General features: G+C 70.2%; 156 protein-coding genes, 5 tRNA genes, 5 pseudogenes and 1 riboswitch. Of the genes and pseudogenes, 57 read left to right on the top strand and 109 right to left on the bottom strand.

Going from position 1 to position 179,973, the window contains the following annotated elements; genetic code table 11:
• Nucleotides 1-175: 175 nt before the first annotated feature.
• Nucleotides 176-520, bottom strand: coding sequence for a tyrosine-type recombinase/integrase (locus tag ACFYXB_RS24930; RefSeq protein WP_389586061.1), 345 nt, complete (start codon nucleotides 518-520; stop codon nucleotides 176-178).
• A gap of 456 nt (nucleotides 521-976) precedes the next feature.
• Between ACFYXB_RS24930 and ACFYXB_RS24925 the strand changes: the two genes are divergently transcribed.
• The gene (locus ACFYXB_RS24925; protein WP_389586058.1) at nucleotides 977-1,330 is read left to right on the top strand and encodes a VOC family protein; all 354 of its coding nucleotides are present in this window, start codon (nucleotides 977-979) and stop codon (nucleotides 1,328-1,330) included.
• A gap of 145 nt (nucleotides 1,331-1,475) precedes the next feature.
• Here ACFYXB_RS24925 and ACFYXB_RS24920 read toward each other — a convergent pair whose 3' ends face one another.
• Together ACFYXB_RS24920 and ACFYXB_RS24915 are read right to left on the bottom strand one after the other, a co-directional pair.
• Nucleotides 1,476-1,736, bottom strand: coding sequence for a hypothetical protein (locus ACFYXB_RS24920; RefSeq protein ID WP_351346546.1), 261 nt, complete (start codon nucleotides 1,734-1,736; stop codon nucleotides 1,476-1,478).
• 25 nt (nucleotides 1,737-1,761) lie between these two features.
• Nucleotides 1,762-2,346: a flavodoxin family protein gene (locus tag ACFYXB_RS24915; protein WP_351346544.1), complete on the bottom strand. Its 585-nt coding sequence runs from the start codon at nucleotides 2,344-2,346 to the stop codon at nucleotides 1,762-1,764.
• 108 nt (nucleotides 2,347-2,454) lie between these two features.
• On the opposite strand from ACFYXB_RS24915, the gene ACFYXB_RS24910 reads away from it, so the two are divergent.
• A complete protein-coding gene (locus tag ACFYXB_RS24910; protein WP_351346542.1) occupies nucleotides 2,455-2,838 on the top strand; it encodes a helix-turn-helix domain-containing protein in 384 nt (127 codons plus the stop codon).
• A 21-nt stretch (nucleotides 2,839-2,859) separates the two neighbouring features.
• On the opposite strand, the gene ACFYXB_RS24905 is transcribed toward ACFYXB_RS24910, so the two are convergent.
• From ACFYXB_RS24905 to recG, 9 genes are all read right to left on the bottom strand, one after another.
• Complete coding sequence (locus ACFYXB_RS24905) at nucleotides 2,860-3,282, bottom strand: DUF6924 domain-containing protein (protein ID WP_389586053.1); 423 nt, start codon at nucleotides 3,280-3,282, stop codon at nucleotides 2,860-2,862.
• Between the two features lie 84 nt (nucleotides 3,283-3,366).
• A complete protein-coding gene (mutM, locus tag ACFYXB_RS24900; protein WP_389586050.1) occupies nucleotides 3,367-4,254 on the bottom strand; it encodes a bifunctional DNA-formamidopyrimidine glycosylase/DNA-(apurinic or apyrimidinic site) lyase in 888 nt (295 codons plus the stop codon).
• 81 nt (nucleotides 4,255-4,335) lie between these two features.
• Nucleotides 4,336-5,166 (bottom strand): ribonuclease III, encoded by an 831-nt coding sequence (gene rnc / locus ACFYXB_RS24895; RefSeq protein WP_351346537.1) that lies wholly within the window; start codon nucleotides 5,164-5,166, stop codon nucleotides 4,336-4,338.
• Between the two features lie 7 nt (nucleotides 5,167-5,173).
• Nucleotides 5,174-5,347 (bottom strand): 50S ribosomal protein L32, encoded by a 174-nt coding sequence (rpmF, locus tag ACFYXB_RS24890; protein ID WP_003951102.1) that lies wholly within the window; start codon nucleotides 5,345-5,347, stop codon nucleotides 5,174-5,176.
• Between the two features lie 2 nt (nucleotides 5,348-5,349).
• The gene (locus tag ACFYXB_RS24885) at nucleotides 5,350-5,991 is read right to left on the bottom strand and encodes a YceD family protein (RefSeq protein ID WP_389586047.1); all 642 of its coding nucleotides are present in this window, start codon (nucleotides 5,989-5,991) and stop codon (nucleotides 5,350-5,352) included.
• A 221-nt stretch (nucleotides 5,992-6,212) separates the two neighbouring features.
• Complete coding sequence (locus ACFYXB_RS24880) at nucleotides 6,213-7,292, bottom strand: cell division initiation protein (RefSeq protein WP_389586044.1); 1,080 nt, start codon at nucleotides 7,290-7,292, stop codon at nucleotides 6,213-6,215.
• Between the two features lie 57 nt (nucleotides 7,293-7,349).
• The gene (gene coaD / locus ACFYXB_RS24875; RefSeq protein WP_389586079.1) at nucleotides 7,350-7,829 is read right to left on the bottom strand and encodes a pantetheine-phosphate adenylyltransferase; all 480 of its coding nucleotides are present in this window, start codon (nucleotides 7,827-7,829) and stop codon (nucleotides 7,350-7,352) included.
• A 26-nt stretch (nucleotides 7,830-7,855) separates the two neighbouring features.
• On the bottom strand, nucleotides 7,856-8,443 hold the full coding sequence (gene rsmD, locus ACFYXB_RS24870; RefSeq protein WP_351346531.1) for a 16S rRNA (guanine(966)-N(2))-methyltransferase RsmD: 588 nt from the start codon (nucleotides 8,441-8,443) through the stop codon (nucleotides 7,856-7,858).
• Between the two features lie 160 nt (nucleotides 8,444-8,603).
• Nucleotides 8,604-10,811 carry an ATP-dependent DNA helicase RecG gene (recG, locus tag ACFYXB_RS24865; RefSeq protein WP_389586040.1) on the bottom strand — a complete coding sequence of 736 codons (2,208 nt, stop codon included), beginning with the start codon at nucleotides 10,809-10,811 and terminating at the stop codon, nucleotides 8,604-8,606.
• 168 nt (nucleotides 10,812-10,979) lie between these two features.
• Here recG and ACFYXB_RS24860 point away from each other — a divergent pair, with 168 nt between their 5' ends.
• Nucleotides 10,980-12,809: an HSP90 family protein gene (locus ACFYXB_RS24860; RefSeq protein ID WP_389586037.1), complete on the top strand. Its 1,830-nt coding sequence runs from the start codon at nucleotides 10,980-10,982 to the stop codon at nucleotides 12,807-12,809.
• A complete protein-coding gene (locus tag ACFYXB_RS24855; RefSeq protein WP_389586034.1) occupies nucleotides 12,806-15,706 on the top strand; it encodes a tetratricopeptide repeat protein in 2,901 nt (966 codons plus the stop codon). Before ACFYXB_RS24860 ends, ACFYXB_RS24855 begins: the two co-directional genes overlap by 4 nt.
• A 32-nt stretch (nucleotides 15,707-15,738) precedes the next feature.
• Here ACFYXB_RS24855 and ACFYXB_RS24850 read toward each other — a convergent pair whose 3' ends face one another.
• A complete protein-coding gene (locus ACFYXB_RS24850; protein WP_389586031.1) occupies nucleotides 15,739-17,448 on the bottom strand; it encodes a DAK2 domain-containing protein in 1,710 nt (569 codons plus the stop codon).
• A gap of 249 nt (nucleotides 17,449-17,697) precedes the next feature.
• On the opposite strand from ACFYXB_RS24850, the gene rpmB reads away from it, so the two are divergent.
• Complete coding sequence (gene rpmB / locus ACFYXB_RS24845) at nucleotides 17,698-17,883, top strand: 50S ribosomal protein L28 (protein WP_003993230.1); 186 nt, start codon at nucleotides 17,698-17,700, stop codon at nucleotides 17,881-17,883.
• Nucleotides 17,884-18,016: 133 nt separating this feature from the next.
• Here the strand turns inward: rpmB and thiD are convergent, their stop codons facing one another.
• Entirely contained in the window at nucleotides 18,017-18,826 is an 810-nt protein-coding gene (gene thiD, locus ACFYXB_RS24840) for a bifunctional hydroxymethylpyrimidine kinase/phosphomethylpyrimidine kinase (RefSeq protein WP_389586028.1), read from the bottom strand.
• Nucleotides 18,823-19,788, bottom strand: coding sequence for a thiamine-phosphate kinase (locus ACFYXB_RS24835; RefSeq protein WP_389586025.1), 966 nt, complete (start codon nucleotides 19,786-19,788; stop codon nucleotides 18,823-18,825). Before ACFYXB_RS24835 ends, thiD begins: the two co-directional genes overlap by 4 nt.
• 206 nt (nucleotides 19,789-19,994) lie before the next feature.
• Here ACFYXB_RS24835 and ACFYXB_RS24830 point away from each other — a divergent pair, with 206 nt between their 5' ends.
• Nucleotides 19,995-20,228 (top strand): Lrp/AsnC family transcriptional regulator, encoded by a 234-nt coding sequence (locus ACFYXB_RS24830; RefSeq protein WP_030952852.1) that lies wholly within the window; start codon nucleotides 19,995-19,997, stop codon nucleotides 20,226-20,228.
• A gap of 20 nt (nucleotides 20,229-20,248) precedes the next feature.
• Complete coding sequence (locus ACFYXB_RS24825; RefSeq protein ID WP_389586020.1) at nucleotides 20,249-20,755, top strand: DUF3515 domain-containing protein; 507 nt, start codon at nucleotides 20,249-20,251, stop codon at nucleotides 20,753-20,755.
• 27 nt (nucleotides 20,756-20,782) lie between these two features.
• On the opposite strand, the gene ACFYXB_RS24820 is transcribed toward ACFYXB_RS24825, so the two are convergent.
• The 3 genes from ACFYXB_RS24820 to ACFYXB_RS24810 are packed head-to-tail and all read right to left on the bottom strand — an operon-like array spanning nucleotide 20,783 to nucleotide 23,783.
• Nucleotides 20,783-21,940: a D-alanine--D-alanine ligase family protein gene (locus tag ACFYXB_RS24820; RefSeq protein ID WP_351346516.1), complete on the bottom strand. Its 1,158-nt coding sequence runs from the start codon at nucleotides 21,938-21,940 to the stop codon at nucleotides 20,783-20,785.
• A gap of 59 nt (nucleotides 21,941-21,999) precedes the next feature.
• Nucleotides 22,000-23,010, bottom strand: a complete 1,011-nt coding sequence (locus tag ACFYXB_RS24815; RefSeq protein ID WP_389586017.1) for an NAD(P)H-dependent glycerol-3-phosphate dehydrogenase — start codon at nucleotides 23,008-23,010, stop codon at nucleotides 22,000-22,002.
• On the bottom strand, nucleotides 23,007-23,783 hold the full coding sequence (locus ACFYXB_RS24810; RefSeq protein WP_389586014.1) for a lysophospholipid acyltransferase family protein: 777 nt from the start codon (nucleotides 23,781-23,783) through the stop codon (nucleotides 23,007-23,009). The genes ACFYXB_RS24815 and ACFYXB_RS24810 overlap by 4 nt, the downstream gene beginning before the upstream one ends.
• A 145-nt stretch (nucleotides 23,784-23,928) precedes the next feature.
• Here ACFYXB_RS24810 and cofC point away from each other — a divergent pair, with 145 nt between their 5' ends.
• Nucleotides 23,929-24,567: a 2-phospho-L-lactate guanylyltransferase gene (cofC, locus tag ACFYXB_RS24805; protein ID WP_389586011.1), complete on the top strand. Its 639-nt coding sequence runs from the start codon at nucleotides 23,929-23,931 to the stop codon at nucleotides 24,565-24,567.
• Nucleotides 24,568-24,576: 9 nt separating this feature from the next.
• Entirely contained in the window at nucleotides 24,577-24,786 is a 210-nt protein-coding gene (locus ACFYXB_RS24800; RefSeq protein ID WP_351346508.1) for a hypothetical protein, read from the top strand.
• Between the two features lie 109 nt (nucleotides 24,787-24,895).
• On the opposite strand, the gene ACFYXB_RS24795 is transcribed toward ACFYXB_RS24800, so the two are convergent.
• The 4 genes from ACFYXB_RS24795 to leuC all read right to left on the bottom strand — a co-directional run bounded on the left by ACFYXB_RS24795 (nucleotide 24,896) and on the right by leuC (nucleotide 28,192).
• Nucleotides 24,896-25,531, bottom strand: a complete 636-nt coding sequence (locus ACFYXB_RS24795; protein ID WP_389586007.1) for an HU family DNA-binding protein — start codon at nucleotides 25,529-25,531, stop codon at nucleotides 24,896-24,898.
• A gap of 136 nt (nucleotides 25,532-25,667) precedes the next feature.
• Nucleotides 25,668-25,898, bottom strand: a complete 231-nt coding sequence (locus tag ACFYXB_RS24790) for a hypothetical protein (protein ID WP_003993206.1) — start codon at nucleotides 25,896-25,898, stop codon at nucleotides 25,668-25,670.
• Between the two features lie 264 nt (nucleotides 25,899-26,162).
• Complete coding sequence (leuD, locus tag ACFYXB_RS24785; protein ID WP_351346506.1) at nucleotides 26,163-26,756, bottom strand: 3-isopropylmalate dehydratase small subunit; 594 nt, start codon at nucleotides 26,754-26,756, stop codon at nucleotides 26,163-26,165.
• 5 nt (nucleotides 26,757-26,761) lie between these two features.
• Entirely contained in the window at nucleotides 26,762-28,192 is a 1,431-nt protein-coding gene (gene leuC, locus ACFYXB_RS24780) for a 3-isopropylmalate dehydratase large subunit (protein WP_389586003.1), read from the bottom strand.
• A gap of 188 nt (nucleotides 28,193-28,380) precedes the next feature.
• On the opposite strand from leuC, the gene ndgR reads away from it, so the two are divergent.
• Entirely contained in the window at nucleotides 28,381-29,097 is a 717-nt protein-coding gene (gene ndgR / locus ACFYXB_RS24775) for an IclR family transcriptional regulator NdgR (RefSeq protein WP_351346502.1), read from the top strand.
• 218 nt (nucleotides 29,098-29,315) lie between these two features.
• Here ndgR and ACFYXB_RS24770 read toward each other — a convergent pair.
• The 10 genes from ACFYXB_RS24770 to ACFYXB_RS24725 all read right to left on the bottom strand — a co-directional run bounded on the left by ACFYXB_RS24770 (nucleotide 29,316) and on the right by ACFYXB_RS24725 (nucleotide 34,188).
• A tRNA-Glu gene (locus ACFYXB_RS24770) sits at nucleotides 29,316-29,388 on the bottom strand.
• Nucleotides 29,389-29,416: 28 nt separating this feature from the next.
• Nucleotides 29,417-29,488, bottom strand: a tRNA-Gln gene (locus ACFYXB_RS24765).
• A 20-nt stretch (nucleotides 29,489-29,508) separates the two neighbouring features.
• Nucleotides 29,509-29,581: transfer RNA gene (locus ACFYXB_RS24760), tRNA-Glu, on the bottom strand.
• 61 nt (nucleotides 29,582-29,642) lie between these two features.
• A tRNA-Glu gene (locus ACFYXB_RS24755) sits at nucleotides 29,643-29,715 on the bottom strand.
• A 21-nt stretch (nucleotides 29,716-29,736) separates the two neighbouring features.
• Nucleotides 29,737-29,808: transfer RNA gene (locus ACFYXB_RS24750), tRNA-Gln, on the bottom strand.
• A 90-nt stretch (nucleotides 29,809-29,898) separates the two neighbouring features.
• Nucleotides 29,899-30,639, bottom strand: a complete 741-nt coding sequence (locus tag ACFYXB_RS24745; RefSeq protein ID WP_389586000.1) for an HAD family hydrolase — start codon at nucleotides 30,637-30,639, stop codon at nucleotides 29,899-29,901.
• Nucleotides 30,640-30,735: 96 nt separating this feature from the next.
• On the bottom strand, nucleotides 30,736-31,410 hold the full coding sequence (locus tag ACFYXB_RS24740) for a DUF4241 domain-containing protein (RefSeq protein ID WP_389585997.1): 675 nt from the start codon (nucleotides 31,408-31,410) through the stop codon (nucleotides 30,736-30,738).
• 124 nt (nucleotides 31,411-31,534) lie between these two features.
• Nucleotides 31,535-33,019 carry a glutamate--tRNA ligase gene (gene gltX / locus ACFYXB_RS24735; protein ID WP_389585995.1) on the bottom strand — a complete coding sequence of 495 codons (1,485 nt, stop codon included), beginning with the start codon at nucleotides 33,017-33,019 and terminating at the stop codon, nucleotides 31,535-31,537.
• Nucleotides 33,012-33,797, bottom strand: a complete 786-nt coding sequence (locus ACFYXB_RS24730) for a fumarylacetoacetate hydrolase family protein (RefSeq protein ID WP_389585992.1) — start codon at nucleotides 33,795-33,797, stop codon at nucleotides 33,012-33,014. Before ACFYXB_RS24730 ends, gltX begins: the two co-directional genes overlap by 8 nt.
• A gap of 202 nt (nucleotides 33,798-33,999) precedes the next feature.
• Nucleotides 34,000-34,188 carry a hypothetical protein gene (locus tag ACFYXB_RS24725; RefSeq protein WP_389585989.1) on the bottom strand — a complete coding sequence of 63 codons (189 nt, stop codon included), beginning with the start codon at nucleotides 34,186-34,188 and terminating at the stop codon, nucleotides 34,000-34,002.
• Between the two features lie 567 nt (nucleotides 34,189-34,755).
• Between ACFYXB_RS24725 and ACFYXB_RS24720 the strand changes: the two genes are divergently transcribed.
• From ACFYXB_RS24720 to ACFYXB_RS24685, 8 genes are all read left to right on the top strand, one after another.
• Entirely contained in the window at nucleotides 34,756-38,514 is a 3,759-nt protein-coding gene (locus tag ACFYXB_RS24720; RefSeq protein ID WP_389585986.1) for a nitrate- and nitrite sensing domain-containing protein, read from the top strand.
• 9 nt (nucleotides 38,515-38,523) lie between these two features.
• The gene (locus tag ACFYXB_RS24715) at nucleotides 38,524-38,937 is read left to right on the top strand and encodes a roadblock/LC7 domain-containing protein (RefSeq protein ID WP_003973453.1); all 414 of its coding nucleotides are present in this window, start codon (nucleotides 38,524-38,526) and stop codon (nucleotides 38,935-38,937) included.
• A 111-nt stretch (nucleotides 38,938-39,048) separates the two neighbouring features.
• Nucleotides 39,049-39,447 carry a DUF742 domain-containing protein gene (locus ACFYXB_RS24710; protein ID WP_351346488.1) on the top strand — a complete coding sequence of 133 codons (399 nt, stop codon included), beginning with the start codon at nucleotides 39,049-39,051 and terminating at the stop codon, nucleotides 39,445-39,447.
• The gene (locus tag ACFYXB_RS24705; protein ID WP_055614002.1) at nucleotides 39,428-40,003 is read left to right on the top strand and encodes an ATP/GTP-binding protein; all 576 of its coding nucleotides are present in this window, start codon (nucleotides 39,428-39,430) and stop codon (nucleotides 40,001-40,003) included. The genes ACFYXB_RS24710 and ACFYXB_RS24705 overlap by 20 nt, the downstream gene beginning before the upstream one ends.
• Before the next feature lie 380 nt (nucleotides 40,004-40,383).
• Nucleotides 40,384-43,545 carry a nitrate- and nitrite sensing domain-containing protein gene (locus tag ACFYXB_RS24700; RefSeq protein ID WP_389585983.1) on the top strand — a complete coding sequence of 1,054 codons (3,162 nt, stop codon included), beginning with the start codon at nucleotides 40,384-40,386 and terminating at the stop codon, nucleotides 43,543-43,545.
• A gap of 10 nt (nucleotides 43,546-43,555) precedes the next feature.
• On the top strand, nucleotides 43,556-43,969 hold the full coding sequence (locus ACFYXB_RS24695; RefSeq protein ID WP_004983065.1) for a roadblock/LC7 domain-containing protein: 414 nt from the start codon (nucleotides 43,556-43,558) through the stop codon (nucleotides 43,967-43,969).
• A 96-nt stretch (nucleotides 43,970-44,065) separates the two neighbouring features.
• Nucleotides 44,066-44,635, top strand: coding sequence for a DUF742 domain-containing protein (locus ACFYXB_RS24690; RefSeq protein ID WP_389585980.1), 570 nt, complete (start codon nucleotides 44,066-44,068; stop codon nucleotides 44,633-44,635).
• Complete coding sequence (locus tag ACFYXB_RS24685; RefSeq protein ID WP_071369867.1) at nucleotides 44,616-45,197, top strand: ATP/GTP-binding protein; 582 nt, start codon at nucleotides 44,616-44,618, stop codon at nucleotides 45,195-45,197. Before ACFYXB_RS24690 ends, ACFYXB_RS24685 begins: the two co-directional genes overlap by 20 nt.
• A gap of 121 nt (nucleotides 45,198-45,318) precedes the next feature.
• Here the strand turns inward: ACFYXB_RS24685 and ACFYXB_RS24680 are convergent, their stop codons facing one another.
• The 3 genes from ACFYXB_RS24680 to ACFYXB_RS24670 form a co-directional block, all read right to left on the bottom strand.
• Nucleotides 45,319-45,516 (bottom strand): acyl-CoA carboxylase subunit epsilon, encoded by a 198-nt coding sequence (locus ACFYXB_RS24680; RefSeq protein ID WP_351346480.1) that lies wholly within the window; start codon nucleotides 45,514-45,516, stop codon nucleotides 45,319-45,321.
• A gap of 57 nt (nucleotides 45,517-45,573) precedes the next feature.
• Nucleotides 45,574-47,169 (bottom strand): acyl-CoA carboxylase subunit beta, encoded by a 1,596-nt coding sequence (locus ACFYXB_RS24675; RefSeq protein ID WP_351346478.1) that lies wholly within the window; start codon nucleotides 47,167-47,169, stop codon nucleotides 45,574-45,576.
• 232 nt (nucleotides 47,170-47,401) lie between these two features.
• Nucleotides 47,402-47,899 (bottom strand): hypothetical protein, encoded by a 498-nt coding sequence (locus ACFYXB_RS24670; RefSeq protein ID WP_388497043.1) that lies wholly within the window; start codon nucleotides 47,897-47,899, stop codon nucleotides 47,402-47,404.
• A gap of 267 nt (nucleotides 47,900-48,166) precedes the next feature.
• Here ACFYXB_RS24670 and ACFYXB_RS24665 point away from each other — a divergent pair, with 267 nt between their 5' ends.
• Nucleotides 48,167-48,778, top strand: a complete 612-nt coding sequence (locus tag ACFYXB_RS24665) for a YceI family protein (RefSeq protein WP_389585975.1) — start codon at nucleotides 48,167-48,169, stop codon at nucleotides 48,776-48,778.
• Between the two features lie 91 nt (nucleotides 48,779-48,869).
• On the opposite strand, the gene ACFYXB_RS24660 is transcribed toward ACFYXB_RS24665, so the two are convergent.
• From ACFYXB_RS24660 to ACFYXB_RS24650, 3 genes are all read right to left on the bottom strand, one after another.
• Entirely contained in the window at nucleotides 48,870-49,370 is a 501-nt protein-coding gene (locus tag ACFYXB_RS24660; RefSeq protein ID WP_389585971.1) for an FUSC family protein, read from the bottom strand.
• A 128-nt stretch (nucleotides 49,371-49,498) separates the two neighbouring features.
• Nucleotides 49,499-50,860 carry a hypothetical protein gene (locus ACFYXB_RS24655; RefSeq protein ID WP_389585968.1) on the bottom strand — a complete coding sequence of 454 codons (1,362 nt, stop codon included), beginning with the start codon at nucleotides 50,858-50,860 and terminating at the stop codon, nucleotides 49,499-49,501.
• A 53-nt stretch (nucleotides 50,861-50,913) separates the two neighbouring features.
• The gene (locus ACFYXB_RS24650; RefSeq protein WP_389585966.1) at nucleotides 50,914-53,934 is read right to left on the bottom strand and encodes a glycoside hydrolase family 3 N-terminal domain-containing protein; all 3,021 of its coding nucleotides are present in this window, start codon (nucleotides 53,932-53,934) and stop codon (nucleotides 50,914-50,916) included.
• 257 nt (nucleotides 53,935-54,191) lie between these two features.
• On the opposite strand from ACFYXB_RS24650, the gene ACFYXB_RS24645 reads away from it, so the two are divergent.
• Nucleotides 54,192-56,057, top strand: coding sequence for a ricin-type beta-trefoil lectin domain protein (locus tag ACFYXB_RS24645; RefSeq protein WP_389585963.1), 1,866 nt, complete (start codon nucleotides 54,192-54,194; stop codon nucleotides 56,055-56,057).
• Between the two features lie 40 nt (nucleotides 56,058-56,097).
• Entirely contained in the window at nucleotides 56,098-56,586 is a 489-nt protein-coding gene (locus ACFYXB_RS24640) for a hypothetical protein (protein ID WP_389585960.1), read from the top strand.
• A gap of 7 nt (nucleotides 56,587-56,593) precedes the next feature.
• On the opposite strand, the gene cimA is transcribed toward ACFYXB_RS24640, so the two are convergent.
• From cimA to ACFYXB_RS24590, 10 genes are all read right to left on the bottom strand, one after another.
• Nucleotides 56,594-58,204 carry a citramalate synthase gene (gene cimA, locus ACFYXB_RS24635; RefSeq protein WP_351346458.1) on the bottom strand — a complete coding sequence of 537 codons (1,611 nt, stop codon included), beginning with the start codon at nucleotides 58,202-58,204 and terminating at the stop codon, nucleotides 56,594-56,596.
• Nucleotides 58,205-58,588: 384 nt separating this feature from the next.
• Entirely contained in the window at nucleotides 58,589-59,194 is a 606-nt protein-coding gene (locus tag ACFYXB_RS24630) for a TetR/AcrR family transcriptional regulator (RefSeq protein ID WP_389585955.1), read from the bottom strand.
• Nucleotides 59,195-59,203: 9 nt separating this feature from the next.
• Nucleotides 59,204-60,271 carry an agmatine/peptidylarginine deiminase gene (locus tag ACFYXB_RS24625; RefSeq protein ID WP_389585952.1) on the bottom strand — a complete coding sequence of 356 codons (1,068 nt, stop codon included), beginning with the start codon at nucleotides 60,269-60,271 and terminating at the stop codon, nucleotides 59,204-59,206.
• A gap of 9 nt (nucleotides 60,272-60,280) precedes the next feature.
• The gene (locus ACFYXB_RS24620; protein WP_389585949.1) at nucleotides 60,281-61,951 is read right to left on the bottom strand and encodes an urease subunit alpha; all 1,671 of its coding nucleotides are present in this window, start codon (nucleotides 61,949-61,951) and stop codon (nucleotides 60,281-60,283) included.
• Entirely contained in the window at nucleotides 61,948-62,634 is a 687-nt protein-coding gene (gene ureA / locus ACFYXB_RS24615) for an urease subunit gamma (RefSeq protein WP_389585946.1), read from the bottom strand. Before ureA ends, ACFYXB_RS24620 begins: the two co-directional genes overlap by 4 nt.
• A 108-nt stretch (nucleotides 62,635-62,742) precedes the next feature.
• Nucleotides 62,743-63,021: a hypothetical protein gene (locus tag ACFYXB_RS24610; protein WP_389585943.1), complete on the bottom strand. Its 279-nt coding sequence runs from the start codon at nucleotides 63,019-63,021 to the stop codon at nucleotides 62,743-62,745.
• Between the two features lies 1 nt (nucleotide 63,022).
• Nucleotides 63,023-64,351 carry a KamA family radical SAM protein gene (locus ACFYXB_RS24605; protein ID WP_389585940.1) on the bottom strand — a complete coding sequence of 443 codons (1,329 nt, stop codon included), beginning with the start codon at nucleotides 64,349-64,351 and terminating at the stop codon, nucleotides 63,023-63,025.
• Between the two features lie 13 nt (nucleotides 64,352-64,364).
• Nucleotides 64,365-65,435 carry a hypothetical protein gene (locus ACFYXB_RS24600; RefSeq protein ID WP_389585937.1) on the bottom strand — a complete coding sequence of 357 codons (1,071 nt, stop codon included), beginning with the start codon at nucleotides 65,433-65,435 and terminating at the stop codon, nucleotides 64,365-64,367.
• Between the two features lie 131 nt (nucleotides 65,436-65,566).
• Nucleotides 65,567-66,658: a branched-chain amino acid aminotransferase gene (locus ACFYXB_RS24595; protein WP_389585934.1), complete on the bottom strand. Its 1,092-nt coding sequence runs from the start codon at nucleotides 66,656-66,658 to the stop codon at nucleotides 65,567-65,569.
• Between the two features lie 252 nt (nucleotides 66,659-66,910).
• Nucleotides 66,911-67,954, bottom strand: a complete 1,044-nt coding sequence (locus tag ACFYXB_RS24590) for a 3-isopropylmalate dehydrogenase (RefSeq protein WP_351346440.1) — start codon at nucleotides 67,952-67,954, stop codon at nucleotides 66,911-66,913.
• Between the two features lie 153 nt (nucleotides 67,955-68,107).
• Here ACFYXB_RS24590 and ACFYXB_RS24585 point away from each other — a divergent pair, with 153 nt between their 5' ends.
• Complete coding sequence (locus ACFYXB_RS24585) at nucleotides 68,108-69,694, top strand: purple acid phosphatase family protein (protein ID WP_389585931.1); 1,587 nt, start codon at nucleotides 68,108-68,110, stop codon at nucleotides 69,692-69,694.
• Between the two features lie 66 nt (nucleotides 69,695-69,760).
• On the opposite strand, the gene ACFYXB_RS24580 is transcribed toward ACFYXB_RS24585, so the two are convergent.
• The 5 genes from ACFYXB_RS24580 to ACFYXB_RS24560 form a co-directional block, all read right to left on the bottom strand.
• Nucleotides 69,761-69,892, bottom strand: coding sequence for a hypothetical protein (locus ACFYXB_RS24580; RefSeq protein WP_015493350.1), 132 nt, complete (start codon nucleotides 69,890-69,892; stop codon nucleotides 69,761-69,763).
• A 278-nt stretch (nucleotides 69,893-70,170) separates the two neighbouring features.
• On the bottom strand, nucleotides 70,171-70,710 hold the full coding sequence (locus ACFYXB_RS24575; RefSeq protein WP_389585927.1) for a GNAT family N-acetyltransferase: 540 nt from the start codon (nucleotides 70,708-70,710) through the stop codon (nucleotides 70,171-70,173).
• Nucleotides 70,707-71,567: an alpha/beta fold hydrolase gene (locus tag ACFYXB_RS24570; RefSeq protein WP_389585924.1), complete on the bottom strand. Its 861-nt coding sequence runs from the start codon at nucleotides 71,565-71,567 to the stop codon at nucleotides 70,707-70,709. Before ACFYXB_RS24570 ends, ACFYXB_RS24575 begins: the two co-directional genes overlap by 4 nt.
• Nucleotides 71,568-71,650: 83 nt before the next feature.
• The gene (gene pruA / locus ACFYXB_RS24565; RefSeq protein ID WP_389585922.1) at nucleotides 71,651-73,291 is read right to left on the bottom strand and encodes an L-glutamate gamma-semialdehyde dehydrogenase; all 1,641 of its coding nucleotides are present in this window, start codon (nucleotides 73,289-73,291) and stop codon (nucleotides 71,651-71,653) included.
• Between the two features lie 38 nt (nucleotides 73,292-73,329).
• Nucleotides 73,330-74,256: a proline dehydrogenase family protein gene (locus ACFYXB_RS24560; protein ID WP_389585919.1), complete on the bottom strand. Its 927-nt coding sequence runs from the start codon at nucleotides 74,254-74,256 to the stop codon at nucleotides 73,330-73,332.
• A gap of 174 nt (nucleotides 74,257-74,430) precedes the next feature.
• Between ACFYXB_RS24560 and ACFYXB_RS24555 the strand changes: the two genes are divergently transcribed.
• Nucleotides 74,431-75,666, top strand: a complete 1,236-nt coding sequence (locus ACFYXB_RS24555; protein WP_389585916.1) for a PucR family transcriptional regulator — start codon at nucleotides 74,431-74,433, stop codon at nucleotides 75,664-75,666.
• A gap of 18 nt (nucleotides 75,667-75,684) precedes the next feature.
• Here ACFYXB_RS24555 and ACFYXB_RS24550 read toward each other — a convergent pair whose 3' ends face one another.
• Nucleotides 75,685-76,269: a TetR/AcrR family transcriptional regulator gene (locus ACFYXB_RS24550; protein ID WP_351346427.1), complete on the bottom strand. Its 585-nt coding sequence runs from the start codon at nucleotides 76,267-76,269 to the stop codon at nucleotides 75,685-75,687.
• Nucleotides 76,270-76,379: 110 nt separating this feature from the next.
• Between ACFYXB_RS24550 and ACFYXB_RS24545 the strand changes: the two genes are divergently transcribed.
• Nucleotides 76,380-77,933: an MFS transporter gene (locus tag ACFYXB_RS24545; protein WP_389585912.1), complete on the top strand. Its 1,554-nt coding sequence runs from the start codon at nucleotides 76,380-76,382 to the stop codon at nucleotides 77,931-77,933.
• Between the two features lie 175 nt (nucleotides 77,934-78,108).
• On the opposite strand, the gene serA is transcribed toward ACFYXB_RS24545, so the two are convergent.
• From serA to ACFYXB_RS24515, 6 genes and pseudogenes are all read right to left on the bottom strand, one after another.
• Nucleotides 78,109-79,698, bottom strand: coding sequence for a phosphoglycerate dehydrogenase (gene serA / locus ACFYXB_RS24540; protein WP_351349830.1), 1,590 nt, complete (start codon nucleotides 79,696-79,698; stop codon nucleotides 78,109-78,111).
• A 249-nt stretch (nucleotides 79,699-79,947) separates the two neighbouring features.
• Nucleotides 79,948-80,946 carry a ketol-acid reductoisomerase gene (ilvC, locus tag ACFYXB_RS24535; RefSeq protein ID WP_351349828.1) on the bottom strand — a complete coding sequence of 333 codons (999 nt, stop codon included), beginning with the start codon at nucleotides 80,944-80,946 and terminating at the stop codon, nucleotides 79,948-79,950.
• Nucleotides 80,947-81,065: 119 nt separating this feature from the next.
• Nucleotides 81,066-81,590 carry an acetolactate synthase small subunit gene (gene ilvN, locus ACFYXB_RS24530; protein ID WP_389585908.1) on the bottom strand — a complete coding sequence of 175 codons (525 nt, stop codon included), beginning with the start codon at nucleotides 81,588-81,590 and terminating at the stop codon, nucleotides 81,066-81,068.
• Between the two features lie 30 nt (nucleotides 81,591-81,620).
• Nucleotides 81,621-83,495, bottom strand: a complete 1,875-nt coding sequence (locus ACFYXB_RS24525) for an acetolactate synthase large subunit (RefSeq protein ID WP_389586076.1) — start codon at nucleotides 83,493-83,495, stop codon at nucleotides 81,621-81,623.
• Nucleotides 83,496-83,732: 237 nt separating this feature from the next.
• A pseudogene (locus tag ACFYXB_RS24520) lies at nucleotides 83,733-86,824 on the bottom strand (putative bifunctional diguanylate cyclase/phosphodiesterase).
• 401 nt (nucleotides 86,825-87,225) lie between these two features.
• On the bottom strand, nucleotides 87,226-88,188 hold the full coding sequence (locus ACFYXB_RS24515; protein WP_389585905.1) for a 2-hydroxyacid dehydrogenase: 963 nt from the start codon (nucleotides 88,186-88,188) through the stop codon (nucleotides 87,226-87,228).
• A gap of 76 nt (nucleotides 88,189-88,264) precedes the next feature.
• On the opposite strand from ACFYXB_RS24515, the gene ACFYXB_RS24510 reads away from it, so the two are divergent.
• Nucleotides 88,265-89,263, top strand: coding sequence for an aldo/keto reductase (locus ACFYXB_RS24510; RefSeq protein ID WP_351349822.1), 999 nt, complete (start codon nucleotides 88,265-88,267; stop codon nucleotides 89,261-89,263).
• 115 nt (nucleotides 89,264-89,378) lie between these two features.
• Nucleotides 89,379-90,548, top strand: a complete 1,170-nt coding sequence (locus tag ACFYXB_RS24505) for a PQQ-dependent sugar dehydrogenase (RefSeq protein WP_389585901.1) — start codon at nucleotides 89,379-89,381, stop codon at nucleotides 90,546-90,548.
• 9 nt (nucleotides 90,549-90,557) lie between these two features.
• On the opposite strand, the gene ACFYXB_RS24500 is transcribed toward ACFYXB_RS24505, so the two are convergent.
• From ACFYXB_RS24500 to ACFYXB_RS24445, 12 genes are all read right to left on the bottom strand, one after another.
• Nucleotides 90,558-93,608, bottom strand: a complete 3,051-nt coding sequence (locus ACFYXB_RS24500; protein WP_389586073.1) for an AAA family ATPase — start codon at nucleotides 93,606-93,608, stop codon at nucleotides 90,558-90,560.
• A gap of 191 nt (nucleotides 93,609-93,799) precedes the next feature.
• A complete protein-coding gene (locus ACFYXB_RS24495; RefSeq protein WP_351349818.1) occupies nucleotides 93,800-93,985 on the bottom strand; it encodes a hypothetical protein in 186 nt (61 codons plus the stop codon).
• A gap of 198 nt (nucleotides 93,986-94,183) precedes the next feature.
• A complete protein-coding gene (locus tag ACFYXB_RS24490) occupies nucleotides 94,184-94,756 on the bottom strand; it encodes a hypothetical protein (protein ID WP_389585898.1) in 573 nt (190 codons plus the stop codon).
• Between the two features lie 35 nt (nucleotides 94,757-94,791).
• A complete protein-coding gene (locus ACFYXB_RS24485) occupies nucleotides 94,792-95,367 on the bottom strand; it encodes a GNAT family N-acetyltransferase (RefSeq protein ID WP_389585895.1) in 576 nt (191 codons plus the stop codon).
• A complete protein-coding gene (locus ACFYXB_RS24480; RefSeq protein ID WP_389585892.1) occupies nucleotides 95,345-95,485 on the bottom strand; it encodes a hypothetical protein in 141 nt (46 codons plus the stop codon). Before ACFYXB_RS24480 ends, ACFYXB_RS24485 begins: the two co-directional genes overlap by 23 nt.
• Nucleotides 95,486-95,533: 48 nt before the next feature.
• Nucleotides 95,534-95,854: a hypothetical protein gene (locus ACFYXB_RS24475; RefSeq protein WP_389585889.1), complete on the bottom strand. Its 321-nt coding sequence runs from the start codon at nucleotides 95,852-95,854 to the stop codon at nucleotides 95,534-95,536.
• Between the two features lie 136 nt (nucleotides 95,855-95,990).
• Nucleotides 95,991-97,505 (bottom strand): Asp-tRNA(Asn)/Glu-tRNA(Gln) amidotransferase subunit GatB, encoded by a 1,515-nt coding sequence (gene gatB / locus ACFYXB_RS24470; RefSeq protein ID WP_389585886.1) that lies wholly within the window; start codon nucleotides 97,503-97,505, stop codon nucleotides 95,991-95,993.
• A gap of 15 nt (nucleotides 97,506-97,520) precedes the next feature.
• Nucleotides 97,521-97,763: a hypothetical protein gene (locus ACFYXB_RS24465; protein WP_351349806.1), complete on the bottom strand. Its 243-nt coding sequence runs from the start codon at nucleotides 97,761-97,763 to the stop codon at nucleotides 97,521-97,523.
• Nucleotides 97,760-99,259, bottom strand: coding sequence for an Asp-tRNA(Asn)/Glu-tRNA(Gln) amidotransferase subunit GatA (gene gatA / locus ACFYXB_RS24460; protein WP_351349804.1), 1,500 nt, complete (start codon nucleotides 99,257-99,259; stop codon nucleotides 97,760-97,762). Before gatA ends, ACFYXB_RS24465 begins: the two co-directional genes overlap by 4 nt.
• Nucleotides 99,260-99,262: 3 nt before the next feature.
• On the bottom strand, nucleotides 99,263-99,559 hold the full coding sequence (gatC, locus tag ACFYXB_RS24455) for an Asp-tRNA(Asn)/Glu-tRNA(Gln) amidotransferase subunit GatC (RefSeq protein ID WP_389585881.1): 297 nt from the start codon (nucleotides 99,557-99,559) through the stop codon (nucleotides 99,263-99,265).
• Nucleotides 99,560-99,672: 113 nt separating this feature from the next.
• Nucleotides 99,673-100,164, bottom strand: a complete 492-nt coding sequence (locus tag ACFYXB_RS24450; RefSeq protein WP_351349802.1) for a cupin domain-containing protein — start codon at nucleotides 100,162-100,164, stop codon at nucleotides 99,673-99,675.
• Nucleotides 100,165-100,207: 43 nt separating this feature from the next.
• Nucleotides 100,208-100,576 (bottom strand): DUF4267 domain-containing protein, encoded by a 369-nt coding sequence (locus tag ACFYXB_RS24445; protein ID WP_389585877.1) that lies wholly within the window; start codon nucleotides 100,574-100,576, stop codon nucleotides 100,208-100,210.
• An 87-nt stretch (nucleotides 100,577-100,663) separates the two neighbouring features.
• Between ACFYXB_RS24445 and ACFYXB_RS24440 the strand changes: the two genes are divergently transcribed.
• Nucleotides 100,664-101,248 (top strand): TetR/AcrR family transcriptional regulator, encoded by a 585-nt coding sequence (locus ACFYXB_RS24440; RefSeq protein ID WP_389585874.1) that lies wholly within the window; start codon nucleotides 100,664-100,666, stop codon nucleotides 101,246-101,248.
• Between the two features lie 132 nt (nucleotides 101,249-101,380).
• Here ACFYXB_RS24440 and ACFYXB_RS24435 read toward each other — a convergent pair whose 3' ends face one another.
• The 5 genes from ACFYXB_RS24435 to ACFYXB_RS24415 all read right to left on the bottom strand — a co-directional run bounded on the left by ACFYXB_RS24435 (nucleotide 101,381) and on the right by ACFYXB_RS24415 (nucleotide 108,386).
• Nucleotides 101,381-103,621, bottom strand: coding sequence for a putative bifunctional diguanylate cyclase/phosphodiesterase (locus ACFYXB_RS24435; protein WP_389585872.1), 2,241 nt, complete (start codon nucleotides 103,619-103,621; stop codon nucleotides 101,381-101,383).
• Between the two features lie 272 nt (nucleotides 103,622-103,893).
• The gene (gene ligA / locus ACFYXB_RS24430) at nucleotides 103,894-106,086 is read right to left on the bottom strand and encodes an NAD-dependent DNA ligase LigA (protein ID WP_389585869.1); all 2,193 of its coding nucleotides are present in this window, start codon (nucleotides 106,084-106,086) and stop codon (nucleotides 103,894-103,896) included.
• Nucleotides 106,087-106,101: 15 nt separating this feature from the next.
• The gene (locus ACFYXB_RS24425; RefSeq protein WP_389586070.1) at nucleotides 106,102-107,058 is read right to left on the bottom strand and encodes a methionine synthase; all 957 of its coding nucleotides are present in this window, start codon (nucleotides 107,056-107,058) and stop codon (nucleotides 106,102-106,104) included.
• A gap of 82 nt (nucleotides 107,059-107,140) precedes the next feature.
• Nucleotides 107,141-107,839, bottom strand: coding sequence for an SDR family oxidoreductase (locus tag ACFYXB_RS24420; protein ID WP_389585866.1), 699 nt, complete (start codon nucleotides 107,837-107,839; stop codon nucleotides 107,141-107,143).
• Nucleotides 107,840-107,846: 7 nt separating this feature from the next.
• The gene (locus ACFYXB_RS24415) at nucleotides 107,847-108,386 is read right to left on the bottom strand and encodes a TIGR00730 family Rossman fold protein (protein WP_351349788.1); all 540 of its coding nucleotides are present in this window, start codon (nucleotides 108,384-108,386) and stop codon (nucleotides 107,847-107,849) included.
• 71 nt (nucleotides 108,387-108,457) lie between these two features.
• Between ACFYXB_RS24415 and ACFYXB_RS24410 the strand changes: the two genes are divergently transcribed.
• Together ACFYXB_RS24410 and ACFYXB_RS24405 are read left to right on the top strand one after the other, a co-directional pair.
• Nucleotides 108,458-108,781, top strand: a complete 324-nt coding sequence (locus tag ACFYXB_RS24410; RefSeq protein ID WP_389585862.1) for a DUF427 domain-containing protein — start codon at nucleotides 108,458-108,460, stop codon at nucleotides 108,779-108,781.
• 52 nt (nucleotides 108,782-108,833) lie between these two features.
• Complete coding sequence (locus ACFYXB_RS24405; protein ID WP_389585859.1) at nucleotides 108,834-109,616, top strand: alpha/beta fold hydrolase; 783 nt, start codon at nucleotides 108,834-108,836, stop codon at nucleotides 109,614-109,616.
• Between the two features lie 279 nt (nucleotides 109,617-109,895).
• Here the strand turns inward: ACFYXB_RS24405 and mnmA are convergent, their stop codons facing one another.
• Complete coding sequence (mnmA, locus tag ACFYXB_RS24400; RefSeq protein ID WP_389585856.1) at nucleotides 109,896-111,020, bottom strand: tRNA 2-thiouridine(34) synthase MnmA; 1,125 nt, start codon at nucleotides 111,018-111,020, stop codon at nucleotides 109,896-109,898.
• Nucleotides 111,021-111,080: 60 nt separating this feature from the next.
• On the opposite strand from mnmA, the gene ACFYXB_RS24395 reads away from it, so the two are divergent.
• Nucleotides 111,081-111,767, top strand: a complete 687-nt coding sequence (locus tag ACFYXB_RS24395; protein WP_389585853.1) for an N-acetylmuramoyl-L-alanine amidase — start codon at nucleotides 111,081-111,083, stop codon at nucleotides 111,765-111,767.
• An 18-nt stretch (nucleotides 111,768-111,785) separates the two neighbouring features.
• Here the strand turns inward: ACFYXB_RS24395 and ACFYXB_RS24390 are convergent, their stop codons facing one another.
• The 3 genes from ACFYXB_RS24390 to ACFYXB_RS24380 all read right to left on the bottom strand — a co-directional run bounded on the left by ACFYXB_RS24390 (nucleotide 111,786) and on the right by ACFYXB_RS24380 (nucleotide 113,613).
• The gene (locus tag ACFYXB_RS24390; protein WP_389585850.1) at nucleotides 111,786-112,955 is read right to left on the bottom strand and encodes a cysteine desulfurase family protein; all 1,170 of its coding nucleotides are present in this window, start codon (nucleotides 112,953-112,955) and stop codon (nucleotides 111,786-111,788) included.
• Nucleotides 112,956-113,136: 181 nt separating this feature from the next.
• On the bottom strand, nucleotides 113,137-113,403 hold the full coding sequence (locus tag ACFYXB_RS24385; protein WP_389585847.1) for a DUF4190 domain-containing protein: 267 nt from the start codon (nucleotides 113,401-113,403) through the stop codon (nucleotides 113,137-113,139).
• A 42-nt stretch (nucleotides 113,404-113,445) separates the two neighbouring features.
• Entirely contained in the window at nucleotides 113,446-113,613 is a 168-nt protein-coding gene (locus ACFYXB_RS24380) for a hypothetical protein (RefSeq protein ID WP_388496902.1), read from the bottom strand.
• Between the two features lie 133 nt (nucleotides 113,614-113,746).
• Between ACFYXB_RS24380 and ACFYXB_RS24375 the strand changes: the two genes are divergently transcribed.
• Nucleotides 113,747-114,373 carry a TetR family transcriptional regulator gene (locus ACFYXB_RS24375; protein ID WP_389585844.1) on the top strand — a complete coding sequence of 209 codons (627 nt, stop codon included), beginning with the start codon at nucleotides 113,747-113,749 and terminating at the stop codon, nucleotides 114,371-114,373.
• A gap of 552 nt (nucleotides 114,374-114,925) precedes the next feature.
• Here the strand turns inward: ACFYXB_RS24375 and ACFYXB_RS24370 are convergent.
• On the bottom strand, nucleotides 114,926-115,786 hold the full coding sequence (locus ACFYXB_RS24370; protein WP_389585842.1) for a thioesterase family protein: 861 nt from the start codon (nucleotides 115,784-115,786) through the stop codon (nucleotides 114,926-114,928).
• A gap of 126 nt (nucleotides 115,787-115,912) precedes the next feature.
• Between ACFYXB_RS24370 and ACFYXB_RS24365 the strand changes: the two genes are divergently transcribed.
• The gene (locus ACFYXB_RS24365; RefSeq protein ID WP_351349768.1) at nucleotides 115,913-117,121 is read left to right on the top strand and encodes an alpha/beta hydrolase-fold protein; all 1,209 of its coding nucleotides are present in this window, start codon (nucleotides 115,913-115,915) and stop codon (nucleotides 117,119-117,121) included.
• Here the strand turns inward: ACFYXB_RS24365 and ACFYXB_RS24360 are convergent.
• The 9 genes from ACFYXB_RS24360 to ACFYXB_RS24320 form a co-directional block, all read right to left on the bottom strand.
• Nucleotides 117,030-117,686 carry a trimeric intracellular cation channel family protein gene (locus ACFYXB_RS24360; protein ID WP_389585838.1) on the bottom strand — a complete coding sequence of 219 codons (657 nt, stop codon included), beginning with the start codon at nucleotides 117,684-117,686 and terminating at the stop codon, nucleotides 117,030-117,032. The genes ACFYXB_RS24365 and ACFYXB_RS24360 overlap by 92 nt on opposite strands.
• Nucleotides 117,687-117,758: 72 nt before the next feature.
• Nucleotides 117,759-119,072 carry an ABC transporter ATP-binding protein gene (locus tag ACFYXB_RS24355; RefSeq protein ID WP_389586067.1) on the bottom strand — a complete coding sequence of 438 codons (1,314 nt, stop codon included), beginning with the start codon at nucleotides 119,070-119,072 and terminating at the stop codon, nucleotides 117,759-117,761.
• A 14-nt stretch (nucleotides 119,073-119,086) separates the two neighbouring features.
• Nucleotides 119,087-120,169 carry an ABC transporter ATP-binding protein gene (locus tag ACFYXB_RS24350; RefSeq protein ID WP_351349762.1) on the bottom strand — a complete coding sequence of 361 codons (1,083 nt, stop codon included), beginning with the start codon at nucleotides 120,167-120,169 and terminating at the stop codon, nucleotides 119,087-119,089.
• Complete coding sequence (locus ACFYXB_RS24345) at nucleotides 120,166-121,176, bottom strand: ABC transporter permease (RefSeq protein ID WP_351349760.1); 1,011 nt, start codon at nucleotides 121,174-121,176, stop codon at nucleotides 120,166-120,168. Before ACFYXB_RS24345 ends, ACFYXB_RS24350 begins: the two co-directional genes overlap by 4 nt.
• Nucleotides 121,177-121,266: 90 nt before the next feature.
• Nucleotides 121,267-123,024: an ABC transporter substrate-binding protein gene (locus ACFYXB_RS24340; RefSeq protein ID WP_389585836.1), complete on the bottom strand. Its 1,758-nt coding sequence runs from the start codon at nucleotides 123,022-123,024 to the stop codon at nucleotides 121,267-121,269.
• Nucleotides 123,025-123,050: 26 nt separating this feature from the next.
• Nucleotides 123,051-124,049, bottom strand: a complete 999-nt coding sequence (locus tag ACFYXB_RS24335; protein ID WP_389585834.1) for an ABC transporter permease — start codon at nucleotides 124,047-124,049, stop codon at nucleotides 123,051-123,053.
• 544 nt (nucleotides 124,050-124,593) lie between these two features.
• Complete coding sequence (locus ACFYXB_RS24330; protein WP_389585831.1) at nucleotides 124,594-125,379, bottom strand: enhanced serine sensitivity protein SseB C-terminal domain-containing protein; 786 nt, start codon at nucleotides 125,377-125,379, stop codon at nucleotides 124,594-124,596.
• A gap of 164 nt (nucleotides 125,380-125,543) precedes the next feature.
• A complete protein-coding gene (locus ACFYXB_RS24325) occupies nucleotides 125,544-126,335 on the bottom strand; it encodes an enhanced serine sensitivity protein SseB (protein WP_389585828.1) in 792 nt (263 codons plus the stop codon).
• Between the two features lie 66 nt (nucleotides 126,336-126,401).
• Nucleotides 126,402-127,070: an AAA family ATPase gene (locus ACFYXB_RS24320; RefSeq protein WP_389585825.1), complete on the bottom strand. Its 669-nt coding sequence runs from the start codon at nucleotides 127,068-127,070 to the stop codon at nucleotides 126,402-126,404.
• 175 nt (nucleotides 127,071-127,245) lie between these two features.
• Nucleotides 127,246-127,345, top strand: a riboswitch (glycine riboswitch).
• Between the two features lie 154 nt (nucleotides 127,346-127,499).
• Between ACFYXB_RS24320 and gcvT the strand changes: the two genes are divergently transcribed.
• From gcvT to ACFYXB_RS24295, 5 genes are all read left to right on the top strand, one after another.
• Nucleotides 127,500-128,630 carry a glycine cleavage system aminomethyltransferase GcvT gene (gene gcvT, locus ACFYXB_RS24315; RefSeq protein ID WP_389585822.1) on the top strand — a complete coding sequence of 377 codons (1,131 nt, stop codon included), beginning with the start codon at nucleotides 127,500-127,502 and terminating at the stop codon, nucleotides 128,628-128,630.
• Nucleotides 128,631-128,738: 108 nt separating this feature from the next.
• Nucleotides 128,739-129,116, top strand: coding sequence for a glycine cleavage system protein GcvH (gcvH, locus tag ACFYXB_RS24310; RefSeq protein WP_389585819.1), 378 nt, complete (start codon nucleotides 128,739-128,741; stop codon nucleotides 129,114-129,116).
• A 15-nt stretch (nucleotides 129,117-129,131) separates the two neighbouring features.
• Nucleotides 129,132-130,412, top strand: a complete 1,281-nt coding sequence (gene glyA, locus ACFYXB_RS24305) for a serine hydroxymethyltransferase (protein ID WP_389585816.1) — start codon at nucleotides 129,132-129,134, stop codon at nucleotides 130,410-130,412.
• A gap of 99 nt (nucleotides 130,413-130,511) precedes the next feature.
• On the top strand, nucleotides 130,512-131,879 hold the full coding sequence (locus tag ACFYXB_RS24300; RefSeq protein ID WP_389585814.1) for an L-serine ammonia-lyase: 1,368 nt from the start codon (nucleotides 130,512-130,514) through the stop codon (nucleotides 131,877-131,879).
• 65 nt (nucleotides 131,880-131,944) lie between these two features.
• A complete protein-coding gene (locus tag ACFYXB_RS24295) occupies nucleotides 131,945-132,502 on the top strand; it encodes a glycoside hydrolase family 25 protein (RefSeq protein WP_389585811.1) in 558 nt (185 codons plus the stop codon).
• Between the two features lie 26 nt (nucleotides 132,503-132,528).
• Here the strand turns inward: ACFYXB_RS24295 and ACFYXB_RS24290 are convergent, their stop codons facing one another.
• The gene (locus ACFYXB_RS24290) at nucleotides 132,529-133,191 is read right to left on the bottom strand and encodes an NADPH-dependent F420 reductase (RefSeq protein ID WP_389585808.1); all 663 of its coding nucleotides are present in this window, start codon (nucleotides 133,189-133,191) and stop codon (nucleotides 132,529-132,531) included.
• A gap of 48 nt (nucleotides 133,192-133,239) precedes the next feature.
• A pseudogene (locus ACFYXB_RS24285) lies at nucleotides 133,240-133,410 on the bottom strand (zinc-binding dehydrogenase); the annotation flags it as partial.
• Nucleotides 133,411-133,412: 2 nt separating this feature from the next.
• Between ACFYXB_RS24285 and ACFYXB_RS24280 the strand changes: the two are divergent.
• Nucleotides 133,413-133,736: pseudogene (locus ACFYXB_RS24280) on the top strand (helix-turn-helix domain-containing protein); the annotation flags it as partial.
• Between the two features lie 98 nt (nucleotides 133,737-133,834).
• Here ACFYXB_RS24280 and ACFYXB_RS24275 read toward each other — a convergent pair.
• Together ACFYXB_RS24275 and ACFYXB_RS24270 are read right to left on the bottom strand one after the other, a co-directional pair.
• Nucleotides 133,835-134,047 carry an EF-hand domain-containing protein gene (locus ACFYXB_RS24275; protein WP_351349726.1) on the bottom strand — a complete coding sequence of 71 codons (213 nt, stop codon included), beginning with the start codon at nucleotides 134,045-134,047 and terminating at the stop codon, nucleotides 133,835-133,837.
• A gap of 60 nt (nucleotides 134,048-134,107) precedes the next feature.
• Nucleotides 134,108-135,052: a MerR family transcriptional regulator gene (locus tag ACFYXB_RS24270; RefSeq protein ID WP_389585804.1), complete on the bottom strand. Its 945-nt coding sequence runs from the start codon at nucleotides 135,050-135,052 to the stop codon at nucleotides 134,108-134,110.
• Nucleotides 135,053-135,101: 49 nt separating this feature from the next.
• Here ACFYXB_RS24270 and ACFYXB_RS24265 point away from each other — a divergent pair, with 49 nt between their 5' ends.
• Complete coding sequence (locus ACFYXB_RS24265; protein ID WP_389585801.1) at nucleotides 135,102-135,761, top strand: GNAT family N-acetyltransferase; 660 nt, start codon at nucleotides 135,102-135,104, stop codon at nucleotides 135,759-135,761.
• Here the strand turns inward: ACFYXB_RS24265 and ACFYXB_RS24260 are convergent.
• The 7 genes and pseudogenes from ACFYXB_RS24260 to ACFYXB_RS24230 all read right to left on the bottom strand — a co-directional run.
• Nucleotides 135,737-135,980 (bottom strand): annotated as a pseudogene (locus tag ACFYXB_RS24260) (hypothetical protein); the annotation flags it as partial. The gene ACFYXB_RS24265 and the pseudogene ACFYXB_RS24260 overlap by 25 nt on opposite strands.
• Nucleotides 135,981-136,098: 118 nt before the next feature.
• Nucleotides 136,099-137,286, bottom strand: coding sequence for a beta-propeller fold lactonase family protein (locus ACFYXB_RS24255; protein ID WP_389585798.1), 1,188 nt, complete (start codon nucleotides 137,284-137,286; stop codon nucleotides 136,099-136,101).
• Nucleotides 137,286-138,083 (bottom strand): polysaccharide deacetylase family protein, encoded by a 798-nt coding sequence (locus tag ACFYXB_RS24250; RefSeq protein WP_389585795.1) that lies wholly within the window; start codon nucleotides 138,081-138,083, stop codon nucleotides 137,286-137,288. The genes ACFYXB_RS24255 and ACFYXB_RS24250 overlap by 1 nt, the downstream gene beginning before the upstream one ends.
• 99 nt (nucleotides 138,084-138,182) lie before the next feature.
• Nucleotides 138,183-138,686 carry an ATP-binding protein gene (locus ACFYXB_RS24245; RefSeq protein WP_389585793.1) on the bottom strand — a complete coding sequence of 168 codons (504 nt, stop codon included), beginning with the start codon at nucleotides 138,684-138,686 and terminating at the stop codon, nucleotides 138,183-138,185.
• A gap of 284 nt (nucleotides 138,687-138,970) precedes the next feature.
• Nucleotides 138,971-139,738, bottom strand: coding sequence for an enoyl-CoA hydratase/isomerase family protein (locus ACFYXB_RS24240; RefSeq protein ID WP_389585790.1), 768 nt, complete (start codon nucleotides 139,736-139,738; stop codon nucleotides 138,971-138,973).
• Between the two features lie 142 nt (nucleotides 139,739-139,880).
• Nucleotides 139,881-141,119 carry an Ig-like domain-containing protein gene (locus ACFYXB_RS24235; protein ID WP_389585788.1) on the bottom strand — a complete coding sequence of 413 codons (1,239 nt, stop codon included), beginning with the start codon at nucleotides 141,117-141,119 and terminating at the stop codon, nucleotides 139,881-139,883.
• Nucleotides 141,120-141,275: 156 nt separating this feature from the next.
• On the bottom strand, nucleotides 141,276-142,508 hold the full coding sequence (locus ACFYXB_RS24230; protein WP_389585785.1) for an Ig-like domain-containing protein: 1,233 nt from the start codon (nucleotides 142,506-142,508) through the stop codon (nucleotides 141,276-141,278).
• A 230-nt stretch (nucleotides 142,509-142,738) separates the two neighbouring features.
• Between ACFYXB_RS24230 and glgX the strand changes: the two genes are divergently transcribed.
• From glgX to ACFYXB_RS24190, 8 genes are all read left to right on the top strand, one after another.
• The gene (glgX, locus tag ACFYXB_RS24225; protein ID WP_389585782.1) at nucleotides 142,739-144,988 is read left to right on the top strand and encodes a glycogen debranching protein GlgX; all 2,250 of its coding nucleotides are present in this window, start codon (nucleotides 142,739-142,741) and stop codon (nucleotides 144,986-144,988) included.
• Nucleotides 144,989-145,158: 170 nt separating this feature from the next.
• Nucleotides 145,159-146,985 carry an ABC transporter ATP-binding protein gene (locus ACFYXB_RS24220; protein WP_389585779.1) on the top strand — a complete coding sequence of 609 codons (1,827 nt, stop codon included), beginning with the start codon at nucleotides 145,159-145,161 and terminating at the stop codon, nucleotides 146,983-146,985.
• Nucleotides 146,982-148,841 carry an ABC transporter ATP-binding protein gene (locus ACFYXB_RS24215; protein WP_389585776.1) on the top strand — a complete coding sequence of 620 codons (1,860 nt, stop codon included), beginning with the start codon at nucleotides 146,982-146,984 and terminating at the stop codon, nucleotides 148,839-148,841. The genes ACFYXB_RS24220 and ACFYXB_RS24215 overlap by 4 nt, the downstream gene beginning before the upstream one ends.
• Before the next feature lie 22 nt (nucleotides 148,842-148,863).
• On the top strand, nucleotides 148,864-150,570 hold the full coding sequence (locus ACFYXB_RS24210; RefSeq protein WP_389585773.1) for an ABC transporter ATP-binding protein: 1,707 nt from the start codon (nucleotides 148,864-148,866) through the stop codon (nucleotides 150,568-150,570).
• Complete coding sequence (locus ACFYXB_RS24205; RefSeq protein WP_389585770.1) at nucleotides 150,567-152,348, top strand: ABC transporter ATP-binding protein; 1,782 nt, start codon at nucleotides 150,567-150,569, stop codon at nucleotides 152,346-152,348. The genes ACFYXB_RS24210 and ACFYXB_RS24205 overlap by 4 nt, the downstream gene beginning before the upstream one ends.
• A 239-nt stretch (nucleotides 152,349-152,587) precedes the next feature.
• Entirely contained in the window at nucleotides 152,588-154,624 is a 2,037-nt protein-coding gene (locus ACFYXB_RS24200; protein WP_389585767.1) for a M4 family metallopeptidase, read from the top strand.
• 250 nt (nucleotides 154,625-154,874) lie between these two features.
• Complete coding sequence (locus ACFYXB_RS24195; protein WP_389585764.1) at nucleotides 154,875-156,518, top strand: M4 family metallopeptidase; 1,644 nt, start codon at nucleotides 154,875-154,877, stop codon at nucleotides 156,516-156,518.
• A 60-nt stretch (nucleotides 156,519-156,578) separates the two neighbouring features.
• A complete protein-coding gene (locus tag ACFYXB_RS24190) occupies nucleotides 156,579-157,109 on the top strand; it encodes a DUF1990 domain-containing protein (RefSeq protein WP_389585762.1) in 531 nt (176 codons plus the stop codon).
• Nucleotides 157,110-157,140: 31 nt separating this feature from the next.
• Here ACFYXB_RS24190 and ACFYXB_RS24185 read toward each other — a convergent pair whose 3' ends face one another.
• Entirely contained in the window at nucleotides 157,141-159,759 is a 2,619-nt protein-coding gene (locus ACFYXB_RS24185; protein WP_389585760.1) for a glycosyltransferase family 1 protein, read from the bottom strand.
• Nucleotides 159,760-160,358: 599 nt separating this feature from the next.
• On the opposite strand from ACFYXB_RS24185, the gene ACFYXB_RS24180 reads away from it, so the two are divergent.
• From ACFYXB_RS24180 to glgB, 4 genes are all read left to right on the top strand, one after another.
• Nucleotides 160,359-162,497 carry an alpha-1,4-glucan--maltose-1-phosphate maltosyltransferase gene (locus tag ACFYXB_RS24180; protein ID WP_389585757.1) on the top strand — a complete coding sequence of 713 codons (2,139 nt, stop codon included), beginning with the start codon at nucleotides 160,359-160,361 and terminating at the stop codon, nucleotides 162,495-162,497.
• Nucleotides 162,494-164,194 carry a maltose alpha-D-glucosyltransferase gene (gene treS / locus ACFYXB_RS24175; protein WP_389585755.1) on the top strand — a complete coding sequence of 567 codons (1,701 nt, stop codon included), beginning with the start codon at nucleotides 162,494-162,496 and terminating at the stop codon, nucleotides 164,192-164,194. The genes ACFYXB_RS24180 and treS overlap by 4 nt, the downstream gene beginning before the upstream one ends.
• Before the next feature lie 102 nt (nucleotides 164,195-164,296).
• Nucleotides 164,297-165,706 carry a maltokinase gene (locus ACFYXB_RS24170; RefSeq protein WP_389585752.1) on the top strand — a complete coding sequence of 470 codons (1,410 nt, stop codon included), beginning with the start codon at nucleotides 164,297-164,299 and terminating at the stop codon, nucleotides 165,704-165,706.
• On the top strand, nucleotides 165,703-168,255 hold the full coding sequence (gene glgB / locus ACFYXB_RS24165) for a 1,4-alpha-glucan branching enzyme (protein ID WP_389585749.1): 2,553 nt from the start codon (nucleotides 165,703-165,705) through the stop codon (nucleotides 168,253-168,255). The genes ACFYXB_RS24170 and glgB overlap by 4 nt, the downstream gene beginning before the upstream one ends.
• Here glgB and ACFYXB_RS24160 read toward each other — a convergent pair.
• From ACFYXB_RS24160 to ACFYXB_RS24140, 5 genes are all read right to left on the bottom strand, one after another.
• Nucleotides 168,230-170,470, bottom strand: a complete 2,241-nt coding sequence (locus ACFYXB_RS24160) for a HelD family protein (protein ID WP_389585745.1) — start codon at nucleotides 170,468-170,470, stop codon at nucleotides 168,230-168,232. The two genes, glgB and ACFYXB_RS24160, sit on opposite strands and share 26 nt — an antisense overlap.
• 169 nt (nucleotides 170,471-170,639) lie before the next feature.
• Nucleotides 170,640-170,954 carry a thioredoxin domain-containing protein gene (locus tag ACFYXB_RS24155; RefSeq protein WP_351366005.1) on the bottom strand — a complete coding sequence of 105 codons (315 nt, stop codon included), beginning with the start codon at nucleotides 170,952-170,954 and terminating at the stop codon, nucleotides 170,640-170,642.
• A 20-nt stretch (nucleotides 170,955-170,974) separates the two neighbouring features.
• Nucleotides 170,975-171,397 carry a MerR family transcriptional regulator gene (locus ACFYXB_RS24150; protein ID WP_389585742.1) on the bottom strand — a complete coding sequence of 141 codons (423 nt, stop codon included), beginning with the start codon at nucleotides 171,395-171,397 and terminating at the stop codon, nucleotides 170,975-170,977.
• Nucleotides 171,398-171,445: 48 nt separating this feature from the next.
• On the bottom strand, nucleotides 171,446-172,210 hold the full coding sequence (locus ACFYXB_RS24145; protein ID WP_389585739.1) for a DUF2127 domain-containing protein: 765 nt from the start codon (nucleotides 172,208-172,210) through the stop codon (nucleotides 171,446-171,448).
• A 70-nt stretch (nucleotides 172,211-172,280) separates the two neighbouring features.
• On the bottom strand, nucleotides 172,281-172,427 hold the full coding sequence (locus tag ACFYXB_RS24140) for a hypothetical protein (RefSeq protein WP_389585736.1): 147 nt from the start codon (nucleotides 172,425-172,427) through the stop codon (nucleotides 172,281-172,283).
• A 77-nt stretch (nucleotides 172,428-172,504) separates the two neighbouring features.
• On the opposite strand from ACFYXB_RS24140, the pseudogene ACFYXB_RS24135 reads away from it, so the two are divergent.
• Nucleotides 172,505-172,621 (top strand): annotated as a pseudogene (locus tag ACFYXB_RS24135) (TetR/AcrR family transcriptional regulator); the annotation flags it as partial.
• 46 nt (nucleotides 172,622-172,667) lie between these two features.
• Here ACFYXB_RS24135 and ACFYXB_RS24130 read toward each other — a convergent pair.
• Nucleotides 172,668-174,074: a cation:dicarboxylate symporter family transporter gene (locus ACFYXB_RS24130; protein ID WP_389586064.1), complete on the bottom strand. Its 1,407-nt coding sequence runs from the start codon at nucleotides 174,072-174,074 to the stop codon at nucleotides 172,668-172,670.
• 121 nt (nucleotides 174,075-174,195) lie between these two features.
• On the opposite strand from ACFYXB_RS24130, the gene ACFYXB_RS24125 reads away from it, so the two are divergent.
• The 5 genes from ACFYXB_RS24125 to ACFYXB_RS24105 all read left to right on the top strand — a co-directional run bounded on the left by ACFYXB_RS24125 (nucleotide 174,196) and on the right by ACFYXB_RS24105 (nucleotide 179,870).
• Nucleotides 174,196-175,842 (top strand): ATP-binding protein, encoded by a 1,647-nt coding sequence (locus ACFYXB_RS24125; RefSeq protein ID WP_389585733.1) that lies wholly within the window; start codon nucleotides 174,196-174,198, stop codon nucleotides 175,840-175,842.
• The gene (locus ACFYXB_RS24120) at nucleotides 175,839-176,528 is read left to right on the top strand and encodes a response regulator (protein ID WP_389585730.1); all 690 of its coding nucleotides are present in this window, start codon (nucleotides 175,839-175,841) and stop codon (nucleotides 176,526-176,528) included. The genes ACFYXB_RS24125 and ACFYXB_RS24120 overlap by 4 nt, the downstream gene beginning before the upstream one ends.
• A 156-nt stretch (nucleotides 176,529-176,684) precedes the next feature.
• Nucleotides 176,685-178,058, top strand: a complete 1,374-nt coding sequence (locus tag ACFYXB_RS24115; RefSeq protein ID WP_389585727.1) for an extracellular solute-binding protein — start codon at nucleotides 176,685-176,687, stop codon at nucleotides 178,056-178,058.
• 10 nt (nucleotides 178,059-178,068) lie between these two features.
• Nucleotides 178,069-179,022 carry a sugar ABC transporter permease gene (locus ACFYXB_RS24110; protein WP_351350152.1) on the top strand — a complete coding sequence of 318 codons (954 nt, stop codon included), beginning with the start codon at nucleotides 178,069-178,071 and terminating at the stop codon, nucleotides 179,020-179,022.
• A gap of 8 nt (nucleotides 179,023-179,030) precedes the next feature.
• Entirely contained in the window at nucleotides 179,031-179,870 is an 840-nt protein-coding gene (locus ACFYXB_RS24105; protein WP_351350154.1) for a carbohydrate ABC transporter permease, read from the top strand.
• Nucleotides 179,871-179,973: the final 103 nt, after the last annotated feature.

The raw sequence follows: 179,973 nt of genomic DNA, 5'->3' as shown, positions 1-179,973 counted from the left end.
CGCACCGCGCCGCCGTCCTCGACCACCGCGATCTGCGACCGCTTGCGGTGTACGTCGATACCGACGTAAACAGACATTGAGGGCCTCCTTCCCGAGCTCGTGCATACCCGGACGATAGGAATTACCGGGCTGAGCAGGGAAGGGGGCCCGGCCCTCATAGGGTCAGGTCAGAAGGCTAAGCGCCTTCCTGGGCCGTGTCCGGGCCGTCCTCCGTGGGTTCTTCGTCCGTGAAGACACGATCCACGGCGGCCCGGGTCCGGGTCCCGCTCGATGGCATCAGGTGGGTGTACGTCCGCAACGTGAAGCCGGGGTCGTGGTGTCCCGGATACTCGCTGACAGCCTTGATGCTCTCCCCCGCGTCCAGCAGCACCGAGGCGTAGAAGTGCCGCAGTGCGTGCATGCCGTTGTCCCGCCCGGTCCCGACTCCCGCAGCTCGAAGCGCCGGCCGCCATACTCGATCGTTGAAGCCGTTACGGTCCAGCGGCAGCCCCATGGGCCCGGTGAAAATCAGCGACGCCATGACGGGTGGACGATCGAGGGTCTCCACGGCAGCGTGACTCTGACGGCGGGGTACCTCTTGAGTGCGGCACGGCAACGAGTCCGTCCCTCAACACTCACCGAGGGAGCCACGGCCCGTGGACCGGGCCGCAGCATCGATACGTCCCCAATGAGGTGACTGGCCAACGCGAAGGCGACAGACTCAGGCAGAGGTACGTCACGCTCCTTGCCACCCTTCGGCGGGGCGAACACCGGACGATGCAACCGCAGCAGCTTGACCTGCCGTACTGCATGGATCACTCCCCCGAGGAAGTCCACGTCTTCCACAGCCAGGCCAAAGACCTCACCGGATGGGAGCGAAGGAGAGTGGTGGGCCGTAGTAGTGGTTCGGAAGGCCGACCGGTCAGCCGCTGCATGGCCTCCCTCCAAGCGCTTCAAGCGCCTGTTTTCGAAGCCCCGGCAGGCCTGGACTCGGCGGATGACCTTGGAATGGGAACGGGTAATTGTTCACTCGGTGGATCCGGTGGCCTTGGGGCAGTGGTGGGCTAAGGCTCTTGGTTGGGTTGTGGTCCACTCCTCTGACGAGGAGTTCGAGATCCGCCCGGAGCCGGATCGCCTGCCAGGGTTGGAGTTCGTCCGGCTTGATGAGAGCAAGAAGGCTAAGAGCCGACTGCATCTCGACTTCAGGCCTGATGACCAGGACGCCGAGGTGGCTCGCCTTGAGGCTCATGGCGCACAGCGTGTCGACATTGGCCAGGGTGACCAGTCGTGGGTTGTCATGGCAGACCCCGAAGGCAACGAGTTCTGTGTCCTTGGCCAACGGCATCAGTGAGAACCCCTGAGAGCGCGCGTGGGTTGCGTCCAGGGAAGTGATGTACGGGTTCGACCTGCTCAGCAGCAGGTCACAGCGTTGATCGATGATGTGAACGCAGGTCGAAGACCCGGCGTTCACTTCTTCGGCTACTGAGAACCCCGCGTCACCCCGCCTGCTGCTTACCGGGCGTGCGAGTCGTCCAGTAGGCCATGGCCTCCGCGCCGAAGCCGGCCGCCACGAACGCGACGGCGGGCCAGAACAGCGCCGGCCTGTGCCACTCCATGGCGCCGAGCATCGCCGCCACGCCGAGAGAAGGCAGAAAGGTCCCGACGGCGGTCCACCACCGGCCCTTGCGCGCTTGGACGATCGCGGAGGCCGACGCGAGCACGAAGACCAGCGCGGTGACTGCCACAGGTATCCACACAGCGGCAGTCTGTCGTGTCCCTGCCTCAGGCCGCCACCCGTCCCAGCGTGAACACCCGTGCCGTCTCCGCGACGCGGCGGCCGAGGTGCTCCGCCGTTGCCACGTCCGCCTTGTGCACGGCTTCCGGCCCCTCGTCGACGTTGGTCTGGGCGGCGGCGCCCGCGAAGACTCCGAGGCGGTTGAGGTCGTGCTCGGAGCCCTCGCTGTTGTTCCAGCCGGGGTGCAGACCGAGGTTGACCCAGTTCATGCCGTGCTGGGCGGCGAGGATCTGGAAGAACTGCAGGGTGTGCAGCTTGTCGCCGCTCTTGGAGCCGGAGTTGGTGAATCCGGCGGCCAGCTTGTCCTTCCAGTCCTGCCCGAACCAGCGCTTCGAGGACGCCTCGGCGAAGCCGTGGAAGGCACCGGAGGCGGTGCCCATGTAGGTGGGCGAGCCGAAGACGATCGCGTCGGATCGGTCCAGCGTCTCCCACTGCTCGTCGCTGATCTCGTCCACCTTGATCAGGTGCACCTCGGCACCGGCCTCGACGGCACCGTTGCGTACGGCCTCGGCGAGCACGGCGGTATGGCCGTAACCGGAGTGGTAGGCGATGGAGACAACAGGGGTGGTCACGATGTGCGCTCCTCAAATGGGCAGCTCGAAGATAATGACGAAAGGAAAGCACTAACTTCTAGTTAGTGCAACCTCCCGGTTAGCGCTGCATTCGAGTACGCTTCAACCATGGACAGTGACAGCCCGCAGAACCTCCCCTACAACGTGTTCGCCAAGGCCTGCCCCTCGCGCGGCACGCTGGAGCACGTCACGGGTCGCTGGGGCGCGCTCACGCTGGGCGCCCTGTATGAGGGCCCGCGCCGCTTCAACGAGCTGCGGCGCCGGGTCGACGGCGTGAGCGAGAAGATGCTGTCCCAGACGCTGCACGCGCTGGAGCGCGACGGCCTGGTCCACCGCGAGGCACAGCCGACGAACCCGCCCCGCGTGGACTATGAACTGACCCCGCTGGGCCGTGAGGTCGCGGGACGTCTGCTGGCCCTCATCCGCATCGTGGAAGGCTCCATGGACGACGTGCTGGCTGCCCGGGACGCGTACGACGCCGACCGGGTCTGAGCGGAGCGGACCGTAAGGCCGTCAGACGGCGTCGAAGCCCTGGAACGTCCCCGTCGCGCCGGCGGCGTCCGCGTAGTCGGCGAAGTCCGCGTTCGCGATGCTCAGGTTGGCGGACATCTCCGGGAACCAGCGGACCGGCACGCGGAACGTCCGTCCGGGCTCGTCGAAGAGGTCGACGGCGAGAAGCGGATGCGTCTCGTCGGTCATGGTCGTGGCGTCCGCGACGAACACCTCGCAGACCTTGTCGTCCTCCACGGCGGCCGCCTCGGCGTCGAGCAGTTGCTGCACGCTCGCGCCGTCGAACCGCGGATCGCTGACGAAGGTGGCGCTGCGCTTCTCGTCGGCCTCCTCGATCGCTCCCCGCACTGCCTGCCAGGCGGCGTCGTCGGCGAAGTCGGTGCGCAGGACGAGCGTGGTCAGGTCCGCGGGCTGGGGTAGCGACATGAACATGATCCTCTCACCCCGGTCCGGCCGCTCCACGAGCGGTACCCCTCATACGGACCGCAGTCGTCGTACGGCCCGCGGTCGTCATACGGCCCGCACGCGCGGCTGCCGTTGACACTTCGGGCAGAAGTAGCTGGAGCGGTTCATCCAGGGGCGGCGGCGCATCGGGGTCCCGCAGCGCTTGCAGGGCAGGCCTTCACGTCCGTACGCGTCGAGCGAGCGGTCGAAGTACCCCGACTCGCCGTTCACGTTGACGTACAGGCTGTCGAAGCTGGTGCCGCCGACGGCGAGAGCCGCCGTCAGCACGTCCCTTACGTGGCCCAGGAGTTCGGCGGTGCGCGGGCGGGTGAACGTCGCGGTGGGGCGCTCGTAGTGCAGGCGTGCGCGCCAAAGTGCCTCGTCCGCATAGATGTTGCCGACGCCACTGATCAACGACTGGTCGAGCATGGCCCGTTTGATGGTCGTGCGCTTGCGCCGCAGCGCCTGATGGAACGCCTCGTCGTCGAACAGCGGGTCGAGGGGGTCGCGGGCGATGTGCGCGATGACGTCGGGCAGTCCGTCGGGCGTGTTGTCGTGCAACGACAGCCCGCCGAAGGTGCGTTGGTCGACGAAGCGCAGTTCCGTGCCGCCCGCGGCGGTAGCGGCTGATGTCAGCGTGTCGGTGAACCGGACGCGGATGCGCAGGTGCTTCTCGTCCGGCGCCTCATGCGGCTGGACCAGGAGCTGACCGCTCATGCCGAGGTGCGCCAGAACCGACTCGTCGGTGTCCTCCAGCGGCAGCCACAGATACTTGCCGCGGCGGCTCGGGGTGCCGATACGATGCCCCTTGAGTCGCTGCGCGAAGTCGTCCGGACCGGCCACATGACGGCGTACGGCACGCGGGTGCAGCACCTCGACATCGGCGACGGTGCGCTGGGCGACCCACCGCGCGAGACCGCGCCGTACGACCTCGACCTCGGGCAACTCGGGCATCGAAACCCCCGTACGGGAACCGTGGATAAGCCGAGCGCCCGCCCCCGTGAGCGGGAGCGGGCGCTCGGACTGCGCTGTTCGTCAGGCAGAGGCGGACGACGGGTCGCCGTCCTCGGCGGCGGCTATCTCCGCCGCCTTGGCGCGCTCGTCCGCCGCGGCCCGGATGGACCGCCAGGCGGACTCGGCGGCCTGCTGTTCCGCCTCCTTCTTGCTGCGGCCGGTGCCGGTGCCGTACGAGACGCCTCCGACGCGGGCGGCAGCAGTGAAGGTCTTCTCGTGGTCGGGGCCGGTCTCCGTGACCAGGTACTCGGGCACGCCGAGTCCCTCCGTCGCGGTGAGCTCCTGGAGACTGGTCTTCCAGTCCAGGCCGGCTCCGAGGTTCGAGGACTTCTCGATCAGCGGGTCGAAGAGCCGGTGCACCAGCTCCGACGCCGAGTCGAGGCCCTGGTCGAGATAGACCGCGCCGATCACCGCTTCGAGGGTGTCGGCGAGGATGGACGCCTTGTCCCGGCCGCCCGTGCCCTCTTCACCGCGGCCGAGCCGGATGAAGGAGCCCAGGTCGAGTCCGCGGCCCACTTCCGCGAGCGCACGCGAGTTCACCACCGCGGCCCGCAGCTTGGCCAGTTGGCCCTCGGGCAGGTCGGGGTGGGTGCGGTACAGCGTGTCCGTGACGACGAGGCCGAGGACGGAGTCCCCGAGGAACTCCAACCGCTCGTTCGTCGGCAGACCGCCGTTCTCGTACGCGTAGGAACGGTGGGTCAGTGCTCGCACCAGAAGGGCGGACTCGAGCTGGTAGCCGAGCCGCCCTTCCAGAAGCGTGTGGGACGAGGCCGTGTTGTCCGCTTGCTTCTTGGCGGGTGAGTCCGCCTTGGCGTCATCCGCCTTCTTGGGACTGGACACAGTGCCTCTCACCAGCCGCTCAGACCTCGAGGACCTGGCGCTTGTTGTAGGTGCCGCAAGACGGGCACGCGATGTGCTGCTGCTTGGGCTCGTGGCAGCGCTCGCACGCAACCAGGGTGGGGACCGCAGCCTTCCACTGCGACCGGCGGTGGCGCGTGTTGCTGCGCGACATCTTCCGCTTCGGAACAGCCACGGCTACTTCTCCTGCTTCTCGTCGACGCCCGGTTCGGCGCCGCTCATCTCGTCCTTCTCGTCCGACGTGGTGCCGGCGAGTCCCTGCAAAGCCGCCCAACGGATGTCGACGGCGTCATGGTGGTGGTCCGGGTCGTCCGCGAGCCGCACTCCGCACTCGGAGCACAGTCCCTGGCAGTCTTCCTGGCACACCGGCTGCATCGGCAGTGCGAGCACCACCGCATCGCGCAGCACCGGCTCGAGGTCGAACAGGCCGTCCTCGAGGAAGAGCCTGTCCTCGTCGTCCTCGGCGTCGTCGGCCGGTGCCGCCTTCACGCGGCCCCGGTCGTCGGCGTCAGGGTACGAGAACATCTCCTGGAAATCCGCTTCGACGTCGAGCTGAAGCGGTTCCAGACACCTTACGCACTCCCCCTCGGCCTGTGCACGGGCGGTGCCTGTGACGAGCACACCTTCCATGACCGACTCGAGCCGGAGTTCGAGCTCCACCGGAGCGCCTTCCGGCACTTCGATGACCCCTTGGATACCGAGATCCTTGGGAGCGTCGATCGTACGGGTCAGCCGCTGCAGCGCACCAGGACGCCGCCCGAGCTCGTGAGTGTCGAACACGAGCGGGTTGCGGTGGTCGAGGCGCGCGTGAGGAACCATTCCTGCTTTCGATCTTCAGAGCTGTGGGGGACGCCACCCCGTGGTGTTCCGGGGCAGCGTTGATCGCGGACGTACACACGACCGAAGAGCCAGGATACTGGACCTTTCGCTCTCGGCCCAATCCGAGGCCGGTACGAGGCCGGTACGAGGCCGGTACGAGGCCGGTACGAGGCCGATCCGGTGGCCGAGCCGATGGTCGCTCCCGGCCATCGGGCCTGCCGCTACAGGCCCCGGCCCTGCTCGTACGCCCTCAACTGCTCGGCACTGATCATGCTCGTGTCGAACAGGCTGGTCTCGTCGAGGGCGTAGCCCTGCTGGGACTGATCGGCCGGCTGCTGGTGGGCGTGCGGCTGCTGCTGGACGGCGCTCTGGTCGTAGGCGGCCTGCTGCGGGTCGTAGCCCTGGTGGTACGCGTAGGGATCGGCCTGCTGATAGCCGTAGGGATCCTGCTGCTGGGCGTACTGGTAGCCGCCGTAGGCGTCGGGCTGCTGGTATCCGTACGCCGCCTGCACGGGCTGCGGCTCGTACACGGGCTGCTGGGGCTGTTGCTGTACCGGCTGCTGCTCGGCCGGGGTGTCCGCTTCGGCCAGGGCCGCGAGGTCGGCGAGGTAGTCGGCGTCGCTGGAGTGCTGGAAGGTCGTGGGGTCGTCGGCGAGGGCGCCGAGGTCGTCGGAGGCGATACGGCCGTGCAGCTTCTGCCGGCCGCGGCCGACGGCCTCCAGGGTCTTGGCCAGGACCGCCTCGAAGGCGCCCAGCTTCATGTCGACGTAGTCATCCGCGTTGCGACGCAGTATCTCGGGGTCGTGGCTGCGCTCGGGGGCGTCCTCGTCCTCGTACCCCTGCTCGTCGAGGCCGGGGCCGGTGCCGAGCAGCTTCTCGCGGCCGCGGCCGACCGAGCCGAGGGTCTTGGTGAGGACGACCTCGAAGTTGGCGAGCTTGGAGTCGACGTAGTCGTCGGCCTCGGCGCGCACCTCCTCGGCCTCCTGGCGGGCCTCGGCGAGGATCCGGTCGGCCTCGTTCTGGGAGCGGCGGGCGACCTCGGTGTCTGAGACCAGCGAGCCGCGCTCGGCGTGGGCGTGCTCGATGATCCGCTCGGCCTCCTGGCGGGCCTGCTCGACCATCTGCTCACGGCCGCCGATCAGCTCCTCGGCCTGGGCGAGGGAGCCGGGCAGGGCCTGACGCACCTCTTCGAGCATCGCGAGCAGGTCGGCGCGGTTGATCACGCACGACGCCGACATGGGCATGGCCCGGGCACCGGAGACCGAGGCCACGATCTCGTCGAGCTTCTTCTGCACGTCCACCTGTGCTCGCCACTCTCTACCGCTGTGTTGGAGACGGACGGGACGACTGTAGCCCCATCAGTCCCTGCCGAGGCGTTTGTTGAGTGCCTCGAGGACGATCGGCGGGACCAGGTGGGAGACGTCTCCGCCCCAGGTCGCGACCTCCTTGACCAGGGAGGACGAGAGGAAGCTGTAGGTGGGGTTGGTGGGCACGAAGAGGGTCTCGACGCCCGAGAGGCCGTTGTTCATCTGGGCCATCTGCAGCTCGTAGTCGAAGTCGCTGACGGCGCGCAGGCCCTTCACGATGGCCGGGATGTCGCGCTGCTTGCAGAAGTCGACGAGGAGGCCGTGGAAGGCCTCGACCCGTACGTTCGCGTAGTCGGCGGTGACCTGGCGGATCAGGTCGATCCGCTCGTCGATCTCGAAGAGGCCCTTCTTGGCCTTGTTGATCATCACCGCCACGTAGACCTCGTCATAGAGGCGGGAGGCACGGGAGATGATGTCGAGATGTCCGTTGGTGATCGGGTCGAACGACCCGGGACAGACGGCGCGGCGCACTTGTGATCCCTCGCTCTCCGGTCCGGTCATCGTGCGTCTTCGCACGTAGAGGCGGCGCGACCGTACCAAAACGTTCCCTCGCCGTAGCGACGGGACCTCATTGCCTCGAAGCCGTCCGGCCAGTCGAATGCGCCGCCTCTGGTGCTGCGCTCCACGGTGACGAGGGCTTCCTCCGCGAGCCAGCCCTGCGAGCGGAGTGTGAGCAGAATCTCTCGAAGATCGTCGTCCGAGACGGCGTACGGGGGGTCGAGGAAGACGATGTCGTACGGCTCGGCCGGCGCCGGGGTCTGGATGATCTGTTCCGCTTTGCCCGACCTGACCTCGGCGCCGGGCAGGCCGAGGTTCTTCACGTTCTCCCGGACGGTGCGGGCTGCGCGTGCGTCGGCCTCGACGAGGAGGGTGTGGCTCGCCCCTCTCGACAGGGCCTCCAGGCCCACGGCGCCCGAGCCGGCGTAGAGGTCCAGGACGCGGTTCCCTGCCAGGGGGCCGCCGAGTAGGGACTGCCAGGTGGAGAAGAGGCCCTCTCTTGCGCGGTCGGATGTCGGCCGGGTTCCTGTGCCGGGCGGCACCGACAGGCGACGTCCGCCAGCCTTACCGGCGATCACGCGGGTCATGGGGGTCCTTCTTCGCGGGCGGCTTTACGTGGTCAGTTTGGCAGGCGGGAGGGGGTGCGCGCGTTGGCTTCGTCGGCCGCCGCGGGTCGGTGGGGGCTTGTCGCGCCCACGCGGCGGAGCCGCGCACCGATACAGCTCCGCGCCCCTGGGTCAGCCACCGCTAGCCCTTTTCCAGGTACTGCTCTCTCTCCTCGTCCAAAAGGGCGTCCAGGGCCGTGCGTAGGCCAGGTAGGTGTTCCAGGTCCGGGTCGGCGGCCACCACCGCCGCAGCCTCCTCTCTCGCCTCCGCGATGATCTCCTCGTCCTCGATCACCGCGAGGACGCGGAGCGAGGTGCGGGCGCCCGACTGGGCCTGGCCCAGGACGTCGCCCTCTCTGCGTTGTTCGAGGTCGATGCGGGAGAGTTCGAAGCCGTCGAGGGTGGCTGCCACCGCGTCGAGGCGCTGGCGGGCCGCGCTGGCCTCGGGCATCTCCGTGACCAGGAGGCAGAGGCCGGGGGCCGAGCCGCGGCCCACCCGGCCGCGCAGCTGGTGGAGCTGGGAGACGCCGAAGCGGTCGGCGTCCATGATCACCATGGCCGTGGCGTTCGGGACGTTGACGCCGACCTCGATGACCGTCGTCGCGACCAGGACGTCCGTCTCGCCGGCCGCGAAGCGGCGCATGACGGCGTCCTTGTCGTCCGGCTGCATACGGCCGTGCAGGACCTCGACCTTCAGTCCCTGGAGCGGGCCTCTGCTCAGCTGGTCGGCCACGTCGAGGACGGCGAGCGGGGGCCGCTTCTCCGCCTCGTCCTCGGGGGACTTCGCCTTCTTCGTGTCCTCGGCCTCGTCTCCGATGCGCGGACAGACCACGTACGCCTGATGGCCGTTCGCCACCTCCTCGCGCACCCGCTCCCACGCGCGGGCCAGGAAATGGGGCTTGTCGGCGGCGGGGACCACGTGGCTGGCGATGGGTGAGCGGCCGGCGGGGAGCTGGTCGAGGACGGAGGTCTCCAGGTCGCCGAAGACGGTCATGGCGACCGTGCGCGGGATGGGGGTGGCCGTCATGACGAGGAGGTGCGGTGGCTGTTTGCCCTTGCCGCGCAGGGCGTCGCGCTGTTCGACGCCGAAGCGGTGCTGTTCGTCGACGACCACCAGGCCGAGGTCGTGGAACTGCACCTTGTCCTCGATCAGCGCGTGCGTGCCGATGACGATCCCGGCCTCACCGGTGACGAGGTCGAGCAGGGCCTGGCGGCGGGCGGCCGCGCCCATGGAACCGGTGAGCAGCACCACCTTGGTGGCCTGCTCCGCACCGCCCAGCATGCCGCCCTCGGCCAACTCGCCCATCATCTCGGTGATCGACCGGTGATGCTGCTGGGCGAGCACCTCGGTGGGCGCCAGCATCGCAGCCTGACCGCCGGCGTCCACGACGGCGAGCATCGCGCGCAGGGCCACCATGGTTTTACCGGAGCCGACCTCGCCCTGCAGGAGCCGGTGCATCGGGTGGTCGGTCGCCAGGTCGTCGAAGATCTCCTTCGAGACCTTCTGCTGGCCCTCGGTGAGGGTGAAGGGGAGGCGGTCGTCGAAGGCGGTCAGGAGGCCGTCGGGGGCGGGGCGGCGGGGGACGGCCGGGAGCAGGGCGTCGGCGTGCCGGCGGCGAGCCAGGGCGACCTGGAGGACGAAGGCCTCGTCCCACTTCAGGCGGGCGCGGGCGTCGGCGATGTCGGCCTTGGTGTGCGGTCGGTGGATCTTGTGGAGGGCCTCGGGGAGCGTGACCAGGCCGCGGCCCGCGCGGAGGGAGTCGGGGAGCGGGTCGACGGCCTCGTCGGCGGTGGGGAGGATCTGCTGGACCGCCTTGCCGATCTTCCAGGACTCCATCTTGCCGGTGGCGGGGTAGATGGGGATCAGGGCGCCGGCCCAGGTCTCCACCGATTCGGCGGCGCCGTCTTCGGCACCGCTCAACAACTCGTACGCCGGGTGCGCCAGTTGCAGGCGGCGGTTGAAGACGGAGACCTTGCCGGCGAACATCGCGCGTGTGCCCGGCAGGAGTTCCTTGTGGGGCTTGTGGACGCCGTTGCCGAAGAAGACCAGTTGGAGGCGCCCGCTGCCGTCCGTGATCGTGACCTCGAGTCGCTGGCCCTTGCCGCGCGGCGCCTTGGCGGAGGCGAAGCTGTGCAGGCGGGCGTCGGCGACCTGGGCGACGACCGTGACATGCTCGTCCATGGGGAGGTCGGCGAGCAGGGTGAGCCGGCCCCGCTCCTCGTATCTGCGCGGGTAGTGGTGCAGGAGGTCGCCGACGGTGTGCAGGCCAAGGTGCTCGGCCATCACCTTCGCGGTGGTGCGGCCGAACTCCTTCTCCAGTGGCTTTTCCAGTGCAGACACGAGATCCATTGCACACCACGTCACTGACATTGCCGTATACGTACCGGGAAACCCCTGGTCAGACGGGCTGTTCGGGTTCTAGGATGGCGCGCTCCTGCCATGCTCCGCGGTCACCGCCTCACTCGGGACCGCCCGACCCCGCGCCGTCGCGAATGTCCCCCCACCGGCGCTGCGACGATGGACTCCCAGACCTCACAGTCATCCCAGGCACCCCAGTCACCTCACACGTTCCAGGTCGACCTGCGCGGCCTGGTGGACCTGCTCTCCCATCATCTCTACTCCAGTCCCAGGGTCTACCTGCGCGAGCTGCTGCAGAACGCCGTGGACGCCATCACCGCCCGACGCGCCGAGGAGCCGAACGCCCCGGCGCGGGTGCGGTTGTACGCCGACGGCGGCGCCCTGCGCGTGGAGGACACCGGCGTCGGGCTCAGCGAGACGGACGTGCACAGTCTGCTGGCGACCATCGGCCGCAGCTCCAAGCGGGCCGACGGGTTGCAGGAGGCGCGTTCGGACTTCCTGGGCCAGTTCGGCATCGGGCTGCTCGCATGCTTCGTGGTCGCCGAGCGGATCCGGGTCGTCAGCCGCAGTGCCCGGACGCCCGACGCGCCGCCCGTGGAGTGGACGGCGAGCGACGACGGCTCCTACACCGTGCGCACGTTGCCCGACGAGGCCCGGCCCGAACCCGGCACCACCGTGCACCTCGTGGCGCGGGCCGGTGCCGGCGAGTGGCTCACGCCCGAGCGGGTCCGGTCGCTGGCCCGGGACTTCGGGTCGCTGCTGCCGTACGACGTCCGGGTGGGCGACGAGGCGGTCACCGACCTGCCGGCGCCCTGGGACCGCCCGTACCCCTCCCCCGCCACCCGCCGGGTCGCCCTGGCCCGGCACTGCCACGAGCTGTTCGGCTTCACCCCGCTGGACTCGATCGACCTGGCCGTGCCGCTGGCCGGGATCCGCGGGGTGGCGTATGTGCTGCCGACCGCGGTCAGCCCGGCCCAGCGGGCCACGCACCGGGTGCATCTCAAGGGCATGCTCCTGACCGAGCGGGCCGAACAGCTCCTGCCGGACTGGGCGTTCTTCGTGCGCTGTGTCCTGGACACGGACAGTCTGCGGCCCACGGCGTCGCGCGAGTCGCTGTACGAGGACGAGACCCTCGCCGCCGTACGGGACGCGCTCGGCGAAAGGATTCGTGCCTGGCTGACCGGACTCGCGGCGGGCGATCCGGACCGTCTGGCCGCCTTCCTGTCCGTGCACCACCTGGGTGTGAAGTCCCTGGCCCGGCACGACCGGGAGATGCTGCGCACGATGCTGCCGTGGCTCCCCTTCGAGACGAGCGACGGACGGCTGTCCCTGGAGGAGTTCGCGCAGCGGCACCCGGTGGTGCACTTCACGCGGACGGTCGAGGAGTACCGGCAGGTCGCGCCGATCGCCTCCGCGCAGGGTGTCGGGGTGATCAACGGCGGTTACACGTACGACAGCGAGCTGGTCGAGGCGCTGCCGTCGGTGCGCCCGGGGACGGTGGTCGCCGAACTGGACGCGGACACCGTGACCGCCCATCTGGACGCGGTCGATCCGGCGGAGGAGCTGGCGCTGTCCGGGTTCCTGGCGGCGGCGCGGACGAAGCTCGACCCGCTGGGCTGTGACGTCGTCCTGCGCGCCTTCCACCCGCTGTCGGTGCCCGCGCTGCACCTGGACGACCGGGCGGCCCGGCACGAGCAGGCGCGCGCGGAGGCCGAGGAACAGGCCGACGACCTGTGGGCCGGCATCCTCGGCTCGCTGCGCGGCAGCGCCCCGCGCGCGCGTCTGGTGCTCAACCATCTCAACCCGCTGATCCGAAGGATCAGTTCACTGCGGGACCCGGAGCTGATCGGCACCGCCACGGAGTCCCTGTACGGGCAGGCGCTGCTCATGGCGCAGCGCCCGCTGCGGCCCGCCGACTCGGCCCTGCTCAACCGCGCGTTCATCGGCCTGCTGGAGTGGGCCACTCACGGGGAGGACGGTCACCGGTGACCGGGATCACGGACTTCGACGCGCTGCGTCACGCGATGGCGGAGAACTCCGAGCAGCCGGAGGGACCTGCCCGCAACGCGCGAGCCGAGCAACTGCTCGCCGAGGCCGAGAAGCTGGGCATCCCGCTCGCCGTGATCGAGGCGCTCGGACACCAGCTGAAGGTCTACAACTACAGCTCCGAGAAGGACAAGATGTTCGTCCCGTTCGCGCGGCTGCTGCGCGTGTGGGACGAACACCCGGAGGACTTCGACGCGTACGAGACCCACTCGCTGCACTGGGTCTTCAAGTGGATGTCGGCGGGCATGCTGGACCAGCCGCACATCCCGCTGGCCTCCGTCGAGAAGTGGCTCGGCGAGATGGAGCACCGCTACCGGCTGGCCGGGCACTCCGAACGGGCTGTGCGCAGCGCCGAGTTCAGCGTGGCCGCGCACATCGGGGACCTGGACCGCGCCGAACGGGCGTACGCGGCGTGGCTGGCCGCCGACCGGGACCGGATGGCCGACTGCCACGCCTGCGAGCTGCACGGGCAGGGCACGTGGCAGGTGCGGCGAGGCCGGGACGCCGAGGCACTGGAGCTGTGGCGGCCGGTCCTGGAGGGCGAGTACACGTGCGCCCACGAGCCGCACACCGTCCTCGCCTCCTCGCTGGCGCCGCTGGTGCGGCTGGGCCGCACGGAGGAGGCCCGGGCGAACCATCTGCGGGGCTTCCGTCTCGTACGGCCCATGGAGAGCATGCGGGGCGCGTACGCGGACCACGTCGAGTTCTGCGCCCTGACCGGCAACGAGGCGCGCGGGTTGGAGCTGCTGGCGGAACGCCCTGCGTACTTCACGGACACCGGGCAGCCGCGCAGCCGGCTGGACTTCCTGGCCGTCGTGACGCTGCTGACGGACCGGCTGACCGAGCTGGGGCTGGGCGAGCAGCGGGTGCCGGGGCCGGCCGATCGGACGTGGAAGGCGCGCGAACTCGCGGCACACGCGCGTGCGGAGGCTCTGGAACTGGCGGAACGGTTCGACCGGCGCAACGGTTCGTCGTACGTCGGCGAGCGGGTACGCGCGCGTATGGCACAGCGCCCGCTGGTGGAGCGGCTGCCGCTGGGGGTGCGTACGGCCGGCGTGCGCATTCCGGTCCAGCCCTCGGCCGCCGTACCGGTCGCGGACACCGAGCCGGACCTGTCCGAGCTGATCGCTGAGGCCCGACGGCTCTCGGACACGCTCCAGCCGTACGCCCTGGAGGCGTGGGCGGCGGTCGCGCGGGCGGCCGAGGGCGTCGAGCTGGACGCGCGCGACCGCGCGGAGATCGCCGACCACGAGGCGATGGGCAGCGGCCCCGAGAGCGCCGCCCTGTTCCGGCGGGCGGCAGAGCTGTATGCGGAGGCGGGCGACCCCGGAGAGGCACTGGCGGCACACGCGCGTGCGGCGTATGTGCGGGCGCTCGCGGGTGAGGTGGACGAGGCGCTCACGGCCGTAGCCGGGCCGTACGACGAGATCCTCGCCCTGTACGCCGAGGACGGCACCGGCGTACGGCAGACGGCGTCCGTGCTGATGAGCCGGGCGCGGATCCTGATGCGGCGGATGCACGAGGGCGCCGAGGGCGCGGCCTTCGACGCCGAACAGGCCGTACGGGAGCTGCTGGCGCTGGTCGACGGGCACACCGGGGACGACGTGCGGCTGGCGTCGCGGGCCGCCGAGGGGCAGGCCATGCTCGCGGAGCTGGCCGAGCACGCCGGGGACGCGCAGACGGCTGCGGAGTTGTTCGGGCGGGCCGTGGAGCGGTTCGTGGGGGCGGGGCTGCCGTGGTTCGCGGTGGAGTACGAGGTGCGGGTGGCCGCTTTCGCCCATGAGCGCGGCGACATGGCGGAGGCCGAGCGGGCGCTGCGGGCGGCTCTGGAGCACGGCGGGGCGTATGTGGAGGCGACCGGGCGGGCCCAGTTGCATCTCCAGCTCGCCGAGGTCGTCGGCGGCCGGGGCGAGGTGCGCGAGGCGGCCGAGCACGCTCTGGAGGCGGCGCACTGGGCCGACGAGGCCGGTCGGAGCGCCACGCTGGGCGCCTGGGCCCGGCACCAGCTGGGCGGGTTCCTGCTGCGGCAGGGTCGGTTCGCGGAGGCCGCCGAGGTGCTGGAGTCGGCGCTGGTCGACCTGAGCGCCGAGACGCATGGCGACGGCGCGATCGTGCAGACGCAGTGGTGGCTCGGCGACTGTCTGAGCGAGCTGGGCGAGCACCGCGCCGCCGCGGAACGCCGGCTCCAGGCCGCGGAGATCGCCCGGCACTGGCCCGAACAGCAGGACCACGCGACGCTCGCCCACCTGGCCGCCGAGGCCCTCGGTCAGGCGGAGCTGCCGGCCGAGGCGGACCGGGCCTACGCACGCGCGGGCGATCTGTGGCGCACGCTCGGCAACGTCCACGGCCTCGTCCGCGCACTGCGGGCCCGCGCGTGGCTGGCGCTGGGCACGGAAGCCGGGGCGGACGGGGCGCGGGAGCTGATGGCGGAGGCGGTCGAGGTGTGCGCGACGGCGCGGGCGTCGGCCGACGACGTGGAGGCACGCTTCCGCCTCACCGGTGAACTCGGCCACACCCACCGGCAGTTCGGCGACCTGCTGGCCCGCTCGGTGCCCGAGGACGTCGAGGACACGGAGATCCGGGCCGCGTTCACAGAGGCGCTGGTCCAGATGACACGGGCGGTCGTGGTGTTCGGCGAGCTGGGCGACGACGCCCTGCACAGCCGCACGGGAGCGGAACTGGCAGCGGGCTGGCTGGAGGCCGACCTCGGCCGCCCTGAGGCGGCGGTGGCACGCGCGCGTGCCGTACTCGCGACGTACGAGGGAGCGGACCCCACGGACGAGACGGCGGAAGCACGCCGGGCCGAGGCGACCCAGATGCTGGAACTCGGGGAGGGGTGAGCGCCCCCCGACAGGAGTGAGCGCCCCGAAGGTCACTCCACGCCGATGAGGAGCAGTGCCCCCTGCCGGCCGCCCCGGTACACCACCGTGTCGACGGCGAGGTAGGACTCGCGCACGCGTGCCTCGAGCCGGTCGGCGACCGTGTCGGGCGTCTCGTCGCCGAGGACCAGGGTGACCAGTTCGCCGCCGGCCTGGAGCATGCGGTCCAGGACGGTCTCGGCGGTGGTGGTGACGTCGGCGCCGATGACGGCGACGTCGCCCTCGATGAGGCCGAGGACGTCGCCGGCCTGGCAGATGCCGGCCATGGTCCACGACTGGCGTTCGGCCATGACCACCTCGGCGTAGCGGGTCGCGCCCGCCGCCGAGGTCATGGACACGACGTCCTCGTCGAAGCGGCGCTCCGGCTCGTGCACGGCGAGCGCGGCGATCCCCTGGACCGCGGAGCGCGTCGGGATGAGGGCGACGCGGATGCCCTCGGTGCGGGCCTGCTCGGCCGCGGCGGCCGCGCTGTGGCGCAGCTCGGCGTCGTTGGGCAGCAGTACGACCTCCCGCGCGTGGGCGCGCCGTACGGCGTCGACCAGCTCACCGCTGGCGGGCGGCTCTCCGGGGCGCGCGAGCACGGTGGTGGCGCCGGCCTCGGCGTACAGCCCGGCCAGGCCCTCGCCCGGCACGACCGCGACCACGGCCCGCTGGACCGGCTCCCGGGGCGGCGGTCCGCCGGCCCGGGTGTGGACGTCGCCGAGCCCGAAGTGGGTGATCCGGATCCGGTACGGCCGCCCGGCCTCGACGCCCGCCTCCATGGCGGCGCCCGCGTCGTCGACGTGCACATGGACGTTCCACAGCCCGTCGCCGCCGACGACGACCAGCGAGTCCCCCAGGGCGTCGAGCCGTGCCCGCAGCCGGTCCACGGCCCTGTCGTCGGCCTCCAGCAGGTAGATCACCTCAAAGGCGGGCCCGCCGGGCTCGGCCCCGTCGGCGCAGCCTTCCCGGTCGGCGGCAGCGGCCACCCCGCGCGCGTGCGCCTCCGCGACGGCCTCCGCGTGCGTGTGCATGGGCCGCACCGGCACCGGCGCCCCCGGTGCCTCCCCGGTGAATGTCTCCACCAGGGCCGACAGCACCGCCACGAGTCCGCGTCCGCCGGCGTCGACCACCCCGGCGCGCGCCAGCACGGCCAGCTGGCCCGGGGTCACCGCGAGCGCCGCGCGCGCCCCTTCGTAGGCGGCCCGCGCGACCGTCCCGCAGTCGCCCTCGGCCCCTTCGGCGGCGTCGGCGGCGGCCGAGGCGACGGTCAGGACGGTGCCCTCGACCGGGTGCGCGACGGCCCGTCGGGCGGAGTCGGCGGCGTGCCGCAGGGCGAGCCGCAGGCCCTGTGCATCGGTGTGAGGCGCCTCACCCTCGGTAGCGAGCACCTGGGCCATGCCGCGCAGCAGCTGGGCAAGGATCGTCCCGGAGTTCCCGCGCGCCCCGATGAGGGCGCCGTGCGCCATCGCGCGCACCGCCTCGGCCAGTGACGGCCCGGTGCCCTCGGCGGCGCCCACCTCGTACCCGGAGAAGACGGCCTCGACCGCGCCCACGGCCGACTCCAGCGTCAGATAGAGGTTGGTGCCGGTGTCGCCGTCCGCCACCGGATAGACGTTGATGGCGTCGATCTCCTCGCGCGCCCCGCCCAGCGCCCGTAGCGCATGACCGCACCAGGTGCGCACCGCGAGAGCATCGAAGAATGTCTGCGGCACCTGCGCCACCTGCGCCTCCTTGAGCTGCTGACGTGGACGGCAGCGTAGACCCCGGGTCGGTGTGCACCGGAACAGGGCCGGGAGCGGGGCCCTGAGCTGCCATGGTAGTTTCGTTGTACGGACGCAGCCGTTGTATGCTGCTCCGGTTGCCCGATCCTGATCGGGCCAATCCCCTGGCAACGCCACTCAAGATCTCGGATCTCGATCTCGGCATGCCGGGATCAACCGTAAGTGCATCTGAAGTCTTTGGAGTGACCCGTGGCTGCCAACTGCGACGTCTGCGGCAAGGGGCCGGGCTTCGGCAACAACATCTCGCACTCGCACCGCCGTACGTCCCGCCGCTGGAACCCGAACATCCAGCGTGTGCGTACCGTGGTGGGCGGGACGCCGAAGCGCGTGAACGCTTGCACCTCGTGCATCAAGGCCGGCAAGGTCTCGCGCTGACGTACAGCGCGGCCACTGCTGGTTCGCCGCACTGAGCCGGTCCACCTCCGGGTGGGCCGGCTTTTTGCCGTGCCCGAAGATCGCGACCGCACCTGAAGACCTCAAGATCGCGGCCGTATCCAAGCGCCCGGGATCAGTGCCGGAACCGCCACCCGTGATCCACCGGCCCGATCCCGCCGCCCAGCGCGAACCCACGGGCGATCGCCCCGGTGACGTACTCCTTGGCCTCTGCCGCCGCCTCCGGCACGGACCGCCCCTTCGCCAGCCCGGCCGCGATCGCGGACGCGAGCGTGCAGCCGGTGCCGTGCGTGTGCCGGTTGTCGTACCGGGGCGCGCGCAGCCAGTGCTCCTCGGACCCGTCGGTCAGCAGATCCACAGCCTGGCTCCCGCCCGCCCGCCCTGTGTCCCCGCTCAGATGCCCGCCCTTGATCAGCACCCACCGCGGCCCGTACGCCAGCACGGCCGCCGCGGCGTCCCGCAGCTGCTCCTCGGACTCGACGCGCACGCCCGTGAGTTGGGCCACTTCGTCGAGGTTCGGGGTCGCCACGGTCGCCACCGGCAGCAGCTTCGTGCGCACCGAGTCCAGCGCCGAGGACGCCAGCAGCGGGTCCCCGTGCTTGGAGACGCCCACCGGGTCCACCACCGCCGGCGCGTCCGTGCCGGCGAGCAACTCCGCGACCGCCTCGACGAGTTCGGCCGAGGCGAGCATGCCGGTCTTCACAGCCCGTACGCCGATGTCGTCGACGACGCTGCGGTACTGGGCGCGCACCGCCTCCACCGGCAGTTCCCAAGCGCCCTGCACGCCCAGGGAGTTCTGCGCGGTCACGGCCGTGATCACGCTCATGCCGTGCACACCGAGTGCCAGCATCGTCTTCAGGTCGGCCTGGATGCCGGCCCCGCCGCCGGAGTCGGAGCCCGCCACGGTCAGCACGGTGGGGATCATGACTCCAGGTCCCCGAAGTGGTCCCAACCGCCCTTGCTGGTCCAGGGCGCCCCGTCGACCGTCACCTGGGGCAGCGCCGAGGGGTTGAGGACCTCGCCGATGACCTTCCAGCGGGCGGGCAGCTTCACGTCCGGCGGGAAGGTCGCCACGATCGCGTGGTCCTCTCCCCCGGTCAGCACCCACTGGATGGGGTCGACGCCGACGGCCTGACCGATGTCGTTCATCTGGGACGGGATGTCGATCGCGCCGGAGCGGATGTCGATGCGGACCTTGCTGGCCTCCGCGATGTGCCCGAGGTCGGCGATCAGCCCGTCGCTCACGTCGCACATCGCGGTCGCCCCGAGCGCGGCCGCCGCCGGACCCGCGTGGTACGGCGGTTCGGGGCGCCGGTGGGCCTCGACGAAGGCGCGCGGAGAGCGGAAGCCGCGGGACAGCACCGCGTACCCGGCCGCCGACCAGCCCAGCCAGCCGGTCACGGCGACGAGGTCGCCGGGCTGCGCGCCGCCCCGGATCACCGGCTCCTGGTTGCGCAGATCGCCGAGCGCGGTGATCGACACCGTGATCGTGTCGCCTCGTACGACATCGCCGCCGACCACCGACGCGCCCGCGACCTGGCACTCGTCGCGCAGGCCGTCCATCAGCTCGCTCGGCCAGGTGACCGGGAGGTCGGCGGGCACGACAAGACCGAGCAGCAGCGCGGTCGGTACGGCACCCATGGCGGCGATGTCCGCGAGGTTCTGAGCCGCCGCCTTGCGCCCGACGTCGTACGCCGTGGACCAGTCGCGGCGGAAGTGCCGTCCCTCCAGGAGGATGTCGGTGCTCGCCACCACCCTGCGGTCGGGCGCGGCGACCACCGCGGCGTCGTCACCCGGGCCGACCCGGACCGCGGGGGTGGTCGTCAGACGGGAGGTGAGCTCCCTGATGAGCCCGAACTCCCCGAGCTCACCAACAGTGCCCTTCATTGCCCTTTAACCCCTTCTGTGCCTGTCCGTGCCCGCTCGCGTATCGCCTTCGCGCTCGATACGGTCGAGATGACCGTCGACTTCCGTCGTACCTGCACCCCGGCGCGGGGACCCCGGTCTCCGCGGGTCTCCCCGCGACGAGCGGCGACGCGATACCGTGGCGTTCCTTTTCCCCACATGATCCTCGTGGCCGCCCTGGAGGTTCCGTGGTACAGGCGTACATCCTGATCCAGACGGAGGTCGGCAAAGCGTCGACCGTCGCCGAGACGATCAGCAAGCTCCCTGGAGTCATCCAGGCCGAGGATGTGACCGGACCTTACGACGTCATCGTGCGCGCACAAGCCGACACCGTGGACGACCTCGGTCGCATGGTGGTCGCCAAGGTCCAGCAAGTGGACGGCATCACCCGCACCCTCACCTGCCCGGTCGTGCATCTGTAGCCCCCGTCTACCCTTGGCCGGTGAACATCTTCCGTCACCGGCTTCTCGGCCTGCCCGCGCTGGCGCTGCTGATCTCCGTCGCGGGCTGCTCCTCAGCAGACGACGCCTCGGCCGTCGCGGTTCCCACCCCCGACGCGGAGACCGCCAAGCTGTGCCAGAACCTGGACAAGGAGCTGCCCGGCAAGGTCGACGGCGCCGGCCGGGCCGACCCCGAGCCCCGGTCCGACCTGACGGCGGGCTGGGGAGGCTCGGCGATCATACTGCGCTGCGGTGTCGCCCGCCCGCCGAAGATGGTCGACCCCAAGGTGGCCGAGGGCGGTGACCGCGACGCCGTCGCGGGCGGGGTGAACGGGGTCGACTGGCTGATGGAGAAGCAGGACGACGGGTCGTACCGGTTCACCACAGCGAATCGCCGCGCCTATGTCCAGGTCTTCCTGGCGAAGGCGCGGGCCGGTGACAGCTCGGGCGTGCTCGTCGATCTGGCCCCGGCCATCAAGAAGGCGATCCCCAAGGGGATCGCCAACTGAGGTCGCAGGATCGTGGGCGCAGGTGGGTCAGCGCAGTCCGGTCGGCCTGCGCAGCGCCGCCTGCACCAGGCGGTCCACCAGCTCCGGGTAACTGATCCCGCTCGCCTGCCACATCTGCGGGTACATCGAGATGGGCGTGAAGCCGGGCATGGTGTTGATCTCGTTGATCACGAACTCGCCGTCCTCGGTGAGGAAGAAGTCCGCGCGGACCAGGCCCTCGCAGGACGCCGCCTCGAAGGCCTCCACCGCGAGACGGCGCACCTCGGCGGTCTCCTCGTCGGTGAGCGGGGCGGGGACGATGCCGGGCGTGGAGTCGATGTACTTGGCGTCGAAGTCGTAGTACGCGTGCGCGTCCGGCGGCGGGATCTCGGCCGGCACGGAGGCGCGCGGCCCGTCCTCGAACTCCAGGACGCCGCACTCGATCTCGCGGCCCCTGAGCGCGGCCTCGACCAGGATCTTCGGGTCGTGCTGCTGCGCGAGGGCGATGGCCTCGTCGAGACCGGAGAGGTCGTCGACCTTGGTGATACCGATCGACGAACCCGCGCGCGCGGGCTTCACGAACAGCGGCCAGCCGTGCTCACCGGCGAAGTCGATGATCTTCTTGCGGGCGGCCGGCTCGTCCTGCTGCCACTCGCGGGGCCGGATCACCACGTACGGGCCGACCTTGAGCCCGAAGGAGGTGAACACCCGCTTCATGTACTCCTTGTCCTGGCCGACGGCCGAGGCGAGCACGCCCGCGCCCACGTACGGCACGCCGGACAGCTCCAGCAGGCCCTGCAGGGTGCCGTCCTCGCCGTACGGACCGTGCAGCACCGGGAAGACCACGTCGACCTCGCCGAGGGCCTTGGGCACGGAACCGGGCTCGCTGTAGACGACCTCGCGGTTGGCCGGGTCGACGGGGAGCACCACGCCGCCCTCGCCCGACTCCGCGAGCTCCTCGACGCTGGGCGTGCGCCGGTCGGCGATGCCCATGCGGTCGGGCTCGTCGGCGGTGAGCGCCCAACGGCCGTCCCGGGTGATGCCGATCGGCAGGACGTCGTACTTGGTCCGGTCGATGGCCCGCAGGACGGCGCCGGCGGTGACCACGGAGATCCCGTGTTCGGAGCTGCGGCCGCCGAACACGACGGCCACACGCGGCTTGCGAGACGGCTGCTCAGGGCTCTGGGGGAGGTTCTCGGTGCTCATATCGCGATGAGCGTACCCGTTGGTAAAGCCGGGATACAGCGTTGGACCGGCGGGTTCGCTCAGCGTCGTTCGGGCTTCGCGCTGCGCGACATCAGTTCCTTGAGGGCGACCACCGGCGGCTTGCCCTCGTGCACGATGCCCACGACGGTCTCCGTGAGGGGCATGTCGACGCCGTGCCGGCGGGCCAGATCCAGCACGGACTCACAGGACTTGACGCCCTCGGCGGTCTGCTTGGTGACCGCGATGGTCTCCTCGAGGGTCATGCCCTTGCCGAGGTTGGTGCCGAAGGTGTGGTTGCGGGACAGCGGCGAGGAACAGGTCGCCACCAGGTCGCCGAGGCCCGCGAGTCCGGAGAAGGTCAGCGGGTCGGCGCCGAGCTCGAGGCCGAGCCGGGTGGTCTCGGCGAGCCCGCGCGTGATGAGCGAGCCCTTGGCGTTGTCGCCGAGCCCCATGCCGTCGGCGATGCCGACCGCGAGCCCGATCACGTTCTTGACCGCGCCGCCGAGTTCGCAGCCGACGACGTCGGTGTTGGTGTACGGCCGGAAGTACGGCGTGTGGCAGTGGGCCTGCAGGCGCTGGGCGACCGCCTCGTCGGTGCAGGCGACCACGGCGGCGGCCGGCATGCGCGCGGCGATCTCACGGGCCAGGTTGGGCCCGGTGACCACGGCGATACGGTCCTGACCGACCTTGGCGACATCCTCGATGACCTCGCTCATCCGCATCGCGGAGCCGAGTTCGACGCCCTTCATCAGGGAGACGAGGACGGTGTCGGGGGCGAGCAGCGGTACCCAGCCGGCGAGGTTGGCGCGCAGTGTCTGCGAGGGCACCGACAGGACCGTGAAGTCGGCGGCGGCCGCGGCCTCGGCGGGGTCGGTGGTGGCCCGCAGGTTCTCCGGGAGCTCGACGCCGGGCAGGTAGTCGGGGTTGGTCCGGGCGGAGTTGATCGCCTCGGCGACCTCCGGGCGGCGGGCCCACAGGGTGACCTCGCAGCCCGCGTCGGCAAGCACCATCCCGAACGCCGTACCCCACGAACCGGCGCTGAAGACCGCCGCCTTGACACCCTTGCTCACTTGCCGCTGGCCCCTTCCTGTTCCTGCTCCTGGCCGGTCTGCGCCCGCGTCCTGCGCCGCTGCTCGATCCGCTCCCGGCGCGGGTCGTAGGGCGTCGCGGGCGCCTTCTCGCCGCGGATCTCCTCCAGCTGGCGGGTGATGGCGGCCATGATGACCTCGGTGGCCTCCTTGAGGACCTCCGCGGTCATCTCCTTGCCGTAGAAGCGCGACAGGTCCACCGGCGGGCCGGCGAGCACATGGTGGGTCTTGCGCGGCAGGAGCTGCGGCTTCTTGCTGTACGGCGGCAGCAGTTCGTTGGCGCCCCACTGGGCGACCGGAATGACCGGGCACCTGGTCTGCAGGGCGACGCGCGCGGCACCGGTCTTGGCGGTCATGGGCCAGCCGTCGGGGTCCCGGGTGATGGTGCCCTCGGGGTAGAAGGCGACGCACTCACCGCGCTCCACGGCGTCGATGGCGGCCCGGAAGGCGCTCAGCGCGTCGGTGCTCTCGCGGTAGACGGGGATCTGTCCGGTGCCGCGCATCGCGGCACCGACGAATCCCTTCTTGAAAAGCCCACTCTTCGCGAGGAATCGCGGAACCCGTCCGGTGTTGTACTGATAGTGCGCGTACGCGAAGGGATCGATGTGGGAATTGTGGTTCACCGCGGTGATAAATCCGCCCTCGGCCGGAATGTGCTCCATTCCACGCCAGTCCCGCTTGATCAGAACCACCAGTGGCGGTTTGCAGATCACCGCGGCGAAGCGGTACCAGAAGCCGATTCTGCGGCGGGGCACGCGGACACCTTCCTCTAGAGCCATGGGGGGCCGCACAAGTGTCGCCCCAGGCCGCCTGTCTGTCGAGAACACCGTACGCCCCGCCGCCCAGGCCGCCAGATGGTCCAGGTGACAATGTCCATAACGAGAGAGGGACGGTACGTCGGTGCAGTGGACCTTGGTCATCCCTGTGAAGCCCTTGGCGCACGCCAAGAGCAGGCTCTCGGACACAGCCGACGACGGCTTGCGCCCGGGGCTCGCCCTCGCGTTCGCACAGGACACGGTGGCCGCCGCGCTGGCCTGCCCGGCCGTGCGGGATGTGGCAGTTGTCACGGACGACGCCCTGGCCGGCCGCGAGCTGGCGGCACTCGGCGCCCGCGTCGTCGCCGACGAACCGGGAGGCGGCCTGAACTCCGCGCTGGCGCACGGGGCGGGGGCCGTACGCACCGCGCGTCCCGGATCTCCGGTGGCCGCTCTGAACGCCGATCTGCCCGCGCTGCGCCCGCCGGAATTGTCCCGGGTGCTCGACGCGGCGGCGGAATTCCCGCGTGCTTTTCTCCCCGATGCGGCCGCAATCGGCACCACTCTGCTGACGGCGACCCCCGGTCATGAATTGCGCCCGGCTTTCGGCACCGATTCCCGGGCCCGGCACCGCGCGTCCGGGGCGGTGGAACTCCGGCTGGACGCGGTCGATTCGGTACGGCAAGACGTGGACACCGGCGACGACCTGCGCGCGGCGCTGACGCTCGGGGTGGGCCCGCGCACGGCGGCCGCGGCCGCGCGGTTGCTGATCCCGGGACAGTAGGCTGCCGTCATGCAGGCGACCGCATACACGTACGACCCCGAAACCCGCAGCGGGCAGGTGCTGCTGGACGACGGCACGCCGGTGCCGTTCGACGCGTCGGCGTTCGACGCGGGCGGGCTGCGGCTGTTGCGCCCCGGACAGCGGGTGCGGATCGAGACCGAGCCGGCGGACGGCGGCGAGGGCCTGCGGATCACGCTGGTGACGCTGCAGACGCTGTGAGCGCCTGAATTCCCCCTTCCCTCCCTGTGAACACGCCCCGTGAACACGCCGCGGGCCGGGCTCCCGAGGGAGTCCGGCCCGGCGTGTGAGTGCCCCTGTGGCCCCGCGTCTAGCGGGCGGTGGCCTTCTTGGCGGTGATCTTGCGTGCCGTCGACTTCTTGGCCGGGGCCTTCTTGGCGGTGACCTTCTTCGCCGGGGCCTTCTTGGCCGCCGCCTTCTTGGCGGTGGCCTTCGCCGCGGTCTTCTTGGCGGCCGCGCTCTTCGCGGTCGTCTTCTTGGCGGTGGCCTTCTTCGCGGCGGCGGTGGTCTTCTTCGCCGCCGCCCTCTTCGCGGTGGTCTTCTTCGCCGCGGCCGCCTTCTTGGCGGTGGTCTTCTTGGCGGCGGCCTTCCTGACCGTCGCCGCAGCGCCACCGGTCAGGCTGCCCTTGGGCGCCTTCTTGACCGCGACCTCGCCGCCGCGCGGGAGCTTCTTCGTGCCGCTCACCAGGTCCTTGAAGCCCTGACCGGCACGGAAGCGCGGCACCGAGGTCTTCTTGACCCGAACCCGCTCGCCCGTCTGGGGGTTGCGGGCGTACCGGGCGGGACGGTCCACCTTCTCGAACGAACCGAAACCGGTGACCGAGACCCGGTCCCCCGCAACGGTCGCGCGGACAATGGCGTCCAGGACCGCGTCGACAGCGTCGGCGGCCTGCTGGCGACCGCCCAGCTTGTCGGCAATCGCTTCTACGAGCTGCGCCTTGTTCACGTCTTCCCCTTCGGAGACATCGCCGGAACGAAACTGTTCAGGCTTTTTCGCACGTTAGGCAGATATATACCGCAAATCAAACACGAAACGGGCTAATCACCCTTGTGCCGCAGCAGACTCGGCCCTCTCGGCTTGTTCAGCGTTCCTCGTCGGGGATTCGTCCCTCGTCGAGGTCGGCGGTGAACCGCTCGAGACGCCTTGCCGCGTCGGCGAGATCGTGCTTGGCCGCGGCCGTAATGACCAGCAGCTTCCGGGTCAGCGCCATCCGTACGCCCTCCGGGACTTGCAGTGCGCGCACTCTTGCGTGCGCTTCCTTCAGCTGGCCCGCGACCGCCGCATAGAGCTCGAGTTGGCCGTCGTGTTCCATGCACAGATTGTGCCATCTGGGGCGAGTTGTCGCCTGCCCAGGGGGCAACTGCCGCCCCCAACGGCCTTCCGGGGCACGCCGCGAGCCGCTCCACGACGAACCGCCTACCCCGGCAACGACCGCCGGAACGTGGGCAGTTGAGCGTTCCGGCGGACGGGCGCGAGGCCGTTCGGGCCCAGACATGGCTGTACCCCCAATCGTGGCGATCGGGGGTACAGCCGGGGTGTTGAGGTGGCCGAATCTCGACCCGCGGGGAGCTGCGACTCAGACGTTCAGCGTCCGCGGCTTGTACGACGGGCGCTTGGCCTCGTACGCGGCGATGTCGCCCTCGTTCCGGAGGGTGATGGAGATGTCGTCCAGGCCGTTCAGCAGCCGCCACCGGGAGTTCTCGTCCAGCTCGAAGGAGGCGGTGACGCCCTCGGCACGCACCTCGCGCGCCTGAAGGTCGACCGTGATCTCGGCCTGCGGGTCCTTCTCGGTCAGCTCCCACAGGGCGTCCACGATCTTCTGCTCGAGAACCACCGTGAGCAGGCCGTTCTTCAGCGAGTTGCCCCGGAAGATGTCGGCGAAACGGGACGAGATCACCGTCTTGAAGCCGTAGTTCTGCAGCGCCCAGACCGCGTGCTCACGGGAGGAACCGGTGCCGAAGTCGGGACCGGCGACCAGGACGGTCGCGCCCCGGCGTTCGGGACGGTTGAGGATGAACTCCGGGTCCTTGCGCCAGGCCTCGAACAGCCCGTCCTCGAAACCGTCCCGGGTCACCTTCTTGAGCCAGTGAGCAGGGATGATCTGGTCGGTGTCGACGTTGGAGCGGCGCAGCGGGACGGCCCGGCCGGTGTGCGTGGTGAATGCTTCCATGGCTCTCAGACTCCAGCGGGCGTACGGATGTCGGCGTCGGACAGGTCGGCGGGCGAGGCCAGGTGGCCGAGGACCGCCGTGGCGGCCGCGACCTGCGGCGACACCAGGTGCGTACGGCCGCCCTTGCCCTGCCGGCCCTCGAAGTTGCGGTTGGAGGTGGAGGCGGAGCGCTCACCGGGGGCCAGCTGGTCGGGGTTCATGCCGAGGCACATCGAGCAGCCCGCGTGCCGCCATTCGGCGCCGGCCTCCTTGAAGACGATGTCCAGGCCCTCCGAGACGGCCTGCAGACCCACGCGTGCGGACCCCGGCACGACCAGCATCCGTACGCCGTCGGCGACTTTGCGGTCCTTGAGGATGCCGGCGGCGGCGCGCAGGTCCTCGATACGGCCGTTGGTGCACGAGCCTACGAAGACGGTGTCCACCTTGATGTCGCGCAGCGGCTGGCCGGCCTCCAACCCCATGTATTCCAGGGCCTTTTCGGCGGACAGGCGCTCCGAAGCGTCTTCGTACGAAGCCGGGTCGGGGACGGCGGCCGAAAGCGGCGCGCCCTGGCCGGGGTTGGTGCCCCAGGTGACGAACGGCGAGAGCTCGTCGGCCTTGATGACGACCTCGGCGTCGAAGACGGCGTCGTCGTCGGTGCGCAGGGTCTTCCAGTACTCCACCGCGGCGTCCCAGTCGGCGCCCTCGGGGGCGTGGGCGCGGCCCTTGATGTACTCGAAGGTGGTCTCGTCGGGGGCGATCATGCCCGCACGCGCACCGGCCTCGATCGACATGTTGCAGATGGTCATCCGGGCCTCCATCGAGAGCTTCTCGATGGCGGAACCGCGGTACTCCAGGATGTATCCCTGGCCGCCGCCCGTACCGATCCTGGCGATGATCGCGAGGATCAGGTCCTTGGCGGTGACACCGTCGGGCAGCTCGCCCTCGACCGTGATCGCCATGGTCTTCGGGCGGGCCAGCGGCAGCGTCTGCGTGGCCAGCACGTGCTCGACCTGCGAGGTGCCGATGCCGAAGGCCAGCGCGCCGAAGGCACCGTGCGTGGAGGTGTGGGAGTCGCCGCAGACGACCGTCGTACCGGGCTGGGTCAGACCGAGCTGCGGGCCGACGACGTGCACGACGCCCTGCTCGACGTCGCCCAGCGGGTGCAGGCGCACTCCGAACTCGGCGCAGTTCTTGCGCAGCGTCTCCAGCTGGGCGCGCGAGACCGGGTCGGCGATGGGCTTGTCGATGTCGAGGGTAGGGGTGTTGTGGTCCTCGGTGGCGATGGTGAGGTCGAGGCGGCGCACCTGGCGGGCGTTCTGCCTGAGGCCGTCGAAGGCCTGCGGGCTGGTCACCTCGTGCAGCAGGTGCAGATCGATGAAGAGGAGGTCGGGCTCGCCCTCGGCGCGCCGGACGACATGGTCGTCCCAGACCTTCTCCGCGAGTGTCCTACCCATCGCTGTTCCCTTCGGCCGGCACACGTCCACCGGCCCATCTAGAGATCGTGAGACGGCGCCCGCGCCCCTGTTGTACGGGCGTCCGCCGTCAGGCCCTCTGGTCCACGGGCCGCTGTGTGATTCCAGGGTGGCGCGTTCCCTGCAAAATTGAACTTGCGTTTCACAGAGTGAGACGTGAGTATCGTTGCATGGACAACAGTAGCGGCGTCGGCGTCCTGGACAAGGCAGCCCTTGTCCTGAGCGCCCTGGAGTCCGGTCCGGCCACCCTCGCGGGTCTGGTCGGCGCCACCGGACTGGCACGACCCACGGCTCACCGGCTGGCCGTGGCCCTCGAACACCACCGCATGGTGGCACGCGACATGCAGGGCCGGTTCATCCTCGGACCGCGCCTGGCCGAACTGGCCGCGGCGGCGGGCGAGGACCGCCTGCTTGCGACGGCCGGCCCGGTGCTCACCCACCTCCGGGACGTCACCGGCGAGAGCGCGCAGCTCTACCGACGCCAGGGTGACATGCGTATCTGCGTCGCCGCCGCGGAACGCCTGTCCGGCCTTCGGGACACGGTCCCGGTCGGCTCCACGCTCACCATGAAGGCCGGTTCCTCGGCGCAGATCCTGCTCGCCTGGGAGGAGCCGGAACGCCTGCACCGGGGCCTGCAGGGCGCCCGCTTCACGGCGACGGCTCTGTCGGGCGTACGACGGCGTGGCTGGGCCCAGTCCATCGGCGAGCGCGAGCCGGGCGTCGCGTCCGTCTCGGCGCCCGTGCGCGGTCCCTCGAACCGCGTGGTGGCCGCGGTGTCCGTCTCCGGCCCCATCGAGCGCCTGACGCGCCACCCGGGCCGTATGCACGCCCAGGCGGTCATCGACGCGGCGTCCCGCCTGTCGGAGGCACTACGCCGCTCGGGCTGAGAATCATTGGGACGTCGTACCCCGTCGGGAAAGGCCGGCCTCAACGCCGCGGCAGGTTCGAACCGACGGGGAGCGACCCCTCCCAAGGGGCGCGGGGTTGTATCGATATGCGGCTGCGCCGCGTGGGCGCGAGCAACCCACGAAGACCCGCACCCGCCGGACAACAGAAATGGCCCCCACCTCAAGCGCATCGGCTGAGGCGAAGAGCCATCGTCCCGTACCCCCGACCGGATTCGAACCGGCGCTACCGCCTTGAGAGGGCGGCGTGCTAGGCCGCTACACAACGGGGGCGTGGAGCCTGCGTTTCCGCAGGTCCGAGCTGGTCTACCTGGACTCGAACCAAGACTAACTGAACCAGAATCAGTCGTGCTGCCAATTACACCATAGACCAATGTGGTTTAGACCAGTGCGTACCCCCGACCGGATTCGAACCGGCGCTACCGCCTTGAGAGGGCGGCGTGCTAGGCCGCTACACAACGGGGGCCCTAGCGATCCTGCATCGAGGGCGGCGGGAGCGACCCGGCTGCCTTCGCGGGAAGGATCTGTACCCCCGACCGGATTCGAACCGGCGCTACTGCCTTGAGAGGGCAGCGTGCTAGGCCGCTACACAACGGGGGCTTTGCAGATGAGCTCTGCGAGCTGGCCTACCTGGACTCGAACCAAGACTAACTGAACCAGAATCAGTCGTGCTGCCAATTACACCATAGGCCACTGGAACGCAAGCCCCTACGGGGATATCGTTCTAGTTTGCGCCTCCGGGTCCGGCCTTTCGGCCCGCTCTCCGGCGGCGCAGGAAGAACATTACCTGAAGGTGGACGGGGCTCCAAAACGGGTATCCGCGCCGAGGATCGTGGGAAGTTCGGCCAGCGAGGCGATCCGATGCGGGCCGGCGGCGGCGTCACCGCTGGTGAACGCGCCGTACGCACCGTCCCGGTCGATCCAGACGGACAGCAGCCCGGCCTCCGCGGCGCCTCGTCCGTCGATCTCCGGATGGTCGCCGACGTACGCCACCTCGTGCGGCCGCAGTTCCAGCGCCTCGCAGGCCGCCAGGAAGGCTCGGGCCTCGGGCTTGGAGACACCCAGCTCGGCCGCGCACAGCACGGTCTCGAAGCGCTCACGGACGCCCAGGGTGCGGAGTTTGTACTCCTGCACCTTGATGCTGGAGTTGGACAGCACCGCGTGGCGGTGGCTGGCGGCGAGGGCGTCGAGGGCGGGCAGGACGTCCGGGAACAGACTCCAAGCCGCCTCGTAGTGACCGCGGTACCGGTGGAACCAGGCCTCGGCCTCGTCGTCGCTCAGCTCCCTGCCCAGAAACTCCCGCACCCGGTCGCGGCGCTGCTCCTCGAAGCCGACCTCCCCCGCCCCGAACCGCGCCCACTGCCGGTCGGTGACCTCCCGCCAGTGGGCGAGGGCGGCCTCCACGCTGTCGTACCCGTCGAGCAGACCCTCCGCGGCGAGGTGTCCGCGCATACCGGTCCGGTCCGCGGAGGTGTAGTCGAAGAGGGTGTCGTCCACGTCCCAAACGACGGCTCGGATCGCCATGACACCGACAGTACCGCCGGATCGGCTGGGGGTTCGGGGGTTGTCCCCCGAGGAATACAGCGTCGAAGTAGGTGTCGCGTCCGGCGATCGGCGGGGTCAGGCCTCCACGGCCGTCGGGTCCGGGGCGACCAAGAAATCCGTGACGAAGCAGGTGACCTCGCCGGTGGCGTTGCGGCCGATCCACGTGGGGTACGCGCCGTCGCCCCAGCCGGAGGTGAAGGCGACGAGGGTGTGGCCGGTGTCGGGTGACGTGATCAGGTGCGGGCCGTGGCTCCAGCCGCTGTTCTCGAAGGCGTCCCACAACGGCCCCTCGTCGCCCTCGCATTCGAGGAAGGAGCCATCGGCCGCCGCGTCGTAGAAGCAGCCGGTGCCGGCGTCGACGCCGTAGCCGTAGAACTCGTCCTCGCCGAGTTCGGCGGGGTCCTGGCCGGGCTGGAGGGCGAGTTCCCAGGTGGCGGTGGGTTCGTCGCGGACGACGAGGCGGGCCGCGGCCACGCGGTGGTGCGGTGTGCCGGACGGGGGCTCGCCGGGCTTCGCAAGCCGTGCCACCGCCGCCTCCACGCGATAGCTACCCGGCTCGACCGTGACAGTGAAGGGCTCGACGTCTCCCTGGCCCAGGTACACGAAGGGGTCGCAGGCGACGACGCGGCCGGTGGGCAGGGTCAGTTCCCCGCCGTCCGCGAGCTGGATCACGCCGATGGTTCCGGAGTCGTACGTGAACGTGCTTCCCGGTGTGAACAGCCACGTGTAGTCGGGAGCGGGCATGGGCATGACGGTGCGCCTTCCTGGAAGTCGGACGGCGGAACAGTAGCCCGCCGCACCGACAACGCCGTGCCGGGTACCGACGCGAAGGGGCGGCAGCCGATGCGGCTGCCGCCCCTCACGCGCGTGCGGCTTACGCCGTCAGCTTCGCCAGCGCCGCGTCGATCCTGGCCAGTGTCTTCTCCTTGCCCAGGATCTCCAGGGACTCGAAGAGGGGCAGGCCGACCGTGCGGCCGGTGACGGCGACGCGGACGGGCGCCTGGGCCTTGCCGAGCTTGAGGCCGTGGGTCTCGCCGGCGGCCAGGACGGCCTCCTTGAGGGACTCCGCCGAGGTCCAGTCGGCCGACTCGAGCTTCTCGCGGGCCGTGCGGAGCAACGCGTCCGCGCCCTCCTTCATGGCCTTCTGCCAGCTCGCCTCGTCCTCGACCGGCTCGGCCAGGAACAGGAAGTCGACGTTGTCCGTGATCTCGGACAGGACCTTGAGCCGGGTCTGGGCGTGCGGGGCGACCGCCTGCCACTTGGCCTCGTCGAAGTCCTCCGGGGCCCAGGGCGCGAACGGCGCCTGGAGCCACGGGCGGCAGCGCTCCGTGAAGTCCTTCACGTCCAGCAGTCGGATGTGGTCGGCGTTGATCGCCTCGCACTTCTTCAGGTCGAAGCGGGCCGGGTTGGGGTTCACGTCGGTGATCTCGAAGGCCGCGACCATCTCGTCGATCCCGAAGATGTCCTGGTCGGCCGAGAGCGACCAGCCGAGCAGGGAGAGGTAGTTGAGCAGTCCCTCGGGCAGGAAGCCGCGCTCGCGGTAGAGGTTGAGGGAGGACTGCGGGTCGCGCTTGGAGAGCTTCTTGTTGCCCTCGCCCATCACGTACGGCAGATGGCCGAACTCGGGGATGCCCTTGGCGATGCCCAGCTCGATCAGCGCCTTGTAGAGGGCGATCTGGCGGGGGGTGGAGGAGAGCAGGTCCTCGCCGCGCAGGACGTGGGTGATCTCCATCAGGGCGTCGTCGACCGGGTTGACCAGCGTGTACAGCGGGGCGCCATTGGCGCGGACGATGCCGTAGTCCGGGACGTTCTCGGGGAGGTACGTGATCTCGCCGCGGACCAGGTCCGTGAAGGTGATCGTCTCGTCGGGCACGCGGAAGCGGACGATCGGCATGCGGCCCTGGGCCTTGTACTCCTCGACCTGCTCGGCGGTGAGGTCGCGGCAGTGGCCGTCGTACCCGGAGGGCTTGCCGGCGGCGCGGGCTGCCTCGCGGCGGGCGTCCAGCTCCTCCTGCGAGCAGTAGCAGTGGTAGGCGTGGCCCGCGTCCAGGAGCTTCTGGGCGACGTCCTTGTAGATGTCCATGCGCTGCGACTGGCGGTACGGCGCGTGCGGGCCGCCCACCTCGGGGCCCTCGTCCCAGTCGAAGCCCAGCCAGCGCATCGCCTCGAGCAGCTGGTTGTACGACTCCTCGGAGTCGCGGGCGGCGTCGGTGTCCTCGATGCGGAAGACGAGGGTGCCCTGGTGGTGGCGCGCGTACGCCCAGTTGAACAGGGCGGTGCGGACCAGGCCCACATGGGGGTTACCGGTGGGCGAGGGACAGAAACGAACGCGAACGGGGGAGCCGGGTGCGCTAGCCACGCTTGACAACCTTGTTGGTGAGAGTGCCGATGCCTTCGATGGTGACGGCGACCTCGTCGCCGACGTTGAGGGGGCCGACCCCTGCCGGGGTGCCGGTGAGGATCACGTCGCCGGGGAGCAGTGTCATGGCCTCGGTGATGTTGACGATCAGGTCCTCGATGGAGTGGATCATCTCGCTCGTCCGGCCGAGCTGGCGCTGTTCGCCGTTGACCGTGAGCTGGACGGTCAGGTCGGAGGCGGTGGCGAGGTCCAGGTCCGTCTCCACCCAGGGGCCGAGCGGGCACGAGGTGTCGAAGCCCTTGGCCCGCGCCCACTGCTTCTCGCGCTTCTGGACGTCGCGGGCGGTGATGTCGTTCGCACACGTGTAGCCGAAGATCACGTCCCGGACGCGCTCGCGCGGGACCTCGCGGCACAGCCGGCCGATGACGACGGCCAGCTCGGCCTCGTGGTGCAGGTCCTCGGAGAAGGGCGGGTACTGGATCTCGTCGCCGGAGCCGATCACCGAGGTGGAGGGCTTGAAGAAGGCGAACGGGGCGTCGGGCACCTCGTTGCCCAGCTCCTTCGCGTGCTCCGCGTAGTTGCGGCCGAAGGCCACGACCTTGCTGGGGAGCACCGGCGGAAGCAGCCGGACCTTGCTCAGCGGCACCTTCGTACCGGAGAGTTCGAAGTCCGTGAACGGGATGCCCTTGATGATGTCGAGGACGAGTTCGTCCTGCTTGTCGCCCTCGACCGCGCCGAAGGCGACGTTCCCGTCGATGGAGAACCTGGCGATGCGCACGGGATCCTTGCGCCCCTTAACTGAGTGAGACCGAGTCGGCTGGAGTCTGACGCTCCAGGCTAACGCGGCAGGGGCCCGCGGCCTCGCGCATTACCGTGCACGACGTACTGTTCACCGGGCATGACGAAGGGCGCCGCTGCGGGGAGGGCGCCCTTGACGTCGATCACGGGCCGCGTCCGGCGGGAGGCAGCCATGGTCCGTGCTACTCGGCGGCGGCGGTGCCGACCGGGATCTCCATGAGGACCGTGCGCCGGGGGTTCGCGGTCTGCGCGGGGAGGTCGAGGGAGTGCTCCGGCAGTTCCGGGGTCTGCAGCTCTTCGGCGTCCTCGAGGTGCGCCAGAGTCGTGCGACGGGGGTTGGCTATTTTGTTGAACATCATCGTCGTCTTCACGGTTGTCTTCAGGACCTGTTCTCGGTGGGCTGACAGAGACTTCCCTCTTGTAAAGCGTCAGGCTAAACATCGGATTCCCCGGCACCGACCTGAAGTGCCCATGATTGGCGTGTGAGTTTGCTCACGAAGTCGAGCTCAAACCGGTCAATTCAGGCTCGCAACCCACCCTAACGAAACGGACATTGACCCCCTGAAGCCATCATTCCGCTCCTGATCATGGCGACTGGGACACCGGCTACGCTCCGTCGACTCGCAGGGTTAAGTCCGTTATGTGCGAGATCACTTTCCACACCTGGTAACTCCGCACTCACACGGTGTCACGGAGGTCACAGCTCGGCCCATGGGCCTTGTTGGAGATCCGGCACTGTGCTGGAATTCCACGGACCGCCGCAGGATCGAGCCGGCGCACAGGGGGCGCAACGCAGCGCCGAGTGGCGGCGAGACGGGGGGCCAGCGCCGGTCACTCACGACCACCCAGGGGGGCGTTTTCAGGGCGCTCCCCACAACGCCGACACCGTGTCCTTCCGTTCACGCGGAGGGGTACCTGGTCCAGAGGTTGCGACGCTAGTGCAGGGACGTTTCAAGAGGGATGGCAGCGCTTCGGCCGAGCCGGAGCCGCACGGCGGGACCGACCGCGGTTCCTCGCCCCAGCACGCCCCGGGCCCGGTCCCGTCCGGCGACGGCGGAGAGCGCTCCGGGCGCAGCGCCGTGCCGTCGGTGACGCCGAGTCCGGCTCCGAAGGTCAAGCCGGCCACTGGGCCCAGCGGGCCCGGAGCGCGAATAGCCCTGCGCAACTGGCGCATTTCCACGCGTCTGGTGTCGCTGCTCGCGCTCCCCGTGGTCGCGGCCACCTCGTTGGGTGCGCTGCGCATCAACCAGTCCCTGGACGACATCCAGCAGCTCGACAACATGAAGCTGCTGACGGACATGACCAAGCAGGCGACCGAGCTGGCCGCCGCGCTCCAGGAGGAGCGCGACCAGTCCGCCGGTCCGATGGCTCACGGTCTGTCGGCCAGCGACGTCCGGGTCAAGGGCTACCAGGAGAAGACGGACCGCGCCCGCGACAACTTCCTCAACGCCTCCGAGGAAATCGACACCGCGAGCAAGAACGGCCAGCTCCAGGGTGTCCGTGACAGCCTCGTCGGTCTGGCGGGACAGTTGGAGGGCCTGGCCAAGATCCGCCGGTCGGCCTACCAGTCGAAGAACAACTCGACGCAGACGGTCGAGGCCTACCATCGTCTGATCACCCAGCTGGTCGACCTCTCCCAGGACATGGCCGAGGCGTCCAGCAACCCGGAGATGATCCAGCGCACCCGCGCCCTGGCGGCGTTCTCCACCGCCAAGGAGTACGCGTCCGTGCAGCGCGCCGTCATCGCCGCGGCCCTGCCGGAAACCACCAAGGTCTCCGGCAACCTCTCCGAGAACGACCGGCTGTACGCCGAGTCGGCGCTCGAGAGCGAGTCGTCCGAGCTCAACATCTTCCGAAAGATCTACTCGGACCAGGGCGCCGAGGAACTGCTGAAGCCCATCGACGAGGGCAACCCGACGATCGAGTCAGCCGACACCTACGCCAAGCGTGTCCTCGAGCGCCAGGGCGGCATCGACCAGCTCAACAAGCGCTCGTACCTCGACTGGACGGACGACAGCTCGACCAAGATCGAGCAGATGAAGAAGATCGAGCACACGCTGCTCGAGGACATGGAGCAGAAGGCCCGCGAGCTGCGCTCCGCCTCCGAGCGCGAGGCGATCATTTCCGGTGCGCTGATCCTGCTCGTCCTCGGTGTGTCGCTGGTCGGCGCCTTCGTCGTCGCCCGCTCCATGATCCGCTCGCTGCGCCGCCTCCAGGAGACCGCCACCAAGGTCGCCCAGGACCGGCTGCCCGAACTGGTCAAGCAGCTGTCCGAGTCCGACCCGCAGGACGTCGACACGTCCGTGGAGTCGGTCGGTGTGCACTCCCGGGACGAGATCGGCCAGGTGGCCGCGGCCTTCGACGACGTGCACCGCGAGGCGGTCCGACTCGCCGCCGAGCAGGCCCTGCTGCGGGGCAACGTCAACGCGATGTTCACCAACCTCTCGCGCCGCTCCCAGGGCCTCATCCAGCGTCAGCTCTCGCTCATCTCCGAACTGGAGTCCCGCGAGGCCGACCCGGACCAGCTGTCCTCGCTGTTCAAGCTCGACCACCTCGCGACGCGTATGCGCCGTAACGGTGAGAACCTCCTCGTCCTCGCGGGTGAAGAGCCCGGCCGCCGCTGGACCCGCCCGGTCCCGCTGGTCGACGTGCTCCGCGCCGCCGCGTCCGAGGTGGAGCAGTACGAGCGCATCGAACTGGCCGCCGTACCGACCACCGAAGTGGCCGGCCGCGTGGTCAACGACCTCGTGCACCTCCTCGCCGAGCTGCTCGAGAACGCGACCTCCTTCTCCTCGCCGCAGACCAAGGTCAAGGTCACCGGTCACGCGCTGCCCGACGGCCGCGTGCTGATCGAGATCCACGACACCGGTATCGGCCTCTCCCCCGAGGACCTCGCGGCGATCAACGAGCGGCTCGCCTCGCCGCCCACGGTGGACGTCTCCGTCTCCCGCCGCATGGGCCTCTTCGTGGTCGGTCGTCTGTCGCAGCGCCACGGCATCCGCATCCAGCTGCGCCCGTCCGACTCCGGTGGTACGACCGCGCTGGTCATGCTCCCCGTCGACGTCGCCCAGGGCGGAAAGAAGCCGGCCGCGGGCAAGTCCGGCGCGCCCGCAGCGGGCGGTCCGGCCGCCGTGCAGGCGGCCGCGGGTGCTGCCGCCGCCCGGCGGGGCGCCGGTCAGGGCGGCGGTGCCCTCGGCGCCGCGGCACCCGGTGGCGCCATCGGCGCGGGTGCCTCCGCCGGTAATGGTGGACGTCTCGGCGCCGGTCAAGGTCCCTGGGCCGCGCTGCCCGGCACGAGCCAGGGCGGCCGTCCCGGTGCGCCGGGCACAGCGCACGGACAGCAGGGCCGGCCGACTCCGGCCGGTGCGGGTGCCTTCGGCGGCCAGGCTCCGGGCGGCCCGCAGGGTCTGCAGTCCACCGGCACGGGCCAGCAGGACACGTTCGGCGGTCAGCAGGACGCGTTCGGCAACCAGCAGCAGGACGCCTTCGGCTCTCGCGGTACGGCGCCCTCGCAGCGCGGCGACCGTGGCCGGCAGGCGCAGCTGCCGCCGCGCGGCGGACCGCGTGCCGAGCTGCCGGGCGGCAACCCGCAACCGCGCACCCCGAGTTGGAGCGACGAGAACGCGCAGCCGCCGCTGTCCCGCGCCTCGCTGGACACCCCGCGCGGCCACGACGAACAGGACCCGGCGCACACCTCGCGAATGCCGCGGATCGACGACCGGCAGGGCCCGGGCTCGACGGCGGAGATGCCCCGCATCGATGCCCGCCAGGGTCCCTCCGCCACCGGCGAGTTCCCGCGCCCCGACTTCAACGGTGTGAACGGCGCCCAGAACACGGGCCAGTACGCCCAGCCGCAGAACACCGGCCAGTACGCCCAGCCGCAGAACACCGGCCAGTACGCGCGTCCCACCGCGAACGGCCAGCAGGGCACGGGCTCCTACGTCCGCTCCGACGTCTTCGGTGCGCCGGCCGGACAGCAGGACCCTTCCGCCACGGGCCAGTTCGCCGCACCGCAGGCCTACGACGCGGGCTCCACCGGGCAGTTCGCGACGCAGGGCTACGACGGCAGCTCCACCGGACAGCACTCTCTGCCCGGCCGTCAGAACCACGCCTCGTACGGCGCCCAGAACACGGGCCAGTACGCGCAGCCGCAGGTCAACGGCCGCGGCGCCGACTACGGTGCGCCCCGCCAGCCGGCGCCGCCGCAGCGTCCGCCCCGCCAGGAGCCCGAGGCGCTTCCGCCTGCGAGCGGTCCCGGCGACGGCCGTACTCCGCTGTACGACACGCTGGAGACCAACTGGTTCCGCGGCCAGCAGCAGGCGGGCGGCCCGGCTCCGGCCGCGGCCCCGCAGCAGCAGGCTCCCGCTCCCGCCGCCTCCGCGGCTCCTCAGCGTCCCGCCCAGGCCGCCTGGCGCACCTCCCCGAACGACGAACTCGTCCGGCAGGCGGAGCGCGTACGGCAGCCGCAGGCGGGCGGCGTCACCACTTCCGGTCTGCCGCGCCGGGTGCCCCGGGCGAACCTCGTCCCGGGCACGGCTCAGCAGCAACAGCACCAACCCGGTCCGCAGGTCTCGCGTGCGCCCGACGAAGTACGCGGCCGGCTGACCAATCTCCGTCGGGGTATCGCGCAGGGTCGTCAGGCGGGCAACGGCCAGACCGGCAGCTTCCCGAGCCCCACTCACCAGCAGGAGCGTTAGTTGAGCCAGATGAGCCAGGCGGCACAGAACCTCAACTGGTTGATCACCAACTTCGTGGACAACACCCCAGGGGTGTCCCACACCGTCGTCGTGTCCGCCGACGGCCTCCTTCTGGCGATGTCGGAAGGCTTCCCGCGCGACCGTGCCGACCAGTTGGCGGCCGTCGCGTCCGGACTCACCTCACTGACCGCCGGAGCCTCCCGGATCTTCGAGGGCGGCAACGTGGCACAGACGGTCGTCGAGATGGAACGAGGGTTTCTTTTCCTCATGTCCGTCTCGGACGGCTCGTCCCTGGCCGTCCTGGCCCACCCGGAGTGCGACATCGGCCTCGTCGGCTACGAGATGGCACTCCTCGTCGACCGTGCGGGGGCGGTCCTCACCCCGGACCTGCGCGCCGAACTACAAGGCAGTCTGCTCCACTGACCGGCCTCGGATCCACCCAGCTCACCAAATCACCGTCCGGCCGCCACAATCCCCCCACCGGCCCCTTCAGACGGCACGACTGACCGACTTGCTGTCCCGCCCGGAGGATTCATGACCCCGCCCACCGCCTCTCATGATCCGTACGCGGAGCCGTACGGTGACGAGGGCGACCAGCCGCTGGTCCGTCCCTATGCGATGACCGGTGGCCGGACCCGGCCGCGCTATCAGCTCGCCATCGAGGCGCTGATCAGCACGACGGCCGACCCGGCAGCACTCATGGGACTGCTCCCGGAGCACCAGCGCATCTGCCACCTCTGCCGCGAAGTGAAGTCCGTGGCAGAGGTGTCCGCGCTTCTTTCCATGCCCCTGGGCGTGGCCCGGATCCTGGTTGCCGACCTCGCCGAGGCCAGCCTGGTCGCCATTCACCAGCCGGGTGGCGACGAGAACAACGGCGGTGCACCGGACGTGACACTGCTCGAAAGGGTGCTCAGTGGACTTCGCAAGCTCTGACGGAGGCCGGGCGACCACCTCCGCGAAGATCGTGGTGGCGGGTGGCTTCGGCGTCGGCAAGACCACGTTCGTGGGCGCCGTCTCGGAGATCAACCCGCTGCGCACGGAGGCCGTGATGACGTCCGCGAGCGCGGGCATCGACGACCTCACCCACACCGGGGACAAGACCACCACCACGGTGGCCATGGACTTCGGCCGTATCACGCTCGACCAGGACCTGATCCTGTACCTTTTCGGTACGCCGGGTCAGGACCGCTTCTGGTTCATGTGGGACGACCTGGTCCGTGGTGCGATCGGCGCGGTGGTGCTCGTGGACACCCGGCGCCTCGCGGACTGCTTCCCGGCCGTCGACTACTTCGAGAACAGCGGTCTGCCGTTCGTCATCGCCCTCAACGGCTTTGACGGGCACCAGCCGTACACGCCCGACGAGGTGCGCGAGGCGCTGCAGATCGGACCGGACGCGCCGATCATCACGACGGACGCCCGGCACCGCGCGGATGCCAAGAGTGCGCTGATCACGCTGGTGGAGCACGCCCTCATGGCACGGCTGAGGTAGCACTCAAGTCGGGAGCACCGTACGGCAGTTGTCGTACTTACACCGGAGCCGGCTGTGGCCTTTGACACGGTCGGCTCCGGTGTTCATAACGTTTCGGCAGAGGAATCGGGTGGTATCGCCACGCATCGCGGTCGACCGGTGCCGCTGCGCTCACAATGGCCCCGCCTTTTGGCGGGGCTCGTTCTTTATGACCGTTTTATCTAGGTCGTACGAGGCGATGCTCTGCCCGTTTCCACTGTTTGGAAGTGCGCTGGTCGACATGCTGGAATGCCTGAACTGCCCATTGGTCAATGACGTACTCACGAGTAGTCGTTGACACGCCGGGCGCTGAGAGACTGCGGCACGACGTAGGTGCCCGCCGCCGAGAGGTTGTTGGTCGAGTGAGGCGAAGCAAGAACGGTCCCGAGCCGTCGGCGCGGGGCAACTTCACCCCGCCGCCGCGCGCTGCGGCGCCCACCCCTGTGCCAGGTCCCGAACCCACGGCCCCTCCCGCCCCAAGCGGCCGGGCCTTCTCCCCGCGCAACTGGCGGGTGCCGACCCGGCTGAACGCGATCCTGCTCATACCCGTGGTCGTCGGCCTCGTCATGGGCGGCTTCCAGGTGAAGGGCTCGATCGACACTTGGCAGGAGGCCCGGGACGCGGAGAACACCGCCGTCCTGGTGCGCGCCGCCCTCACCTATGGGGACGCCCTCTACAACGAGCGTGACGTCTCCGCGGCACCGCTGCTGCTGAACAAGGACAAGAACGTCGTCACCGCGGCCCGCAAGCAGACGGACCAGGCCGCCGACGCGTTCGACCAGGCCGCGCAGAACATGCCGGACAAGCCCGGCCTGGAGCGCCGACTCAAGCTGTTCCGCGAGGTCGAGCCCCAGCTCCAGGACTTGCGCAGCAAGGCCTACGTCAAGCTTCCCGGCGTACGGACCGAAGAGGGCTACGTCGCGATCGCCCACCCCCTGATGGAGTTCGCCAACGAGCTCGGTCTGGGCACCGGAAACATCACCTCCTACGGCCGTACCGTCTACGCCATCTCGCTCACCAAGGCGGCCCTGTCGCTGGAGCGGTCGATCGGTATGCACCTGCTGGTCAGCCCCGGTCCGGACGCCCCGAACCTGGCGACCCAGCGCGTCTCGCTCTCCTCCTACGCCTACCTGGAGGGGATCGCCGTCGAGGAGTACCTCGGTGGTGGCACCGAACAGGACGCGCAGAAGTTCACCGACCTCGAGCAGAAGATCAAGACGGAGGGCGCCGCGCAGGTCGCGAAGGCCAAGGCCGCCGACCCGAAGTACGTCGCCCCGGCCGACCCGAGCAAGATGGTCGCCGACCTGGCGACGCTGCCGGACACCGCGCCGCTCACCCGTCAGGCACTCGCCGCGAAGGGCGTCACCCCGGCGAACTGGTGGGCGTACAACACGCTCAAGTTCAACGGCTACCGCCAGCTCGAGTCGGACCTGGCCGACAAGGCGGTGACCGAGGCCTCCGACATCGCCGACAACGCGAAGACCTCCGCGTTCATCACCGGTGGCGTGGTCCTGTTCGCCCTGCTCCTCGCGTTCATCCTGGCCGGTACGGTGGCCCGGCAGATGAGCCGCTCGATGCGCCAGCTGCGCAACGCCGCCTTCGGCATCGCCGAGCAGCGCCTGCCGATGCTGGTCGACCAGCTCTCCCGCACGGACCCCGGCCGCGTCGACACCCGGGTCGCGCCGATCCCGATCAACTCGACCGACGAGATCGGCGAGGTCGCCCGGGCCTTCGACCAGGTCCACCGCGAGGCCGTCCGGCTCGCCGCCGAGCAGGCCCTGCTGCGGGGCAACATCAACGCGATCTTCACCAACCTCTCGCGCCGCAACCAGTCGCTGATCGAGGGCCAGCTGACCCTGATCACCGACCTGGAGAACAACGAGGCCGACCCGGACCAGCTGGAGAACCTCTTCCGTCTGGACCACCTCGCGACCCGTATGCGCCGCAACGGCGAGAACCTCCTCGTCCTCGCCGGCGAGGAGCCCGGCCGCCGCTGGGACCAGCCGGTCCCGCTGGTCGACGTGCTGCGCGCCGCCTCGTCCGAGGTGGAGCAGTACGAGCGCGTCGAGCTCTCCGGCGTCCCGGAGGCCGAGATCCACGGCCGCGCCGTGACCGACCTCGTGCACCTGCTCGCCGAGCTCCTGGAGAACGCCACCACGTTCTCCTCGCCGCAGACCAAGGTCCGCGTCACCGCGACCCGTCTCCCCGACGGTCGCATCATGGTCGAGATCCACGACAAGGGCATCGGCCTCACCGCCGAGGACTTCGCGGACATCAACCACAAGCTGGCCAACCCGCCGACCGTGGACGCCGCGATCTCCCAGCGCATGGGCCTGTTCGTGGTCGGCCGGCTGTCCGACCGGCACGGCATCCGCGTCCAGCTGCGCCCCTCGGGCGAGCAGGCCGGTACGACCTCTCTGGTCATGCTGCCCGACGCGATCACCCACGGCGGTGGCGGCGAACAGCCGCTGGACCGCGAGGAGTTCACGGTCTCGCAGATCATCCCGGAGCAGCCGTTCCAGGGCGAGAGCTTCAGCCAGCACGAGCCGATGCGTACGGCGGCCGAGCTCGGCTTCGACGACAGCCGCTACGAGGTCCCCGACGACATCCGGGAACTCGACCCCGTCGGCCGCTCGCTGATGCGCGAGGAGCGCCGCGCGGCCCTGGAGGCCCAGACGCTGGGCCAGCCCGCGGAACTCCCCCAGGCGGAAACCCCCGAGCTGCAGTCCTACGCCCACGAGTTCGACGCGCCGCAGGACTACACCGACGGCCGCAGCGGCTACCAGGAGCAGCCCGGGGCGTACGACGCGCAGCCGGCGTACGACGAGCAGTACTTCGCCCCGGGCGGCGGCTACCCGGAACCGTCCTATGCGGAGCCGGTCCAGGAGGACACCGGGGCCGTCCACGCTCCCGCCCCCGACTCCTTCCAGGGCTTCGGCGAGCGCTCCTACCAGGACGACTGGCCGCAGCAGGGCGGATACCAGAACGGGTACCCGGGCCAGTACGCTCCGGAAGCGGAATCCGCGCAGCCCGCTGACGCGGGTGACCGGAACCGCGTAGGCTTCGACCGTTCGGGACCGGCCCCCTCGGGCTCCCACCAGCTGACCGACGCCGGGCTGCCCCGGCGCGGCTCCCCGGCGGGTGGCGCGAACGGCAACGGCTCGAACGGCGTGCACCAGCAGGCTCCGGCCCCGACTCCGGAGTCGGGCGGCGACAGCGACTGGCGTTCATCGAACGACGAGCGCTGGCAGCAGGCCTCGCAGCTCCGGAAGCCCAAGGCGGGCGGGGTCACCTCCTCGGGCCTGCCGCGGCGGGTGCCCAAGGCCAATCTGGTCGAGGGCGCCGCGGAAACCACCCCTCAGGGTGGCCCACAGGTCTCCCGTGCCCCGGAAGACGTCCGGGGCAGGCTGAGCAACCTGCGTCGGGGCGTCCAGCGCGGACGCAGTGCCGGCAGTGAAACGAACGGCCAGGCCACTAGGAATCACCGCAGTGGTCCTGACAGCACCTACAACCAGGAGCGTTAGTGTGAGCCCGATGAGCCAGGCGGCACAGAACCTGAACTGGTTGATCACCAACTTCGTGGACAACACCCCGGGGGTGTCCCACACGGTGGTGGTCTCCGCCGACGGACTCCTTCTGGCGATGTCCGAAGGCTTCCCCCGCGACCGCGCCGATCAGCTCGCGGCCGTCGCCTCGGGTCTGACGTCGCTGACGGCAGGCGCCTCCAGGATTTTCGAGGGGGGCAGCGTGAACCAGACAGTTGTGGAGATGGAGCGGGGATTCCTCTTCATCATGTCCATCTCCGACGGTTCTTCGCTCGCGGTCCTGGCACACCCCGAGGCTGACATCGGCCTCATTGGGTACGAGATGGCCCTTTTGGTGGACCGCGCGGGCACGGTCCTTACCCCGGATCTGCGTGCGGAACTCCAGGGAAGCCTTCTCAACTAACAGACAGACGGTGCGTTTTCGCGTGCCGGGGCCGTAAGGTTTCGGGACGCGGCTCCACAGGGATGGGTGCCCGGCACGGTCGGAGGAGGAGAGAAAGTGGCAACACCCCCAGGCGGTTCGAATTCGGGCAACTGGTCGTACGGTCCTGCCCAGGGCCAGGGCGACGGATCCGCGAACCGGTACAACTTCCCCTCCGCTCCGAGCCACCAGCAGCCGTACGCGCCGCAGGGCCCCGGCCCTTCGCCGTACGACCAGCCGCGCGCGCCGCGCATCCAGCCGGTGCAGCCGCAACGACGTCCCGAGCCGGCGCCCGCCGGGGCGTCGAACAACCCCTTGGTGCGTCCGTACGCCATGACCGGCGGCCGGACCCGCCCGCGGTACCAGCTCGCCATCGAGGCGCTGGTGCACACCACCGCGCAGCCGCACCAGATGCAGGGCCAGTTGCCCGAGCATCAGCGGATCTGCAACCTCTGCCGTGAGATCAAGTCGGTAGCCGAGGTCTCGGCTCTGCTCACGATCCCTCTCGGCGTGGCCAGGATCCTCGTCGCCGACTTGGCGGAGGCGGGCCTGGTCGCCATCCATCAGCCCGGCGGCGACGAGAACGCCGGTGGCCAGCCAGACGTGACACTGCTCGAAAGGGTGCTCAGTGGACTTCGCAAGCTCTAGCGGCGGTCCTTCCCGCTCCACCACCTCCGCGAAGATCGTGGTGGCGGGCGGCTTCGGCGTGGGCAAAACCACGTTCGTCGGTGCTGTCTCGGAGATCAACCCGCTGCGCACAGAGGCCGTCATGACGTCCGCTTCGGCCGGCATCGACGACCTCACCCACACCGGAGACAAGACCACCACCACGGTGGCCATGGACTTCGGCCGCATCACCCTGGACCAGGACCTGATCCTGTACCTCTTCGGTACGCCCGGCCAGGACCGCTTCTGGTTCATGTGGGACGACCTGGTCCGCGGCGCGATCGGGGCGATCGTGCTGGTCGACACCCGCCGTCTGGCCGACTGCTTCCCGGCGGTCGACTACTTCGAGAACTCGGGTCTCCCCTTCGTCATCGCCCTCAACGGCTTCGACGGCAACCAGCCGTACCAGCCGGACGAGGTCCGCGAGGCACTCCAGATCGGCCCGGACACCCCGATCATCACGACGGACGCCCGCCACCGCGCGGACGCCAAGTCGGCTCTGATCACCCTGGTGGAACACGCCCTGATGGCCCGTCTCCGCTGAGCAGGACCCATACGCGCCGAAGGGGCGCCCTCCACTCGGAGGGCGCCCCTTCGGCCATGTCCTGTCCCCACAGGGCACGAAGAAGGGCCCCTCTGCGGGAGAGGGGCCCTTGGTCGCGTACTCAGTGCCAGCTGTGCGGGGCTCGGAAGCCGGGCTCGCGCTCCAGGCGGCGCCAGCCGGCCCTGGCACGGCCGCGGTGGGCCTGTGCCTCGGAAACGCTCGGCTGGGCGGCCGCGCGAGCCAGGAGGACGGCCGTGATGGCGGCGACTTCCTCGGGCTCGGCGTGGCCCTTCTCGACGCGGATGTCAGAGCTGTTCATGGGTTTCAGTCTCCGTGAGAGAGGTTTCGGCGGGAGTACCGCGAATGATCCGCCGGGTTACTGCGGGGGGTTGCCGTGCTTGCGGGACGGCAGGTCTGCGTGCTTGGTGTGCAGCATCGCCAGGGATTTGATGAGCACTTCGCGGGTCTCGGCCGGGTCGATGACGTCGTCGACGAGGCCGCGCTCGGCCGCGTAGTACGGGTGCATCAGCTCGACCTTGTACTCCTTGACCATCTTCTGCCGCATGGCCTCGGGGTCCTCGGCCCCGGCGATCTGCCGCCGGAAGATGACGTTGGCCGCACCTTCGGCGCCCATCACGGCAATCTCGTTCGTAGGCCAGGCGAACGTGAGGTCGGCACCGATGGACTGGCTGTCCATCACGATGTACGCACCGCCGTACGCCTTGCGCAGGATCAGCGAGATCCTCGGCACGGTCGCGTTGCAGTAGGCGTACAGCAGCTTCGCGCCGTGGCGGATGATCCCGCCGTGCTCCTGGTCGACACCGGGCAGGAAGCCCGGGACGTCCAGGAAGGTGACGATCGGAACGTTAAAAGCGTCACACATCTGGACAAAGCGCGCAGCTTTTTCGCTCGCCTCGATGTCCAGCACGCCCGCGAGCACCTGCGGTTGGTTGGCGATTATGCCGACGACCTGCCCGTCCAGCCGGGCCAGCGCGCAGATGATGTTCCGCGCCCAGCGCTCGTGGACCTCGACGTACTCGCCGTCGTCGACGATCTCCTCGATCACCTTGGCCATGTCGTACGGCCGGTTCCCGTCCGCCGGAACCAGGTCGAGCAGCACCTCGCTGCGCCGGTCGACGGGATCGGTCGACTCGACCCGCGGCGGGTTCTCCCGGTTGTTCTGCGGCAGCAGCGACAGCAGGTACCGCACCTCGTGGATGCAGGTCTCCTCGTCGTCGTAGGCGAAGTGGCAGACACCGCTGGTCTCGGCGTGCACGTCCGCACCACCGAGCCCGTTCTGCGTGATCTCCTCACCGGTGACGGCCTTGACGACGTCCGGCCCGGTGATGAACATCTGCGAGGTCTCCCGCACCATGAACACGAAGTCCGTCAGCGCGGGGCTGTAAGCGGCCCCACCGGCACACGGACCGAGCATCACACTGATCTGCGGGATGACACCCGAAGCCTTGGTGTTCCGCTGGAAGATGCCGCCGTAACCGGCAAGGGCGCTGACGCCCTCCTGAATACGCGCACCGGCCCCGTCGTTGAGGGACACCAGCGGCGCCCCGGCCGCGATCGCCATATCCATGATCTTGTGGATCTTCGTCGCGTGGGCCTCGCCCAGCGCACCACCGAAGATCCGGAAGTCATGGGCGTAGACGAACACGGTCCGCCCCTCGACGGTCCCCCATCCGGTGATGACGCCATCGGTGTACGGCTTCTTGGCCTCAAGCCCGAACCCGCTCGCCCGATGGCGCCTCAGCTGCTCGACCTCCTGGAAGGAACCCGGGTCCAGGAGCAGCTCGATCCGCTCCCGAGCCGTCAGCTTGCCCTTGGCGTGCTGTGCCTCGGTCGCCTTCTCGCTGGGGCCGGCCACGGCCTGCACACGGATCTCGTGCAGCTCGGCGACCCGCCCGCGCGCGTCCGTCGGCTCGCCGGTGGGCTCACCCGTCGTCTCTTCCAAAACGGTCATGTAGCGACCTTACGAAGGACACCAAGGAAAGCGAGCCGTCGACTCCGTACAGTCTCCGGCCCGTTTTCCTGGTACCCCTGAACAGAACCACTACGACATGCAGCCGTTCCGACTGCTCAGAGGGCTCGGCGCTTGTAGAGGTGCCACAAAGGCGTCACCTGAGAGCCACCTCACATTCGCGCACTGCACATGCCATCACCGGAGTGACATGCGCCCTCGAACGGAGGCCGAATCAGCAGCCGCCGCAGTTGTAGTAGAGCACGTCCCAGTGGTTGCCCTCGTCCGCGTAGATGTTGCCGGAGCCGGACTGGTACTGCGGGGCTCCGTCGCCGCGCAGGCCGATGTAGCTGAAGTAGTTCTTGATGTACGAGGTGACGCAGGTGTTCTTGCCGTAGTCGAGCTTGTAGCCGTTCCAGTGCGAGTACGTGCCGCTCGCATGGCCGGTCTCGGTACCGCCGGTGATGTTGAGCGCACAGCCGCTGGCCCGCTTGAGGGTCTGGGCGCCCTGGGCGGTGGCGAGGTTGAGCTGCTCGAAGGACGTACAGGTGGGGTTGTTGCGGTCCGAGCAGTTGCCGGAGGAGGACCAGGTGATGCCGACCTGACGGAACATCGAGGTGGCCGTGGCGTGGCTGATCTTGGTGACGGCGAAGGCGTCGGTGGCGGTGCCGACGACGGCCGCGCCGGGAGCGACGACGAGAGCGAGGGCGGTGAGGACCGAACGGAGCTTCATACGACGGGACTTCATGGGGACCCTTCCTGCGGACCGGTTCCAGTGGGGCGGTTGAGCAGGTGGTGCAGGGAGATGGTGCCCGAGCTCTACGCGCGTCCGCCAGAGGGCGAAACGGGCAGGAGAACATGACTTGCCGTAATGACAGAGACACACTGCGGATGATGTTGAAACTTGAAGGGAATAGGTCTACGGTGCTTCACGTTGGCCTCGTTGAAGATTCAACATCATGGATCTTCTTGTCATCCCCGTCCCCCCAAGGAGCACGCCATGGGCCTCTTCGGCCGTAAGAACACCGCCGAGACGACCGCCACCGCCGCGTCGGCCGCGGTGAACCCCGAGCTGGCTGCGGTCACCGGCGACTACACGCTGGACCCGTCGCACACCACGATCGGCTTCGTGGCCCGCCACGCCATGGTCACCAACGTCAAGGGCAGCTTCCTCGACTTCTCCGGCAGCCTGTACCTGGACGGCAGCGACCCGAGCAGGTCGACCGCGTCGCTCGACGTCAAGATGGAGAGCATCGAGACGGGCAACGCCGACCGTGACGGCCACCTGAAGTCGGCCGACTTCTTCAAGACGGACGAGTTCCCGACGATGACGTTCCGCTCCACCAAGGCGGAGGCCCTGGGCGGCGACGACTACCGCATCACCGGCGACCTCTCGATCCTCGGCGTCACCAGGCCCCTCACCATCGACCTCGAGTTCAACGGCTCCGCCAAGGACCCGTTCGGCAACGAGCGCGCCGGCTTCGAGGGCAAGGCCGAGATCCTTCGCTCCGAGTGGGGCCTGACCTGGAACGCGGCTCTGGAGACGGGCGGCGTCCTGGTCTCCGACAAGATCAAGCTGCACTTCGACATCTCGGCGATCAAGAACGCCTGAGCCCAGGGCAACCGCCCACCCATCTCACGCCGCAGCCCGCGCCCGCCCGTTGACCCCGTTCCGGGGAGGGCGGGCGCTTGCGTGTGCGTGATCAGCGGAGCGCCCGTTGCTCGGGCCGCAGAAGCACGGTGATGCCGAAGAAGCGGGCAGCCCCCCTCCCCGGAACCGGCAACACCCACCAGGCCACCGCAACCGACACCGCCGCCCCGATCGCCATCCCGGCCAGGCGAGTGGGGAGCAGGTTCGTCGCGTCCTGGCCGAAGTAGCGCAGGAGCAGCGAGAGGACTGTGGTCATCCCGGCTGCCCAGTAGGCGCAGTTGAGCGGTCGCAGCCACAGGGCGATCGCCAGGACCGTGAACATCACCGCCACGGACAGCCGACCGCTGACCCCCGCCGCCACCCCGGTGGCCAGCAGCGTGCCCGCGCAGGCGCCGACCAGTCGCTCAACTCCCTTGCTGAGGACGTCCGTTCGGCCACGATTGCCGCTCGCGGCGACGTACGCGGTGAGCACGAGCCACGGCCAGCGCTGGTCGAACAGGAGCCGTCCCACCGCGAAGGCCGCCGCGACCGCCACGCCCATCTGTACCGCCATCCGCGTGCTCGGGCGCGGCCGGAGGCGGGACGGTCGCCTCCGCGGCACCACCGTCTCGGGCCCGGCCGGCCACGGGCCGTACCGGTCCCCGCGGCCGCACTGCTGGACCGCCTCGCGGACCTGCCGCCCTAGAAACCCCCGCCGAAGTCCCCGCCTCCACCGCCGAAGTCCCCGCCTCCACCGTCCCCGAAGCCACCCCCGAAGTCCCCGGGATCGAAGTCCGCCCCGGACATGTCCCCGCCCTCGTAGCCTCCCGAGCCGAAGTCGCCGTACCCGGTGCCGTAGTCCGAGGCGTACGACGGTGTCGCCATCGCGTTTCCCAGCAGCGTGCCGATGAGGAGACCCGGCAGGATGCCGCCGCCGAAATAGCCGCCCGCCCAGGGACCGTAGGCCGGGCCCGCGTCCCAGTAGGGGCGGCGGCCGTAGTCGGTGTCGACCTCGCGGATCACCGGGTCGCGCCCGTCGGCGAGACGCGTCCGGTCCGCCGCGCAGACCGGGACCTCGCGGGGTGCGCCGCCGGGCGGGGTCCAGGCGGCGTCGGCGACCGAGGGGCCGTGGCGCGGGTCGAAGAAGCAGGGCGGACGGCGTTCCGGCAGCGGCCGGCCCTCGCGGCGGGCGGCCAGTTGCGCGAGCGAGAAGCGGCCGTCCTCCAGGGACTGGGTGACGGACCGCACGTCCTCCGGTCTGCGGGCCTCGGCCATGGCGCTCTTCGCCTGGTCGTAGGCGTCGAGCGCGCGCTCGTAGTCCGCGCGCATCGCGTCGTCGGCGCCCGCCTCCGCCGGGTGGAAGTCCAGGCGGTCCAGCTCCTCACCGAACGCGGTGATGTCCTCGTCCACGACCACCCGCAGCCGCTCCAGGGCCGCCCGCTGCTCCTCCTCGTGGCGTCGGCGGTTGCGTCGGACCAGCGCGTACGCGCCCGCGCCGCCCGCCACGACCACCACGCCCGCGGTGATCAGCGCGGTGCTCGAGACACCTCCGCCGTCCCCGGTCGTTCCCCAGCTCGTGGGCGCCCTCCCGCCCATGTTGGCCAGCGCCCGGTCCGTGAAGTCGCCCAGCTGGGTCCTGGTGTCCTCGCCCTGGACGCTGGTGACCAGGTTCTGTACGGCCGTACGGGACAGGACCGAGGAGTCGGCGCGGGCGTCGAAGCGATCGCCGAGGCGCACGGCGTAGAGGCCGGTGACGCCGGTGGCGGCGCGCAGGTTGCCGAAGAGGTTCTGGGTCGGGAAGTCGGCCGGCAGGACCGCGATGAACAGGGGTTTGCCCGCGCTGCCCGCGTTCTTGATCTGCTTGCTCAGGGCGTCGGCGTCGGCCGTGGACAGCTGTCCGGAGGCCGCCGGGTCGACGTAGACCGGGTTCTTGCGGAGGACTTCGGCGATGGTGGAGACGCTGGTGGCCGCCCCGGCCGGCGGCGCGAACAAGGTCGCGACGACCAGGGCCAGGGCGGCCAGCAGGAGCGCCGGGAGGCTTCGGGTCCGGAGCACGGCCTTCATACTTCGAAACTACCCGAAGCCTCTCGGATATGGAGTTTCAGCTACTCAGGACCTCACCCCGCCCGATAGGCCACCCCCAACTCCTCCACAGCCGCCCCGTACCGCCCGCTCAGCAGCAGATGATCGGCGTCGGCGAACGGCTTGGCCACCGCCGCGGTGATCCCCGCCCCCACCTTGGCCTGCACGATCAGCCGCGCCTTGGTGACCAGCGCGCGCCCGGCGTCGTCCGCGCCCGCCCGCTCGGCCGCCTTGGCCGCGGCGCCGAGCGCCCGCAGCGTCGCCGCGCCGCCCTCCGGCGTCCTGGCCAGGGTCGTCAGACCCCAGCCGTACGGGAACTGCGGATCGTACGACGCGTCGCCCACGTTGATCGGCAGCTGGGCCTCGGACTTCGGCCAGGTGACGGGCAGTTGGCCGGTGAAGGCGCGCTTGCCGTACAGCACGTCCGCCACGCCGTCGCCCTCGGTGCCCGGCAGCCAGGAAGCCACCAGCGCGTCGATCTCGCCGAGCCGGTCGCCGATGAGCTGCGGGCGTCCGGAGACGATCAGCACCGCGCACTTCATGGCCGCGCACACTTTGTCGACGGCTGCCTGGTCGGCGGCGGACAGCGCCAGGTCGTTGCCGTTGCCGACGTCGCCCACGCCCTCGGCGTACGGGGTCTCCCCCACCACGACCACGCCGACGTCGTAGCCGGACGTGGGTGCGGAGGCGTCCTTGGAGTAGGTGACGTCGCCGCCCGCGTTGCGCATTCCCTGCAGGATGGTCGTGCCCTTGATGATGTTCCCGGAGGAGCCCTGCCAGGTGATGGTCCAGCCACCGGTCTGGTTGCCGATGTCGTCGGCGTTGGATCCGGCGACGTACACCTTCTGGCTCTTCTTCAGCGGCAGCACACCACCCGCGTTCTTCAGCAGCACCTGCGACTCGGCCGCCGCCTGACGGGCCACGGCCCGGTGCTCGGCCGAGCCGATGCTCGACGCCCCGCTGGTGTCGGCGTACGGGTGCTCGAAGAGGCCAAGCTTGAACTTCTCGGTGAGGATGCGGGAGACGGCGTCGTCGATGCGCTGCTCGCTCACCCGGCCTGCCTTCACCTCGGCGATGAGCGCCGCGGTGAAGTCCTTGTACGAATACGGCACCATCATCATGTCCACGCCCGCGTTGACGGACGTGCGGACGTGGGAGCCGTAGTCGCCGGGGAGCTGGTCGATCGCGTTCCAGTCGCTGATGACGAAGCCGTCGAAGCCCATACGGCCCTTGAGCACGCCGTTGATCATGTCGGCACGGGCGTGCATCTTCACCGGACCCTGGCCGTCGCCCAGGATGTCCAGGGACGAGTACGACGGCATGACCGTGCCGATCCCCCGGTCCACCGCGGTCTGGTACGGCGCCAGGTGAACGGCCTCCAGCTGCTGCCGGGTGACCTTGGTGACGCCCTGGTCGATCGTGTACGACCCTGTCTTGGACGAGCCGTACTCGGTGCCGCCGTCGCCGACGAAGTGCTTGGCGGTGGCCAGGACCTTGTCGCCCCGGCTCAAGTCCTTTCCGTTGGCGCGCCCTTGGAGGCCCTGGATGATCGTCTCCATGGACTCGACGAGCGCCGGGTCCTCGCCGAAGGACTCGTAGGAGCGGCCCCAGCGTTCGTCACGGGTGACGCAGAGGCAGGGCGCGAAGTCCCAGGGGATGCCGGTCGCGCGGACCTCGGCGGCCGTCACCGCCCCTGCATGCTGGGCGAGTTGGGGATCCCTGGTCGCCCCGATGCCGATGTTGTGCGGCATGATCGTGGCGCCGGCCAGGTTGTTGTGGCCGTGGACCGCGTCGACGCCGTAGATCAGCGGGATCTGGAAGCGGGTGACCTGCGCCCTGAGCTGGAAGGCGTCGATCATCTTCGCCCAGGCTTCGGGGGTGTTGGGCGTCGGCGTGGAGCCGCCGCCGGAGAGCAGTGAGCCGAGGGCGTACGTCGCGATGTCGCCCGGGGTGCTGATCGCGCCGCGCTCGGCCTGCGTCATCTGACCGGCCTTCTCCTCCAGGGACAGGCGTCCCACGAGGTCGGCGACCCGCTTCTTGATGGGCAACTTGCTGTTCAGGTACGGCAGTCCGTGCGCGTCGACGACCACCTGCGGGGTCTCGGCGGGGGCCTTGGCGCCGGTCACCGTGAGCTTCAACGGGATCGTCTCGGCGGGCTCGGCGGCCTTGTCCTTGAGGGTGCTCACCTGGATGGTCTGCGAGGCGCCCGAGGCCGTGCCGGCCGGGAAGGTGAGGGTGCCGGAGACCGGGGTGTAGTCCTTGCCGGGCTCGGCGGTGCCGCCGGCCGTCTCGTAGGTGACGGTCACCGGCTCGTCGATCGGGGCGGCGCCGGTGGTGGCGACGGTGACCTTGACCGTGGCGGTGCCGCCTTCGGCGACCGGGTGGACGGCGGAGTCGGTGGTGACCGAGGCCCGCAGAGACTGGTCCGCCTTGCCGTACAACTCGACGTCGTCCATGGCGAACTGGCCCTGGACGCCGACCGGGAGCGTGAGCGCGTACCCCCACATGTCGGTGAGTCCGAGGACGTGGTCGATGCCGCCGACCGGCTGGTAGTCCGTACGGTAGATGAAGTCGGTGAAGGGGATCTCGATCTGTTTCCAGCCGGTGAAGTCGTCGGTGAAGGAGGTCGTCCAGAGCTCGGAGGCCTCGCCGTTCGCGCCGCCGTCCTTGATCTCGAAGGCGATCTTCTTGCCGTTGCCCTGGCCGTCCCACCAGAAGCGGATGCCCTTGTGGGCGGACCAGTCGTGGCCGGGCTCGGTCGCGGCGAAGTCGTGGGTGAAGCCGCCGTAGCCGCTGATGTTGTAGCTACCCGCGAGGACCTTGGCGCCCTCGGGGGCGTCGGCGCGGTCCGCGAACTGCAGTGCGGGCGGGTCGTCGCTGTCGCTGCCCCAGGTGAAGATGCCCTCGGCGGGCTGGGCGGCGAAGGGGACCTCGCCCTCGAAACGGTCGACGGGGGTCGGCGGCGGGTCGTCGGCGCCGGACGCGGTGCCGGCGGCGGTCAGCGGGATCAGTGCGGTGAGTAGAGCGACGGACGCGAGCAGGGCGGTTCTTCGCATGGACCTTCCTCGGCTCTCGGGGAGTCTCAGAATTCACTCATGACTTAGATCACGTCGTGAGTTAACTGGCGACCCGAAAACCCGTCAAGACTTCACGTCAGAACCGGTACAGACCCAAGTCCCGCCCGGAGCAGGGGTCTTGTTCCTTCAGATTGTGAACGCGCAACCCCTTGACGGGCCCTGGCGGCCGTCATTTACTCACGGCTCGCATGCCTCCCTCATCCCCCCATCCCCCCACCACCAGAAGGCGGCGCTCCATGAAGAGATCCAGACGAGTGGCCGGGCTGCTCCTCGCCGGGCTGCTCACCACGGCCGGGCTCACGGCCGTGACCGCGCCCGCGCACGCGGCCGGCGAGCAGGTGACCGCGTATCTGACCACGACCGACGACTCCGCCGGACGCCATGTGGTCCGCGGCCTCCAGGCCCAGACGCCGTTCGCCTTCCAGTCGGGCGCCGGCGGCGGCGGCGAGAACATCACCGTCGACGAGAACACCCGCTACCAGACCTTCACCGGCGGCGGCGCGTCCTTCACGGACACCGCGGCCTGGCTGATGAACAGCAGCGGGGCGCTCTCGCAGGCGACGCGGGACGCGACGATGCGGAAGCTGTTCTCGCCGACGGACGGGATCGGGCTGTCGTTCCTGCGCAACCCGATGGGCGCCTCGGACCTGGCGCGCTACGGGTACACGTACGACGACGTCCCGTCGGGCCAGTCGGACCCGAACCTCGCGCAGTTCAGCATCTCGCACGACCTCGCGGACGTCGTCCCGCTCACCAAGCAGGCGCTCCAGCTGAACCCGTCGCTGACGGTGATGGCCTCGCCGTGGACGGCGCCGGCCTGGATGAAGGACAGCGGGCAGCTCAACGGCGGCTGGCTGAAGGCGGAGGACTACGGGGCGTACGCCTCGTACTTCGTGAAGTACCTCCAGGCGTACCGCGACCAGGGTGTCAACGTCTCGTACGTGACCCCGCAGAACGAGCCCACGTGTTGCTCGGGCTACCCCTCGATGAGCTGGAACGCGAGCGGGCTCCAGTACTTCCTCAAGAGCGAGCTGTTGCCGAAGCTCCAGTCGGCGGGGCTGTCGACGAAGGTGCTGGCGCACGACTGGAACTGGGACGTGTACGACTCGTACGCGGCCCAGAGCGTCGACGACACGGCGATCCGCAACCACCCCAACTTCGGCGGCATCGCCTGGCACGGGTACGGCGGTGACGTCGCCAAGCAGACCACCGTCCACAACCAGTACCCCTCGCTGGACGCGTTCGGCACCGAGCACTCGGGCGGCACGTGGATCGCCAACCAGCAGCGCGAGGACATGCTCAACATCGTCGACTACACGCGCAACTGGGCGAAGTCGGTGACCAAGTGGTCGCTGGCCGTGGACCAGAACATGGGCCCGCACAATGGCGGTTGCGGTACCTGCACCGGTCTGATCACCGTGCACAACGGGGACGGGGCGAGCGGGACGGTCGACTACACGGTCGAGTACTACACGATGGGCCATCTGACCAAGTTCGTACGGCCCGGCGCCCAGCGCATCGCGTCCAACGCCTCCTCCGCCGTGCCGAACGTGGCGTGGCGCAACCCTGACGGCTCGAAGGCGCTGATCGCGTACAACGATGCGACGACCGCCAAGACGGTCACGATCAACTGGGGCTCGCAGCACGCCACTTACTCCCTGCCGGGCAAGACATCGGCGACGTTCACGTGGTCCGGCACGCAGTCCGGCGGCGGCAGCCAGTCGGGCGCGTTCGTCGGTCTCGCGGGCAAGTGCCTCGACGTGGCGGGCGCTTCGAGCGCGAACGGTACGGCGGTGCAGCTCTACGACTGCAACGGCACTGCGGCCCAGCAGTGGACGGTCCAGGCGGACGGCTCGATCCAGTCGCTCGGCAAGTGCCTGGACGTGACGTCGGCGTCGACGGCGAACGGCGCGAAGGTGCAGTTGTACGACTGCAACGGGACCGGTGCACAACGGTGGTCGTACAACGCCTCGACGGGTGATGTGGTGAACACGGCGGCGGACAAGTGCCTGGACGTGACGGACAACTCGTCGGCGAACGGGGCACGGGCACAGATCTGGACGTGCACCGGTGCCGCCAACCAGAAGTGGCATCTGCAGTAGGGCGTTGGTGCGGATCGCGGTCCGTCCGTGAGGGGGGACCGTGAGACGTACTCGGGTGGCGGCGCTCCTCGGCACGGTCGCGGGGGCACTGCTGCTGAGCGGGTGCGCGGCCGTGGACCTGCCGCTCGCGGGGGTGCGGGTCGGGGCGGACGGAGCGCCGTACGCCCTGATCCGGCCCTGCGGGAACGACTCGTACCAGGGACTGTCCCTCGACGGCCGCCCCGGGGACGTGAACGAGGGGCCGGTCACCAGCGGCTGGGACGCCGAGGGCGAGCGCTCCGGGGACGCCGACTTCCCGCTGTTCTCGCCGCCGGACGCCTGGCGGGCCCGCCACCGGGGCGCACAGCACCTGGTCGCGGGTCACAGCTACCGGCTGGCCTTCGGGCACTACATCACCGGCGACGCCTACAACGGCATCGCCGACTTCTCCGCCGAGGCCATCGCACGGCTGCGGCCCGGTCAGGTCTGGGCCGACGGCCGCGCGATGAGCCTCCGCGCGTTCGAGCGGCTCGCCGAGGACGCCTGCTGAGTCCCGGCTACTCGGCCGGCTCCACGCCCGCGCGCAGCAGGCCGTAGGTGTATGCGTCCTCCAGGGCCTGCCAGGAGGCCGCGATCACGTTCTCCGCCACGCCCACCGTGGACCATTCGCCGGAGCCGTCCGAGGTGGAGATGAGGACGCGGGTCGTGGACGAGGTGCCGTGCTTGCCCTCGAGGATGCGGACCTTGTAGTCGACCAGGTCGAGCTTGGCGAGCTGGGGGTAGATCCGCTCCAGGGCGACACGCAGGGCGCGGTCCAGGGCGTTGACCGGGCCGTTGCCCTCCGCCGTGGCGACGATCCGCTCGCTCTTGGCCCACAGCTTGACGGTGGCCTCGTTGGCGTGGGTGCCGTCGGGGCGGTCCTCGACGATGGCGCGCCAGGACTCGACGTCGAAGTACTTCAGCGGCTTGCCCTCGGCCTCGGCGCGCAGGAGGAGTTCGAAGCTGGCGTCGGCCGCCTCGTACGTGTAGCCCCTGAGCTCGCGCTCCTTGACCCGCTCCACCACGCGGCCGACCAGTTCGCGGTCGCCGCCCAGGTCGATGCCGAGTTCCTTGCCCTTGAGCTCGACCGAGGCGCGGCCCGCCATGTCGGAGACCAGCATCCGCATGGTGTTGCCGACCTGCTCGGGGTCGATGTGCTGGTACAGGTCGGGATCGACCTTGATCGCGGAGGCGTGCAGGCCGGCCTTGTGGGCGAACGCCGAGACGCCGACGTAGGGCTGGTGAGTGGAGGGGGTGAGGTTGACGACCTCGGCGATGGCGTGGGAGATCCGCGTCATCTCGCGCAGCCTGTCATCCGGCAGGACTTTCTTGCCGTACTTCAGTTCCAGGGCGGCGACCACCGGGAAGAGGTTGGCGTTGCCGACGCGCTCGCCGTAGCCGTTCGCCGTGCACTGGACGTGGGTCGCGCCCGCGTCCACCGCGGCAAGGGTGTTGGCGACCGCGCAGCCGGTGTCGTCCTGGGCGTGGATGCCGAGCCGGGCGCCGGTGTCGGCCAGGACCGTGGACACCACGGCCTGGACCTGGGCGGGGAGCATGCCACCGTTGGTGTCGCACAGGACCACGACGTCGGCGCCCCCGTTCGAGGCCGCCCGGACGACCGCCTTCGCGTACTCGGGGTTGGCGCGGTAGCCGTCGAAGAAGTGCTCGCAGTCGACGAAGACCCGGCGGCCCTGCGCCTTCAGGTGGGACACCGTGTCCCGGACCATCTCCAGGTTCTCGTCGAGCGTGGTGCGCAGCGCCAGCTCCACATGCCGGTCGTGGGACTTGGCGACCAGGGTGATGACCGGGGCGCCGGACTCCAGGAGCGCCTTGACCTGCGGGTCCTCGGCGGCCTTGGCGCCCGCGCGGCGGGTGGCGCCGAAGGCGACCAGCTGGGCGTGCTTGAAGGCGATCTCTTCCTGGGCGCGGGCGAAGAACTCGGTGTCCCGCGGGTTCGCGCCGGGCCAGCCGCCCTCGATGAAGCCCACGCCGAAGTCGTCCAGGTGCCGTGCGATGGCGAGCTTGTCCGCGACGGTGAGGTTGATGCCCTCGCGCTGAGCGCCGTCGCGCAGCGTGGTGTCGAAGACGTGGAACGAGTCGTCGAGCTCACTGGTTGCCGTCTCGGTCATGGTCTCAAGGCTCCTGTGTCGAATCTCGGTCTTACCGGAATGACCGGCTCCACCGTCCCCCCATGGTCCCTCGCGCTCCGCCTCCGGCTGAGGTGGGCCGGAAAACGAAAAAACCTCTCGCGGGTGCGAGAGGTCTGCGCGCGGGTCGAGGACGACGGTGGCCACCCGTACCTGGTCGTACGTAGTGGTCACTGCGGACCGGCGCGCCTGCTGCCAATAATCATGACGAACGAGGGCACGGGGGCAGTCTGGCACATTCCGCCCGCGCGTTTCGGCCCGTCTCAGGATGCGGGCGCCTGGGTGGACGGCTTGCGGGTCGCGTCCAGGTTCTTCATGTCCCGCATGGTGACGTACCGCACAAGGAATTCCCGGGCGGGGTGGGCGTCACTTCCCGGCCGGCGCCAGGAGCGACTCCGCCAGGAACTCCCTTACGTGAGCCATGACCTGGGCCCGGTCCGTGCCGCGCAGGCCGACCGCCACATGGATGGAGAAACCGTCCAGGAGGGCGCGCAGCCGGGCCGCGAAGCGGTCGGCGTCGACCGTCCGGAACTCGCCGCGCGAGACACCCTCGGCGAGCAGGGCGACGAGGTCGCGATGCCAGGCGCCCTCGATCGCGGCCTGGCGGTCGCGGGCGTCGTCGGCGGCGGTCTGCGAACGGTTCCAGACCTCCAGCCACAGCGTCCAGTGCGGGTCGCGGGGGCCGTCCGGGACGTACAGGTCGACGTACGCGTCCAGGCGCTCACGGGCCGAACCGGCGCGGGTGAGCAGCCGACCGCGTTCGGTGCCGAGCCTGCCCTCGCTCCACTCCAGCGTGCGCAGGAGCAGTTCGTCCTTGGAGCGGAAGTAGTAGAGGAGATGGCCGCTGCTCATGCCGACCTCTCGGCCCAGCGCCGCCATGGTGAGCTTCTCCAGACCGCGTTCGGCGATCATGTCCATGGCGGCGGCGAGCACGTCCTCGCGGGGCGGGGCCTGTCTGCGCCCACCGGCCATGCGCTGCTCCTAGATCTTCGGCTGCTGCTGGGTGACGCAGTGGATACCGCCACCGCCTGCGAAGATCGTACGGGCGTCCACCAGCGTCACCGTCCGTTCCGGGAACAGCCGGCGGAAGATCCCGGCCGCTGTCTCGTCGCGCGGGTCGCCGAAGCCGCACAGCACGACGCCGCCGTTGCAGAGGTAGTGGTTGATGTAGGAGTAGTCGGCCCAGTGGCCGTCGGCCTCCAGGACGGTCGGCGCGGGCACCTCGACGACCTCCAGCTGCCGGCCCCGCGCGTCCGTCTGGGACCGCAGGATGCCGATAACCTCCTCGGTCACTGCGTGGTCGGGGTGCGCCGGGTCCGGCTGGTGGTGGGCGACGACGACGCCGGGCCGGGCGAAGGCGGCGACGATGTCGACGTGACCGAGGGTGCCGAAGCCGTTGGGGGTCCCCCCACGCTGTTCAGGCAGTGGGGGAGGATAGTCACCGGTGAGACCGCGCGGCAGCCAGATCGCCTTGCGGGTGCCGAGGTGGGCGTGAATCTCCGCCTCGACCTGCTCACGCGACCAGTCCGGGTTGCGCTCAGGGCCGAGCTGGACCGTCTCCGTCAGCAGGACCGTGCCCTCGCCGTCGACGTGGATCGCCCCACCCTCGTTGACCAGCTTCGAGGCGTACGTCTTCGCGCCCGCGAGGTCCGAGACATGCGCGGCGATCTTCGCGTCGTGCTCCCAGCGGGCCCAGTGCTGGGCGCCCCAGCCGTTGAACGTCCAGTCCACGGCGGCCAGTTCACCCTTGCCGTTGGTGAGGAAGGTGGGGCCGATGTCGCGCATCCAGGCGTCGTCGAGGTCGCGTTCGACGGTGGCTATGTCCGGGCCGAGCAGTCGGCCGGCCTCCGTGGACTGTCCCGGGCCGCACACCACCGTCACCGGCTCGAAGCGGCGGACGGCACGCGCGACCGATGCCCAGGCGGCGCGGGAGGCGGCGAGGTCGTCCGGGTCGTCGAAGGTGGGGTTCGGGCCCGGCCACGCCATCCAGGTGCGCTCGTGCGGGGTCCACTCGGCGGGCATGCGGAAGCCGTCGGCGGCAGCAGACATGGGTGATCCTTACAGGAAGTAGAGGCGGTTGAGGGTGACCGAGTCGGCGGGTTCGGAGCTGACCGGTTCTCCGTCCAGGGTGACCAGTCCCGTGCGCTGGTCGACGTCCACTGCTCCGGTACGGGAGTTGAGGCGCAGGTCGGCCGGACCGATACCGCGCGTGCCGCGCACGGCGACCCGTCTCCTGCGCGTCGGCATCGAGTCGTTGCCCTGGTCCAGCGCGGCCCGCGCGACGAAGGCGACGGAGAGGTCGGCCGGGGTCGCGCCGTGGGCGCCGAACTGCGGGCCCAGGACGAGGGGTTCACAGGTGTCGGTCGCCGCGTTGGGGTCACCGACCACGCCGTACGCCGGGAAGCCGGCCTTGAGGACGAGCTGCGGCTTGGCGCCGAAGTACTCCGACCGCCACAGCACGATGTCGGCGAGCTTGCCGACCTCGATGGAGCCGACCTCGTGCGAAAGGCCGTGCGCGAGGGCGGGGTTGATGGTCAGCTTGGCCATGTAGCGCAGGACGCGCTCGTTGTCGTGGTCGTCCGGGGCGCCGAACTCGGCCTTCATCTTCCCGGCCATCGCGAAGGTACGGCGCACGGTCTCGCCGGCCCGCCCCATGCCCTGTGCGTCCGACGAGGTGATGCCGATGGCGCCCAGGTCGTGCAGCACGTCCTCGGCGCCCATCGTCCCGGCGCGGATGCGGTCGCGGGCCATGGCGGCGTCGCCGGGCAGGTCGGTCTTGAGGTCGTGGACGGAGACGATCATGCCGTAGTGCTCGGCCACCGCGTCCCGGCCGAAGGGCAGGGTGGGGTTGGTGGAGGAACCGATGACGTTCGCAACCCCGGCCATCTTCAGCACGTTGGGGACGTGTCCGCCGCCGCAGCCCTCGATGTGGAAGGCGTGGATGGTACGGCCCTCGAGGACGCGCAGGGTGTCCTCGACCGACAGACACTCGTTCAGCCCGTCGCTGTGCAGGGCGACTTGGACGTCGTGCTCCTCGGCGACACGCAACGCCGTGTCCAGGGCGCGGGTGTGGGCGCCCATGTCCTCGTGCACCTTGAAGCCCGAGGCGCCCCCCTCGGCGAGCGCCTCGACGAGAGGGGCTTCGTGCGAGGACGAACCCCGGCCCAGGAAGCCGATGTTGACCGGCCAGGCGTCGAACGCGCTGAATGCGTGCCGCAGTGCCCAGGGCGAGTTGACGCCGACGCCCCACACCGGCCCGAACTCCTGCCCGATGATCGTCGTGACGCCGGAGGCCAGCGAGGCCTCCATGATGCGCGGGGACAGCAGGTGGACATGGGTGTCGACGGCACCGGCGGTGGCGATGAGCCCCTCGCCGGAAACGATCGACGTACCGGTGCCGACGACGACGTCCACACCGTCGAGGGTGTCGGGGTTCCCGGCCCGCCCGATGCCGCAGATCCGCCCCTCGCGGATGCCGATGGACACCTTGCGGATGCCCTGCACCGCGTCGATCACGACGACGTTGCTGATCACGACGTCGCAGGTCTCGCGGACGGCGGCCGCCTTGAGGTGCAGCCCGTCGCGCGCGGTCTTGCCGAACCCGGCGAGGAACTCGTCGCCGTGGAGCTGCGCATCGGACTCGACACGGATCACCAGACCCGAGTCGCCCAGGCGGACTCGGTCGCCGGCGCGGGGGCCGTGGGTGGCGGCGTACTCGTAGGGGTTCATCGGTTCTCGACTCCCAGATATCCGCAGGCAGCGGCCCGGCGCAGAGCCTCGTCCCTCGCCCCCGGCGCATCCAGCGGCCCGTCCACGAGCCCGGCGAAGCCGATCGCGATCCGCTCGCCGCCGATGGGGACGAGCCCGACCTCGGCGCTCTCCCCCGGCCCGAATCGCACGGACGACCCGGCGGGTACGGCGAGCCGCATGCCATAGGCCTCGGCGCGGGCGAAGTCGAGCCGCGGGTTGGCCTCGAAGAAGTGGAAGTGGGAGGTGACGGAGACGGGGACGGTGGCGGTGTTGGTGACAGTGAGCCGTACGACCGCGTCCGGCTCGGCGTGCTCGGGCCCCGGCAGCAGCGCGCCCGGCGCCCGCTCGCCCAGCCCGCCACCGCCGATCGGATCGGAGACGACGGCGAGCCGCGAACCGTCGTCGAAGACTGCCTCGACGTGCACCTCGGTGACGACGTCGACGACGCCGGGCAGCACGTCTGCCGGGCCGAGCACGGAGCGGGCGCGCTCGATGGCCTCGGCGAGCCGGGCGCCGTCGCGGGCGGCCTCGCAGACGGTGTCGGCGATGAGCGCGGTGGCCTCCGGCACGTTCAGCCTGAGGCCGCGGGCCTTGCGGGCACGGGCCAGCTCGGCGGCCGAGAACAGCAGCAGCCGGTCACGCTCCGTGGGCGTCAGTCTCACGTCCCAGCACCTCCTTGGCTTCCTCGATTTAGAGCACCACTCTAAACACAGGATGCAAGAAGGAGAACCTTTGACTGTCAGTTCCAGCTGAAGATATTGACCGTCGCTCTAACTGGACGCGCATGCCTTGGACCGCCACAGCGTCGTGCCCCGCCGGCCCCATCGCCCCGGTCCCTGGATCAGTCTGACCGCGCTCAGGCTCGACAGGCACAGGCCCATGGTCGCCGCGAAGGCGACAGCCGCCGCCGGCAAGGCCTCGCCGATGGTCCGACGCTCTCTGATCTTCAGAACGATCGTGATCAGGGCCATCACGCTCGAAAACAGCACCGCGGCTGTGAGAGCCAGCCACGGAACCGCTGCGGCCGGTCCGGGCTGAGTGGTACCCATGTCACCCGGCCTCCAGCCCCGGCAGAAATCGCGATGCGCCGAACGCGGGCTTCAGGTCGGTGAACCAGGTGGCGCCCTCGTCGTACGCCGCGAAGAACGGGCGGTCGACCAAGGCCGGGTCGCGGGCCTGGATCAGGTGGAGGACGAAGACCTGCTCGCCGGCCACCTCGGCGACGCCGTCCACACACACCTTGCCCGGCATCGCCGACATCACCGGACCGCGCACCGTACGGGCGAGGCCGGAGACACGGGCGTACGCGTCACGGAAGATCGCGTGGCCGCGGGCGAGCGGCACCCCGAAGTAGCCCTGCGGGCCGGTGTCGCGCTCCACGAACTGGTAGTACGGCACCGCCCCGAGGGTGGTCGTCTCCTCCCAGAGCTCCGCCCACGCCTCGGCGTTGTCGTTGATCCCGGCCACCAGTGGGCCCTGGCAGCGGATCACGGCGCCCGTGTCGCGCACCCGGCGCATCGCCTCCCGCACGATGGGCGGGCGCAGCTCCTGCGGATGCGTGAAGTGGGCCATGAGGGCGAGGTGGCGGCCGCTCGCGACGACCCTCTCGAACAGACGGAGGAGATCGTCCGCGTCGCGGTCCGTGGTGAAGCGGTACGGCCAGAAGGCCAGCGACTTGGTGCCGATGCGGATCGAGCGGATCGTGTCGATCTCCAGGAGCGGTTCGACGTAGCGGCTCAGTACCTCGGTGCTCATCACCAACGGGTCGCCGCCCGTGATCAGCGCGCTGGCGACCTCGCGGTGGGCGCGCAGATAGGCCGATGTCGCCGCGATGTCGTCCGTGGCGATGCGCAGGTCGGCCTCGCCGACGAACTGGGGCCAGCGGAAGCAGTAGGTGCAGTAGGCGTGGCAGGTCTGGCCCTGGCGTGGGAAGACCAGCACCGTCTCCGGGTATTTGTGCTGAAGTCCCGTCAGCCGTCGGCCCTCGTGGACGGGGACATTGGCGTCGAGCTGGCCCGAGGGGTGCGGATTCAGCCGCATCCGGATCTCGTGGGCCGTGCGCTGGATCTCGGCCTTGGGTGCCTGGGAGGACAGCAACTCCTGCATCCGGCGCAGATCGGTCGCCGGCAGCATCCCGGCCTGTGGGAACGTCAGCCGGAAGATCGGGTCGTCGGGCACCGCCGACCAGTCGATCAGCTCGTCCACCACGTACGCGTTCGTGCGGAACGGCAGGACCGACGAGACCGCGCGCAGGGCGAGCCGGTCCTCGGACGGCAGGTGCACGCGCTGCTGGAGCAGTCCGTCCAGGTCACGGGGTGTGAAGGCGCGGTATCGGGGGCTCGTGCGAAGAGCGGGAGCTGGGTGGAGCGCTGAACTCATCTGTGCGGGGCCTCTATTCCGTGACCAGGACCGCCGGCCGCAATTCGACGAATGTGGTCGCCGACGCATCGTACTTCTCCGCGAAGTGCTGGATGAGCAGCCCGTGCAGCTCGGTCTCGTCATCGATCACGAGCAGTTCGTGGGCGCCCTGGACGGTCAAGGCCTCGCTGTACGCGGAGAGTTGGTCGAGGCGGTGGCGTGCCATGTACGAGACCAGGTCGTGCCCGGCGACGTACAGACAGTCTTCGACGTAGATGAAGCGGCAGGTGAACTCGCGACGGCCGTCGGTCGCGTCGACCAGGGTCAGTGGCAGATGGGTGAACCGCTCCATCGGCTTGCTCTGCTGCCACAGCTCGTCGAACCGTTGCTCGACGAAGACGCCGAGCGGGGAGCGTACGGCGACTTCGAGTTGCACACCCTCCCCGGACAGCCGGCCGACGGTGAGGAAGGAGACCAGGGAGCGCTCGTCCCAGCGGTAGAGCGTCACTCCGGGTGAGGTCGAGCAGAGCCGGACCTCCAGGAACTGCTGGGAGGTGCCGTCGAGCCGGCGCGCGAACTGGCTGAGCGTACGCAGATTGCGCAGGATGTCGCGGCGGATGTCGGCACTCTGCTCGCCCAGTTCACGGCCGCGCAGGATGACGGCGAGCGAGTCGGGGTCGAGGAGCAGGATCTGGACCCGGGCTCCGTGGGCGGTCGCGGAGCGGATGCCGCGGAAGAGGCGTTCGGAGTACTGCGGGCCGAACAGGTTGGAGAAGGTGTCCAGCACCTTCACGTTGGACGTCGAGCCGTAGACCTGGGCGCTGAACCACTCGTAGTCGAGCCGGGTGTGCTCGCGGACCCGGCCCTCCTGCGCCCGGGAGATCAGCGGGCCGATCACGAACACGGTGATGGCGACGCCCACCAGGTCGGTGCCCAGGTTGAGGGCGAGGTTCTGGCCGTAGCTGTCCATGGAGGCGGCGCGCCACAACAGCACTCCGGCGACGGCGGCGAGCAGCACGAGCACGGTGAGGCTCTGTGGGCGCCGCGGAGTCCGTAACGCCCGTAGCAGCCAGCGCAGTCGCGGTACCGGCGGCCCTCCGTTCACCCGCGCCCCTCCCCCGTCCGTGTTCGCGCATGCGGGACGGCACGCCCCCGCGGATTCAGTGAATACCCGTGCCGAGAAGCCGGTACGCGTCGAACGGGCGGCCGATGTCGGGCCGCCCGTACGCGTCGGGGTCAGCCCAGCGGGTGCATCCAGCCGTGCTGGTCCTCGGTGATGCCGCGCTGGATGTCGAGGAGGGCCAAGCGGAGGCGGGCCGTGACCTCGCCGGTCTCGCCGTCGGACTGCTTCCACTCGGCGCCGGTGCTGCGCTTGACCGTGCCGACCGGGGTGATGACGGCCGCGGTGCCGCAGGCGAAGACCTCGGTGAGGGTGCCGTTCTCCGAGTCGCGCTGCCACTGGTCGAGGGAGATACGGCCCTCCTCGGCCTGGTAGCCGAGGTCGCGGGCAACCGTGAGGAGGGAGTCGCGGGTGACGCCTTCGAGGATGGAGCCGGTGAGGGTGGGGGTGACGATCCGGTCGCCGTACACGAAGTACAGGTTCATGCCGCCGAGTTCCTCGACCCACTGGTGCTCGACCGCGTCGAGATAGCAGACCTGGTCGCAGCCGTGGGTGGTGGCCTCGGCCTGGGCGAGGAGGGAGGCCGCGTAGTTGCCGCCCGTCTTGGCGTCGCCCACGCCGCCGGGGACGGCGCGGACGCGGTCCTCGGAGACCCAGATGGAGACCGGCTTCACACCGCCGGCGAAGTAGGCGCCGGCCGGAGAGGCGATGACGAGGAAGAGGTACTCGTTGGCCGGCTTGACGCCCAGGCCGACCTCCGTCGCGATCATGAAGGGACGCAGATAGAGGGACTCCTCGCCGCCGTGTGCGGGCACCCAGTCCTTGTCCTGCTGGACGAGGACGTCACAGGCCTCGATGAACGTCTCGACCGGCAACTCGGGCATGGCCAGACGACGGGCGGAGCGCTGGAAGCGCTTGGCGTTCTGGTCCGGGCGGAAGGTGGCCACGGAGCCGTCGGGGCGGCGGTAGGCCTTGAGGCCCTCGAAGATCTCCTGGGCGTAGTGCAGGACGTTGGTGGCGGGGTCGAGGGGGATCGGCGCGTACGGAACGAGCTGGCCGTCGTGCCAGCCCCGGCCCTCCGTCCACTTGATCGTCACCATGTGGTCGGTGAAGTGGCGGCCGAACCCGGGGTTGGCCAGGATCGCCTCGCGCTCGGCGGCGGAGGTCGAACTGGCGGAGGGCTTGAGCTCGATCGTGGGCGTCGTCATCAGTGGTTGTCCTTCACCGGTTGTGTGTGTCGGTCCGCGCTCACCCCCGCACGGCCGGTGGCCTGTGCTTGGACGTCCGAGCTTTCCCTCATACCGCGGCTCCGCGTTCGATTATCGCGCGCGGGCAGCGGTGGAAGGAATCGGGGTGAATGCGGCCCAGGGGTCGATGGTGGCACCCGGCGGGGGACATGGGGAAGCCGCCGGGCGCCTGAGCTGCCCGACGGCTTCGAAGGTTCTCGCAGCCCGCCGGGGTCAGCCGGCTACTCGTACGGAGAGCGCGTCGCCGATCTCGGAGGTGCCGCGGGCGGGCAGTTCGCCGCGCTCCGCGAGGTCGGCGGAGACGGCGTCCTCGATACGGACCGCCTCCGACTCGTAGCCGAGGTGGCGCAGCAGGAGGGCGACGGACAGGACCGTGGCGGTGGGGTCGGCCTTGCCCTGACCGGCGATGTCGGGCGCCGAGCCGTGCACGGGCTCGAACATCGAGGGGAACTCGCCGGACGGGTTGATGTTCCCGCTCGCGGCGACGCCGATGCCGCCGGAGACGGCCGCGGCGAGGTCCGTGATGATGTCGCCGAAGAGGTTGTCGGTGACGATCACGTCGAAGCGCTCGGGCTGGGTGACGAGGTAGATCGTCGCCGCGTCGACGTGGATGTAGTCGGTGTCGACCTCCGGGTACTCGGCGGACACCTTGTTGAAGACGTTCGTCCACAAGTGCCCGGCGAAGGTCAGCACGTTGTTCTTGTGGACCAGCGTGAGCTTCTTGCGCGGACGGGCCTGGGCGCGGGCGAACGCGTCGCGGACCACGCGCTCGACACCGAACGCCGTGTTGACGGAGACCTCGGTGGCGACCTCGTGCTCGGTGCCCTTGCGGATGGTGCCGCCGTTGCCGGTGTACGGACCCTCGGTGCCCTCACGAACCACGACGAAGTCGATCTGCGGCTGGCCGGCGAGCGGGGTGGCCACACCCGGGAGCAGCTTGCTCGGACGCAGGTTGACGTGATGGTCGAACGCGAAGCGGAGCTTGAGCAGGAAGCCGCGCTCGAGGACACCGGACGGGACCGACGGGTCACCGATGGCGCCGAGCAGGATCGCGTCGTGCTGCTTCAGGGCGGCGAGGTCGGCGTCGGTGAGGGTCTCACCGGTGGCGTGGTAGCGCTTGGCGCCGAAGTCGTACTCCTTGGTCTCCAGCTTCACATCCTGCGGAAGGACGGCGGAGAGGACCTTGAGGCCTTCGGCCACGACTTCCTGGCCGATGCCGTCACCGGGAATCACTGCGAGATTGATGCTGCGAGACATATCGGCACCCTACCCCTCGTCCCATGGGATGACATGGGCCGTCCGCCATACGGACCGGGCAGGGGTACTCGGACGAGTGACGGCGTCAGCGGTTCGAGCGGAGTTCACCCGTACGTAGGGCGGCCGTTGGAGTCTGCTGGGAACTTCACCCCCATGGCTGCGTTTTCCAGGGGGACACCCCCCGGACCCCCCGTCCCCGACGTCGGCATCCCCCCTCATCTCGCCCGCCGGATGAGCATGGCCGAGCAGTACGAGTACCTGCGCACCCGGTTCACCCGGCGCCGGACACTGGTGACGGCGGGCGCGGTGGCGGGCGGCCTGCTCGCGGGCTGTTCGGGGTCCCCCGACGCGGCGCCCGGTCCGGCCCCGGCGACCTCGCGGGTGGCGGGCTCCGCCGTCGCCCCCTTCGGCCGCCATCTCGCCTTCGGCGCCGATCCGAAGACCCGGATGCGGATCTCCTGGCAGGTGCCGCTGGCGGTCCAACGGCCGTATGTGCGCGTCGGGTTGCAGCCCGACGACCTGAGCCGCCGGATCCCGGCCGAGGTGCGCAACCTGTACACGCCGGGGGTGCAGGGGGTGCGGGCGGCGATCGAGCAGTACTACGTGCACGCCGCCCTGGACGGCCTGCGCCCCGGCGCGACGTACTACTACGGCGTCGGCCACGACGGCTGGGACCCGGCGGCCCCGGCCCACCGCTCCACCATCGCGTCGTTCCGTACGGCGCCCGCGACCCCGGAGCGATTCGTGTTCACGGCCTTCGGCGACCAGGGGGTCAGCACGGCGGCGAACAGCAACGACCACGTACTGCTGCGCCAGAAGCCCGCCTTCCATCTCCACGCGGGCGACATCTGCTACGCGAACGTCAACGGCAGCGGGAAGACCTCGGACGGCTACGACCCCCAGTTCTGGGACCTGTTCCTGAAGCAGACCGAGCCGGTCGCCAGGTCGGTGCCGTGGATGGTGACCACCGGCAACCACGACATGGAGGCCTGGTACTCGCCGGACGGCTACGGCGGCCAGCTCGCCCGCTTCTCGCTCCCCGACAGCGGCTTCGACCCGCACGCGGCGCCCGGCGTCTACGACTTCGTCTACGGCAACGTCGCCTTCGTGGCGCTGGACGCGAACGACGTGTCGTACGAGATCCCCGCCAACCTCGGCTACACGGGCGGCCGGCAGACGCGATGGCTGGACCGCAGGCTCGGTGAGCTGCGCGCGGCGCCGGAGGTCGAGTTCGTCGTGGTCTTCTTCCACCACTGCGCGTACTCGACGTCGCAGCACGCCTCGGACGGCGGGATCCGCGCGGAGTGGCTGCCGCTGTTCGCCAAGCACCAGGTGGACCTGGTGATCAACGGGCACAACCATGTGTACGAGCGGACGGACGCCGTGCGCGACGGCGAGGTGGGCCGGGCGGTGCCGGTCGGCGCGGAGACGGATCCGACGCGGGACGGGATCGTGTACGTCACCGCGGGCGGCGGCGGCCGGGACCTGTACGGGTTCCCCTCGGGCGTCAAGGACAGCTACGAGGGGCACGTCACCCGGCACGACGCGGTGAAGAGCTTCCACTGGACGAAGGAGCGGACCGCCGAGGCGGAGTCGGTGGAGTGGTCCCGGGTGCGGTACACCGGCTTCTCCTTCCTCTCGGTGGAGGCGGAGGCGGGCACGTCCCCGAGGCTGAAGGTGTCGGCGCTGGCGCAGAGCGGCCGGCGGATCGACCACTTCGAGGTGCGGCGCGGCCGGTGAGACCGCGCCGCACCCCGTGCGGGCGCGGCTCCCGGATCAGTGGTGGTACGTCGGTGGCGCTCCGGCTCAGTGGCCGGTCTCGCCGCCGTTGTCGCGGCGGTCGAGGGCGCGCTGAAGGGCTGCGGCGGCGTTCTTGCGGTCGGACTCGCTCGTGCGGGACACGTGGCGGACTCGGCGGCGGACGGTCGTCTCGGCCATGGAAATCGACTCCTTCGACAAATGTGCAGTGCGGAGGAAAGGGGGTTACGAGACGCCGGATGGGGCGGGGAGCGGTGCCGCAGGGGTTGCCTGCACGGGGCCCGGCTCACGACCGCCATTCGCTTGATCGAGCGAGACGTTCGGCTCCTACAACGCTAAGCGAGGAGCGCGCGTCTGTCTCTACAATTAGTCGGACTTCCTACTATCTGAGACGGCAGATTGAGTCACACCGCCGCGAGCTGCGGTTTCGCCGTTTCGGGGGGGAGTGCCCTCGGCGGTCAGAGCACATCGCCGTCCCGCCAGTCGAAGAGCAGCTCGTGGGCGGGGTCGAGCGGTCCGGCGAGGGCGGGGAGCACATAGAGGCTGCCCTCCTCCTCGGGCAGCGGGACGGGCCCGTACGGGGAGAGGGCGAGGATCCGGCCGGGCCACAGCTGCCAGCCCCGGGCCGCGTAGAGCCGGGCGCCGTCCTCGCTCGCCGAGAGGGCGCCGAGGTCGTACGCCCGGTCGATCACCCGCTCCAGGGCGCCCATGACCTGCCCGCCCAGTCCACTGCGGCGCGCATCGGGCCGTACGCCCACTGCCTCGACGTATCCGACGCGCAGCCAGCGCTCCCGGTGCCGCGCCCGGCGCATCACGACCGAGCCGTGGGCGGCGAGTCCGGCGTCGTCGTGGACGAGGGCGTGGATACCGCCGAGGCCGTGATCCCAGTCCTCGTCGTCGAAGCGTTCACCGAACGCGGCGGCCATGAGGGCGCGGGCGGCGCGGAGTTCGGCGGGAGTGAGATCGGCGGTGTGTGCCGTGCGGAGGTGGCCGGTCACAGCGCCGTCGTCACCGCCTCCCGGAAGCCCTTCGGGTCGTCCGCCCAGGGTAGGTGCCCGGCGTTGGGCAGGACCACCCGTCTTACCCGGGTAAGTGCGCGCTCCAGGGAGTCCACGGCCGCGCGGGGGCGGATGTCCCGGACGCCGTCGACGATCAGCACGGGCACGTCGAGGGACCGGCACGCGGCGTGCAGCTCGGGGGTGCCCCAGTCGCGTTTGCGCTCGTCGTTGAGGGCCCTGTTGCAGGCGTGGTTGATCGGGAACCACGGGTCGGCCATGCGCCGGGCAGGCTCCAGCGCCCCCTCCCGGTCCTCGAACTCGACCGACCACTGGAGCACCGCGCGCTCGCGCTCCTCGTCGTCCGTCAGCCGCGGACGGTCCGTCAACTCCCGAAAGTGAGCGAAACGTTCGGGGTGGTCGGCAAGGCGGGCGCGGAAGTTCGCCGCGTAGGCGGGGTGCCAGTCGGCGTCGGGGCCGATGCCCGTGCCGGCGACGTACACCAGCGTGCTCACCCGCTCCGGGTGGGCGAGCGCGTAGCTCAGCACCAGCTGCGCGCCCCAGGAGTGGCCGAGCAGCGCCAACCGGTCCAGGCCGAAGTGGCGTCGTACGGCGTCCAGGTCCGCCACGAACCGCTCGCTGGTCCACGGCCCGTCGCACCGCTGCGACCGCCCGCACCCGCGCTGGTCCCAGCGGACGACCGGGGTCACGTCCGCCAGCAGCGCGGCGACGTCGCCGAACATGTCCCACAGGCCCGGCCCGCCGTGGCACAGCACCAGCGGGTCCCCCGGGCCGGACCGGGCCGCCCACAGCCGTACGCCGTCGTCGGTCGCGACCGTCTCGCTCTCCTTGAAGGTCATACGGAGAGTCTGCCCGGACATGGAAGCGGGCCGGGAAGCCTGCTCGGGGGTCAGGCTTCCCGGCCCGGGTTCGGGAGGGCTGGTCAGCCCATGTGCGGGTACGTGTAGTCGGTCGGCGCGACCAGCGTCTCCTTGATGGCGCGGGTCAGGGTCCAGCGCAGCAGGTTCTGCGGGGCGCCGGCCTTGTCGTTGGTGCCGGAGGCGCGGCCGCCGCCGAAGGGCTGCTGGCCGACGACGGCGCCGGTCGACTTGTCGTTGATGTAGAAGTTGCCCGCGGCGTAGCGGAGCTTCTCCATCGTGTACGCCGCCGCCGCGCGGTCGTTGGAGATGACCGAGCCGGTGAGGGCGTAGTCGGACACCGACTCCATCTGGGTCAGCATCTCGTCGTACTGGTCGGCCGAACTGTCGTCGTAGACGTGCACAGCAAGGAACGGGCCGAAGTACTCGGTGCGGAAGACCTCGTTCTCCGGGTCGGTGCACTCGACGACGGTCGGGCGCACGAAGTAGCCGACCGAGTCGTCGTAGGAGCCGCCCGCGACGATCGTGCAGGTCGGGTCGGCCTGGGCGCGGTCGATGGCGGCCTTGTTCTTGGCGAAGGCACGCTCGTCGATGACGGCGCCGATGAAGTTCGCCAGGTCGGTGACGTCACCCATGGTCAGACCGTCGATCTCGGCCGCGAACTCCTCCTTGAAGCCGGAGTTCCAGATCGACGCCGGGATGTACGCCCGGGAGGTCGCCGAACACTTCTGGCCCTGGTACTCGAAGGCACCGCGGGTCAGCGCGGTCTTGAGGACGGCGCGGTCGGCGCTCGGGTGGGCGACCAGGAAGTCCTTGCCGCCGGTCTCGCCGACCAGACGCGGGTAGGAGCGGTACTTCTCGATGTTGGTGCCGATCGTCTTCCACAGGTGCTGGAAGGTCTTGGTCGAGCCCGTGAAGTGGATGCCGGCCAGGTCGCGGTGCTCCAGGGCGACCTTGGAGACCTCGATGCCGTCACCGGTGACGAGGTTGATGACGCCCTTGGGCAGACCGGCCTCCTCCAGGAGCTGCATGAGCAGCACGGCGGCGTGGGTCTGGGTCGGGGACGGCTTCCAGACGACGACGTTGCCCATCAGCGCGGGAGCGGTGGGCAGGTTGCCCGCGATGGCGCTGAAGTTGAACGGCGTGATCGCGTAGACGAAGCCCTCGAGCGGGCGGTGGTCGAGGCGGTTCCAGACGCCCGGGGAGTTGGCCGGGGGCTGCTCGGCCAGGATCTGGCGGGCGTAGTGGACGTTGAAGCGCCAGAAGTCGACCAGCTCGCAGGGGCTGTCGATCTCGGCCTGCTGGGCCGTCTTGGACTGGCCGAGCATGGTGGAGGCGGCGATGGTCTCGCGCCAGGGGCCGGCCAGCAGCTCGGCGGCGCGCAGGATGATCGCGGCGCGGTCGTCGAAGGACATGGCACGCCACGCGGGCGCGGCGGCCAGGGCCGCGTCGATGGCGTCCTGGGCGTCCTGCTGGGTGGCGTTGCGGAGCGTGCCGAGGACGGCCTTGTGGTTGTGCGGCTGGACGACCTGGAAGGCCTCGCCGCCGCCCAGCCGCTTCTCGCCGCCGATGGTCATCGGCAGGTCGATCGGGTTCTCGGCCAGCTCCTTGAGCTTGGCCTCGAGACGGGCACGCTCGGGCGAGCCGGGGGCGTAGCCGTGCACCGGCTCGTTGACGGGGGTGGGGACCTGGGTCACAGCGTCCATGAGATCCGAACTCCTTGTACGTGAGCGGGTGTTGGGGCTCAGCCCTTGCTGATCATCGAGCGGACGAAGAAGCGCAGGTTCGCCGGCTTCTCCGCCAGGCGGCGCATGAAGTAGCCGTACCAGTCGGTGCCGTACGCCGTATAGACGCGCATCCGGTGTCCCTCGGCGGCGAGCCTCAGGTGCTCGTCGCTGCGGATGCCGTAGAGCATCTGGAACTCGTACTCGTCCGGCTTGCGTCCGGCCTTGTGTGCGAGCTCCTGGGCGATGGAGATCAGGCGCGGGTCGTGGGACCCGACCATCGGATACCCCTCGCCCTCCATGAGAGCCCTCAGGATCCGGACGTACGCCTTGTCGATCTCGTGCTTCTGCTGGTACGCGACCTCGGCGGGCTCCTTGTACGCGCCCTTCACCAGGCGCACGCGGCTGCCGCTCTCGGCGAGGCGGCGGGCGTCGGCCTCGGTGCGGAAGAGGTAGGCCTGGATGACGCAGCCGGTCTGCGGGAAGTCCTTCCGCAGCTCCTCGTGGATCGCGAACATCGAGTCGAGGGTGGTGTGGTCCTCGGCGTCGAGGGTGACGGTGGTGCCGATCGCGGCGGCGGCCTCGACGACGGGACGGACGTTGGCGAGCGCGAGCTCGTGGCCTCCGGGGAGGGCCTGGCCGAACATCGAGAGCTTGACGGACATCTCGACCTTGGGGCCGAGCTCCAGCTCCGCGAGCCGGTCGACGAGCTGGAGGTAGGCGTCGCGGGCGGCGGCGGCCTGCTCGGGGGTGGTGATGTCCTCGCCGACCACGTCCATGGTCAGTTCGAGACCCTTGGAGGTCAGGTCCTTGATGATCGGCACGATGTCGCCGACGGTCTCACCGGGGATGAAGCGGTCGACGACCTGCTTGGTCACCGGGGCCGCCGAGATCAGGCGTCGCATCCGGTCGCTGCGCGACGCGGCGAGAATCACGGGACCCAGCACGGGGCACCTCCACAAACAAGACCAAGAGAGGGCCGTAACACCGACTTGGTGTTGTTTCGGGTACGGCACGGAGAACCACCGTGAAACCTAAGGATCCCTCCGATCGTCTGCCATCGACAGCTGTCACGCATCCGTGCACGGGATCTCAGACAGATGTATGAAGGCGGCCGGAAAATGCGGGAGAATGCCCGAATGACGGCGGACCGCACGGGTCACAGGGGTGACTACCAGGAGCTCGTGGACGAGATCTCGGAGCTGCTGGGCGCCCCGGCGACCCTGGAGAACCGCGACTTCGAGCTGATCGCCTTCGGCGCCTACGACAGCGAGGACGAGCTGGACGCGGCCGCGCTGGATCCCGTCCGCACCCGCTCGATCCTGACCCGCCGCTCCACGGCGGCCGTCCGCGCGTGGTTCGAGGGCTTCGGCATCACCCGAGCGACGGGACCGGTCCGCATCCCGCCGACCCCGGCGGCCGGCGTGCACCGGGGGCGGATCTGTCTGCCGGTACGCCATCGGGGTGTCGTCCTCGGCTACGTCTGGCTCCTGGACGACGATCCGGGCCCGAGCGAGCAGCAGTTGGCGGCGGCCATGGCGGTCACCGTCCGCATCGGCGCGCTCCTCGCGGACGAGGCCCAGGCCGGGGCCGACCTCACCCGAGAGCTGCGGGCGGTGCTGACCGCGGAGCGCGGCTGGCAGCGGGACATGGCAGTGGCGGAACTCCGTACGGCGCTCGGCTCCCGCGCGGACGGCCCCCACACGCTCGTCTGCGTCGCCCCCTGGCCCTCCACCGACCCCGACGACGCCCCCTCCGTCCGCACCCTGCCCGGCGCGACGGCCTTGTGCATGGTCCCGTGGGGCACGTCCGAACAGTCCCTGGCCCTGCTCGTACGCCTCCGCTCCTCGGACACGGTGACCCCGGCGGTGTCGGCGGCGGGGCGGCTGCTGGAACGGGCGGAGGGGCTGGGCGGTGGTGTCGGTGGGGACGCTGCGAAGAGCAGGCCGGTCGCCGCCGGGGTCGCCGCCGCACGCAACGGGCTGGCCGAGGTGGGGATCGCCTGGCAGGAGGCGGCCGGTGCGGCACGGGCGGCGCGGGCCGAGCCGCGGTTGGGCCCGATCGCCGAGTGGGCGCGTATCGGACCGTACCGGCTGCTCACCGCGCTGCCGGCGGAGGCAACCCACGACCCGGTGGTCGCCCCGCTGCTCACCCCGGCGCACCACGAACTGGCGCGCACCGCCGAGGCGTATCTCGACTGCGCGGGCCAGGCGGGCCGTACGGCAGCCGAACTGGGCATCCACCGCCAGACCCTCTACTACCGCCTGTCCCGGGTCGAGCGGCTCACGGGTCTGGACCTGGACGACGGCGAGGACCGGCTCCTGCTGCACATGGCACTGAAGGGGTCCCGGCTCTAGTCACGGTCCCGGCTCTGGTCACCTCTTGGTGGCCGCCTCGATGACCTGGCGCAGGCCCTCGGTGAGGGCGTCCGCGTCGGGCGCGTCCTTCTGGTCGAAGGTCCACTGGGCGATGAGCCCGGTCATCAGGGTGAGATAGAATCGGCCGACGGTGTCCGCGGCCTCGTCGGAGACCTCCTCCTCCGGCATCCCCATGAGCATTGCGACCAGACCCCGGCCGCCCTCCCGCTGTGCGCGGACCAACTGGTCGCGGACCTCGGGCAGTTGGTCGCCCATCGCCATGATCTCCACGCTGAGCCGCCACATCGAGCCGGGCTCGCGCATCGTGTCGATCACGTTCGACCACACCGACCGGAACCGCTCCAGCGAGCCCGGCGCACCGGTGATCCCGGCGCCGCCCCCGCCCTGGAACCCGTCGGACACCCCCTCGATCAGCGCGATGTAGGCCTGCACGAGGAGCGCGTCCTTCGAGCCGTAGTGGTAGCCGATCGAGGCGAGGTTCGTCCCCGACTCCTTGACGATGTCGCGCGCGGTCGTGCGCGCGAACCCCTTCTCCAGCAGGCAGCGCTTGGCGCCTTCGAGCAGATCCTCACGGTGTCCCATGCCGACCAGCCTACCCCCGATCCATACAGACGTCCCAGACAAGCGATTTACACGAGCGACTTATACGATCGTTCTAGACAAACGTTTAAGACGCGCGTACATTCGCTGTCATGACGAACTCGACGAGCACCACCACGAACCCGCCCGCCCGTGCCGGACGCCGCGAATGGACGGCGCTCGGCGTCCTGATGCTTCCGCTGCTGCTGGTCTCGATGGACGTGTCGGTCCTGTACTTCGCCATCCCGGCGATCAGCGCGGACCTGCGGCCGACAGGCACCCAGCAGCTGTGGATCTTCGACATCTACGGCTTCGTCCTCGCCGGCCTGCTGATGACCATGGGCTCGCTCGGCGACCGCATCGGCCGCCGCAAGCTCCTTCTCATGGGCGCCGCGGCCTTCAGCGCCGCCTCGGTCCTCGCGGCCTACGCGAACAGCCCCGAGACCCTGATCGCGGCCCGCGCGATCCTCGGCATAGGTGGCGCGACCCTGATGCCCTCGACGATGGCGCTGCTGCGAACGATGTTCACCGACCCCGGCGAGCGCGCGAAGGCGATCGGTCTGTGGTCCGGCGTGATGACCGGCGGGATCGCGCTCGGCTCGGTGATGAGCGGCATCCTCGTCGGGCACTTCTGGTGGGGCTCGGTGTTCCTGGTGAACCTGCCCGCGATGGCCCTGCTGCTCGTCCTCGGCCCGGTCCTGCTCCCCGAGTCGAAGAACCCGAACCCCGGCCGCTTCGACTGGCTGAGCGTCCCCCTGTCCCTGGCCGCCGTGCTCCCGGTCATCTACGGCCTCAAGGAGATCCCGTCCGAGGGCTGGAACGTCCGGTACGTCATGTCGGTGACCGTCGGACTGCTGTTCGCCGCGCTGTTCGTCCGCCGGCAGCGCACCGCGGCCTCCCCGCTGATCTCCCCTGCGCTGTTCCGCGGCCCCGGCTTCACCCCGGCGGTCGTCCTGACCCTGGTCTCGGCGTTCGGCATGATGGGCTCGGCGATCTTCACCACGCAGTACCTGCAGTCGGTGCTGGGCAAGAGCCCGCTCGAGGCCGCGCTGTGGAGCCTGCTGCCGTCGGTGCTCATCGGTGTCGCGGCGCCGGTCACGACGGCGATCGTCCAGAAGGGCGCCGACCGCGGGTACGTCGTCGCCGCGGGCTTCGCCGTCACCGCCGGCGGCTACGCGATGCTCGCCCTCGTCGGCAGCGACTCCCTGTGGACGGTCCTGGCCGCCGCAGGTGTGCTGGCCTCAGGTGTCGTCGTGGTGATGTCCCAGCTCACCGACCTCGCGATGGGCACCGCCCCGGTCGAGCAAGCGGGCACGGCCTCCTCGCTCATGGAGACCGGCACGGAGTTCGGCGGCGCCCTCGGGATGGCGGTCCTCGGCTCCATCGGTACGGCCCTCTACCGCCACGAGATGCCGGCTGCGGCCCCGGCCGAGGCCCGCGAGACCCTCGGTGGCGCGCTGGCGACCGCCGGCCATCTGCCCGACCGCGCGGGCGACGCCCTGGCCACGGCGGCCCGGGAGGCGTTCACCACCGGCATCCACGGCGTGGCGATCGCCGGAGCGGTCCTGCTGGCGGGGGCGGCGGTGGCCGCGGCCGTGACGCTGCGCCGGATTCCGGTGCGGGAGACGGAGGAGGAAGTGGCGGAGCCCGTGGAGGCCACGGTCTGAGACGGGCGGAGGACCCGGTCTGAGCCCGACGGACGGCACGCAAAAGGCGCCGGGTGGCTGGAATTCCAGCCACCCGGCGCCTTTGCGGTACCCATAGGCCCCTCCGGCGTTTGAGGACGACGCCGTTAGGGCCGAAGCGGGGGTCCGGGGGCGGCGGCCCCCAGGAGCGGCAACCTCAGACGAGGTTCACCGAACGGGCAGACGTCGCCCCGATCTCCGCGGCGACTTCGGCCAACACACCGGAGGCCACCGTGTCGTCGACCGTCAGCACCGCCAGCGCCTCCCCGCCGGCCGCCGCACGGGCGACCTGCATTCCGGCGATGTTGATGCCCGCCTCACCGAGGATGCGGCCGACGGTGCCGACGACACCGGGACGGTCCTCGTAGCGCAGGACGAGCATGTGGTCGGCGAGCGCGAGGTCGACGTCGTAGTCCCCCACGGCGACGATCTTCTGCACGTGCTTCGGGCCGGCCAGCGTGCCGGAGACCGACACCTCCTCGCCGTTGCCCAGGGTGCCGCGCACGGTCACGACGTTGCGGTGTTCGGGCGACTCGGAGCTGGTGGTCAGCCGTACCTCGACGCCCCGCTCCTGCGCGAACAGCGGCGCGTTGACGTACGACACCGTCTCGGCGACGACGTCCTCGAAGACACCCTTGAGCGCGGACAGCTCCAGCACCTTCACGTCGTGCTGGGTGATCTCGCCGTACACCTCGACGTCGAGGCGGACCGCGACCTCGCCCGCGAGCGCGGTGAAGATCCGGCCGAGGCGCTCGGCGAGCGGCAGGCCCGGCTTGACGTCCTCGGCGATGACACCGCCCTGCACGTTCACCGCGTCCGGGACCAGCTCACCGGCGAGGGCGAGCCGCACCGACTTGGCGACGGCGATACCGGCCTTCTCCTGCGCCTCGTCGGTGGAGGCACCGAGGTGCGGGGTGGCCACGACCTGGTCGAACTCGAACAGCGGCGAGTCCGTGCACGGCTCCTTTGCGTACACGTCGAGACCGGCGCCCGCGACGCGGCCCTCCTTGAGCGCCGAGTACAGCGCCTCCTCGTCGACGATGCCGCCGCGCGCGGCGTTGACGATGCGCACGGACGGCTTGACCCTGCGCAGCGCCTCGTCGCCGATGAGGCCGAGGGTCTCGGGGGTCTTCGGCAGGTGCACGGTGATGAAGTCGGAGACCTCGAGCAGCTCGTCGAGGGACAGCACCTTGACGCCCATCTGCGCGGCGCGCGCGGGCTGCACGTAGGGATCGTAGGCGACGACCTTCATGCCGAAGGCGGACATGCGCTGAGCGACCAGCGCACCGATCCGGCCCAGACCCACGACACCGAGGGTCTTCTCGGCGAGCTCCACGCCGGTGTACTTGCTGCGCTTCCACTCGCCGTTCTTCAGCGCGGCGTTGGCCTGCGGGATGTTGCGGGCGGTGGAGAGGATGAGACCGCAGGCCAGCTCGGCGGCGGTCACGATGTTGGACGTCGGGGCGTTGACGACCATGACGCCGGCCTTGGTGGCGGCGGAGACGTCGACGTTGTCCAGGCCGACGCCGGCTCGTGCGACGACCTTCAGCTTGTTCGCGGCGGCGACCGCCTCGGCGTCGACCTTGGTGGCGGAGCGGATCAGGATCGCGTCCACGTCGGCGATCGCGGGGAGCAGCTCGGCTCGATCGGCGCCGTTGCAGTGCCGGATCTCGAAGTCGGGGCCGAGTGCGTCCACAGTCGCGGGCGACAGCTCTTCAGCGATGAGTACGACAGGTTTCGAGCTCACGTGAGTCCTCACAAGTCCAATGCATGCGGACGGCCGTCCCGACGGCCGCAGGCGGAGGAGGGGCTAGCCGCGGAAGACGCACGACGCTGTGGGCCTGACGCGTGTTGTGCAGCAGTCTAGTGGCGCTGCGGAGGTCGGCTTGCGCCTCTGCGGAAGGATCACCCGGACGAGAAACACCATGTGTACAGGACCGGGCGGGGCCCCGCGGCGGCGCCTTTCGGCCAGGTACGCCGCCGCGGGGCAGGGAGGTCACGCCTCCTCGTTCACCCACGACATGAGCTTGCGCAGCTGCTTGCCGGTGGTCTCCAGCAGGTGCTCGGAGTCCTGCTGCTTGTACTCGTTGTATTTCTTCAGACCGCCGTGGTACTCGTCCATCCAGTTCTGGGCGAACGAGCCGTCCTGGATCTCCGCGAGGACCTGCTTCATCTCGGCCTTGGTGGCGTCCGTGATGATGCGCGGGCCGGTGACGTAGTCGCCCCACTCGGCGGTCTCGGAGATCGACCAGCGCATCTTCTCCAGCCCGCCCTCGTACATGAGGTCCACGATCAGCTTCAGCTCGTGCAGGCACTCGAAGTAGGCGATCTCCGGCTGGTAGCCCGCCTCGACCAGCGTCTCGAACCCCGCCTTGACGAGCGCGGAGGTGCCGCCGCACAGCACGGCCTGCTCACCGAACAGGTCGGTCTCGGTCTCCTCGGTGAAGGTCGTCTTGATGACGCCGGCGCGGGTGCCGCCGATGCCCTTCGCGTACGACAGCGCGAGCGCGAAGGCGCCTCCGGTCGCGTCCTGCTCGACGGCGGCGATCGCGGGAACGCCGCGGCCCTCCTCGTACTGACGGCGCACCAGGTGACCCGGGCCCTTCGGGGCGACCAGGGCGACGTCCACGCCGGCCGGGGGCTTGATGAAGCCGAAGCGGATGTTGAAGCCGTGGGCGAAGAACAGCGCGTCGCCGTCCTTCAGGTTCGGGGCGATGGACTCCTCGTAGACCTGGGCCTGGATCGGGTCCGGGATCAGGATCATGATGACGTCGGCCTCGGCCGTGGCCTCCGCCGGGGTCATCACGCGCAGGCCCTGCTCCTCGGCCTTGGCCTTGGACTTGGAGCCCTCGTGCAGACCGACGCGGACGTCGACACCGGAGTCGCGCAGCGACAGGGCGTGCGCGTGGCCCTGGCTGCCGTAGCCGATGACCGCGACCTTGCGGCCCTGGATGATGGACAGGTCGGCGTCAGCGTCGTAGAACAGCTCGGCCACTTTGGGTTCTCTCCTTGGTGTGCAGGTGTTGCGTCCCACCGTATGCCGGTGAGGGGGAGGGAGGATTCTGGGTCTCGGCATACGGGCGGCCGGTGTCCCCCGACCGCCCGAACGCGTCGTTATGCGGACCGGTCGAGTGCACGCAGTGACCGGTCGGTGATCGAACGGGCGCCGCGTCCGATCGCGATGGTGCCGGACTGGACCAACTCCTTGATACCGAACGGCTCCAGCATCTTGAGCATGGCCGACAGTTTCTCGCTGCTGCCGGTGGCCTCGATGGTGACGGCCTCCGGGGAGACATCGACGGTCTTGGCGCGGAACAGCTGGACGATCTCGACGATCTGGGAGCGCGTCTCGTTGTCGGCGCGCACTTTCACCAGAACGAGTTCACGCTGAACGGCCTGCGTCGGCTCCAGCTCGACGATCTTCAGCACGTTGACGAGCTTGTTCAGCTGCTTCGTCACCTGCTCCAGCGGCAGCTCCTCGACGCCCACCACGATGGTGATGCGGGAGATGTCGGGGTGCTCCGTGACACCCACCGCGAGCGAGTCGATGTTGAAGCCGCGGCGCGAGAACAGGGCGGCGATCCGGGCGAGGATGCCCGGCGTGTTCTCCACCAGGACGGAGAGCGTGTGCTTGGACATGTCTGGTTGCTCTTCCTTGCCTGTTGAAGGTCAGTCGTCTTCGTTGTCGCCGAAGTCGGGGCGGACGTCCCGGGCGGCCAGGATCTCGTCGTTGGAGGTGCCGGCGGCGACCATCGGCCAGACCATCGCGTCCTCGTGGACGATGAAGTCGACGACGACGGGACGGTCGTTGACGGAGTTCGCCTCTTCGATGACCTTGTCCAGGTCCTCCGGCCGCTCGCACCGGATCGCGTAGCAGCCCATGGCCTCCGACAGCTTCACGAAGTCGGGGACGCGGGTGCCGGCGCTCGGCTGCTTGCCGTCAGCCCCGGGGCCGGAGTGCAGCACGGTGTTGGAGTACCGCTGGTTGTAGAAGAGAGTCTGCCACTGGCGGACCATCCCGAGGGCGCCGTTGTTGATGATGGCGACCTTGATCGGGATGTTGTTCAGGGCGCAGGTGGTGAGCTCCTGATTGGTCATCTGGAAGCAGCCGTCGCCGTCGACCGCCCAGACCGTCTGGTCCGGCGCGCCCGCCTTGGCGCCCATCGCGGCCGGGACTGCGTAGCCCATGGTCCCGGCGCCGCCGGAGTTCAGCCAGGTGGCGGGCCTGTCGTACTGGATGAAGTGCGCGGCCCACATCTGGTGCTGGCCGACGCCCGCCGCGAAGATCGTTCCCTCGGGCGCCAGTTGGCCGATGCGTTCGATGACCTGCTGCGGGGACAGCGAGCCGTCCTCGGGCTGGTCATAGCCGAGCGGGTAGGTGTCGCGCCAGCGGTTGAGGTCCTTCCACCAGGCCGCGTAGCGGGACCTGGCGGCCTCGCCCACCTGACCCTCGCCGTGCTCCTTCTGCACGGCCTGGATCAGGTCGGCGATGACCTCCCGCGCGTCACCGACGATGGGCACATCGGCGGCGCGGTTCTTGCCGATCTCGGCGGGGTCGATATCGGCGTGGACGATCTTGGCGTACGGGGCGAAGCTGTCCAGCTTGCCGGTGACGCGGTCGTCGAAGCGGGCTCCGAGGGCGACGATCAGGTCGGCCTTCTGCAGCGCGGTGACGGCGGTGACCGCACCGTGCATGCCGGGCATTCCCACGTGCAGCTCGTGACTGTCGGGGAATGCGCCGAGCGCCATCAGGGTGGTGGTGACGGGCGCTCCGGTGAGCTCGGCGAGAACCTTGAGCTCTGCGGTGGCATGCGCCTTGAGGACGCCACCACCGACGTACAGGACGGGCCGCTTCGCGGAGGTGATCAGCTTGGCGGCCTCGCGGATCTGCTTGGCGTGCGGCTTGGTCACGGGCCGGTAGCCGGGCAGGTCCATGACGGGGGGCCAGGAGAACGTGGTCCGCGCCTGCAGGGCGTCCTTCGCGATGTCGACCAGGACCGGGCCGGGGCGGCCGGTGGACGCGATGTGGAAGGCCTCAGCGATGACGCGCGGGATGTCCTCGGCCTTGGTGACCAGGAAGTTGTGCTTGGTGATCGGCATGGTGATGCCGACGATGTCCGCCTCCTGGAAGGCGTCCGTGCCGATCGCCTTGGACGCGACCTGCCCGGTGATCGCCACGAGCGGCACCGAGTCCATGTGCGCGTCGGCGATCGGCGTGACGAGGTTGGTGGCCCCCGGGCCCGACGTGGCCATGCAGACGCCGACCTTGCCGGTGGCCTGCGCGTACCCGGTGGCCGCGTGGCCGGCGCCCTGCTCGTGCCGGACCAGGACGTGGCGCACGCGACGGGAGTCCATCAGCGGGTCGTAGGCGGGCAGGATCGCACCGCCCGGAATGCCGAATACCGTGTCGGCGCCGACCTCCTCGAGCGAACGGATGAGGGACTGCGCGCCCGTGACGTGCTCGACGGGGGGGGACTGCTGTCCTCCGGAACGGGGCCGCGGCTGCGGCTGATGGGCCCCGGTGGCCTGCTCGGTCATCGGCATTCTCTTCTCGATGCTGAGGGTTTCTGCGAAGTTTGTGCGATGTGCGGCCATTGTCCGCATGGTGCCTGTGCAACAAAAAACCCCTCGTGCCGTAAGGCAAGCGAGGGGAGCGCGCCGGTGTGGTCGCTGGGGATTCCGGTTCGTCCTCCGGTGGGTCCCAGCTCAGCCGACGCGCTGTCCAAGTACGAGAATTCGGGTGCGCATGGCACTGACCCTCCCCCCGGCACGCACCACGTGTCAAGTTGGTGGGACGGGAGTCTCATTATGTGAACGAAGGGCACTGCCGCCTCCGAAAACAGCGGGAACACCACCGGTGTACACCCCTGGCGCGCCTTTTCATGGCTCGTTCACCTCCGGGGCGCCACAGTCGGCTCTCTCGCGCCGCCCGCGAACGCCGGCTCGGCCGGTCCGTGCGGAACCGGATAGTGGCCGGATCCGAGCGCTCTGCGCAGCCGGTACTCGTCCAGCGGCGCGGCGAACGCCACGCCCTGACCATGGGTGCAGCCCATCGCCCGCAGGGCGACGAGCTGCTCCGGGAGGTCCACGCCGTCGGCCACGGACTGCAGCCCGAGGTCGGTGGCGATACGGAGCAGCCCACTGGTGATCTTGTGCAGTCGCGCGGACTCGACGACGCCCTCGACCAGACTGCGGTCGAGTTTCAGCACGTCGACGGGGAGCCGCCGCAGCGCTGTGATCGCCGCGTAGCCGTTGCCGAAGCCGTCGAGCGAGATCCGGACCCCCAGCCGCCTGAGGGCGGCCAGCCGCCGCTCCAGCTCGTCCAGGGAGACCCGGGGGTCGGTGTCGGCCAGCTCGATCAGCAGGGACCCGGACGGCAGCCCGTGCCGGGTGAGCAGGGCCTCCACCGAGCCGAGCGGCATCGACCGGTCGAGCAGCCGCCGGGCGCCTATCCGGACGGCCACGGGTACGGCGAGCCCGGTCGCGGCGCGCTCGGCGGCCTGTTCCACGGCCTCCTCGAGGATCCAGCGGTCCAGTTCCGAGGTCTTGTCGCAGTCCTCGGCGACCCGCAGGAACTCGGCGGGCGTGAACAGCACCCCCTGGGAGGAGCGCCAGCGCGCCTGCGCGGAGACGGATGTGATCCGGCCGTTCTCGAGGCACACCACGGGCTGGTGCAGCAGGGCGAACTCACCGTCGTGCAGCGCGGCGCGCAGCCGGGTGGCCAGCTCCGCCTTGCGTACGACGTCCTGCTGCATCTGTGGCTTGTACAGCTCGACGCGGCCCTTGCCGGCCGACTTGGCCCGGTACATGGCGAGATCAGCGTTGCGCAGCAACTCGCCCGCGCCGAGGCCCTGCTCGGCGAAGGCGACGCCGATGGAGGCGTTGACACGGACATCGTTGCCGTCGATGGCGTAGGGCTGGGAGAGGGTCGTCCTGAGGCGGTCGGCGAGCTCCAGGATGTGCCGCTCCCGGGCACTGCGGTCACGGGTGCCGTCCCCGACGATCAAGGCCGCGAACTCGTCGCCTCCCAGCCGGGAGGCGGTGTCCCCGTGCCGTACCGCGTCGTGGAGTCTGCGGCCGGCCTGGACGAGCAGTTCGTCGCCGGCCTGGTGCCCGATCGTGTCGTTGACGGCCTTGAATCCGTCCAGGTCGATGAAGAGGACGGCCGTACCGCGCAGATGCGCGCCGCGGTCGGAGGCGCGGCGACCCGACAGGGCCTGCTGCACGCGCGTGGTGAACAGCGCGCGGTTGGGCAGGTCGGTGAGCGGGTCGTGCTCGGCGTTGTGCTGGAGCTGCGCCTGGAGGCGCACTCTTTCGGTCACGTCCCGGCTGTTGAAGATGAGGCCGCCGTGATGGCGGTTGATCGTGGACTCGACGTTGAGCCAGCCGCCGTCGCCGGAGCGGAATCGGCACTCGATGCGGGTGGTGGGCTCCTCGAGCGGATTGGCGGCGAGGAAGCGGCGCACCTCGTGCACCACGCCGCCCAGGTCCTCCGGGTGGATGAGCTGGGCCAGCTCCGAGCCCACCAGCTCCTCCGCCGTACGGCCGTAGACCCCTGCGGCGGCCGGGGAGACGTACCGGAGGACGCCGTCGGGCGCGGCGATCATGATGACGTCGCTGGAGCCCTGGACCAGGGAGCGGAAGTGGTTCTCCTTCTGGGCCAGCTCCTGGGTGAGCGTGATGTTGTCGAGCAGCATGATGCCCTGGCGCACCACGAGGGCCAGCACCACGCAACCGGCGGTGATGAGCACCACGTGGTCGGGGCTGCGGCCGTTGAGGACGTTGTAGAGGATGCCCAGCGTGCACACGGCGGCGGCCAGGTACGGGGTGAGTGCGGCCAGGGAGCCGGTGAGGGGCCGGCCGGCCGGATACCGGCTGTGATCACCCCCCGGGGCGGGTGCGAGCGCGGGTGCGGGCACGTGCTGGATGCCGCCCCGGCGCCGGGGCAGGTGCTCGTGGACCACGCGCGTGTGCCCGTCCGGGACGGTCCGGTCGGTGCCCTGTCTGTCGGCGTCCCGCCGGCCCGGGCGCCGGGGGGAGGCCCAGGGCGCGTACGCGAGGACCAGCGAGCCGGCGAACCAGCCCGCGTCGAGGAGCTGCCCCGAGTGGTAACTGCTGTGCAGCAGCGGCGAGGTGAACAGGGCGTCGCACATCACGGTCAGGGCGAGCCCGCCGATCGCGGTGTTGACCGCGGTTCGGTTGCCGGGTGAGCGCCTGAAGTGCAGGGCGAGCACCATGCTGACCAGGGCGATGTCCAGCAGCGGGTACGCCAGTGACAGCGCGGTGTGCGCCACGCTCGGCCCGTCGAATTTGGCGGCCTGCGCGAGCGCGAGGCTCCACGACAGGGTCAGCAGCGAGCCGCCGATCAGCCAGGCGTCCAGGCCCAGGCAGATCCATCCCGCCTTCGTCACCGGCCGCTTGGCGAGGACCAGGAGGCCCACGATGGACGGCGGCGCGAAGCACAGGAAGAACAGGTCGGCGCAGCTGGGGCTGGGCACGGGCTGCTGCAGGACGACCTCGTACCACCCCCAGACCGCGTTGCCCAGGGCCGCCATCGCCGAGGAGAGGGCGAACAGCAGCCAGGCGGGTCGAAAGCGGACCCGTGGGCTGCGGCCGTAGAGGAGGCACGAGACCGCGGCGGCGCCCGCCGCCGCGGTCAGCCCGAAGTCACCCATGATCAGCGCGAGTTCGTCCGAACCCCAGCCGAGCGCGGAACCGACGGCGTATGCCGCGCACACCAGGGCGAGGACGAGTTGGTGGACCAGGCCGGACCCACGGCCGAGGGCCGGCGGACGCGGCAGCGGCGCCCCCGCAGGAGGCTCTGCCCGCAGCGCTCCGTCGAGGGTGGTCGTCACGGTCGGCGGCGAGCTCACCGGTCCCTCCCGGTCCGCGCCGCTCCCGCATCCCGCCGGTCCCGGTGCGCTGGGTGCGCATGCCTTCTGCGTCCGCTCTGCCTGCGGTGGTGGTGACTGGTGTGGTGGCCGCGTCTGTGCGCGGTTTTGCCCCAGGGCCGTCGTCGGCGGCCCCGCCGCGTCGGATCGTTCGTCCATAGGCCGTGCATCGCCCGTCGCCCCCCTCACAAATCTGAAATGTCCTTCCCCGGCGCCGAACGGTGCGCGGCGCAGCCCCTGTCGGGACGATACACCAGTCTCGTCACTCAGGGACATAGCTTCTCTACTCTCAGTGACGGCGAGAGGCGTGTGCGTACACACCGCGTCCGGGAGATTGCGGAGGGTACCCGAAGCGGATTAAAGGCCTGTTGCTCTCGTCGTCGTCACGCGTCCGTGGAGCCCGTCGTAAGGATCACGTTGCGCAGTGGCTCCCGGTTCACGAACCGGGTCAACTGGTCGACCACCAGCCGCTTGGCGCGCGGCAGGAAGGCCGAGGTGGGTCCGCCCACGTGCGGGCTGATCAGCACGCCGGGCGCCTGCCACAAGGGATGCGCCGGGGGCAGGGGTTCGGGATCCGTGACGTCGAGGGCCGCGCCGATCCGGCCGCCCTCCAGCTCCATGAGCAGCGCCTTGGTGTCGACGACGGGCCCGCGGGCCACGTTCACCAGCAGCGCTCCGTCCTTCATACGCGCGAGGAACTCGGCGTCGACGAGGCCCCGGGTGGTCTCCGTCAGAGGCGTGGAGAGGATGACGACATCGGCTTCCGGGAGCAGTGCGGGCAGTTCGGTGAAAGGGTGCACGGGACCGCGCGCTGTGGTGCGCCGGGAGCGCGCGACGCGCGCCACCCGCGCAACCTCGAAGGGAACGAGCCGGTCCTCGATAGCGGAGCCGATGGCGCCGTAGCCGACGATGAGGACGTTCTTGTCGGCGAGGGCGGGATGGAATCCGCTCTGCCAGTGGCCCTGCTGCTGCGCCCGGACGAATCCGGGGACGCCGCGCAGGGAGGCGAGGGTCAGGGTGAGCGCGAGTTCGGCGGTGCTCGCCTCGTGCACGCCGCGGGCGTTGCACAGCCGGACGCCGGGTACGAGGGACGACAGTTGCGCGGTGATGTCGTCGACGCCGGCCGTGAGGGTCTGGACGACCTGGAGGTTTCGCATCTGCTCCAGGGGGCGCACCTTGACGGGCTGACGCCTCATGTACGGCACCACGTACACGACGCAGTTCGCGGGGTCGCCCGGGAACTCCTGGCCGCCGTCCTCACCCCCGTCCCAGAAATGGTAGTCGAGCCCCTCCGGGAGCCCGTCGATCTCCTGCGGGGGGATGGGAAGCCATACGTCTGCGGTCATGGTCAGGAGGCTATGTCAGGGGCCCGGGTGCGCAGAGGTTAGGTTGGTGTGCCGGAAGAGGGAGGTTCACGACCAGGTGGAGCGCAGGACGATCGGCGCGGGGGCGCTCGCAGTTGGGGCCGTCGGACTCGGCTGCATGCCGATGAGCTGGGCGTACAGCGGGTCGCGGCAGCGGGGCGACGAGTCGCTCAGGGCCGTGCACCGGGCGTTGGACCTGGGCTCGACGCTCCTGGACACGGCCGACATGTACGGCCCGTTCACCAACGAGCTGCTGCTGGGCCGGGTGTTGAAGGAGCGGCGCGGGGACGCCTTCGTGTCGACCAAGGCCGGTCTGCTGGTGGGCGAGCAGCACATCGTGGCCAACGGCCGCCCGGGATATGTGAAGCGGGCGTGCGACGCGTCGCTGCGGCGCCTGCAGACGGACGTCATCGACCTCTACCAGCTGCACCGCGCCGACCCCGAGGTGCCGGTGGAGGAGACGTGGGGCGCGATGGCGGAGCTGGTCCGGGCCGGGAAGGTGCGGGCGCTCGGTCTGTGCGCGGTGGGTGCGCGCGGTGGTCGCCGTTCGGGCGCCGGGATGCATGACGGAACGCTTCGCCAACTCCGGCGGGTGCAGCAGGTCTTCCCGGTGAGCGCGGTACAGGCCGAGCTCTCGGTGTGGTCGCCCGAGGCGCTGGACGGGCTGCTGCCGTGGTGCGAGGCACGCGGGGTGGGCTTCCTGGCGGCGATGCCGCTGGGCAACGGCTTCCTGACGGGCACGCTGACCCCGGGCGAGGGCTTCGAACCGGACGACGTCCGCGCCCGTCACCCCCGCTTCACGGCCGACATGATGGCCGCCAACCAGCCGATCGTGGCCGGCCTGCGCCGCGTGGCCCGCCGCCACGGCGAGCACGTCACCCCGGCCCAGGTGGCCCTGGCCTGGACTCTGGCCCAGGGCCGCCATGTGGTCCCGGTACCGGGAACGAAACAGGAGCGCTGGGTGACGGAGAACGCGGGCGCGGCAACGCTGACGCTGACTCCGGAGGACCTGACGGAGCTGGCGGGGCTGCCGGCGGCGCAAGGGTCCTGGGACTGAGCGGAGTGGAGTCCGGGGGCCGGAACGATTTCGCGTGGCAGGATCGGGAACCCGGGCGGCGTGGGCGGTGTATGAGGAGTAGAACCTGCCGAGGGACCGCCGCGTCGAAGGGACCATGATCGTGCGACGTCGAGCCAGAACGGCCGTGCTGGCCGCTGCCGTGCTCCTGCTGACGGCCGGATGCTCCTCGGGAGGCGGAGGAACACCGCTCGGGGGCGGGGGTACGACGCCGAGAGGGACGGTGTCGGGCGCCCCGCCGTCGGAGCGGGCGCAGGAAGAGACCCCGCCCGCCACGGGCTCGGTGAAGGTGCTGCGGACGGTCACGGAGGGCCTGAAGACCCCATGGGGCCTCGCTCCCCTGCCGGACGGGGGCCTGCTGGTCTCCTCGCGCGACGACGGCACGATCACCCGGGTCGACGAGAAGACGGGCCGGAAGACCGAGCTGGGCAAGGTCTCCGGGGTGTCCGCGGCCGACGAGGGCGGCCTCCTGGGCATCGCCCTCTCCCCCGACTACGCCTCGGACCACATGATCTACGCATACTTCACCTCGGCTTCGGACAACCGCATCGTCCGCTTGCTGTACGACGAGAAGAAGCCCGTCGGCGAACAACTCGGCGCTCCCGACACGGTCTTCAAAGGAATCCCCAAGGGCTATATCCACAACGGCGGCCGCATCGCCTTCGGCCCCGACGGCATGCTCTACGCGGGCACGGGCGAGAGCGGGCAGCGGGGCCTGGCCCAGGACAAGAAGTCCCTGGGCGGCAAGATCCTTCGCATGACCCCGGAGGGCGAACCGGCCCCGGGCAACCCGTTCCCGGACTCCCCGGTGTACAGCTACGGCCACCGCAATGTGCAGGGTCTCGCCTGGGACGACAAACAGCGCCTGTTCGCCTCGGAGTTCGGCCAGGACACCTGGGACGAGCTGAACGCGATCAAGCCCGGCGACAACTACGGCTGGCCGGACGCCGAGGGCAGATCGTCCGACCCCGCTTACCACAACCCGATCGCCCAGTGGCACACGGATGAGGCCTCCCCCAGCGGCATCGCCTATGTCGACGGCGTCATTTGGATGGCGGGCCTCAGGGGCCAGCGCCTGTGGCGCATCCCGCTCAAGGGCACGGAGCTCTCGGCTGCCCCGCAGGCCTTCCTCGCAGGCAGATACGGCCGACTTCGTACGGTGGCTCCGGCGGGCGGCGACAAGCTGTGGCTGATCACGAGCAACACGGACGGCAGAGGCGAGCCGAAGAAGGGCGACGACCGGATCCTGGAGCTGGAGGTGAAGTAGCGCCGCCGATCAGGTCCCGGTCGCGCCGGTCACCGGCGGGAACAGTCCCAGCCGATGGGCCACCGCCGCCGCTTCGCCCCTTCCGGAGACGCCGAGCTTGCCGAGGATGTTCGAAACGTGCACGCTCGCGGTCTTCGGGGAGATGAAGAGTTCCTCGGCGATCTGGCGGTTGGTGCGGCCGACGGAGACCAGGTGCAGGACGTCGCGTTCGCGGCTGGTGAGCCCGAGGGCCTCGACGGGATCGGCGGGGGCGGGTGTCCGCCGCGGGGCGCCGCTCAGGGTGAGGCGGGCGCGCTGGGCGAGCAGCGCGACGGCGTCCGCGAGCGGACGGGCGCCGAGGTGCTCGGCGACGGCACCGGCGAGCCGGAGCAGTTCCGTGGCGCGGTTGCGCTCGTCGTCCCCGCCGTCGGACAGCAGGGCCGCGGCGAGGCGATACCGGACGCGGGCGAGGTCGTAGGGGCGTTCCAGGGGCTCGAAGGCGATGACCACCTCCGACCAGATGTCCGGGGTGTCCTCGCGCCGGGCGCGGTCGAGTTCGGCGCGGACCCAGGCGTCGTGGGCCAGCCAGACGGGGGCGCCGGTCGTGAGCTTCTTGGCCATGTCGACGATGCGGGCGAGGGCGTCGGCGCGGCCCGGTGCCCCGGCGGGCAGGGTGCGGGCGTCGGCCTCGGCGGTGGCCGCGGTCAGCAGCAGGGGCCAGCCGTAGCACTGGGTGCCCGGCGGGAGGCCGGCGTCCAGGGTGCGGCCGAGTTCCGTGCGGGCGTCGAGGAGACGGCCCTTCGCAGCGGCCATACCGAGGGCGATGACGGCCGGCGGGATCGTGTGCTGGGGTGTGGTGTCGTGAGCGCCGAAGTGGGCTCGTGCGGTGGCAAGTTGGTGTGCGGCCTCGGTCAGGTCGCCGCGGCACAGGGCGATCTGGGCCAGGAAGATCGCCACCGCACCCTGGGATTCGGCGCCCCGGCCGCGCCGGATCACGCGCTGGGCGGCCTCCGTGGCCTCGTCCCAGCGGCCGAGCGGGTACAGCGACTGGGCGAGGTTGGCCCATACCCAGGCCTCGGATTCCAGCAGGCCGAACTTGCTTGTGTAGACGGCGCCTTCCTCCAGAAGGGACACCGCTTCGCGGGAGCGGCCGACCGATTCGAGTTGGGCGGGGAGGTTGACGTAGGCGCGGCCGGCGACCACGGGTATGCACAGGTCGAGGGCGCGTTGCTTGACGTCGGCCATCTGCGCGAGGCCGGTCTCGGTATCGCCCGCGTCGACGGTGAGGCCGCCAAGGGTGAGGCGGGCGTTCAACTCGATCTCGCGGGCGCCGACCATGTGGGCGTACTCCACGGCCCGTTCGGCGGCCGACAGGGCCTCGGGGCCCGGTTCGTTCGTCATCAGCCAGGCGGCGACACTGCCCAGGACCTCGGCGTGCACCTCGGAGGGCGGCAGACCGCGGACGAGTTCCTGCGCGGTGGCCAGTTCCTTCCAGCCGTCGCCGCGGGCCTGGGCCTGGATGAGCCGGGAGCGCTGGGTCCAGAACCAGGCGGCGCGCTGCGGCTCGTCCTCGTCCTCCAGCAGGTGCAGGGCTCGCTTGGTGATCTTCAGGGACCGTTCGCGCTCTCCGCACAGCCGGCCGGCGACGGCGGCCTCCGCCATCAGGTCGAGGTAGCGCAGCGGGGTGGTGGCGGGGTCGCCGCCGCAGGGAGGGTAGCCCTCGGCGTAGTCGACGGGGCGCAGTGCGGAGCATATGTCCTCGGGGGCGGTGTCCCACAGTTCCATCGCCCGTTCCAGGAGCCGCAGTTGCTCGCTGTAGGCGTGCCGGCGGCGGGCGGCGACGGAGGCGTCCAGGACGGCGGGCAGGGCCTTGGCGGCGTCGTGGGCGTGGTACCAGTAGCTGGCCAGGCGCATGACGCGTTCGTCGGCGGGGACGAGCGCGGGGTCGGCCTCCAGCGCTTCGGCGTAGCGGCGGTTGAGGCGGGAGCGTTCGCCGGGCAGCAGGTCGTCGGCGACGGCCTCGCGGACCAGTGAGTGGCGGAAGCGGTAGCCGTCGCCGCCGGGTGCGGCGGTGAGGATATTGGCGTTGACGGTGGCCCGGAGCGCCTCGATGAGGTCGTCCTCGGCAAGCCGGGCAACGGCGGCGAGGAGCCGGTACTCGACGGTGGAGCCGCCCTCGGCGACGATCCGGGCGACCCGCTGGGCGGTCTCGGGCAGCGCCTCGACGCGTACCAGGAGCAGATCGCGCAGGGAGTCGGTGAGGCCGGTGCAGCAGCCCTCGTGGGCGGCGACGGCGAGTTCCTCGACGAAGAAGGCGTTGCCGTCGGAGCGTTCGAAGATGTCGTCGACCTGGGTGGGGTCGGGTTCGGTGGCGAGGATGCCGGCGATCTGGCGGCCGACCTCGTCCCGGTTGAAGCGGGCGAGTTCGAGGCGGCGGACGGTGCGCAGCCGGTCCAGTTCGGCGAGCAGGGGGCGCAGCGGATGGCGCCGATGGATGTCGTCGGAGCGGTAGGTGGCGAGGACGACGAGGCGGCCGGTGCGCAGGGTGCGCAAAAGGTAGGAGAGGAGGTGGCGGGTGGAGGCGTCGGCCCAGTGCAGGTCCTCCAGGGCGACGACGACCGTCCGGTCGGCGGCGACGCGCTCCAGCAGGCGTGCGGTGAGTTCGAAGAGGCGGGCCACGCCCTCCTCGTCGTGCCGACCCGTGGCGCGGGTGGGGGTGGCCTCGCCGAGTTCGGGCAGGAGCCGGGCCAGTTCCTCCTCCTGGCCCGCCGCGGCGTCGGCGAGCGCGTCGGGCAGCGCGCGGCGCAGGGTGCGCAGGGCGGTGGAGAACGGGGCGAAGGGCAGCCCGTCGGCACCGATCTCCACGCAGCCGCCGAGCGCGACGACGGCGCCCCGGCGGCAGGCGGCGGTGGCGAACTCCTCGACCAGCCGCGTCTTGCCGACTCCGGCCTCGCCCCCGAGCAGCAACGCCTGCGGCTCGCCCGCGGCGGCACGGGCGAGCGCGTCGTTCAGCGTGTCCAGTTCGTCGGCACGACCGACGAACACCGGACTGACGGACCTGGTCTCCACAGGCCCGAGCATGGCACGCGGGTCCGACAGCACGGCACCGGTTTTCCACAGGCCGAGCGGCGTGGTCGTATCAACCGAACCACCGGCCAAGGCATGTACGGAACGGTCGTAGGAGTGGGAACGGCCGTCTCCCGCACGGCCGTTCCCCTCGCCGTCGGCCCGCGCCCGGATCGTCCGGGTGGGCCCGGCGGCCCGCCCCCCGTTCACGCGGGGCGGGCGACTCGGTGTTGCCGGGGGTGGTCGGTATGGGTTTCCTCGGCGGCCCGGCGGGCCTCCGCCTCGCGGCGGGCTGCGCGGCGGCCGCGGCGGACCGCGCGGGCCAGTCGCTCGTGCTCGGCCTGGCGGCGGAGTTCGGCGGAGCGGGCCTGCTGGAGCTCGTACTCGATCATGATGTGTTCCCTGGTGAGAGTCCGGTTTGCGGTATCGCTTCCTGCGATGTCTCCACCTTCGTCTCCCAGGGGGGTGCGCCACATCGGGAGAGTTCCGCATCTTCGGGCGGGGGGCGGCCTCTGGACGCGCGTAAGGGGCCTCAGGTGCTCCGTAAGGTGCTCACGGATGCCCTAAGACCCCTTATGGCCTGCGGTGATTCAGCTCGTCGAGGGCAGGGCGAGCAGCGCGTCGGAGTACTTGAGGACGGCCAGGAGCAGTCCGACGACGCCGAGCGCGACGCCGGCCCAGGCGACCGACTTTATCCAGGACGACTGCGGCCTGCCGGGGGCGCCGAACGCGGGCACGGCGAGGACGACGGCGCCGGTGATCAGCGCGACCAGCGCGAACAGGCCGGCCCACAGCGCGGTGGTGTGCCAGGCGTTGCCATACAACTCCTGGATCTGCTTGGCGACGCTCGCGTTCGACGAGGTCTGCAACTGGCCGATGAGGTTCTGGCGTGCGGCGGCCACGGTGCCGATCCAGCCACCGTTGAGCGAGACCAGGCCGAGCGCGGCGGAGACGACGGCGGCGGCGCCCTGGCCGACGCCGGAGGGGCCCTCCTTCTCGTCTGTCCCCTCGTCCGTCCCCTCGATCGCCCCGTCAGCCTCGGCGTCGGCCTCGGCGTTGGGCTCGGTGGCCTCAGTGGCGTCCACCGCCACCTCGTCGGTCGCGGTTTCGTCCTGCTTCGTCCCGGTGCCGCTCTCGGCACCTTCAACTGTCCTGGTTTCCATGCCCCGCACCGTACGGACGCTGTCTGAGAAGACTCTTAATGATCGCCGTTCGCGGTACGCGCGCGTGCCTCGCGCCACTCGGGGGCGAGCACGGACCAGACCTCGAGATCGTGCCGTACCCCGCGGTAGGGGTGGGCCTCACGCCGTACGCCGTCGCGGGTCATGCCCAGGCGGCGGGCCACGTTCAGGCTGGGCCGGTTGCCGGAGGCGGCGACCCACTCGACCCGGTGGATGCCGCGCCGCTCGATCGCGTGGTCGATGAGGACGCGCATGGCGCGGGTGACGAGTCCGCGCCCGGCGCCGGCGGGTTCCAGCCAGCAGCCGACCTCGCAGTTGCCGTTCTCCGCGTCGAAGTTCAGGAAGAGCACTCCGCCGACGAGCTTGCCCTCCAACCACAGTCCGTGCAGGGAGGCCGTGTCGGCGGCGCGCATGTCGGCGTAGCGCTGGAGCATGGCCCGCGCGGAGGCCACGTCCGTCTCCTTGGACCCGAAGGAGATGAACTGCCCGATGAACTCCCGCCCCCGGTCGAGGTGCGCCAGGAACTCCTCGGCGTGCCAGGGCTCCAGGGGCCGCAGTTCGGCGCCGTCGTCACCCAGGGATATCGCGTACATCCTGCCGTTGCTCCTTCTCCAGTTCCTGCACGACCGCATCGAGCCTCTCATGGGCGGCGCGGCACCCGTGCGGTTCGACGAGCATGGGGGCGAAGCCGACGACGGTCATGGCGATCACGCGGTGCCGGACACACCGATGTGCGCGGTGGGGAACTTCAGAGGGACGTCAGTCGGGCTGGTCTCCGAGGGCCATCACCATGACGCCCACGATCAGCAGCCAGAGCGCCCAGCGGGTACGGCCCAGGGAGCCGAGGCGGGCGGCGAGCGCGCACACGAGCGCACCGAAGGCGTAGGCGGCCGGGACCGCGGCCGGTGCCGAACCGGTCAGGCGCAGCAGCGCGGCGGCAAGGCCCACGAGGGACAGCAGGGCGCCGGTACCGGTCGCCACCCACCGGGCTCGGCGCACGTCCTCGGCGTGCTCCTCCTCCGCCCCGTCCTCCACGGCGGCCGTGTCGGGCCGTCTGCCGGAATCACTGCGTCCACTCATGGCGCGCGAGCGTAGTACGTGTGGCTGAATAAAGCAGGTGCATTGGGCGAGGGGGCACTGACATCACGTCCGGAAACGCCCGAGGGGATGCGTCCATGTCGGGCGCATCCCCTCGGGGCTCTGGAAAGCGTGAGGATCAGCCCTCGCTGACGCCCAGCTTCTCCAGGATCAGTTCCTTCACGCGGGCCGCGTCGGCCTGGCCGCGCGTGGCCTTCATGACCGCGCCGACCAGGGCACCGGCCGCGGCCACCTTGCCGCCGCGGATCTTGTCCGCGACGCCCGGGTTGCCGGCGATGGCCTCGTCGACGGCCGTACCCAGCGCGGAGTCGTCGGAGACGACCTTCAGGCCGCGCTTGTCGACGACCTCGTCCGGGGTGCCCTCGCCCGCGAGGACGCCCTCGATGACCTGGCGGGCCAGCTTGTCGTTCAGGTCACCGCCCGAGACGAGCGCGGTGACCCGGGCGACCTGCTCCGGCGTGATCGCCAGCTCGTCGAGCGCGACGCCCGACTCGTTGGCGCTGCGCGCCAGTTCGCCCATCCACCACTTGCGGGCGGACGCGGCGTCGGCACCGGCGTCGATCGTGGCGACGATCGGGTCCAGCGCACCGGCGTTGAGAATCGCCTGCATGTCGGTGACCGAGATGCCCCACTCCGCGAGGAGGCGGCTACGGCGGACCAGCGGCAGCTCGGGGAGCGCCGCGCGGATCTCCTCGACCCACTCCCGGGACGGGGCCACCGGAACGAGGTCCGGCTCGGGGAAGTACCGGTAGTCCTCGGCCTCTTCCTTCACGCGGCCCGAGGTCGTCGACCCCGTGTCCTCGTGGAAGTGCCGGGTCTCCTGGATGATCGTGCCGCCGGAGGAGAGCACGGCCGCGTGGCGCATGATCTCGAACCGGGCCGCACGCTCGACGGACCGCAGCGAGTTCACGTTCTTCGTCTCGGAGCGGGTGCCGAACTTGTCGGCGCCCTTGGGCATCAGCGACAGGTTCACGTCGCAGCGCATCTGGCCCATCTCCATGCGGGCCTCGGAGACGCCGAGCGCCTTGATGACCTCGCGCAGCTCACGGACGTACGCCCGAGCCACCTCCGGCGCGCGCTCGCCCGCGCCGACGATCGGCTTGGTGACGATCTCGATGAGCGGGATGCCCGCGCGGTTGTAGTCGAGCAGGGAGTGCGAGGCGCCGTGGATACGGCCCGTCGCGCCACCGACGTGCGTCGACTTGCCCGTGTCCTCCTCCATGTGGGCGCGCTCGATCTCCACGCGGAAGGTCTCGCCGTCCTCCAGCTGTACGTCGAGATAGCCGCTGAAGGCGATCGGCTCGTCGTACTGGGAGGTCTGGAAGTTCTTCGGCATGTCCGGATAGAAGTAGTTCTTCCGGGCGAAGCGGCACCACTCGGCGATCTCGCAGTTCAGCGCGAGACCGATCTTGATCGCGGACTCGACGCCGGTCGCGTTGACGACCGGGAGCGCGCCGGGCAGGCCGAGGCAGGTCGGGCAGGTCTGCGAGTTGGGCGGGGCGCCCAGCTCGGTCGAACATCCGCAGAACATCTTGGTCTTGGTGCCGAGTTCGACATGGACCTCGAGGCCCATGACGGGGTCGTACGACGCCAGCGCGTCCTCGTACGACACCAGGTCGGTCGTGGTGGTCACGGTGAAACTTCCCTCTCAGCCCAGCAGGACGTCGTCGTCGCCCAGCCGCTTCAGCTCGCGGCAGAGGATGGCGAGGCCGGTGACGATGGCCACGGCGGACACGGTGGCGTCGATCAGGCGCAGCGTGTCGTGCTCGGACCGGGCCCTCTTGATCTGCTTGGCGACGCCGACCGCACCGAACGCGGTGGTGGCCATGGACAGGTACGTGCCGGACTTCGACTTCTTGAAGCCCTTGGCCTTCGACAATGCCTTACTCACAGCGACGGAGCCTCCTCGAGCAGCGGGTGCCCCCACTTTTCCACGAAGGCGGCCTCGACGGCGGCGCCGACCCTGTACAGGCGGTCGTCCTTCAGCGCCGGGGCGATGATCTGCAGTCCGACCGGGAGGTTGTCCTCCGGGGCGAGACCGCAGGGCAGCGACATGGCCGCGTTGCCCGCCAGGTTGGTCGGGATGGTGCACAGGTCGGCCAGGTACATCGCCATCGGGTCGTCGGCGCGCTCACCGATCGCGAAGGCCGTGGTCGGTGTCGTCGGGGAGACGATCACGTCGACCTGCTCGAAGGCCTTCTCGAAGTCGCGCGTGATGAGCGTGCGCACCTTCTGGGCGCTGCCGTAGTACGCGTCGTAGTAGCCGGAGCTCAGGGCGTACGTGCCGAGCATGATGCGGCGCTTGACCTCGGGGCCGAAGCCCGCCTCACGGGTGAGGGAGGTGACCTCCTCGGCCGAGTGGGTGCCGTCGTCGCCCGTACGAAGGCCGTAGCGCAGGCCGTCGAAGCGGGCGAGGTTGGACGAGCACTCGGATGGCGCAATCAGGTAGTACGCCGACAGGGCGAGGTCGAAGGACGGGCAGTCCAGCTCGACGATCTCGGCGCCCAGCTCCTTCAGCAGCTCGACGGACTCGTCGAAGCGCTGGATGACGCCGGCCTGGTAGCCCTCGCCGCGGAACTGCTTGACGACACCGATGCGCATACCGGCGACGCTGCCGCCCAGGGCGGCCTCGACGACCGGCGGGACCGGAGCGTCGATGGAGGTCGAGTCGAGCGGGTCGTGCCCGGCGATGACCTCGTGGAGGAGCGCCGCGTCCAGGACCGTACGGGCACAGGGCCCGCCCTGGTCGAGGGAGGACGAGAACGCCACCATGCCGTAGCGGGACACGGCGCCGTACGTCGGCTTCACACCGACTGTGCCGGTGACGGCGGCCGGCTGGCGGATGGAGCCGCCGGTGTCGGTACCGATGGCGAGCGGGGCCTGGAAGGAGGCGAGCGCGGCGGAGGAGCCGCCGCCGGAGCCGCCGGGGATCTTGGTGAGGTCCCACGGGTTGCCGGTCGGCCCGTACGCGCTGTTCTCGGTGCTGGACCCCATGGCGAACTCGTCCATGTTGGTCTTGCCGAGGATGACGACGTCGGCGGCCTTCAGCCGCTTGGTGAGCGTCGCGTCGTACGGCGGGATCCAGCCATCGAGGATCTTCGAACCGACGGTCGTCGGGACGCCCTCGGTGGTGAAGATGTCCTTGAGCGCGAGCGGGACTCCGGCCAGCGGGCCGAGCTTCTCGCCCTTGGCACGCTTCTCGTCGACGGCGCGGGCCTGGGCGAGGGCGCCCTCACGGTCGACGTGCAGGAAGGCGTGCACCTTCTCGTCGACGGCCTCGATCCTGGCGAGGTGGGCCTCGGTGACCTGGACCGCCGTGAGCTCACCGGAAGCGATCTTCGCGGCAGTCTCGGCGGCGGTGAGCTTGATGATGTTGCTGTCCGTCATGGATCAGTCCTCCCCCAGGATCTGCGGCACCTTGAAACGCTGCTGCTCCTGGGCCGGGGCGCCGGAGAGCGCCTGCGCGGGGGTGAGCGAGGGACGGACCTCGTCCGCGCGCATGACGTTCGTCAGCGGCAGCGGGTGAGAGGTCGGCGGTACGTCTTGGTCGGCGACCTCGCTGACGCGTGCGACCGCGCCGATGATGTCGTCGAGCTGGGCCGCGAAGTGATCGAGTTCTTCGGGCTTCAGCTCCAGACGCGCCAGCCGGGCGAGGTGGGCGACCTCCTCGCGCGTGATGCCAGGCATGCAGCGATCCTCTGGGGTGAGTGTGTGTGGTTTTGGAATGGGTCGACTAGCCCAATCCTATGGGGCGGGGCCCGGTGACCGTGAAACGGTTTGCCGGGCCCCGCCCCATGGGGTCAGCGGCGCCCATCCCAGGCCTCGCTCAGCAGGTAGTGGTTGTCGTAGAGCTCCTGCACCGCCAGCAGACTTTCCAGGGTGGCCTCGCCGAGGCGGAGGCGCTGGAGATGGCGGAAGTACTCGAAGCGTTCGACGCCCGGGGTGATGACGATGAGGATGTCGGCCGTGGCACCGGGGGCGGCGGCGAAGGCGTGCGGCTTGCCCGGCGGGACGATGACGAGGTCGCCCATCTCGGCGGTGAGAACGTCGTCGCCGGAGAGCAGTTCGGCGGTGCCGTCGAGGACGTAGAACATCTCGGCGGAGTTGCGGTGCAGGTGCGGGCGGGCACCGTCGGCGCCCTTCCCGAGGGTGACACGCACGGTGGACAGCGCGCCGCCGCTGGCACTGCTGTCGGCCAGCAGCCTGACGGCGACGGGGTCGCCCCCGACGACCTCGGCCTCGGCGTCACGGACGACGACGGACTCATCGAACTTCGGTACGAACAACGACATTTCCGAACCCCCTGTTGATGACGTGGACGCGGTCGGAACGTGCTCAGACGGCGAACAGCAGACCGGCGCTGATGAGTACAACGACGGCGGTGGCGAAGTGGATCCCGTAGGCGACAGCCTTGGTGCCGCCGTGCCGCAGCACTATCAGCGTGTCGAAGAGCGGCACGATCGCCACGACGAGCATGTACCAGGCCTCGGCACGGGCGCCGACGAAGGCCAGCAGGACCAGGCCCATCACACCGAAGGTGGCGTCCCGCAGGCCCTTGATCGCGAGGTAGGCGGGATCGCCCTCGGGCTTGGCGGGAACGCCGTAGCCGGCGGCGGAGGGGCGGGGCTGGAGCAGGAACCGGGCCCCGATGAACAGGACGAACAGGTCGAGCACGACGGCGAGCGTGTACGCGGCGACGGTCATGCCATCTCTCCTTGCTAGCAGCGCTAGGGACAGGAGCGAAGCTAGCAGAGCAGCGAAAGAAACGCTAGCGGTGCTAGAATTCCGGTCATGTCGATCCAGACGCGCCGGGAGCGCGAACGAGCGGAACGCGAGCGGCTGATCGTCACGGCCGCGCGGGAACTGGCGGAGGCGGAGGGCTGGGACGCGGTCACCACGCGCCGGCTGGCCGCCGAGATCGAGTACAGCCAGCCCGTCCTCTACAGCCACTTCAAGGGCAAGGACGCGATCATGGCGGCGGTCGCGGTGCAGGGCTTCGCCGATCTCGCGGGTGAGCTACGGGCGGCGCGCGAATCGGCGAAGGGCGCGCGGGAGGCGCTGGCGGCGGTCGGTGAGGCGTACACCTCCTTCGCGCGGCGCCGGCCCGCCCTGTACGACGCGATGTTCACGCACACCGTGGACCTCCCGTTCGCCACGCCGGAGGCACCGGCGCCACTTCAGGAGGCGTTCGCACAGCTGGCCCAGGCGGTCGCACCGACAGCGGCGGCGGGCGAGGACCCGAGGCTCCTGACGGAGACGTACTGGGCGGGCCTGCACGGCCTGACGACCCTGATGCGCAGCGGCCGCCTGCCGGAGGAGGCCCACGAGCGCAGACTGGCGCTGCTGATCGCGCACTTCACTGCGGGAACTGGGTGAACGGAGCGACAGACACGCGAGGCACCACAGACGGGCAACGCACGACGGGGCTGCGGCCGCCGACGGCGAACGGCCCCCACGGGATACGGCCCCTTCTTACCCAACGGTGAACCGGCGGGCGGGGTGGGAAAACTACTCCGCGGCCGGAAGCGCGGCACGCACCCGCGCACTCCGCACCCGCAGCCACGCCGTGGCCTCCTCCGCCGGCATCGCCGCCGCGACGAGCCACCCCTGCACGGCGTCGCAGCGCAGGTTCCGCAGCCGCTCCCACGTCTCGTCGTCCTCGACACCCTCCGCGACTACCAGCAGCCCGAGCGAGTGCGCGAGGTCGATCGTGCAGCGCACGATCTCCGCGTCCTCCGTGTCCACGGCCAGCCGCGCCACGAACGACCGGTCGATCTTCAGCTCGCTCACCGGCAGCCGCCGCAGATGCACGAGCGACGAGTACCCGGTGCCGAAGTCGTCCAGGGACATCTTCACGCCGTGCCCGGTCAGCGCGGCCAGGGTGTCCGCGGCCCGCTGCGGGTCCTCCAGGAGCACATGTTCCGTGATCTCCAGCTGGAGCGCCCCCGCCGGAACCCCGTGCCGGGCCAGCCGCGCGGCCACCGATCCGGCGAACCCGGGGGTGTGGACGTCCCGCGGGGAGACGTTGACCGCGACCGGCACCCGCAGCCCCTGCGCCCGCCACCGGGCGACCTGCGCGAGCGCCGTCTCCAGCACGTACTCCGTCAGATGGGGCATCAGCCCGGAGGACTCGGCGATCGCTATGAACTCGTCCGGCGGCACCTTGCCGCGCTCGGGATGTACCCAGCGGACCAGCGCCTCGAGGCCGGCGACCTGACCGTCGAAGCGCACCTTGGGCTGGTAGTGCAGCTGTACCTCGTGCGCGTCGAGAGCGCGGCGCAGGTCACCCAGCAGTCCGAGCCGGTCCGGGGTGTTGGAGTCCCGCTTGGACTCGTAGACCTCGACGCCCGTACGATCCCGCTTCGCCTGGTACATCGCCACGTCCGCGCGCCGCAGCAGACCCTCCGCGTCCAGGGCGTGGTCCGGGAAGACGGCCACCCCTGCGCTCGCCTCCAGAACGAGCGTGAGTCCGTCGAGGTCGAGCGGTTTGCTCAGCGTGGTGACCAGGCCGCGGGCGACGCGGGTGGCCGACGTCGTAGAGTCGGCGACCGGCAGTAAAACGGCGAACTCGTCGCCGCCGAGCCGCGCGGCCTCCGCCCCGCGCGGCAGCGCGAGGCGCAGCCGGTCGGCGATCTGCATCAGCAGCCGATCCCCGGCGAGATGGCCGAGGGTGTCGTTCACCGACCGGAAACGGTCGAGGTCGATCAGCATGAGGGCCGATCGGGCGCCGATGCGTTCGGCGTCGTCGAGGGCCGTCCAGATGCGTTCCAGGAGCCACTGACGGTTGGGCAGCCCGGTCAGCGGGTCGCGCAGTTGCTCCTCCGCTCGGGCCCTGGCCATCCACAGGGTGGAGTCGAGGGCGACCAGCGGGATGGCGAACAACGGCAGCAGTACCGGCTGGTCGACGGCGACCACGCAGACGAGGGGGGCGATGCCGAGCAGCGCGACCGCGACCAGGCCGTGTCTGACGAGGGTGGTGCGGGCGACGGTGGGCAGTCCCCCGCCGCGCGGCGCGCGCAGATACCACAGCAGGACTCGACTGACCGCGAGATAGGCCGCGGCGACGAGGACGACCTCGGGGACGGTGGCGATGGTCCACTGGTCGGGGTTCCAGGGATCCTCGACGGTCGGTACGCGGCCGCAAGCGCCGAGCAGCAGCGCGCCGGCGCCGATGCCGAGGATGTCCACCGCGCCGTGCTGCACGCCCTGCCGCCAGCTGTGGCGGCGGGCTACGCCGACGAGGACGACGACGGTGAGGCTGACCATGCCGGCGGGCACCCAGCCGTACAGCAGGAGGACGGCGATGGTGAGGGCGGCGCCGGAGCCGGTGCCGCCCCACCAGCGGGCGCGGCCGAGCATCACCAGATGGCCGACGATGATGCCGGTGAGGACGGCGAGGGACCAGCCGACCGCGCCGGACGGGAAGAGGGCGTGGTTCCCGGCGAAGGCGCGGTAGAAGCCGAGGGCGAGGGCGAGTCCGGCGGCCGCCACGACGGCCGTGGACAGTGAGGGCCAGGACAGATGGCGTTCGGGCTCCGTGCCGGGCGGCGCGGAGGGTCCTGTCATGGGCCTCGGTAGGGACCCCGGTATGGAGGTGCGCGCATCCGGCGCGGTGAGCGGCACGGTGGTGTGCCCCTGCGCACCGCCGCGTTCCGCGGCCTGCCCCGTACGCAGACCTTCCCGCCATGCGACCGCCTTGCGGCGCAGGCGCAGCCATGAGTCCGGGGCGGCGCTCTCGGTCGGTTCCATTCCCGTCCCTCTCACAGCCGGCGGTGCCCACGCCACGCGGATCGATGCCCGACAACCATCAACGGCTCCGCGTCGGAAAACCCTTGCCCGTTGTCCATCAAGAGCCCTCCGGGAACAACGGCGATACCCCGACCGCAACTGGGCACGGCAGGCGCACATCTCAACAGTAGGCCGCAGAAGGCTTCCACGGGCAGCGGTCGTCGACGGTTGCCCGAATGCGCCCCGGCCACCCGTATGCATCTGGTATGCGGCGATCGGGTGGGCTTCAACCGCTACTCCCCGGTCGGGACCGCGACTTCGGCCGCCGCCTTGGGCCCCTGTTCCAACAGGACGGCGAAACCGTCCTCGTTCAGAACAGGCACCTTGAGCTGCATCGCCTTGTCGTACTTCGATCCCGGATTGTCGCCTACGACCACGAATGACGTCTTCTTCGAAACCGAACCGGTCACTTTCGCTCCGCGGCTCTGCAGCGCCTCCTTGGCGCCGTCCCGGGTGAAGTTCTCCAGCGTTCCGGTGACCACGACGGTGAGGCCTTCGAGGGGGCGGGGGCCTACGTCCTCACCTGCGCCTTCCTCCTCCATGCGGACGCCGGCGGCCTTCCACTTGCGCAGGATCTCCTGGTGCCACTCCTCGGCGAACCACTCCTTGAGGGAGGCGGCGATGATCGAGCCGACGCCGTCGGTGGTCGCCAGCTCCTCCTCGGTGGCCTGCTCGATGCGCTCGACGGAACGGAACTCGCGCGCCAGCGCCTCGGCCGCGACCGGTCCGACGTGACGGATCGACAGGCCCGTGAGGACGCGGGCGAGCGGGCGCTCCTTGGCCGCGGCGATGTTGTCCAGCATGGCAAGCGCGTTCTTCTTCGGCCCGCCCTCCTGGTTGGCGAAGACCAGGGCGACCTTCTCCTCGCCGGTCTTCGGGTCGCGCTTGGGCAGACCGCTGTCCTGGTCGAGGACGTACGCCTTGATGGGCAGCAGCTGCTCGATGGTGAGGTCGAAGAGGTCGCCCTCGTCCTTCAGGGGCGGCTCGGCGGGCTCCAGCGGCTTGGTGAGCGCGGCCGCCGCCACGTACCCGAAGTGCTCGATGTCGAGTGCCTTGCGGCCCGCGAGATAGAACAGGCGCTCACGCAACTGGGCCGGGCACGCGCGCGCGTTGGGGCAGCGCAGGTCGACGTCGCCCTCCTTCATCGGGCGCAGCGGCGTACCGCACTCGGGGCACTCGGACGGCATCACGAACTCGCGCTCGGTGCCGTCGCGCAGGTCGACGACCGGGCCGAGGATCTCCGGGATGACGTCACCGGCCTTGCGCAGCACCACGGTGTCGCCGATGAGGACGCCCTTGGCCTTGACGACGGCCTGGTTGTGCAGGGTGGCGAACTCGACCTCGGAGCCCGCGACCGTGACCGGCTCGACCTGCGCGTACGGCGTGACCCGACCCGTACGGCCCACGCCCACGCGGATGTTGACGAGCTTGGTGTTGACCTCCTCCGGCGCGTACTTGTACGCGATCGCCCAGCGCGGGGCGCGGGAGGTGGAGCCGAGGCGGCCCTGGAGCGGGATCTCGTCGAGCTTGACGACCACGCCGTCGATCTCGTGCTCCACGGAGTGGCGGTTCTCGCCGTAGTACGCGATGAACTGCCGTACGCCGTCGAGGTCGTCGACCACCCGGTTGTGCGGGGAGGTCGGCAGGCCCCATGTCTTGAGCAGGGCGTAGGCCCCGGAGAGGCGGGTGAGTCCCTCGAAGCCACGCAGGGCGCCGATCCCGTGCACGACCATGTGCAAGGGGCGGGTGGCGGTGACGCGCGGGTCCTTCTGGCGAAGTGAACCGGCCGCGGCGTTGCGGGGGTTGGCGAACGGCTTGTCGCCGGCCGCGAGCAGGCGTTCGTTGAGCTCGGCGAACTTCTCCATCGGGAAGTAGACCTCGCCGCGGATCTCCACGAGGTCGGGAACGCGGTCGCCGTGCAGCCGGTCCGGGATCTCGGCGATCGTACGGACGTTGGGCGTGATGTCCTCGCCGGTGCGGCCGTCACCGCGGGTCGCCGCGCGCGTGAGGCGGCCGTGCTCGTAGGTGAGGTTGACCGCGAGGCCGTCGACCTTGAGCTCGCACAGGAAGTGATGCTCAATGGTGCCCACGTCCTTGGCGACGCGCTCGGCCCAGGCGGCGAGCTCCTCGTCGCTGAAGGCGTTGTCGAGCGAGAGCATGCGTTCGCGGTGCTCGACGGACGTGAACTCCGTTGCGTACGCCCCCGCGACCTTCTGGGTCGGCGAGTCGGGCGTGCGCAGCTCGGGGTACTCCTCCTCCAGCGCCTCCAGGGAGCGCAGGAGCTTGTCGAACTCCGCGTCGCTGACGACGGGAGCGTCCTTCACGTAGTACCGGAAGCGGTGTTCCTCGATCTGCTCAGCGAGCAGCGCGTGCTTCTCCCGTGCCTCGGCGGGCACCGTCGTCTCCGCTTGCTTGTCGCCGGCCACCGTGTTGTCCTCCCGTTACTCTGGGTTGTCCGCGAGGGATCTCGCCGCCCGGACGCAGTGGGCGAGCGCCGCGCGGGCGTACGCGGGAGAAGCCCCCGCGAGACCGCACGACGGAGTGAGGGTGACCGCGTCCGCGAGAAGCCCCGGTTGCAGCCCCAGCCTGCGCCACAGCGTCCTGACACCCATGACGCTATCGGCAGGGTCTGACAATGGACCGTCCGTGCCCGGCACGACACCGGCGAACAGCCGAGTGCCGCCCTCCACCGCCTCGCCGATCGCGTCGTCGTCACGTTCGGTGAGAAGCGAGAAGTCGAACGAGACCGCCGCCGCGCCCGCCCGGCGCAGCAGGGCGAAGGGAACGTCCGGGGCGCAGGAGTGGACGACAACGAGTCCGGTGCCGTGCACCCCCATGACGTCCCGGAGGGTCCCCTCGACGACCTGCCGGTCGACGGCCCGGTGGGTGCGGTAGCCGCTGGCGGTCCTGACCTGGCCGCGCAGTACGTCGGTGAGGGAGGGCTCATCGAGCTGGAGCACGATCCCCGCGCCCGGGATTCGGCGCTGCACCTCGGCGAGATGCTGCCGCAGCCCCTCGGCGAGCGAGCCGGCGAGGTCGCGGCAGGCGCCGGGGTCGGAGAGGGCGGACTCGCCGTTCCTCAGCTCGAGCCCGGCGGCCAGTGTCCACGGGCCGACGGCCTGGACCTTGAGCGGCCCCTCGTACCCCCGGGCGAACTCCTCCAGCGCGTCCAGGCCCTCGCCCAGCCACGACCGCGCCCGCTTGGTGTCCCGCCCCGGCCGGTCCCCGATCCGCCAGCCGCTCGGCTCCACGCGCGCGTACAGCTCGACGAGCATCCCGGCGGTGCGGCCGATCATGTCGGCGCCCGGGCCACGGGCGGGCAGTTCGGGCAGGAACGGGAAGTCCTCGAGGCTTCCGGTGACGGTCTTGGCGGCCTCCCGGGCGTCGCCTCCGGGCATGGACCCGACACCGGTTGCGGCACCGAACCTGGACTGACTGTTTTCGCTCACCCACGAAGACTACGGAACCGGGATGCGCGGCTCAGCTCCCCGGTCGCACCGACAGGTCGATGACCTCGGCGTCCCGCGGCAGATCGATGGCCATCAGGATCGTCGTGGCCACCGACTCGGGGTCGATCCACTGCTCGGGGTCGTACTCCTGGCCCTCCTGCTGGTGGACCTTGGCCTGCATCGGGCTCGCCGTGCGCCCCGGGTAGACCGAGGTGACGCGGACGCCGGCCCCGTGCTCCTCCTGGCGCAGGGAGTCCGCCAGGGCCTTCAGGCCGTGCTTGGACGCCGCGTACGCCGACCAGTCGGCGCTCGCCCTGAGGCCCGCGCCGGAGTTGACGAAGAGCACGTGACCGCGCGCGGCGCGCACCTGGGGCAGCAGAAGCCGGGTCAGCTCGGCCGGGGCGATGAGGTTGACGTTGAGCTGGTGGCGCCAGGACTTGGGGGTGAGCTCGCCGACCGGGTGCAGGTCGACCACGCCGGCGATGTGCAGCAGCGAGTCCACGCGGTCCGGGAGCGTCTGGTGGGAGAAGGCCCAGGAGAGCTTGTCGGGGTCCGCGAGGTCGCCCACCAGCGTGCGCGCCCCGGGGAACTCGGCCAACAGCTCCTTCGCGCGGCCGGCGTCGCGCGCGTGCAGGACGAGTTCGTCCCCGCGCGCGTGCAGACGCCGCGCCACGGCCGCGCCGATGCCGGAGCTCGCGCCGGTGATCACATGTATAGCCATGACGGCCATGCTCGCATCACTCGATGCCGAGGCTCTCCTCGAGGTAGGCCAGCGCGCCGACGGGCTCCTCCGCGAAGAACACCAGCTCACCGAGCGGACGCGGCAGGAAACCCTCGTCCTCCATGCGCCGGAACTGCTGCTTCAAGCCGTCGTAGAAGCCCGCCGTGTTGAGCAGCACGACCGGCTTGTCGGTGTGCCCGTGCTTCTTCAGCTCGAGGATCTCGGTGGCCTCGTCGAGGGTGCCGGTCCCACCGACCATGATCACCACTGCGTCGGCCTTGTCCAGCAGCAGCCTCTTGCGCTCGGCGAGGTCCTTCGCGATCACCATCTCGTCCGCGCCGGTCCGCGCCTTGGCCGCCAGGAACTCCACAGAGACGCCCAGCAGCCTGCCGCCCGCCTCCTGCACGCCGTCGGCGACCACCTTCATCAGACCCACGTCGGAGCCGCCCCAGACGAGCGTGTGGCCGCCCTTTCCGAGCAGTTTCGCGAAGTCGCGCGCGGGACGCGTGTAGCGGTCGTCGAGGTCGGCGGCGGAGAGGAAGACGCAGATGTTCATGCCGCCCACCGTACGTGGGAAGAACCAGGCGCCCGCGAGCGCTTTTAGAGAAAACCGAAGGAGACACGGTTATGGGCGACGGACACACCATCACCATCGAACAGGGCGAGCGGCACGTGCGCGTGGTGCACGGGGACCAGGTGCTCGCCGAGACGGACCGACCGCTGGTGCTGCGCGAGACCGGCAGCCCCGTGCGGTACTACATCCCGGCCGAGGACGTACGCCTCGACCTCCTCACCCCCTCCGACACCCACACCGTCTGCCCGTTCAAGGGCACGGCGTCGTACTGGTCGCTGCCGGACGCGCCGGACCTCGTCTGGGCGTATCCGGAGCCCAAGGAAGGCGTGGAGCAGATCAAGGACCACCTGTGCTTCTACGAAGTGGAAGTGTCGTGACCAGAAGTGTCGTGACCGATTAATCCCGTGCCCGGTGGCAGTCTGCATTGGCATGGACAAGCAGATCATTTCGCGCGACGGCACGCCCATCGCGTATGAGACCCACGGACAGGGCCCCGCGGTGATCCTCGTGAGCGGCGCGATGTCGACGGGCGCCACCATGGCCCCGCTGGCCGCGCGGCTCGCGAGCGGTTTCACAGTCGTCCCCTACGACCGCCGGGCCCGCGGAGCGAGCGGTGACACAGCGCCGTACTCCGTGACCCGGGAGGTCGAGGACCTGGCCGCGCTGATCGACGCGGTGGGCGGGGAGGCGGCGCTGTACGGCATCTCGTCAGGTGGCGCGCTGGTCCTCGATGCAGCGGCGAGCGGGCTGCCGGTCCGTCAGGTCGCCGTGTACGAGACGCCGTTCGCGGACCACGGTGGCGGTGGCGAGAAGCAGCGCGCCGAGTACACCGAGCGGCTGGCCGAGGCACTCGGCGCGGGGCGGCGCGGGGACGCGGTCGAGCTGTTCCTGCGGCTCACCGGGATGGCCGAGGACATGATCCAGGGCGCCCGCCGGTCCCCCATGTGGGCCGGTATGGAGGCGATCGCGCCGAGCCTGGCGTACGACGACGCCGTGATGGCCGGCGGCCTGGTGCCCCGGGAACGGATCGCGTCGATCGGCGTGCCGGTGCTGGCCGTCGCGGGCGGAGCGAGCCCGGCGTGGCTTCGGGCGGCGGTCCAGGACGTGGCGCAGGCGGCCCCCAAGGGCATGTACCTCACCCTGGAGGGCCAGACCCACATGGTGGACCCGGATGTGCTGGCACCGGTGCTGGCGGAGTTCTTCTCCACGTGACGCGCGCGGGGCGCCCGGCCGCCACGCACGCGTGGTGTCAGGCGGACGCGCCGGCCTGCCACGGTGGAAGCACGACGGGCACGCTGTAGGCACGGGTGCGGCGGGCGCGGCCGCTGACCGCACGTGCCGGGGCGGACGGCGCACCTGGCGCGCCCGCATCTCATCACCCCGCAAGGCGCGCGAGCCGCTGCCGACATTCCCGTCGAACGCCGCCGAACGACCCTCTCCGCAGGGGCCGTTCGACCCTTTCCCGACCGGTCTCGGCGCTCCGGCCTCCGGTCAGGCAACCCCGGCGGTCGCCCGCACCGTCGTCGCGATCGTCGCCGAGCCCACCACGCGCGTGTCGTCGTACAGGACGATCGCCTGGCCGGGGGCGACGCCGCGGACCGGCTCGGTGAAGCTCACGCGCAGCTCGCCGTCGACCAGTTCCGCAGTGACCTCGGTCTCGCCGCCGTGCGCGCGCAGCTGGGCCGTGTACGCGCCGGGGCCGGTCGGGGCGGCGCCGCACCAGCGGGGCTTGATCGCGGTGAGGCCGCTGACGTCGAGGGCGGCGGCCGGGCCGACCGTCACCGTGTTGGTCACCGGGGAGATGTCGAGGACGTAGCGCGGCTTGCCGTCGGCGGCAGGGGTGCCGATGCGCAGGCCCTTGCGCTGGCCGATCGTGTAGCCGTACGCGCCCTCGTGCGTGCCCACCTTGGTGCCGGACTCGTCGACGATGTCGCCCTCGGCCTTGCCCAGGCGGTTCGCGAGGAAGCCCTGGGTGTCGCCGTCGGCGATGAAGCAGATGTCGTGCGAGTCGGGCTTCTTGGCGACGGCGAGGCCGCGGCGCTCGGCCTCGGCACGGATCTCGTCCTTGGTGGTCACCGTGTCGCCGAGCGGGAACAGGGCGTGTGCGAGCTGCCGCTCGTCCAGGACGCCGAGGACGTACGACTGGTCCTTGGCCATGTCGGAGGCGCGGTGCAGCGCGCGGGAGCCGTCGGGCAGCGTGACGATCTTGGCGTAGTGGCCGGTGCAGACGGCGTCGAAGCCGAGTGCCAGCGCCTTGTCGAGGAGCGCGGCGAACTTGATCTTCTCGTTGCAGCGCAGGCACGGGTTGGGGGTGCGCCCGGCCTCGTACTCGGCGACGAAGTCCTCGACGACGTCCTCGCGGAAGCGGTCGGCGAGGTCCCAGACGTAGAACGGGATGCCGATGACGTCGGCGGCGCGGCGCGCGTCGCGCGAGTCCTCGATGGTGCAACAGCCCCGCGCGCCCGTGCGGAACGACTGTGGGTTCGCGGAGAGCGCGAGGTGGACGCCGGTGACGTCGTGGCCGGCTTCCGCGGCGCGGGCGGCGGCGACGGCGGAGTCGACCCCGCCGGACATGGCGGCGAGGACGCGGAGGGGGCGCTGCGAGGTCTCAGTCATAACCCTTCCAGAGTACGGGGCGGTGGGAACCAGGGCCCGCGAGTATCCGTTGACGATCACATGGGGGAGACAAAGGCGGACGCGAACCGCGGCGACTCGGACCGGCGGCTGGGGCGGCGGGCCCTGCTCGTGGGCGGTGCCGTGGCGGCGCTGGGCACGGCGGCACTGGCGCGCGAGGAGCTGGCGCACCTGTGGTGGCGGCTGCCCGGCATGGAGAAACCGCGGGTGGCGGGCGCGGTGGACTTCCGGGGCGCGCGCTGGGTGGCGGCGTCCCCGGCGAACTACCGACGGGCGGACCGGCCGGACGACTACGCGATCGACCGGGTGGTCATCCATGTCACCCAGGGCGGCTACCGCAGCGCGGTGCAGGTCTTCCAGGACCCGGGACACGGGGCGGCGGCGCACTACATCGTGCGCAAGGACGGGCGGATCACCCAGCTGATCCGCGAGCTGGACGTGGCGTTCCACGCGGGGAACCGGGAGTACAACGAGCGGAGCGTCGGCATCGAGCACGAGGGCTTCGTGGAGCGCGCCTCGTCGTTCACGGACGAGATGTACACGGCCTCGGCACGGCTGACGGCCGCGATATGCGGGCGGTACGGCATACCCGTCGACCGGAAGCACATCATCGGGCACGTGGAGGTGCCGGGCACGGACCACACGGACCCGGGGCCGCACTGGGACTGGGACCGGTACATGAAGCTCGTACGGAAGGCTCGAGCGGCCGAGGCGGTACGGGGGGCCTGAGCGTCCGGGCCCCGGGGGTTACGTCAGGCCCGCCGCCCGTGCCCGTTCCACCGCGGGACCTATCGCCTTGGCCACGGCCTCGACGTCCGCCTCCGTGGAGGTGTGGCCGAGGGAGAAGCGGAGGGTGCCGCGGGCCAGGTCGGGGTCGGTGCCGGTGGCGAGGAGGACGTGGCTGGGCTGGGCGACGCCGGCCGTGCACGCGGAGCCGGTGGAGCACTCGATGCCCTGGGCGTCCAGCAGGAGCAGCAGGGAGTCGCCCTCGCAGCCCGGGAAGCTGAAGTGCGCGTTGGCGGGGAGGCGGCCCTCCGGTGCCGGGTCGCCGCCGAGAATCGCGTCCGGAACCGCCGTACGGACCGCATCGATCAGCTGGTCGCGCAGGGCACCGATCTCGCGGGCGAACCACTCGCGCTGCTCGGCGGCCAGCCGGGCGGCGACCGCGAAGGAGGCGACGGCCGGGACGTCCAGGGTGCCGGAGCGGACGTGCCGCTCCTGGCCGCCGCCGTGCAGAACGGGTACGGGAGTGTAGTCACGGCCCAGCAGGAGGGCGCCGATGCCGTACGGGCCGCCGATCTTGTGGCCGGAGACCGTCATCGCGGCGAGCCCGGAGTCGGCGAAGTCCACGGGAACCTGACCGAAGGCCTGGACTGCGTCGGAGTGCAGCGGAACGCCGAACTCCCCTGCCGCCCCTGCCAGTTCGCGGACCGGAAAGACCGTTCCGATCTCGTTGTTGGCCCACATGACCGTGGCCAGGGCGACGTCGTCGGGGTTGCGGGCGATGGCCTTGCGGAGGGTCTCGGGGTGGACCCGGCCGTAGCGGTCGACGGGGAGGTACTCGACGGTGGCGCCCTCGTGTTCGCCGAGCCAGTGGACGGCGTCGAGGACGGCGTGGTGCTCGACGGGGCTGGAGAGAATGCGGGTGCGGGCCGGGTCGGCGTCGCGACGGGACCAGTACAGGCCCTTCACCGCGAGGTTGTCGGCCTCGGTGCCGCCGGAGGTGAAGACGACCTCGCTGGGACGGGCGCCGAGCGCTTCGGCGAGCGTCTCGCGGGCCTCCTCGACCGTGCGGCGGGCCTTGCGGCCGGATGCGTGGAGGGAGGAGGCGTTGCCGGTGACGCTCAGCGCGGCGGTCAGTGCCTCTGCCGCCTCCGGGAGCATCGGGGTGGTCGCGGCGTGGTCGAGGTAAGCCATGATGGGGCCGATTCTACGGCTCCCTTGCAGTTGGCTTTGGCCGCGTCCTGGGTCGGCTTCGGTCGGAGTTGGCAGCGAGTTGCCCGGCACTGTCGGCCGTACCCACCCTCCCCCACCGCCCTGCGTAACGACCGCCCACGGCAGCGGCAGCAGTGCAGGGCAACGGCATGACGTCAGAACGTCAGAAGCTCCAGGACACCGTGTTGTCCAGTTGCATGAAGGCCACCAGGACCAGTAGGTCGGCGATGCCCAGACCCAGACCCAGGAGGGCGCGGCCGCGGCGGGTCGTGCCTCGCCAGAGGGACGCGGCGGCCAGGGCAATGGCGATCGGGCCGAGGAAGAGGTTGAGGGCGAGGAGGCCCAGGAGGCCCAGGATGAAGGACGCGACGGCCATGCCGTCGGCGTCGCGTGTGCCGGTGCGGCGCGTGGCCGTTGCGGTGAGTTGCATGGTGGTCGGCTCCCGAGGTCGGGGCGGTCGGTGGGGTCGGGGTCAGTTGGTGGGCGTGCCACGGCGGCGGGCGTGGCGCTCGCGGAGCGCGAAGACGCCCAGCCAGACGGCGATGACCGCGGCGGCGACGGCGGTGAAGGACAACGGCGCGTGGGCGACGGTGCCGATCACCACACCGAACAGCAGGAGCGCGGCGACGATGAACAGCATGGGATGTGATCCCCCCTCCGAGATCTCGCGTGAAGTCTGAGTGAACGGTTATGGTAACAACTGTTCACTGACTACTGAGTCTAGCGCTCCCGACGGCTTTTCAATTCCGGAGAACAGTTGTTAACTGGATGACATGAGTCACACTCTCGGCATCCGGCAGGCCCAGAAGCAGAAGACCCGGCAGGCGCTCCTCGACGCGGCGTTGGGGCTGCTGGAGGAGCAGAGCCTGAGCAGCCTGGGCCTGCGCGAGGTCACCCGCGCCGTCGGGATCGCGCCGACCGCCTTCTACCGGCACTTCCGCTCCACCGCGGATCTCGGCGTGGCCCTGGTCGACGAGGCGCTGGGCAGCCTGCACCCCATGGTCCGCACGACGGTGTCCACCGCCGGCGACTCCGACCAACGGATCACGCGCGCCGTCGAGTTGATCGCCGGGCACGTGGCGGCCCACCCCGCGCACGTCCGCTTCATCGCCCGCGAGCGGCACGGCGGGGTCCAGCCGGTGCGGGAGGCCATCCAGGCCCAACTGGCCCGGTTCGCGGAGGAGGTGAGGACCGAGCTGGCCAAGGATCAGGAGGCCGTGGGCTGGAGCGACGACGACCTGCAGATGCTCGCCCATCTCTACGTCGACCAGATGCTCATCACCGCGTCGCTCTTCCTGGAGGCCCTTGAGGCGTCCGACGAGGAGCGCGAGCGCGTCGCCCAGGTCGCCACCCGCCAACTCCGGCTGATCAGCATCGGCCGTCTCCACTGGCTGGACTGACCCGGCACAGCCGACACAGCAAAAAGGGCGGCACGCCCGTTCACCGAGCGCGCCGCCCCTTACGCGTCAGCCCTGCTGGGCGTTCCCCTGCGTCCCGCCGCAACCGCCGCCGCCCCGGCCACCGCCACCCGGTCCACCCTGACCGCCACCGGGACCGCCGCTCCGCATGCCCGAGGGCGCACCAGAGGGGACGCCCGAGGGAATACCCGACGGATTCCCGGTGGGTGCGCCGCTCGGACGCCCTGACGGAGCGCCCCTCGGCATCCCGGACGGAGCCCGACAGCCCTGCCGCGGCCCCGAGTTGCCGCCGGTGGAGGACGACGAGTCACTCGAGCCGCACGCGGTCAGCAGTAGGGGGGACAGCGCCAGCAGGGCGACGGCGGGGACGAGACGACGTGCACACATCATGAGAAACAGCTCCGGGAAGGCTGAGGAAGTCCTGAGTCGGTGCACTCAACCAACGGCGCCTGGGCTGCCCTTGGGCCCACGCTGTCCCCAGCCTGTCAACCGCGTAAAGCACGCCCCAAGAGCCCACCCCGGCAGCGGCGCGACTCAGCCGAGCCTGACCCGGGCCAGCTGTCGGGACTGGGCGACCAGACGGTCCTGGCTGTCCCAGACCTCGGCGTCCTCCTCCAGGAAGCCGCCGGCCAGGTTGCGGGTGGTGATCGACACCCGCAGCGGGCCGGGGGCCGGGCGGTGACGCACGTGCACGGTCAGCTCGACCGTGGGCACCCAGCCGGACAGGCCGAGTTCGAAGGCGGTCGGCGGCAGGGCGTCCACCGCGAGCAGCAGGGAGAAGGGGTCGGCGTCCCGGCCGTCCGCGAGGCCGATCCAGGCGCGCATCTCGCCCTTGCCGGACGGGGAGCCGAGCGCCCAGCCGAGGGTGGCCGGGTCGAGCTTGAGCATCAGCCGGTCGGCGATGGCGGAGCTGCCGGAGACCGGGGCGGGACCGTCCTCGGGGCCGAAGCACTGGTCCATGGGCGGCATCGCGGGCGGCTTCGCCGTCGTACGGACGTCGTCGGGGAGCGTGTCGAGGTCGCCGTAGGAGGCGAGGACGCGGATGCGCTCGACCTCGTTGCCCTCGTCGTCGTACTGGAAGAGGGACGCCTGGCCGGTGGAGAGGGTGCGGCCGGTGCGCACGGTCTCGGTACGGACGACCGCCGGGCCCGGCTGGGAGGCGGTCAGATAGTGCGCGGAGATCGTGAACGGGTCGGGGTGCGGGAGGGCGTCCGCGAGCGCCCGGCCCAGGACGGCCAGCAGATAGCCGCCGTTGACCGCGCTGATAATCGTCCAGCCGACGGAGAGATCGATGTCGTAGACGCCGGGCTCGCGGCGGGTGACGGTCGTGTCGCGGTCGAACTCGCTGTCGCCGATCACGGCCTGCGCGTCGGATGCGGTAGCTGCTTCAGGCATGCATGAACGGTACAACATATGATTACTAAGCAGTAGCTTTGCCTAAGGGTGAGATGTGGGCAATTTCTTGGTAAGTATCCGCAGTCGTCCATAAACCTGACATCCCACCTCCCCCTCTATGAAGACATGAGCCTCACCGGGACTCCGTTCCTCTACACCCTGATCGTGTTGTCCGTCGTCGCCGTCGTGCTCCCGCTCGCCCTGTGGTCGCGGATCCGGGGGCCGCAGGCGCTGCGCGCCGCGGCCCGGATGCTGATGCTGGTGTTCGCCCAGGGGACGGCTGTCGCCCTGGTCTTCGTCCTGGTCAACAACGAGAACAACCTCTACGACAACTGGGCCGACCTGCTCGGCACCGGCAACGAGGTCCAGCAGGCCGCGAACCTGGGTGCCGACGGCACAGGCGGCATCGTGCCGGACCGGCTGCCCAGGGTCCGGCAACGGTTCACCGAGGCAGGCGACGGCGTGCACGTCACCCAGCTCAAGGGCCGGGTCTCCGGGGTCAACGCCGAGGTCTACCTCTGGCTTCCGCCGCAGTACGGCGACCCCGCCTACCGGCACCGGAAGTTCCCGGTCGTGGAGCTGCTGCCGGGCTATCCCGGGTCGGCGAAGGCCTGGTTCGGGTCGCTGAAGGCGCAGGAGCAGCTGCTGCCGCTCATGCGGAGCGGACAGGTGGCGCCGTACATCCTGGTGGCGCCGCGCACCAATCTGCTGGCCGGCGTGGACACCGGCTGCGCGAACATCCCGGGCACGGTCAACGCGGACAGCTGGCTGAGCGTCGACGTGCCCAAGATGGTCATGGACAACTTCCGCGCCGAGTCCGCACCGGCGGGCTGGGCGGTCGCCGGGTACTCGGCGGGCGCGCACTGCGCGGTGAAGCTCGCGGTGGCCCACCCAGACCGTTACCGCGCCGCCGTGAGCATGTCCGGCTACAACGACCCCGTCGGTGAACGCAATTCACTGGCCGCGCAGACCCCGGCCCTGCGCGCCGCGAACAACCCCTATCTGCTGCTGCGCAGGCGGGCCGTGCCGCCCCGGGTCGCCCTGTACGTGTCCGGGCAGCCGCACGACGGCTACGAGGCGGGTGTGGCCCTCGAGTCGGTCGCCAAGGCGCCGACGACCGTGCACGTGGTGTTCCTGCCGCGCAGCGCCGGCGGACACACCATGGCGCTGTGGCGGCCGCAGGTGGGCCCGGCGTTCCGGTGGCTGACCCTGCAGATGGGTCAGAGTCACGTCTGGGCCGGCGCTATTCCTCGGTCACCGTCGACCGGCGGTTCCACGCACGCGGCGCTCGCCAGTGGAAGCGCATCGCGAGCAGGCGCAGGACGAAGGCCGTGACGACCGCGGTCCCGCTGGTGAACGGGGTCAGCGCGTCGTAGCGGATGCAGACCGCCACCATGATGGCGCCGACGATCGCGGGAACCGCGTACAGGTCGCGGTCCCAGCGCAGCAGCGACGGCACCTCGTTGGCGAGGACGTCGCGCAGCACACCGCCACCGACGGCGGTGGCCAGTCCCAGGGCCGCGGACGCGGCGAGGTTCAGGCCGTAGGCGTACGCCTTGATGGTGCCGGTGACGCAGAACAGACCGAGACCGGCCGCGTCGAAGACGTTCACGCCGACCTGGATGCGCTCCACGTGCGGGTGCAGGAAGAACACCAGGAGGGCGGCGAACAGCGGGGTGATGAAGTACCCCAGATCCGTGAAGGCCGCCGGGGGCACGGCCCCGATGACGAGGTCCCGGAACAGCCCGCCGCCCAGCGCGGTGACCTCGGCGAGGACGGCGATACCGAAGACGTCGAAGTTCTTGCGTACGGCCAGCAGGGCGCCGGAGATGGCGAACACGAAGATGCCGATGACATCGAGCGTGTGCTGGATGGAAGGGTTGAAAAGTTGCTGGAGCACCCTGACATTCTCACCCGAAAACGAGCCCCCGCCTTACATTGCAAGGCGGGGGCTCGTTCGGAGCTTCGGGCGTTACTTGTCGGTGGCCTTCGGCTCGGTGGACTCCGACGCTTCGGCAGCGTCGGCGTCGGGCTCACCGGCAGCCTCGGACTCGGGCTCGCCCGCGGCCTCAGCGGCAGCCTCGGTCTCGGGTTCGGCAGCCTCCGCCTCGGCAGCAGCCTCGGCCTCCGCCGCCACTTCCGCCGCCACCGCGGCCGACGTCTCGGCCGACTCCGCCAGGACCTCGTCGGCGACCAGCTCGGCCGCCTCCTTGGCGACGGTCAGCAGCACCGTGTCCTGCGGGGCCTGGTCCTCGAAGTTCTCCGGGTGGTGGCAGGCCACGCGCTGGCCGGGCTTCAGCTCCAGGAGCAGCGGCTCGGTGGTCCGGCAGATCTCCGTCGCCTTCCAGCACCGGGTGTGGAAGCGGCAACCGCTCGGCGGGGCGATCGGCGAGGGCACGTCGCCCTTGAGCAGGATGCGCTCGCTCTTCGCGTTCTTCCGCTTCGGGTCCGGGATCGGCACGGCCGACATGAGCGCCTTGGTGTACGGGTGCATCGGCGCCTTGTACAGCGACTCGCGGTCCGCCAGCTCGACGATCTTGCCGAGGTACATCACCGCGATCCGGTCCGAGACGTGCCGGACGACCGAGAGGTCGTGCGCGATGATCACGTACGTCAGGCCGAGCTCCTGCTGGAGGTCGTCGAGGAGGTTGACGACCTGCGCCTGGATCGACACGTCGAGGGCCGAGACCGGCTCGTCCGCCACGACCAGCTTCGGGTTGAGCGCAAGCGCACGGGCGATGCCGATGCGCTGGCGCTGACCGCCGGAGAACTCGTGCGGGTAGCGGTTGTAGTGCTCGGGGCTGAGACCCACGACCGACAGCAGTCGCTGCACTTCCTTCTTGATGCCGCCCTCGGGTGTGACGCCCTGGAGCTTGAAGGGAGCGCCGACGATCGTGCCGATGGTGTGGCGCGGGTTCAGCGAGGAGTACGGGTCCTGGAAGATCATCTGCACGTCGCGGCGCATCGGGCGCATGCGGCCCATGCCGAGGTGCGTGATGTCCCTGCCCTCGAACTCGACCTTGCCGGCCGTCGGTTCGAGTAGCCGCGTGATCAGCCGGCCCATCGTCGACTTGCCGCAGCCGGACTCGCCCACGACACCGAGCGTCTCGCCGGCCTTGACCTCGAAGTCGAGGCCGTCGACCGCGCGGACCGCGCCGACCTGCCGCTGGAGCAGGCCCTTGCGGATCGGGAAGTGCTTCTGGAGGCCGGTCACCTTCAGCAGGGTCTCGCCGGGAGCGGCGTCCTTGCTGAGGGTGGCACCGTCACTCTGCGCGGGGATCTTCACTGCTTTTTCGTCGCTCACAGCTTCGGCGCAATCTCTTCGGTCCAGATACGCTCCCGCTGCTCCTGCGTCATGTGGCAGGCGGCCCAGTGCTGGCTGCCGACCTCGGTCAGCTCGGGGCGGACCGTGCGGGTGACGTTGTCCTTGGGGATGTCGGCGTACGGGCAGCGCGGGTTGAAGGCACAACCGGACGGGACGTTGATCAGGGAGGGAGGGGAGCCCTTGATCGGGACGAGCCGGTCGGTGTCCTCGCGGTCGAGGCGCGGCATCGAGCCGAGCAGACCCCAGGTGTAGGGGTGGCGGGGCTCGGAGAACACCGTCTCGGCCGGGCCGCGCTCGATGCATCGGCCGCCGTACATCACGAGCAGGTCGTCGGCCATCTCGGCGACGACCCCGAGGTCGTGCGTGATCATGATGACCGCGGAGCCGAACTCCTTCTGCAGATCCCGGATCAGGTCGAGGATCTGCGCCTGCACGGTGACGTCCAGGGCGGTGGTCGGCTCGTCCGCTATGAGCAGCTCGGGGTTGTTCACCAGCGACATCGCGATCATCGCTCGCTGGCGCATACCGCCGGAGAACTCGTGCGGGAAGCCGTCCACGCGCTTGTTGGGCTCCGGGATGCCCACGCGGTCCAGCATCTCGACGGCGCGCTGCCGGGCCACCTTCTTGGACACCTTGTGGTGGACCCGGTAGGCCTCGATGATCTGCTGCCCGACCGAGTAGTACGGGTGCATGGCGGACAGCGGGTCCTGGAAGATCATCGCCATCTTCCGCCCGCGCAGCCGGCGCACGTCGTCGGGATGGGCACCGATCAGCTCCTGGCCGTCCAGCCACACCTCGCCGGAGACCTTGGCGTTGACCGCGCGGTGCAGACCCATGACGCCCAGGGAGGTGACGGACTTTCCGGAACCGGACTCACCGACGATGCCCAGGGTCTTCCCGCGCTGCACGTCGAAGCTCACGCCGTCGACGGACTTGACCAGACCGTCGTCGGTGTTGAAGTGGATGCGCAGATCGCGGACGGAGAGGAACGCGTCGTCGGCGTCGGTGGGGGCGACGGTGGCCGGTTCGCCCAGCGCCGCCTTTTCGAGCTTGCTCACGAGTACCTCACGCGGGGGTCGATGGCTGCGTACACCAGGTCGACGATGAGATTGCAGAAGACGATGAAGAACGCGGCGACCAGGGTCACGCCCATGACGATGGGCAGGTCGTTGTCCCTGATGGCCTGGATCGAGTACGCACCGATGCCCTGCAGGGAGAAGACGGTCTCGGTGAGCACCGCCGTACCGATCAGGGTGCCGAAGTCCATGCCGAAGATGGTGACGATCGGCGTCAGCGCGGCGCGCAGGCCATGCTTGGTGACGACCGTCCTCTCCTTGAGTCCCTTGGCACGGGCCGTTCTGATGTAGTCCTCGCCCATCGTCTCCAGCATGCCCGCCCGGGTGAGCCGGGCGTAGAGGGCGGAGAAGAGGAACGCGAGGCTGATCCAGGGCAGCAGCAGGTGCCAGGCCCAGTCGGCCGGGTTCTGGGTGAACGGCACATAGTCGGTGCTGTCCCAGATGGGCCACTGGTAGATGAACAGCACGTTGATGATCTGACCGGTGAAGAAGATCGGGAGCGAGACGCCGGCGAGCGCGATGAACATCGAAATGCGGTCCACCGGCTTGCCCTTGCGCAGCGCCGAGATGACACCGGTCGTCACGCCGAAGATCAGCCACATCACGGCCGCGCCGATCGCCAGCGAGAAGGAGACCGGGATGCGCTCGGTGAGCTGGGGCCAGACCTCGACGTGGCTCTTGAAGGAGTACCCGAAGCAAGGTGCGGAGCAGTGTGTCGCGTCAGGGCCGAACTTGTAGTCGGCGCCCACGAACAGACCCTTGAGGTAGTCCCAGTACTGGATGTAGATGGGCTGGTCGAAGCCCAGGTTCCTCTTGATCGCGGCGATGGACTCGGGATTGGCGTCCTTGCCGACGTACTGGGTAGCCAGCTGGGTGGCTGTCTGACCGCCGAGGCGGGGGACCAAGAAGAAGATGGCGAAGGTGACTGCGCTGACCACCAGCAGCAGTACCAAGGCGCCGAAGACGCGTCGGATGATGTACGCAGCCACAGCTGTGCGGCTCCGGGTGGCCGGGACGAGGAGTGTCCGCCCCGACCACCCGGTGCCTTCACCTGCCTTTCAGGGGTATCCGGCCTGTGCTTACTTCGACGAGCTCAGCAGCAGGTAGTCGTACATGCCGAGGTACGCCTGCGTCACCGTGACGTTGGTCGCGGACGTCGGCCGGACCAGCAGGTTCTTGCGGTAGACGAGCGGGACGACCGAGGCGTTGTCGAGGACCATCTTGTCGATGTCACCCCAGGCCTTGGTGCGGGCCGCCGAGTCGGTGTTGGCGATCGCCGACCTCAGAGCGCTGTTGATCTTCGGGTCGTTCAGCTCCATCAGGTTGTTGCCACCCGACGGCTTGATGGCCGCACCGTTGATGATCTGGTCCAGGAAGCCGTAGCCGGTCGGCCAGTCGGCACCCCACGCCATGGAGAGCATGCCCAGCTTGTGCGCGTGGACGTAGCTCGGGACACCCGCGAAGTTGGCGAAGTACTTGCCGGAGGGGAACTGCTTGATGTCGACGTTGATGCCGACGCCCTTCAGCGAGTTCTGGATCGCGGTGGCCTGGGCGACCTCGGCGGGACGGTCGGAGCGGGCCGTCAGCGTGGTGGAGAAGCCGTTCGGCTTGCCACACGCCTTCAGCTCTTCCTTGGCCTTGGCGGCGTCACCCTTGTGCCCGGCGGACGGGTAGGCGTCGAACTTGGTGTAGCCGTTGACCGACGGCGGCAGCAGCGTGGTGGCCACGTCGCCCTTCGGCGTGCCGCCGATGGCGTCGAGCACGGACTGCTTGTCCATGGCCCACTGGACGGCCTTGCGGCAGTGGACGTTGTCGAACGGCGCCACGTGCACGTTCAGCGCGATGTACGAGGTGGCACCCGCGTACGAGTTGTCCGTCTGCTTCGAGTACTTACCGCTCAGGACCTTCGGCTGGGTCTGCGGCTGCACACCGGTGCCCGCGATGTCACCCGTGATCTTGTCGGCCAGCAGGTCGTTGTCGATCGTGACCGGGTTGACCTTGAACTTGACCGAGATCTTCTCGGGCAGCGCCTTGCGGACCGGGTCGGTCTTCTGGTCCCAGTTCGTGTTGCGGACGAGGGTGGCGCTGCGGCCTTCCTCGTACGACTCGAACTTGTAGGGGCCGGAGGAGACGATGTGCTGCACGTACTTCGCGCCGTCGTCCTTCGCCGCCGGCACGGGGGCCGTCTGCGAGAAGGTCGCCAGGTAGTCGAAGTCGGCGAACGGCTGGTTCAGCTTGAAGACGATCGTCTGGTCGTCCGGGGTCTCGATCGACTTCAGACCGTCGGGGGACTTGTCCTTGTAGGGACCCTTGTACTTGTCGCCACCGATCAGGTAGCTCTTGAAGTACGTGGGGCCGTTGGACAGCGCCTCCGGAGCGAAGTTGGAACGCTCGATCGCGTACTTCACGTCCTTGGACGTGATCGGCGTGCCGTCGTCGAACTTCAGGCCCGAACGCAGCTTGTACGTCCAGGTCTTGGCGCCGTCGCTGGGCGTGCCCAGGGACTCCGCGAGGTCCGGGACGACCGTGAGGCCGTCCTTGCCGGCGGCCGGCTTGAACGTCACGAGCGTACGCGCGTAGAGGCGCGAGAAGTTCTGGACGAACCCGTAGTACGTGTTGCCCGGGTCCAGGGAGTCGGGCACGTCGGAGTCCTCCAGCGTGACCGAACCCCCCTTCTTGTTCGAGACGTTGACGATGGCGTCGAGCGCCGCGTCCTTCTTGGCGGTGCCGCCACCACCACTGTTGTCGTCCTTGCCACCCCCGCCACCGCACGCGGCAGCTCCGAGCGAGAGTGCCAGCACCGACGCCACAGCGGCGGTAACCCTTCTCGTCTTCACCTGAGAAAAGCCCCTCTATCGATGGATCACTTGCTGCGAGGGTCGAGTGCGTCACGCAGCCCGTCACCCAGCAGGTTGAATGCCAGGACCGTGATGAAGATCGCGAGTCCGGGCACGAACATGTACTGCGGATCCGCTGTGTAGAGATCCACGGCGTTGCTGAGCATTCCGCCCCAGGAGGCCTGCGGCGGAGCGATGCCGACTCCGAGGAAGCTCAGCGCAGCCTCGAAGAGGATGTTCGTCGGGATGATCAGCGTCGAGTAGACGAGGATCGGCGCGACGAGATTGGGGAGCAGCTCCCGGAACAGCACGTACGGACCGCGTGCCCCGAGACTGTGAGCGGCCTCGATGAACTCCCGCTTGCGCAGGCTCATCGTCTGGGCGCGGACGATACGGCCGATGTACGGCCAGCTGAAGAAGCCGATCACGAAGATCAGCACGCAGATACGCAGCGACAGCCCGTTGAGTCCGAAGAACCCGTCCTGCACGGACGCCGAGATGGCGATGGCGAACAGCAGGAGCGGGAAGGCGAGGAAGGTGTCCATCAGCTTGCTGATGAGGCTGTCCACCCAGCCGCCGTAGTACCCGGCGACGACGCCCAGGACGGTGCCGATCACGACCGACAGGAGCGTGGCACCACCGGCGACCAGGAGCGAGACCCAGGAGCCGTCGATGATACGGGCGAGCATGTCACGGCCGTACTGCGGCTCGATGCCGAGCGGGTGCGACCAGCTCATGCCGCCCCAGCCACCCTTGGGGGCCAGCAGCGCCGGGTCGATGAGGTCCTGGTGGAACTTGTCGGGGTCGAGCCCGAAGATCCACTCGATCGGCTTGGCGAGCACCGCCATCAAAACGAGCAGTACGACGACCACGCCACCCGCAACGGCCACCTTGTCCCGCTTGAAACGGGTCCAGGCGATCTGCGTGAGTGAACGGCCTTCGATCTGGCTCTTCTTGACCCCGGAGAGCACGGCCTCGGGCTGTGCGCCAGCCTCCGCGCCGGTGGTCTCGATCGGTGCGGTCACAGTGACCCGACCCCTCTCGCCGGCGGTGACCGGCCTTTGTCCGCCGCTGTGGGCGGCCTCGTTCGCTTACTTTCCGCGCGACCTGTGTCGTGATGCGACCCAACTGTCCCATCGGTCCCGTACTGATGCCGATGGGCACCAGTTCGCAGGATCGGTGGCCTCGCGTCTGAGAGGGGAGTCTTCAACGCCGTCACGATCACACGCCAGATGTGATGGAGAAAGTATGCGCAACCGTGATGCCTACCTAAGGATTCCGTTATCCGAACGTAAGAAACCGACCTCCGGACGCAACGACACTCCTCAACCGCCCGACGCACCCCACCCTCAATTCATGCCACGCCCCGCCCTGTTGCGACGGACGCCGCACATGTGACCTGAGCCACACAAAACCGTCCTAACGCGCACGTACCAACGTCAGTGCTCCATTGCAAATTTGAAGGTTCCCCGAGGAAGTGTTCTACCTTCGTGCGCGGCGGGCACGTCACCTGCCGGCAGGTTCACAAGAGCAATCCCACATCGGTCGGCGGCAGACTTGAACCCGGGCTCAGTAGGGCCGAGGGCCCGGATACCCGTACCCCGCCGCCGGGGACTGGACCGGCGCCGCGTGGGACTCACGGTCGTAGAACGGGCGGGCGCCTGCCCGCATCCACATCACGACCGGGTCGTACTCGTCGGACATCGCGACCGTCGACACCGGCAGCCCGTCCGGGACGGCGCCGATGGACTGCTGCATCATCGCGCGCACCGAGTCGACCGCGAGTGGGGACGTGTCGTAGACGTCCAGGCCGATGGCGAGGTACGGCGCCCCGAGCTCCGGCTGGACCCAGGCGCGGCGCAGGGAGCGGACCGCCGGGGTGCGGTGGGCGTTCTGCGCGAGCAGGGCGTAGAACTGCGGGATCTCGATTCCGGGTTCGGACAGCCGCAGCGGGCCCGCGGGCTGGCGGTCCAGGCCGGTCGCGATGCGCCGCAGGTCCAGCCAGGGGATGCCGAGGCCGCCACCCGGGGCGTGCGGGTTGAGCCAGAGGCCGTACTGGTCCGGGAAGAGGGTGCGGGCGACATCGACTCCGTCGACCACCTCGTACGAGCGGTTCCAGCCGCTGGCTGAGAGCTCCTGGGCGGAGGTGACGCACGGGGCGTACCCGTAGCCGCCGACCTCCATGTTCCCGTACTGGGCGTCGGGGGAGCCCGCCTGGCCGTGCCACAGGAGCATCCAGATCTGGCCGGAGGAGGGGGTCGCGAGGACGCGCAGCAGTGCCTCGTAGGCGTCGTAGCGCCCGGGCGTGACTTGGCGCAGCGTGTCCTCGACGCTGGCGCTGCGGCTCGGGCTCACTTGAGTTACCGCCCCTCGATAAGTCACCCCGTGTTGGGGACAGCTTAAGCGCCCACCAGCTCGGGACCTGTTGTTCGTTCGCGAGTGGGGGTGCGTGGTGCTCTCTCGCGCCCACGCGGCGGAGCCGCAAATCGGTACAGCCCCGCGCCCCTTCGGGGCGCTTCTCAGTGGCCGTGTTGGTAGAACGGCCGGACGTTTTCCCTCATCCAGTGGCCCACCGGGTCGTCCGCCACGTCCAGGAGGACCAGGTTGACCGGCCACTGGATGGGGACTTGAGCGAGGGCCCTGCCCAGGGACTCCAGGGGCAGGGCGCGCAGGTCGCCCTCCCACTGGGAGAGTTCGACCCCGACGAACATGACCGGGTCGGCCGTCTCTATCGCCGCGAGGCAGCGGCGCGCCGTGGCGATCACGCCCGTCGCCGCGAACTCGGCGGAGGCGGCGGCCAGGAAGTCGACCGGGTCGTCCTGCCAGTCGGGTTCGAAGAGGCGGACGCGACCGCCGCTCGCGGGGCCGTCGAGCGAGGTGCGGCCCGCACGGCACAGCTCGGCCACCGCGTCCGGCGGCAGCGGGACACCGACCACACCGCCCGGGTTGACGGCGATGCCGATCTGCGGGGGCAGACCGCGGGCGAACTCGACCGCGGGGGCGATGGTGTACGACATGTGGGGGCCGACGACCTGGCGGAACTGCTCCTCGGAGCTGAACACCGGCACATACACCTGGCCGTCGATCTCCGTCGTGGGCAGGTCCAGCGGGCCGCTGTGCGGGCCGCCGCCGGAGGGCAGGGGTATCCACACGAAGCTGCGGCCCAGGACTTCCACGATGCGGCCGCCTGCCGAGGGGACGCCGAGGGAGGCCGAGAGGACCTCCTCCAGTTCGTTGCCCGGCCATCCGCCGTGCGGATGGGGGTGCGCCTGTGCCGGGAGGTCCGCGGGAAAGTCCGCCGGGATGTCCATCTGCCTACCGCCTGCTGGAAACCACTGGTCTGGCTGGAAAGGCTAGCGGGTGGCGGTGACAGCCCTTCAATCCGAGAAGCCGATCCGGCGCAGGACGTCCGCCGCGTCCCGGTCGAGCAGCACCGCCGAGCCGCAGCCCTCGGGCAGCGCGCCCTGCTCCACCGAGCGCAGCAGACGGGCGGCTGCCCTGCGGTGGCGCAGGAAGGCGTAGCGGGAGACGCCCCGGCCGCGCTCGCGCTGGCCCGCGAGTGCCGTGTCGGGGGTGACGTCGAGGAGCAGCAGGTGCAGGGTGCCGCTGCGCCGGCGGGCCTCGCGGGCCAGCCAGCCGCGCACCCAGGCCTGGGTGCCGCAGTCGTGCACGACGACGCCCTCGCCGGAGCGCAGGGCCCTGCGCAGTCCGGCGAAGTGGGCGAGGCGCACCAGGGGGCGGTAGAGGGCGTAGGGGAGGAAGCGGGGGGTGCGGGCGTCCCAGCGGTCGCGGGTGTCCTGGGAGTCGACGCGGACGCCGCGGACCGCGCGGTGCATCAGCGTCGACTTGCCGCTGCCGGGCAGGCCTGCGATCACGACGAGGTCGCGGGGGCCGAAGAGCAGGTGGTGGGGGCTGCGGCCCGAGCGTTCCCGCAGGTCGCGGACGACAGGGGCCGGCTGCTCGGTGCAGCGCTCGCGGGCCTGTGCTGCGGGCTCCTTCGGCAGTGCGAGGCCCGTGGTCGTGGCGTACGCCGTGGTCCTGTTCACCGTGAATCGTCCTCCCCTTGGGCTCGGAGATCACCTGCCCGTCAAGTGTAAAGAGAAGGTAATGCGTGCTGTCCCGGGTTTCGTGCGCGTACGGCCACAGGTCGGTTACAGACGTGGCCTGCCGCGCGGCCGCCGGGCGTGCAATGATGTGCGCGCAAACTGCATACCGGCCGCTTGAATCCGCGCGGGAGAGTCCCCGGCAGTACGTACACCGGGGCGCCGAAGGAGCAAGTCCCTCCCTTGAATCTCTCAGGCCCCGTTACCGCGCGGGCGAGGCACATCTGAAAAGCGGGCCGCTGTGACAGTGGCTCCACCCAAGGTGCAAACCGTGATCGTCGCCGCGACGGTGGTCATGGTGAACCTCTCAGGTTCCGATGACAGATGGGGAGGAACGACCTCGCCCGTCATTTCCTGGGAGACGACCGTCCGATGAGCAGTACCGAATCCTCCGCCGCGCCGCGCCGGACCGCACTCGACGCGCTGCACCGTTCGCTCGGCGCGACGATGACCGACTTCGCCGGCTGGGACATGCCCCTGCGGTACGGCTCAGAGCGCGACGAGCACCTCGCCGTGCGCACCCGGGCCGGCCTCTTCGACCTCTCCCACATGGGCGAGATCACCGTCACCGGCCCGCAGGCCGCGCAGCTGCTGAACTACGCCCTGGTCGGCAACATCGCCTCCGTCGGCGTCGGCCGTGCCCGCTACACCATGATCTGCCGGGCCGACGGCGGCATCCTGGACGACCTGATCGTCTACCGGCTGGACGAGGCCGAGTACCTGGTCGTGGCCAACGCCTCCAACGCCCAGGTGGTCCTCGACGCTCTTGTCGAGCGTGCCGCCGGCTTCGACGCCGAGGTCCGCGACGACCGGGACAACTACGCGCTGATCGCCGTACAGGGCCCCGAGTCCCCCGCAATCCTCAAGTCGCTCACCGACGCCGACCTGGACGGCCTGAAGTACTACGCCGGCCTGCCCGGCACGGTCGCCGGTGTCCCCGCGCTGATCGCGCGCACCGGCTACACCGGCGAGGACGGCTTCGAGCTGTTCGTGGCGCCGGAGCACGCCGTCGAGCTGTGGCAGGCGCTGACCAAGGCCGGCGAGGGCGCGGGCCTGATCCCCTGCGGTCTGTCCTGCCGCGACACGCTGCGCCTGGAAGCGGGCATGCCGCTGTACGGTCACGAGCTGAACACCTCCCTGACCCCGTTCGACGCGGGGCTCGGCCGGGTCGTGAAGTTCGAGAAGGAGGGCGACTTCGTGGGCCGCGAGGCGCTGGCCGAGGCCGCGTCCCGCGCCGAGTCGAACCCGCCGCGCATCCTGGTCGGACTGGTCGCCAAGGGCCGCCGGGTCCCGCGCGCAGGGTACTCGGTCGTCGCGGGCGGCGCGGTGATCGGCGAAGTCACCTCGGGTGCCCCCTCGCCCACGCTGGGCAAGCCCATCGCCATGGCGTACGTCGACGCGGCGCACTCGGCGCCGGGCACGGCGGGCGTCGGCGTGGACATCCGGGGCAGCCACGAGCCGTACGAGGTCGTGGCGCTGCCCTTCTACAAGCGCCAGAAGTAGACACTGGGCGCGGTCACCGTGTGACCCCACGCACGTTTCGCCTGCTCACGAGCAACTCCAGCAGTCCCCATTCACCAGCACACTCCCGCGTACAGGAGAATTCAGGCCATGAGCAACCCCCAGCAGCTGCGCTACAGCAAGGAGCACGAGTGGCTGTCGGCCGCCGAGGACGGCGTCTCGACGGTCGGCATCACGGAGTTCGCGGCCAACGCGCTCGGCGATGTCGTCTACGCCCAGCTCCCCGAGGTCGGCGACACGGTCACTGCGGGCGAGTCCTGCGGCGAGCTGGAGTCGACCAAGTCGGTCAGCGACCTGTACTCGCCGGTCGACGGTGAGGTCACGGAGATCAACCAGGACGTCGTCGACGACCCGTCGCTGGTGAACTCGGCCCCCTTCGAGGGCGGCTGGCTGTTCAAGGTGCGCGTCGCGGGCGAGCCGGCCGACCTGCTCTCCGCCGACGAGTACGCCGCCCACTCCGCCGGCTGAGAGGTCGCAGAGCACATGTCGCTTCTGAACACCCCCCTGCACGAGCTCGACCCGGACGTGGCCGCCGCGGTCGACGCCGAACTGCACCGCCAGCAGTCCACGCTGGAGATGATCGCGTCGGAGAACTTCGCTCCCGTCGCGGTCATGGAGGCGCAGGGCTCGGTCCTCACCAACAAGTACGCCGAGGGCTACCCGGGCCGGCGCTACTACGGCGGCTGCGAGTACGTCGACGTCACCGAGCAGCTGGCCATCGACCGGGTCAAGGAGCTGTTCGGCGCCGAGTACGCCAACGTGCAGCCCCACTCGGGTGCCTCCGCCAACCAGGCCGCCCTGTTCGCGCTGGCCCAGCCCGGTGACACCATCCTCGGTCTGGACCTGGCCCACGGCGGGCACCTGACCCACGGGATGCGGCTGAACTTCTCCGGCAAGCAGTTCGACGTGGTCGCGTACCACGTGGACGCCGCGACCGGCCTGGTCGACATGGCCGAGCTGGAGAAGCTCGCCAAGGAGCACCGCCCGAAGGTGATCATCGCGGGCTGGTCGGCGTACCCGCGGCAGCTGGACTTCGCCGAGTTCCGCCGCATCGCCGACGAGGTCGGGGCCTACCTGTGGGTCGACATGGCGCACTTCGCGGGTCTGGTCGCGGCCGGTCTCCACCCGAACCCGGTGCCGTACGCGGACGTGGTCACCTCCACCACCCACAAGACGCTGGGCGGCCCGCGCGGCGGCATCATCCTCGCGAAGAAGGACTTCGCGAAGAAGCTGAACTCGTCCGTCTTCCCAGGCTTCCAGGGCGGCCCCCTGGAGCACGTGATCGCGGCCAAGGCGGTGTCCTTCAAGGTCGCCGCCTCGGAGGAGTTCAAGGAGCGCCAGCGCCGTACGGTCGAGGGCGCCCGCATCCTCGCCGAGCGGCTGACGGCGGCCGACGCCCGCGAGGCCGGCGTGAACGTCCTGACCGGCGGCACGGACGTGCACCTGATCCTGGTGGACCTGCGCGAGTCCGAGCTGGACGGGCAGCAGGCCGAGGACCGGCTCGACGAGGTCGGCATCACGGTCAACCGCAACGCGGTCCCGAACGACCCGCGCCCGCCGATGGTGACCTCCGGTCTGCGCATCGGTACGCCGGCCCTGGCGACCCGCGGCTTCACGGCCGAGGACTTCGCCGAGGTCGCGGACGTGATCGCGGCCACGCTGAAGGCGCCCGCTCCCTTCGGGGAGGCCGACGCGGCGGCGCTCAAGGCCCGGGTCACCGCCCTGACCGACAAGCACCCGCTGTACCCCGGTCTGGGCAAGTAGTCCCCTTTTGGTCGGGGTGTCGCGCACACTCGTACCTGAGAAGTGAGCGCGGCACCCCGCACCGCACCCGCACCACCACCCCCCGCTTGAGGAGTCCCCGTGGCCGTCTCGGTCTTCGACCTGTTCTCGATCGGCATCGGCCCGTCCAGCTCCCACACGGTCGGCCCGATGCGCGCCGCACGCATGTTCGCCCTCCGGCTGCGCAACGAGGGCGTGCTCGACTCCGTCGTGTCGATACGCTCCGAGCTGTACGGCTCACTCGGCGCCACCGGCCACGGGCACGGCACGCCGAAGGCCGTCCTGCTCGGTCTGGAGGGCGCCTCGCCGCGCACCGTGGACGTGGAGGGGGCGGACGAGCGGGTGGCGGCGATCAAGTCGTCGGGCCGCCTGCGTCTCCTCGACGAGCACGAGATCGCGTTCGACTTCGACGCGGACCTGAAGCTGCACCGCCGCAAGGCACTGCCGTACCACGCGAACGGCATGACGATCTGGGCGTACGACGCCTCGGGCGCCGAGCTGCTGTCGAAGACGTACTACTCGGTGGGCGGCGGCTTCGTCGTCGACGAGGACGCGGTCGGCGCGGACCGGATCAAGCTGGACGACACGGTCCTCAAGTACCCCTTCCGCACGGGCGACGAGCTGCTGCGCCTGACCAAGGAGACGGGCCTGTCGATCTCCTCGCTGATGCTGGAGAACGAGCGGGCCTGGCGCACCGAGGAGGAGATCCGCGAGGGTCTGCTGGACATCTGGCGGGTGATGCAGACGTGCGTGTCGCGCGGCATGTCCCGTGAGGGCATCCTGCCGGGCGGTCTGAAGGTACGCCGCCGCGCGGCCGTCTCCGCACGCCAACTGCGCGCCGACGGCGACCCGTTGGCGCACGCGATGGAGTGGATCACGCTCTACGCGATGGCGGTGAACGAGGAGAACGCGGCGGGCGGCCGGGTGGTCACGGCCCCCACGAACGGCGCGGCGGGCATCATCCCCGCGGTGCTGCATTACTACATCAACTTCGTGCCCGGCGCCGACGAGGACGGCGTGGTCCGCTTCCTGCTGGCGGCCGGCGCGATCGGCATGCTCTTCAAGGAGAACGCGTCGATCTCCGGCGCCGAGGTCGGCTGCCAGGGCGAGGTCGGCTCGGCGTGCTCGATGGCGGCGGGCGCACTGGCCGAGGTACTCGGCGGCAGCCCGGAGCAGGTCGAGAACGCGGCCGAGATCGGCATGGAACACAACCTCGGCCTCACCTGCGACCCGGTCGGCGGCTTGGTCCAGATCCCCTGCATCGAACGCAACGGCATGGCCGCGGTCAAGGCGGTCACGGCGGCCCGCATGGCGATGCGCGGCGACGGCTCCCACATGGTGTCCCTGGACAAGGTCATCAAGACCATGAAGGACACCGGCGCCGACATGAGCGTGAAGTACAAGGAGACGGCCCGGGGCGGGCTGGCGGTGAACATCATCGAGTGCTGACGTGCCGGTTGGGGTAGACAACAGTCAACTCCTGTCACCCCACTGACACTTCAGGGAATACCCGCATGCTGCACGGCATCGATGTGAGCGCGTTTCAGTCCTCCGACTACGACACCGACGGCAGTTCCTTCGTCTTCATCAAGGCGACGGAGGGGCGTTCGTACGTCAATCCACGGCTCAGTGCCCAGACCAAGACCGCCCGTGACGCCGGGCTGGTCGTCGGCTTCTACCACTTCCTCTGGCCCGGCAACCTCACCGCCCAGGCCGAGTACTTCGTCAAGCACGCCCCCGAGAAGGCGGGCGACATCCTCGCCATCGACTGGGAGACCACGAGCGAGGGGACTCACGCGAGCAACGCGGAGAAGGACCTGTTCATCCGCAAGGTGAAGGATCTTCGGCCCGGCCATCAGGTCGTCCTGTACTGCAATCGCAGCTATTGGCTGACCGTCGACACCACGTCCTACGCCGGCGACGGCCTCTGGATCGCCGACTACGTCACCGCGGGCAAGCCCCGCATCAAGGCGAAGTGGCGCTTCCACCAGTACACCAGCGACCCGCACGACAAGAACGTGGCCGACTTCGCGAGCAAGGACGCCCTGCGCTCGTGGGCCAAGGAAGGCTGAGGCGCAGGGCGGTTGCCGGTGAGGGACTAACCCCGGAACTCCGCCGGGCGTTCCGGGGACGCCTCCGCCAGAGCCTTCGTGACTCCGTCCACGCCCTCGCGGAGGCCGTACACCGGGGTCCCGGGCTGCTGGCGCCAGGAGTCGGCGATGCCGCCCGTGTCGACCGTGTCGAAGCCGAGTTCGTCGATCAGGGTCCGGACCTTCGCCTTGGCCGCCGCATCGTCGCCGGCCACCGGGAGGGCCAGGCGGTCGGGGTCGCCGGCCGGCCGGGGCCGGTCCAGGATGTCCTGGGCGAAGGTGCCGTTGAAGGCCTTGATCACGGGGTGGCCGATCTGCTGTTCCGTCCAGCGGCTCTCGGTGGTGCCGTCGTCCTCGATCCCGGCGATACGGCCGTCGCGCTCGCGCGGGTAGTAGTTGCCGGTGTCGATCACGGCGACGTCCCCGGCCGCCCCGTCCAGCAGGCCGGACGGGAGGTTCGGGACCGCCTTCACGGGGACTGTGACCACGACGATCTCCGCGCCGCGCGCCGCCTCCTCGACCGGGACAGGCGTCGCGCCCGTCTCCTGGGCTAGTTCGGTGAGCGTGTGCGGGCCGCGTGAGTTGGCCACGGAGACGTCGTGGCCGAGGGCGGCGAGCCGTCGCGTGAGGTTGCCGCCGATGTTGCCCGCGCCGATGATGCCGATCTTCATGACAGGCCCTTCCGGGATTGATGCATGCGCATGCGTCTGTGGGCAACATCAACCCCGGAGGGCAGGGGCGTATTCCGGGACTGCGGCAATCGGGCGAGGCCCTCGGATCCGTACGACGATCTTGCCCGTGTGCCGATTGGACTCCATCAGCCGGTGCGCGTCCCGGATGCTGTCCAGACCGTCGAAGACCTCGCCGACGACGGGGCGCAGGGTGCCGTCCGTGGCAGACCGAGCGCGAGGCCGGTCGGCTGCGCGGCTGGGCCGCCGCACTCGCGGACCCGGCGGTCGCGGCGGAGCTGCGCGCGATCCACGCCGACCCGGCGCACGCCTGGACGGTGGCGGAGCTGGGCGCCACCGGCGGGCTGTCGCGGGCGGCGTTCGCGCGCCGGTTCGCCGCGCTGGTGGGCGAGCCGCCGCTGACGTATCTGACGTATCTGACGTGGTGGCGCATGACCACGGCCGGCCGGCTGCTGCGCCACGACGATCTCTCCCTGCGCCAGATCGCCGAACGCATCGGCTACGCCTCGGAGTTCGCCTTCGCCTAGGCGTTCAGGCGGTAGGACGGGCTGGCGCCGGGCCAGTACCGCAGGCGTACGGCATGACAACGGGGGCGCCCGGTCGGACGCCCCCCGTTGCGCTCGGGTCACTTGCTCAGGTACGCCCAGAACTCGTCGAACGACAGGACCTTGTCGCCGTTGAGGTCCCGCTGCCTGATGATGGACTCGGCCACCGACTCGGTGACGTTCCAGTCGCCTCCCTGGGCGAGGGCGGACTTCAACTCGGCGGCGGTGATGAAACCGTCACCGTCCGCATCGATCCGCTGGAACTGCTTGCGTGCTTCCTCGATGTCCGGCACCGATCCGCCCCTTTTTGTTCGTGTTGCTCATGCCGTTCTGGCGTACTGACGCAGGTCAGATTAACGGCCCGCGCGGGCTTCCAGTGCAGCGACCACCCAGGCGAAGTCCTCCTCGTGCGCGGGCTCGGGTGTTCCCTTGAGCGTGGCCAGCAACTCGCGGTAGCGGGCGAGCCGTACGTTGTGGGACGCCTTCATGCGCTCGAGGACGGCGGCGTGGTCGGCGTTGCCGAGCAGGTCGCTCAGCACCCGGTCGGCCTCGGGCGCCTCGGGCGCGATGCCCTGCTCGCGGGCCCGCCCCACCAGTTCGACGAGCCGCTTGAAGAACCACATGGACGCCCCGGCCGGTGTGTCGGATCCCCGGTCGGCGGCGTTGAACTCGGCCGCCTGCCGCATCTGGGCCCGGAATTCGGGGTCCTGGATGAGCTCGGCCAGCTCGACCCAGGCGTCGACCTGCTCGGGCGTGGGATCGTCCGGCAGGGAGAGCGCGGAGGTGCGCATCCGCTCGCGGATGTCGGGGTCCGCCGTGTCCAGCCCGTGGAACAGCTCCTCCACGAACTCCTCCAGGATCCGCCTGCGTTCGGCGGCCGACAGCCGTGCCAACTTGTTCATCAGGGTCATCTCCTCCGCTGTGGAACCACGTCGTGCCACGGTCGACAGCACCGCCCGGGTCACCTTCAGCGAGCTGATCTGCGCGTCCAGGGCCGTCACATGCGCGGCCGCGACCTGCGCCACCGTCGTCTCGCCCGCCAGCACCTTGCGGACGTCGTCCAGGCCGAGGCCCAGCTCGCGCAGGGTGCGGATGAGTTCCAGGCGGGCGGCGGACTCGGCGTCGTACAGCCGGTAGCCGCCCGTGGAGCGGGCCACGGGGGTCAGCACGCCCTCGTCGGACCAGTAGCGGATGGTGCGCACCGTGAGGCCGGTGGCGCGCGCCAGCTCGCCGATGGTGAGAAGCCGGGTGCTGTCGTACGGGGGGTCTGGGGGGTGGCCCCCCGGATATCGCAGCATGTCTGGGAGTGTGGGCCTTCCAGTGGGTGGAGACTCAAGGAGCGCCGTGATGGAGACTTTGCGGGACATTCTCGACGCGGCGGCACGAGGTGTCTTCCCGCCCGCGGACGGCGGTACGACCGTGGTGCCGCAGCCCTCGCACCGGGACGCGGGCGTGCTCTCCTTCACCGCGCACTCCGTCGTGTTCACCGACGAGGACCCCGAGTGGGTGCGCGAGACGCTGCGCGCCGCCGACTGCGACCGGCTGGCCGCGACCATGAACGCCCGGTTCCTCATGGCCTTCCTGGCGCGCACAGGACGCCGGCACGACACGATCGACGCGCTCCTGACCGCCTCTCCCCTGCCGGGTGAGCCACCGCTCGCTCTGAAGGAGATCAGCGACCCCGGCCACTCCCGGATCGCGTACGCCCGGCGGCGGCGCGACGATGTGCGCGCGTGGACGGCGGACGGGGGCGTGGTGGTGCTCGGGCGCGGGGTCGCCAGGCGGCTCGAGGTGTCCGTGGAGGTGGACGAGGCGGTACGGCACCGGGGGCTGGGGCGGCTGCTGGTGACCGCGGCCCGTCATCTGACCGACGAGCCGCTGTGGGCCCAGGTCTCGCCGGGGAACGCCCGCAGCATGCGGGCATTCCAAGCTGCGGGCTATGCGCCGGCGGGGGCGGAGGCACTGTTCCTGGCCGCCGCGGGCCCCGTCGGCCTCCAGGACTTGTAGAGGTCGTGGTCGTACGTCGTGGAGACGTACGGCGAGGGCTGGTTGACCAGCACGTACTTCTCGATGTCGTACTGGCCGCCGATGACGTCCTTGGGGTAGAAGCCCTCGTTGAAGATGACCGCGGGGGGCGCGGTTGTCGCTGCGTCAGAGGGTGCCGCAGGTGGTGCGCCACACGGGCTTCGGGGTGATCCTGGCGACGTCCACGCGCCGGGCGGCGGCGGTGACCTGCCGCCGGACGCTGGTGTTGATCATGCGCAGCACGATGTCGGTTCCACGGCGGCGCGGCGCGGACCGTCACCCGAACCCAAGGTCCCCCGTCGCCCCGAGTCGCCCCCGCTCAGCGGAAGATGCCGGTGTGCCCGAGCGAGTAGCGGCCGGGCTGCGGGTAGACGGCGAGACCGTGCGGGCCGTTGCCGACCTTGATGCGGGCCCGCAGGGTCCCGGTGCGGGTGTCGATGGCGTACACCTCGGAGTTGTAACGGCCCGACAGCCACAGGGTCTTGCCGTCCGCCGAGAGACCGCCCATGTCGGGGCTGCCGCCGCCGGGCAGATGCCACTTGGCGGTGAGCCGGTTCCGGTCGAAGTCGAAGAGGGAGATGGTGCCCTCGCCCCGGTTGGAGATGTACATCACGCGGGAGTCCCGGCTGACGTAGAGGCCGTGGGCGCCCTTGCCGGTGGCGAGGAACGTGGGCTTGGCGAAGGTGTCGCCGTTCAGGATCCACACGCCGCCGGCCATCATGTCGGCGATGTAGAAGCGCTTGCCGTCGGGCGAGACCTTGACGTCCTGCGGCATCGCCCCGTGGAGGGGGAGCCTCTCCTGCGAGACGACCTTCATCTTCGCGGTGTCGACCTTGAGGATCTCGCCGCTGAACTCGCAGGAGACGATGAAGTAGCGGCCGTCGAGGGAGAAGTCGGCGTGGTTGACGCCATAGCAGCTGACCGGGACGGTCTTCACGCGCTTCATGGTGTGCGCGTCGCGGAAGACGAGTTCGCGGTCGAGGGACGCCATGACGACGGCGTACTTGCCGTCGGGCGTGAAGTAGAGGTTGTACGGGTCGTGGACGGAGACCGCCTTGCCCGCCTTCCCGGTCCTGGCGTCGATGGGGGTGAGGCTGTTGCCGCGGTCGTTGTTGACCCACAGCGTCTTCAGGTCCCAGGAGGGGACGACGTGCTGCGGCTGGACGCCGACCCGGATGGTCTCGACGACCCTGTACGTCGCCGGGTCGATCACCGAGACCGTGTTGGAGTTGGTGTTGGGGACGTAGATCCGGGACGGGAAGTCCCTGACCACCGGGGACAGGTGGTTCGGGCGGTCGGCGGCGTAGACGTCATCCGGGTCGAGCACGGGCGGCATCCCGGCCAGGCCGTCGACGGCCTGCTGCCTGTGCGGGGGTTTGACGGGTGCCGCGCTGCCGAGGGACTCGTTCTCGCGGTGCTGGGTGCCGGCGCTGCAGCTGGGCAGCAGGGTCAGGGCGGCGAGGGCGGCGCCGGCGGCCAGGACGCGGGCGGTGTGGTGGTAACGCATCAGCTCAGCAGCTCCGTGGTGGTGACCGCGCGCAGTCCGCGGCGGTCGAGTTCTTGGAGTACGGCGGGAAGGGCGGCGACCGTGTCCGGGTAGCCGAAGTGCAGGCTCACGACGGAGCCGCCTCGGACCTCGGCGAGGATCTTGCGGGTGACGGCGGGAGCGCCGGGCCGGGTGTAGTCGAGCGAGTCGACGTCGTACGACAGCACGTGCGGGTAGCCCGCGGCGCGGGCCAGCCGGGTCACGAGCGGGGAGGCGGTCGGGGCCCGGGACGGGCGGAACCAGGTGCCGATGGAGCCGGTGAGCCTGCGCAGACGGTCCGCGCACTCGGTGATCTCAGCACGCGCGCCGGACTCGGACAGGGCGTTGACGGCGATGTGCCGCTGGGTGTGGTTGCCCAGGTCATGGCCGCCGTCGAGGATGCGGCGGGCGATCTCGGGGTGTTCGTCGAGCCAGCTGCCCACGGCGAGCACGGTGATGTAGGCGCCGTGCCGCTCGGCCTCGTCGAGCAGCTTCCCGGCGAGGGCGGGGTCGCCCTGGCCGTGGAAGGTGAGGGCGACCCGGGGGCGGTCGCGGGGGCCGTGGGTGATCTGGCCCGGCTGCCGAGGGAAGGCGCGGGGGGCCGGGGCGGCGAGCGGGGTGGCTCCGGCGGGGGTGTGTGAGGGGGCGTTCGGGGAGGTGTGCGCAGGGGTCGGGTGAGCGGTGGTGTCCGTGGCTGTCGAGCATCCGGCAGCGAGGGCGCCCCCGGCGACGAGCCCGGCACCCGCACGCAACGCCCCGCGGCGGTCGGTCGTGGTCACGCGACCATTTAAGGGGCGACAGGTAAGAAAACCGCCGATTGCCCCGAACGGGGCGGGTTTCTGAGTCGTGGTCAGCCGGCCCGCTCGCGACCGCACGCCTCAGCGATCGATGACCTTCATCTCGAACCACGTCGTCTTGCCGCGCGGCAGCAGGTCCACGCCCCAGCGATCGGCCAGCGTGTCCACGAGGAACAGGCCCCGCCCGCTGATGTCCAGTTCCTGGACCGGCATCAGACACGGCAGCCCGCGTGAGGGGTCGCGGACCTCGAAGCGGATCCAGCCGCGGCGGCGGCGCATCCGGAGGCCGAAGACGCGGGCGCCGGTGTGCCGTACGGCGTTGCCGACGAGTTCGGAGACGAGTAAGACGGCGTCCTCGGTCAGCTTGGGGGTGAGGCCCCACTGACGCAGAACGACGACCTGGGCGAGCCTGCGGGCCGTGGCGGCGGACTCGGGGCGGGACGGGAGCGGGACCTCGGCCTCGGTCGGGTTGCCGTACAACTCCAGTGCCCTGAGCGCCCGTTCGTCCTCGGCCGCGGGCGACCAGCGCGCCGCGGTCGCACGGCTGTCTCCCCGCGGCTGTTCGATGCCCTCCAGCCCCGCCATGCCCCCATCATGGAGGCAGGGAGCGGCCTCCGGGGTCGTTCCGGAGGAATCCACCCCCCGGAATCCTTCATTCCGAGACCTCGGTTCGGCATATGCCGACGGCACGTCAGGGCCTGTCGCGGCCCCGCCGACCTGCGCAGACGCCTCACTCTCGGGCAATCGACAGGCCTCCTCGACGAGGCAGGCTTAAGGATGCTTTAAGGTTCCCATAAACCGCCCCATCGAGGGACCCGGATCAGACATCGCGTCAAATACAGGTGGTTCAGCGGGAGTTCCAGAAGAACTCAGAGGAACTTGGCCTTGCCCGGCCCCTCTTCCACGAAGCTCCGCATGCCCCGCTCGCGGTCCTCGGTGGCGAACAGCCCTGCGAACCAGTTCCGTTCGACGGCGAGCCCGGTCTCGAGGTCCGTCTCGATCCCGGTGTCGATGGATTCCTTCGCCGCCCGCAGCGCGATCGCCGGGCCCTGCGCGAGCTTCGCGGCCCAGGCGTGCGCCTCGGCGTACACCTCGGCGGCCGGGACGACCCGGTCGACCAGGCCGATCGTGAGCGCCTCGTCGGCCTTGACCATCCGGCCCGTGAAGATCAGGTCCTTGGCCTTGGAGGGGCCGACCAGCCGGGGCAGTCGCTGGGTGCCGCCGGCGCCCGGGATCAGGCCGAGGAGGATCTCCGGCTGGCCGAGCTTGGCGTTGTCGGCGGCGATGCGGTAATCGGCGCAGAGGGCGAGTTCGCAGCCCCCGCCGAGCGCGTACCCGGTGATCGCCGCGACGACCGGCTTGGGGATACGGGCCACGGCGCTGAAGGAGTCCTGCAGGGCGCGGGCGCGCAGGACCATCGCGGTGTGGTCCATGTTCTGCATCTCCTTGATGTCCGCGCCCGCCGCGAACACCTTCTCCCCGCCGTAGATCACCACGGCGCGCACGTCGTCGCGGCGCGTGGCCTCCTCGGCGAGTTCCTTGAGCCGGTCCTGCGTGGCGACGTCCAGCGCGTTCATGGGCGGGCGGTCGAGGCGGAGGACACCGACGCCTTCGGCGACTTCGAGATTCACGGTCATGCTCCGCAGGTTAGCGGTCGTTCACGCGGCACGGGAGACGCGGCCCGTGAGCCGTACGAAACGAGATTTCCCGTGGCCCGACAACGACGAGGGGGCGGGACGCCCAAGCGCCCCGCCCCCTTCACGCCGTTCGCGCGACCGCTTACACCGTCCACTTCTCCCACGACATGTTCCAGCCGTTGAGCCCGTTGGCCGGGTCCACGGTGCGGTCGTTGGAGTTCTTGACGACCACCACGTCGCCGGACATCGAGTGGTTGAAGAACCAGGCCGCCGGAACGTTCTTGTCCCAGCCGCCGCGCACGTCGCGCAGGCCGATGCAGCCGTGGCTGGCGTTGTAGTTGCCGAAGGCGCCGCCGCCCCAGTAGTTGCCGTGGATGAAGGTGCCGGAGTCCGTCAGGCGGATGGCGTGCGGAACGTCCTTGATGTCGTACTCGCCGCCGTAACCGACGGTCTCGCCGTTCATGCGGGTCACCGTGAGCTTCTCGCGCATGACCATCTGGCCGTTCCAGGTGTCGTAGCCGGGCTTGCCGGTGGTGACCGGGATGGTCTTGATGGTCTTGCCGTCCTGCGTGACCTTCATCATGTGCTTCTTGGCGTCCACGTACGAGACCTGATTGCGGCCGATGGTGAACTTCACGGTCTTGGCCTGCTTGCCGTAGACGCCCGGACGGCCCTCGACTCCGTCGAGGTCGAGCTCGACGGTGACCTTGGTGCCTTCCTTCCAGTATTTCTCCGGGCGGAAGTCCAGGCGGTCGTTGCCGAACCAGTGGCCCTCGACGTCGACGGCCGGCTCCGTCTTGATCTTGATGGCCTTCTCCACCTGGTCCGGGTGCGTGATGCCCCGGGTGAAGCGGAGGGAGAACGGCATGCCGACGCCGACCGTGGAGCCGTCCTCGGGCGTGAAGTAGCCGATGAAGGTGTTCTGCGGTGTCAGTGTGGTGAAGCTGGAGTCCTCGGCGGCCTCGCGGCCCGCGGAGTCCTTGGCGACCGCGTGCACCGTGTACTTGGTGGACGCGGCCAGATGGGTCGAGGGCGTCCAGCCGGCGCCGCCGCCCGTGATGCTGCCGTCGACCTTCGCGCCCTTGGCGTCCTTGACCTCGACCTCGGTCAACTTGCCCTTGGCGGCGGTCACCTTGAGGGCGCCGCTGGTGTCGACCGACTTGGCGCCGTCCTTGGGCGCGATGGTGACGACGGCGTCCGACTGCTTGCTCTGCTGTGTCGCCGAGCCCTTGTCCTTGCCCCCTCCGGAACCGGACGCCCCCGAGTCCGATCCTCCCCCGCCGCACGCAGTGACGGCCATGAGCACGACGCCGGCCATCAGCACCAGCCCCTTGCGGCCTCGGCCCCGCCCCAGCGCCCCCGATATAGGCCCCACGTTCAAGTTGTCTCCCCTCGCCGGGCCTGGTCAGGCCCGAGCCCCGGCGCGTCCCACGCACGCCCAGGCGCATATTAACTGCAAGGTTTTTGGCATCGTGTCAGTCAAAGGTCACCGTTCTGTCGCAACTTCAACTGCCTGACTTTCTCGGCTCCCACCTGGTTATTTCACCGCGCTGCCGGCCTTCCATTCCTTCCAGGCCATGTTCCATCCGCTGAGCCCGTTGTCGGGCGAGACCTTCTTGTCCTTGCTGTTGACGACCTCGACGACGTCACCGATGAGACTGCGGTCGAAGAACCAGCCCGCGGGCGTGTCCGAACTGCCGCCCTTCACATCGCGCAGACCCACACAGCCGTGGCTGACGTTGACGTTGCCGGGGGCGTCCGGCGACCAGTAGTTGCCGTGCAGGAAGGTGCCGGAGTCGGTGAGCCTCATGGCGTGCGGGACGTCGGGGATGTCGTACTCGCCGCCGAAGCCGACCGTCTGGCCGTTCATACGGGTGACCTCGAGCATGTCCATCACCACCATCTTCCCGTTGTAGGTGGTGGTCTTGGGGGCGCCGGCCGTGATCGGCACGGTCGCCAGGAGTGCGTTGTCGCGCCTGACCTCCATCGTGTGCGCGGCCGCATCCACCAGCGAGACCTGGCTGCGGCCGACGGTGAAGCCCAACGTCTTGAATTGCAGCCCGTACACGCCGCGCGCCGCCTCGACGTCGCGCAGCCGCAGGTCGACGGTGACCTGGGTGCCGGGCTTCCAGTAGTGCTCGGGACGGAAGTCCAGACGGTTCTTGCCGAACCAGTGGGGCCGGATCTCGACGGCGGGCTTCGCCGTGATGCGTACGGCGCGTTCGACTTCGGCGCGGTTCGCGATCTCCCGGCTGAAGGCCAGCGAGACGATCATTCCGGTGCCGACCGTGGAACGGTTCTCCGGGGTGACGTACGCGATGAACCGCTCCTGGGGGACGTACGTCGTGAACGTGGTGTGCCGGGCCGAGCGGCGCCCCCGGCCGTCCAGCGCGACCACGTCCACCGTGTACTTGGCGGCCAGCGCCAGTTGCCGTTCGTCGGGTTCCCAGGTCATGCCGTCGTCGGTGATGTGCCCGCGCACCGGGGTGTTCTGGGCGTCCTGGGACCGGACGACGCTCACCGACTCGAGTCGCCCGTCGGACACACGTACGCGCAGCCGTTCGGCGGAGCGCACGCCCTTGCTGCCGTCGTCCGGGGTCACCCGGATGACATCTTCGGGCGCCGCGGGTTTGCCCAGCACGTCGTCCAGTCCCGCCCCGCCGATGCCGTCGGAAGTGCAGCCGGCCGCTCCGGCCAGCAGCCCTGCCCAGGTCAGTACCGCGGCCAGTGCCGCCACCGCGCGCCGTGCGCGCCCTTGTGCATTCCTCACGCGTGGCACAACGACCGGCCCCGCCCTGGGGAAACGTGAGTGCGACGCAACCGGTGGGCAGAAGAGTGGGGAGGACGAGTTGGGGAGCCGCCGCGCCCGCGCGAGCCGTCGGGGGCGCAGCCGTGCCGTTCGGTCGTATGCGCTCCGGGCCCTGAGGGGCGCGGACGGACCGCCCGGCGCGGGCCGAGTGCGCCCCGGAGGCGGACCAGCCGACACTAAGGGGCCGACAGGTGACGAGCGCAGCCGAGCAGCGGGCAGTGGCTCAGGAGCGGGCCGCCCAGGGCGCCCACCCGGAGGCCGTGGTGAACGGCGCCCGGCGCGCCACGCCCCCCACCGTGTCCGCCCGACCAGGTACGCCCACCCCACTGGGGGCCCGCTTCCGGGTCGGCCCTGACGCGGTCGCCGGCACCAACTTCGCGCTCTGGGCGGCCGGAGCGGAAGCGGTCCAGCTCTGCCTCTTCGACGAGCGGGGCCGGGAGACCCGGGTGCGGCTGACCGAGCTGACGCACGAGATCTGGCACGGCTTCGTGCCGGGCGTGATGCCCGGCCAGCGCTACGGATTCCGGGTGGACGGCCGCTGGGACCCGTGGATCGGCGCCCGCTGGAACCCGGCGAAGCTGCTCCTGGACCCCTACGCGCGTGCGGTCGACGGTGAGTTCAGCCTGCCGCCGGAGGTGTACGGGCATGTGCGGGACTGGCCCGAGCAGCAGGTCGCGGACACCGTGCGCGACGACCGGGACTCGGCGCCGTACGTCCCGAAGGGCGTCGTCGTCCACGATGACGACGACTGGTCCGACGACCACCGCCCCAAGACGCCGTGGGCGGACTCGGTCATCTACGAACTGCACGTGCGCGGCTTCACCAGACTGCACCCGGGGATTCCGGAGAAGTTGCGCGGCACGTACGCCGGTCTCGCGCACCCGGCGGCCATAGAGCACCTGACCGCTCTGGGCGTGACGGCGGTGGAGCTGCTGCCGGTGCACCAGTTCGCGCACGAGGACCACCTGCTGCGCCGGGGCCTGACGAACTACTGGGGCTACAACTCCATCGGCTACTTCGCCCCGCACGCGGCCTACGCCGCCTCGGGTACGACGGGACAGCAGGTCGGCGAGTTCAAGCGGATGGTCCGCGCACTGCACGAGGCCGGTATCGAGGTCATCCTCGACGTCGTCTACAACCACACGGCGGAGGCGGGCGAGCTGGGCCCGACGCTCTCCCTGAAGGGCATCGACAACCGCGGCTACTACCGCCTCCAGAACGACGCCCGCCGCTACGCCGACTACACCGGCTGCGGCAACACCCTGCACGTCGTCCAGCCGCAGGTGCTGCGCCTGATCACCGACTCGCTGCGCTACTGGGTCACCGAGATGGGCGTGGACGGCTTCCGTTTCGACCTGGCGGCGGCGCTGGCCCGCTCGATGCACGACGTCGACATGCTGTCCCCGTTCCTCGCGGTGATCGCCCAGGACCCGGTGCTGCGCCGGGTGAAGCTGATCGCCGAGCCCTGGGACATCGGCTCGGGCGGCTACCAGGTGGGCGCCTTTCCGCCACTGTGGACGGAGTGGAACGACCGCTACCGCGACGCCGTCCGCGACTTCTGGCGCGGCGCGCTCCCGGACGTCCGTGACCTCGGCTATCGCCTGTCGGGCTCCAGCGACCTGTACGCATGGGGCGGACGCCGCCCCTACGCCTCCGTCAACTTCATCACCGCGCACGACGGTTTCACCCTGCGCGACCTGGTGTCGTACGAGAGCAAGCACAACGAGGCCAACGGCGAGGGCAACCGCGACGGCACGAACGACAACCGGGCATGGAACTGCGGCGCGGAGGGAGAGACGGACAAGGAGCGTGTACGGTCGCTGCGGCGCCGCCAATTGCGGAACCTGCTCACCACACTTCTGCTGTCCACGGGCGTGCCGATGCTGGTGGCGGGCGACGAACTGGGCCGCACCCAGCGCGGCAACAACAACGCCTACTGCCAGGACAACGAGGTCAGCTGGCTGGACTGGACCCTGCTGGAGGACCCCGGCTGGCGGGCCCTGTTCCACCTGACGTCCCGTCTGATCGCCCTGCGCCACCGCCATCCGGTGCTGCGCCGCCGCGCGTTCTTCTCCGGCCGGGCCCATTCGGCGGACGGGCTGCGGGACCTGGCCTGGTTCACGGCGCGGGGCGAGGAGATGACGGAGGGCGACTGGTACGCCCCCGCGGCCACGCTCGGCATGTACCTGTCCGGCCGGGACATACCGGGCCGGGACGAGCAGGGCGCCCCCATCCTCGACGACAGCTTCCTCGCCGTCCTGCACACGGGCGACCGCCCGGCGAGCTTCGTACTGCCGGGTCCACCCTGGGCGGAGAGCTACGAGGTGGTCGTCGACACATCACGGGAGGAGCAGGAGGAGGCACCGGGGGTGGTGCACACGGCCGGGGCGAGCGTCATGGTGGCTGAGCGGTCGGTGATGCTGCTGCGGGTGATCGGCTGACCGCGGAATTCGCTGTCGGCCGATGCCGCCGTACGACTCCTCGAACACTCCCCCAAGCTCTCGGCTTCGCTCGAGCAGGGGGGACCCCCAGGTCGTAGGTCCAGCGGCGGATCCGGGTCCGGCCAAAACTCGGTGGGCGTTGTCAGTGGCGAACCGTAGGCTCGCTGCTGATGTCGACGACACGTGCAACCGCCGAGGACCCCCGACAACGATCCGCCGTACGCACGCTCCTGCGCCTGTGGCCGTATGTACGGCCCGTGCGGGTGCGGCTGTTCACCGCCGCGCTCGTGGCCGTGGTCGCCTCCTGTACGGGGCTGGTGATCCCGCTCGTCCTGAAGTGGCTCGTGGACGGGCCGGTGGCCGACCGGGACACGCGCGGGGTGTGGCTCGGCGCCCTGTACCTGCTGCTGCTCGGCATCGCGGAGGCGGTGCTGTTCGGGGTGCGGCGCTGGCTGGTGGCGCGGCCGCTGTCGCACGTCGAGGCGGAGATGCGGGCGGATCTGTACCGGCATCTGCAGCGGCTTCCGGTGTCCTTCCACGACCGGTGGGCGTCCGGCCAGCTGCTCTCGCGCGGCACGACCGACCTGATGCTGCTGCGCATGTTCCTCGCGTTTCCGCTGACGTTCCTGCTGGTCAACGCGGTGACCATTCTCGTCGGCGTGGTGATCATGCTGATGCAGGACTGGACGCTGGGGCTGGTCATCCTGGGGCCCGCGGTGCCCGTGATGTGGACGTGCATGGTCTTCGAACGGCGGTACGCGGAGGTGGCACGGCTGGCCCAGGACCAGGTCGGGGACCTGACGACGGTCGTCGAGGAGAGCGTGCTCGGCATCCGCATCGTCAAGGGGTTCGGCCGGCACCGCAGTCAGGCACGGGCGTTCCAGAAGCTGTCGTGGACGCTGCGGGGGACGGAACTGCGCAAGGCACGGCTGCTGGCCACGATCTGGGGTGTCATCGTGACGCTTCCGGAGGTCGCCATCGGGGCGGCGCTGGTGTTGGGGACCGTTCAGGTGGCGGACGGGGAGTTGTCCGCGGGGACGCTGGTTGCCTTTTTGAGTACGGCCCTTGCCCTGCGGTGGCCTGTGGACTCGATCGGGTTTCTGCTGGCGATGACGCAGGAGGCGGCGACTGCTACTGAGCGGTATTTCGAGGTGATGGACGGGGAACCCGAGTCCGTAACTACGGGCAGTCGTGCCGCTGGGGCGGCACCCGTCCCACAGAAAGCGGCTCGTGACGCCGAGTCGCGTGGCCTCCGGTTCCACAACGTACGGTTCCGTTACCCCGACGCCGCCTCCGACTCCCCGCCCACCCTCGACCTCATCGACCTCCACATCCGCCCCGGTGAATCCATGGCCCTCGTCGGGGCCACCGGTAGTGGCAAGACCACCCTGACGGCCCTCGTGCCGCGGCTGCACGAAGTGACATCCGGGCGGATCACCCTCGACGGCGAGGACATCACCGCCATGTCCCGCGAAGCGCTCCGCACACTCGTCGCCGTAGCCTTCGAGGAGCCCACCCTGTTCTCCGCGAGTGTCGGGGAGAACGTGCTGATGGGGGCCGACGGGGCCGCCGGTGAGCCCGAGCTGGCGCGGGCCCTCGCCGTCGCGCAGGCCGAGTTCGCGCACGCGTTGCCGCAGGGCACGGACACCCAGGTCGGCGAGCAGGGGCTGAGCCTCTCCGGCGGGCAGCGGCAGCGCCTCGCGCTCGCGCGAGCCGTCGTCGGCACGCCCAGGTTCCTCGTGCTCGACGACCCGCTCTCCGCCCTGGACGTCCACACCGAGGCCGCCGTCGAGGCTGCCCTGCGGCAGGTGCTGGCGGGCACCACGGCCCTGATCGTGGCCCACCGCCCCTCCACCGTGCTGCTCGCCGACCGCGTCGCCCTGCTCTCCGGCGGCCGGATCACCGCCGTCGGCACCCATCACGAACTGCTGCGCACGAACCCCGAGTACGCCCACCTGATGTCAGGGGAACAGGAGCAGGAGGACGCCGCCCGATGACCGCCCCCACCACAACCGTCCCCGCCACCAGCGACGAGGACGACCTCCCCCGGCCGCACGACTCCGGCGACCCCTTCGACCGCGACGTCCTGCCCACCCCGCCCGGTGCCACGGCCACCCTGTTGCGTTCGCTGCTCGCCCCGATGAAGGCGCGGGTCGGCGTCACGACGCTCCTGCTGCTGCTCCAGCAGGCGGCCGTGCAGGCGGGCCCGCTGCTGGTGGCGTACGCCATCGACAGTGTCGTACCGGCGTTCCGGGACCACGACCACGGACCGCTCGTCGCCGTGGGAGCGGGTTATCTGCTGTGTGCCCTCGTCGCCGGCCTGCTCCAGTACGCGTTCATCGAGGCCTCCGCGCGCGTCAACCAGGACGTGCTGCTCGATCTGCGCGGCCGGATCTTCCGGCACGCGCAGGCGCTGAGCGTCGACTTCCACGAGCGGTACACCTCCGGCCGGCTCATCTCGCGCTCCACGACGGACGTCGAGTCGCTGCGCGAGCTGCTCAGCGAGGGCCTGCAGGAACTGGTCACGGTCGTCCTGTCCTTCGTCTACATCTCGGCGATGCTGCTCTGGCTGGACCTGGGCCTGGGCGCGGTCGCGGTGGCCTCGTTCGTGCCGCTGTATCTGCTCGTACGGCTCTATCAGCGGCGCGCGGGACGGGTGTTCAAGGCACGGTCCACGGCGATCGCGGCCGTGATCGTGAAGTTCGTGGAGACGATGAACGGCATCCGGCCGGTGCGCACGTTCCGCCGCGAGGCCGCGAACGAGGCCGACTTCCGGGTCCTGAACCGGCGGCACGAGCGGACGAACGGCGATGCGCTCCTGGAGATGGCCCGCTATGTCGTCGGCTCCCGGCTGGTGGCCAACACGGCCGTCGCGGTGATCGTCCTGTGGGGCGCGTTCCGGGTGGCGAACGGCTCGCTGGAGCTGGGTGTGCTGGCGGCGGCGGTGCTGTATCTGCGGCGGCTGTACGACCCGATCGACCGGCTGGGCATGTTCCTGAACTCGTACCAGTCGGCGGCGGCCTCGCTGGAGAAGATCGCGGGTCTGCTGGCCCAGACGCCGTCCGTGCCCGAGCCGTCGGCGCCCCGGGAACTGCCCCCGCTGGAGGGCGAACACCCCGGTCGCGAGGTCGTCTTCGACGGTGTCCGCTTCGCCTATCGCACGGGCGGCGAGGTCCTGCCCCGCTTCGGCCTGACGATCCCGGCAGGACAGACGGTCGCGGTCGTCGGTTCGACGGGCGCGGGCAAGTCGACCCTGGCCAAGCTGCTCGCGCGCTTCTACGACCCCTCCGACGGCCGGGTCCTGCTCGACGGCGTGGATCTGCGCGAGCTGTCCCTGTCCGAGCTGCGGCGCGGGGTGGTGATGGTGACGCAGGAGGCGTTCCTGTTCTCCGGGACGGTCGCCGAGAACATCGCCATCGGGCGGCCGGACGCCACTCGCGAGGAGATCGAGCGTGCCGCGAAGGCCATCGGCGCCCATGAGTTCATCAGCGCCCTGCCCGACGGCTACGACACGGACGTACGCAAGCGTGGCGGCCGTATCTCGGCAGGTCAGCGCCAACTGGTCGCGTTCGCACGGGCGTTGCTCGCCGACCCGGCGGTGCTGATCCTCGACGAGGCGACCAGCTCGCTCGACGTGCCGGGTGAACGGGCGGTGCAGCGCGCGATGTCGACGGTCCTCAAGGGCCGTACGGCCGTCGTCATCGCCCATCGGCTGTCCACCGTCGAGATCGCCGACCGGGTGCTGGTGATGGAGCACGGCCGGATCGTCGAGGACGGCGAACCGGCCGAACTCATCGCCGGGACGGGCCGGTTCGCCGATCTGCACCGGGCGTGGCGGGACAGTCTGGCGTGACGGTACGGGGACGGGGGCAGCGATGATCGACGCGTACGAGGAGCCTGGCGAGCCCGACTGTCGTGGCGGCTGGCGGTTTCTGTGGTGGCTGGTGCTGCGCCAGCCGGGGCGGTCGCTGGCCGGGGCGGTGCTGGCCAGCACCTGGATGGTGCTGATGGCCGCGGCGCCGTATCTGATGTCCCGGGCGATCGACGACGGGCTCGTGGCCGGTGACCTGGGCGCGCTGGCGTGGTGGTGCGGGGTGCTGTTCCTGGTCGGGGCGTTCAACTCGTGGGTGAGCATCATGCGGCACCGGATGATGACGCGGGTGCGGATGGACGCCAACTTCCGCACGGTGAAGGTGGTGGTGGGGCACGCGATCCGGCTGGGTGCGGCGCTGCCGCGCCGGGCCGGGGCCGGGGAGGTCGTGACGATCGGGGTCGGCGACGTGCGGACGATCTCCGAGTCGCTGACCGTCGTCGGGCCCGGGGTGGGCTCGGTGGTGGTGTACGGCGTGGTGGCCGGGTTGCTGCTGTCGATCTCGGCGCCGCTGGCCGCGGTGGTGCTGCTCGGGGTGCCGGTGATCGTGCTGGTCGCGGGGCCGCTGACGGTGCGGCTGCAGGGCGCGGAGACCGAGTACCGGGAGCGGCAGGGTGTGCTGACCGCCCGGATCGGAGATCTCGCGGGCGGGCTGCGCGTGCTCAACGGGCTCGGCGGCAAGGGGCTGTTCGCGGACGCCTTCCGGCGCGACTCGCGGCGGCTGCGCGAACAGGGCTACCGGGTGGGCGCGGTGGCCAGCTGGGTGCAGGCGCTCGGGGTGGGGCTGCCGACGCTGTTCCTGGCGGCGGTGACCTGGCTCGCGGCCCGGACGGCGGCCCAAGGGGAGCTGACCATCGGTGAGTTGGTGTCGGTGTACGGCTATGTCGCGGTCCTGGTGGGCCCGGTGGCGTTCCTGCTGGAGATGGGCTACCAGCTCAGCCGGGGCGTGGTGGCCGCGCGTCGGGTCGTACGGCTGCTGCGCCTGGAGCCGGAGCCGGACCGGGGCACGCGGCCCGCGCCGGGTGAGCCGTCCGTGCTGTACGACCCGGAGTCGGGTGTGCGGGTGACGCCTGGGCGGCTGACGGCACTGGCCGGTGCCCGGCCCGCCGACGTCGCCGGCGTGGTGGACCGCCTCGGCCGTTACACGCCGTCGGCCGCCACCTGGGGCGGGACACGGCTCGACGCGGTGCCGCTGACCGAGGTGCGGGCGCGGATCCTGGTCGCCGACAACGAGGCGGACCTGTTCGCCGGAACGCTCGGGGAGGTGGTCGCCGGGCGGGGCGCACCGGACGAGGAGGCGGTACGACGGGCCGTGCACGCGGCGGCCGCCGACGACATCGTGCAGGGTCTGCCGGACGGCCTCGACTCGCCGGTGACCGCACAGGGCCGCAGCCTGTCCGGCGGTCAGCGGCAGCGGATGCGACTGGTGCGGGCGCTGCTGGCCGACCCCGAGGTGCTGCTCGCCGTGGAACCGACGTCGGCGCTGGACGCCCACACGGAGGCCACGGTCGCCGAGCGACTGCGGGAGGCACGCGCGGGCCGTACGACCGTGGTGACCACGACGTCCCCGCTGGTGCTGGACCGCGCCGACACCGTCCACTACCTGGTCGACGGCAAACTCGCCGCCAGCGGCAGCCACCGCGAGCTACTGGCGCGGGAGCCCGGCTACCGGGCCCTCGTGGCACGCGACGCCGAGGAGGTCGTACGGTGACGGCGCCCGTGGGCCGGCTGCCGGTCGCCGGGCGGGGTGACGTGCGGCGGGCCACCGTGCGGCTGGTGAAGGCGGACCGGCGGGCCTTCGGCGCCGCACTGGTGCTGAACGCGCTGGCCGCGTCCGCCGGTCTGGCGGGGCCGTGGCTGCTCGGGCGGATCGTGGACGAGGTGCGGGCCGGGCGCGGTGTCGGCGCGGTCGACCGGCTGGCCGTCTGGATCCTGGTGTGCTCGCTGGCCCAGCTGCTGCTGGCGCGCTGGGCCAGATACGTGGGGTACCGCTTCGGGGAGCGCACGCTGGCGCGGGTGCGCGAGGAGTTCGTCGACCGGGCGCTGGCGCTGCCCGCGGCGGCGGTCGAGCGGGCCGGCACCGGTGATCTCACCGCGCGCGGCACCGCCGACGTGGCCGCCGTCGGTACGACGCTGCGGGACGCCGGTCCGGAGCTGCTGGTCTGTGCCGTCCAGGCGCTGTTCGTGCTGGGCGCGGTGTTCGTACTCGACCCGCTGCTCGGTGCCCTGGGTGTGCTGGGGCTGACCCCGATCTGGTTCGCCCTGCGCTGGTATCTGCGCCGGGCCCGGGACGGCTATCTCGCCGAGGGGGCGGCCACTTCGGAGGTCGCCGAGATTCTCGCGGCGACCGCGACCGGGGCCCGTACGGTGGAGGCGTTCCGGCTCCAGGAGCGGCGGATCACGGCGAGCCGGGACGCGCTGGAGACGTCCCGCAGGACGCGGCTGTACACGCTGTTCCTGCGCACGGTGTTCTTCCCGGCCGTCGAGGTGTCGTACACGATCCCGGTGGCGGGGGTGCTGCTGGCCGGTGGTGTGCTGCACGCGCACGGGATGGTGGGCCTGGGCACGGTGGTCGCGTGCGCCCTGTATCTGCGGCAGTTCACCGACCCATTGGACCAGTTGCTGGTCCGGGTGGAGCAACTGCAGAGCAGCGGCGCCTCGTTCGCCCGGGTGGAGGGGCTGGCGCGGGCTCCGAGGTCCACCCCGGAGGGTGTGGCGCCGGCGCCGGCCGACGATCGTATCGACGTGACCGGGGTGCGGTATGCCTATGAGCGCGGTGGTGAGGTGCTGCGGGGGGTCGATCTGACGGTGCGGCCCGGGGAGCGGCTCGCGGTGGTCGGTCCGTCCGGCGCGGGCAAGTCGACGCTGAGCAGGCTGCTCGCGGGCGTGGACGCGCCGGGCGCGGGTTCGGTGACGGTGGGCGGGGTGCCGATCGCGGGTCTTGAGCCGGAGCGGCTGCGCCGTCAGGTGGTGCTGGTCACGCAGGAGCACCATGTCTTCCTGGGCACGGTGCGCGACAACCTGCGGATCGCCGAACCGTCGGCCACGGACGAGGAGTTGTGGGACGCGCTGGCGGCGGTCGGCGCCGCGGACTGGGTGCGGGAACTGCCCGACGGGCTCGACACCGCGCTGGGTACGGACGGCCCGGCGACCGACGGTTCCCAGGCCCAGCAACTCGCCCTGGCCCGCGTGGTGCTGGCCGACCCGCACACGCTGATCCTGGACGAGGCCACGGCCCTCCTCGACCCGGCGACGGCCCGGCACACCGAGCGCGCCCTGGCCGCCGTACTGGAGGGCCGTACGGTCATCGCGATCGCCCACCGGCTGCACACCGCGCACGACGCGGACCGGGTGGCGGTGATGGAGGACGGCCGGCTCACCGAACTCGGCACGCACGACGAGCTGGTGGCGGCCGGCAGGGCGTACGCGGCGCTGTGGCGCACCTGGCACGGGGACCCGTCCGGCGAACAGTCCGCATATCGAACCTGAACATCCGGTCAACGAAACGATTCCGGCCAAATTCCTGACGCGCTCCTGACAGGAGCCGTGATCCCCTGCCACTCTTCCCACGGCCGACTCACAGCGACCCCACAGTTGCACCGCTGTGCACGGGCCGGCCCAGCACAGGCACATGGATCCGCGCCACGCCCAGTTCTGCCCGGACGGCACATCCGGCGTCCGGATCTCCCCTGGCCGCCTGACCAGCGGTCATGCAGAAGGAGTCAGTGTTGAGAAGCAGTTCCTCTCGCGGACGCACCTCCCACACCGCGCACCGTCGCACCGCAGCCGTCGCCCTCGCGGGCGTCACCGCACTCATCGCCGCCGCCGTCCAGACCGGCGCCGCCAACGCCGCTCCAGCGGCCCCAGCCGGGAAGGCGAACCCGGCACACCTCGCCCTCGAGCTCACCCCCTCGCAGCGCGCGGAGCTGATCCGTGACGCCGGTGCCGCCAAGGCCGACACGGCCAAGGCGATAGGCCTCGGCGCGAAGGAGAAGCTGGTCGTCAAGGACGTCGTGAAGGACGCCGACGGCACCCTGCACACCCGCTACGAACGCACCTACGACGGACTCACGGTCCTCGGCGGCGACCTCGTCGTCGACACCGCGACGTCGGGTGCGACCAAGAGCGTGATCAGGGCGACGAACGCCGCCATCAAGGTCGCGAGCCTCACCCCGGCCGTCACGAAGGCGGCGGCCGAGCGGCAGGCCGTCCAACGGGCCCAGGCCCTCGGCGGCATGAAGTCGAGCGCCGACAGCTCCCGCAAGGTGATCTGGGCGGCGAGCGGCAAGCCGGTCCTGGCCTACGAAACGGTGATCGGCGGCTTCCAGGACGACGGCACACCGAACCAGCTGCACGTCATCACGGACGCCGCCACCGGCAAGGAGCTCTACCGCTACCAGGGCGTCAGAACCGGCATCGGCAACACCCAGTACAGCGGCCAGGTGACGCTGACCACGACCCAGTCGGGCTCCAACTACACCTTGACCGACGGCGCGCGCGGCGGCCACAAGACGTACAACCTGAACCACGGTTCGTCCGGCACCGGCACGCTGTTCTCGCAGACCAGTGACACCTGGGGCAACGGCACCACGTCGAACGCGGCGACGGCGGGCGCCGACGCGCACTACGGCGCCGCCGAGACCTGGGACTTCTACAAGAACACGTTCAACCGCAGCGGCATCAGGAACGACGGCGTCGGCGCCTACTCCCGGACGCACTACGGCAACTCGTACGTCAACGCGTTCTGGGACGACGGCTGCTTCTGCATGACGTACGGCGACGGCTCGGGCAACGCGGACCCGCTGACGTCGCTCGACGTGGCCGGGCACGAGATGAGCCACGGCGTCACCTCCAACACCGCGAACCTCACCTATTCCGGTGAGTCGGGCGGGTTGAACGAGGCGACCTCCGACATCTTCGGCACCGGCGTGGAGTTCTACGCCAACAACAGCTCGGACGTCGGTGACTACCTCATCGGCGAGAAGATCGACATCAACGGCGACGGCACCCCGCTGCGCTACATGGACAAGCCGAGCAAGGACGGCGCGTCCAAGGACAGCTGGTACTCGGGGATCGGCTCGGTCGACGTGCACTACTCGTCGGGCCCCGCGAACCACTTCTTCTACCTGCTGAGCGAGGGCAGCGGCGCCAAGGTCATCAACGGCGTCAGCTACAACTCGCCCACCGCGGACGGGCTTCCGGTCACCGGCATCGGCCGGGACAAGGCGCTGCAGATCTGGTACCGGGCGCTGACCACCAAGTTCACCTCGACCACCAACTACGCGGGCGCCCGCACCGGCACCCTCGCGGCGGCGGGTGAGCTGTACGGCACGACGAGCGCCGAGTACAAGGCCGTGCAGGACGCCTGGGCGGCCGTCGCGGTCGGCTCCCGTTCGGGCGGGGGCGGCGGTGGCGGCACGTCGTTCGAGAACACCACGCCGGTGTCGATCCCGGACAACGGGCCCGCGGTCACCTCGAACATCACCGTCTCGGGCAGGAGCGGAAACGCGCCGAGCAACCTCCAGGTGACGGTCGCCATCACGCACACCTGGCGCGGCGACCTGGTGATCGACCTGGTCGGCCCCTCGGGCACCTCATACCGCCTGAAGAACTTCAGCTCGTCCGACTCGGCGGACAACGTGAACGCGACCTACACGGTGAACGCTTCGTCCGAATCGGCCAATGGCACCTGGAAGTTGAAGGTCCAGGACCAGGCCGCGCAGGACGTCGGGACGATCAACAGCTGGAAGCTGACGTTCCCGTAAACCGCTTCGTACGGGTGCGGGAACAGGGCGCCGCCCGGGGGTTCGACTCCCCCGGGCGGTGCCCGTTCACACGGCGGCAACATTCACCGGACCGTCAGTTTTCGGCCGACATCACTTCGGGGTCCTGACATGTACGCGCCCCAGGTGTCACTCTTCCCTCACCCGCCGCAGCAGCACCGCAACTTCACATCACCACATACCCGGCCGGCACCCCCACGCCGTCCGGACTCCCCCACATGAAGGAGCTTGAGTGAGCCCCCTCTACGCGCGTCACAAGCGCGCCACTCTGGCCATCGCCACCGCTGTAGCAGCCGGAGCCCTGCTCACCACCGGCCTGACCACCACCGCCTCGGCCCAGACCCCGGCCGAGTCCACCGCGGCGGGTCCCACGGCACTGACCGCCGCGGCCCGCACCTCCCTGATCCAGAAGGCGCAGGACGGCGCAGCCGAGACCGCCCAGGAGATAGGCCTCGGCGCGAAGGAGAAGCTGGTCGTCAAGGACGTCGTGAAGGACGCCGACGGCACCGTCCACACCCGCTACGAGCGAACCTACGCCGGACTTCCGGTGCTCGGCGGCGACCTGATCGTCCACACCTCGAAGGCGGGCAAGGCCGAGGGCGTCACCAAGGCCACGAAGAGCGCCATCAGGGTGGCCTCGCTCAAGCCGCAGATCGCCACCGCCAAGGCGGAGAAGCAGGCGCTGACCGCCGCCCAGGCCGCGGGCTCCGCCAAGACCGCCGCGGACAGCGCGCCGCGCAAGGTGATCTGGGCCGGCTCCGGCAAGCCCGTCCTCGCCTACGAGACGGTCGTCGGCGGCCTCCAGGACGACGGCACCCCGAACGAGCTGCACGTCATCACCGACGCGGCGACCGGCAAGAAGCTCTTCGAGTACCAGGGCGTAGAGACCGGCACCGGCAAGACCCTGTACTCCGGCACGGTCACCCTGAACACCACCCTGTCGGGCTCGACGTACCAGCTGACCGACTCCACGCGCGGCGGTCACAAGACGTACAACCTCGCCCACAAGACCTCGGGCACCGGGACCCTGTTCACCGACGCGGACGACGTGTGGGGCACGGGCTCGGCCTCCAGCTCCACCACGGACCAGACCGCGGCCGCCGACGCAGCCTACGGCGCACAGGCCACCTGGGACTTCTACAAGAACACCTTCGGCCGCAGCGGCATCAAGAACGACGGCAAGGCCGCCTACTCCCGTGTCCACTACGGCAGCTCGTACGTCAACGCGTTCTGGGACGACAGCTGCTTCTGCATGACGTACGGCGACGGCTCCGGCAACACCCACCCCCTGACCTCGCTCGACGTGGCCGGCCACGAGATGAGCCACGGCGTCACCTCCAACACCGCGGGCCTCAACTACAGCGGCGAGTCCGGCGGTCTGAACGAGGCCACCTCGGACATCTTCGGCACGGGTGTGGAGTTCGCCGCGAACAACGCGTCCGACGTCGGTGACTACCTCATCGGCGAGAAGATCAACATCAACGGAGACGGCACGCCGCTGCGCTACATGGACAAGCCGAGCAAGGACGGCGGCTCGGCCGACTACTGGTCCTCCGGCGTCGGCAGCAAGGACGTCCACTACTCGTCGGGCGTCGCGAACCACTTCTTCTACCTGCTGTCCGAGGGCAGCGGCGCGAAGACGATCAACGGCGTGTCGTACAACTCGCCGACGTCCAACGGCTCCACGGTCACCGGTATCGGCCGCGCCAAGGCGCTGCAGATCTGGTACAAGGCGCTGACGACGTACTTCACGTCGACGACCAACTACAAGTCTGCCCGCACCGGCACGCTGAGCGCTGCGGCGGCGCTGTACGGGTCCGGCAGCACCGAGTACAACACGGTGGCGGCGGCCTGGTCGGCGGTCAACGTCAGCTAGCCGATGGTGGGCGGCACCCGGGAGCAAGCCGTTCCGGGTGCCGCTCTACCCTTTGGTGCCATGCCCACGGACTCTTCGGCGGACTTCACCTACGAGCCGGTCGGCGCGACCCGAGACAACCTCACGGTCTGCCCGCCCGGCTTCCACCCCCTGCATGTACGCACCCGCGTCGGCGAGGGCCGGCAGGTGTTCCTTCGGGCCGCCGAAGCGGTCCTCACCTGGGAGATGCACCGCGCCCTCGGCGTCGGCATCGACGCGACGGCGGACCGCGCGGCACCCGACGTCGACGTCACGGTCACCCTGGCCGGCGTCATCAAGGCGCCCTGCCGGGTGATCTGGACCGTGGAGGAACACCGCAGGGCGGGCTGGGCCTACGGCACGCTGACCGGCCACCCCGAATCCGGCGAGGAAGCCTTCCTGATCGACCGCACGGGTGACGGCACGGTCTGGCTGACGGTGTCCGCGTTCAGCCGGGCGGCGAAGTGGTACGCCAGAGCAGGCGGCCCGGCGACCCGAGGCCTGCAACACGCGTACGCCCGCCGCTGCGGAGCCGTACTGCGCAAAATGTGCGCACCGTACGACGAGGCCTGAACGCGAACACCTCGAAGTCGTCAGCGGCCGGTCACCGCAGCAACACCCCAGCCCCCTCCATCACGTCCTGCGACGGCACCGCCACCAGGCCCAGTTCCGCGCCCGAGGCGAGGAGGTGGTGGGACGGGAGGATGCGGACGGTGTAGCCGTACGGACCGGTGCGGTCCAGGGCCAGGGGGCCCTCGTAGAACCAGCGGCCCTCCAGGTCGGAGCCGCTCGCCGGTTTCAGCGGGACCGTCGACGCGTCCGTGATGCGGTCCTCCGCGTCGACGCGCCCGGAGACCGCCTGCACCTCGACGTCGTCGGGCGTGAGGCCGCCGAGGCCGACGCGGACACGCAGGCCCAGGGTGGCGCCCAGTTCCGCCGTGGACGTGGCCGCCGTCGTCTCGACGTGGTCGACCGTGACCCCGTGCCAGGCCGACCGGACCCGGGCCTTCCAGCCGGCCAGTTCCCGGGCCGCGTCCTGGGTGAGGGCGCGGTGGGCGTGGGCGGCCGGGGTGTACAGACGCTCCACGTACTCCCGGACCATCCGGCCGGCCAGCACCTTCGGGCCCAGCAGGGTCAGGGTCTGGCGGACCATCTCGATCCAGCGGTCGGGCAGACCGCTCTGGCCGCGCTCGTAGAACCGCGGCGTCACCCGCTGTTCGAGGAGGTCGTAGAGCGCGGCGGCCTCCAGGTCGTCCCGGTGCTCGGGGTCCGTACCGACGCCGTCCGCCGTGGGGATCGCCCAGCCGAAGTCGGGCTGGAACCATTCGTCCCACCAGCCGTCCAGCACCGACAGGTTGAGGCAGCCGTTGAGCGCTGCCTTCATCCCGGAGGTGCCGCACGCCTCCAGCGGGCGCAGCGGGTTGTTGAGCCAGATGTCGCAGCCGGGGTAGAGCTTCTGCGCCATCGCCATGCCGTAGTCGGGCAGGAAGACGATGCGGTGGCGTACGCGCGGGTCGTCGGCGAAGCGGACCAGCTCCTGCACGAGCCGCTTGCCGCTGTCGTCCGCCGGGTGCGCCTTGCCCGCCACCACGATCTGGATCGGGCGTTCCGGGTGCAGGAGAAGGTCCATGAGGCGGTCGCGGTCGCGCAGCATCAGCGTCAGGCGCTTGTACGACGGGACGCGCCGCGCGAAACCGATCGTGAGCACGTCGGGGTCCAGGACGCCGTCGATCCAGCCCAACTCGGCCGCACCGGCGCCGCGTTGCCGCCAGGAGGCGCGCAGCCGCTGCCGTACCTCCACCACGAGCTGCTCGCGCAGGTTGCGGCGCAGCTCCCAGATGTCCTGGTCCGCGATGTCCGCGACGACGTCCCAGCGCTCCGCGCCCCCGGCCGCCAGCTCGTCCTCGGTGCGCTCGGCGCCGAGTCTGCGGGCGCCGAGCCGGAAGACCTCGGGGGCCACCCAGGTCGGCGCGTGCACCCCGTTGGTGACGGAGGTGATCGGCACCTCGTCGGGGTCGAATCCCGGCCACAGCCCGGAGAACATCTCCCGGCTCACATTGCCGTGCAGCAGCGAGACGCCGTTGGCCCGCTGGGCGAGCCTGAGCCCCATCACGGCCATGTTGAACAGGTTGGGTTCGCCGCCCGGGTAGGTCTCCATGCCCAGGTTCAGGATGCGCTGGACGTCGATGCGCGGGAGTTCGGCGTCGGGACCGAAGTGCCGGGCGACCTGCTCGCGGTCGAAGCGGTCGATGCCGGCCGGGACGGGGGTGTGGGTGGTGAACACGGTCCCGGCCCGCACCGCCTCCAGCGCCGCGTCGAAGTCCAGCCCGCGGTCGACGAGTTCGGCGATGCGCTCCAGGCCGAGGAGGCCCGCGTGTCCCTCGTTGGTGTGAAAGACCTCGGGCTCGGGGTGACCGGTGAGCCGGCAGTACGTCCGTACCGCCCGGACACCTCCTATGCCGAGCAGCATCTCCTGGAGCAGCCGGTGCTCGCTGCCGCCGCCGTACAGCCGGTCGGTGACGCCGCGCTCGCCGAGGTCGTTCTCCTCGACGTCGGAGTCGAGCATGAGCAGCGGGACGCGGCCGACCTGGGCCAGCCAGATCCGGGCGTGCAGTTGCCGGCCGCCGGGCAGGGCGAGGGAGACCTGCGCCGGGCTGCCGTCGGCCTCCTTGAGCAGGGCCACTGGCAGCTCGTTGGGGTCGAGCACCGGGTAGTGCTCCTGCTGCCAGCCGTCCCGGGACAGGGTCTGCCGGAAGTAGCCGTGCCGGTAGAGCAGCCCGACACCGATCAGGGGTACGCCGAGGTCGCTGGCCGCCTTGAGGTGGTCGCCGGCGAGGATGCCGAGGCCGCCGGAGTACTGGGGCAGAGCGGCGGTGATGCCGAACTCGGGGGAGAAATAGGCGACGGCGGCGGGAAGTTCGGCGGACTGGTTCTGGTACCAGCGGTCGCCGGTCACGTAGTCGGTCAGGTCGCCCGTGGCCGCGGTGAGGCGGCGCAGGAAACGGCGGTCCTCGGCGAGTTCGGCCAGCCGGGCGGGCGGCACGCTGCCCAGCAGCCGGACCGGGTCGCCCTCGGAAGAGGCCCATCGTTCGGGGTCGACGGTCTGGAAGAGGTCGCGCGTCTCCGCGTGCCAGGACCAGCGCAGATTGCGCGCCAGGTCGCTCAGCGGCCGGAGGGGTTCGGGGAGAACGGGACGGACGGTGAACCGGCGAATCGCCTTCACATTCCACCTCGGGCGCGTTGCATGATGAGACACACGGCGATGTGCGTCTCGCGGTCTGTGACGACGGTACCGGTGTTGCCCCCGGCCCGCTGCGGGCTTCGCCGGGCAGCCCCCACCACACCTTCTTCATGACCGATATGGCCGATTCCGCGCCCATAGGCGTTCTTGTCGCGCTCCAGCCGCGCACGAGACGCAGCCCGGGGGAGTCGAGGAGGGAAACTCGAACCATGGCCCGGACGCGAACACGCCGTTTGCGCCGGGCGGGTGGCCTGATCGCAGCCGTCACGCACCCGTGGCCTCCCCCGCCCAGGTCACCAAAGCCCTGGTAACGCGGGCGGCGAGCGGCAAAGTGTCAGGCGCCGGACCGCGATCTGCGAGCAAAATCCTCCAGGTGTCCATGTCGTAATGGCAGAGTTGTCGTTACCGGCCCCGTTGCACCGGACGTGGCCGGTCTTGTGTGTAGACATACGCGTGAGTAGTTAACAAAGTGCCGGATTGCCCACCCGATTAGGGTGGGAAGGCTCCTCCGGTACGCCCCACAGGACCCCTCTCCCCTCAGCCATCCGCCCATACCCCCGTTGACGCGGACAGGAGCGGTCATGCCCGCCACGCACCACTCGTCACCACCCCCGACAAGCAGCAGGAACACCACGCGGGCCGATACGCCGGAGCGTATGGCCGGCCCCACCACGGCGACCGGCCGGACCGACGCCCGGCCGCCCTCCCGGGAAAGGCCGGCCGGCACCGAGGACACCGCCGTCGGCCGTATACCCGTCCTCGACGTCCGCCCCGTGATCCAACACGGATCCAGGCCCGCCAAGGCGGTCACCGGAGAGTCGTTCGAGATCTCGGCCACCGTGTTCCGCGAGGGTCACGACGCCGTATCGGCCAATGTCGTCCTGCGGGACCCCGAGGGCCGCCCCGGCCCCTGGACCCCGATGCGCGAACTGGCGCCGGGCACCGACCGCTGGGGCGCCACCGTCGCCGCCGACGCACCCGGCCGCTGGACGTTCACGGTGGAGGCCTGGGGCGATCCGATCGCGACCTGGCGGCACCACGCCGGGATCAAGATCCCGGCCGGGATCGACACGGAGCTGGTCCTGGAGCAGGGCGCGCGGCTCTACGAGCAGGCGGCCGCCCAAGTCCCCGAGGACGACGGGAAACGGGACGTCATGCTGGCCGCGGCGGCGGCCCTGCGCGACGACGGCCGGCCGGCCGCCTGGCGTCTCGCGGCGGCGTCGGCTCCCGAGGTGGGCGAGGTCCTGGCCCGCCATCCGCTGCGGGAGTTGGTCACCGCCTCGGCCCCGCTGCCCCTGCTGGTGGAACGCGAACGCGCCCTGTACGGCTCCTGGTACGAGTTCTTCCCCCGCTCCGAGGGCACCCCCCAGCAGCCCCACGGCACGTTCCGCACCGCCGCCCGCCGCCTCGACGCGATCGCCGCGATGGGCTTCGACGTGGTCTACCTCCCCCCGATCCACCCCATCGGCACCACCTTCCGCAAGGGCCGCAACAACACCCTCGACGCCACCCCCGACGACGTCGGCGTGCCCTGGGCGATCGGCTCCCCCGAGGGCGGCCACGACACCGTCCACCCCGCCCTCGGCACCCTCGACGACTTCGACCACTTCGTGAGGCGGGCCCGCGAACTGGGCCTGGAAGTCGCCCTGGACTTCGCCCTGCAGTGCTCCCCCGACCACCCCTGGGTGCACAAGCACCCCGAGTGGTTCCACCACCGCCCCGACGGCACCATCGCCTACGCCGAGAACCCGCCCAAGAAGTACCAGGACATCTACCCCATCGCCTTCGACGCCGACCTGCCCGGCCTCATCACCGAGACGGTGCGGGTGCTGCGGCACTGGATGGCCCACGGCGTGCGGATCTTCCGCGTCGACAACCCGCACACCAAACCCGTCGTGTTCTGGGAACGCGTCATCGCCGAGATCAACCACACCGACCCGGACGTGATCTTCCTGGCCGAGGCGTTCACCCGGCCCGCGATGATGCACACCCTCGCCCAGATCGGCTTCCAGCAGTCCTACACCTACTTCACCTGGCGCAACACCAAGCAGGAGCTGACCGAATACCTCACCGAACTCTCCGGTGAGGCGGCCGCCTACATGCGGCCCAACTTCTTCGCCAACACCCCCGACATCCTGCACGCCTACCTCCAGCACGGCCACCGCCCCGCCTTCGAGGTCCGCGCGATCCTGGCCGCCACCCTCTCCCCCACCTGGGGCATCTACAGCGGCTACGAACTCTGCGAGAACTCCCCCCTGCGCGAGGGCAGCGAGGAATACCTCGACTCGGAGAAGTACCAGCTCAAACCCCGCGACTGGGACACCGCCACCCGCGACGGACACACCATCGCCCCCCTGATCACCCGCCTCAACACCCTCCGGCGGACGAGCCCGGCCCTGCGGCAGTTGCGCGATCTCCACTTCCACCACGCCGACAAGGAAGAGGTGATCGCGTACAGCAAGCGGAGCGGATCGAACACGGTTCTGGTGGTGGCGAACCTCGATCCGCACCACACCCAGGAGGCCACGATCTCGTTGGACATGCCGCAACTCGGCCTGAGCTGGCACGAGTCGGTGCCGGTGCGCGACGAGCTCACCGGCGAGACCTATCACTGGGGCAGGGCCAACTATGTGCGACTCGAACCGGGGACCCGCCCTGCGCACATCCTCACCGTCCTGCGACCGTCCACCCCGCAGATCGGAGGGTCACCCACAAAATGATCGTCAACGAGCCCGTCCCGGACACCTTCGAGGACACTCCCGCCAAGGACCGCGACCCGGGATGGTTCAAACGCGCGGTCTTCTACGAGGTCCTGGTCCGCTCCTTCCAGGACAGCGACGGTGACGGCGTCGGCGACCTCAAGGGCCTGACCGCCAAACTGGACTATCTCCAGTGGCTCGGCGTCGACTGCCTCTGGCTGCCGCCGTTCTTCAAGTCACCCCTCAGAGACGGCGGCTACGACGTCTCCGACTACACCTCGGTGCTGCCCGAGTTCGGCGACCTGGCCGACTTCGTCGAGTTCGTCGACGCCGCCCACCAGCGGGGCATGCGCGTGATCATCGACTTCGTCATGAACCACACCAGCGACCAGCACCCGTGGTTCCAGGAGTCGCGACGGGACCCCGAGGGGCCGTACGGCGACTACTACGTCTGGGCCGACGACGACAAGCAGTTCCAGGACGCGCGGATCATCTTCGTCGACACCGAGGCGTCCAACTGGACGTACGACCCGGTACGCAAGCAGTACTACTTCCACCGCTTCTTCTCCCACCAGCCGGACCTCAACTACGAGAACCCGGCGGTCCAGGAGGAGATCCTGGCGGCCCTGCGGTTCTGGCTCGACCTGGGCATCGACGGCTACCGACTGGACGCGGTGCCGTATCTGTACCAGCAGGAGGGCACCAACTGCGAGAACCTGCCCGCCACCCATGAGTTCCTGAAGCGGGTGCGGAAGGAGATCGACGCGCAGTACCCGGACACCGTGCTGCTGGCGGAGGCGAACCAGTGGCCGGAGGACGTCGTCGACTACTTCGGCGACTACCAGAGCGGCGGCGACGAATGCCACATGGCGTTCCACTTCCCCGTCATGCCCCGCATCTTCATGGCCGTACGCAGGGAATCCCGCTATCCGGTCTCGGAGATCCTCGCCAAGACCCCGGCCATCCCCACGCACTGCCAGTGGGGCATCTTCCTGCGCAACCACGACGAGTTGACCCTCGAAATGGTCACCGACGAGGAACGCGACTACATGTGGGCCGAATACGCCAAAGACCCGCGTATGCGCGCCAACATCGGCATCCGGCGGCGACTCGCACCCCTCCTGGACAACGACCGCAACCAGATCGAGCTCTTCACGGCTCTCCTGCTGTCCCTGCCCGGCTCGCCGATCCTCTACTACGGCGACGAGATCGGCATGGGCGACAACATCTGGCTCGGCGACCGCGACGCCGTACGCACCCCCATGCAGTGGACACCCGACCGTAACGCGGGCTTCTCCTCCTGCGACCCGGGGCGACTGTTCCTGCCGACCATCATGGACCCCGTCCACGGCTACCAGGTCACCAACGTCGAAGCCTCCATGTCCTCCCCGTCCTCCCTGCTCCACTGGACCCGCCGCATGATCGAGATCCGCAAGCAGAATCCTGCCTTCGGACTGGGGTCCTACAACGAACTCCAGTCGTCGAACCCGGCGGTGATCGCGTTCCTGCGGGAGTACGAGGACGACCTGGTGCTGTGCGTGCACAACTTCTCCCGGTTCGCGCAGCCGACGGAGCTGGACCTGCGGTCGTTCACCGGGCGGCACCCGGTGGAGCTGTTCGGCGGGGTGCGGTTCCCGGCGATCGGCGAGCTGCCGTATCTGCTGACCCTGGCGGGGCACGGCTTCTACTGGTTCCGGCTCCGCAAGGACGCCGCCTAGCGGACAGCAGACCCTCGAAGGCTCCGGGTGGGACGGTTTCCCCCGCCCCACCCGGGGCACCCATCAGTAACACCCCGAGGACCGGGGAAAGGACGTGGCGTCATGGCGGAAACGGCCGCACCTTCCGGCACGACAACTTCCGGCTCCCTCCTCGCGTCCCTTGATCCGCTGCTGCGCGAGTGGCTGCCGAGGCAGCGCTGGTTCGCGGGCAAGGGCCGTCCGGTGACCGGGTTCTCCCCGGTCGCGGCCACCGAGTTGCTGCCGTCCGACAGCAATCTGGGCCTGCACCACCTGCTGGTCCGCGTACATCAGCCACCCACGCTGGGCGCACCGGCCCGGCCCGGCGACTGCTACCAGCTCCTCATAGGCGAGCGCGAGGCGCTGCCTCCCCGGCTGGCGCCCGCGCTGATCGGACACGTGACGGCCGGCCCGCTCGCCGGGCACACCGTCTACGACGCCCTGTACGACCCCCGGCCCGCCGAGGTGCTCCTGGAGGCGCTGCGCGCCCAGGCCCGCATCGGCGGGCTGCGCTTCGAACGGGACCCGGGCCAGGAAATACGGGACGGCCTCGTGGCCCGCCTGCTGACCGCCGAGCAGTCCAACTCCTCAGTCGTCTACGGAGATACGTTCATCCTGAAGCTGTTGCGCCGGGTCGTGCCCGGTGTCAATCCCGATCTGGAGCTTCCGCTGGCCCTGGCCCGCGAGGGCTGCGCCCGGGTGCCCGCGCCGACGGCGTGGCTGCGGGCCGACGTCGCCGGCGACGCCTATGTGCTCGCTGTCCTGCAGCCCTTCGTGCAGGGCGCGGCGGACGGCTGGGAGCTGGCGCTGCGTGAGCTGGCCAAGGGCGAGGACTTCGCCGCCGAGGCGCGGGCTCTGGGCCGGGCCACGGCCGAGGTCCATCTGGCACTCGCCCGCGCGCTGCCGACGGTCACCCTGGGCCACGGCCTGCTGCGGAGCCTGGTCGACGGCATGGTCGAGCGGTTGGAGGCGGCGGCGCAGGCGGTGCCGGCGCTGCGCCCGTACGAAGCGGGGCTGCGCTCCGCCTACCGGGCGCTGGACGGCCTGGCCGCCGAGGGCCGCACCTGGACCGCCCAGCGCGTCCACGGCGATCTGCATCTCGGCCAGTGTCTGCGCTCGCCGTCCGGCGACTGGTCGCTGATCGACTTCGAGGGCGAACCAGCCCGCCCGCTGTCCGAGCGGCGCCTGCCGCAGCCACCGGTCCGGGACATCGCGGGGATGCTCCGCTCCTTCGACTACGCCGCGCACTCGGTGACCTCGCCGGCCCCGGGCTGGGCGGCCGTGTGCCGGGACGCGTACTGCTCCGGGTACGCCGAGGCCGCCGGAAGCGATCCGCGTGCCGACCCCGTGCTGCTGCGGGCCTACGAGACCGACAAGGCGGTCTACGAGGTCGTCTACGAGGCCCGCCACCGCCCGGACTGGCTTGCGGTACCCCTGTCCGCCGTACGCCGTCTCGCCATCACCTCACCTTCGCCGAGGAGGCCCCACCCGTGACCCCCCGTCCCCCGTCCACCGGTCCGGATCCGAAGCAGAAGGAAACGGAAGTGGAGTACAGCGCCACCGAGAAGAACGAGACGAGCGAGAAGAAGGCTCCGGCGAAGAAGAGGGCTGCCAAGAAGGCGACGGCCGTGCCGAAGCAGGCCGGCGCGAAGAAGGCGGCTGTGAAAAAGGCGACCGCGAAAAAGGCGGCTGCCAAGAAGGCGGCCGTACCGAAGCAGAGCGCCCCGCGGAAGACGGCGGCGAAGAAGACCACGGCCAAGAAGGCACCGGCGAAGAACCCCACGGTCAAGAAGGCCGCCGCGAAGACTGTCGCGAAGGCCACCGCCCCGCAGCCCACCCAGCCCCTCGAGGTCGCCGTCTCCCCCGCCCTCGACGCCGGTGACCGTGAGCGGCTGCTGAGCGGTACGCATCACGACCCGCACGCGGTGCTCGGCGCCCATCCGGTCCCCGGCGGGGTCGCCTTCCGGACCCTGCGGCCGTACGCGCGCTCGGTCAGCGTCGTGTCGGGCGCCCTGCGGGCGCAACTGCACGACGACGGCGACGGCTTCTTCTCGGGGCTGCTGCCGCTGCGCGAGGCCCCGGAGTACCGGCTGCTGGTGGCGTACGACGAGACGGCCCTGGAGACCGAGGACGCGTACCGCTTCCTGCCCACGCTCGGCGAGCTCGACCTGCATCTGATCGGCGAGGGCCGGCACGAGCAGCTGTGGCAGTCGCTCGGCGCACACCCCACGACGCACCAGGGCGTGACCGGCACCCGCTTCGCTGTGTGGGCGCCGAACGCGCGGGGCGTGCGGCTGGCCGGCGCCTTCAACTACTGGGACGGCACGGGCCATCCGATGCGCTCGCTCGGTTCCTCCGGCGTCTGGGAGCTGTTCGTGCCGGGCCTTGGCGAGGGCGAGCTGTACAAGTTCGAGCTCACCCGTCCGGACGGCTCCCGAACCCTGCGCGCCGACCCGCTGGCCCGCCGCACGGAGGTCCCGCCGAACACCTCCTCGATCGTGACGGCGTCGCACTACGAATGGGGCGACGCGGAGTGGCTGGAGCACCGCGCGGACCGACCGGTGCACGAGGCCCCGTTCTCCGTGTACGAGGTCCATCTCCCGTCCTGGCGGCCTGGACTGACCTACCATCAGCTGGCCGATCAACTCCCCACGTACGTCAAGGACCTGGGCTTCACGCACGTCGAGCTGATGCCGGTCGCCGAGCACCCCTTCGGCGGCTCCTGGGGCTACCAGGTCACCGGCTTCTACGCGCCGACGGCCCGGCTGGGCACCCCCGACGACTTCAGGTATCTGGTCGACGCGCTGCACCAGGCCGGTATCGGCGTGCTGATGGACTGGGTGCCGGCGCATTTCCCGCGGGATGACTGGGCGTTGGCCGAGTTCGACGGGCGCCCGCTGTACGAGCACGAGGATCCGCTGCGGGCCGCACATCCCGACTGGGGCACGCTGGAGTTCGACTTCGGCCGTCGTGAGGTGCGCAACTTCCTCGTGGCGAACGCCGTGTACTGGTGCGAGGAGTTCCACATCGACGGCCTGCGCGTGGACGCGGTCGCCTCGATGCTGTACCTCGACTATTCGCGCGAGCCGGGCCAGTGGGTGCCGAACGAGCACGGCGGGCGGGAGAACCTGGACGCGGTCGCCTTCCTGCAGGAGATGAACGCGACGGTCTACCGGCGTTCGCCGGGCGTGGTGACCATCGCCGAGGAGTCGACCGCATGGGACGGCGTGACGCGTCCCACCCACCACCGGGGCCCGGGCGGCTTCGGCGGGCTCGGCTTCGGGCTGAAGTGGAACATGGGCTGGATGCACGACTCGCTGGAGTACATGCAGCACGAGCCGGTGCACCGCAAGTACCACCACCACGAGATGACTTTCTCGATGGTGTACGCGTACAGCGAGAACTACGTGCTGCCCATCTCCCATGACGAGGTCGTGCACGGCAAGCGGTCGCTGGTGTCGAAGATGCCGGGCGACTGGTGGCAGCAGCGCGCGAACCACCGTGCCTACCTGGGCTTCATGTGGGCCCATCCGGGCAAGCAACTCCTGTTCATGGGGCAGGAGTTCGCGCAGGGTGCCGAATGGTCCGAGGCGCACGGTCCCGACTGGTGGCTGCTCGATTCCGCGTACGGGGCGGAGGCGGACCACCGGGGCGTACGCGATCTGGTGCGCGACCTGAACGCGGTGTACCGCGCCACCCCGTCCCTCTGGCAGCTCGACACCGACCCGTCCGGTTTCCAGTGGATCGTGGGCGACGCGGCCGAGGACAACGTGCTGGCCTTCCTCCGCTTCGACGCGGAGGGCAGCCCGCTGCTCGCCGTCTCGAACTTCTCGCCCGTGGTCCGCCACGACTACCGCCTCGGCGTCCCCGACGACGTCCCGGCCTGGCACGAGACCCTCAACACGGACGCGGCTCGCTACGGCGGCGGCGACGTGACCAACCCCGACCCGGTCAAGCCGGAGCCCCAGGCCTGGCACGGCCGCCCGGCAAGCATCCGGCTGACCCTGCCACCGCTGGCTACGGTGTGGCTGCGCCCTGCCTGAGCCCCTCGGGCAGGGCACCCATGTGGAGCACGCCCAGCCGCTGGGTGGCCCGGGTCAGGGCGACGTACAGGTCGCTCGTGCCGTAGGCACCCGGCTCCACCACCAGGACGGAGTCGAACTCCAGCCCCTTGGCCTGGCGCGGATCGAGCAGGACCACGGTCCGCGTCAGGTCGGGCTCGGCCCCGGCCGTGACCCCGTCGAGCCGAGCCGCCAGCCGGCGGTGGAGCTCGCGCGGGGCGATCACCGCCAGCCGGCCCTCGGCGGGGGTGAGTTCGGCGACGGCCTTCTCCACCGAGCCGGGCAGGTCGTCGGCGACCTGCCGCACCCAGGGCCGTACACCCGTCGAACGGACCGAACTCGGCGGTTCGAAGCCGGGGTTCTCGGCGCGGACCACGGCGGCGGCCAGGTCCATGATCTCGGACGGGGTGCGGTAGTTGACCCCGAGCCGCGCGTGCTCCCAGCGCTCCCCGACGTACGGCGCGAGGATCCCCTCCCACGAGCCGACGCCCGCCGCCTCCGCCGTCTGCGCGGGGTCGCCGACCAGGGTCATCGAGCGGGTCGGGCTGCGCCGCATGAGCAGCCGCCAGGCCATCGGCGACAGCTCCTGCGCCTCGTCGACGATGATGTGCCCGAACGCCCAGGTCCGGTCGGCCGCCGCGCGCTCGGCGGCGCTGCGGAGGTCCTCCTCCTCCTGCCGCTCGGCGAACCGCTCGGCGTCGATGATGTCGTGCGCGGACAGCACCTCGGAGGCCTCCGGGTCGTCGTCCTCCTTGTCCTCGAACTCGAAGGTCCGGGAGGAGTAGGACACGTCGAGAACGCCCTGGGCGTAGGCGATCTGCGTCTCCCGCTCCCGTTCCACGCGCGCCCGCGCCACCCGCTCGTCCACGCCGAGGAGTTCGGCCGCTTCATCGAGCAGCGGTACGTCCGCCACGGTCCAGGTCCGGGTCACCGGGCGCAGGATCGCGGCCGCGTCCTCGTCGCCGACGTATCCCTCGGGGTCGGCGAGGAAGTCCGCGACGAGCCGCTGCGGGGTGATGCGCGGCCACAACTGGTCGATGGCCGACCAGACTTCGGGGTTCTCGGCGAGTTCGTCGCGGATCTGCGTGATGTCGCTGGCGTCCAGGAGGTTCTGGCCGTCGTAGGGGTCGGTGCCGATGCGTTCGGCGACCATGTCGGTGAGCGCATTGAGGATGTGGCCCTCGAAGTGCTCGCGAGCCACGTTGTGCGGCAGCTTCGCCGCCCGCGTGCGCTCGCGGGCGACGTTCACCAGGCCGTCGTCGAGCATGAGGATCTCGCGGTCGTGCGCGATCGCGATCACGGGGTCGGGTAGCGCCTGCCGGTCGCGTACGACCGCTGCAAGCACGTCCGCCATGTCGGCGCGGCCCTTCACGGCGGCCGCCTCGGGTGTGTCGGCCGCGGTCGCCTTCACACCGGGGAAGAGCTCGCCGACCGTCGAGAGGAGCACGCCCGTCTCACCGAGGGAGGGCAGCACCTCGCCGATGTAGCCGAGGAAGGCTGGGTTGGGGCCGACGATGAGGACGGCGCGCTTGGCGAGCAACTCGCGGTGTTCGTAGAGGAGATAGGCGGCCCGGTGCAGGGCGACCGCCGTCTTGCCGGTGCCGGGTCCGCCCTCGACCACGAGCACTCCCCGGTACGGCGCCCGGATGATCTCGTCCTGCTCGGCCTGGATGGTCTGCACGATGTCGCTCATACGGCCGGTGCGCGCCGAGTTCAGCGCGGCGAGCAGCACGGCGTCCCCTGAGGGGTCCTCGTGGCCGGTGCGGGTGGCGTCGCCGAGGTCGAGGATCTCGTCGTGCAGGTCGGTGACCCGGCGCCCCTCGGTGGCGATGTGCCGCCGGCGCCTGAGGCCCATCGGGGTGTGGCCGGTGGCCAGGTAGAAGGGGCGGGCGACGTCGGCCCGCCAGTCGACGAGGAGCGGTGTGCGCTCGGCGTCGTCGGTGCGCAGCCCGATGCGGCCGATGTGGTGGCTGGTGCCGGAGGTCAGGTCGATGCGTCCGAAGCAGAGCGAGCCGTCCACGGCGTTCAGCGCGGCGAGCAGCCCCGACCGCTCGGCGACCAGGATGTCCCGCTCCAGCCGGGCCTGCATGGGCTTGTCCCCCTGCGCGAGCGCGTCCGCGACGGCGGTCTCGGTGTCTCCGCGCAGCGCGTCCACGCGCGCGTACAGTCCGTCGATGAATTCCTGTTCGCGGCGCAATTCATCGTCTGGAAATTGGCTGTTTGACAATTCCGCTCCCGCCCGGATATACTCTGCACATTGAACTTCATTCGCGACGACACCGACTTGAAGTCGCGAATCATTGAATATACGCAAAGAAATCCCCCGGGCGCAATTGCCCGGGGGATTTCTTCTGTGCGGGGTGGGGTCACAGCACGTCGGCGAGCTCCTCCAGCAGCCGCCGCTTGGGCCGCGCCCCGACCATGGCCTTCACGGGTTCACCGGCGCGGAAGACCATGAACGTCGGCATCGACAGCACCTTGTAGGCATTGGTGGTCAGCGGGTTGGTGTCCACGTCCAGCTGGACGACCTTCAGCCGGTCACCCTCCTCGGCGGCGAGTGCACTGAGCACCGGCCCCATCTGCCGGCAGGGCGGGCACCAGTCGGCGGTGAACTCCACCAGCACCGGCAGGTCGGAGCCGATCACCTCCGCCGCGAAGTCCCCGTCGGTCACCTCGGTCACACCGGCGGCCTTGATCATCGTTAGTGCCCTCCCAGTTCGCAGGTGGGTTCCGGGCCTCCCGGAACCTGCGCGTCGGTGGCCAGCTCGTCCCGGGCCCGCTCGGCACGCGTCAGCCGGCCCACGACCTTCGTGCGTACGTCCCGCAGCTCGCCGATCAGCGCGTCGAGCTCGTCCAGCTTGCGCCGGTAGACCGCGAGCGAGGCGGGGCACGAGTCGCCCTCCGGGTGCCCGGCACGCAGGCACTCCACGAAGGGCCGGGTCTCCTCCAGGTCGAACCCGAAGTCCTGGAGCGTCCTGATCTGCCGGAGCAGCTTCAGGTCCCGCTCGTCATACGCACGATGCCCGTGCGTGTCCCGTCGCGCGGGCAGCAGCCCCCGCGTCTCGTAGTAGCGCAGCGTCCGCGTCGTGGTCCCGGCCCGCGCGGCCAGCTCACCGATTCGCATGGGTACGACCGTAGGCCTTGACGCCGACGTCAAGGCAAGGCCGACGGCTCAGACGGCCACCCCGGCCGACTCCTCCACCTCGAGCAGCGAGGCGCTGTGGCGTTCCTCGTCGAAGGCCTTTCGGCCGCCGCGCAGGCCGAACAGGCGCTTGGCCAGGGCGATGTAGAGGACGGCGAGGATGTTGAGGACGAGGGTGGCGATCTTCAGCCAGCTGATGTGCTCGGTGAGTTCGTAGATCTCCAGCGGCAGGAACGCTGCGGTGGCGACCACCGTCAGGTACTCCGCCCAGCGCTTGGCGTACCAGAGGCCGACCGCCTCGACGAGTTCGACCAGCGCGTACGCAAGCAGCACGGCCGCCACAAGCAGCAGTGTCGAGTGCTTGTAGCCGAAGGCCTTCTGGATGGAGCCGACGACCGGTGAGTGGTCGAGGTCGTAGTGGAAGTGCCTGAAAACCGGGCGGAAGACGTCCAGGTTCTCGTTGAACAGGCGTCGTACCGCGTCCTGGCTGTTGCTGAAGCGCCACACCGCCACCGCGACCAGCACGATGAACACCCCGCGCACGGCCCGCTCGATCGCCAGGAACCGCAGGATGAACAGGTCCCGCAGCACCTTGCCGCGCGGCACCAGCGGCGCGTCGTCGGCCGGTCCTGAACCGTGCGGCTCGCCGAGCACGAAGTCGCCGCAGCGCAGACACCGCCAGACCTCCCCGAGCGCGGTCTCGGCGTGCAGCCGCACCCGCAGCCCCGGGTCGTCCGGCGCATACGTGACATGGCCCTTGCGCGCGCAGGTACGCCGGTCCCAGTCCATCTTCATCCCCCGTGCCTCCCTGTGAGAACACACGGCACACACGAACGTGCCGTTCCGGTCGGTCCGGCACGGCACGTTAGTGGATGAGGGTGAGAAGCGTTCGAGAAGGTCTGCGCGCCCCGCTGTCCACCAGTTTCCCCTCCTCGGCCGGCTCCTCCGGTACGGCGTTCTCGCGGCGCGGCAGCAGCAGCGCCACGAGGACGGTGCCGGCGCCGAGGATCACCGCGCCGATCAGGCTGGTGTGGACTGCTCGGGGTCGCTCGCGCCCGCCGCCTGCGCGGCGACCTCCTTGGCCTTCTCGTGAACGACGGCCTCCTGGCAACGGAGGAGGCGGGCCGCTCGGCCGCGATCACGGTACTGACCGCGGCGGGCGTACCCGCCTCACAGGCCACCATGCTGGTGGCGAAGCTGAGCGATACCCGACCACCCGGCCCTGGTTCAGGCAGGGCCGGACCGCCGGAACCTAGGCCTTCGCCAGTTCCTCCCGCTGCTCAGGAAGGTCAGTCACAGTCGCGCCACCCTCGTCGAGCAACGTCGTCTCGTCGAACGGCAGCTCGCCGGCCAGTACCCGCTGAACACGCCCGGTGTCGATCTCCTTCGTCCACGTACCGATGAGCACAGTCGCGACCGCGTTACCCGCGAAGTTCGTCAGCGCACGCGCCTCACTCATGAACCGGTCGATACCGACGATGAGACCGACACCGTCGACGAGCGCGGGCTTGTGCGACTGCAGACCACCGGCCAGCGTGGCCAGACCCGCACCGCTCACACCCGCCGCGCCCTTGGACGCGAGCAGCAGGAACAGCAGCAGCGGAATCTGCTCACCGAGAGACATCGGCGTACCCAGCGCGTCAGCGATGTACAGCGACGCCATCGTCATGTAGATCATCGTGCCGTCGAGGTTGAAGGAGTAGCCGGTCGGGACCGTGATGCCGACCACCGGCTTGCTGACGCCCAGGTGCTCCATCTTCGCGATGAGCCGCGGCAGCGCGGACTCGGAGGAGGAGGTGGACAGGATCAGCAGGAACTCCCGGGCCAGGTACTTGAACAGCGCGAAGACGTTGACCCCGGCGATCACCCGCAGCAGCGCGCCGAGCACGATGAAGACGAACAGGAAGCACGTGATGTAGAAGCCGAGCATCAGCACGGCGAGGCTCTTCAGCGCGTCCAGACCGGCCGAGCCCACTACCGCGGCGATGGCACCGAACGCACCGATCGGGGCCGCCCACATCACCATGCTCAGGATGCGGAAGACGAGCCGCTGGATGTGCTCGACACCGCGCAGCACCGGCCGGCCGGCCGCCCCCATCGCCTGCAGCGCGAACCCGGTGAGCAGCGCGACCAGCAGCGTCTGCAGGACCTGGCCCTCGGTGAACGCGGAGACGAAGGTCAGCGGAATGATCGACAGCACGAAGTCGACCGGCGGCAGCGCGTCGCTGGACACCTGGGCGTGCCCGGTCTCCTTGAGCGCGTTGGTCAGATGGAGGCCGTCACCGGGGTGCAGGACGTTGCCGACAACCAGGCCGATGGTGAGCGCGACGAGCGACATCACCAGGAAGTAGCCGAGGGCGATACCGCCGACGGCGCCGACCCTGGCCGCCTTCCGTACCGAGCCGATGCCGAGCACGATCGTGCAGAAGATGATCGGCGAGATCATCATCTTGATCAGGTTCACGAAGCCCGTGCCGAGCGGCTTGAGCTCGACCCCGGCGTCGGGCCAGATGAGGCCCACGGCGATGCCGAGCGCCACCGCGGCGATGACCGCGATGTAGAGATAGTGGGTACGGTCCCGCTTCACGGCGGGTGCGGCAGGTGCCGTATCGGGGGAACTGGCGGCCACGGCTGCCCTCCTTGACGTCTTCGTCGGCATCACCGGCGTGCGGCTCACGTCCGGGGGTTATGAGGAATGCCGTGACTATCTCCCTAACCGTGACGGCGGTCACCCTTCCGTTCATTTAGTTCACGCTTAACCGGGCAGGCACACTGACGACATGCGCTTCCCCTCCCTTCCCCGGCCGCGCAGCCTGGCCGGACAGCTCTTCGCCATGCAGGCCGTACTGATAGCGGTCGTGGTGGCGGGGTATGCGCTGTTCACCTACATCAGCGACCGCGGGCAGGCGGAGGACGCGGCGGCCCGGCAGGCCACGGCGGTGGCCCGCTCGGTCGCGGACGCCCCGTCCGTACGGGAGGCGATCGGTACGGCGGACCCGACGGCCCGGCTGGAGTCGTACGCCCTCCAGGTCCAGCGGGACACCGGCGTGGACTTCATCACGATCATGAATCCGCAGGGCATCCGGTGGACCCACCCGGACACGACACAGATCGGCAAACGCTTCCTCGGCCACATCGGCCCCGCCCAGCACGGCCACACCTTCACCGAGACGTACACCGGCACGCTCGGCGCCTCCGTGCGCGCCGTCACGCCGGTGTGGGACGGCAACCGGGTCGTCGGCCTGGTGAGCGCGGGCATCCGTGTCGACGCGATCAGCCAGCGGCTGCAGGAGCAGGTCACCGCCCTGTTCGGCGTCGGGACCGGCGCGCTGGTGCTGGGCGCGGTGGGGACGTACGTCGTCAACGCCCGCCTGCGCCGGCACACCCACAACATGAACGCGGCCGAGCTGAGCCGGATGCACGACTACCACCAGGCCGCCCTGCACGCGGTACGCGAGGGGCTGCTGATGCTGGATGGCCGCTTCCGCGTGGCCCTCATCAACGACGGCGGCCGTGAACTGCTCGGGGTCGGCGCGGAGGCGGACGTCATCGGGCGGTCGGTGGCGGACCTGGGTCTGCCCGCCCCGCTGACCGGGGCGCTGCTGGCCTCCGAGCCCCGGGTGGACGAGGTGCACCTGACGGCCGACCGCGTGCTGGTGGTCAACACCTCCCCGGTGTCGGGCGGCGAGCGCCGCGGGACGGTCGTGACGCTCCGCGATGTCACCGAACTCCAGTCCCTGATGGGCGAGTTGGACTCGGAACGCGGCTTCACCCAGGCCCTGCACTCCCAGGCCCACGAGGCGGCGAACCGCCTCCACACGGTCGTCTCCCTGATCGAACTGGGCCGCGCCGAGGAGGCGGTGGACTTCGCGACCGCCGAACTCGAACTGGCCCAGGCCCTCACCGACCATGTGGTGGCGGCCGTCAGCGAACCGGTGCTCGCGGCCCTGCTGCTGGGCAAGACGGCCCAGGCGAACGAGCGGGGCGTAGAACTCGTGGTCTCCTCCGACAGCCGCCTGGACGACGGCGTGCTCCCGCCGAGCCTGTCGGCCCGCGACCTGGTGACCATCCTCGGCAACCTCATCGACAACGCGGTGGACGCCGCCCAGGGCAGCGTGGGCGCGCGGGTGACGGTGACGGCGTTCACGGACGGCGCCGAGCTGGTGATGCGGGTCGCGGACACGGGCACGGGGGTGGAACCCGCCCATGCCGAGCTGGTATTCCAACGGGGGTTCTCGACGAAGCCGTCCGGGCCCACGGGACGCGGGCTCGGACTGGCGCTGGTGCGACAGGCGGTCAACCGGCACGAGGGCACGTTGACGGTGGCTGAGGGTTCAGCAGAAGGCGAGGGCGGGGCCGTGTTCGAGGTACGGCTGCCTTTGAGTACGGCGCGGCACACCACCACGATGGCCCGGAGGGACGCATGACGACGGCAGGGCAGCCGATCCGCGTCCTCGTCGTGGAGGACGACCCGGTCGCCGCGGACGCGCACGTGCTGTACGTCGGCCGGGTGCCGGGCTTCGTGGCGGTCGGCAGGGCGCACACGGGCGCGGAGGCGCGGCGCCTCATGGACCGTACGCAGGTGGACCTGCTCCTCCTGGATCTGCACCTACCGGATGTCCACGGCCTGCAGTTCGCCCGCTCCCTGCGCGCAGCGGGCCACCACGCGGACGTGATAGCGGTGACGTCGGCGAGGGACCTGACGGTGGTGCGCGAAGGCGTGTCCCTGGGGGTCGTCCAGTACGTCCTGAAGCCGTTCACCTTCGCGACCCTGCGCGACCGCCTGCTGCGGTACGCCGAGTTCCACGCGGCGGCGGGCGAGGCTAGCGGACAGGACGAGGTCGACCGCGCGCTGGCGACCCTGCGCGCCCCGAGCCCGGCGGCCCTGCCGAAGGGCCTGAGCGCCCCCACGCTGGAACGGGTCACGGTGGCCCTCCGCGACTGCGCGGACGGCCTCACGGCCACGGGCGTCGCCGAGGCGGTCGGCATCTCCCGCATCACGGCCCGCCGTTACCTGGAACACCTGGTGGACGCGGGCCGAGCGGCCCGCAGCCCGCAGTACGGCACGGTGGGACGGCCGGAGTTGCAGTACCGGTGGGTGAAGGGGCAATAGCCCCCTCACCCCGCCCGAGCCACTGAAGTCCGGCGACTGACATGTTTCGTCGCCCAACCCCAATCCACCGCACGCTCATTGACCTGGCTAGACCACTCCTCTTACCTTCACACGGGCAACCACCCAGGCCACAGCGACGTGTGCCCGTAGGAGGTCATGCCCGTGCGCCCCACCGCCGTACCACTCTCCCTCGCTGCCCTCGCCCTCGCCGCGACCGCGCTCACCGGCTGCGGCAGCGGATCCGGCAGCAGCCCCGACACCGTGAAGATCTCCTTCAAGCAGTCGACGGACAACTCGATCCATGTCATGGACGACTATCTCGCCGGCATCAAGAAGGAGTTCGAGAAGAAGTACCCGGGCAAGAAGGTCCAGCTCGTCCCCATCAAGGCCCCGGACTCGGAGTACTACACCAAGCTCCAGCAGATGCTCCGCTCCCCCAAGACCGCCCCGGATCTCGTCTACGAGGACACCTTCCTCATCAACTCGGACATCACCAGCGGGTATCTGAAGCCCCTTGATCCCTACCTCGACAAGTGGGCGGACTGGGACCAGTTCATCGACACGGCGAAGTCCGCGGCGAAGGCCGAGGACGGGAAGACGTACGGCGTCCCGGACGGCACCGACACCCGCGGACTCTGGTTCGACAAGCGGGTGTTCGCGAAGGCGGGGCTGCCCGCCGACTGGCAGCCGAAGACCTGGGACGACATCCTCACCGCCGCCCGGACCATCAAGGAGAAGGTCCCGGGCGCCACTCCCCTCAACGTCTACACCGGCAAGCCCGCGGGCGAGGCCGCCACCATGCAGGGCTTCGAGATGCTCCTGTACGGGACCAACGACGGGACGTCGGACCCCCTGTACGACAGCGCCTCCAAGAAGTGGATCGCCGGGACGCAGGGATTCAAGGACGCCCTCGCCTTCGTGGAGACCGTCTACAAGGAGAAGCTCGGGCCCGACGTCTCCGACGCCCTCGACCCCAACTTCGGTACCCGCGTGCGCGGTGAGCTGCTTCCGCAGGGCAAGCTCGGCATCGACCTCGACGGCTCCTGGCTCCCGCAGGACTGGCTGAGCGGCAGTGGGCATGAATGGCCCGACTGGTCCAAGCAGTTGGGGCTCGCGCACATGCCCACCCAGCACGGCCAGGCCCCGGGCAAGGTGAGCATGTCCGGCGGCTGGACCTGGTCGATCCCGGCCAAGGCGGGCAACCCCGACCTCGCCTTCGACTTCGTCAAGACGATGCAGACCAAAGCGAACGCGCAGAAGTGGTACATCGCCAACTCCGGTATCGCCGTGCGCAAGGACGTCGCCGCCGATCCGACGTACGTCCAGGCCCAGCCCGGCATCAAGTTCTTCACCGACCTGGTCGCCAGCACCCACTACCGGCCCGCCTACCCGGCGTACCCGAAGGTCTCCACCGCCATCCAGGAGGCCATGGAGGGTGTGACGACGGGGGACGCGTCCGTGGACAAGGCGGCGAGCGGCTACGACGACGCGCTCAAGGCGGCCACGAACAACCAGGTCGTCCAGAAGTGAGCGCCGGGTCATGACCACCGCGTCGCATCCGGGCCCGGGGATCACCAAGGCCTCCCCGGGCCCCACGCCCGGTCCGCCCGTCCCCCGGCCGCATCGCCCCCACCGCCTCCGCCTCGTCCTCACCCGCCTGCTTCCCCTCTCCCCGGCCGTCGTTCTGCTGCTCCTGTTCCTCGCCGGACCCATCGTCTACTGCGCCTATATCGCCTTCACCGACCTGCAGTTGACCGGTCAGGCCCACGCGTCGTTCGTCGGGTTCGACAACTTCCGTACGGCGTTCCAGGACGACGCGTTCCTGAACGCCGTATGGCTGACGCTGGTGTTCACGGTGCTGTCGTCCCTCGTCGGCCAGAACACGCTGGGGCTGGCGCTGGCCGCGCTGATGCAGCGGGCGTCGAAGCCGGTGCGCACGCTCACCGGCGGAGTCGTGATCACGGCGTGGGTGCTGCCGGAAGTGGTCGCCGGGTTCCTGCTGTACGCCTTCTTCCGGCGCGAGGGGACGCTGAACGCCATCCTGGAATGGCTCCATCTACCGAGCCAGAACTGGCTGTTCACGCTCCCGATCCTCGCGGTGTCCTTCGCCAACGTCTGGCGCGGCACCGCGTTCTCCATGCTCGTCTACTCGGCCGCGCTGAACGAGATCCCGCAGGAGATCACGGAGGCGGCCGAGGTGGACGGCGCGGGCGGCTGGCGGCGCATGTGGCACATCACGCTGCCGATGATCCGTCGTTCCATCGGCACCAACCTGATGCTCAACACCCTCCAGACGCTCTCGGTGTTCGGGCTGATCTGGGTGATGACGCGGGGTGGGCCCGGCAACCGCAGTCAGACCCTGCCGCTGTTCATGTACGAGCAGGCCTTCCAGAACAGCATGATCGGATACGGGACGGCAGTCGCCCTGCTGCTGCTCCTCGTCGGTTCGCTGTTCTCGGTCGTGTATCTGCGCCTGCTGCGGACGGAGGTCTGACGAAAGCCATGGCCCGAACCCTTGCCTCCCGCCGTACGGCCCACCGACTGGCCGCCGACACGGGGCTGTTGTGTGTCGCCGTCGCCTTCGCGCTGCCGCTCGCCTGGGTGGTGCTCTCCGCCCTCGACCCGCACGCGGACCTGCGCGTGAAGGTGCCCGACGGCCTCTCCCTCGACAACTTCGACTCGGTCCTCACCCCCGACATCACCCTCACCCCGCTGCTCAACAGCCTGATCCTGTGCGGCGGGGCAACGCTGCTGACCGTGGTGTGCGCCGCGCTCGCGGCCTATCCGCTGTCCCGGTTCCGCTCCCGGCTCAACCGGCCGTTCCTGCTGACGGTCCTGTTCGCGACGAGCCTGCCGATCACGGCGATCATGGTGCCGGTGTACGCCCTGTTCGTCAGGGTGAACCTCATCGACACCATGCAGGGCACGATCCTGTTCTTCGCCGCGTCCCAACTCCCGTTCGCCATCTGGCTGATGAAGAACTTCATGGACGGGGTGCCGAAGGAGCTGGAGGAGGCAGCGTGGACGGACGGGGCCTCGTCGCTTCAGTCGCTCGTGCGGATCGTGCTGCCGCTGATGGGCCCGGGCGTCGCCGTGGTGACCGTCTTCTCCTTCGTCATGATGTGGGGCAACTTCTTCGTCCCGTTCATGCTGCTGCTCACCCCGGACCAGATGCCGGCCTCGGTCAGCATCAACGAGTTCTTCGGCAACCGGGGCATGGTGGCGTACGGCCAGCTGGCCGCGTTCTCGGTCATCTACTCGACGCCGGTGATCCTGCTGTACGTGCTGGTCGCGCGGCGGTTGGGAGGTGGGTTCGCGCTGGGCGGGGCGGTGAAGGGGTGACGAATACCGTCTAGAAGACTGCTGAAAATCTTGCTGGGGCGCTGTCCGGCCGGGAGGCCGGGCGGCCCCTTTCGCTATGCGGTGGCCGGGGCGAGGCGCCAGG

This window comes from Streptomyces sp. NPDC002619 (genome assembly GCF_042889305.1).
Lineage (GTDB): Bacteria > Actinomycetota > Actinomycetes > Streptomycetales > Streptomycetaceae > Streptomyces.
The sequence above is the reverse complement of the archived record's forward strand: the minus strand, read 5'-3'. Positions and strand labels throughout refer to the sequence as shown.

What these genes read in the sequence shown, in the direction of transcription:
- ACFYXB_RS24270 (WP_389585804.1), bottom strand. Translation starts at nt 135,052, where the DNA reads ATGCTGCGATATCCGGGGGGCCACCCCCCAGACCCCCCGTACGACAGC.
- ACFYXB_RS24115 (WP_389585727.1), top strand. Translation starts at nt 176,685, where the DNA reads ATGCCCGTGCGCCCCACCGCCGTACCACTCTCCCTCGCTGCCCTCGCC.
- ACFYXB_RS24925 (WP_389586058.1), top strand. Translation starts at nt 977, where the DNA reads ATGACCTTGGAATGGGAACGGGTAATTGTTCACTCGGTGGATCCGGTG.
- ACFYXB_RS24385 (WP_389585847.1), bottom strand. Translation starts at nt 113,403, where the DNA reads ATGCAACTCACCGCAACGGCCACGCGCCGCACCGGCACACGCGACGCC.
- ACFYXB_RS24665 (WP_389585975.1), top strand. Translation starts at nt 48,167, where the DNA reads ATGGGCCTCTTCGGCCGTAAGAACACCGCCGAGACGACCGCCACCGCC.
- ACFYXB_RS24550 (WP_351346427.1), bottom strand. Translation starts at nt 76,269, where the DNA reads ATGGGACACCGTGAGGATCTGCTCGAAGGCGCCAAGCGCTGCCTGCTG.
- ACFYXB_RS24675 (WP_351346478.1), bottom strand. Translation starts at nt 47,169, where the DNA reads ATGACCGTTTTGGAAGAGACGACGGGTGAGCCCACCGGCGAGCCGACG.
- leuC (WP_389586003.1), bottom strand. Translation starts at nt 28,192, where the DNA reads ATGGGTAGGACACTCGCGGAGAAGGTCTGGGACGACCATGTCGTCCGG.
- ACFYXB_RS24570 (WP_389585924.1), bottom strand. Translation starts at nt 71,567, where the DNA reads ATGACCTTCAAGGAGAGCGAGACGGTCGCGACCGACGACGGCGTACGG.
- ACFYXB_RS24490 (WP_389585898.1), bottom strand. Translation starts at nt 94,756, where the DNA reads ATGGAAACCAGGACAGTTGAAGGTGCCGAGAGCGGCACCGGGACGAAG.
- ACFYXB_RS24800 (WP_351346508.1), top strand. Translation starts at nt 24,577, where the DNA reads ATGCAGGCGACCGCATACACGTACGACCCCGAAACCCGCAGCGGGCAG.
- ACFYXB_RS24715 (WP_003973453.1), top strand. Translation starts at nt 38,524, where the DNA reads ATGAGCCAGGCGGCACAGAACCTCAACTGGTTGATCACCAACTTCGTG.
- ACFYXB_RS24420 (WP_389585866.1), bottom strand. Translation starts at nt 107,839, where the DNA reads ATGGCCGTCATGGCTATACATGTGATCACCGGCGCGAGCTCCGGCATC.
- ACFYXB_RS24425 (WP_389586070.1), bottom strand. Translation starts at nt 107,058, where the DNA reads ATGCCCGGAGGCGACGCCCGGGAGGCCGCCAAGACCGTCACCGGAAGC.
- ACFYXB_RS24120 (WP_389585730.1), top strand. Translation starts at nt 175,839, where the DNA reads ATGACGACGGCAGGGCAGCCGATCCGCGTCCTCGTCGTGGAGGACGAC.
- ACFYXB_RS24375 (WP_389585844.1), top strand. Translation starts at nt 113,747, where the DNA reads ATGAGTCACACTCTCGGCATCCGGCAGGCCCAGAAGCAGAAGACCCGG.
- ACFYXB_RS24930 (WP_389586061.1), bottom strand. Translation starts at nt 520, where the DNA reads ATGGCGTCGCTGATTTTCACCGGGCCCATGGGGCTGCCGCTGGACCGT.
- ACFYXB_RS24580 (WP_015493350.1), bottom strand. Translation starts at nt 69,892, where the DNA reads ATGGCCGAGACGACCGTCCGCCGCCGAGTCCGCCACGTGTCCCGCACG.
- ACFYXB_RS24170 (WP_389585752.1), top strand. Translation starts at nt 164,297, where the DNA reads ATGGCGGAAACGGCCGCACCTTCCGGCACGACAACTTCCGGCTCCCTC.
- ACFYXB_RS24590 (WP_351346440.1), bottom strand. Translation starts at nt 67,954, where the DNA reads ATGTCTCGCAGCATCAATCTCGCAGTGATTCCCGGTGACGGCATCGGC.
- ACFYXB_RS24820 (WP_351346516.1), bottom strand. Translation starts at nt 21,940, where the DNA reads ATGAGCACCGAGAACCTCCCCCAGAGCCCTGAGCAGCCGTCTCGCAAG.
- ACFYXB_RS24130 (WP_389586064.1), bottom strand. Translation starts at nt 174,074, where the DNA reads ATGCCGACGAAGACGTCAAGGAGGGCAGCCGTGGCCGCCAGTTCCCCC.
- treS (WP_389585755.1), top strand. Translation starts at nt 162,494, where the DNA reads ATGATCGTCAACGAGCCCGTCCCGGACACCTTCGAGGACACTCCCGCC.
- mnmA (WP_389585856.1), bottom strand. Translation starts at nt 111,020, where the DNA reads ATGACTGAGACCTCGCAGCGCCCCCTCCGCGTCCTCGCCGCCATGTCC.
- gatA (WP_351349804.1), bottom strand. Translation starts at nt 99,259, where the DNA reads ATGACGGACAGCAACATCATCAAGCTCACCGCCGCCGAGACTGCCGCG.
- ACFYXB_RS24415 (WP_351349788.1), bottom strand. Translation starts at nt 108,386, where the DNA reads ATGAACATCTGCGTCTTCCTCTCCGCCGCCGACCTCGACGACCGCTAC.
- gcvT (WP_389585822.1), top strand. Translation starts at nt 127,500, where the DNA reads ATGAGCAGTACCGAATCCTCCGCCGCGCCGCGCCGGACCGCACTCGAC.
- ACFYXB_RS24860 (WP_389586037.1), top strand. Translation starts at nt 10,980, where the DNA reads ATGGACTCCCAGACCTCACAGTCATCCCAGGCACCCCAGTCACCTCAC.
- ACFYXB_RS24180 (WP_389585757.1), top strand. Translation starts at nt 160,359, where the DNA reads ATGCCCGCCACGCACCACTCGTCACCACCCCCGACAAGCAGCAGGAAC.
- ACFYXB_RS24105 (WP_351350154.1), top strand. Translation starts at nt 179,031, where the DNA reads ATGGCCCGAACCCTTGCCTCCCGCCGTACGGCCCACCGACTGGCCGCC.
- ndgR (WP_351346502.1), top strand. Translation starts at nt 28,381, where the DNA reads ATGGACAACAGTAGCGGCGTCGGCGTCCTGGACAAGGCAGCCCTTGTC.
- ACFYXB_RS24365 (WP_351349768.1), top strand. Translation starts at nt 115,913, where the DNA reads ATGAGCCTCACCGGGACTCCGTTCCTCTACACCCTGATCGTGTTGTCC.
- cimA (WP_351346458.1), bottom strand. Translation starts at nt 58,204, where the DNA reads ATGACCGAGACGGCAACCAGTGAGCTCGACGACTCGTTCCACGTCTTC.
- ACFYXB_RS24255 (WP_389585798.1), bottom strand. Translation starts at nt 137,286, where the DNA reads ATGCGTTACCACCACACCGCCCGCGTCCTGGCCGCCGGCGCCGCCCTC.
- ACFYXB_RS24610 (WP_389585943.1), bottom strand. Translation starts at nt 63,021, where the DNA reads ATGGGTACCACTCAGCCCGGACCGGCCGCAGCGGTTCCGTGGCTGGCT.
- ACFYXB_RS24680 (WP_351346480.1), bottom strand. Translation starts at nt 45,516, where the DNA reads ATGAACAGCTCTGACATCCGCGTCGAGAAGGGCCACGCCGAGCCCGAG.
- ACFYXB_RS24670 (WP_388497043.1), bottom strand. Translation starts at nt 47,899, where the DNA reads ATGAAGCTCCGTTCGGTCCTCACCGCCCTCGCTCTCGTCGTCGCTCCC.
- ACFYXB_RS24625 (WP_389585952.1), bottom strand. Translation starts at nt 60,271, where the DNA reads ATGTCTGCTGCCGCCGACGGCTTCCGCATGCCCGCCGAGTGGACCCCG.
- ACFYXB_RS24110 (WP_351350152.1), top strand. Translation starts at nt 178,069, where the DNA reads ATGACCACCGCGTCGCATCCGGGCCCGGGGATCACCAAGGCCTCCCCG.
- ACFYXB_RS24190 (WP_389585762.1), top strand. Translation starts at nt 156,579, where the DNA reads ATGCCCACGGACTCTTCGGCGGACTTCACCTACGAGCCGGTCGGCGCG.
- ACFYXB_RS24910 (WP_351346542.1), top strand. Translation starts at nt 2,455, where the DNA reads ATGGACAGTGACAGCCCGCAGAACCTCCCCTACAACGTGTTCGCCAAG.
- ACFYXB_RS24555 (WP_389585916.1), top strand. Translation starts at nt 74,431, where the DNA reads ATGCGGGAGAATGCCCGAATGACGGCGGACCGCACGGGTCACAGGGGT.
- ACFYXB_RS24405 (WP_389585859.1), top strand. Translation starts at nt 108,834, where the DNA reads ATGGACAAGCAGATCATTTCGCGCGACGGCACGCCCATCGCGTATGAG.
- ACFYXB_RS24660 (WP_389585971.1), bottom strand. Translation starts at nt 49,370, where the DNA reads ATGGCGGTACAGATGGGCGTGGCGGTCGCGGCGGCCTTCGCGGTGGGA.
- leuD (WP_351346506.1), bottom strand. Translation starts at nt 26,756, where the DNA reads ATGGAAGCATTCACCACGCACACCGGCCGGGCCGTCCCGCTGCGCCGC.
- ACFYXB_RS24445 (WP_389585877.1), bottom strand. Translation starts at nt 100,576, where the DNA reads ATGACCGTCGCCGCGTACACGCTCGCCGTCGTGCTCGACCTGTTCGTC.
- ACFYXB_RS24380 (WP_388496902.1), bottom strand. Translation starts at nt 113,613, where the DNA reads ATGCTGTTCATCGTCGCCGCGCTCCTGCTGTTCGGTGTGGTGATCGGC.
- ACFYXB_RS24145 (WP_389585739.1), bottom strand. Translation starts at nt 172,210, where the DNA reads ATGAAGATGGACTGGGACCGGCGTACCTGCGCGCGCAAGGGCCATGTC.
- ACFYXB_RS24485 (WP_389585895.1), bottom strand. Translation starts at nt 95,367, where the DNA reads ATGTACGCGATATCCCTGGGTGACGACGGCGCCGAACTGCGGCCCCTG.
- ACFYXB_RS24325 (WP_389585828.1), bottom strand. Translation starts at nt 126,335, where the DNA reads ATGGACATCCCGGCGGACTTTCCCGCGGACCTCCCGGCACAGGCGCAC.
- recG (WP_389586040.1), bottom strand. Translation starts at nt 10,811, where the DNA reads ATGGATCTCGTGTCTGCACTGGAAAAGCCACTGGAGAAGGAGTTCGGC.
- ACFYXB_RS24630 (WP_389585955.1), bottom strand. Translation starts at nt 59,194, where the DNA reads ATGGCCGGTGGGCGCAGACAGGCCCCGCCCCGCGAGGACGTGCTCGCC.
- glyA (WP_389585816.1), top strand. Translation starts at nt 129,132, where the DNA reads ATGTCGCTTCTGAACACCCCCCTGCACGAGCTCGACCCGGACGTGGCC.
- ACFYXB_RS24435 (WP_389585872.1), bottom strand. Translation starts at nt 103,621, where the DNA reads ATGGAACCGACCGAGAGCGCCGCCCCGGACTCATGGCTGCGCCTGCGC.
- ACFYXB_RS24505 (WP_389585901.1), top strand. Translation starts at nt 89,379, where the DNA reads ATGATCGTGCGACGTCGAGCCAGAACGGCCGTGCTGGCCGCTGCCGTG.
- ACFYXB_RS24290 (WP_389585808.1), bottom strand. Translation starts at nt 133,191, where the DNA reads ATGAAGATCGGCATCATCGGCGCGGGCAACATCGGCGGCAACCTCACG.
- ACFYXB_RS24500 (WP_389586073.1), bottom strand. Translation starts at nt 93,608, where the DNA reads ATGCTCGGGCCTGTGGAGACCAGGTCCGTCAGTCCGGTGTTCGTCGGT.
- ACFYXB_RS24545 (WP_389585912.1), top strand. Translation starts at nt 76,380, where the DNA reads ATGACGAACTCGACGAGCACCACCACGAACCCGCCCGCCCGTGCCGGA.
- ACFYXB_RS24695 (WP_004983065.1), top strand. Translation starts at nt 43,556, where the DNA reads ATGAGCCAGGCGGCACAGAACCTGAACTGGTTGATCACCAACTTCGTG.
- ACFYXB_RS24245 (WP_389585793.1), bottom strand. Translation starts at nt 138,686, where the DNA reads ATGGCGGGGCTGGAGGGCATCGAACAGCCGCGGGGAGACAGCCGTGCG.
- ACFYXB_RS24450 (WP_351349802.1), bottom strand. Translation starts at nt 100,164, where the DNA reads ATGTCGTTGTTCGTACCGAAGTTCGATGAGTCCGTCGTCGTCCGTGAC.
- ACFYXB_RS24395 (WP_389585853.1), top strand. Translation starts at nt 111,081, where the DNA reads ATGGGGGAGACAAAGGCGGACGCGAACCGCGGCGACTCGGACCGGCGG.
- ACFYXB_RS24710 (WP_351346488.1), top strand. Translation starts at nt 39,049, where the DNA reads ATGACCCCGCCCACCGCCTCTCATGATCCGTACGCGGAGCCGTACGGT.
- ACFYXB_RS24370 (WP_389585842.1), bottom strand. Translation starts at nt 115,786, where the DNA reads ATGCCTGAAGCAGCTACCGCATCCGACGCGCAGGCCGTGATCGGCGAC.
- ACFYXB_RS24790 (WP_003993206.1), bottom strand. Translation starts at nt 25,898, where the DNA reads ATGGAACACGACGGCCAACTCGAGCTCTATGCGGCGGTCGCGGGCCAG.
- ACFYXB_RS24475 (WP_389585889.1), bottom strand. Translation starts at nt 95,854, where the DNA reads ATGAGTGGACGCAGTGATTCCGGCAGACGGCCCGACACGGCCGCCGTG.
- ACFYXB_RS24645 (WP_389585963.1), top strand. Translation starts at nt 54,192, where the DNA reads ATGAAGAGATCCAGACGAGTGGCCGGGCTGCTCCTCGCCGGGCTGCTC.
- ACFYXB_RS24650 (WP_389585966.1), bottom strand. Translation starts at nt 53,934, where the DNA reads ATGCGAAGAACCGCCCTGCTCGCGTCCGTCGCTCTACTCACCGCACTG.
- ACFYXB_RS24655 (WP_389585968.1), bottom strand. Translation starts at nt 50,860, where the DNA reads ATGAAGGCCGTGCTCCGGACCCGAAGCCTCCCGGCGCTCCTGCTGGCC.
- ACFYXB_RS24835 (WP_389586025.1), bottom strand. Translation starts at nt 19,788, where the DNA reads ATGAAGGGCACTGTTGGTGAGCTCGGGGAGTTCGGGCTCATCAGGGAG.
- ACFYXB_RS24125 (WP_389585733.1), top strand. Translation starts at nt 174,196, where the DNA reads ATGCGCTTCCCCTCCCTTCCCCGGCCGCGCAGCCTGGCCGGACAGCTC.
- pruA (WP_389585922.1), bottom strand. Translation starts at nt 73,291, where the DNA reads ATGGACGCTGTGACCCAGGTCCCCACCCCCGTCAACGAGCCGGTGCAC.
- ACFYXB_RS24440 (WP_389585874.1), top strand. Translation starts at nt 100,664, where the DNA reads ATGTCGATCCAGACGCGCCGGGAGCGCGAACGAGCGGAACGCGAGCGG.
- gcvH (WP_389585819.1), top strand. Translation starts at nt 128,739, where the DNA reads ATGAGCAACCCCCAGCAGCTGCGCTACAGCAAGGAGCACGAGTGGCTG.
- ACFYXB_RS24295 (WP_389585811.1), top strand. Translation starts at nt 131,945, where the DNA reads ATGCTGCACGGCATCGATGTGAGCGCGTTTCAGTCCTCCGACTACGAC.
- ACFYXB_RS24595 (WP_389585934.1), bottom strand. Translation starts at nt 66,658, where the DNA reads ATGACGACGCCCACGATCGAGCTCAAGCCCTCCGCCAGTTCGACCTCC.
- ACFYXB_RS24220 (WP_389585779.1), top strand. Translation starts at nt 145,159, where the DNA reads ATGTCGACGACACGTGCAACCGCCGAGGACCCCCGACAACGATCCGCC.
- ACFYXB_RS24210 (WP_389585773.1), top strand. Translation starts at nt 148,864, where the DNA reads ATGATCGACGCGTACGAGGAGCCTGGCGAGCCCGACTGTCGTGGCGGC.
- ACFYXB_RS24905 (WP_389586053.1), bottom strand. Translation starts at nt 3,282, where the DNA reads ATGTCGCTACCCCAGCCCGCGGACCTGACCACGCTCGTCCTGCGCACC.
- ACFYXB_RS24240 (WP_389585790.1), bottom strand. Translation starts at nt 139,738, where the DNA reads ATGACCGTGAATCTCGAAGTCGCCGAAGGCGTCGGTGTCCTCCGCCTC.
- ACFYXB_RS24410 (WP_389585862.1), top strand. Translation starts at nt 108,458, where the DNA reads ATGGGCGACGGACACACCATCACCATCGAACAGGGCGAGCGGCACGTG.
- ACFYXB_RS24265 (WP_389585801.1), top strand. Translation starts at nt 135,102, where the DNA reads ATGGAGACTTTGCGGGACATTCTCGACGCGGCGGCACGAGGTGTCTTC.
- ACFYXB_RS24885 (WP_389586047.1), bottom strand. Translation starts at nt 5,991, where the DNA reads ATGGTTCCTCACGCGCGCCTCGACCACCGCAACCCGCTCGTGTTCGAC.
- ACFYXB_RS24495 (WP_351349818.1), bottom strand. Translation starts at nt 93,985, where the DNA reads ATGATCGAGTACGAGCTCCAGCAGGCCCGCTCCGCCGAACTCCGCCGC.
- ilvN (WP_389585908.1), bottom strand. Translation starts at nt 81,590, where the DNA reads ATGTCCAAGCACACGCTCTCCGTCCTGGTGGAGAACACGCCGGGCATC.
- ACFYXB_RS24620 (WP_389585949.1), bottom strand. Translation starts at nt 61,951, where the DNA reads ATGAACCCCTACGAGTACGCCGCCACCCACGGCCCCCGCGCCGGCGAC.
- rsmD (WP_351346531.1), bottom strand. Translation starts at nt 8,443, where the DNA reads ATGACCCGCGTGATCGCCGGTAAGGCTGGCGGACGTCGCCTGTCGGTG.
- ACFYXB_RS24215 (WP_389585776.1), top strand. Translation starts at nt 146,982, where the DNA reads ATGACCGCCCCCACCACAACCGTCCCCGCCACCAGCGACGAGGACGAC.
- mutM (WP_389586050.1), bottom strand. Translation starts at nt 4,254, where the DNA reads ATGCCCGAGTTGCCCGAGGTCGAGGTCGTACGGCGCGGTCTCGCGCGG.
- ACFYXB_RS24585 (WP_389585931.1), top strand. Translation starts at nt 68,108, where the DNA reads ATGGCTGCGTTTTCCAGGGGGACACCCCCCGGACCCCCCGTCCCCGAC.
- ACFYXB_RS24740 (WP_389585997.1), bottom strand. Translation starts at nt 31,410, where the DNA reads ATGCCCATGCCCGCTCCCGACTACACGTGGCTGTTCACACCGGGAAGC.
- gatC (WP_389585881.1), bottom strand. Translation starts at nt 99,559, where the DNA reads ATGCCTGGCATCACGCGCGAGGAGGTCGCCCACCTCGCCCGGCTGGCG.
- ACFYXB_RS24525 (WP_389586076.1), bottom strand. Translation starts at nt 83,495, where the DNA reads ATGCCGATGACCGAGCAGGCCACCGGGGCCCATCAGCCGCAGCCGCGG.
- ACFYXB_RS24390 (WP_389585850.1), bottom strand. Translation starts at nt 112,955, where the DNA reads ATGGCTTACCTCGACCACGCCGCGACCACCCCGATGCTCCCGGAGGCG.
- thiD (WP_389586028.1), bottom strand. Translation starts at nt 18,826, where the DNA reads ATGATCCCCACCGTGCTGACCGTGGCGGGCTCCGACTCCGGCGGCGGG.
- ACFYXB_RS24605 (WP_389585940.1), bottom strand. Translation starts at nt 64,351, where the DNA reads ATGAGTTCAGCGCTCCACCCAGCTCCCGCTCTTCGCACGAGCCCCCGA.
- ACFYXB_RS24150 (WP_389585742.1), bottom strand. Translation starts at nt 171,397, where the DNA reads ATGCGAATCGGTGAGCTGGCCGCGCGGGCCGGGACCACGACGCGGACG.
- ACFYXB_RS24515 (WP_389585905.1), bottom strand. Translation starts at nt 88,188, where the DNA reads ATGACCGCAGACGTATGGCTTCCCATCCCCCCGCAGGAGATCGACGGG.
- ACFYXB_RS24745 (WP_389586000.1), bottom strand. Translation starts at nt 30,639, where the DNA reads ATGGCGATCCGAGCCGTCGTTTGGGACGTGGACGACACCCTCTTCGAC.